The following is a 201,256-nucleotide window of genomic DNA, read 5'->3' as shown; positions in this document are numbered from 1 at the left end:
CACTCCTCATGGCCTTGATCGGCCTTCTCGTAAGTGTCCGTGAAAACGGGGGTGAACCCCTGGGATGGGGGTGAGCGCGGAACGCGCTGCTTGAGAAGCGAGTGGAGAGGAGTGAGAAACGAGGGCCGGCCGCTGCACGCTCCTCTCGTTTCTCACGCCTGATCTGTCACTCCTTTCCCGAAGCGCCCCCTCCCCAACCCTCCCCCGCGGTCCGCGGGGGAGGGGGCTGGTGGTGCCTGGCCTGCACGCTCGGCTTCATGGAAAGGGAAGCGCCACGCCCGCGCGAGCGGCTCCTTCCCCCGCCTGCGGGGGAAGGCTGGGATGGGGGTGAGCGCGGAACGCGCTGCTTGAGAAGCGAGTGGAGAGAAGTGAGAAACGAGGACGAGCCACCGCACGCTCCTTTTCTCACTCCTGATCCGTCGCTCCTGACCTGTCACTCCTGATCCGCGACGCCTGAGTTCAAGCCACGCGCTCGATCCGCATCGCGTCGCGTTCGAGGCCGAAGCGCACGCGGCGGACCAGGCGCGCGAGCGCCGCGGGGTCGTCGTAGTAGCGCGTGCGCACCGCGTCGCCCGGCAGCTCGATGAAGGTGGCCTCGACGCGCTCGCCGTCGATGGCGAGCAGGCCGGCGCCATGGCGGTCGGTCTGCACGTAGCGCAGCGGCGCGAAGCCTTCGGCGAACAGGGTGTCCAGCATCGCGACCATGCGCCGTCCCGCCTCGGCCTGCGCGTCGTCGCCGACGGTGCCGCGGGTGAGGATGCCCTTGAGCGTCTCCGACGACACCGCGGGCGTGGTGAACTCGACCGTCGCGTCGCTGTGCTGGGTGGCGAAGCCGGCATGGATGTCGCCGGAGAGCAGGATCACGCCGCCGGCGGGATCGAACAGCTCGCCGATGAGCTGCGTGCGCTCGTGCGGAAAGCCGTCCCAGTGGTCCACATTGAGATAGAAGCGCCGCTGCATGGGCGCAGGCGCGGCGAGTTCCGGGCGCGCCAGGTCGAGCACCAGCGAGGTGAACGACACCGAGCTGGCCACCACCTTGAAGCGCGCATCGCTGCCGCGCAGGCGCTCGGCGAGCCAGGCCTGCTGCGCGTCGCCGTAGGCGCCCTCGGCACCGTCCAGGGCGCGCAGCGCGGCGAACAGGTCGTAGCTGTCCTTGACCACGATGTAGCGCGCGCCCATCGCGCTGAAGAGCTGGGTCTTGCCCAGCGCCAGCCACGGCAGTCCGCGGTCGAGGCCGGCGGCCGTGGGCGGCGCCACGCGCGCGTCGGCCGGGGCCTTGGCGTTGTAGGCGGCGAGGAACTGCTCGACCACCGGCAGGGCGACCTTCCCGGTCGTCGCTGCGTCGGCGCGCACCTGCGCGTCGGCGTCGGACTGGCCGGCATCGCGGTAGGCCTGCGCCACCGCCATGCGCACGGCGTTGCGCAGCGGGCGCAGTGCGGCGTCGGCGAGGTCGACGTAGGGAATGAGCGAGGGCGCGAGCGCGGCGTAGTCCATGCCCAGCCGCGGCAGGCGGGCCTCCAGGGCGGCGCGATCGTAGACCACTTCGCCGGGGAAGGCGTCCTCGGGGATCGGATGGTCCGGGCGCGCGCTGCGGTAGTCGGTCAGCACCAGGTCGAGCGCCTTGCCGAAGCGCAGCGCGCGGTACAGCGCCACGTTGGGGAACAGGCGCCCGCGTTCCACCGGCAGCGGCGCGTCGTCGGCGAGGTCGATGTCGACCGGCATGTACTCGAAGTAGGCCTGCTCGGCGTTGCGGCGACGCTCGCGGTCGCGCTCGTCGACCTGCCCGTCGCGATAGGTGCCCACGTCCTGCCAGCAGTCGTCGGAGAACTCGTGGTCGTCCCAGATCGCCACCAGCGGCGCGCGTTCGAGCAGGGCCTGCAGGACCGCGTCGCCGCGGAACGCGCGGTGCAGCTGCCGGTAGTTCGACAGGCTGCGCGCGGCGAGGAAGCCGGCCTTGGCGCCGTCGCCCAGGGCCAGCGCGCCCTCGACATCGTCGAAGGCGATGCCGCGCTCGGCGCTCACGCTCTGGAACTGCGGATCGCCGACGGTCTCGTAGATGAAGTCGCCCAGGTGCAGGACGAAGTCGAGCTCCTCGTCCAGCAGCGGGACCAGGCTGTTGTACCAGCGGCCGCCGTAGTCCTGGCAGCTCAGGAAGGCGAAGCGCAGCGGCACGTCGGCATCCGGCGCGGGCGCGGTGCGGGTGCGGCCCGCCGGCGAGGACACGAAGCCGCCGGCGTCGTCCAGCAGGAAGCGGTAGTGGTAGGTGCGGCCCGACTCGAGGCCCTCGGCGCGGACCTTGAGGCAGCCGTCGCTGTCCGCCGGCAGCGCGACCTCGCGGTCGATCCGCAGCGCGGTGAAGGCCGGATCGTCGGCCACCTGCACGCGCACCTGCGCGGGCAGGCGCTCGGCCTCCACGCGCGTCCACAGCAGCACGCGGTCGGGGCGCGGGTCGCCCGAGGCGACCGACTGCGGGAAGTGCGCGCGCGACTCGCGGATGGCGTCCGCGGCCATGGCCGCCAGCAGCCGTCCGTGCGGAGCCACGGCGACCGCCGCGGCGCTGATGCCGATGATCCTGAGGAAGTGCCTGCGCTGCATGCCGGTGTCGCCGCTCGATGTGGAAAGCCGGCACTAGTACGCAGCCCAGATGACGCTGGATTGACAGCGCCCGCGTCATCCGGCTGTCGCGACGGTGTCACCGGCGTGCAACCGCGCTTGCCGAGGCTGGCGCGCTTTAACGCCGGCCTAACGGCGCCAACGAAGGACTGCGCATGACCACCCGCCGCCACCCGCTCGCTTCCGCCCTCCGTGTCGCTCTTCTCGCCGCCGTGCCCGCCGCGGCACTGGCCCAGCCCGCCACGCCGGCCGGCGAACGCGAAGCAGTGCGCCTGGACACCCTGGTGGTCACCGCGCAGAAGCGCGAGCAGCAGATGCAGGACGTGCCGATCGCGATCAGCGCCTACTCCGGCGAGTTCCTCGAGGCCTACGGCGTGCGCGACGTCACCGCCATCGGCAACCTCGTGCCGGGCCTGCAGGTGCAGGAGCAGAGCCCGAACAATCCGGGGTTCGTGATCCGCGGCATCACCTCCGACTCGGGCGAGGCCAACGTGCAGCCGCGCGTGTCGGTGTTCCAGGACGGCGTGTCGATCTCCAAGTCCCGCGGTTCGGTGGTGCAGCCCTTCGACCTCGAGCGCGTCGAGGTGCTGCGCGGCCCGCAGGGCACGCTGTTCGGGCGCGGCGCGCAGATCGGCGCGGTGCACCTGATCCAGAACAAGGCCTTCAACGGCAGCGAGGCCGGCTTCACCCTCGGCCTGGGCAACTACGACTCGACCCTCGCCACCGCCTACGCCAACGCGCCCATCGTCGACGACCTGCTCTACGGCCGCATCGCCGTCTTCCACGAGAAGCGCGACGGCTTCGTCGAGAACCTCTCCGGCGGCGACCTCAACGGCAAGGACACCAACGCCCTGCGCGCGAGCTTCCGCCTCGACATCGGCGACGCGAGCAGCCTCGACTTCATCGTCAACTACCAGAAGGACACGCCGCCGGGCACCGCCTTCCGCAGCGGCTCGATCCCGACCCGCACCGGCAGCCTCGACGTGCTCGACCGCACCGCCGACCTCAACCGCGCCGACGAGCTGGGGCTCGACCGCACCGTGCGCGGCGTGACCCTGCTCGGCAACTTCATGCTCAACGGCGCGTGGTCGCTGTCCACCATCACCGGCTGGCGCGACTTCGACTCGGTCGAGGAGTTCGACGCGGACGGCTCGCACATCTACGCGCTGGAGTTCGCCGAGGACGCGCAGGGCCGCCAGCTCAGCCACGAGTTCCGCTTCAACTACGACGACGGCGGCCGCTTCACCGGCTTCGGCGGCGTGTCCTGGTTCCACGAGAAGGGCACGCAGAGGGTGCCGATGCGCTTCGACGAGCGCAGCTTCATCACCATGCCGGCCTTCGGCCAGCAGCTCGGCATGCACATCCCGCCGCTGCTGCCGGACGGCTCGCCGAACACGCTGATCACCGCGCTGCCGATCGGCCCCGGCGTGGTGCTGCCGCTCAAGCCCTTCCACCAGGAGCAGTACACCAATTCGGGCGAGACCGACGCCTACGAGCTGTTCGTCGACGGCACCTTCGCCGCGACCGACCGCCTCAACCTGACCCTCGGCCTGCGCGGCACCCACGAGGACGTGACCGCCGGCTACAGTGCGGACTACTTCGGCGTGCCGAGCTACCTCGGCCTGGCCGGCCTGGGCGGCAGCCCGAACCCGGCGGCGCCGACCAACATCCTGTTCGCGCCGACCGACGGCTGGCTGACGCGCAGCGAGAGCTTCACCAGCGTGGTCGGTCGTGCGGTGGCCGACTACCGCTTCACCGACGACATGAACGGCTACCTGTCGTTCTCGCGCGGCCGCCGCCCGGACGTGGTCAACGTGGACGCCGCGGGCTCCGAGATCGTCGACGCCGAGATCGTCTGGAGCACCGAGCTCGGCCTGAAGGGCGCGGTGGGCAACGGCCGCCTGGTCTACGACGTGGCCGTCTTCCACTACGACTACTCCAACTTCCAGACCTCGGTGCAGGACCGCGAGACGCTGCGCTACGTGCCGGCCAACGGCGGCAACGCCTCCGCCAAGGGCGCCGAGCTCTCGCTCAGCTTCCGCGCCAACGACGCGCTCTCGGCGTTCTTCAACTACGGCTACGTCGACGCCAGCTTCGACGACACCGACGACGACGGGAATCCGCAGGAGCTCGCAGGCAACCGCTTCCGCCTGACGCCCAAGCACAGCGCGTCGGCGGGCGTGGACCTCGGCTTCGACCTCGCCGGCGGCAGTCGCGTCTACCTGCGCCCGAGCTGGAACTGGCGCTCGCACGTCTACTTCGAGGACGCCAACACGCCCGGCATCGAGCAGAGCGGCTACGCGCTGTTCAACCTCCGCGCCGGCGTGCGCTTCGGCGATCACTGGGACCTGGGCGTCTACGGCAGCAACCTCGCCGACAAGGACTACCTGATCGACGCCGGCAACACCGGCCGCCTGTTCGGCACGCCCACCTACATCCAGGGTGCCCCGCGCCTGTACGGCGTGACCCTCAGCGGTCGTTTCTGAGTCCGCCGATCCGCAGCAGCTCGCGGACGCTGGCCGCGAGCGCCGGCACCGCGAAGGGCTTGCCCATGGTGCGGATGTCCGGCGCCGCGGCGGCGTCGGCCTCCGCGCCGCCGGCGTCGGCATGGCCGGTGAGGAAGAGCACCGGAAGGCCCGGCCGGCACAGCCGGGCCAGCTCGGCGAGCTGGCGTCCGCTGGTGCCGGGGAGGCCGACGTCGGCGATCAGCAGGTCGATGTGGCGGTCGGAGTCGAGCAGGCTCATGGCCCGGGCCGCGTCCTCGGCCTGGTAGACCACGTAGCCCAGCTCGCCCAGCACCTCGGCCATCAGGCTGCGCACCTCGGCCTGGTCCTCGACCACCAGCAGGGTCTCGCCGTTGCCGCGCATGGCCTCGCGCGCCGCGGGCGCGGCGGTCTGCGCCGCCTCGTTCGGCGCCCGCGGCAGCAGCAGGGTGACCGTGGTGCCGTGGCCGCGGGTGCTGTCGAGGCGCACGCCGCCGCCGGACTGGTGCGCGTAGCCGTGCACCATGGACAGCCCCAGCCCCGTGCCCTGGCCCATGGGCTTGGTGGTGAAGAAGGGATCGAAGGCGCGCTCGGCCACCTCCGGGGTCATGCCGACGCCGGTGTCGGCCACGACGAGTTCGACGTAGTCGCCCGTCGCCAGCATGCCCATGCCGGGCAGGCTGCCGCTCTCCGTGTTGCGGTTGGCGGTGGAGATGGTGAGGACGCCGCCGGTCTCCATCGCGTCGCGCGCGTTGATCACCAGGTTCAGCAGCGCGTTCTCGAGCTGGTTGCGGTCGGTCTCGACCTCCCACAGCCCGGGCTCCGCCTCCACGCGCAGGCGGATCTGCTCGCCGAGGGTGCGCCGGAACAGCTCCGACATCTCCTCGACCAGAGCGTTGAGGTCGATGCGCTGGAGGTGCAGGGTCTGCCGGCGCGAGAAGGCCATCAGCCGCTGCACGAGGCTCGCCGCCCGCTGCGCGCAGGCGTCGGCCATGCCGACGTAGCGCTCGATGCCCTCGACCTGCCCGCGCTCGAGCCGGCGCTGCATCAGGTCGAGGGCACCGCCGATGCCGGTCAGCAGGTTGTTGAAGTCGTGGGCGATCCCGCCGGTGAGCTGGCCGACGGCCTCCATCTTCTGCGCCTGCCGCAGTTCGTCCTCGAGCTCGCGCTGGTCGGTGACGTCGCGCCCGACCGCGTACACGCGGCCGGATTCGGGCACCGCCGCCCAGGCGATGCGCCGGTAGTCGCCGCCCGCGGTCCGCAGCCGGTTCTCGAAGCGCAGCGTGCGCGCGCCGTGGCGCAGGGTCGCCATCTCCTGGCGCGCGGTCTCGACGTCCTCGGGGTGGACCAGGTCGAGCAGGGCGCTGCCGAGCAGGTCCTCCTCGCGCAGGCCCAGGGTGTCCATCCAGGCCGCGTTGACCGCGATCAGCCGGCCCTGCGTGTCGCACACGCCCATCAGGTCGTTGCTGAGGTGCCACACCCGGTCGCGCTCCAGGGTGCGCGCCTCGACGCTGCGTTCCAGCGCCGCGTCGAGGATGCGCAGCGCGCGGTCGGTGAGGATGCGCTCGGTGACGTCCGCGAGCAGGCACAGCATGCCGCGCACCTCGCCTGCGGCATCGCGCACCGGCGAGCAGACGACGTTCCACCAGCTTTCCTCGGTCTGGCCGTCCTGGACGCGGCTCAGTGGCAGCGCGTCGAACCGGCACGAGCGTCCGGCGAGCACCGCGTCGATGCAGTCGGTCGCCGGCCACAGTTCCGCCCACAGCGCGCGCAGCGACCGGCCCAGCGCGCCCCCGGGCCAGTCGTCGAACAGCACGCGCGCGGCCTCGTTGTGCAGCACGGTCAGGTCGTCGCCCCAGCCGAGCAGGGCGGGCTGCGGCGTCGCCAGCAGCAGGCCGAGGTCGTTGCGCAGGGCATCCGGCCACGCCGCGAGCGGGCCCAGCGGCGTGCCGCCCCAGGCATGCGCCTGGATGCGCGCGGCCGCGCGCCCGCCACCGGCCAGGAAGCCGGGCGTGCTCGGACCCGGGTCGGAGTGCTGGAGGGACATGGGAACAGGCGGAGGGAGACGCGCCCGAGTCTGGCGACAGCGGTGTGTGCGTCCCCTCAACGCGCGCGTGCCGGACGGTTGCGATTCAGCCTGCGTGCGCTTCTGGCGAGGGTTGAGGAGTAAAGGGAAGAGGAGTGGGCATGGGGCGTGGAACATGGGAGGGCGTGCGACCCGTCCCGCTTCGCATTTCTTGCCGGTCATTCCTCCCGCTACGCGCTCACCCCCATCCCGGCCTTCCCCCGCAGGCGGGGGAAGGGGTTTTGTGGCAAGTAACGCGACATGAGAAGTGAGAAACGAGAGGCACCGTGGTCATCCACCCCTCGTTCCTCACTCCTCCCCACTCACTCCTCGAACAGCCTCACCCCAGCGCGTAGCCGATCCTGAAACCGCCCCAGTGCCGTCCGCCGACGAGGATGGGCACGGAGAGGTCGAACATCACCTCGCCGGTGTCGCGGCGGTAGACCTGCAGCCGGTAGGGGTCGGTATGCGTGCCCACGCTCGCGCCGACGCGGTCGGCGAAGATGCGCTTGGTGCGGTTGCCGACGAGGTCCTGCTTCGCGTCGCCGGTGAGCGGCTTCGAGAAGCGCAGGTTGTGGGTCGGCACGTAGCCGTCGGGATTCGCGCAGATGGCGAAGACGATCCACGGCTCCATGGCGAGCACCCGCTCCTGGATCGGCGGCAGCAGTTCGTCGCAGAGGCCGTCGAAGGACGTGGCGAACTTGGCGGGCATCACGCCGGGGATCGGCGTGTAGTCGCGCGCGAACAGCGCCTCCGGCGCGATCCTGCGGCTGCGGAGGGCCTCCAGGAAGACGGCGCCCACCGCCTCGGCGGCGCCCCGCGCCAGCCCGGCCACGCGCGCGTGCCGGGGCTCGACAAGCGGGTCGGCAGGGAGCCGGAACAGGCCCACGCAGTCCTGCAGCGCGGCGGTGGCGCGCCCGAGCCGCTCGGCCCCGCCGGCGGCGGCGTCCGCCTGCGCCACGTTGTCGCGCGCCAGCGTGGCCACCTCGGCGAGAGCGCCGTCGATGGCGGCGACGTCGTCCGCCTGCGCGGCGACCCGCGCGGCGACCGACTCCATCGCGCCGCCGGCGCGGGTCATGAGTCCCCCGATGCCGTCCAGCACGTCCTCGGTCTCGCGTGCCGAGGCCGCGCTGCGGTCGAGTGCCGCGCGGGTCTCGCCGAGGATGGTGTGCACGTCGCGCGCCGCGTTCGCCGCGCGCTCGGCAAGGCGGCGGATCTCGCCGGCGACGACCGCGAAGCCGCGCCCGGCGGCACCGGCATGCGCCGCCTCGATGGTCGCGTTGATGGACAGGATGTTGGTCTGGAAGGCGACCGCGTCGATGACCTCGACGACCTCGTTGGCCCGTGCGGCGCTGCGCTCGACCTCCTGCATCGCGTCCGCCAGCCTGCGCGCGGCGACGGCGCCGCGGCCCGCGCCGGCATCGGCCTCCCGGGCGAGGCCGATCACCGCCTCGAGGTCGCCGCGCGCCCCGTCCAGGCTCTGCACGAGGCGTCCGGTCGTGCGGACCACGGTCTCGAGGCCGCGCAACTGTTCCAGGGAGTGGCGGGCGAGGGCCTCGTTGCCCGCGGACAGCGCCGGTACGCCCCAGATGCGGGTGCAGTCGGCGCCCACCAGCGTCTCCGCCTCCGCCGCGAGAAGATCGCAGGCGCAACGGTTTGCGGCCTGCACCGTCCCGTCCGCATCGAGCGCCAACAGGCCGACCGGCGCATCGGGAAGCGCGGCGGAACCGAGGACAACCGTGGACGCGGAATCGGGCTGGGCCATGATGCGACCGGTCGGTGGGATACCGCCCTATCGGCCGAGCCGCGCGGCGACTTGAGTCAGCGCGCCGGTCCGGGAACGCTGTGCCGAGCACCGGGCCGTTCATGGGCGCGAGCAGGCGATGGCCTGTCGATGCTCCGCCTTGACGCCGGGCGGCACACGCTGCGTTCTTCTTCACGCAGCTGGAGTCGCCGGTGCTGGAAACCTTCGTCATCCCGATCCTGGGCAGCCTGCTCGCCGGTGGGCTGATCGGCTTCGAGCGGGAGTACAAGTCGCGGCCGGCGGGGCTGCGCACGCACACCCTGGTCGCGCTCGCGTCCACCCTGCTGATGCTGGCGGCCGCGCGGCAGGGCGACTGGGACATCACCTTCTTCGACACCCAGGACATCGTCACCGATCCCACGCGCATGGCCCACGGCATCCTGACCGGGATCGGCTTCCTCTGCGCCGGGGTCATCTTCCGCCACGGCTTCTCGATCCAGGGGCTGACCACCGCCACCACGCTGTGGATGACCTCGGCGCTGGGCATGCTGTTCGGCGTGGGGCTGTGGGGCCTGGCCTCGGTGGGCACGGCCGTGACCCTGGTGGTGCTGGTGCTGTTCCGCCTGTTCTACCGCTACCTGCCCCGGCGCAACGACATCGACGTGATCGTGCGCCTGCGCGGCGACGGCGCCACCTCGGGGCAGGAGATCGAGGCCCTGCTGCGCGGGCTCGGCCTGCGCGCGGAGGCCGTCCGCCAGCGCCTGCTCGGCGATGCCGACGTCCTCGAAGTGGCGTTCAAGGTCGTCTCGCCGAGGGGGTTGCACCTGGAGACGATGGTCGACGCCCTGCGCGGCGTGGACGACGTGCGCGGCTTCGAGCTGGCGCCGCGCGAGGAGTGAGCGCTCAGCCGGCGTCGGCGATCAGCGCGGCGAGGCCGGCGCAGTCGCCGGGCGCGTGGTCGGCGCGTCCCGGCCAGGCGGACGCGCAGGCGTTGACCAGGATCGCCGGCGCGCCGGCGGCGCGTGCGCAGTCGAGGTCGTAGACGTGGTCGCCCACCATCGCCATCGCCGCCGGCGCGACGCCCCAGCGCCGCGCGAGGCGCAGCAGTCCGTCGGGATCGGGCTTCGGTGCCGCCTCGTCGCGGCCGAGGATGGCGCCCGGGTCGAAGCAGTCGGCGATGCCGAGCGTGGCGAGGATGCGCAGCGCCACCGGGCGCACGTTGCGCGTGAGGATGCCCAGCGTGGCGCCGCGCCCGCACAGGGTCCGCACCAGATCGACCGCGCCCGGCGCCGGGCGCGCGCCGTCGGCGAGGCGGTGCTCGTGCTCCAGCAGCCACGCGTGCGCGGCGGCGGCCTCCCCGGCGGGGAGCGACGCGAGATGGTCGAGGATGTCGGCCTCCGGCGGCACGCCGAGTTCGCGCCGGATCAGCGCGAAGTCGTGCACCGCGACGGTGAGGGTGCCGTCCATGTCGAACACCCAGTGCCGGCAGCGCCGCAGCGCGGCCGGATTGGCCGCGGTCGCGGTCGGCGCACTCATGCGCAGGCCGCCGCGGTGGCGGGGGCGGCGGCCAGCCGCGGCGGCCGGCCGACGAGGTCGAGGAAGCGGTCGAACACCTGGCGCGCCTGCGCCTGCATGGTGGCGATCCGCAGCCGGGTGAGCGCGCGGATCGCCGCCTCGTCCTGGCCGAGGCCGGAGGCGGCGAGTTCCTCGCGGTAGGCCGGCACGCGCAGCCAGCGCTCGACCAGCGCCTCGTCCATCTCCAGGTGGAACTGGAAGCCGTAGGCGCGGTCGCCCCAGCGGAAGGCCTGCTGCTCGCAGGTGTCGGTGCGCGCGAGCTGCACCGCGCCTGCCGGCAGGTCGTAGGTCCGCGCATGCCACTGGAACACCGGCGCGCCCGCGCCCAGGGGCGCCAGCACCGGGTCGCGACGGCCGGCGTCGGTGCACTGGAGGTCGTACCAGCCGATCTCGGGCTGCGCGTGGCGCCGCACCGGCGCGCCCAGCACGTGCGCGAGGAGCTGGGCGCCCAGGCAGATGCCGAGCACCGGCTTGTCCTGGCGCAGGGCACGCTCGATCGCGCGCAGCTCGGTGGCCAGGTGCGGGCGCCGCGCCTGGTCCTCGACGTTCATCGGGCCGCCCAGGACCACCAGGCCGCGGTAGCGGTCGATGTTGGGCTGGGCCTCCGGATGGCGCTCGAAGTTGTGGAAGCGGATCCGGTGCCCGCGGCGGCGGATGAGCGCATCCAGCGTGCCCAGCGGCTCGGCGGCGACGTGCTGGAAGACCACGAGGCGGGACATGCGGACGACGGCGGCTGCGGGCGGGCCAGTCTTGCCGCGCGCCGTGCCGCGCGCAAGCGCACGCTGCGCTGCGCGCGCGGCCCTACACTCGCGCGATGCGGAGCGAGGGCGGGGCGCACAGGGCGGACGAAGCCGCGGCGGCGGAGGGCGGCGGCACGCCGGCGGTCCGCGACGACCGCCGGCTCCTGCGCGGCCTGCTCGTCCACGACATGCGTCGCGACCTGCGGCGCCACCTGCGCCCGCTGCTCGCCTGGCACCTGCTGTTCACCGCCTTCGCCACGGCGGCGACGGTGCCGCTCACCACCTGGTCGCTGGCGGCCCTGCTGCACTGGATCGAGCGCCCGCTCGCGGGCGAGCTGGACGATCTCGCCACCAACCTGCTGGCGCTGGCCTGGCTCGCCCTCGCGGCGGCGCTGGCCTGGTTCGCGGTGATGCTGCAGCAGGCCGGCATGCTGCTGGTCTCGGCCAGCCGCGGCTGCCGCTACCGGGTCGCGGCTGCCGCGCTGCTGGGCATGCTGCGCCGCGCCGGGCCGCTGGCGGCGCTCGCGGCCTGGCAGATCGTCACCCACGCGCTGCTCGCCCTGCCGTGGCTGGCGGCCGGCGCGCTGCTGTACGGGCTGTTCCTCGGCGGCCACGACCTCTACTACCTCGCGACCGTGCGGCCCCCGGCCCTGTGGCGGTTCGCGGCCGCGTTCGCGCCCTTCCTGCTGGCCGGCCTGCTGCTGCACGCGACGCTGTACTTCCGCTGGTTCCTCGCCACCCCGGCGCTCGTGCTGGAGGGCCTGTCGCCGGCCGCGGCGCTGGCGCGCAGCCGCACGCTCACCCGCGGGCGGCACTTGCGCATCGCCGTGCTGGTGGTGACCGTGGCGCTTGCGGTGGCGGCGCTGCCGCTGGCGGTGACGGAACTCTACGACCGCGCGGCGACGCCGCTGCTGGACTGGATCCCCGACCATCGCCTGCTGGTGAGCGCCGGCATGGTCGTCTACCTCACGCTCTACGCGGCCAGCGTGCTCGGCGTGCTGTTCCTCGGCACCACGCTCAACACCCTGCTGGTGCGTGCGCTGTTCCGGCGCCTTGGCGGCGGCCGCGCGGCGCACGGTCCGGAACCGCCGCCCGCGCACCCGGGGCGTTTCGTGTGGGGCGCCGAGGCCGCCTTCCTCGGCGTCGCCGTGGTGCAGGCGGTGCTCGCGGTGGCGAGCATGAACCTGCGGAGCGAGGTCGCCGTCACCGCCCATCGCGGCGCCTCGGGCGTGGCGCCGGAGAACACGCTGGCGGCCTTCGATGCGGCCTTCGATGCGGCCATCGCGGCCGGTGCCGATGCCATCGAGTTCGACGTGCGGCTCAGCGCGGACGGCGCCGTCGTGGTCGTCCACGACAGCGACTTCCGGCGCGTGGCCGGCGACCCGCGCCGGGTGGTCGAGACCAGCCTGGACGCGATGCGCGCCCTGGACGTGGGGGCCTGGTTCGGCCCCGCCTTCGCCGGGGAACGCATCCCCACGCTCGGCGAGGCCCTGGCCCACATCGACCGGCGCGCGCTCGCCCTGGTCGAGCTCAAGCCCGACGCGCACAACGCCCGGGACCTGCTGGAGGCGACCGTGCGCGAGATCGAGGCCGGCGGCTTCGGGGACGCCGCGATGCTTGCCTCGCTGTCGCCCGACCTCGTGCGGGCCGCAGGCGCCGAGGCTCCGCACCTGCGGCTGGCCCTGTTCGCCAACGCGGCCCTGCCGGGCACGGCGCAGCGCACCGGCTTCGACATGCTCGGGCTCAACCACCTGCAGGTCGATGCCCGGGCCGTGGCGGATGCGCGCCGGCACGGCTACCGGCTGCAGGTGTGGACGGTGAACGATCCGGTGCTGATGGCCCGCTACATCGACCTGGGCGTCGACGACGTCAGCACCGACCTGCCCGCGGAGGCGGTGCGGGTGCGCGCGGAGCGCGCCGCGCTGACCGACGTGGAGCTGCTGCTCGCACGCCTGCACAGCTGGTTCCGGCGCTGACGCCGGACACGACGGAGGGCGACCGCGGGCGGCCGCCCTCCGCGACGAGGCCGTGAGGCTCAGCGGCCCTTGCGCATGTCGTCGTTCGCCTTGCCGATGTCCTTCTGGACCTTGCCGGCGTTCTTCTGCAGCTTGCCTTCGAGCTCGCCGGAGGTATTGCCGGTCGCCTTGCCGGCGGCCTCCTTGAGGCTGCCCTTGACCTGGTTCTTGGTGCCTTCGGTGCGGTTCCTGTCGACCATCTCGTTCGTCTCCGTTGCGTCCACGGATCTCCTGTGTAGGACGCCGGGAGCGATACCGACGTGAACCGACGCGATGGCGATGGCCGCCGTTCAGCGGTGCGACGACCGGGTGTTCGATGCGCCCGGCCCGGGGCGCCTCTAGAATCGCCGATGGCCGCGCGTCGCGCGGCGCGCCCTCCCACCGGACACACCATGCCCAAGCGCGAATGGGTGGCGGATGCCATCCAGAAGATCGAGGCCGACTTCAACCGCTCGGCCGACACCCACCTGATCCCCCTGCCGCCCATGCCCGGCTACCCGGGCATCGACGTCTACCTCAAGGACGAGTCGAGCCACCCCACCGGCAGCCTCAAGCACCGTCTCGCGCGCTCGCTGTTCCTGTATGCGCTGGCCAACGGCTGGCTGTCGGAAGGCAGCACGGTGATCGAGGCGTCCAGCGGGTCGACCGCGGTGTCCGAGGCCTACTTCGCGCGCCTGCTCGGCCTGCCCTTCGTCGCGGTGATGCCGGCGGCGACCTCGCCCGAGAAGATCGCCGCCATCGAGTTCCAGGGCGGGCGCTGCCATCTCATCGAGGACGCCTGCGCGATCAACGCCGAGTCCGAGCGCCTGGCGCGGGAGACCGGCGGCCATTTCATGGACCAGTTCACCTACGCCGAGCGGGCGACCGACTGGCGCGCGAACAACAACATCGCCGAGTCGATCTTCAAGCAGATGGCGGAGGAGCGGCACCCGGTGCCGGCCTGGATCGTCTGCGGCCCCGGCACCGGCGGCACCAGCGCCACCCTCGGCCGCTACGTGCGCTACCGCCGGCACCCCACCCGCATCCTCTGCGCGGACCCGGAAGTCTCGGTGTTCTTCGACTTCTACCGCAGCGCGCGTGCCGGCGCGCCCCGCGCGGACCTGCGCATCGCGGGCGGTTCGCGCATCGAGGGCATCGGCCGCCCCCGCGTCGAGCCGAGCTTCATCCCGAGCTGCGTGGACGCCATGGTCAAGGTCCCGGACGCGCTCGCGCTGGCGGCGATGCGCCACGTCAGCGCCCAGCTCGGGCGCCGCGTGGGCGGCTCGACCGGCACCAACTTCGTCGGCGTGCTCGACGCCGCGCGCCGCATGCGCGAGGCCGGTCGGACGGGCGCCATCGTGAGCATCCTGTGCGACAGCGGCGAGCGTTATGCGCACAGCTACTACGATCCGGCCTGGTACGCCCGCTGCGGCATCGACATCGACGGCGCCGATGCCGCCCTCGCACGTGCCCTCGAAGGGGCACCACTGGAGGGCGTGGCGACCGCCTAGGGCCGCTGGGGCTTTCCTGCGCCGGGATGCCTGCGGCCCGGGTTGGGGCGGACACGAAGACGGGATCGCGCTGGAAGCGCGGCTGCCCGCTTCGTCCCCCAACCCTCCCCGGCGGGCAGCGGGGGAGGGTTGGGGAGGGGCGCTTCTGGTACGGGGCGTGAGACGCGAGGAGCGAGAAGAAGAGCAAGCGCGCCGATCCGCCCTCGCTTCCCACTCCTCCTCCGTCACTCCTCAAAGCAGCGCGCAAGGGGCCGCGCGCGCATAGCGGGGAGGCTGCGCTCCCGCATGCCGGCTTCGTTCGCCAGCAGCGGGTGGGGCGGCTCCCGGGAGGAGCGGGTGGACCGATCAGCCGCGGTTCTGGGTGATGTCGGTCTGCACCGCCTCGATGGTGTTCTCGACCTGGTTGCGATAGGTGTGGCCGTCGACGTCGCGCAGGCCGTCCAGCATGGTGTCGACCACGAAGCCGTTGACCTGGTCGCGCAGCACCTCCAGATCGACCTGGCCCTCGCTGAGCGCGCCGGCGATGTCCTGCTTGAGCTGGTCCACGGCGGCGCTGCCGAGCGTGTCGCCGCCCTGCAGCGCCTGGTCGATCACGCGGTCGATGGCGGGATTGTTGCCGAACACCGCCTTCAGGTCGCTGCCGACCAGGCGGCTGACCGCGCCACCGCCGGGGACGGCGGAGACGGCGAGGTCCACGGCGAAGCCGACGAGCTGCTGGGTGGCTGCCTCGCGGTTGTCGAGATCGATCTTGCTCTGGGTGATGGCGTCGAAGGCCGCACCGCCGAGGATGCCGAGCCGGTTCACCGCCTCGCTCTGGGGCGCGTCCGCATCGTTCAGGTGCGGCGGATAGCTGCGATCGACGCCGTTGAGGAAGTCCTTGTAGGTCTGCGCGTAGTCCTTCACCGCCTGCATGGCATCGCCGGCCGCGGGGTTGTCCGGGTTGAAGGCGGTGATCCGCAGCAGATTGCCCAGGTCGATGGCGTTCTGCCCGTACTCCTGGGCGTGGCCGTCGCCGCCGCGGGTGCTGGCGCTGTCGCGGGTGGTCAGCGCGTCCAGCACCGCCTCGCCCTGCTCGCCGGAGAGCAGTCCGCTCAGCGCCTCGGCGGTGGAGGCGATGGGCTTGTCGGTGTAGGGATCGAAGAAGATGTCGTCGTTCGAGGCCTCGGCGTAGCGCGCGATCTCGACCGCGACCTCGTTCCACTGCTGCGTGTCCGGCTGCGCCGCGACCGAGTCGATCAGGGTGGCCAGCGGGTTGCGCAGACCCTCGAAGGCGCCGTCGCTGTTCTCGAAGCCGATGCTGGATTCGCCGATGGCTTCGAGCAGGGTGGCGCGCGCCTCCGCGCGCGCGGAGGCGGCCTGCGCGGGGTCGCCGATGCCGGCGCCCGCCGCCTCCGTCACCTGGGAGAAGACGCGTGCGGCCATGTGGGGGTCGCCGGCGTCGGCGATCAGCTGCATCGCCACGCCCGAGGTGTGGAACTGGCCGCCGCCGTCCGCGACGCGCTCCAGGAGCGAGGTCGCGTAGGCCTCGCGGAAGGCGTCGGCCCGGGCGGGCTCCATGGCGCCGATGAAGTCGCGCGCCTGCGTCCAGGCGTCGATCCTGTGGCCGGGGGCCATGCCGTCCAGCGTGTACTGCTGGAGGAAGGTCTCCGCCTGCTGCTGGTCGATGTCGCCGCGCGCATAGCCGCTCGCGAAGGCGTCGGCGACGGCCTGGTAGCCGGCCTGGTCGACGCGGCCCTCGCCGTGCAGGCGGTCGAGCGTATCGAGCTTCAGCCACGAGTTCAGGGCGCCGGGATCCTGGGTGGTCAGCTCGGCGACGAGGCGGGCTCCGTCTTCCGGGGACAGCCCGGCGAGCTCCTCGGCGAAGGCTTCCATGCGGGCGTCGTAGTCGTCCCTGAGGAAGCGGCGCTCGCCGGTCCCGAGGATCTCGGACGCGGTGTCGCGGAGCTGCCGCTCGCTGGCGGCGGCGCCGACGCCCGGCTCCATGGGAGGCTGGCGGAGCGGGACGACGTTCGTGCTGTTGAGGCTGTCGAGGATGGGCGACATGGGATCTCGGCGGAGTACGGACGTGTTCCGCATCCTCCCCGCGCGCACGGCGTTCATCCAGCTGGGGACGACCCGAGGTGCGCGGTGCCGGTCCGCTCGCCGGCCGGTGCGGTCCGCCACTGACCATCGGCACGCGAGGACGGCGCCCGGCCCGCTACCATGCCGGATCCCCTGTCCAGCGGCCGCCGGCGGCCGCGCCTTCCGCGGAGTGCCCTGCATGCGCAAGACCTGCCTGTCCCTGTTCCTCGCCGCCGCGCTGGCCGGCTGCCAGACCGCGCCGCCGCCGGACGCGCCGCGCGAGGGTGCCGCTGCGGCGGCGTCGCGGGAGGCCGGATTCCCGGCGGTCGCCGAGTCGCTGCTGATGCGCGCGCTGGAGCGCAGCCCGGAGTGGTCCATCTACGCCGGCCGCTACGACGACGCGGCGACGCTGACCGTGCCCGATGCCCAGCGCCGGGCCGAGGACCTCTCCTTCGCGGAGGCCGCGCTCGCCGAGCTGGCCGCCTTCGATCCCGCGCAGCTGCCGCCGGACCAGCGCATCGACCACATGCTGCTGACCAATCGCTTCGAGTCCACGCTCTGGTACCTCTCCATCTTCCGCGACTGGGCGTGGAACCCGGCCAGCTACAACGTCGCCGGCCCGATCGGCCTGCTGCTCAATACGCCCTACGCCGACGAGGACAGCCGCCTGCGGACGGTGATGGCGCGGCTGGAGCGCGTGCCCGACTACTACCGCGCCGCGCGCGCGAGCATCGAGGATCCGACGCCGGAGCACGTCGAACTCGCCATCGTGCAGAGCCGCGGCGCGCTCAGCGTGTTCGGCGACGGGCTGCGCGAGCGCATCGCGGGCTTGGGCCTGGACGCCGCCGAGCGCGCGACCTTCGAGACGCGCATCGACGCCGCGCGCGAGGCCATCCAGGGGTGGATCGACTGGCTCGAGGGCGAGCAGGCGCGCCTGGCCGAACGCGGCAACGCACGTTCCTTCCGCATCGGGCCGGACCTCTACGAGGCCAAGTTCCGCTACGACGTGCAGTCCGACTTCACCGCGCGCGAGCTGTACGAGCGGGCGGTCGCCGAGAAGGAGCGCCTGCACGCGCAGATGGACGGCATCACCCGCCAGCTCTGGCCGAAGTACTTCGCCGGCACGGCGATGCCGCAGGACCGGCTCGAGCGCATCGGGATGATGGTGGGCCACCTCTCGCAGCGGCACGTCGCGCGCGAGGACTTCGTGGACGAGATCCGCCGCCAGATCCCGCTGCTCGCCGAGTTCGTGCGCGAGCACGACCTGCTGGACCAGGACGAGAGCCGTCCGCTGGTGGTGCGCGAGACGCCGGAGTACATGCGCGGCGGCGGCGCGGGCGCGTCGATCAGCGCGCCGGGCCCGTTCAACCCGACCGCCAACACCTACTACAACGTCAGTCCGCTCGACGGCTACACCGACGAGCAGGCCGCGAGCTTCCTGCGCGAATACAACCACTGGGTGCTGCAGATCCTCAACATCCACGAGGCCATTCCCGGGCACTACACCCAGCTGCTGCACGCCAACAAGACGCCCAGCCTGATCAAGAGCCTGATCCGCAACGGCGCGATGATCGAGGGCTGGGCGGTCTACGCCGAGCGCATGATGCTGGAGCAGGGCTGGGGCGGGCAGGAGCCCGAGATGTGGCTCATGTACGGCAAGTGGAACCTGCGCGTGGTCACCAACGCCATCCTCGACTACGCCGTGCACGTCGAGGGCATGACCGAGGCCCAGGCCATGGACCTGCTGCGCCGCGAGGCCTTCCAGGAGGAGACCGAGGCCGTCAACAAGTGGCGGCGCGTGCGCCTGTCGCAGGTGCAGCTGACCTCCTACTTCACCGGCTACGCCGAGATCTACGACTTCCGCGAGCGCCTCAAGCGCGAGCAGGGCGAGGCCTTCGACCTCAAGACCTTCCACAACCGGTTCCTGAGCTACGGCAATGCGCCGGTACCGGCGATCGTGGGGTTGATGGGGGAGGGGAGGTGAGGCGGGAATGGGGAAGTGGGAATCGGGACCTGGGGTCTGTCGCAGTGCGTGCCGTGGCATAGCCGGGGCTGGGTAGGCGGCGGGCTTCATGCCTTGGGGAGGTGAAGCGGGAATCGGAAGTGGGAATCGGAAGCTCGGGGGTGCCGCGCTGCGTGCTGCGGTAGGTCGAGGGCGGCTTTGGGCGGAAGGGCCGCAGGGCTCCGTACCCTCGCCATTCCCGATTCCCGATTCCCACCCCCGCCCGGTCCATAATCCGCCCCGACCTCTCCCGGCCCCGCCCCATGCCCACCACCCAGCTCTCGGTCTACTTCTTCCTGCAGGTCGCGGTGATCATCGCGACCTGCCGGCTGGTGGGGCGGCTGGCGCAGCGGGTGGGGCAGCCGCAGGTGGTGGGGGAGATGATCGCGGGGGTGATGCTGGGGCCGTCGCTGCTGGGGCTGCTGTTCCCGCAGGTGCAGGCGGCGCTGTTCCCGCCCGAGACGCTGTCCATGCTCTACGTGGGCGGGCAGCTCGGCGTGGGCATGTACATGTTCCTGGTCGGCACCGAGTTCCGGGCCGATCACTTCCGCAGCGGCGCGCGCAGCGCGGTCAGCGTGTCCGCGGCGGGCATCCTCGCGCCGTTCGCGCTCGCCTTCGTGCTCACGCCCTGGCTGATCGAGGTGCCGGGCCTGTTCGCGGAGCGGGCGCGGCCGTTCGAGGCCTCGCTGTTCCTCGGCGCGGCCATCGCCATCACCGCCTTCCCGATGCTCGCGCGCATCATCCACGAGCGGGGCCTCGCGGGCACCCGGCTCGGGACGCTGGCGCTCACCGCCGGCGCGGTCGACGACGCCGCGGCCTGGTGCATCCTCGCGGTGGTGCTGGCGAGCTTCGGCGGCGCCTGGGGCGGCGCCTACGCCGCCATCGGCGGCGGCATCGCCTATGCGCTCTTCATGATCTTCATCGGCAGGCGCCTGCTGCGCCGGCTGGGCGGACTGGTCCGGCCCGAGGCGCCCCTGCCGTCCTCCGTGCTCGCCCTGGTGCTGGCCCTGTTCTGCCTGAGCGCCTTCGCGATGGACGCCATCGGCATCCACGCGGTGTTCGGCGGCTTCCTGCTCGGGGCGGTGATGCCGCGCGGCGCGCTCACCGAGAAGCTGCGCGAGCAGCTCCAGTCCTTCGTGGTGGTCTTCCTGCTGCCGCTGTTCTTCACCTATTCCGGCCTGAACACGCAGCTTTCGGTGCTGTTCGATCCCGGCATCCTGCTGGCGGCGGTGGCCATCCTGCTGGCCTCGTTCTGCGGCAAGGGCATCGCCTGCTGGGCGGCCGCGCGCCTGGGCGGCGAGGACAACCGCAGCGCCATGGCCATCGGCTCGCTGATGAACGCGCGCGGCCTGATGGAGCTCATCATCATCAACATCGGCCTGCAGGCCGGCGTGATCCTGCCGGGGCTGTTCTCGATCCTGGTGCTGATGGCGATCCTGACCACGCTGATGGCGACGCCGCTGTTCAACCGCGTCACCCGCGGCGCCCCGGGCGCGACGCCCCTGCCGCTGCAGCCCTGAGCGGCGGCCGTTCCTTCACGCCGCCGGCGCCCCGGCGGGCGGCAAGAATCGGCGCCTCGTCCAGCGGAATCCGCGCGATGGCCGGCGGCAGCCTCCTGATGCTCCTCGACGACATCGCCACGCTGCTGGACGACGTCGCCCTCCTGACCAAGGTCGCCGCGCGCAAGACCGCCGGCGTGCTCGGCGACGACCTGGCGCTCAACGCGCAGCAGGTCGCCGGCGTCGCCGCCGAACGCGAGCTGCCGGTGGTGTGGGCGGTGGCCAGGGGCTCGCTGCTCAACAAGGCGATCCTGGTGCCGTCGGCGCTGGCGATCAGCGCATGGGTGCCGTGGCTGGTGACGCCGCTGATGGTCGTGGGTGGCACCTTCCTCTGCTACGAGGGTGTCGAGAAGCTGGCGCATCGCTTCCTTCACCGCGAGGACGCGGCCCGCCGCCGCGCGCTGCGCCTGCGCGCGCTCGCCGACGCCTCGGTCGACATGGTGGCCTTCGAGAAGGACAAGGTCAGGGGCGCGATCCGCACCGACTTCATCCTTTCCGCCGAGATCGTGGTGATCTCCCTCGGGGTGGTGGCGGGCGAGGACTTCAGTCGCCAGGTCGCGGTCCTGTCGGCCATCGCGCTGGCCATGACCGCGGGCGTCTACGGCGCCGTCGCCGGCATCGTGAAGCTCGACGACGCCGGGCTGCACCTCAGCCGCAGCCCCCGCGCGGCGGTGCGGGCCGTCGGCACCGGCATGCTGCGCGCGGCGCCGTGGTTGATGAAGGCGCTGAGCGTGGCCGGCACCGCCGCCATGTTCCTCGTCGGCGGCGGGATCCTCGTGCACAGCATTCCGCAACTGCACCACGCGGTGGAGGCGCTGGCGCCGGCGGGGCCGCTGCACGGCGCCGCGGCGATGCTCGGCAACGCGGTGGCCGGCGTGCTCGCCGGGGCCGTCGCCCTGCTGGCGGTGCGCGGCATCGGCCGCCTGTTCCGCCGCGCGCCCGCGCACTAGGCGATCACGCCCGGCCGACCCTCGGGTTCGCCCGGGGTACTGGCGCGCGCGGCCGCGACCTAGCATGCCGGGTCCGGCCGCAGGGCGCGGCCATCGACCATGAGGCGAGGCGCATGAAACGGATCGCGACGGTGCTGGCCCTGCTGCTGCTCGCTGCCTGCAGCACGTCGAGCGAGGTCCGCAGCAGCTATGCCGCGGCGAGCGGCGACCGCTTCGCCTACGAGATCGAGAACGCCGGGGCCATGGACGCCGAGGCCCTGGGCATCTTCCGCGCCCGCCTCGACAGCCAGCTCGCCGCGCGCGGCTTGCTCGCCGCCGACGGCACCCCGCCCACCCGGCGCGTCGCCATCCGCATCGACACCTACCGGATGCGCCACGGCGCCGCGCGCGGCCTCCTCGGGGCGATGGCCGGTACCGACAGCATCCAGAGCACGGTGGTGGTGCGCGATCCCGGCGGTGCGGTGCTGGGGGAGGTGCGCGTGGACTCCGGCAACGCCACCGCGCTGGGCACCGCCACCGGCATGATCGAGCGCCACGCCGACCAGGTGGTCGCCTTCGTCGCCGGCGGCGCCTGAGCGCACGGCCGCACGCGCCGGACTAGGCCGCCTCGACCCGGTTCCTGCCCTTGCGTTTGGCGGCGTACATGGCCGCGTCCGCGCGACGCAGCAGGGCGTCCTGGCTTTCCCCGGGCCGGCGCAGCGCGACGCCGGCGCTGAAGGTGATGAACACGCGCTCGTTGTCGTGCAGGAAGAAGGCCTGGGTGAGCGCGCGCTGCACGCGCACCATCGCCGCCACCGCCGAGGCGAGGTCGGTGTCGGGCAACAGGATCAGGAACTCCTCGCCGCCGAAACGCGCGATGGCGTCCACCTCGCGCAGCGTGGTCCTGACCGTGGCCACGAGATGGCGCAGCGCGGCGTCGCCGCCGAGATGGCCGAGCCGGGCGTTGAGCTGGCGGAAGTCGTCGAGGTCGAGCAGGGCCAGGCACAGCGGGCTGCCGCGGCGCTCGCAGCGTGCCACCTCGCGCGCGTAGACCTCGTCGAGGCCGCGCCGGTTGAGGCCGCCGGTCAGCGGGTCCTCGCGGACCTGCGCGCTGACGCTGCGCAGCTCGTCCTCCAGCGCGCGCACGCGCGCCTCGGCGGCCGCGGCGTCGCGGCGCGCCTGCTGCATCTCGTCGCGCGCGCGCAGCATCTGCGCCTGCATCGCGCCGGTGTCGCGCAGCACCTCGTCCAGCACGCGGTTCAGGTCGCCGATACTGCGGACCTGCCGCAGGGCGCCGGCGTGGTCGTCGATCCGCGCATGGAACTCTCCGGTGCTGGCCGCGACCGTCTCCAGCCGGTCGACGAAGGCGACCGTCATCGCGGTCATGGCCTCGCGGGCCTCGCTCATCGCGCTCCGGACGACGCCCTGCCTGACGATGGCCTCGCGCAGCGCCGCGCGCGCGTCCTCCAGGGCGAGGCGGTCGATGGGCGCGGAGATCAGCTGGCGCACCATCTCCACCTGGCCGTGCAGCCAGCCGTCGCTGTCGAGCAGCTCGCCGACGTTCTCCAGCAGCAGGCCGAACAGGCCCATGAGCAGGGCGTGCCGCTCGGCGGCGTCGTCGGCGTGCAGGGCGATGCGGTGGGTCAGGGCCTGCAGGCCCTCGGCGAGCGTGGCGGCGCTGTCGCCGGGCCGCCAGGCGCGGACGCGGGCGGCGAGGGCGTCGCAGTCCGCGGCCAGCGCCGGTGCGTCGCGCAGCGCCTCGGCCAGCGCGCCGGCGAGGGTGGCGGCCAGCAGTTCGCGCAGCGGCACGGCCGGGGCGGGATCCCGCGGTGCCGTGTCGATGGTGGCGATGTACTTCTCGACCAGCTGGCGGAGGGTGCGGGCGGCGCTTTCGCGGTCGTCCTCGTCGCAGGCGCGGCGCAGGCGGCGGCCCATGTCGGCCAGCTCGCCTTCCAGCGCGATCAGTCCCTCGGCGAAGGCGCGCAGCAGCGCATCGGCGCTGTCGGCGCCGGAGAAGAGCGTGCGCAGGGTCTCGGGGAGCGGGCGCGGCGGTGTGGCCGCGGCGCCGTCGCCCGCCAGCGCCGGCACGCCGGCCGCGGGCGGCGCCTGGCGTCGCGCGAACAGGCGTCGCAGCGGCCCGGCCTCCGCGCCGGCCGGCGGATCGTTCTTGCCTCGCTGCACGCCCGCCCTGTCCTCGCTGGTGTCGTCCCCGGGTCCGCCCCGTCCGCACGCGGTATCGGCCGCGGACGGCGGCGCTTGAGGCGCCGCCGCGGCGCGGTTCAGCGGCCGTCGGCCAGCCCGGCCTCGGCGAGGGCGCGGCCCAGGCGTGCGAAGGCCCGTTCGGCCTGCTCCAGGTCGTCGAAGCGCTCCGCGCAGGCGACGACCACGGTGGGTGCCCCGCTCCCGGGTCCGAGCACGCCGACGTTGCAGGCGCGGGCGATCTGGGTGCCGGTCTTCTGCGCGAAGTCGGCGCCCGACGGCAGCCCCGCCTGGATGCGCCGGTCGCCGGTGGTGATGGCCTGCATGTGGTCCAGCACCAGCGCGGTGCTCTCCTCCGAGAGCAGCTCGCCCGTCGCCAGCGTCTCGAGCATGTCCGCGAAGGCGTCGAGGGTGGCGGCGTTCCTGCCGGTCTCGTAGTAGCGCTCGAAGACCGTCTCCAGGTCCGGCGCGTCGAGCTCCCCGCGCGGGACGCCCAGCGCCCGCGCGAGCGCCGCGAGCCGCGCCTCGCCGGCCTCGGCGTTGCGCAGCGCGACGATCTGCGTGTTCGACAGCGCCGCGACGCCCGGATGCAGCGGCCCGTAGGCGTCGTAGCGCACCTGCAGGAGGGTGGTGACCGGCCCGAAGCCGCGCCCGGCCCAGGCGCGGATGCGCCGGTTGAGGTGGTCCTCGCCGACCAGCCGGATCAGCATGTCGGTGGCGGTGCTGTCGCTGTCGCGCAGGGACTTCTCGATCAGCGTGCCGATGCTGAAGCGGGTGCCCGGCTCCTGGTAGAGCATGTCCCCGGCACCGTCGACGAAGTCGCTCTCGGCGAGCACCAGTTCCTGGTCGAGGTCGAGTTCGCCGGCATCGACCCGTTCGAGCACGGCGATCGCGACCGGGATCTTGATCGTCGATGAGAGGTACCAGGCGCGGCCGTCGCCGTGGTCGATCTCGCCGCCGTCCTCGCCGAGGCGGCGGACGAGGACGCCGAAGTCGCCGGGCATGTCGGCGTCGATGCGTTCGATCTCCGCGGTCAGCGGTTCCACCCAGCCGGGCGTGCCGGCGGCGGCGGGTTCGGCGGCATCGCGCGCGGGCGTTGGGGTGTCGGCGGTGCGGTCGGTGCCCTGGCAGGCGGCGACGAGGCAGGCCGCCCCCAGGGCGGCGAGGCAGCGGCGGGTTCGACGCATGGATGCTCCGGGAGTCAGCGCAGCGGGCTGAGTACCCCGGAGGCGGTGACCGCCGCGCCAACGTCGCGCAGCGCGCGCTCGCCCTGCGCGGTGGTGCCGCCGCGCGCGCAGGCGGCGATCACCACGCGCTCGCCGCGCAGCGTGACGATGCCCAGGTCGCAGACGCGGCGGTGCTGGGTTCCCGTCTTGTGCGCGAAGCGCGCGCCCGGGGGCAGCGCGGCGCGGATGCGGCGGTCGCCGGTGCGCACGCGTTCCATGACGCCGAGCAGGTAGGCGGTCTGTTCCGGCCCGAGCGCCCGCCCGTCCGCGAGCGCGCCGAGCATCCGCCCGTAGGCGCTCAGCGGGGCGCTGTTGAGGTTGATCGCGTAGTAGGCCTCGAAGGCGCTGTCGAGGTCGGGCAGCAGGAATTCCCCGGGCGTGGTCCCGAGCATCTGCGCGAGCAGGTCCAGCCGCGGCGCGCCGGCGGCGGCGCGGCGCAGGGCGAGCAGGTCGGCCGAGGTGAGCCCGGCGGCGCCCGGATGCAGGGTGCCGTAGGCGCGCCGGCGCACGTCGGCCAGCGTGGTGATCTCCAGCCCCTGGGCGGCGACCAGCTCGCGCGCGACCGCGTTGACCTCGTCGAGGCCGACGACGCGGATGAGCACGTCGGTCGCCGTGTTGTCGCTGTAGATGATCATCTGCTCGAGCAGGTAGGACACGCGCAGGCGCGTGCCCGGCGGGTGCGCGTTGGTGCCGCCCGCGCCGTCCACGAAGTCGTCGGGCTCCAGCGCGATGCGGCTGTCGAGCGCGAGCGCGCCGTCCTCGATCCGCCGCAGCACCGCGATCGCGACCGGCACCTTCACGCCCGAGGCCAGGTACCAGTTCTCGTCCGCGCGGAAGGAGAACGTCTCGTCGCGGCCGAGATGGTGCACGTAGACGCCGATCTCGCCGGGGAAGCGCGCCTCGGCCGCGTCGAGGCGCGTGCGCAGGGTCTCGACCCAGGCCGGCGTCGGCGTCTCGGTGTCGGGAAGCGGGGCGGAGGCGGCGGGACTGGCGGCGGCCAGCAGCAGCGCGAGAAGGGCGGCGCTCAGGAGTCTGGTCATCGCCGCCGGATGCTAATCAGCGTTGCGACCACCTGCGCTGAACCCACTGGATCAGCCAGATCCACGCCGCGGTGGCCGCGATCAGGCCGAGGGTCAGGCCCAGCGCGTACTCGTAGGACACCGTGTGCATGTAGCCGAGCTGGTCGCGGAACAGGACGAAGATCACCAGGATGTGGAAGATGAACGCCTGCAGCGCGTCGCTGCCGATCAGCGTCACCGGCCGCAGCGCCCGCGCCAGCAGTTCGCCGCCGGCGATGGCGAGCCCGAGCAGCACCAGGGCGCCGCCGACGCTGAAGAGCATGAAGGTGAGCTCCGGCGGATGCTTGCCCGCGTTGCGCGCCGCCGCGAGCAGGGCGCCGCCGAGGTCGCCGTCCGCACGAGCGGCGAACCACGCCAGCAGCACGACGCCGAGCAGGGCGATGGCGCCGGCGAGGCCGAGCCGGGTGCGGGTGTCGCGGTACCAGCGCAGCATCAGTGCGCCGACGAGCAGCCCGGCGAGCACCAGCGGAAGCCGCGAGAGCTGGCCCCAGGTGTAGTAGTCGGCGTGCTCGACGATCAGCGCCTGGAGCTGCGGCACGCCCCAGAAGTCGAAGTTGGCCAGCAGCCACCACGAGGCCAGCCCCGCCACCACCGGGCTCGCCCACTGCAGCGGCACCGGCATCCGCGCCCACAGCGGCAGGAAGAAGGGAATCCACAGCAGAGCGATGGCGTAGAAGCCGAGGATCTCCACGTAGGAGGGGAAGTTCTGGTAGGTGAGCGCCTCGACGATGTCCTCGGGCTCGTAGAGCGCGTACATCTCCACGACGGTCAGCGCCTTGTACACCGCCAGCACCACCAGGCCGCGGATCAGCAGGCGGTTGCGCCGGCGCGGCCAGTCGTCGGCCCCGACCTTGGGCACGAACGCCACCGCCAGCGCGATGCCGAAGACCATGATGAACAGCGACGCCGAGAACTTGGTGATCGCGTGGATCGGCACCATGCCCCAGTCGGTGAACTGCTCGAACTGCAGCAGGCCGTTGACGCCGTGGCTCAGGATCATCAGGCACACGGCGAGCCCGCGCGCGAAGTCGATGGCCTCGATCCTGTTGCCGCGCGCCGTGCGCGACCCCGGCGACGCGAGCGCGCCGCTGCGTGCGTCGTGCGCGTCGGATCCGCTCGTGGCCGTGCTCACCGCGGGCTCCGCGCGACTGGAGGAAACGTCATGCCATCGTCCCTGTGATGCGATGCACGAAGCCTCGCCGCTGCGCGGCGGAGGTCGCGTGAAGCGGGATGGGTCCAGGACGGAGTGAGGAGAAGCGGGAAGCAAGAAGCGAGAAGCGAGAGAAGGACCGACGCCCCGCCCTACGTTTCCCACTCCTTCCCACTCACTCCTCGAGCGGCCTCAAAGCACCGCCAGCTCGGCGTTGGCGAGGGTGCCCCGGTACTGGTGGCGCAGCCTGACCTTGCGTTCGAGGTCGGCGATGATGTGGCGGGAGAAGTCCACGCCGGTGAGTTCCTCGATCATGTTGAGGCCGCCGGGCGTGTCCACGTTGATCTCCATCATCCTGTCGCCGACGATGTCGAGCCCGACCAGGTACATGCCGTCGCGCACGAGCTTGGGCGCCACCAGCTCCGCGAGCCGCAGCGCGTCCGCATCCGGCTGGGCCTTCTGGATCTTGCCGCCGGCCTTGATGTTGCTGCGTGCGTCGCCGGAGTCGTTGTAGCGGCGCAGGCAGGCGTAGACGCCATCGACCTGCAACGGGCGGCCGTTGAGCATGATCAGGCGCAGGTCGCCCTCGGCCGCCCTGGGCAGGTATTCCTGCGCGATCGCGTAGCCGTCGCGGATGACCGCCTCGATCATCTGGTTGAGGTTGGCCTCGCCGCCCGGCGCGACCACGAACACGCCCTGTCCGCCCGAGCCCTGCAGCGGCTTGATCACCGCGCGGCCGCCCTGCGCGGCGATGAACTGCTTGATCACCTCCGGGTCGCGCGCGATGCAGGTGGCCGGGCGCACCTCCTCCGGGAAGTGCTGGAAATAGGTCTTGTTGCAGGCGTCGGTCAGGTGCGCGGGGTCGTTGACCACGATGACCTGCCTGGCCGCCGCGAGCTGGGCGAACAGCAGTGCGCTGTTGGGCGCCCAGGGCCGCTCGACCAGTTCGTCGGCGGGATCGCTGCGCAGCATGAGCACGTCGAGTTCGTCGACGCGTATCCGCTCGACCCGTGCGTCCGGCCCCTGCAGCTCCGCGAGCAGGGCGGCGTCGTCGGCGTAGTCGTCGCGGCGGGGGCAGTGCGCCCGCGCGCACACGCTGCCGTCGGTCTCGTAGATGAAGTCCGCCAGCCCGATCAGGGCCACCGCGTGTCCGGCATTGGCGGCGACGCGCGCCAGGCGGATGGTGGTGTAGTCCTCGCGCTCGGTCTCGATGCGGTTGACGACGAAGGCCAGTTTCATTGCGGCGTGTCCTGGTGGAGATCGACGACGGAGAGAGTGCGGCAGCGTTCCAGCCGCGCGGCCGCGACGGGCGTGTCGAGCCAGCGCGGCAGGACCGCGGGCGGCCGTGCCCAGCCTTCCTCGACGAGGCGCTCCAGCACCACGAGGTGCGACAGCGCGAACTTGCCCATGAACAGCGGCGCGATGTCGCCGCCCTCGTGCAGGTGGTCGAGCAGGTCGGCGAGCCCGCGCAGGTACACCGCGTCCTTGGTGAGGCCGCCGCCGCGGCGCGCGCGGACGGCCACGTCGAAGGCGTCGCCGGCGGGCAGGTCGTGCCCGTGGTGCAGGCGCTCGAAGATGGCCGGCACGTCCTCGCCGCGCACGGCCATGTCGGTGGCGATCACCCGCGCGGCGAGGATGCGCAGGCGGCCCGGCGGCAGCCAGCCCGAGACGTACTCGGCGAGGACCGCGAGGCCCTCCTGCAGCGGGTCGTAGTCGGCGAGGCCGGATTCGAGCTGGCGCAGCGGCTGCTGGCGCCCGTTGTGCCGCGTCACCACGTGCGTGCCGATCTCGTGCTGGACCAGCGGCTGCACGCGCGCCTGCGGGAGGCGGATGCCGGCGGCCACGTGCAGGTTGCCCTGCGAGACCATCAGCATCGAGTTGAGGTCGTCCTCGACCACGATCTCCGCGCGGAAGCCGGGTGCCCGCGCCCGGTACCAGGCCAGCTCCGCCTCCGCGGCGGCGAGCATCTCGTCGAGCCCGGCGTCCGCGTCCGGCGGCGGGCCCGCGGGCACGCGCTCGAGGATCTCCCGCGCCATGCGCAGCAGCCGCGGCTCGGCGCCGCCGAACAGGTCCAGGCTCGCCGCGACGAAGCCGTCGGTGTCGCGCAGCCGCACCAGTTCGATCTGGCGGTCGAGCTCGCGCTGCTTCTCCGACAGCAGGCCGTGCAGCAGCGGGGATTCGATGTCGTCGACCGGCAGCGCCAGCAGGCGCGCGCGCAGGGCGGAGAGGTCGTCGTAGTCGGCGGCGTAGGAGAACGGCGGCACGCGGCTGCGACCGCTCTCCTCGAAGGCTTCCCAGAGCGCGTCGTTGTGGATCGGCGAGAGCGCGGTCAGCCAGTCCACCTCGGCGTCCATGCGCGCCAGCGCCGCATCGACGCGGGCGGCCACCGGCGGCAGCGGGCGCACGGCCCCGACGGCTAGCGGCACCGCGCGAACTCCCCCCGTACCGCGTCCACCGCGCGCTTCAGGCCGTAGCGGAAGTCGTCCAGCACCGCCACGTCGGCCATCGCCGACCATTCGTCCATGTAGATCTTCTTGTACTCCAGCGAGATCACGCACAGCCGGTCGCCGTACTCGGCATGCAGCCACTCGGGGAAGTGCCCGCCGGTGGGATAGCGCACGTTCTCGCGTACGTCCGGGTGGCGGCCATCGACGAGGGTGGCGCGCAGTGCGTCGGCGAAGCGGCAGGCGACGCCGCCGTGGCGCGCGCGGTCGAGCGTGGTCACGCCGAGGTCGATCTCGGGGTTCCCGTCGGCCGCCGCCGGCGGCGCGTCGGCGCCGTCGCGGCGGTGGTTGTAGCTGTGGATGTCGAGCACCAACAGGCTGTCCCAGGTCTCCAGCAGGCCGTCCATGAGCGCGCGCATGTCGGCGTAGAAGCGGTCGTAGTCGGCGAGGCAGCGGGCGCGTTCGGTCTCGGGCAACGGCGTGCGCCACACGTCCAGGCCCCAGGTGTCCTCCGGGCGACGCGGGACGGCCAGCGCACGCGGGCGGTTCATGTCGGTCTGGAAGCGCGAGGTGCGCACGCGCACCTGGCTGTCGGCGACCGTCGTGAGCACCCCGGTGAGCGGGTCCTCCTCGCGACGCCGCTCGTCCGCGCTCAGGCGCATGCAGCGCAGCACGCTCTCGCGGACCTGGTGGCCGTCGTGGATGGCGGTGGCCACCACCGGGCCGTTGCCGACGTGGACCTCCCAGTCGTCGCAGCGCCGCTCGGCCAGACGCGCATGCGCGCCGGGCAGGACGGACGGGGCGTGGCGGACGGGGTGGGATGCCGGCATCGATGCTCCTTGGCGGAATCGCGGTGACGGTGCCGCGGTGCGGGCGAGGATGGCCGCCCGCGAATCAGCCGGGCGTGAGCCCGGTGCCGACGGCGCGTTAACGCGGGGCCGGGCGTTCAGGGCCCGGCCAGCGCCTCGGCCAGGCGTGCGAGGTCCTCGCGCAGGTCGTCGCGCAGCGCCGCGCGGCGCTCTCCCGGTGCGCGCAGCACCGCGGAGGGATGCCAGGTCGCCATGCCCTGCGCGCCGGCCAGCGGCTGCCACTGCCCGCGCTGCGCGGTCAGCCGGAACGCGTTGCCGAACACGTTCTGCGCGGCCAGTGCGCCGAGGCACACGACGTGACGCGGGCGGATCCTGTCCAGCTCCGCCGCGAGCCAGCGCCGGCACGCCGTCTGCTCGGCCGCGTTGGCGCGCTTGTGCAGGCGCGCCTTGCCGCGCTGCTCGAACTTGAAGTGCTTGACCGCGTTGGTGATGTAGACCTCGGCCGGGTCGACGCCGGCCTCCTCCAGGAGTTCGTGCAGCAGGCGCCCGGCCGGCCCGACGAATGGCCGCCCCTCGATGTCCTCGCGATCGCCCGCCTGCTCGCCGACCATCACCACGCGCGCGTCGGCCGGCCCTTCGCCGAACACAGTCTGCGTCGCCGGCGCCCAGAGCGGACACGCGCGGCAGCCGCGGGCCTTGCGCCGCAGCGTGGCGAGATCGCCCGCGGGGATCTCCGGCGGCGGCTTGGCGAGGGGTTGCCAGATGTCGGTGCGGGATGCGGCCACGGGTGCTCCTCCCTGCGCATTCAAGGCAGCGGGCAGGTGAGTCGGGAATGAAGTTCGCGGAGCGGGGGACTCCGCGCGCGGGAGGCCGACGGCGCGGCCAGCGCTGCGTCGTCGGCGCGGGCCGGCCGCGTCCCGGCGCTCCGGCCGTGGAAGCTGGGGGGCGGCACGGAAGGAGGAGCGAGAGATGGAGCGCCGGAAACGACTGGGCGACCGCGCTGCCTCTCGCTTCTCGCTCGCCCTGCCGGGGCGACGACCGCTCCGGCGTATCCTGTGTCGCCATTCCTTCTCCCGACCGCGATGCACCGCGACCCCTCCCGCCGTCCCCGTCCCGTCCGCGCGAACGCGCCCGCGGGGGCGCGTGCGCGACGCGAGGAGGAGGTGCGCCTGTACGGCCTCAACGCGGTCCGCGCTGCGTTCGCGCAGCGACCCGAGGCCCTGCGCAAGCTCTACCTGACCGAGGCGCGCCTTCCCGCGCTGCAGCCGCTGCTGGCCTGGTGCGTGGCGCGCCGCGTCGGCTATCGCGTGGTCGGGACCGAGGATCTCGACCGGCTCGCCGCGAGCACCCACCACGAGGGCGTGGTGGCCGAGATGCAGCGCGCGCCGGTGCTGCCGGCGGCGCAGTGGCTGGCCCGGCTCGCGCCGGGTCCGCAGTCGGCGCTGTGGCTCGACGGCGTGGGCAACCCGCACAACCTCGGCGCGATCCTGCGCTCGGCGGCGCACTTCGGCGTCGGCGCGGTGCTGCTGCCGCAGGCCTCGACGCTGGCGGTGTCGGGCGCGGCGGCGCGCGTGGCCGAAGGCGGCGCGGAGGCGGTGCCGCTGGTGCGGCTCGCGCCGGGCGAGGCGGCCCTGCGCCAGCTCCGCGAGGCCGGCTTCGCGCTCGCGGCGACGGTGGTGGACGGCGGCGACGATCTCTTCGCCGCCGCGCTGCCCGAGCGCCTGGTCTACGTGCTCGGCAACGAGGGCGAAGGCATGGACCGGGCGCTGGCCGCGGCCTGCGACCTGCGCCTGTCGATACCGGGCACGGGCCGGGTCGAGAGCCTCAACGTGGCGGCCGCCACCGCGGTGCTGCTCGCGACCTGGCGCATGCGGCACCCGGGATGAGGCCGGACGGGAGTCCACGCGATCTGAACGCGGCCTCCGGCCGAATGCCGGGGCCGTCGCGCCGTCGCGGCGCGGCCGGCCGATACCAAGAACGACAAAGGATGCGCATGCGGGTCTTCGACATCGGGCCGTGCACCCGCGGGTGCCTGGTCCTGCTGTTCCTGCTCGGGCTGGTCGCCGCGGCGTCGGCGCAGCCGCTGCCGGTGTCGGGCCGTGCGACCGGCCTCGCCGACGGTCCCGGGCTGCGCGCGACGGTGTTCGGGCCGGACCGCGAGCGGCTGGCCGAGCTGCCGGGCGACGTGCCGGTGCGCGAGATCCGGCTCGCGGTCGAGGGTGCGCGGCCGGTGCCCGACCTGTTCTGGTTCAACCGAAAGCTGCGGGTGTGGTTCTCCCGGCAGAAGGGCCCGGCGCCGCTGGTCGTGGTGATCGCCGGCACCGGCGGCGACGGCAACACGCAGAAGCTCGGCATGCTGCGCGCGGCGCTGTACGGCGAGGGCTACCACGTGCTCACCCTGCCGTCGCCGACCTTCCCGGGCTTCGTGGTCGCCGCGTCCAGCACCGGCGTGGCGGGCGACCTCACGCAGGATGCGATCGACCTGCGGCGGGTCATCCGGCAGGTCGTGTCGGAACTGCCGCGCGGCGTCGAGATCACCGGCCTGCACGCCGTCGGCTACAGCCTGGGCGGCGCGCACGCCGCGGTCATCAAGGCGCTCGACACCGGTCCCGACGCGCTGGGCGTGCAGCGGGTGGTGATGATCAATCCGCCGGTGAGCCTGTTCGCCTCCGTCGGCCGGCTCGACCGCCTCTTCGCCGACACCATCGGCGACGACAACGCCGACATCGAACGCTTCTACCAGCGGCTCTACGCCGAGCTGGCGCATCTCTACCGCGGCGCCGAGGCGCTGGAGCTGGACGGGACCTTCCTGCTCCAGGCCGCGCCCAGCCTGCTGCGCAGCGACGACGAGTTCGCCGCCGCCATCGCGCTGTCGTTCCGGCTGGCGCTGGTCAACATGTTCTTCGCCGCCGACTACTACGCCGGCACCGGCGTGGTGGTGGACCCGGCCGCGCCGCCGCGGGTGGGCGATTCGCTCGGCGCGGCCTTCCGCGAGCTGCGTGCGCGGCCGTTCGCCGACTACTTCGAGCGGGTGTTCGCGCCCTACTACCTGGCGCTGCGCCCGGACTGGACGCGCGAGCAGTTGATCGCGGGGAGCAGCCTGGAGCTGATCGGGCCGCAGCTCGCGGCCGACCGCGACGTGTACGCCCAGACCAGCCGCAACGACCTGATCCTCGACGCGCGCGAGCTGGCCTGGCTGCGCGACACCCTCGGCCCGCGCATCGTGGTCTACGACCACGGCGGCCACCTCGGCAATCTCGGCGAGCGGCAGCAGATCGAGGACATGCTGCGCATGCTGGCCGGCACCTGGGACGCGGGGGAGGCGCCATGAGGCGGGCGCTCGTCCTCGTCCTCGCGTTCGCGGCCGGCGGCGGCTGCGCGACCGCGCCGCAGCGCGCCGCGCCGCCCGGCGAAACCACCGGCTCGCAGGAGGAGGTCGCGCAGTCCACCGCGGTGCACGACCCGTGGGAGCGCTTCAACCGCGGCGTCTACCGCTTCAACGCGCGCTTCGACGAGGCGATCTTCCTGCCGGTGGCGAACGGCTACCGCAAGGTCGTGCCGCGGCCGGTGCGGCGCGGCCTGGGCAACGCCTTCGCCAACCTCGGCGAGGTGCCCAACACCGCGAACCACCTGCTGCAGGGCCGCCCGGGCTACGGCGTGCGCAGCGCCGGCCGCTTCCTGGTCAACAGCACGCTCGGCCTGGCGGGCTTCTTCGACGTCGCCAGCCACCTCGGGCTGACGCCGGTGCCCACCAGCTTCGGCAACACGCTGGGGCGCTGGGGCGTGGGCCCGGGGCCCTACCTGGTCGTCCCGCTGCTCGGGCCCTCGACCCTGCGCGACGGCGCGGGGCAGCTGTTCGACTTCGGGGTGCAGCGCGGGGTCGATGCCGGCGGGCTGTACACCAGCGACAACGCGACCGCGATCGGCGCGGTCTACATGATCGACGGCCGCGCCCGCAATCCCTTCCGCTACTACGAGACCGGCTCGCCGTTCGAATACGAGCTGATCCGCTTCCTCTACACGCGCAAGCGCGCGCTGGAGATCGAAGGCACGCGCGCACTGCCCGACGCACCGCCGGTCGCGCCGCCGCCGCCGGCCGCGGAGGACGAGGACGACGCGGCGATGCCGCTCGCCGACCCGCTGGGCTAGCCTGCCCGGAGGCAGGCTGGCGCGGCCCTGGGCGCTGCCGAGGCATGGCGGCCTTCGGCGGCTTTCAACGCATGCTCACCGCGCGGCCCCTAGGGTGGGACACCTTTGTCGAAGAGCGACGGAGGTGATTCCGCGATGACCGTGCACTGCAGGCCCTGGTGGCGCGAGCTCGGACTGGACCGCAACGACCCGAACGAGGACGACGCCGGGCAGGCGCGCGACCACCGCTGGTGGGTCAACGCGGTCATCTACCAGCTCACGCCGTGGAGCTTCCAGGACTCGGACGGCGACGGCATCGGCGACCTGCCCGGCGTGATCCGCCGGCTCGACTACATCACGTCGCTCGGCGTCGATGCGGTCTGGCTGACGCCGATCTTCGGCTCGCCGATGGACGACCTCGGCTACGACGTCACCGACTTCGAGAAGGTCGCGCCGCTGTTCGGCGGCGACGCGGCCTTCGAGCGCCTCTTGCTGCTGGCGCACCAGCGCGGGCTGCGGGTGATCCTCGACATGGTCTGGAACCACACCTCCGACCGCCACGCCTGGTTCGTCGAGAGCCGCGCCAGCCGCGACAACCCGAAGGCGGACTGGTACGTCTGGGCCGATCCCGGCGCCGACGGCGGCCCGCCCAACAACTGGCTGTCCTCGTTCTCCGGCGAGTCGGCGTGGATCTGGGAGGCGGCGCGCGGGCAGTACTACCTCGCCAACTTCCTGCCCAGCCAGCCCGACCTCAACTGGTACAACCCGGACGTGCGCGACGCGGTGCTGGCGCAGGCGCGCTTCTGGCTGGAGCGCGGCATCGACGGCATGCGCCTGGACGCGGTCAACTTCTTCTGCCACGACCGTTCGCTGGCCGACAACCCGATGCGCGAGGGCGACTGCCTGCCCGACGGCATCTCCCCGGACAACCCGCTGACCCGCCAGCGCTTCGTCAACAGCTTCTGCCGGCCGGAGACGCTGGACTACCTCGCGCCGCTGCGCAGGCTGGCCGACGAATACCCGGGCGTGGCGCTGCTGGGCGAGGTGATCGAGGCCGAGGACTCGGTGCGGCTCGCCGCCGACTACACGGCCGGCCGCGAACGCCTGCACCTGGCCTACCACGGCGCCCTGCTGTTCGACGCGCGCATGGAGGCCGTCCACATGCGCCGCATCCTCGACCGGGTGCTGGACGCCTTCGGCGACCGCGGCGCCTGCTGGATCGCCGGCAACCACGATTTCGGGCGCCTGCATTCGCAGTGGAACGCGCGCGACCAGGATTACCCGGGCGACTTCCACCGCATGATGGCCCTGCTGCTGGTGTGCCTGCCCGGCGCCTTCTGCCTGTGGCAGGGCGACGAGCTCGGACTGACCGAGGCGCGGATTCCCGAGGACATCCCGCCCGAGGCGCTGAAGGATCCCTTCGGGCGCCGGATGTACCCGCGGCTCAAGGGGCGCGACGGCGCGCGCACGCCCATGCCCTGGGACGACGGCGCGGCCCACTGCGGCTTCACCACCGGCGACGCGCCCTGGCTGCCGATCCCGCGGGCGCACGCGGCGCGCTCCGTCGCGCGGCAGGCCTCCGACCCGCAGTCCACCCTCAACCACTGGCGCCAGGTGCTGCACTGGCGCAGGAAGCAGCCCGCCCTGCGCGAGGGCACCACGCGCGTCCTCGACCTCGCGCCGCCGCTGTTCGGCTTCCTGCGCGAGGGCGCGGGGCAGCGCCTGCTGTGCGTGTTCAACATGGACGGGCGCGCGGTGCGGATCGATCCGGCACGGCTGGGCCCGCTGCGCTGCCTCAACGCGATCGACGGCACGCCGCGCGAGGATCCCTTCCTGCTGCCGCCCTGGGGCTGGCTGTGCGCCGAGCCCGAGGCGGATGCCGCGGTGGCGGCATGAGCGCGGCCGATGCGCGGGCCTGGTGGCGCGACGCGGTGATCTACCAGGTCTACCCGCGCAGCTTCCAGGACAGCGGCGGCGACGGCGTGGGCGACCTGGCGGGCATCCGCCGGCGCCTGCCCTACATCGCCGACCTCGGCGCCGACGCGGTGTGGATCAGTCCCTTCGTGCGCTCGCCGATGAAGGACTTCGGCTACGACGTCTCGGACTTCCGCGCCATCGAGCCCATGTTCGGCGACATGGCCGCCTTCGACGCGCTGGTCGCCGACGCGCACGCGCTCGGCCTGAAGGTGCTGATGGACCAGGTGTGGAACCACACCTCGGACCGGCACCCCTGGTTCGTCGAGAGTCGCGCCAGCCGCGACAACCCGAGGGCCGACTGGTACGTCTGGGCCGATCCCGCGGCCGACGGCGGCCCGCCCAACAACTGGCGCTCGGCCTTCGGCGGCAGCGCCTGGACCTTCGATCCGGGGCGCCGCCAGTACTACCTGCACAATTTCCTCGCCGAGCAGCCGGACCTCGACTGGCACAACCCGGAGGTGCGGGCGGCGATGATCGCGATCGGCCGCTTCTGGCTGGAGCGCGGGGTCGACGGCTTCCGCCTCGACGTCGTCAACTTCTACGCCCACGACCGCAGTCTCGCCGACAACCCGCCGCGGCCGCCGGACGTGCCGCGCCCCGCGGGCGCGGGACGCGGCGATCCCTACTTCGACCACATCAACCGCGGCACCGTGTGCCGCCCGGAGACCCTGGCGATGCTGGGCGAGCTGCGCGCCCTGGCCGACGCGTATCCGGGGACGGTGCTGCTCGGGGAGGTGTCCTCGGCCGAGGACAGCCTGGCGGCGGCGGCCGACTACGTCGCGGGCGACGGGCGCCTGCATCTTGCCTACAACTCGGCCCTGGTGACCGACGAGCCCTTCACCGCCGAGGGCCTGCACGCCCTGATCGCCCGCGCGCAGGCGCTGTTCCCCGACCATCGGCTGTGCTGGACCTTCGGCACCCACGACTTCCCGCGGCTCAAGGGCCGCTGGGCCGAGCACGCGCGACATGCCGAGGCGCTCGAACGCCGTCGCGACGCGCTGCTGGCGGCCCTGCTGGCGACGTTGCCCGGTGCCTGCTGCATCTACCAGGGCGACGAGCTCGGCCTGCCGCAGGCGCAGCTCGCCTTCGAGCAGCTCCGCGACCCGTTCGGCATCGCCAACTGGCCCCACGTGCTCGGCCGCGACGGCTGCCGGACGCCGATGCCGTGGACGGACGCGGCGCCGCACGGCGGCTTCAGCTCGGCGCCGCAGACCTGGCTGCCGATGCCGGCCGAGCACCTCGCGCTCGCGGTGTCGCGGCAGCAGGGCGATCCCGGCTCGCTGCTGGAGACCTATCGCGGCCTGCTGCGCTGGCGCCGCCGCACGCCGGCGCTGCGCGGCGGTGCCCTGCGCCTGTTCCCCGTGCAGGGCCCGGTGCTGGCCTTCGCCCGCGGCAGCGGCCGCGGGCGCGTGGTGTGCGCCTTCAACCTCTCGCCCGAGGCCGCGACGCGAGGGCTGGAGGCGATGGCGGCCGGCGGGACGCACTGCCGCGCGCTCGCCGGCGACTGCCGCATCGAGGGCGACGTGCTGGTGCTGCCAGGCTTCGGTGCCGCGGTGCTGGAAGGGTCGGGGTGCGAGGAGTGAGGGGTGGGGAACGGAGGTGTTACGTNTGGGGGGGCTTGGGGCTTGGGGCTCGGGGCTTGGGGCTTGGGGCTTGGGGCGCGGGGCGCGGGGCGCGGGAAGCGGGGGAGCTGCGAGTGGAACGGGGGTGCTCGGGCTTCCTCCGGTTCCTCGCTTCCGCTGGCTCGTTCCTTCGGCGCCCTGCGGTGTAGACACGCGCGTCGCGCGGCCTTGATCGTGCCGTCGCGCCACTGCGCCTAGCGTGGGCCGCACCCTCAACCGGATCGCCGCCATGCGCCTGAACGCACTCAACGTCGTCTGCCTGATCCTCGTGATCGTCGGCGCCCTCAACTGGGGCCTCGTCGGCGCCTTCAACTTCGATCTGGTCGCCGCGCTCTTCGGAGGCGTGCCGGCGATCCAGCGCCTGGTCTACATCCTCGTCGGCGTGGCCGGCATCGTGCTCGCCATCGGCGCGTTCGCCTCGCGCCCGGGCACGCACGGCACCACCCACGCCGGCGTGCGCCACTGATCGCACCGGAGCCCCCGCGGCGGCGCCGTCCGGTGCCGCCGTTGTCTTGCAACTGTCATCTGCGTATCAGCGTGCTTTCGCGCGCGTCCGGCAGGCTGTGCGTCCCCCGGACGCCAGGACAGCCCCGATGCGCACGCACGCCACTCCGCCCGCGCCGCCGATCGACTTCGACAACGAGGACAGCAATCCCAGCGGCAACAGGCACTTCGCCGACGTGCTGCGGGTGAACCGGCAGCGCCGCGCCCTCCTGCGCGGCGGCGTCGGCATGGCGGTCGGCGCAGGGCTCCTCGGCCACGCCGGGCTCGCGGCGGCCGCGGCACCGCCCAAGGGTTCGCTCAAGCCCGCGCCGACGGCGCTGAGCTTCGAGGCCGTGCCGGTGAACCGCCTCGACGCCATCACCGTGCCGCCCGGCTACACCGCGCGCGCGGCCTTCGCCTGGGGCGAGCCGCTGCTGGCGCCGTATCCGGCCTACCGCGACGGCGGCCTCAACTCGGCCGCGGAGCAGGCGCTCCAGATCGGCCAGCACCACGACGGGATGCACTACTTCCCGCTGGAGAGCGGTCCGCGCGGCAGCGCGCACGGCCTGCTGGTGATGAACCACGAGTACATCGACCAGGCCACCCTGCATCCGGCGGGGGCCACCGTGGACGCCGAGGGCCGCAGGCCGCAGGAGGAGGTGGACAAGGAGATCGCCGCGCACGGCGTCAGCGTGATCGAGATCGAGCGCCGCGGCCAGGAGTGGACGATCGTGCGCGGCGCGTATAACCGCCGCATCACCGGCGCCACGCCGATGGAACTGGCCGGCCCGGTGCGCGGCAGTCGGCTCGCGCGCACCCAGTACAGCCCCGACGGCACCCGCACGCGCGGCACGCTCAACAACTGCGCCCACGGCTTCACGCCCTGGGGCACCTACCTTACCTGCGAGGAGAACTGGGCCGGCTACTTCGTCAACACCGACGCCGAGCGTCCGCGCGAGCACGCGCGCTACGGCATCGGCGCCGCCAGCCGCTACGGCTGGGAGGCGCGTCACCCGCGCTTCGACGCCAGCCGTCGCGCGGACGACGCCGGCGGCGACTTCCGCAACGAGCCCAACACCTTCGGCTGGATCGTCGAGATCGACCCGACCCGGCCGGACAGCACGCCGGTGAAGCGCACCGCCATGGGCCGCTTCGGCCACGAGGGCATTGTGTTCGGCACGCCGCGGCCGGGCCGGCCGCTGGCCTTCTACATGGGCGACGACGCCAACAACGAGTACATCTACAAGTTCGTCAGCCGCGACCGCTACGTGCCCGGCCGCGCCGACGGCAGCCTGCTGGACCACGGCACGCTCTACGTGGCGCGCTTCGACGACGACGGCACCGGCGAGTGGCTGCCGCTGGACATCGAGGACGCCGGCTTCCGCGCCGCCGCGGCCGCCGCGGGCGTGCGCTTCGCCGACCAGGCCGACGTGCTGGTCAACACGCGGCTGGCGGCCGACGTGGTCGGGGCCACGCGCATGGACCGTCCCGAGTGGGGCGCGGTGGACCCGCGCAGCGGCGAGGTCTACTTCACCCTGACCAACAACGCCGCGCGCACGCCGGGCGACACCGATGCGGCGAACCCGCGCGGTCCGAATCCCTACGGCCACATCATCCGGTTCAGCGAGGACCGCGGCCGCCACGAGGCCACGCGCTTCGAGTGGGACCTGTTCCTGCTGGCCGGCCCCGAGGGCAACAGCCTCGGCCCCGACGGCGAGGCGCTCGACGCGGACAACATCCTCGCCAGCCCCGACGGCCTGTGGTTCGACCACAACGGCCTGCTGTGGATCCAGACCGACATGAGCGGCAGCCAGCTCGCGTCCGGGCCGTTCGGCAACAACCAGATGCTGGTGGCCGACCCGGTGACCCGGCGCATGAAGCGCTTCCTCGTCGGCCCCGTCGGCTGCGAGATCACCGGCGTCGTCACCACGCCGGACGCGCGCACCATGTTCGTCAACGTGCAGCACCCGGGCGAGTCGGGCAGCAGCCACTGGCCGGACGGCGCCGGGCGCCGTCCGCGCTCGGCGACCGTGATCGTCACCCGCGACGACGGCGGCGTGATCGGCGCCTGAGCCGCGCCGTTCGCCGCGCACGGCGGAACCCGCCTCCACGCTCACCGCCGGCTCACCCTGGGCCGGCGAGCCTGCCGGCCCGGACGCGCCGCGCAGGAGACGACGATGGACAGTTCCGGCTGGCATCCCGCCGGCCGCGCGGGCCGGGTCCTGCGCGGCCTGCTGGCGCTGTGCGTCCTGTCGCTCGCGGCCTGCGCGACCCCGCGCAGCCTCGACGGGCGGGTGGTGGTCGTCACCGGCGCCTCCAGCGGCTTCGGCAAGGGCGTGGCCCTGCGCGCGGCCGAGGAGGGCGCCAGCGTGGTGCTGGCGGCACGACGGGAGGCCCTGCTCGACGCGCTCGAACGGGACATCGTCGCCCGCGGCGGCAGCGCGCTGGCGGTCCCGACCGACGTGGCCGACCCGGCCCAGGTGGAACGGCTCGCCGCCGCGGCGCTGGCGCGCTACGGGCGCATCGACGTGTGGATCAACAACGCCGGCGTCGGCGCGCTCGGCGCCTTCGACGCGGTGCCGCTGGCCGACCACCTGCGCGTGCTCGAGGTGAACCTCGACGGGGTCGTCGCCGGCAGCCACGTGGCCCTGCGCCAGTTCCGCCGGCAGGGCGCGGGCACGCTCATCAACGTGGCCTCGGTGGCGGGCCGGATCCCCTTCCCCTACTACGCGAGCTACGCCGCCTCCAAGCACGGCGTGCTCGGGCTCGGCCTCACCCTGCACCAGGAGCTGCGCCTGCAGGGCCTGCGCGACATCCGGGTCTCCACCATCCTGCCGTTCGCCGCGGACACGCCCTGGTTCGACCATGCCGCCAACTACAGCGGGCGGCGCCCGCGCATGGTGCTGATGGACCCGCCGGAGAAGGTGGTGGACGCGATCGTCGGTGCCATCCACCGCCCACGCAAGCAGATCTCCGTGGGCTACAAGGCCAGGCTCGGCGTGTTCGCGCACGCGGTCGCGCCGGGGCCGACGCAGCGTCTCGCCGCCAGCGTCGTCCATCGGGTGCAGATCGAGAACGCGCCGCCCGCCGAGGACGGCAGCGGCTCGCTGCACGTGCCCATGCAGGAGGGCACCGGCGTCGACGGTGGCGTGCGCGCGCGCATGCGCGAGGAGCGGCGCCGCGACGAGGCGCCGGCGCACCCTGATCGCGACGGGCGCTGAGCACGAAGAAGACACCGCGCCGACGTCCCGATCACCGTCGTCTCACCGCCGCCGCGGATAGTGGGCGTCCCCACGGTTCGCGCGCCACCCGCGGTTCTCCCCCCCGTCGCGGGCAAGGGCCTCCGGGCCCGGCGCGCCCTTCTTCCTCCGAGGCCCACGCATGAAGGCGCTCTGCTACCACGGCAAGCAGGACATCCGCTACGACACGGTGCCCGACCCGACCATCGAGGATCCGCGCGACGTCATCATCAAGGTGACCAGCTGCGCGATCTGCGGCTCGGACCTGCACCTGTACGACGGGTTCATGCCGGGCATGCAGAGCGGCGACATCATGGGCCACGAGTTCATGGGCGAGGTCGTGGAGGTCGGCCGCGAGAGCCGGCGGCTCAAGGTCGGCGACCGGGTGGTGGTGCCGTTCACCATCATCTGCGGCGAGTGCGACCAGTGCCGGCGCGGCAACTTCTCGGTGTGCGAGCGGACCAACCGCAACAAGGACGTCGCCGACAAGGTGTTCGGCCACACCACGGCCGGGCTGTACGGCTACACCCATCTCACCGGAGGCTACGCCGGCGGCCAGGCCGAGTACGTGCGGGTGGCGCACGCCGACGCCAGCGCGGTGAAGGTGCCGGACGGCATGAGCGACGAGCAGGCGCTCTTCCTCGGCGACATCTTCCCCACCGGCTGGCAGGCCGCCGCGCAGTGCGAGATCGAGCCGACCGATACCGTCGCGGTCTGGGGCGCCGGCCCCGTCGGGCAGTTCGCCGTCCGCTCCGCGGTGATGATGGGCGCCAGGCAGGTCGTCTGCATCGACAACGTGCCGGAGCGGCTGGCCATGGCCCGTGCCGGCGGCGCGATCACCATCGACTTCGACCAGGAGAGCGTGGTCGAGCGGCTCAACGCGCTCACCAACGGCAAGGGCCCGGAGAAGTGCATCGACGCCGTCGGCCTGGAGGCGCACGCCTCGCGCTCGATCGACAGCCTCTACGACCGGGTCAAGCAGGCGATGATGATGGAGACCGACCGGCCGCACGTGCTGCGCGAGATGATCTACGTCTGCCGCCCGGCCGGCATCCTCTCCATCCCCGGCGTCTACGGCGGCCTGCTCGACAAGATCCCCTTCGGCGCCGCGATGAACAAGGGGCTGACCTTCCGCATGGGCCAGACCCACGTAAACCGCTGGACCGACGACCTGCTGCGCCGCATCCAGGAGGGCGAGATCGATCCCTCGTTCGTGATCACGCACACCGTCGGCCTGGATGCCGGCCCCGAGATGTACAGGACCTTCCGCGACAAGCACGACAGCTGCATCAAGGTCGTGCTGAAGCCATGAGGACGCGACCGATGCCAGCCCTCTCCACCTTCAAGCCGAAGGCCCCCAACACCAAGGCGCTCGCGCATGGCCTCGGCTGGTTCAGCATCGGCCTGGGCGTGGCGGAGCTCGCCGCCGCCGGCTGGTTCGCGCGCACGCTCGGCATGCGCGGGCAGGAAGCGCTGATCCGCGCCTACGGCATCCGCGAGATCGCGACCGGCGTGGGCATCCTCGCCGCGCGCAATCCGCGCCGCTGGGTGCAGGCACGGGTGGCCGGCGATGCGCTCGACCTCGCCACCCTCGGCGTCCAGCTCGGCCGCGACAACGACAGGCGCGTCAACGTCGGCGTCGCGATGGCGGCGGTCGCGGGCGTCGCCGTGCTCGACCTCGCCTGCGCCGAGGCCCTGCAGACCGAGCAGCCGGATTCCTCCACGCCGCGACGCGACTACAGCGACCGCAGCGGCTTCGGCCGGCCCGTCGACGCGATGCGCGGCGTCGCCGCCTCGCCCGCCACCGGGGACGGTCCGCGGCCGCGCGAGGGACAGGGCGCGTCGCGGGAATGAGCGGCGCTGCGCGCAGGCGTGCGCGGCCTGATGTCGCCCGCAGTGCGTCGCGCGGCTAGAATCGTCGGTCGCCGCGCCGGGCCCGGATCGCGCGGAAGGAAGGGGACGATCCATGGGCACGCGCAGCCCCGACGAACTGGTGATCAGCGAGCGCTACCGCGGCCACATCATCGAGGCCCACATCGGGCGGCGTCCCGAGGCCGGCGGATGGGAGCTGCTGCGCACCGTGGTCCTCGACGGCGACATGCGCGTGCTCGCCGGCGAGCACGCCCCGCAGGTCCATCCCAGCCTCGGTTCGGCCGTGGACGCCGCCTTCTCGCTCGGCCGCGGCCGCATCGACCGCTGCGTCGGCGCGGCCGTGGGCTGACGCCCGCCGTGCCGGTCCGCGGCGCACCCTGCCGCGTGCCGGCACACCCGCCCGTCGCGCACCGGACCCCGCCATGACCGCCCAGTACGACATCCTGCACGCCGAGGGCGCCACCACGCCGATCAAGGGCTGGGTGCGTGGCGTCCCGCTGGAGCCGCAGGCCCACCAGCAGCTGCGCAACATCGCCGAGCTGCCCTTCGTGGGCCCGTGGGTGGCGGTGATGCCCGACGTGCACCTGGGCAAGGGTGCGACCGTGGGTTCGGTGATCCCCACCCGCGGCGCGATCGTCCCCGCGGCCGTCGGCGTGGACATCGGCTGCGGGATGGCCGCGGTCCGCACCACGCTGCGCGCCGACGACCTGCCCGACGACCTCGCGCCGCTGCGCAGCGCCATCGAGCGCGCCGTCCCGGTGGGCAACGGCAGGGGCGGCGAGCATCGCAAGGTGCCGGACGCGCACGGGACACGGCTGGCGCAGTCCGGGCTGGTCGAGCGACTGGCGCGCCTCCGCGCGCGGCACCCGAAGCTCGACGCCGGCAGGCTCGACCGCCAGCTCGGCACGCTCGGCGGCGGCAACCACTTCATCGAGGTCTGCCTCGACGAGAGCGACGCGGTGTGGGTGATGCTGCACTCCGGTTCGCGCGGCACCGGCAACCGCATCGGCACCTACTTCATCGAGCGCGCACGCTGGGAACTGGAGCGGCGCGTGCTCGGCTTCCACCTGCCGGACAAGGACCTCGCCTTCTTCCTGGAGGGCGAGCCGCTGTTCGACGACTACGTCGACGCGGTGGGCTGGGCGCAGGACTACGCGCGGCAGAACCGCGAGGCGATGATGGCGCGGACGATGCAGGCGCTGCGCCAGCGCCTGCCGCCCTTCCAGCTGACCTCGATGGCGGTGAACTGCCACCACAACTACGTCGAGCGCGAGACCCACCACGGCGAGTCGCTGCTGGTGACGCGCAAGGGCGCGGTGAGCGCGCGCAGCGGCGAGCTCGGCATCATCCCGGGCAGCATGGGCACGCGCAGCTACATCGTGCGCGGGCTCGGCAACCCGGAGAGCTTCCACAGTTGCAGCCACGGTGCGGGGCGGGTCATGAGCCGGACCGCGGCGCGCGCCAGCATCAGCCTGGAGGAGCACCGCCGTGCGGTCGCCCACGTCGAATGCCGCACCGACGCGGCGGTCATCGACGAATCGCCGGCGGCCTACAAGCCGATCGAGGCGGTGATGGCGGCGCAGTCCGACCTGGTCGAGATCGTCCACACCCTGCGGCAGGTGGTCTGCGTCAAGGGGTGAGGGCTCCCGGGCGGGGCTCGGGGCGCGGGGGCCAGCACAGGATGTGAAGCGGGACACGACGGCCGCGCTCGTCGCTCGTGTCCCGCTCCCCGCCATGCACGCCTTCCCGGCGCGCCGCTACAGCGCGGTCGGGCCGGCGCTGGGGGTGTTCGGGCCGAGGGGGCCCGGACCGCGTGGCGTGGGCATCCCGGTGGATGCACCGGCGGTGCCGCGCTGGGCCGCCCGGTCGTGGTCGTCGTCGTGGTCGCGGCCGTCGCCGTCGTGGGACGCCAGACCGTCGGTCGCTTCCCGCGCCTTGTCCATGGCGTTCGAGGCCGCGGCCTGCGCGCCGGCCTTCATGCGGTCGGCGGCGCGGTCGCTGTAGGGCCCGAGCAGTTCGTCCTCCGCCTCGGTCGGCGGCAGCAGGGCGCCGAGGAGGGCGCCGGCAGCGATCGCCATGGCGCCGACCGCCATCGGGTTGTCCTCGAGCATGCCGCGGACCCCGTCGCTGGCGCGGCGGACGCCGCTGCGGACGCCCTCGGCGACGTCGTGCGCGGTGTCCTCGACGCGGTGGCGGGCGTCGTGCAGGCGATGAGCGATGTCGTCGCGGGCGTCGTGCGCCCGTTCGCGCAGGTGTGCGGCGGTGGATGCCGCATCCCCGGTCCCATGGCCACTGCGGCTGCCCGCGCCGGCGGCATGGGCCCAGTCGGTGGCCGGCGCGGCCCGGCGGTCGTTGCCCGCGTAGAGCCAGAGCAGGCCCGCGGCCGTGAGCAGGGTCGGGACCGGGTTGGCACGCACGGTCGCGCCGAGGTTGCCGGCGAACTCCTTGCCGCCGCCCTTGCCGTAGGCGAGCACGCGCTCGAAGAGCTGGCCGGGGGAAAGCCTGTTCTCCAGCGCGCCGACCAGCTCGGCGATGTGGTCGCGCTGCCGGTCGATCTCGCGTTCGAGTTCGGCCGGGTCCTTGGAGGATCGGTCCTGGGCGTGCGCGTTCATGGCGTCCTCCTGGCGATGGCGTCCCTGTCCTTGTGCAGCGCGTCGAGCGTGCGCTCCGGCCGGAAGGACTCCGGCTCGAACTTCTTCTTCCCCGCCTGGACCATGAGCAGGCCCACCACCAGCGCGGCGGCGCCGACGATCAGCGCGGCCAGCCAGGGGGCGACGACGGTGCTCAGGCCGTAGACCGCCGCGAGCAGCAGGATGAGGAAGCCGCCGAGGGCGATCACGCCGCCGGTCGCCACCGCGGCGACGCCGGCGCGCGTCGCGCGCAGGCTCTCGCGCATCTCGGCCTTGGCGAGCGCAAGTTCGTTGGTCATCAGCGCCGGCACCTCGTGGGCGAGCTGGCGCAGCAGGCTGCCGATGGAGCGGTCCTCCATGCGGGCCTCGGCGGATCCCGCAGGCATGCCCTCGTAGGGGCCGCTGCGATGGACGTTCGGCTGTGCGCTCATCGGATCATCCTCCGTTGACGGTGGTGCCGGCGCCCCCGGACAGGCCGTCCTGCGGATTGCCGGGGCGCATCGGCTGGGCGCCGGTGAAGCCGGCATCGCGGGTCGCGGCGGACGGGGCGCGCGGCGTGGGGATCGGCCCGCCGGTCTCGTGGCGGCGGGTCGGCGGGTGGGGTTCCGAGGTCCCGGCGACCGGCCCCGGCCGGTCCATGCCGGTGCGGACGGGCCGTCCCGCGTCGCTGCGGGCGGCGCGGTGGCCGTGGCCGGACGCCGAGGCGCGGGCGAAGCGCGACAGGCCGAAGCCCACGGCGAGCCCGCCGGCGACGAACAGGGCGGGGTTCTCGCGCGCGAGCCGCGAAACCTGCCTCAGCAGGTCGTCGCCGCTGCGCTCGCGCAGCGTGTTCGACAGGTCGGTCATCTTCTCGGCGAGCCCGGTCACGTAGTGCGAGAGGCCGCCGACGTCGTCGTCCTCCAGCTCGGCGGCGGCCGCGCGGACGCTCTCGGCCACCTTGTCGATGTTGTCGGCGGCGGCCTGCTGCACGTTCTCCACCTGGGCGCGGCCCTCCGCCTTCATGCTGTCGGCGAGGTCCTCGGTCTTGCGGCCGAGATCGCCGGTGCCGTCATGGCCCTGCGGGCCGGCGCCGCCCGATCCCGCGGCGCCGGACGGTCGATCGTTGGGGGGTGTCATCAGCGGTACTCCGGTTCGATGCGGGCGAAACGAGGGGATGCCCGCAGCCGGCGGGCGTTCTCCGATGGTCCGCCCGCCGCAGTGACCGGGCCGTAAAAGGAAGGTGCCTAAAATCCTTTTCGAATCATTCGTTTATCGCACGATCTCCACATCCCTGAGCAGGGCGTTCGGCGCGGGTGAAGGCCCGGCGGCGACGGTGCGCGCGCGCGCATGCGGCGCCGCGCGGGGAGCAGCAGAAGGCCGCCATGACGCGCCGCGCCGCGACGGGCATACTCGGGAACAGGGGTCCATGCGAAGGTCCATGGAGGGCCGCATGTCCTGTCGAATCGAGGACGTCTACCACGCCACGCTGCTCGCGGTCGATGCGGGCCAGTCGATTCCGCCACTGCTGCGCGAGGTCCTGCTGCGACCGCCCGCCCTCGCCCGCGATGCGCTCGGTCCGCGCCTGGTGCTCACCGAACGCGGGCGGCGCGCGCTGGACCACATGGCCAGCTACATGGCGCGCCGCGACGCGCCGCCGCCGGACGGATGAGCCGCCGGCCGCGTCGCCCTCTCACTCGAGAACCACCAGCAGCGCGCCATAGCCCGCGGCGCCGGCCACGAAGGCGCCGAAGCTGCTCCTGCGTTCCTCGGGCAGCTCCTCCTTCATGACGTTGAGCACCAGCCCGCCCGCGAGGAAGGCGAACAGGCCGTCGACCACCGCGCGCGGCACCTCGAGGAGCCAGCCGACCAGCCAGCCCGCGAGCACCGCCGAAGCGAGGATCCAGCGCGCGATGCGGTCGTAGGCCTCGGCATGTTCGAGGCGCATGCCGTAGTCCATCGAGAGGAAGTGCAGCCCCATGGCGCCGCCGTACAGGAGCAGGGAGGCGAGGCCGGGCGCGTCGCGGTCCAGCAGCAGGCAGCCGATCACCAGGCTGTAGAAGGCGAAGCTGCCGACGTGCACCCAGAACACGCGGTCGATGCCGCGCCGGGTGCCGCCCGCGCGTTCCGCGGCCAGGCGTACGTGGCGCTCGATGCCGTAGTAGCCCACCAGGCCGGCCAGGGCGATCAGGAAGTAGAGCTTCTCCGAGTCCATGCCCTCGCGCGCGTGGGCGGCGGCCATGTAGGGCAGCACGTGCACGAAGATGTAGGCCGCCGACGCCCCGCCGGCGGCGGAGAGCCAGCGGCTGCGCCGCCGGTCCTCCACGGTGCGCATCGTGCCGGCGCCCACGTGCACGGCGGCCAGCGCCACGGCGATCAGGAAGGTCGGCAGGACCGGCGACACGGACCTCTCCGGGGGCAGGGGGCGGCACAGCATCGGGGGAGGGCGGTGAGCCGGGCGTGGCCGCGCGCTGCCCCTAAAGTTCGCCGCGCCGCTGCCGATAGCGACCGCAGCACGACCCGCCCGCGGCGGGTCGCTCCCTTTCCGACGCTCCGCGAACGAGGACCCGGCACGATGACTTCCCCTCCCACCGTCCTGCTGTGCGACGACTCCCGCGCCCTGCGCATGCTCGCCTCGCGCCAGCTCGTCGAGGCCGGCTTCCAGGTGGTGGCGGAGGCCGGGAACGGCATCCAGGCGGTCGAGCAGTACCGCGCGCGGCGGCCCGACCTGGTGCTGATGGATCTGGTCATGCCCGAGTGCGACGGCAAGCTGGCCCTCGGCCGCATCCTCGCGCTCGACCCGTCCGCGCGCGTGGTCGTGCTCTCCTCGCTGGGTGCGGAGGCCGACATCCAGGAGTGCCTGCGCCTGGGCGCGAAGTCCTACCTGCAGAAGCCGATCGACCCCGAGGTCATGGCGCGCGTGCTGCACGATGCGCTCGCCTGAGCGCGATCCCCCCACCGCAACCGGCGCAAGGCAACCCCAATGGCAGTCAAGTTCTTCGGCCAGTTCCTGCTGGAAAAGGGCGTCATCACGCCGTCCCAGCTCCTGGTCGCACTCCAGGCCCAGCAGACCTCGAATCCCGTGCTCGGCGAGCTCGCGCAGCAGCGCGGCCTGCTGACCGCCGCGCAGGCCGAGCGCATCAATGCGCGCCAGCGCGCCGAGGACCGCCGCTTCGGCGACCTCGCGCAGGAAATGGGCCTGCTCGACGCCGCCCAGGTGGACGAGCTGGTCGCCGCGCAGAAGGCGCAGCGCCGGCTGTTCGGCGAGATCCTGCTGGAGCAGGGCTTCCTCGACCGCGCGCAGCTGGATGCGGAACTCGCCGCGCACGCGCGCGAGCGCGAGGACGCGGCGCGCGCGCTGGAAGTCGGCGTGGCGGGCCACGCGGCGGGCGACCTCGCCGACAGCGCGATGCGCACCTGCGCGCGCCTGTTCCCGCGCATCCTCGGCGGCCAGTGCCAGGCCGCCGGCCTGGTCGGGGCCGGTGCGCTGCCGCCCTGCGACGTCACCGCGCACGTGCGCATCGAGGCCGCGGCGCGCCCGCTGACGATCGGCCTGGCCTGCGAACGCGCGACCATGGGGCGGATCGGCTGCGCCTTCCTCTCCATCCCGCCGGAGGAGTGCGACGCCGAGCTCGCGCTCGATGCCCTGGGCGAGCTGGTCAACGTGATCATGGGCTACGTGGTCCGCGACGTGCTGCCCGACGACGCGGCCTATCGCGCCTCGCCGCCGGACACCGGCGTGCCCGCGGCCGAGCTGGTGGCGGACCCGGAGCGGGCGCTGGCGATCGCCATGACCTCGCAGCTCGGCGACTTCGTGCTGGTGGTCGCGGGCTGAGCCCCGGCAGCACGTCCCGGCGCGCGGACGCGCGGGCGTCCGCTCAGCCGCCTGCGCCCGCGCGCAGCGGCGACGCCGGGGCGAGGTTCTCGGGCCCGAAGGCGTCGGGCAGCAGGGTCTGCATGTCGTGGCGGCGCAGGACGCGGCCGCCGTCGTCCACCGTCATGATCGGCGTGTCCGGCGATGCGAACTCGCGGATGCGCTGCCGGCAGTCGCCGCAGGGCGTGCAGGGCACGCCGCCGGGCCCGAGCACGTAGACCGCGCGGATCCCGCGGACGCCCGCCGCCATCATCGCGGCGATGGCCCCGGCCTCCGCGCAGATGCCCTTGTAGTGGGCCACCTCCACGTTGCAGCCGGCATGTCGGCTGCCGTCGTCGCCGATCACCACCGCCCCGACCGGATGCCCCGAGTAGGGCGCGTAGGCGCGCCCGCGCGCCGCCAGCAATGCGCGCCGCACGTCCGCGGGCGCCGTCGTCTCGCTCATGTCGCCGTTCCAGCCCGCCCGGCTCGCCGGGCATGGCGGCCATCATGACCCAGTCGGGGCTCCGGTACGAATTGCGCGCCGGCCCCTTTCGCCGCCGCGCATCGACGCGGATACTCGGCGCACCGCGGACAGGGGAGTGGGCGGATGGGGAAGGGCAAGGATGGCGGCCAGTCGTCAAGCGGGCTCGTGACCGCATTGCCGGCGGGGGCCGTGGGGCGGTTGCCGGTGCGCCCGGTGTACATGGCCAGCCTCTGGGCCGTCGCCGTGCTCTGCCTGCTGATGCCGGTGGCCTACTTCGCGTCGATCGGCGCCATCGGCTGGCTCGAGTTCGCCTACTACAGCCGCTGGGCGCCGGCGCCCGGCACGATCCGCGGCATCGGGCTGCTGATGGCCTGGATCATTCCCGGCTTCGTTGGCCTCGTCCTCGTCCTGTTCCTGCTGAAGCCGCTGTTCGCACCGCGACCGCGACCGCCCCGGGCGGTGGAGCTCGATCCGGTGGCGGAGCCGGAGCTGTTCGAGGCGGTGCGCGCCCTGTGCGCGGCCATCGGCGTACAGGCGCCGGTCGCCATCGAGATCAGCCACGAGCCCAACGCCTGGGTCCGCTTCGACGACGGCCTCGGTGCCTTCCTCGCGGGACGCAAGCGCCTCGCCATTGGGCTTCCGCTGGTTGCCGGCATGGATGTGCGGCAGTTCGTGGGTGTGCTCGCGCACGAGTTCGGGCACTTCGCCCAGGGCGGCGGGATGCGCAGCGCCAGCCTGGTCCACCGCGTGAACCGCTGGCTGGAATCCCGCGCCTACGAGCCCGACGCCTGGGACGAGCGCCTCGCGCGATGGGGGGAGAACAGCCCGCTGTTGCCGGTCAGCGTCGCCATCCTGGTGGCGCAGGCCTGCCTGTGGCTGACCCGCGGCCTGCTGCGACTGCTGTTCCACGCCAGCCTGTGGATCAGCGGGCGCCTCTCGCAGGAGATGGAGTTCGACGCGGACCGCTACGAGGCCAGTGTGTCCGGCAGCGCCGTGTTCCGCGAGAGCGCGCTGCGCCTGCGTGGGCTGGCGCGGGCCTGCGACGAGGTCGCCGACGCCAACCACCGCGCGTGGCGGGAAGGGCGGCTCGTCGCGGACCTGCCGGCTGCCGCCATCGCGCGCATGAGCCAATGGGGGCCGGAGGTGTGGGACGAGCTTGCGCTCGGCCTGCGCAACGACGAGGTGACGCGCTACTGGGCGTCCCATCCCGCCGACCAGGCGCGCATCGCGAACGCCGAGGCACTGGCCGCGCCCGGGTTGGTCCACGACGTGCGCCCCGCGCACGTGCTGTTCCGCGACCTGCCCGCGCTGTCGCGGCGGGTCACCGAGCACTTCTACTCTGAGCTCGGACTCGAAGTGGACCGGCGCAACCTGATCGAGGTGGATGCGCTGCTGGGGCTGAACCGCATCGATCCGGGTCTGGAGCTGAGCTGGCGACGCTGGAGCAACGGCATGCTTGGCGACGTGCCGCTCATGTCGCCGCGCGTGGCCGCGCTCGCGCCCTATGCGGGACTCGGATGGCAGGACTGCGTGGACGAGCTGCGGCGCATGGCGCCGGAGGCTGGCGGCCTCTGGCAGCGCCTCGCTCGGCGCCGCGCGGAGCGGCGGGACGCGACCCTGTGGATCGCGCTGATCGATCTCGACGTCGATTTCGTGCTGCCCGACGGCCGTGCGCCCGATCCGGTGGAGCTGCGCACGGTGCACGCCGCCGGCGCCGCCACCGATACGCCGGACGCGCGGCTCGCCACGCGCATCCTCGCCCTCTTCGCGCGCCGCCTGCAGCACGCGACCGCCGCCGCGGGCCCGGCGCAGGCGATGCGGCTCAGGGCCGGTCTCGACCTGCTGCAGGCGCTGCGCGACGCGTCGCCCGCGGTTCTGGACGGGCAGGACGAGCGCGAGGCCCTGCTGCGCTTGCAGTGCGGCATCCCGGCGGAGAACCACGCGCTGCGCGCCGCGGCGCAGGAGCGCGCGGACGCACGCCTGGCACGGGACCTGGCCCTTCTGGAGCGCCTGGACGCGATCGTCCTGGACGGCGGCCAGCACCTCGGCAAGCGGCTGCGAAGCCGTTTCGGACATCTGTCCGCGGCGGCCGGCAACGTCTGGGGCCAACTCGAGGCGATGCTGCCGCTGGAGGACGTCTTCCTCCAGGTCTACCGCACGGAGCTGGCGGCACTCGGTGCGCTCGCGCTTGACGTCGAGACCGCTCAAGGCATCCGCCCGATCCGCCTCGTCGAGTTCGACCGCGCCCCGGCGGCCGTGCCGGCGTGAGGCGTCGCGGCCGGGCCCGCGAGGCACGGTCTGAGCGACCGCCGGTTCACCCGGCGCAGAGGCCGCCGCGGGCATCCTCGTCGCGCTGCGTCGCCGCAGCGTCCGCCGCCGACAGGAGTCCGCCATGACGACACGCCGCCGCTTCCTCGCCGCCGCCGCCGCGGGCGGTGCCGCCCTTGCCGCCGCGCCGCTGCTCGCGTCCGCTCAGACCCAGGTGGGTGACGTGATGCGCACGCAGGGCCGCACGGGCGCGCGCCCGCTGCCGACCAATGCGGGGCGCGACTTCCGGCGCTTCGTGCCGGTCACCCGCATCGGCCAGGGCGGCGCGCCCGCCGGCAACAACTGGCGCGCCAACACCGACGCCGAGATCCGCGACATGCTGCAGGCGGCCTGGGACGGCGGCATGCGTACCTTCGACACCTCGCCCTGGTACGGCCTGGGGCTGAGCGAGCGCCGCTTCGGGCAGTTCCTGCACGACAAGCCGCGCGACGAGTACGTGCTCGCGACCAAGGTCGGGCGGCTGCTCACCGCGACGACCGAACCGCCGGAGACGAACTGGAAGGACGCCTCGCCCTTCGACTACCGCTACGACTACTCGGCCGCCGGCGTGCGCCGCAGCGTCGAGGACAGCCTGCAGCGGCTGGGCATCTCGCGCATCGACATCGTGCTGGTGCACGACCTCTCGCCCGACAACCGCGACATGGGCGAGCGCTGGACCGAGCACTTCGCGGAAGCCGAGCGCGGCGCGTTCCCGGAACTCACCCGCATGCGCGAGGAGGGCCTGATCAGGGCCTGGGGCATGGGCGTCAACACGCCGGAGCCCGCGCTGCGCTGCACCGAGGTGGCCGATCCGGACATCCACCTGCTGGCCTGCCAGTACGCCCTGCTCGACCACGAGCGCGCCCTGCGCGAGACCTTCCCCGCGCTGCAGGAGCGCGGCGTCTCGGTCCTGCTCGGCTCGCCGCTGCTGGCGGGCTTCCTCGCCGGGCGCGACCGCTACCTCTATGGCGCCCAGCCGGTGCCGCCGGACGCGGAGGAGAAGCGCGCCCGCGCCGAAGCCGTGGTCGCCCGCCACGGCGTGGACCTGCGCACGGTGTCGCTGCAGTTCGCCGCGGCGCCGGACGTGGTCTCGGCCATCGTGCCCGGCGCGCGCAACGCGGCGCAGGCCGCGGCCAACGCCGAGAGCATGCGCGTGGCCATTCCGGACGCGGTCTGGGAGGAGCTGCGTGCCGAGGGCATGATCAGCGCGGACGCGCCGGTGCCGCGCGCGGCCTGAGCCTGCCGGCGGCGCGGGCCGGCGGCGCGTCCGCCAGCAGCGCCTGCAGGCGGTCCGCCGCGGCGCGCAGGGCGTCCAGGTGCTGGTGGCCCTCGACCAGCTCGGCCTCGCGCCCGATGAAGGCGATCTGGGCGAGCAGGGCATCCGGCGTCTCCGCGCCCACCCGCAGCAGGCAGTGGGCCTCGTCCTCGGGCTCCAGCACCCCGCACCAGGCGGGGATCTCCGCGGCCAGGCGCTCGGCGCGCCCGCGCAGGCGCAGGGTGGCGCGGCAGGGAAAGGGGGCGTAGGCGATGCCTTCCTCGATGCGCGCGGCGACCTCCGCGGTGGGCTCGCTGCAGGGCGGGCAGCATTCGCCGGTCTCGGCCAGGCCGTCGATGCGGTCCACCCGGAAGGTGCGCCAGTCGTCGCGGTTTCGGTCTCTGGCGACGAGGTACCAGCGCCGTCCGTAGTTCGCCAGCCGCAGCGGTTCCGCGATGCGGGCGCTTCCGGTCCCGTCGTGGCTGCGGTAGCCGAAACGCACCACGCGCCGGTCGCGGCAGGCCGTGGCCAGCGCCGTCAGCACGCCGCTGTCGACGAGCGCCTCGCCCATCCGCACCGAGAGCGTCACGCCGTGCAGCGCGCTCGCGCGGCGGCGCAGCCGGGTCGGCAGCATCTGGTCGAGCTTGGCGAGCAGCCGCAGCGCGGTGTCCTCCATGCCGCCGATGGTTGCGGTGGCCGCGCGCAGGGCCATGGCGAGCGCCACCGCCTCCTCGTCGTCGAGGGCCAGCGGCGGCAGGTCGGCGCCGCGACCGAGCGCGTAGCCGCCACCGACGCCGGCCGAGGCCTGCACCGGATAGCCGAGTTCGCGCAGTCGCTCGATGTCGCGCCGGAGCGTGCGCGGGTCGATGCCGAGCCGGTCCGCGAGCGCGCGCCCCGGCCAGTGGCGCCGGGACTGCAGCAGGCTGACGAGGCGGAGCAGGCGGGCCGAGGTGGAGAGCATCGGTGCACGCTATCGAGGACGGGAACCGTCCGCAATGCGGCGTAGCCTGCGCGCAGTCCCCACCCAGCCGGAGCCGCCCAATGGCCGCGAACGACATCGTCCTCTACCACCACCCCTGGTCCCGCTCCGCGGGCGTGCGCATCCTGCTCGAGGCGCTGGGCGTCGCCTACCGCATCGAACACGTCGACATCCAGGCCGGGCAGCAGCGCGATCCCGCCTTCCTCGCCGTCAATCCGATGGGCAAGCTGCCGGCCCTGGTGCACGACGGCGCCGTCGTCACCGAGCAGGTCGCGATCTTCATCCACCTCGCCGACGCCTTCCCCGCGGCCGCGCTCGCGCCGGCCATCGGCGACCCGCTGCGCGGGCCCTACCTGCGCTGGATGGCGTTCTACGGCGCCGCCTTCGAGCCGGCGGTGGTGGACCGCGCCAAGCAGCGCCCGCCGCTGGACCGTTCGACCTCGCCCTACGGCGACTACGAGAGCATGATCGCCACCCTGGCCGCGCAGCTCGGCCGCGGCGACTACATCCTCGGCGACCGCCTCACCGCCGCCGACATCCTCTGGGGGACCGGCCTGCGCTGGACCACCGGCTTCGGCCTGGTCGAGGCGACGCCGGTCCTGCGCGCCTACATCGACCGCGTCACCGCGCATCCCGCCTTCGCGCGCGCGGCGGAGCTGGACGCCCCGCTGGTGCCCGCGACCGCGGAGGAGTGAGTGGAGAGACGTACCGCGTCGCGGCGCGTCACGAACCGTGCTCGCCGGCCGACGTGGCGGCCGGCGCGGTGGCGGACACGGCGCGCTCGCGGCGGAGCAGGTACAGCCCGCTGGCGACGATGATCGCCGCCCCGACCCAGGTCATCGCGTCGGGCAGCACCTGCCAGACGGTCAGGTCGAGCAGGACGACCCAGAGCAGGCCGCTGTACTCCAGCGGCGCGATCTGCGAGGCCTCGCCCAGGCGGAAGGCGTGGGTCAGGGCGACCTGCCCGAGCGCGCCGGCGACGCCGACCACGGCCACCACGGCGAGATCGGCCCGCTGCAGCGGCTGCCAGCCCGGCAGCGCCAGCGCGCCCGCGCCCACCGCCAGCAGCGCGAGGAACCAGAACACCATGGCCTCCGTGCTGTCGCGCTGGGCGAGCAGGCGCACGGTGATCGCGGCCAGCGAGTAGCAGAAGGCGGCGCCGACCAGGACCAGGCCGGCGAGGGTCGCCACGCCTTCGCCCGTGGGCCGCAGCACCACCAGTACGCCCACCAGTCCGACGACGATGGCGGTCCAGCGCCGCGGCCCGACCCGCTCGCGCAGCAGCGGCACGGCGAGCGCGGTGACCATCAGCGGTGCGACGAACACGATCGCGTAGGCCGTCGTCATCGGCATCCGCGCCAGGCCGTAGACGAAGCCGGCCATCATGGCGATCCCCAGCGCGCCGCGGGCCAGGTGCAGGCGCCAGTGCACCCGCAGCAGGCTGCGCGCGCGGCCGCGCAGCAGCACCCAGGCGAACACCAGCGGCAAGGCGGTGGCGCCCCGCAGCGCCGCGATCTGCAACGGCGGGTAGTCCGCCGCCAGCCACTTCATGCCGCCGTCCATCAGCGCGAACAGGAAGACCGCCAGCAGCATCCACAGGCCGGCCTGGGTTGCGGCGGTGGACGGGGCGCGGTCGGACATGGCGAGGGCGGGCCTGGGGCGACGGGCGCGCAGCCTAGCAGCCGCGCACGGCGGAGACGACGACGCCCGCCCGCGCGGGCATGCCCTGGCGCATGAGCGGCCAGGCGCAGGCATTGCCGGACGCCGCATGCCGCTGGCGGTTGGATCACGCGGGTGCGGCGACCGTGGGCAGCTCGATCAGGAAGGTGCTGCCCCCGGGCGAGGTGCGCTCGAGCAGGAGGTCGCCGCCGTGCTCGCGGATCAGATCGGCGGCGACGGACAGGCCCAGCCCCACGCCCAGACCCTTCGGGCGCGTGGTGAAGAAGGGCTCGAAGATGCGGGGGCGCACGTCCTCGGGCACGCCGTGGCCGGTGTCGGTGAAGCGCAGCCTGAGGCGCTCGCCGCCGTCCACGCAGGCGGAGAGCACGAAGCGCCCGCCGTCGGCCATCGCCTGGTTCGCGTTGGCCGCGAGGTTCAGGACGATCAGCTCGAACTGCGAACGGTCGAAGCGCACGGGGGCGGGCCCGGGATCGAGTTCCAGCGCGAGCTTCACGGACGGGGCGAAGAGCTGTCGCAGCATGGGCTGCATCTCGCGCAGCGCCTGGATCGCGTCGAAGACCTCGACCTGCGCCTGCTCCTGGCGGCTGAAGCTCAACAGCTTCCGGCTGGTCGCGCTCGCGCGCCGCGTGGCGGAGACGACGCCGTCCAGGGCGCGAGTGGCGTCGTCCAGGTGCGCCGCGCGCTGGCCCCGCTGCGCATAGCCGAGGATCAGGGACAGCAGGTGGTTGAAATCGTGGGCGATGCCGCTGGCCAGGCGCCCCACCGCCTCCATCTTCTGCGCGTGCACGAGCCGGGCCTGCGAGCGCTCCTTCTCCGCGATCTCCCGTTCGAGGCGGTCGCGGCTTCGCGCCAGTTCGTTGCTGCGCCGGACCGCGATGTGCAGGCTGCTCCGGAGCACCGTCACCGCGCGGTCGAGCACGATGCCGATGACGAGGAAGGCGAACACGCAGCCCAGCACGCTCTCGATCGCCATGCGGACGGCGTCGCGGTCGAAGTAGTGGCGGCTGACGTCCTGCCAGGCGCCGGCCAGGACGATCGCGACCAGCCAGGCGATCGCGGCCCACAGCGCATGGCGCCGGAGCAGCAGTCCGCACACCAGCACCGGGATCAGCTGGCTGGCCTGGTAGCGGAGCTGCATCTGCAGGCCCCAGCGCAGATAGGCGACGCTGAGCAGGACCAGGGTGCCGGCGACGAACAGGTGGCTCGCGAGCCGCGTCCTGCCGCCCACCAGCACCGCCAGGCAGATCCAGACGAATGCCGTGTTGACCAGCGCGAGCGCGATCCCGAACGGCTCCATCGACGGTCCCGTCGGCGCGAGCAGCCCGTAGGCCAGCGTCAGCGGCTGGGCGAGGCCGCTCAGGATCAGGACGACCTTCAGCATCGGCGCGTGACGCGCCTCCAGCACGTCGGCCGGCGCCTCCGCGCGGAATGGCCGCGGCGCCTTCGTCGACGCGCGCCGCGGTCCGGAGGCGGAGGCCGCCTGGCCGGTCTCCGGGGCCGTGGGGTGCGGGTTCATGGGGTGGATGCGAAGACAGCATGAAGGCGTGCGGCCGCAAGGGTATCCTGCGCGCCGAGCGGTCGCCCCGGGGGATTCGATGAAGCGTCTGTGTTCCGTCTTCGCCGCGATGGCGATGGCAATGGCATCGGTGGCGCATGCGCAGACGATTCCGGCGCTCACGCCCGAGGAGGCCGAGCTGGGGCGCTGCTTCAACGGCCTGCGTGCCGACCCGGCCGGCAGCGAGGGCATCGCGCGCCGCCTGCTCGCGCGAGAGGGGCTGTCGCCGCGCGTGGAGATCCGCGCCACGATCTGCCTCGCCCTCGCGCAGCAGGTGCAGGGCAAGCGCGACGGCGTGGCGGAGGCGGTCGACGCCGCCGAGGCGATACTGGCCTCGGACCGTCTGCCGGAGGACGAGCGGACCCCGGCCTTGCTGAGCGTCGGCCCCCTCCTGCAGTACATCGGGCGGAGCGAGGCATCGCTGGCGAGGATGAACGAGGCGCACGACCTGGCCGTGCGCCGCGACGACGTGCGTGGGCAGATCGGCGCGCTGCTGGCGATCGGCCACCTTCACGCCATGGAGCTCGGGGACCTGGAGCGGGCGCTTTCGTACTTCCGCAGGGTGCTCGACCGCACCCATCCGCAGACCCGCGAGCACGTCGACGCCCGCTACGCCCACGCCTACACGCTGCTGCGGGTGGAGCGCCACGACGAGGCGCGCCCGGAACTCGAGCGGCTGCTGTCCCAGGCATCCCTGCATCCGGATCGGGGCCTGGTGCCGCGGGTGCGCAGCCACCTGGCCGAGATCCAGCGCGTGCAGGGCGACGTGGACGGCGCGCGCGCGGTGTTCGAGGAGGTGGCGGCCGAGCAGCAGCGTCTCGCCGACGCGGCGGGCGAGGGCGTGACCCGCCTGCGCCTGGCGCGCCTGCACCTCGACGCAGGCGCGCTCGCGCCCGCGCGGGAACAGGCCGAGCGCGCCCTGGCGTTGGTGGACGGCGGCGGTTTCGAGACCGAGCTGATGGACGCGCTGGTGCTGCTGTCCACCATCCACGAGGCCGCGGGCGATCCAGCCGCGGCCCTTCCGCTCCTGCGCCGGGAGCGCGAACTCGCCGCCGCGCGGATGGCGCGCCGGAACCAGGGCCCGCTGGCGACGCTGGACGCACGCGCGGAGGCCGCGGCCGCACGGCCCGGCGAGGCCGGGCGCGCGACGCCGGCGGGCGCCGCGCCCCCTCGCGGCATGGTGTGGGCAGCGCTGATCGCCGCGATCCTGCTCGGTGCGGGGCTCGCTGCCTACCAGCGCAGGGTGAACCGCCGCCTGCTGCGCCTCAGCACGATCGATCCGCTCACCGGGCTGCCGAACCGCCGCGAGATGCTTCGTCGCATCGCCGCGCTGCCGGCGCAGGAGGGCGCAGCGCGGGCCACGCTGTTCCTCGTGGACGTGGACCACTTCAAGGCGATCAACACCCGGTACGGGCATGCGGAGGGCGACGCGGTGCTGGCCGCGGTCGCCGGCTGGCTTGCCGACGCCTGCGACGCCGACGACATGGTCGCGCGCTGGGGCGGCGAGGAGTTCCTGATCGTGCGGCCGGCGGCCACGCCCGAGGGCGCGGCTCGCTTCGCCGAACACCTGCGTGCCGGCGTGCGCGACGGCAGCGTGCCCTTGCCCGACGGGCGTCGCGTGTCGGCGACCGTGTCCGTCGGGGCCGCGCCGGTGCCGTTCTTCCCTGAGGCCGAGGCGTCCACCTGGCAGACGAGCGTCCGCATTGCGGACGCCGCCCTGCGCGCCGTGAAGCGCAGCGGCCGTGACGGCTGGGCACTCGTGTGGGGGCAGGCCGGCGCACGCGGAGCGACGGCCATGCTCGTCGAGCAGGACCCGGCGCATGCCGTGGAGCAGGACTGGGTCCGCGTCCTGTCCAGCAGGACCCTGCAGTGGCCGGTGCGCGGCGCGCGCGAGGAGGCCGCGGCGCCGGCGCTGGAATAGGCGCCGCGGGTGCCGGGCGGGCCGTGCATCCGCGCGCTGGCCTGCGGCACACTCGCGGGCCCGTCCGCCGGTCCACGCCATGCCACGCCTGACGCCCTTCCATCTCGCCATTCCCGTCCACGACGTGGCCGCGGCACGCGCCTTCTACGGCGGCGTCCTGGGCTGCCCGGAAGGGCGCAGCGCCGAGCGCTGGGTCGACTTCGACCTGTTCGGCCACCAGCTGGTCTGCCACCAGGTCGACGGCGCGGCGGTGCGGCCGCCGGTCGCCGGCGACAACCCGGTCGATGGCCACGACGTGCCGGTGCCGCACTTCGGCGTGGTGCTGGAGATGCGCGACTGGCAGGCGCTGGCGGAGCGCCTGCGCGCGGCCGGTACCCGCTTCGTGATCGAGCCGCACATCCGCTTCCAGGGCCAGCCTGGCGAGCAGGCCACGCTGTTCTTCCTCGACCCCTCCGGCAACGCGCTCGAGTTCAAGGCCTTCGCCGACATCGAGGGGCAGCTCTTCGCGAAGTAGGAGCGCCTCGCACACCCCGAGGGGCGGCCCCGCACTCCGCCCAGGACGAGGCGGGACGCTCTAGACTGCGCGGTCTTCCGCAGTGGACCGTCCGCGCATGATGAAGATCGACCTCGCCCTCGAGTGGTTCCTCAATCCCGACCACCTGCCGCTGATCGCCGGCATCGAACTCGGCTGGTTCCGCGATGCGGGCCTCGATCTCGAGCTCGTGGCGCCGGACGACCACTACGACGGGCTGGCCGCGACCGTCGAGGGCGCGGTGGCCTTCTCCTGCAACGAGCCGCTGCACATGGTGGACGCGGACCGGCCCGGGCTGCGCGCGCTGGGCTGCTTCTTCGAGACCGAGGGCGGCATCCTGCTGGACCGCGGCGCGGGCAGGCGCCTGCTCGACGGCGGCGAGGTCCGCCTGGCCTCGCCCGTGGCCGGCGGGGTGACCGACGCCATCGCCGTCGAGATCCTCGACCGCTGGTGCCGCCAGCAGGGCGCCGACTTCCGCCCCGGGCAGGTGCGGATCGAGAGCGCCGGCTTCGCCCACCTCGACAACATGCGCGCGGGTTACGACGGCGCCTGGCTGTGCTTCGCCAACTTCGAGGGCGTCGAGGCGCGGCTGGCGGGGCTCGACGCGCACTTCGTGGCCACCGGCGAGGTCGGGCTGGCCAACTTCTCGGCGCTGGAGCTGTTCACCGGCGCGCGCTTCCTCGCCGAGCACCCGGACGTGGTCGCACGGGTGTGCGAGCTGGTGGGCCGCGGCGCCGCCCTCTGCCGCGACGATCCCGCGCAGGCCGCGCGCCTGTGGTATGCCCACACCGGCGAGGCACCGAGCCCGCTGATGGACGCCATCGTCGCCGACACCTGCCCGCGGCTGGTCGCGCCGATGGTGCGCGACGCCGCGCGCTGGCGCCCGATGTGGGCGCAGTTCGACCGCATGGGGCTGGCGCGGGTGGACGCGGCGGGCTACGAGGCGCTGTACGCCTGAGCGCTCAGACGGGCGTGCGCTCGCGCCAGGCGCGCGCGCCGAGCAGGATCACCCGCAGCTGGCGCACGAAGTTGTCCACCAGCTCGGCCTCCGCCTTGGGCTGGCCCGGCGGCAGGTCGAGGATGTCGATGGCCGCGTTGAGCATGGTGGTCACCACCAGGCCGCAGACCATCTGCAGCGCCGGCATCGACAGGTGCGCGAACAGGCCCAGCCGGCGCATGTCCTGCGCCATCTCGTTGGCGAAGTGGCCTTCCTCGGTGCGGATGGCGTTGCGGATCGCGCGCGATCCGCCGCTGCGCTCGCCCGCGATGAAGGCGAACTGCTGCCGGTTGGCGTGCAGGAAGCGGTGGTAGATCAGCACCGAGCCGCGCAGCATGTCGAGCGGCGGGATGCCGTCGCGGCGCGCCTCGCGCAGCAGGCGGCGCAGGGTCACGCCGCCCTGCTCGACGAGAGCGAGGCCCAGGTCCTCCATGTCGCGGAAGTGCCGGTAGAAGGCCGCGGGCACCACGCCGGCCTCGCGCGCCACCTCGCGCAGACTGAGGCTCGAGAACGCGCGCCCGTCCTCCATCAGCCGCAGCGCCGCGCCCAGCAGGTGGGCACGGGTGAGCTGCTTGCGCTCGTCGCGCGTGGGCGGAGCGTCCGCGGCATCGCGCGCGGCGGCGCGGGTGCGCGTGGTGGAAGAAGGAGCCATCGGAAGTGCCGCGTCGGGTGCGCGCCAGTATAGGGGCGGCGTCGGGACGAGGAGGGGGGCGGTGGAGTCTGAGTAGTGAGTGGGAGGAGTGAGGAACGAGGGCGGGGCAGCCGCACCCTTCGCGTCCCTCGCTCCTCATGTCGCGCCCCTCTCGCCGACGAGCGGCTCCTTCCCCCGCCTGCGGAAGGCCGGGATTGGCGGTGAGCGCGCGCGGCGCGCTGCTTGAGGGGCGGGGAAGGAAGCGGGAAACGAGCAGTCGCACCACGCGTTTCTCGCTCCTCATCTGTCGTTTCTGGCAGCAGAAGCGCCCCCTCCCCAACCCTCCCCCGCTGTCCGCGGGGGAGGGGGCTGGTCGGCCGAGAAGTGAGTGCGGAGGAGTGAGAAACGAGGGCGGGGCAGCCGCACCCTTCGCGTCCCTCGTTCCTCATGTCGCGCTCCTCGCCGACGAGCGGCTCCTTCCCCCGCCTGCGGAAGGCCGGGATTGGCGGTGAGCGCGCGCAGCGCGCTGCTTGAGGGGCGGGGGAAGGAGGCGGGAAACGTGCAGTCGCACGACGCGTTCCTCGCTCCCCATCGCTCACTTCTCGCAGCAGAAGCGCCCCCTCCCCAACCCTCCCCCGCTGTCCGCGGGGGAGGGGGCTGGTCGGCCGAGAAGTGAGTGCGGAGGAGTGAGGAACGAGGGCGTGGCGGCCGCGTCTTCTCGCTCCTCATGTCGCGCTCCTCGCCGACGAGCGGCTCCTTCCCCCGCCTGCGGGGGAAGGCCGGGATGGGGGTGAGCGCGCGCAGCGCGCTGCTTGAGGGGCAGGGGAAGGAAGCGGGAAACGAGCGGTCGCACCACGCGTTTCTCGCTCCTCATCTGTCGTTTCTGGCAGCAGAAGCGCCCCCTCCCAGCCCTCCCCCGCTCTTCGCGGGGGAGGGGGCTGGTCGGCCGAGAAGTGAGTGGGGAGGAGTGAGGAACGAGGGCGGGGCAGCCGCACCCTTCGCGTCCCTCGCTCCTCATGTCGCGCTCCTCGCCGACGAGCGGCTCCTTCCCCCGCCTGCGGGGGAAGGCCGGGATGGGGGTGAAGCGCGCGCGGCGGGCTGCTTGAGAAGCAGGAAGGACGCGGAAACGAGCAGTCGCACCACGCGTTTCTCGCTCCTCATCTGTCGTTTCTGGCAGCAGAAGCGCCCCCTCCCCAACCCTCCCCCGCTGTCCGCGGTGAAGCTGAGAAGTGAGTGTGGAGGAGTGAGAAACGAGGGCGTGGCGGCCGCGTCTTCTCGCTCCTCATGTCGCGCTCCTCGCCGATGAGCGGCTCCTTCCCCCGCCTGCGGGGGAAGGCCGGGATGGGGGTGAGCGCGCGCGGCGCGCTGCTTGAGGGGCAGGGGAAGGAAGCAGGAAACGAGCAGTCACACCACTCGTTCCTCACTCCTCACTCCTCACTCCTCACGTCTCGCTTCTCGCCCCTCCGGCCGGGTTTGACACCCCGCCTCCGGATCAGTGAACATGTGTTCACTCAATATCGGGGCCAGCCGTGAGCGCCGTCCTTCAAACCCGGAGCCCCGGTCGCCTGCGGCGGCTCGCCCGCAGCCCGCTGCTGCGGCCCTTCAACGATCCGGTCGCCATCGAGGGCGCGCTGCAGTGGCTCAATCCGCTGTGGTCCCTGGGCCAGGTCCGTGCGCGGGTGCTGGAGGTGGTCGAGGAGACGCCGGACGTGCGGACCTTCGTGCTGGCGCCGAACCGCCACTGGCGCGGCGCCGAGGCGGGGCAGCACGTGCTGGTCGGGATGGAGGTCGATGGTCGGCGCTGCCAGCGTGCCTTCAGCCTCTCTGCGCCGGCGGCGCGCGGCGGCCCGCTGCGCCTGACGGTGAAGCGCCAGCCCGACGCCGGGGTCACCGCGTGGATGCAGGCGCACCTGCGCCCCGGCGCCGTGGTCGCGCTGAGCCAGGCCCAGGGCGGCTTCGTGCTTCCGGCGGCGGCGCCCCCGCGCCTGCTGATGATCGGCGCGGGCAGCGGCATCACGCCGCTGCGCGCCATGCTGCTGGCCCTGCGCGCGCGCGGCTACGACGGCGACGTGGTGCTGTTGCAGGCCTGCCGCGACGAGGCCGACGCCATCTTCGGCGCCGAGCTCGACGCGCTCGCGGCGCAGTGGCCGGCGCTGACCCTGCTGCGCCACCGGAGCGCGGACGCCGGCCGCCTGGACGCCGCGGCGCTGGCCGCCCGGGTGCCGGATTTCGCCGCGCGTACAACCTTCCTCTGCGGACCGGCGGCCATGATGGCCTGGGTGGAGGCGTCGTACGCGGAGGCCGGCGCGCAGGCGCTGCTGCACCGCGAGCGCTTCGGCCTGCCGCCGCGTCCGCGCGCCGCCGACGACGCCGAGATGCAGGTGCGCTGCACCGCCTCGGAACGGCTGTTCACCAGTGCGGGCGACACACCCCTGCTCCTGGCCGCGGAGGCGGGCGGACTGCAGCCGCGCCATGGCTGCCGGATCGGCATCTGCATGAGCTGCCAGTGCCGCAAGCGCAGCGGCACGGTCGAGAACCTGCTGACCGGCCGGGTCTCCTCGGCGCCCGACGAACTCATCCAGTTGTGCATCAGCGCCGCGCGCTCGGACCTCGAACTCGAGCTCTGACCCGCATCCCGTCCCACTCCGATCCGAGCCTTCGCATGTCCGTTCCCGCAGAGTCCTTCCGCACCGCCGACGCCACCGCCGCGCCCGTCGCGCGGCCACGCCGCGCCCGGGCCGCGCCGGCGCGCGCGCACCTGGATCCGGAGCAGCTCGCGGCCTTTGCGGCGGAACTGGATGCCATCCGCACCGAGGTCGTCGCCGACCTCGGCGAGCGCGACGCGCGCTACATCCGGCGCATGGTGCGCATCGCGCGCGGCACCGCGGCGACCGGCCGCGGCCTGCTGTGGTTCGGCTGGGGGCCGGTGAGCTGGGTCGCCGGCGTGCTCGCGCTGGCCTCGGCCAAGATCCTCGAGAACATGGACATCGGCCACAACGTGATGCACGGCCAGTACGACTGGATGAACGATCCGTCGCTGAACTCCCAGACCTACGACTGGGACATCGTCTGCGCCGGCGAGCACTGGCGGCACTCGCACAACGTGGAGCACCACAACCACACCAACATCCTCGGCAAGGACCACGACTACGGCTACGGCATGTTCCGGCTGACGCCGCAGCAGCGCTGGAAGCCCTCGACCCTGCTGCAGCCGTTCTCCTACCTGCTGCTGGCGACCAACTTCCAGTGGGGAGTGGCGGTGCACGACATCAAGATCGGCCGCTTCCTGCGCGGGCGCATGCCGTGGCCGGAGTTCAAGCGGCGCATGGGGCCCTTCGTGAAGAAGGCCGGCCGCCAGCTGTTCAAGGACTACGTGCTGTTTCCCGCACTGGCGTTCTGGCAGTGGCCGCGCGTGCTGCTCGGCAACCTCGCGGCCAACCTGATCCGCAACGTCTGGACCAACGCGATCATCTTCTGCGGGCACTTCACCGAGCACGCCCACGTGTTCACCCGCGCCGAGACCGAGAACGAGAGCCGCGGCGCCTGGTACCTGCGGCAGATCCAGGGGTCGAGCAACCTGGAGGGCGGGCGCCTGTTCCACATCGCGACCGGCAATCTCAGCCACCAGATCGAGCACCATCTGTTCCCCGACATCCCCTCGGACCGCTATCCGGAGATCGCCCCGCGCGTGCGCGAGATCTGCGCGCGCTACGGCATCCACTACAACACCGGCGGCTTCTGGAAGCAGTACCGGAGCGTGCTGTGGCGCATCGTGCGCTACGCCTTCCCGGGCGGCCGGCGCCCCGCCGCGGCCTGACCGCCGGCACCGCGCCGCGCCCCGGGCGCCGCGACGGGCGGGGCGGCATCCGCGCCGCCGAGGCCGGACAGTTCATCCCGTCGGGCGCGGCTCGTTCTAGACTCGGCCGCCCCCGAGGCGGTGTTTTCCCATGCGCAACCCCCTGCAGGACCAGCTTCTCAAGGCAGGTCTGGTCAAGAAGAGCAAGGTCGCCCAGGTCGTCCGCGAGCAGGCCAAGCAGCGGAGCGGCAAGGCCCTCCCGGCCGCGGACGCGCCGGAACGCGTCGACGCCCAGCGCCTGCAGGCCGAGCACGCCGAGCGCGACCGCGCCCTCGCCGCGGAGCGCAACGCCCAGGCGCGCGCCGCCGAGCTGCGCGCCCAGGTGCGGCAGATCGTCGAGACCCAGCGAATCGCGCCGGCCGGCGACGCGCCGTATTCCTTCGAGGACGGCGGCGCGATCCGCCGCATCCACGTCGACCTCGCGCAGCGCGCGGCCCTGGCCAAGGGCGCGCTGGCGATCGTGCGGCACGACGACGGCTACGCCCTGCTCCCGCGCGCCGCGGCGGACAAGGTCGCCGCGCGCGATCCCGCCGCCATCGCCCTCGACCACGCCGCCACGCCCGGGAAGGATGCCGCGGAGGAGGACCCCTGGTACGCCCGCTTCCCGGTCCCGGACGACCTGGTCTGGTAGGGCAGGGCCGCGGGGGCCCTGCGTCGGCCCCGGTCGGCGCCTAGACCCGGACCGCGTCCGCCCGCAGCAGGCCGACGCCGCGCTCGCCGAGCTCGGCGGCGGTGGCGGCGAAAGCCTCGGCCGACAGCGCGCGCGTCGCGTCCTCGACGATGGCGGTGCGGAAGCCCTGCTCGGCCGCATCGCGGGCGGTGTACGCGACGCAGACCTCGGCGGCGAGGCCGACGACGTGCACCGTGTCCGCGCCCATCGCGCGCAGCCATTCGGCGAGCCCGGTGCGATGCCGGCGGCCGTTGTCGAAGAAGCCGGAGTAGCTGTCCACCCGCGGGTCCATCCCCTTGCGGAAGATGGCGCGCACCGGGCGCAGGTCGAGGCCGGGCGCGAACTCGGCGCCGGGGGTGCCCTGCACGCAGTGGTCGGGCCAGAGCGTCTGCGGCAGGCCGTCCAGTTCGACGGTCTCGAAGGGCGTCCGCCCCGCGTGGCTGGAGGCGAAGCTCATGTGCCCGGCGGGATGCCAGTCCTGGGTGGCGACCACGAGCGGGTAGCGGGGGATCAGGTCCGCGACCACCGGGAGGATGGCGTCGCCGCCCGCCACCGGCAGCCGCCCGCCGGGAAGGAAGTCGTTCTGGATGTCGACGAGGATCAGCGCGTGCATGCGCATAGCGTGCACACGAAGGCCGGCCGCGCGCCAGCCCGCGGACGGTGCCTCAGCCGCGGGCGCAGGTTAGCGGCGCGGCGGCGTCCTGCCGGGGGCGCCGCTTCCGCGGGTCGTGGGCCTGCACGTGCGCCGCCAGGTCCGCGAGGCGCACGGCGCCGAAGCGGGCGAGCAGGGCGGCCTCCGCCTGCGCCAGCGCGTCGCCGAGCGCGGCGTTGACGGCCTGTTCCACGAGGCAGCGCGGGTTGTCGTCGGCGAGGCCGATGGCGAACACCGAGCCCTCGCCGAGCGCGCGGTGCACGTCGAGCAGGGTCACCTCGTCGAGCCGGCAGGCAAGCGTCCAGCCGCCGCCGTGGCCGCGCTCGGAGCGGACCAGGCCGCGCTCCCGCAGCCCGGCGAGCGTCCGCCGCACCACGACCGGATTGGTCTGCAGCATCGCCGCGAGCTCGTCCGAGGTCGCGCTGCGGCCGTGGTTGCCGAGGTGGATGAGCACGTGGAGGACGCGGGAGAGCCGGCTGTCGCTGCGCATGGGGGAACTCGCGGACGGATCGCGATTTGTAACATGAAAAGTTTCCAATCGACGCGGTCGCGGCGATCATGTAACTCCATTTGATTCGAGAGAGCGACGCCATGCGGGAAGACGCGATCGTGATCGGCGGCAGCTTCGCGGGCCTGTCCGCGGCCCTGCAGCTCGTGCGCGCGCGGCGGCGCGTGCTCCTGGTGGACGCGGGCCTGCCGCGCAACCGCTTCGCCGCCGCCTCGCACGGCGTGCTCGGCCACGACGGCCGCGCGCCGGCGGACATCCTCGGCGACGCGCTCGACCAGCTCGTGCGCTACCCGACCTTCCGGCTGCGGCGCGGCGAGGCGGTGTCGGCGGCCGCGGACGGCGACGGGTTTGCCGTCGCACTGGCCGACGGGTCCCGCCACCGCGCCGCGCGCCTGGTGCTGGCGACCGGCGTGCGCGACGTGCTGCCCGAGATCGAGGGCATGGCGGAGCGCTGGGGGCGCAGCGTCCTGCACTGCCCCTACTGCCACGGCTACGAGGTGGGCGGCCGGCCGCTGGGCGTGCTCGCCGGGCATCCGCTGTCCCCGCACAAGGCGCTGCTGATCCCCGACTGGGGCCCGACCACCTACTTCACGCAGGGGCTGGCGGAGCCGGACGCCGAGCAGGCCACGGCCCTGGCCCGCAGGGGCGTCGTGGTCGAACGCAGCCCGGTCGTGGCGCTCCTCGGCGAGGGCGCCGCACTGGATGGCGTGCGCCTGGCCGACGGACGCGTGCTGCCGATGGGCGCGGTGTTCGCCACGCCGCGCACCGAACTCGTCGGCACGCTCGCCGCGCAGCTCGGCTGCGCACTGGACGACGGCCCGACCGGGCCCTCCCTGCGCGTGGACGAACGCCAGCAGACCACGGTGCCGGGGGTGTTCGCCGCCGGCGACGCGGCGAGCTCCATGCCGAGTGCGCCGCTGGCGATGGCGGCGGGCAGCCTCGCGGGCGTCGGCGCGCACCAGTCGCTGGTGTTCGCGGCGCCCGCCTGAGGCCACGTCGCGGCCTTCACCCGTGGGCCGCGGATACTGCCGGCTGCCGAAGAAGATGAGGACATGGCATGCCCCGCAAGGCCGAGATCCGCGTCGCTCCCACGGCGACCGACGCGCTGCTGGACGACCTCGCGCGCCTCGACGGCCTGTTCGAGCTGCGCCTGCAGCGCGGCGTGGTGGTCGTGCCGCGCGCCGACCTGGTGACCGTGGTGCTCCAGAACCGGGCGCTGCAGGACCTGATGCGCATCCTCGACCGGCACCGCCTGGGCGAGGAGGGCGGCGTCTCGGTGGTCACCAGCGAACCGGACAGCGTGGTCGAGACCGGCGACCCCGCCCGCGTCGACCGGGACAGCAACGAGGGCAGCTGGGAGGAGATGGAGGCCATCATCAGCAAGGACAGCAACGCCGGCCCCAACACCCTGCTGCTGATCGTCGCCGCCGGCGTGCTCACCGCCGTGGGCATCGCCATGAACGAGATCCACATCGCCATCGGCGGCATGCTGGTCGCGCCGGCTTTCATGCCGATCATGCGCATCTCGCTGGGGCTGGTGGCCGGCAGCGCGGTCTGGCGGCGCGGCGTGGTCGACACCCTGAAGCTCTACCTGGTGCTGGCGGCGTCGGCGGCGGCCTGCGCGCTGGCGATGCGCGGGGCCGGGCTCGACCCGCTGGATGCCGGCGCCGGCTACTACGCCGTCGCCAAGCCCTTCTTCCAGTACTGGACCACGACCAACTGGTCCGGCGTGAGCACCTCGGCCGCCGCGGCGCTGGCGGGCGCGCTGCTGATCGTCACCAAGCGCTCGACCTTCACCTCGGGCGTCATGATCGGGCTGGCGCTGGTGCCCTCGGCCTCGCTGGTGGGCATGGAGCTGGTCGCCGGCAATCCCGAGGCCTCGGCGCGCGCGGCGCTGCGCTGGCTGACCGACGTGGCGCTGGTGCTCGCGGTCAGCGCGGCGGTGTTCGCCTGGGAGCGGCGTCGCCTGCACAGGCGCGACATGCGCATGTAGCGCGGTCCGGCGCCGCGGGCCTGTGGCACCATGCGCGGCCATGATCGACGTCGTCGTGTTCTTCTTCGTGCTGGGCGTGGTCGCGCGGCTCGTCAAAAGCGACCTGCGGCTGCCGGAAGCGCTCTACGAGACCCTGTCGATCTATCTGCTGCTGGCGATCGGCCTCAAGGGCGGCATCGAGCTGAGCAGCCAGCCGCTGGCGGCGCTCGCGCCCCAGGTCGCGGCGACCGTGGCGCTCGGTTTCGCCATCCCCTTCGCGCTGTTCCCGCTGCTGCGCGCGCTGCGCCTGTCCGGCGTGGACAGCGCCTCGCTCGCGGCCCATTACGGTTCCGTCAGCGTCGTCACCTTCGCCGTGGCCACGGCGACGCTCGCACGCAACGGCATCCCCTACGAGCCGCACGCGGCGCTGTGGGTCGCGGTGATGGAGGCGCCGGCCCTGGTTGCCGGCATCCTGCTCGCCCGCTGGGCGCAACGCGCCGCGGACGGCGGCAGCGCCAGCGGCGGCCGCTGGGGAGCGCTGGCCCACGACGTCCTGTTCGGCAAGAGCGTGCTGCTGCTCCTGGGCGGGCTGGCGATCGGCGCCATCGCCGGGGCCGAGGGCACGGCGCCGATCCGGGCGGTGTTCATCGACCCGTTCAAGGGCGTGCTGGCGCTGTTCCTCCTGGAACTCGGCCTGGTGGCCGGGGCGCGGCTCGGTGAGGTGCGGCGCTTCGGGTTGGCCGTCCTCGCGGTCGGCATCGGCGTGCCGCCGCTGCTCGCCGTGGCGGGCGCCCTGGTCGGGGTGGCGCTCGGCCTGTCCACCGGCGGCGTGGCCATCCTCGCCACCCTGGCCGCGAGCGCGAGCTACATCGCCGCGCCGACCGCCATGCGCATCGCGGTGCCGGAGGCCAACGCCGGCCTCTCGATCACCGCCGCGCTCGGCATCACCTTCCCGTTCAACCTGGTGGTGGGCATTCCGCTCTACATCGCCCTGGCACAGGCGCTGACCCGATGAACAAGCATCCCAAGACCCTGCTCGTGATCATCGCGGAGGCCGCGCTCGAGCGCGAACTGGTGCGCGCCGTGCGCCGGTTCGGGGCGCACGGCTACACCGTCCACGACGTCCGCGGCGCCGGCACCACCGGCGCGCGCGAGGGCGCCTGGGAGGCAGACCGCACCATCGAGATGAAGGTGGTCTGCGACCCCGAGGTCGGCGACCGCATCGCCGAGCACGTGCTGGCGGCGCACGGCGACCACTTCGGCCTCACCCTGTTCTTCGCCGACGTCGCCGTCGTGCGCGCCGACAAGTACTGAGCCGCGGGACCTCAGTTCCGGTCCAGGCTGCGCTGGGCGCAGTGCCGCCCGCGTGCGTGCGGCCAGTCCTGCCCGCCGCCGCCGCGTTCGGCGGTATCGGTGAGGAACTCCGCGCACAGCCGGAAGCGCCGTGCGTCGATGCGCTCGTACTCGTAGGGCCGCCCGGTCACCGGATCGGCCAGGTCCAGCCGCCGCCCCGGCTGCGTCGCCAGCGCGGACAGTTCGCCCGGCAGCGCCCCGGTCTCCTCCGCGTACTGGCGGACGGCGCGTTCGATGCGGCGCAGGTCGTCCACCCGGCGCGCATCGAGCCGCATCTCGCGCTGGGCGCCGGGCGTGTCCAGCACCCAGAGCGCCGCACCGACGACCGCCGCCACGACCACGGCCGCGCCCGCCAGCAGCGCGCGGCCGCCGGATGCGCCCGTGCTCATGCCATCGCCTCGCCGCGGCGCAGGTCCCGCAGATACCAGCCGAAGACCGTTCCCGCGATGGCCGCGACGATGGCCGCCTTCAGCACGAAGCGCACGGTGAGGCCGCCGCCGAGCAGGCCATGGACCAGGGCGATCATGTCCCCGATCAGCACCAGCGCGGCGACGAACAGGGTGAGCCAGGTCAGCCACTGGCGCACCGCCGAGCGTCGCCGATCGGGATCGGCGGCGAGCTCGCGCGCGAGGAGGCGGGCCATGAACACGAACACGGGGAAGGCGATGGTCAGCGACGCGATCGACCAGCGCATCGAGTTCGCGCGCTGCTGTGCCGCATGGGCCAGCTCGGCCGAGTCGGGGAAGGCGAGGTTCACGAGGTCGAACAGCAGGCTGCCCAGGTGCCAGGCGGAGATGTAGAGCGTGGCGAACAGCAGCAGGTGGAGGAAGCTGTCGCGCGCCGACAGCGACTGGCGCGGGTGCGGGACGGGAATCGGGAAGTCGAGGTCGACCCAGGCGTCCAGCGCCGTGCGGACCCGCTCCGCAGGCCAGCCGGCGCGGACGAGCACCGCCTCGACCTCGGCGCGGGGAATGCCCCGTTGCAGCGCGTCGCGCACGAACGCATCGAGTTCCCGGGAGCCTGCGGCCATGACGTCCTTCCGTCGAGAGGAGGAGCGGACTATAGAGCGTGTCGCCTCCTGCCATCCGCCGCAGGCCCCTGCCGGCGCGCGCGCCCACTGGCGCCGCGCGCGCAAACATGGGACAACGGCGCCCCCGGCGGCCCGCGGCCGCCGGGAGGGGACTCTCGGTTGACGATATGACGACACCTGCACTCGTGCTGGCGGGACTGGCATGCCTGTCCGCGTTCGGCTTCCTGTTGTGGCGCGTGCTGCGCCGTCCCGCGCGCCCGGTCGGGGAGGCCGCGCCGCTCCCCACGTCCGTCCGCGCGCCGCCGCCGCGGTCGGCCGCCGTGGAGGCGCCCTCGTCCGCGGTCGCCGGCACGGCGAGCCCGGACGAGGACCCCGGAGCTGCCGACGCGGAGGCCCGGATCGAGGCGGCGCTGCACGCGCTGCGCGGCCTGGCCTTCGACGATGCGCCGCTGCCCGCGCCGGGCGAGCCGCTGCCGCCGGCGCACGCCGAGATCGCGCGCGCCGCGGGCGCCCTGCTGGCCAGGATGGACGCGCAGTCCGGCTACATCCCGCGGCGTCCCCAGCTGCTGCCGCGCCTGATGCAGACGGTGAACAACCCGGACGCCTCGCTGCGCAGCATCGCCGCGATCATCGCCCAGGACCCGGCGCTGGCCGGCAACCTGCTGCGCATCGCCAACAGCTCCATGTACCGGGTGCAGTCGCGGCCGGTCGAGAGCATGGAGCGGGCGGTGGTGACCGTGGGCACCGAGGGCATCCGCCAGATCATCGCCGCGGCCCTGGTGCAGCCGGTGATGGAGAGCGCCGGCAGCGTGTTCGGCCGGTTCCCTGGCGTGGTCTGGGAGCACGCCCTCCTGGCCGCCGCGGTCGCCGCCGAGCACGCGCGCCGGGCGGGGCAGGAGGACCCCTTCGCCGCGCAGTTGCTCGGCCTGCTGCACGGCCTCGCCGCCATCGTGGTCGTGCGGGTGGTGCGCGACCAGTACGCGAAGCGGCCGGAACTGGTCCCCGAGCCCGCCGTCGCCGCCGCCGTGCTGGACGCCTGGACGGTGCCGACCGCGCGCCGCATCGCCGAGCACTGGAGCCTGTCGCCGCGCATCGCCGCTGCGCTCGACGAGGCGCTCGCGGGCCCCGGCGCCTACGGCCCGCTGGCGCGCGCGCACCACGTCGGGCGCGCCACCGCGGCGCTGGCGATCCTGCACCGGGCCGGGCGCCTGGACGAGGCGGAGGCGCTGCGGGTCCTCGACGGATGCGGCGAGTCCGGCGTGCGCGCGCTGTGGGCGCGGGCGACGGCGCCGGAGGAGGAGTCCGTGCTCCCCGGGGCGCCCGCCTGACGTAGGCTCGCACCTCCGACGCCCGAGGATCGCAGCGATGCCCATGACCCGACGCCGCCTGGTCCAGGCCGGCCTGCTCGCGACGGCGGCGCCGCTGGTCGCGGGCGCCGCGCCCGCCGGCTTCGGCGCGCACTCCACCGCGGAGGAGGTGACCGCCGGGCTCGACCTGGGCGGCCTCACCGCGGTGGTCACCGGCTGCAACTCCGGCATCGGGCAGGAGACCATGCGCGTGCTGGCCCTGCGCGGCGCGCACGTGATCGGCACCGCGCGCGACATGCAGAAGGGCCGCACCGCCTGCGCGGCCGTCCGCGGGAAGGCCACGCCGGTGGTGCTGGAGCTCGACGACTTCGACTCCGTCGTCGCCTGCGCCGATGCCATCGCCGCAATGGACGTGCCGATCGACATCCTGGTCTGCAACGCCGGCATCGTGCTGGGCGACCTCGAACAGGTGCGCGGCCTGGAGAAGACCTTCGTCGTCAACCATCTCGGCCACTACCTGCTGGCCCGGCGCCTGCTCGATCGCATCGTCGCGGCGCCGCAGGGTCGGGTGGTGGTGCTCGGCAGCGGCAGCCACCGCACCGCGCCGCCCGGCGGCATCCAGTTCGACCGCCTTTCCGGCGAGGGCTGGGGCGACCGCGCCTACAGCCACAGCAAGCTCGCCAACGGGCTGTTCTCCTTCGAGCTGGCGCGTCGCCTCGACGGCACGCGGGCGACCTCGAACTGCGTCACGCCCGGCCACGTGCGGACCAACATCCTGCGCAACGTCGGCGACGGCTACCGGGCCGACGCGCGCAGCGTGGAGCAGGGCGCCGCCACGCCCTGCTACGTCGCCACCGCGCCGGCGCTGGCCGGCGTCAGCGGCGCCTACTTCGCCGACTGCGCCCCGGCCACGCCCGACCCCATGCAGACCGACCCGCACGCCGCCCAGCGCCTGTGGGCCGTGTCGGAGGAGCTGATGCGGGACTGGCTGTGAGGTGGCGGGGAGCGAGGAACGGGACATGAGGAGTGAGAAAACGAGAGGGACGTGCGCCTGCTCCAACCTCGCTTCTCACTCCCCTCCACTCGTTCCTCGAGCAGCGCGTTCGCGCTCACCCCCATCCCAGCCTTCCCCCGCAGGCGGGGGAAGGAGCCGGTCGCGCAGGACGGGGGCGTCGTGCTCCACACCCACCCCCGGCATCTGTCCTGCGGAGCATCCGTGGCGCGAGGAACGGGACGTGAGAAGCGAGAAACGAGACGGACGTGCGACCGCGGCCCTCGTTTCTCACTCCTCTCCACGCGCTTCTCAGTCCCCACCTCCCTCCCCCGCCGACAGCGGGGGAGGGCCGGGGAGGGGGCGCTTTTGGGTGAGGAGCGGGACGTCAGGATCGGGAAGCGCGCGTGCTTGCGGTTCCTCTGCCCGCTTCTCGGTCCTCCTCCACTCGTTCCTCGAGCAGCGCGTTCGCGCTCACCCCCATCCCAGCCTTCCCCCGCAGGCGGGGGAAGGAGCCGGTCGCGGAGGACGGGGAGCGTCGCGCTCGACACCCGCCCCGGCACCTGTCCTGCGGAGCATCGATGAGGCGAGAAGCGGGACATGAGGAGTGAGAAACGCGAGGGACGTGCGCCTGCCGGCCCTCGTTTCTCACTCCTCTCCACGCGCTTCTCGGTCCCACCTCCCTCCCCCGCGGACAGCGGGGGAGGGCCGGGGAGGGGGCGCCTTTGGGTGAGGAGCGAGACGTCAGGATCGGGACGCGCGCGTGCTGGCGGCTCCTCTGCCCGCTTCTCGGTCCTCTCCACGCACTTCTCCGCCCGCCGGGACTTCTGGCCTAGGGCCGGCGGCAGCGCAGGTGCGACCATCGGGCGCTCTGGCCACCCTGGGAACCGTTTCGTGAAACGACTGCTCGCCGCCTGCGCTCTCGCGCTCGCCTTCGCCCTGCCTGCCGCGCCGCTGCATGCGGCGGATGCCGACGCCGCCTTCAAGGCGCTCTACGAAGAGGAGTGGGCCTGGCGCCAGGTCGAGTTCGCACGCGAGCCGGCACCGGGCTCCGACCCGGGCGAACGCCGTCTCGCCGATGTGGACGCCGCCGCGCAGGCGCGCCGGCTCGCGAAGTGGGAGGCGGTGCTGCGCGAGCTGGAGCGCATCGACCCCGAGGCGCTCTCCGAGGAGAACCGCCTCAACCTGGCGGTCTACCGTCCGCAGATCGAGGCGCTGGCCGACAACATCCGCGTGCGCGCCTACGAGATGCCGTTCAACTCGGACAGCTCGTTCTGGGCCGGCCTGTCGTTCATGACCCGCGGCAGCTTCCGCACCGCGGACGACTACCGTGCCTACGCCGCGCGCCTGCGCGACGTGCCGCGGGTGTTCGGCCAGCACATCGACAACATGCGCGCCGGGCTGGCGCGCGGCTTCAGCGTGCCGCGCGCGGTGCTCGACGGCCGCGACGTGTCCATCGCCGCGGTGGCCGACCTGGACGATCCCGAGGCCGCGAGCTTCTGGTCGCCGTACGCGCGCATGCCGGGCTCGATCCCCGCGGAGGAGCAGGCGCGCCTGCGCGAGGAAGGGCGTGCGGCCATCCGCGACGCGGTGATCCCCGCCTTCCGCACCCTCCTGACGTTCTTCCGCGAGGAGTACGTGCCGCAGGCGCGCACGACGCTCGCGGCCGAGGCCATGCCCGACGGCGAACGCTTCTATCGCCAGCAGATCCGCGAATACACCACGCTCGACCTGTCGCCGCAGGAGATCCACGAGATCGGCCTGCGCGAGGTCGCGCGCATCCGCGCGGAGATGCAGACGATCATCGACGAGCTGAAGTTCGAAGGCGACTTCCAGGACTTCATCACCTTCCTGCGCACCGACCCGCAGTTCTATCCCAAGAGCCGCTCGGAGCTGCTGCACCGGGCCGCGTGGATCTCCAAGCGCGTCGACGGCGTGATCGCCCAGTACTTCGATCCGCTTCCGCGCGCGCGCTTCACCATCGTCCCGGTGCCGGACGACATCGCGCCGTTCTGGACCGCCGGCCGCGGCGGCTTCGGGACCTACTGGGTCAACACCTACGACCTCGCCTCGCGGCCGTTCTACAACCTGCCGGCGCTGACCCTGCACGAATCCGATCCCGGCCATGCGTTCCAGGCCGCGCTCGCGCGCGAGCAGGGCGAGCAGCCCGCGTTCCGCCGCAACAGCTACATCTCCGCCTACGGCGAAGGCTGGGGCCTGTACGTGGAGAAGCTCGGCAAGGAGATGGGCATCTACGAGACGCCCTACGAGGACTTCGGTCGCCTGACCTACGAGATGTGGCGCGCGGCGCGCCTGGTCATCGACACCGGCGTCCACCACAAGGGCTGGAGCCGCGAGCAGGCGCTGGCCTTCCTGCGCGACAACACCGCGCTGTCCGAGCACGAGGTCACCACCGAGGTGGACCGCTACATCTCGTGGCCGGCGCAGGCGCTGTCCTACAAGCTCGGCGAGCTGGTGATGCTGAAGCTGCGCGCCGAGGCGGAGGCCGAACTGGGCGACGCCTTCGACATCAAGGCCTTCCACCACGCCGTGCTGAGCCTGGGCTCGGTGCCGCTGCCCGTGCTGGAGGAGCAGATCCGCGCCTTCATCCAGGCGCAGAAGGCCCGCGCCGCCTCCTGACGCGGGGAGCGCCCGCCGTCGCCCGCCCCGCCGGGGCGGGCCGCCGCGCGCGGGCACCGGAAGCGGTGGCGCCCGCCTCCACCCGGGGATGATGCGGCCTTCGCTAGCGTGCTCCGTCATCTGCGGCCCGGCCGCCGCCGCGCGCACCGCCGGCGGGCCCGCCGCGGGGCGGCGAAGGAGGCCCGCATGCGTCGAATCCGCAACTTCGCGTCCCGACTGGCCGCACGCCGGGGCCTGCTGGTTGCCGTGCTCGTCGGCGCGGTGGTGCTGTGGATCGGCAGCGGGCTGCTGCGCCGCGATACGGGCACCGGCGCGCCGCCGCCCGGGCCGCGCGTTCCCACCGTCGCCGCGAGCTGGAGCGTGGCGGAGCCGGTCGTGCGCGAGATCGTGCTCTACGGCGACGTGCAGCCGACCCAGATCGCGGCGGTGCGTGCGCGCACCGACGGCATCGTCGAGCAGGTGCTGGAGGTCGGCACGCGGGTGTCCAGCGGCGACATCCTCGCGCGGCTGTCGGTGGACGACCGCCAGGCGCGGCTGGCGCAGACGCGCGCCCAGGTCGAGTCCGCGCGCGGCTACTACGAGGGGTTCCGCCAGCTGGCCGAGCGACAGCTGGTCGCGCAGTCGGAGGCGCAGACCCGGCTGGCGGACCTCGAGGCGGCGCGCGCGGCGATGCAGAGCGCCGAGCTGGAGGTCGCCAACACCGCCCTGCGCGCGCCCATCGACGGCGTGATCAACAGCGTCATCGCCGATCTCGGCGACTACGTCTCCGTCGGCGGCGAGGTGCTGGAGATCGTCGACAACGATCCGCTGGTGGCGGTGGTCAACGTGCAGCAGGGCGCGGTCGGGCGGGTGCGGCCGGGCATGCGCGCGCGGGTGCGCTTCTTCGGCGCCGAGGAGCGCGAGGGCACGGTGCGCTTCGTCGCGCCCCTGGCCGACGCCACCACGCGCACCTTCCGGGTCGAGGTCGAGGTGCCCAACGCCGACCGCGCCATGCCGTCGGGGCTGAGCGCCGAAGTCGCCATTCCGACCGAGGAGGTCGCGGCCCACCGCACCTCGGCGGCGGTGATGCAGCTGGACGAGCAGGGGCGGATCGGCCTGCACGTGGTGGACGAGGACGCGCGCATCCGCTTCGTGCCGGTGGACGTGGTGCGCGCGCGCGCCGACGGGCTCTGGGTCACCGGGCTGCCCGAGCGCGCGCGGATCGTCACCATCAGCCAGGGCATGCTCGCGGACGGCCAGCAGGTGGAGGTGCACGACACGCCCGAGGGCTTCCTCGCGTCGCCGGAGGAGGGCTGATGCACGCGATGATCGCCGCGGCCTTCAGCCGGGTCCGGACCGTGCTGCTGCTGCTCTGCCTGATCCTCCTCGCCGGCGCCTACGCCTACGTCACCATCCCCAAGGAGGCCTCGCCGGAGATCGACATCCCGATCTTCATCGTCAGCGTCGCCTACCCGGGCATCTCGGCCGAGGACAGCGCGCGCCTGCTGGTCGAGCCCATCGAGCGGCGCCTGCAGTCGCTGCAGGGCCTGCGCCGGATGACCGCCCAGGCCGGCGAGGGCTTCGCCACCCTGACCCTCGAGTTCGACCCGGGGTTCGATCAGCAGGCCGCGTTCCAGAACGTGCGCGACGAGACCGACAACGCCGTCCCGGACCTCCCCGCGGGCGCGGAGCGGCCCTTCGTGCGCGAGGTGGACGTGTCGCTGTTCCCCATCCTCACCGTGGCGCTCTCGGGGCAGGTGCCCGAGCGCGAGCTGATCCGCGTCGCGCGCGAACTCGGCGACCGCCTGGAGACCCTGCCGGGCGTGCTGGAGGCCAGCCTGAGCGGCGACCGCGAGGACCTGCTGGAGGTCGTGATCGACCCGCTGGCGATGCAGTCCTACGGCATCGCCGCGCAGGACATCGTGCAGGCCGTGCGCAACAACAACCAACTGGTCGCGGCCGGTGCGTTCGACACCGGCTCGGGGCGCATTCCGGTCTCCATCCCGGGCACGATCCAGTCGCTCGCAGACGTCATGGAGATCCCGGTGCTGGTCAGCGAGACCGGCGTGGTGCGGGTGCGCGACGTGGCCGAGGTGCGACAGACCTTCCACGACCGCGAGAGCTTCGCGCGCATCGACGGCCAGGCCACCATCGGCATCGACATCAGCAAGACCGCCGGCGCCAACGTCATCGACACCGTCGCGGGCGTGCAGGCGCTGGTCGAGGCGGCGCGGCGGGACTGGCCGGACGCGGTCCGCATCGACTACCTGCAGAACCAGGCCGAGGACATCCAGAGCCTGCTGGGCGACCTCGAGAACAACGTCATCGCCGCGGTGCTGCTGGTGACCGCGACGATGGTGCTGGCGCTGGGCCTGCGCGCCGCGCTGCTGGTGGCGGTGGCGATCCCGGGGGCCTTCCTCGGCGGCATCCTCGCCATCCACCTCCTCGGGTTCACGCTGAACATCGTGGTGCTGTTCGGCCTGATCCTGGTGATCGGCATGCTCGTCGACGGGGCCATCGTGGTGGTGGAGCTGGCCGAGCGCCTGCGCAGCGAGGGTCGCGAGCGGCGCGAGGCCTTCCTGCAGGCGGCGCGGCGGATGGCCTGGCCGATCACCGCCTCGACCGCGACCACGCTCGCGGTGTTCGTCCCGCTGCTGTTCTGGCCCGGCGTCGCCGGCCAGTTCATGCGCTTCCTGCCGGCGACGGTGATCGTCACGCTGAGCGCGTCGCTGCTCATGGCGCTGGTGTTCGTGCCGGTGATCGGCGTGCTGTTCCCCGGGCGCGGGCGCGGGCGTGCGGACGCGGCGCGGCCCCAGCCGGCGCCGCAGGGGGACGAGGCCCGGGCGGGAGCGGTCCCGCCGCGGGTCGCCGGCGCCTACGCGCGGGCGCTCGACCGCGCGATCGCGCGCCCCGGCGCCACCTTCGCGCTCAGCGTGGGGCTGCTGTTCGGTTCCTTCGTGCTCTACGGGCTGATCGGGCGCGGCTTCGACTTCTTCCCCTTCGTCGAGCCGGAGCGCGCGCAGGTGCAGGTGCAGGCCAACGGCAACCTGTCGATCCACGAGGCCGACCGCATCGTGCGGCTGGTGGAGCAGCGCATCCTCGGCACCGAGGGGGTGGAGCGGGTCTATGCCCGCACCATGGGCTCGGTCGAGGGCCGGCTGGGCGCCAACGTGGCGCCGGACGTCATCGGCACCATCCAGGTCGACTTCACCGACTGGCGGAGCCGGGAGCCGGCGGCGGCCATCCTCGACCGCATCCGCGCCGCGACCGCCACCCTGCCGGGCATCGGCGTGCAGATCGAGGCGCAGGAGTCGGGGCCGGGTGCGGCGCGGCCGGTGCAGATCGAGGTCTCGTCCCCGGACCGCGCGCGGCTCGCCGTGGCCGCGCAGCGCCTGCAGGCGATGATGGCCGGGCAGGACGGGCTGGTCGACGTCGCCAGCGACGCGCCGGTGCCGCGCGTGGAGATCCGCATCGACGTCGATCGCGAGCAGGCCGCCCGCCACGGCGTGGACATGACCACCCTGGGCACCACCGTGCAGCTGCTCACCAACGGCGTCCTGCTCGGCACCTACCTGCCCGACTTCGCCTCGGACGAGGTGGAGATCCGCCTGCGCTATCCGGCCAGCGAGCGGACCTTCGCCCAGCTCGCCGACCTGCGCGTGGCGACGCCCAACGGCAGCGTGCCGATCGGCAACTTCGTGCGGCTCGCGCCGGGCCCGGCACCGGCCGTGGTGAACCGGGTGGACGCCCGCAACGTGCAGACGGTCTCGGCGGGGCTCGCGCAGGGGCGCAACGTCAACGTCGAGATCGAACGGCTGCGCGCGCGCCTGGCCGAGGCGCCGCTGGGCGACGACGTCGAGATCGCCTTCGCCGGCGAGATCGAGGACCAGCAGGAGGCGGGCACCTTCCTCGTGCTCGCCTTCGTGCTCGCGCTGTTCCTGATGTTCCTGGTCCTGCTCACTCAGCTCGACAGCTTCTTCCAGAGCCTGCTGGTGCTGTCGGCCATCGGCTTCTCGATCGCCGGCGTGCTGTTCGGCCTGATCCTGCGCCAGGAATCGTTCTCCATCGTGATGAGCGGCATCGGCATCATGGCCCTGGCCGGCATCGTGGTGAACAACAACATCGTGCTGATCGACGCCTACAACGAGCACCGGGGCAACGGACTCGCGCCGGCCGACGCCGCGCGCCGTGCCGGCAGCGAGCGCCTGCGCCCGGTGATGCTGACCGCCATCACCACCATCGTCGGCCTGCTGCCGATGGTGCTCGGCATGACCATCGACTTCTTCGGCCGCGACCTCTACTTCGGCGCGCCGTCGGGCCAGTTCTGGGTGCAGCTCTCCACCGCCATCGCCGGCGGGCTGGCCTTCGCGACCCTCGTCACCGCCCTGCTGACGCCGGCGCTGCTGGCCTGGGACGGGGAGCGCAGGCTGCGCCGTGCCGCGCGCCGCGCGCGCGCCGCCTGATCGTCCCCGTGTCCCGCGGGGCCGGCGTCAGCGCCAGGGCCGGCGCTCGCCGGTGACGGAGTACGGCCGCACCGGCGGATCGAGCCACGGGTCGTCGAACGCGTGCGGGCCGAAGCCGCCGATGCCGTGGTGGTGGCGGCCATGCCAGCCCGGCCCCTCGTAGCGCGCCGCGCGCAGGCCGAGGTTGACCGTGCGCGCGCCGCCGTCGTTGGTGGCGTATTCCCGGCAGAGGTTGAGATCGACCGCCTGCCAGTTGCTGCTGCCGCCGCGGGAGGCATGGCCGATGCCCGTGGTCACCGCGCCGGTGACGGCGCTCTCGCTGCCGTCGGCCGCCGGCGGACAGGCGCGCCCGACCCGCGCCGGCTCCCGCGGTGCGCGGGTCAGGCCGTCGTAGTCGGTGCCGACGCGCGTGGCCGGGGCCGCGTCCACGTCCGCCGGCGCCCGCCACTGCGTTGCGCCCGCCTGCCTGGCCGGCAGGCGCAGGTCGAGCGGCGCGGTATCGGCGAACGCCGGCGCTGCGAGCAGCGCGATCAGGGGCAGGGCCAGGCGGGACATGCGCGGCATGTTCGTGTTCCGGGTGATGGCAAGCACCCACCGTAGGCGTTCGCGATTGAACGTGCGCTGGCTTGGGGCGTGGTGGCGTCCGCGCCTGTCCCGGCCTGCGCTCCCCGGGTGGGGAGCCGGTAAGGCATGGGCCGGGCAGGCGCACGTCCTGCTCAGACTTGACCCCTCACGCCCGCGAAAGCGCCCCCACCCCAACCCTCCCCCGCTGTCCGCGGGGGAGGGGGCTGCCGGTGCTGCGTAGGGTGTTGGCGAGGTGCGGTAGGGAAGAGCGACAAGGCAGGTAGAGAGCACAACCTCCCGCCGCGCGCGACCTGCTCCTTCCCCCGCTTGCGGGGGAAGGTTGGGATGGGGGTGAGCGCGCGGAGCGCGCTGCTCGTTCGCTTCCGGCCGCTTGGCGCGTTGCCGAAAGGCGCCCCCCACCCCAACCCTCCCCCGCTGTCCGCGGGGGAGGGGGCTGCCGGTGCTGCGTAGGGTGTTGACGAGGTGCGGTGGGGAAGAGCGACAAGGCGGGTAGAGAGCACAACCTTCCGCCGCGCGCGACCTGCTCCTTCCCCCGCCTGCGAGGGAAGGCCGGGATGGGGGTGAAGCGCGCGCAGCGCGCTGCTCGTTCGCTTCCGGTCGCTTGGCGCGCTGTCGAAAGGAGCCCCCACCCCAACCCTCCCCCGCTGTCCGCGGGGGAGGGGGCTGCCGGTGCTGCGTAGGGTGTTGACGACGCGCGGTGGGAAAGAACGACGAGGCAGGTAGAGAGCACAACCTTCCGCCGCGCGCGACCCGCTCCTTCCCCCGCCTGCGGGGGAAGGCTGGGATGGGGGTGAAGCGCGCGTAGCGCGCTGCTCGTCGACTTCCGGTCGCTTGGCGTGTTGCCGAAAGGCGCCCCCTCCCCAACCCTCCCCCGCTGTCCGCGGGGGAGGGGGCTGCCGGTGCTGCGTAAGGTGTTGACGAGGCGCGGTGGGAAAGAACGACGAGGCAGGTAGAGAGCACAACCTCCCGCCGCGCGCGACCTGCTCCTTCCCCCGCTTGCGGGGGAAGGTTGGGATGGGGGTGAAGCGCGAAGCGCCCCGGAGCGGCTGGCCCGAAACGAGGAAGCGAGTGGGGGCAACTGCGCCCGCCCTCGTTTCTCACGCCTTGTCCCCATGGCTCGCGAGATGGGCCGGCCCGCAGGGAGGCGAGGCGGCACGCGGCCGTGCAGCGCGGCACCGCGACCGCGATCAGCCGGCCGCCGCCAGCCCCACGGCCAGCCGCCCGACGTCGGCGAGCACCGCGTCGCGGCCCGCGCCGTCGATGCTGGCCCCCGTCAGATAGGCGGCCACCAGCACGGGTGGCCGGCCGGGCGGCCAGAGGATGCCGACGTCGTTCGCCGTGCCGGCGAAGGAGCCGGTCTTGTCGCCCGCCTGCCAGCCCGGCGGCATTCCGGCGCGCAGGCGCGCGTTGCCGGTGTGGTTGGTGCGAAGCCAGTACGTGAGCTGCGCGCGCGAGGCGGGCGTCAGCACGTCCCCCAGCAGCAGGCGGCCGAGGGTGGCGACCATCGCCGCGGGCGTGGTGGTGTCCCGCGGGTCGCCCGGCTCGGCGCTGTTGAGTTCCGGCTCCATGCGGTCCAGCCGGGTGACCGGGTCGCCGAGTCCGCGCAGGAAACGGGTCAGCCCCGCGGGGCCGTCCACGAGACCGAGCAGCAGGTTGGCGGCCGCGTTGTCGCTCCAGGTCACGGTGGCCTCGCACAGGTCGGCGACGCTGGCCTGGCCTTCGTCCATGCGCGCCTCGACCACCGGCGACCAGCTCACCCTGTCCTCCGGGCCGAAGCGCAGCGGCTGGTCGAGCCGGACCTCGCCGCGGTCGACCCGGGCCAGCACCGCCGCAGCCAACAGGAATTTGAATGTGCTCGCCATGGGGAAGCGCTCTTCGGCGCGCCACGCCAGGCGCCGGCCGCTGCCGCTGTCGAGGATGGCCACGCCGAGCCGGCCGCCGCTGCGGCGTTCGAGGCCGGCGGGGTCCATGGCGTCGGCGGCGGCGCCCGCGGCCCGCGCCGCGAAGGGCGTCGCGCCCAGCAGGCCGGCGGCGAGGGCGGTGCCGGCGGTGGCGAGGAAGTGGCGTCGGTCGATCATCTCGGGCTCCTTGTGGGTGCCGCGATTCTTGGCGCGTTGACCGCCGCTCACAAACGAAGTTATCTGGGTGCAGCCATAAGAAGAACTCATCGCGGATGGAGCGTCCCCAGCTTCCCCTCAACGGTCTGCGCGCGTTCGAGGCGGCAGCGCGCCACCTCAACTTCACCCGCGCGGCGCTGGAACTCTGCGTCAGCCAGGCCGCGCTCAGTCACCAGATCAAGGGTTTGGAGGCCCGCCTGGGCTTCGCGCTGTTCCGGCGCCTGCCGCGCGGGGTGGCGCTGACCGACGAGGGTGCGGCCCTGTTCCCGGTGCTCAACGAGGCCTTCGACCGCATCGGCGCCACCCTCGACCGCTTCGTCGGCGGGCGCTTCCACGAGGTCCTGACCGTGGGCGTGGTGGCGACCTTCGCGACCGGCTGGCTGCTGCCGAGGCTGGACGCCTTCGCGGCCGGCCATCCGGCCGTGGACCTGCGCCTGATGACCAACAACAACCGGCCCGACCTGGCCGGCGACGGGCTCGACCTCGCGATCCGCTTCGGCGACGGCGACTGGCAGGGCGTCGAGGCGGTCCGCGTGCTGCGCGCGCCGTTCGCGCCGGTGTGCGCGCCGGCGCTCGCGCGCCGGCTGCGCACGCCGGGCGACCTCGCCGGCCTGCCCCTGCTGCGGTCCTACCGCGCGGACGAGTGGACGCGCTGGTTCGCCGCGGCCGGCCTCGCCGCGCCGCCGGCACGCGGGCCGGTCTTCGATTCCTCACTGGCCATCGCCGCGGCTGCCGCCGGCGGAAGCGGCGTCGCCCTGCTGCCGCTGCGGATGTTCGAGCAGGACCTCGCCGCCGGACGACTGGTACGGCCCTTCGGTCCGGAGGTGGACCTGGGCAGCTACTGGCTCACCCGACTGCGCTCGCGTCCCGAGAGCGCGGGCATGCGCGCCTTCCGCACCTGGCTCGCCGCTACCGGGGACGCGGGCTGAGAGAAGGGCGGCGAGGCGCGGGAGCGGATGCGGGACAGGTGTGCGTCGCTCCCTGCATCTCGCTCCGCGAGCGCGTCAGCGCCGGGTGGCGAACACGCCGTCGAGCGCCGGCCGCGCCTGGAAGCCGGCCTTCTCCAGGCGGCGGGCGACCTCGCGGGGAACGTCGCGGCCACTGGTGAGCCGATTGGGGCTGCCGGTGTAGTGGAACAGCCGGCCGCCGCGCCGCAGCACGCGCGCGAGCTGATCGTAGAAGGCCTGGGAGTACAGCTCGCCGGCGATGCCGAAGCGGGGCGGGTCGTGCAGCACGGCGTCCACGGCTGCGTCCGGCAGGTCCGCGATCGCCTCCGCCACGTCGGCGTGGGTCAGCACGAGACGCCCGCCCGCCTCGGCCGCCCCGGGGTCGGGCGACCACGGGTTGAGCGTGCGCAGCCACAGCACGTCGGCGTTCTTCTCGAACGACAGGATGCGCGCGGCGCCGGCCTCGAGGCAGCAACCGGCGAAGTAGCCGAGGCCGCCGCAGGTGTCGAGCACGATGCGGCCGCGCGGCTCCACCAGGGCGACCTTGCGTCGGGCGTCCTCGACCGGGGAGGTGCGTGCGGTCGGCAGCATCTTGATGCCGTCGATCTCGAAGGTCGGCGCGCCCCATTCGGTGGGCACCAGCTTGATCAGCGCACCGGAGAAGCGGGACACGGCGGCGAAGTCCTCGCCGTCCCACCAGTACAGCGTGCGGTCCTTGAGTCGCCCGGGATAGGGATAGCGCCGCTCCGCGTACGTCCATGCGTCCGCGTCCAGCAGGACCTGCGTCTCGCTGCGGCCGAGGTCGAAGGAGCCGGTCCAGGTCGCTGCGCCGGCCGCGCGCGCGCCGTGCAGCGCCTCGGCGAGGGCGCGTGTGAGGAGAGGGCCGGTATGACGGGGCACGGTGGGCTCCGGAGCGGGGCCGCGCATGTTAGAGTTCCGTGCGTGGGCACGGGATCCGGACCGTCGGGCCGGTGCCGGGCCGCGCTGGCGCTGCGGGCGCGGCGTCGGAATGACGGCCCGGTCGGTCCTGCCCCGCCTCATGTCGCGGCCGAAGGCGCTCCTGCCATCGGTCGCGCCGGCTGCAGGTCGTGCGCCTCGCGCAGCAGGCCTTCCAGCCAGTCGGCGAAGGCCCGGACGCGCGGCGAGAGGTGGCGCCGGTGGGGGTAGAGCAGGGCGATCCGCAGCGGTGGCGGGACGTACTCCGGCAGCACCTCGACGAGGGTGCCCGCGGCCAGCTGTGGCGCCACGCTCATGCGCGGGGTCTGGATGAGGCCGAGGCCGGCGATGCAGGCGGCGTCGTAGGCGGCCGCGCCGTCCACGCTCACCCGGCTGCGCATCGGCACGCGCCGCACGCGGCCGTCCTCGACGTAGTCGAAGCCGTCGTCGCTGCCCAGCGGGTTGGCGTAGCGCACCAGCACGTGGCCGGCGAGGTCGGCCGGCGTGCGCGGGATGCCGTGCCGCGCGAGGTAGGCCGGGCTCGCGAAGTTGCCGAGCGCATAGGTGCCGAGCGGACGCGCGACCAGGCGCGAGTCGGTCGGCGTACCGCCGCGCACGACGCAGTCGAAGCCCTCCGCGACGAGGTCGACGAAGCGATCGGTGGTGCTGAGTTCCAGTTCGAGGTCGGGGTGCGCGGCAAGGAAGTCGTGCAGCCGCGGCAGCACGGTGCGCTCGGCGAAGCGGGTGGACATGCCGACGCGCAGCCGGCCGCGCAGGCCGCGGGCGTCGGCCCGGAACAGGTCGCGCAGTTCGTCCAGGTCGCCGAGCAGGTCGTGCGCGCGCCGGGCCAGCATCTCGCCGTCCCGGGTCAGGCCGACCCGGCGGGTGGTGCGGTGGAGCAGGCGCGTGCCGAGCTCGGCCTCGAGCCGCTGCACGGCGAGCGAGACGCTCGCCTTCGGGCGCCCGAGCGTCTCGGCTGCGCGGGTGAAGCTGCCGAGCTCGGCGACGCGCAGGAAGACCTGCATGGCGTCCAGGAGGTGCATGCGCCGATTGTTATCCCGGATTGGACAAGGTGATCGCGTCCGCCCGGTTTATGCCGAGCGGGGCGACCAATAGCGTAGCGCCACACCCACCACAGGAGCAGTGCCATGCAGACCCCGTCCATCGTGCTCGTCACCGGCGGCAGCCGCGGCCTCGGCCGCGCCGCCGCCGTCCACCTCGCCCGCGCCGGGCACGATCTCCTCCTGACCTGGCACAGCAACGAGGCGGAGGCGCAGGCGGCCGTCGCCGAGGTCGAGGCCGAAGGCCGCCGTGCCGTTGCGCTGCGCCTCGACGTCGGCGACAGCGCCGGTTTCCCCGCCTTCGCCGAGCGCGTGCGGGACGTGCTGCGCGGCTGGGGGCGCACGCAGTTCGACGCCCTGGTCAACAACGCGGGCATGGGCGTGCACGCGCCCTTCGCCGAGACCACCGAGGCGCAGTTCGACGCGCTGATGCGCGTGCACCTCAAGGGGCCGTTCTTCCTCACCCAGGCGCTGCTGCCGCTGATCGCCGACGGCGGACGCATCCTCAACGTGTCCAGCGGGCTCGCGCGGTTCTCGCTGCCGGGCTATGCGGCCTACGCAACGATGAAGGGCGGCGTCGAGGTGCTGACCCGCTACCTGGCGCGGGAACTCGGGGCGCGCGGCATCGTGGTCAACACGCTCGCGCCGGGCGCCATCGAGACCGACTTCGGCGGCGGCGCCGTGCGCGACAACCTCGAGCTCAACCGCTTCGTCGCGGCCCAGACCGCCCTCGGCCGCGCGGGCCTGCCGGAGGACATCGGCGGTGCCGTGGTCGCGCTGCTCTCCGACGGCATGCGCTGGACCAACGGGCAGCGCGTCGAGGCCTCCGGGGGGATGTTCCTGTAATCCCGCGCCCGCGTCGTGCGGTGGCGGCGGCGCCTGCCGCCACCGTCACCGAGCTGCACGCCGGCGCAACGGCGCTGGCGCTCCCCGGCGCCGGCTGCCAACCCTTTCACGCCGGGGCGGATTAGCCTCGGGGGCGTCTTCGATTCGCAGGAGGACGCCATGATCGACGCATTCACGCAGGGCGCGCCGGTGCAGCTTTGGCAGGCGCTGGTGCGGGATTCCGCGGACCGTGCGGGCCACAGGCTCGACGAGTCGCGCGAGAGCTACCTGGTGTTCGTGCTGCTGCGCCACCAGCGCGACGGACACCTGCTCTCGCGCATCCAGGCGCTGGAGTGGCTGCACGCGCAGGCGAACACAGGGACCCTGCGCACCGACGCGCTGCGCGACGTGGGCGACCGCTGCCTGCTCATCGCCGGCCTGTTCCCGGGCCTCGCGGCGCGCCGCCGCGTCAGCGTGGACTACTTCGTCGAACTCGGGCGCGGCGCCTACCTGGACGTCGCCTCCGCCAGCCGCGCGGCCTACGCCGCGCTCTACGCGCAGCTCGCCGACGGCTATCGCGAGCTGGTCGAGGTCCTGCGCGGGGTGCGGGAGCTCGCGGCGCCGCACGGGCGTCGCCTCACCTGATCCCGGTCGCGCGGGGGGAGCCGTGCCCGCCGCCGGGCGGGCCGGGCGTCGTCATCCGCATCCACGGGCGCCTCCCGCGCTCCGGCCGCGGTGCGCGAGGGCATGCGCGCAGGAGCGCTTGTCCACCGGTGGGCAAACGGAAACAAAACGTCAACGTTGGGTGAATAAGCTGCGCCGCGGCCGAGTCCAGGCCCCGCGTCGTGCCGTTCCGGCGCGACCGCCCACCCATCCGCATTGCCCATCGATTCCGCAGGGGAACCCGCATGAAGTACCAGTCTCCCGGACGTCCCACGTCCGGGCCGCGCCTCCGTAGCCTCAGCCGGAGCATCCATCTTCTCCTGCTGGGCGGGATCGTCGCCGTGCCGCTGCAGGCGCGCGCGCAGGACGCGACGACGGCGCAGGACGGCGCCCCCACGCCCCAGCAGCTCGACAGCATCGTCGTCACCGGCAGCTACAGCCGCAGCCTCGAGCAGGCGGTGGACATCAAGCGCTACAACATCGGGTTCTCCGACTCCATCGTCGCCACCGACGTCGCCGACTTCCCCGAGCAGAACCTGGCCGAGGCCCTGCAGCGCATGCCGGGCGTCACCATCGAGCGCAACAAGGGCCTGGGCACGCGCGTCAACGTGCGCGGCCTGCCGTCCGACTACACCCACGTCTCGATCAACGACCTCGCCACGGCCTCGGGCAGCGGCGGCCGCGACGTCGAGTTCGACATCTTCGCCTCCGAGATCATCCAGCAGGTGACGGTGCAGAAGTCGCCGACCGCGGCGGACGAGGAGGGCGGCATCGCCGGCTCGGTGCAGATCAGCACCGCGCGTCCCTTCGACTACAACGGGCGCAAGCTCGTGGCCTCCGCCGAGGCCGCGCACAATTCGATCTCCGAGGAGGTCGATCCGAAGTTCTCGTTCCTCGCCAGCGACACCTGGGGCAACTGGGGCGGCCTGGTGTCCTTCTCGCAGGCCAAGCGCACCAACCGCACCGACGCCACCTCCGGCATCAACTTCCGGCCGATGAGCCGCTTCCTGGCGCCGTCCACCGGCGCGCGCGGCGAGCAGGCGCTCGACGTGCTGGAGCGCGACGCCGGCATCGTCGTGGGCAGCCGCGCCAACAACGACGAGACCGACCGCATCATCTTCCAGGACAAGGTCGGCGACCGCATCTACCTCAACGAGCAGGACAAGTGGGGCGCCACCGCCTCGCTGCAGTTCAAGCCGAGCAACAGCTTCAGCCTGACCTTCGACGCCATGCTCGGCGGCTACGAGGCCGTCGAGGACGAGTACGACGCCGCGGCCTACTCGGCGTCCAGCCGCAGCACGCTGGAGACCATCCACGACTACGACGCGACCACGCTGTCGAGGTACGGCATGGTCGTGCTGCGCGACGTGTCCTACACCGCGACCCAGCACGAGTTCCTGAGCAAGGAACGCATCCACGACACCGACTACCGCCAGTACAGCCTGGCGCTGGACTGGACCGTCGGCGGCTGGGACGTCACCGGCCTGATGGGCTACTCGGGCGCGGAGAAGACCTCCGACTACGCCAACCTCAAGCACGTCGCCTACGCGCCGTCGCGCACGCGCTGGACCGGCCGCAGCGGCGAGACCATCCCCAGCGACAACCCGGCCACCATCGACATGTACAACTCCCCCGGGAGCTACCTGTTCGAGGCCTACGAGACTTCGCTGGAGCGGGTGAACGACGACAAGTACGCGGCGCAGCTCGATTTCCGCAGGCCGCTCGACCTGGCCTTCCTGCCGGCGCTGTCGAGCGTGCAGTTCGGCGGCCGCTACACCGACAGGTCGAAGGAGCGCGACTACGGCGAGCTCAACATCCAGGGTCCGCGCGCCGGCGACGCCTCGTGGGTCAACGTGCGCACGCTGGCCGACAGCGAGCTGCGCCCGGTGACCGACATCGTCCCGGGTGGCCGGTTCCGCGCGAAGGACCTCGAGTGGAGCCAGGTGTCGAACGACTACGCCCGGCGGACCTTCCGCTACCCGGGCTTCCAGACGCCGTTCGACCCCGGCCAGCACTACCGCGTGGACGAGGAAGTGACCGCGCTGTACGCCATGACCGACTTCCACTTCAACGTGGGCGCGGTGCCGGTGTCGCTCAACGCGGGCGCGCGCTACGTGGACACCTCGGTGCTGTCCTTCGGCTACCACCCGGTGCAGAACGACGACGGCTCCACCGGCTACACCGAGGACCCGGTCTCCATGAAGGGCGGCTACTCCGACGTGCTGCCCAGCTTCAACATGACCGCCGAGCTGACCCACAGCCTCATGCTGCGCGCGGCCGCCTCCGAGACCCTGATGCGCCCCGCGCTGACGGACATCGCCTACCGCCGCACCGCGAGCTGGAGCTCGTTCCGCTTCACCGACGGCAACCCGAACCTGGAACCGACCTACGCCAGGCAGTGGGAGCTGGGCCTGGAGCAGTACCTCGACAACGGCGGCCTGCTCGCCGCGTCCTACTTCCGCAAGAAGATCGAGGGCGCCGTCATCAACTCGCTGACGGGCGTGGTCGAGAACGTCGCGGTGTACAACGCCAACGGCACGCTCAACGGCATCTACGACTTCGACGTCTACCAGCCGGTCAACGCGGACGGTTCCTACGACGTCAGCGGCTACGAGCTGATCGCGCAGATGCCGCTCGGCACCCTGCACAGTGCGCTGGAGGGCTTCGGCGTCAACGCCAACTACACCAAGCTCAAGAGCTCGCTGCAGGGCGAGTCCAGCCTCGGCATCGCCACCCCGCTGCCGGGCCTGGCGGACAAGGCCTGGAACTTCACCCTGTACTACGAGAACGACCGCTTCGACGCCCGCGTGTCCTACAACTACAAGGACGCCTACGTCGAGTCGATCGGCTACAACATGTACCCGATCTGGCGCGACGCCTACGGCCAGACCGACCTGTCGATCGGCTACAGGATCACCGACAACGTCAAGGTGAGCCTGGAAGGCATCAACATCTTCGACCGCGAGACCACCGGCTACACGCTGGACCCGTCGTTCCCGACGATGTACGAGCTGTCGGGCCGTCGCATCAGCCTCGGGCTGCGCGCGGACTTCTGACGACCCCGCGCCCGGCCGGCATCCGCCGGCCGGCGCTTCGAACGCAGCGGCCGCCGCCCCGCGCACCGGGACGGCGGCCGTTCCCTTTTCGTCGGCCGCTTCGGCGACGGGTTCGTCCCGCGGCCTCCCGGACCCGAGGACATCCCATGCCCCACAGCCTCGCTCTCGCCGCCTGCTGCCTCGGCCTGGCCTCCGCCGTGCATGCCGGCGCGCCGCTGCGCATGAACGACATCGTCGCGGTCGGCACCCACAACAGCTACAAGCAGGCCATGCCGGCGGAGACGATGGCGCGCCTGCGCATGGCCGATCCCGCGGCGGCCGATGCGCTGGACTACGCCCACCGCCCCCTGGTCGAGCAGCTGGACCGCGGCGCGCGCCAGCTCGAACTCGACGTCAACTTCGACCCGCATGGCGGGCACTACGCGGCCGGCTCGGACGACCCTGCGTTCGGGCTCCCGGGATTCAAGGTCCTGCACATCCCGGGCATCGACGACGCCACGCACTGCGTGCGCCTGGTTGCGTGCCTGGAGACCATCCGGGACTGGTCCGACGCCAACCCGGGACACGTGCCGATCCTGCTGATGTTCAACGCCAAGGACGAGCGCAACGCGGCGCGCGGCGGCATCGACGCGCTGCCCTTCACGGAGGCGGCCTTCGACGCCCTCGACGCGGAGATCCGCAGCGTCCTGCCGCCGGAGAAGCTGATCGTTCCCGACGACGTGCAGGGGGATTTCCCGACGCTGCGCGAGGCGGTGCTGGCGGGCAACTGGCCGAGCCTGGAGGCCGCGCGCGGCCGCGTCCTGTTCGCCCTCGACGAGGGTCCCGCCAAGGTCGCCCTCTACCGCGGCGCGCGTCGCTCGCTCGAAGGCCGCGTGTTCTTCGTCAACACCGACGAGGACTCGCCGGCCGCCGCCTACCTCACCCTCAACGATCCCGTCGCCGACGGCGAGCGCATCGCGCGGGCCGTCCGTGCCGGCTTCCTCGTGCGTACCCGCGCCGATGCCGAGACGCGGGAGGCGAGGCAGGACGATACCCGCCGCCGCGACGCCGCGCTCGCCAGCGGCGCCCAGTACGTCTCCACCGACTACCTCTGGCCCGAGCCCCGGCTGTCGCCGCGCTACGAGGTCCGCCTTCCCGGCGGCGCGCCCGCGGCCTGCAATCCCGTGCGGCGGCCGGCCGGCTGCGATGCGGCCGGACTGGAGCCGCAGGCGCGGTGAGCCGCGCCCCTCCGGCGGACGGCGTCAGTCCGCCGGAGGCACCGCCGGCGCGTCGAGGCCCGGCACGTCCATGTCCCGCTGCATCAGCGCCTCCAGGGCCCAGGTGTCGAGGAAGGCGGTGACGTGGGTGATGCGCCCATCGGCGACGGTGAGGAACCACGCGTAGCTGTTGGTGTAGGTCCGTCCGTCGCGCGCGGTCGCGTGGCCGTCCCAGTGCACGACGACCCGCGTTCCGTCGGCGACGATGGCCACGACCTCCGGCACGATCGGCGTCGCCAGCCGCGCGTTGATGGGCGCGACCACGTCGCGCAGGAAGGGCTCGCGCCCGTGCCAGGTGCCCGACACCGGGCTGCTTCCGGCCACCGTCCACACCGCGTCCTCGGCCAGCAGCTCGAAGATGCCGCCGCGCCCGGCCTTCCATGCGGCGAAGGCCTCCGTCACGAGCGCCGCCGAGGTTTCGCTCTGCGATGCCTGCACCGGTGCGGCGAGCGCGGCCGCCACCGGCAGCAGCAGTGCGCGCTGCGCGCCTGCGATGCGCAGGAGGCGACGGCGCAGTGCGTCCGTGCGGGTGGAGGCGGCGATGTCGATGTCGTGCGTCGGTGGCATGTCGTGCGCCTCGGGTCGTGCCGGCGTGCGCGGCGGGACGACCACCATCGGCCGCCGCGACCTCGGTGCGATAGCGGAGTCCTGCCGTGGTCTTGCCCGATCGTGCCGGCGGCGTCCGCGCCTGCGCCGCGCGGTTTCCGTGCGTGGCGATGCCTCGCCGCGGCACGTCATCGCCGGGAGCTATCGAAGCGACAGGAACAAACGATTTCCGCGCGATGCGCGCGCTCCCTAGGCTCCCCGGGCCATCAGGCAACCCGAACCACAAGAAAAAGGGGCACCCATGTCGAAGACCACTCCAGGCGCCGCGCTGCGCGGCCGCCGCCGTCTGCTGCCGTCCGCGCTCGCAGCCATCCTGCTGTGCACCGGCGCGACCGCCGCCGAACTCACGCGCGACAACGGCGCGCTCGTCGGCGACAACCAGAACTCGCAGACCGCCGGCGAGACCGGTCCCGTCCTGCTGCAGGACATCCACCTCATCCAGAAGCTGCAGCGCTTCGACCGCGAGCGCATCCCCGAGCGCGTCGTGCATGCGCGCGGCACCGGCGCCTACGGCGTGTTCACCGCGTCCGAGGACCTGTCGGACCTGACCCAGGCGACCCTGTTCACCCCGGACAAGCAGACCCCGGTGTTCGTGCGCTTCTCCTCGGTGGTGCACGGCAACCACTCGCCCGAGACCCTGCGCGACCCGCGCGGCTTCGCGACCAAGTTCTACACCGAGCAGGGCAACTGGGACCTGGTCGGCAACAACTTCCCGACCTTCTTCATCCGCGACGCCATCAAGTTCCCCGACATGGTCCACGCCTTCAAGCCGGACCCGGACAAGAACTACGGCACCAACCGCACGCTGTTCGACTTCTTCCAGCACGTGCCCGAGGCCACCCGCACGCTGACCCTGCTGTTCTCCAACGAGGGCACGCCCGCCACCTACCGCGAGATGGACGGCAGCTCGGTGCACGCCTACAAGCTGGTGAACGCCGACGGCGAGTACCGCTACGTCAAGTTCACCTGGAAGAGCCTGCAGGGCCTGCGCAACCACGACCCGAGGGAGGCCGAGCGCGTCCAGGGCCGCGACTTCAACCACATGACCCGCGACCTCATCGAGGCGATCGAGGCCGGCAACTACCCGCGCTGGGACCTATACCTGCAGGTGCTCGAGCCCGAGCAGCTGGTCGCGTTCGACTTCGACCCGCTCGACGCCACCAAGATCTGGCCCGAGGACCTGGTGCCCATGCGCAAGATCGGCACCATGGAGCTCAACCGCAACCCGGCGAACGTCTTCCAGGAGACCGAGCAGGTCGCGCTGGCGCCGGCCAACCTCATCCCCGGCATCGAGCCGTCGGAGGACCGCCTGCTGCAGGGCCGGCTCTTCAGCTACGCCGACACCCAGATGTACCGCCTGGGCGCCAACCACCAGCAGCTGCCGGTGAACCGCCCGCGCGTGGCCGTCAACAACAACAACCAGGACGGCTTCATGAACTTCGGCAGCCGCACCGGCGAGGTGAACTACGAGCCGAGCACGCTGCAGCCGCGTCCGGAAGCCGTCGCCGCGCGCTACAGCAACCTGCCGCTCGGCGGCATGACCCAGCAGCGCCGCATCGCCCGCGAGCAGAACTTCAGGCAGGCGGGCGAGCTGTTCCGCAGCTGGGACCGCAAGACCCAGCAGGATCTCATCCAGACCCTGGGCTCGGCGCTCGCCGAGGCGGAGGACGGTGCCAAGCACACCATGCTGTCGTACTTCTACAAGGCGGACGCCCGCTACGGCGAAGGCCTGACGCGCGTGGCGCAGGGCGACATCGCCCGGGTGCGCGCGCTGGCCGCGGAACTGGTCGACTGACCGCAGGCCTCCCGGGCGGCACGCGCCGCCCGGGAGGATTCCGTCCCACATCCGACAAGGAGTCGCGCATGACATTCCGTGCGATCGGCCTCGGCCTGCTGCTCGGCCTCGGCATGGCCGTGGCGCAGGCGGACGAGGCAGCCCCCGCCGCGCCTGCCGAGATCAGGGAGCAGCTCGACGGCTACCTGTTCGCCGCCGCCCGTGCGGGCGACATCGAGGTGCTCGAGACCTTCGTCGAGGCCGGCTACGACCTCGACCGCGCCGACGCCAAGGGCTACACCGCCCTCATCCTCGCTGCCTACCACGGGCACCGGGACGCCGTGCGGCTGCTGCTCGACGCCGGCGCCGACCCCTGCCACGCGGACCAGCGCGGCAACACGGCGCTGCTCGGCGCCATCTTCAAGGGCGAGGTCCGCATCGCGCGTGCGCTGATGGCCGCCGACTGCGCGCCCGACCACCGCAACAAGGCCGGCCAGACGCCGGCGATGTACGCCGCGCTGTTCCAGCGCACCGAGATCCTCCACGACCTGCGCGCCCGGGGCGCGGACCTCGACGCGGTCGACGACGCCGGCAACAGCGTCGAGAGCATCGCGCGCTGGGCTGCGGGCGAACCGTAGGAGCCCGGGCGGCGGCCCGCATCGGCCGCAACGCCGTCGGCACGGCCCGTCGCCTCGGCGACGCTCATTCGCAGGCGTCGGTGGGCAGGCCGTCGATGAAGGCGGCGAGCGCCGGCAGATGGGCGCGGAAGTCGCGTTCGGTGCGCCGGGGCGCGTAGGTCGTGCGGAAGTGCGTCACCACCGGCCGGTACAGGGCGCCGCCCATGGCCTCGTTCTGGGCAAGGTGCTCCTCCGCGAGCGCGTCCCCGAAGTGCACGCCCTTCAGGTGGATCGCCACCGCGTCCGAGAGCACCTCATGGACGAAGAAGTAGGTGTCCAGCCGCGGTTCGTCGAACACCACGAACTGCCGCGAGAGCGCGTCGGCGTACTCGATGTCCATGAGCAGCTCGCGCTGGCCGTCGGCGAACTGCTCCAGCGCGATGTGCGTGGCCTCGTGCCAGACCGCGTTGCTCAGGGCCACGTCGGTGTAGTCGAAGCGCGCCGCGGTCGTGGGACCCTCGGACAGGAAGCGCGGGTCGAAGGGCACCAGGATGGGGCCGTAGCCCGCGTGCCGTGGCGCGACCTCGTCGATGACGATGTTCGCCTTCAGGACCACCCCGAGCGGCGAGATCGAGAAGTACAGGGTCTTGTCGAGGCCGGTGCCGTAGAAGTCGGCCAGCGGCGTCAGCGGATCGACCGCGCGCAGCCGCGCCTCGAACTCGGCCACCCAGCGCGCGTAGTCGGCCTCGTGCGCCGCGAAGAAGCCGGCGAAGTCCGCGTCCTGCGCGAAGGCCACCGCCAGGCGGAGGTACTCGCGCAGGGTGTCGTCGTCCTTGATGCGTCCAAGATGGCTGAAGCCCTCCGGTTCCACCAGGCGCGGCCCGGGCCATTCCAGCGCCCAGCCCAGGTCGGCGAAGTCGTTGTAGGGCAGCGCACGCGCATGCACGACCGCCGGGTGCTCGCGCATGTGTCCGAACCAGGCGTCCACAGCGCGCCGGTAGTCGTAGTCGCGCACCGGCGGTGCGTAGACGCGCGCGAGGTAGTTGATCACGTGCAGCAGCTCGGTGCCGGGGTGCACCGCGACCACGTGGCCGATCCGGGGTTCCGGCACGTCCGCGGGCTCGTCCGGTGGCGCCGTGGGCGCGCACCCGGCGACGAGCAGAAGGGCGACCACGGATGCGCGGCGCAACGACATGACATTCCCCCTCGCGACGGTAGGTGCGCCGCAGCCTAGCAGCCGCGGGTCCGTGCGGAGGATCGCGCCCCGCCCGGTGCCGTCCACGAGGCGGACAACAGTGACGAGAGCATCGGCGCGCTGGGCGGCAGCCTCAGGGCCGTGGATTCCGGCCCATCCGCGCGAGCCAGGCCTGGCCCTCGGCGACCGTGCGCGCATCCACCTGCGTCGGTCCCCGCAGGCGCGGTGGCGGTCGCGGCGGCGACGGCGGCGGATCGGGCTCGACCTCGGACCGACGGCGCTTCCGCGGTGCCCTCGCCAGCGGGTCCGGCGGCGGCTGCACCGTGTAGACGGTCTTGTTGTCCCTCTGCCCGACGCTCACCCACGCGTCCGCATGGATGCGGTTCGCGTCCGTCACCGCGAGCCTGCCCGCCCGCCACCACGCTTCGATCCATTGCGCGTAGGAGCCGGTCGTCCCCTGGCGCGCGAGGTCGAAGGAGAAGCCGGGCTCGTGCGCCCGGCGTTCCGCCTGCATCGCGGTGACGAAGGTCGCGGCCTCCGCGTACGCGACGGCGTGGTGCCGGATGAGGAACACCAGCAGGGCGCAGGCGGTCCTGCTCTTGCCGTTGACGCAGTGCAGGGTGACGGTGTTCGACGTCGCCAGGAGCGAGTGCAGGCGGTCGGCCGCGGCGATGAACCGCGGCACGGTGTTCCGCTCCGTGTCCAGGGCCGTGCCGTGCTCCATCCGCGACAGGTCGATCCGCGCCCAGTCCCCGGTGGAGCGGATCGCATGGTCCCTTTTCCCGAAGACGATCCTCTTCCCGGTTCCGTCCTGCGTCAGGACACCGCCGCCGTGGCAGCCCTCCGACGTCCACCCGCCGCAACTCGCCATGTCGCCGCTCCCGTGCCGAGCCCGTGCGGCCTCCCGCACGACGCGTCGCCGGATGCTGCGCGCGGCCCCGGCACGCGACCCGGCGATCCGTCTCAGCGCCTTGCCTGGACGCGGGAGGCGCCTGCCGACGCTCCCGCAGGCGAAGAACACCGTCCTCCCCGCCCTGCGCAACCGGCGCCTTCCCCGCCTGCGGTGAAGCGGGCATGCGGCGCGCGGGGAGAGGCGCCTCGCCGGGCGGCGCATCCGCCGCTATGCTCCGCGCTCTTTTTGCGCCGGGACCGCCGATGCGACCGCCGTACACTCAAGGGGAAGGGGCCCGTCCCGCGACCGCCGCAGATCTGCACGCCGAAGCCCGGACCCGGGCGTCGGCCGCGGACGGCGCCGCGGCACCGGCTCGCGCGCGGCTGCGGCGTCTGGGCGCGTGCGTGCTCCTGCTGTGCGCCGCCGCGGGCGCGGCCGTGGCGCAGGTGCAGCCGCTCGCCCACTACAGGGGCCTCGCCGGAGACGAGCGCGTCGAACTGATCCTCGTGCACGACTCGGCCTGGGACTTCGTGTCCGGCGCCCTGTTCGGCCCCGACCGCGTACTCGTGCCGCTGGAGCCGACGCCCCATGCGACGGACGCACCGCTGGTCATCACCACGCAGGCCGCGGGTGCGGACCTGCCGGAGGTGGCGCTGGTGCTGCGCCCCTTCGCGGTCTTCGATGCCCATCTCGGTGGGAGCCGCGTGGACCTGCGGACGCGCGACGCGCTGCCGCTGCGCCTCGAGCGGGTGGCCCGGTTCGAGGCCGGCACCAGCGCGCCGGCGTTCGACGCGGAACTCCTGCAGCAGGGCGGCGGCCGCGACCGCTACTTCGTCGTGCATGCGAGCAAGGGCGCGCGCCAGCAGACCGGTCGCGTGGACCGCGTCGACGTGTACGACCGCGCGACCGGCGAGGTGCTGCAGGCGCTCGACGGCCTCGGCCTGTGGTTCCGCGGCATGGAGACGCTCGACGTGTTCGACATGAACGGGGACGGCATCGTGGACTTCCGCGCGACCGGCCTCGAGGACGGCAACGCGCAGGCCGTGCAGTACTTCCTCTCGCAGGACGGCGGCTATCGCCGCAACGGCATGCTGGAGAAGCTCGCCGCGCGCGGCCCGCTGCAGTTCCGCGACGGCAACGTCCAGCTCCGGCTCACGGACACGATCGACTGGGACGACCGGACCTGCGAGTGGGAGCACTATCGGTTCCCGGCGCCCGACCGGATCGAGTACACGACGGTACGGCGGGAGCCCTGCTCGTGAGCGGCCGCATGGGATGGCTGCGCGCCGCGCTGGTGCTCGCGCTCGGCGTGGGCGCGGCGGCGCCCGCGACGGCGACGACGGCGCAGTTCCGGGGCACGCTGGGCCGCGCACCGGTGACGGTGCAGCTGCAGTACGAGAACCGCGTCGTGCGCGGGCTCTATTTCTACGACCGCTACCGCACGCCCATCGCCCTCAAGGCGACCGTGAGCCGCGGCCACACGCTGGAGATCGACGAGACCGACGTCGCCGGCCTGCCGAGCGCCCGGCTGCGCTTCCAGGACTGGGGACTCCACCCGTCGAGGCCGCCCCTCACCGGGACGTGGACCGACTACCGCACGCGCCGGCAACTGCCCCTGCACCTGGAGCTGGTCCGGCATGCGGACTACAGTGGCGTCAGCCCGCCCGGCGCGTTCGCGACGCTCCAGCTGGCCTCGACCGACGCGTTCTACTTCCAGGTCCCCGGCGGCGAGGGTGCGGTGGTGACCGCCATCGAGGTCATGGACAAGGCCACGGGCACCCTCAGCCAGAGGCTCGACCTGCCCACCCCGCACTGCAACCGCGGCATGCACACCGTCGAGGTCGCGCTGGAGCAGGGCGAGACCGTGCTGCGCCTGCCGCCCGGCCCCCGCTGCCCCGGCACGGTCTTCCGCTGGAACCCGCGCGCGGGCGGCTTCGAGCGCGTGTCGCCCTGAGCGGGCTGCGGCCGATAGGCGCGCCGGCGGCTTCGCTCGCTGCCGGACGGGCGCCCGCCCTTGCGCGCCGCGCAACGGACTTTTTCCAGGTGCGGCCTTTATCGGCGGAGGCCGGCCGCGGATAGTGCGCGACCCTTTGCATTCGGTGCCGCCGCGCGGTGCCAGGAGTCGTGCTTGAACATCCTCTTGATCGATGGCGGCAAGTCCTACGCCCACTCCGGCGGCCGCTACAACGCCACGCTGCACGGGATGGCGGTGGAGACGCTGCGGGACCTCGGCCATGCGACGCGCCAGACGCGGGTGGACGACGGCTACGCTCCCGAGGAGGAGGTGGCGAAGTACCTGTGGGCGGACGCGATCGTCTACCAGATGCCCGGGTGGTGGATGGGCGCGCCGTGGACGGTCAAGAAGTACATCGACGAGGTGTTCACCACCGGGCACGGCGCGCTCTACGCCAACGACGGCCGCTCGCGCCACGACCCCAGCCGCCACTACGGCAGCGGCGGCCTGCTGCAGGGGCGCCGCTACATGCTGTCGCTGACCTGGAACGCCCCGCGGGAGGCCTTCGACGCGCCCGGCAACTTCTTCGAGGGGCGCGGCGTGGACGCCGTCTACTTCCCCTTCCACAAGTCGCAGGAGTTCGTCGGGCTCGCGGCCCTGCCCACCTTCCTCGCCAACGACGTGATCAAGGCGCCCTCCATCGAGCGGCATCTCGAGGAGTACCGGCAGCACCTGCAGACGGTGTTCGGCCGCGCCTGAGGCGCGGCCGGCAGCCACCAGGCTAGGACTGCGGGATCCGTGCCACGACCTTGATCTCGAAGTCGAAGCCGGCCAGCCAGTTGACGCCCACCGCCGTCCAGTTGGGATAGGGCGGCTCCCCGAAGGCCTTCATGCGCACCGCGGAGACCGTGTCGAACTGGCGCTCGGGGTCGGTGTGGAAGGTGGTCACGTCCACCACGTCGTCGAAGGTGCAGCCGGCCGCCGCCAGGACCGCCGCGAGGTTGTCGAAGGCCAGCTGCACCTGCCTGTCGAACTCCGGCTCCGGCGAGCCGTCCTCGCGGCTGCCGACCTGGCCGGAGACGAACAGCAGGTCGCCGGAGCGGATCGCGGCGGAGTACCTGTTGATCTCGTAGAGCGCCTGCCGCTGGGCAGGGAAGATGGCGTCGCGTCGGGTCATGCTGTGGCTCCTGTGGGAACGAAGAGGCGCAACGCCGCGCCTCCGCATGGGAGGCCTGCGCGGCGTCGCCTGTGGCACGTAGGATGAGGGCCTGACGCCAGGCCTTTAATCCCACCGCGAGGCAAATCACCCGTGCACCGGATGCAGGAACGGAGCGGCGCGCGCTTCGAGCAGATCGAGGCCTTCGCGGCGGTCGTGCAGCACGGCGGCTTCGCCGCGGCCGGGCGCGCGCTGGGGCGCGATCCCTCGGTCGTGTCGCGCCGCATCGACGCGCTCGAAGCGCGCCTCGGCGTCCGCCTGCTGTCGCGCACGACGCGGCGCATCGCGCTCACCGAGGCGGGCGCGGCCTACCTCCGGCGCGTGCAGGCCATCCTCGGCGAGCTGGCCGCGGCCGAGGTCGAGGCCGCCGAAGGCGCGGCCGAACCCCGCGGCCTGCTGCGGCTCGCCCTGCCGGCCGCCTTCTCGCAGCGCTGGATCGCGCCATGGCTGCCGGCCTTCGTCGCCGCGCATCCGGCGCTGCGGCTCGAACTGGTGCACGCCGACCACTTCGTCGACCTGGTCGCCGAGGGCTTCGATGCGGCGGTGCGCATCGGCGAGCTGGCGGACAGCAGCCTGGTCGCGCGGCGGCTCGCGCCCTTCGACACCGTGCTCTGTGCGGCCCCCGACTATCTCGCGCGCCGCGACGCGCCGGCACGGCCGGAGGACCTCGCCCGGCACGCCTGCCTCACCTTTCCGAAGGCGCGCTTCTGGCCCGACTGGCGACTGACCGACGGCGCCGAACGCGCGATCCAGCGCATCGGCGGTCCCATCGTCTCGGACGAAGGCGAGGGCCTGCTGGTCGCCTGCCGCGCCGGCGCGGGCATCATGCCGGCACCGGAGTGGCTGATCGGCCCGGACCTCGCCGCCGGCCGCCTCGTGCGCGTACTGCCGGAGTGGCGTTTCGACCACGACGGCGCCGTCCACGTCGTGCTGCCGCCGGGCCGGCTGGTACCGGCCAAGACACGGGCCTTCGTGGACCGGCTGGTGCGCGCGTTCGATCCGGTGGCGCCGTGGCTGCGGGCGCCGGGCGGGTAGGCCGGTATCGCTCCCGGCAGCGGGGGACATGTGCGCGATCAGTGGTCGCGCGAGGAAGGGGGGCGAGTGTCGGGTGTCGGGATGCGGCCACGGGCGCGTCGTGCAGCGACGCCAACCATGGGAGAGACCTCGCCCGCGAGGCGTTGCCCGCTCAGTTCCGGTCGGGCAGCGCCGGCTGCTCTGCGACCAGTTCGTGGCGCCAGGTCAGCAGGGTCTGCATCGAGCCGGCGTTCCACGGCTTCGACATGTCGGCATGGAGAAGGAATCGGTCGATCGCGTCCACCGTGTCGGGATGCCGTGTCGGGTAGAGCGCCCAGGCCCGGAGACGCCATGCCTCGCCGCTTTCGGGGTAGGTCCGGACGAGTTCGGCGGTGCACTGTTCCATTTCGAGCGAGACATGGCGGGTTTCGATGAAGGTCTGGCAGTAGAGCTCGTGCGAAGTCTGCTTGTGCTGCCCGTGCTCCATGGCGAAACGGAAGTGCGGCCGGGCCGCCGCATAGCCGTCCGTCCTCTGCAGGATGCGGCCCAGGGTGTAGTGATGGTTGGCCCCGTCGGGCTCCAGTTGGAGCGCGCGCAGCAGGTCGGCCCTGGCCCACGCAGCGTCGTCCAGGTCCTCGAAAAGAAGCCTTCCCCTTGCGCTGAAGTAGTCGGCATCGGTCGGCCAGAAGCGCGTGCTCTGGGACAGATAGACCAGGGCGCGCCACGGGTCGTCCTTCTCGCGATAGCCGAGGCCCGCGGACCGGAGCAGGCCACCGCTCGGCGCCATCGCAGCTGCCGAGGCAAGCGCGTCGGCGGCAGCCGCGCGGTCACTCGCCATCGAGGGCTCGTCGCCCGCGGCCTCCCCGAGCAGCGCGCCGAGGATCGGGTTGCGCTCCACGCGCGCCGCGGCGTACGCGACCGCGTGGCGCAGGGCGGCATCCGAGCCACCCCAACGGGGTTGCGCGCCTCGAATCAACTGGTACGCGACGTGGTACGAGTCCGGATCCACCGACAGGCAGTGCTCGGTCGCGGCTGCCTCGAGCTCGTCCGACACCTGTGCACCGATCTCCATGAGCTTCACGCACGCCACGCTGAGGCGTGGCTCGATCGTGAGGACTCGGCCGTACAGCGGGACTGCATGTTCGAACTGCCGGTGCATGCGCTCGAAGCGTTCGTGCGAGACCCTGCTCGCAAGGGCGCCGCCCCGTGCACGCCAGCCAATGGCGGCGTGGTGGGTCGCGAGCGCCATCGTCGCGAATGCGCTGCCGGGTGAGGCGTCGTGCCAGCTGCGCGCGACTTCGCCTGCCTTCGGCGTGTGGTCGAACACGCGGAAGGCCACGAAGATCTGTTCGCGCTGCTCCTGGTCGGTGTAGTGCGCCTGCAGCAGCGCAGCGAAATCGCGCTCGAGCTGCGCAGCGCCATCGGCCTGTCCGAGGACTTCGCCGATCCGCTCCAGCGTGTACATCGGCTCTCGGAGCAGGGTACAGCGGGCGAGCGCAGCCCCCGGACGCCAGCGATTGTGTGGCAGGTCGGGATAGGCCCGGCAGCGCGCCTCCTGATTCGTGATGCCGTCGGCAGCGCGGACCGCCTCCAGGTGGTCGCGCCACACGTCTGGTGGCTCGGCGGTCGGTCGGGCCGAGACGAAGGGCATGGCCATCGCCAGGCCAAGACCGCCGAGCAGCGTCGCGCGCAGCATCCTTTGCATCGATATCCCCTGAGAGCCCCTTCGGCCCATCCCCCGCGCGAAGCCTAGCCCGGGCGCCGTCCTTCATCCAGAGCGCGCGGGCCATCCATGGCGGCGACGGGCTAGCCGGGCATCGCCGCGGACGGGTCCTTGCGGAAGACGAGCTGGAGCAGGCGCGGCACATTCTCCCCGTCGGCGCCCGCGGCGGGTACGTCGCGGGGTTCGGCCATCGACACGAGGCGGAACCCCGCGGCCAGGGCCGCCGTGACGTAGTCCGCGGTGGTGTGCAGCCAGGCCTTCACCCGCACCTCGCCCTCGGCCGCGGCGAAGCGCGCGACCGCGCCGCGCAGCTGCCGGTAGGGATGCAGCTCGCACACGTAGAGGATCCCGTCCGGACGCAGCGCCCGCGCCGCGTGGCGGAACACCGGGCCGACGTCCGCGACGTGCTCCAGGACGAGGTTGCCGACCACGAGGTCCGCCGCCGCGTCGGGCACCGGCCAGGGCCGCACGATGTCGTGCTCGACGAAGGCGACGTGCGCGCCGCGCACCTTCGCCCGGGCGCGCGCCAGCATCGCCGGGGACAGGTCGAGCGCCGTGAGCCGCCGCGCCAGGGAAGCGAGGTAGGCGCTGTTCTTGCCGGTGCCCGCACCGAACTCGACCACCGCCGCGCCCTCGACGGGCAGCCCTGCCGCCCGCAGCACCGCCGCGTCGAGGTCGCGCGTCCGGTTGCTGTCGAAGTCGTAGTCCGGCGCCCAGCGCTCGTAGGCGTCCAGGACGGGGAGGGGGCTGCCCATGCTCCGGCTCTCCGGATCAGTGCGTCGTCACCACGATGGGCGCGCCGCGGGTGACGATCAGGGTGTGCTCGAACTGCGCAGACCGGTTGCCCCTGGCGCCGACCAGGCTCCAGCCGTCGCCGGCCTCCTCCACCGTCCTGCTGCGCGTGGACAGGAAGGGCTCGATGGTGATGACCATGCCCTCGTGCAGCGTCCGCGTGTCCGAGCGGTCGTGGTAGCCGGGAATGTGATCCGGCGCTTCGTGCAGCGCGGCCGACGCCGTGGCTGCCCAGGTTCTCGATCACGCGGAATCCGAACTGCCGGGCGGTGGTCTCGATGGCGGCGCCGATGCGGTTGAGCGGCTGCCCCGCACGCGTCGCCTTCAGTGCGTTCGCCAGCGCCGTGCGGGCCGCGTGGCACAGGCGCAGTTCGCGCGGCGCGGCCGGCGGCAGTACGCGGGTCCCGCCGGTATCGGCGAAGTAGCCGTCCAGCTCCGCGGAGACATCGACGTTCAGCACGTCGCCCCCGCGCAGCACGCGCGGGCCGGGGATTCCGTGCGCCGCCTCCTCGTTGACGCTGATGCAGGTCGCGCCGGGGAAACCATAGGCCAGCCGCGGCGCCGGGCGCGCGCCCGCCTCCGCCAGCAGGCGCTCGCCGACGGCGTCCAGTTCGGCCGTGGTCATGCCGGGCTCGGCGGCGTCCAGCATCGCGTCGCGGACGCGCGCCACGATCCGGCCGATGCGATGGAGGGCGTCGATGTCGTGCTGCGATTCGATGGTCATGCGTTCGTCCTCGCCGGGGTCGGCGTCGAAGGGGAGGCGGCGCGGGTGGCGGATGGTACGGGCGCCACGGTCACTCCGCGCCTGCGGTGCCGGCCTGCCCGCCTCCGGTCCGCTTCGACGGCGTGCGTGCCCGGGCCGGCGCGGCCGAGGCCCGGTCCGCGGCGGGAGCGTCCGCCGCCCTCGGCGCACCGAGCGCCTTGCTGTAGATCCCGGAGCGGTCGAAGCAGCAGACCCGCCGCTTGCCCGAGGCGAGCATGTCGCAGGCATTGCCCACGCGCCGCTCGCGCGTCTCGGCCTTCTTCGCCGAGACGATCCACTGGATCCAGTCCCGTCGCGCCACCGGCGTGAGGCTCGACCACTGCGCGCGTGCGGCCGGCGCCGCCGACAGCGCCCGGCGGAGATCGGTGGGCACGCGCGGCTCGGGCTCCTCGGCCGTCGGCGCGATCGCGAGCGCGACGGCGTCGCCCGGCGCGGCGCCGGCCGCCTCGCGCAGGGCGCGCGGTACCTTCAGCCAGTGGCTTCCCTGCCCGTCGGGTTCGAGCGTGGCGCGGAACGGCTGGCCGCCGAACGTTCCCTCGACCGTGGCCATGCCGCGCGTCGGCAGCCACGCGCTCGCGTCCGCCGGGAGGACGAGGAAGGACCAGGACGCACCCTTCGGCGTCGCCGGGCGCTGCAGGGTGGCGCTGAAGCGGATCGGTCCGGGAGTCGTGCGCATGGGAGTGACGAGCGGCTCGGGGTCTCAATCATCCGGCAAACCGGGTCGCCGCGTCCTCTGCGGGAACGGCTTACCGGTCGGGCGGGCCGGGGCGCTTCGACCCGGCGCTCGAATCCCGCTCGCCACCGTCCTGGAGCGTCGCCAGCAGGGACCGGTGAAGCTCCGAGAGCTTGAAGGGCTTGGCGAGAACAGCGTGGCTCCGCAGGTCGGCCGGCAGGCCGGAGACGCCGTAGCCGGTGCTGAAGAGGAAGGGGATGCCGCGCGCGACGAGCAGCCTGGCGAAGTCGAACGACACCTCGCCCGCGACGTTGACGTCCAGCACGACGGCGTCGGGCGGCTGCGCCTGGACGGCCTCGTACGCGCGGGCGAGGCGCGCGACCGAGGCCACCATCTCGCAGCCGAGCTCCTCCAGCATGCCCTCGATCAGGAGGGCGACGCCGCCCTCGTCCTCGACCAGGAGGACACGGAGCCCCGCGAGGTCATCCATGGGCGGTCAGGGCCTCGACCGGCATCGCCATCCGGCAGCGCACGCCGGTTGCCTCGAAGCGAAGATCGAGGGATCCGCCGAGATCGCGTTCGACGCAGCGCTGGATGAGACGGGTTCCGAAGCCGCGATGCGTCGGGGCGCTGACGGCGGGGCCGCCCTGTTCCAGCCATTCGACCGCGAGCATGTCGTCGCTGCCGACCTCCCAGCGCACCGACAGGGTTCCCGCGGCGACGCTGAGCGAGCCGTACTTCGCGGCGTTGGTCACCAGTTCGTTCAGCACCATGGTCAGCGAGAGTGCGGAGCGCGCATCCAGGTCGAGCGTCGCGCCCGCGATCCGCACCCGGTCCCCGCTGCCGGCGTAGGGCGCCACGATGTCCTGGACCAGGCCCTCGAGCGGCGCGCTCATCCAGCTGCGCTTGGTGAGCAGGTCGTGGGCGCGCGCGAGCGAGATGATGCGGGCCTCGAACCGGGTCGAGAAGTCCGGCAGGTCCTTCGCGTGTCTCGCCGTCTGGGCGGCGAGGGACTGCACCGTCGCGAGGCTGTTCTTCACCCGGTGGTTGAGTTCGTCGATGAGGACCTTCTGGCGCGCCTCGGCCTCCTTGCGGTCGCTGATGTCCACGAGCATGTTGATGGCGCCCACCAGCCGTCCTTCGGCGTCGTGGAGCGGCATCGGATAGGGCGCGAAGGGCACGCGGCTTCCGTTCGGCCGTTCGGCGATCGCCTCGGCGCCGAGAACGGGCCGGCCCTCCCGCAGGGTCGTCGCCATCGGGCAGGCGTCGTGCGGCATCGGCGTGCCGTCGGGCCAGTAGAGCTTCCAGGTGACGCACCAGCGGTCGCTGCCGAGCACGGGCTCCCGGCCGGACAGGTGCACGGCGGCCCGGTTGTAGAAGGTGATGCGGCCTTCGGCGTCCGTGGTGTAGATCGCGGCGGGCAGCGCGTCGAGCAGCTCGCGCAGCCGCCGCTCGTTCGCCTGGATCGCGTCCGCCATCCGCCTGCGCTCGGTCACGTCCTGGATGACGCGCACGCCGTAGCGGAAGCGGCCGTGCTCGTCCCGGACCGACGAGCTCGACACATGGAGGTGGACGATCGAGCCGTCGGGCCGGATCGCGCGCTTCTCGACCCTGTAGCTCGCGAGTTCCCCGCGCACCTGGCGTGCGTACTGCTCGGCCTCGATGTGGCGGTCGTCGGGGTGGGTGATCTCGATCAGGTCCGTCCCGAGGACCTGCTCGCGCGGTCGTCCGAGGATCGCGCACAGCGCGTCGTTGACCCGCACGTAGCGGCCGCGCTCGTCGACCTCCGCGAGTCCGACGATCGCCGCCTCGTAGGTGGCGGCCAGCCGCTCCTCGCTGTCGCGCCGCGCCTCCTTCGCCGCCTGCAGGTCGCTGACGTCCGTCGTGAAGCAGCGCGTGCCCACGAACTTCCCGTCCTCGAAGCGGCTGTTGGACGTGATCAGCACGTGCCGGATCGAGCCGTCCCTGGCGCGCAGCCGGGCCGGGTAGCGATCCAGCCTGTCGCCGCGGGAGAGGCGCTGGAGAATGTCGTCGATCACGGGCGCATCGACGTGGAACTCGGAAATGGCGCGGCCGACGTACTCCTCCGCGGCGTAGCCGAGAAGTTCGAGCTCAGCCCGGTTCGCGCGCCGGATGACGCCGTCCCCCTCCACGATGTGCAGGCCGATCGCGCTGTTCTCGAAGAAGTCCTCGAGATCCTCGGTCCTGCGGCGGAGCGCCTCCTCCATGGCCTTCTGGGCGCTGATGTCCTGGAAGACGTTGATCGCGCCCTGGATCGTGCCGTCGCGGTCCCGGAGGGGCCGGATGTTGACGAGGGCGGTCAGGGTCGTGCCGTCGGGCCGCTCGATCACGACTTCGGCGTTGCGGGTCGTCCGGCCGCTGCGCACCGCCTCCGCCATGGGGCAGTCCTCGTGCGGGAGCGGGGCGCCGTCGACCTGGTGGAGCCGATGCGAGCCGCAGTAGCGCTCCCTTGCCTGGTCCAGCCGCGGCTCGCGCCCCCAGAGCGCGGCGGCCTCGGCATTGTATCTGACGAGCCAGCCTTCGCTGTCGCAGAGATAGACGGCGCCGGGAATGGCATCGAGCACGCCGGGCGCCGCCGCCACGAGCGCGTTGTACTCGCTCATGGGGCGTTCTGCGGCGGCGACAACGGGTTCCACCATGGACATCGGTCAGCCTTCATCTGCGCGGAGGCCATCGTACGGACGGCCGCCTGAAGCATTGCAGGATGCGCGTGACAAGCGCCTTCGCGCGGAGCCCTTCGCGCGCGGCCGGGGCCGCGGCGGTCGCCCGAACGCGCGCGCGGTCCGGTCCCGTCGGGTCGCCGCCGCCCGCCGGCCTGCGGTGGCGCGCGCGCCACCGTCCGGATGAATGCGCCGGCGGCATGCGACGGCGCGCCGGCGATGGCCCAGAATGGCCCGAAACACCCTGGGAGGGACGCGATGAGAAGAATGATGATGCCACTGGCCGCAGCGGCGCTGGCGCTCGTGCATGCGGCGGCGCCGGCCCTGGCGGCGACCGCGGAGCCGGACGTGCATGTGGTGGTCGACCGGCAGTACACCGACGTGCTGGGGACGCTGCCGCAGACCGTCAGCCTGCTCGGCCTGCCGGGCGCCGACGAGGCGGCCTCGCGGCTCGACGACGTCTCGCCGTCGCGGCGCGAGGTCCTGCGCCGCGTGCTGCACGACAACCACCGCGAGCTGCTCGCGCTCGACCGCGACCGCATCGTCGGCCAGCAGCGCTGGACCTACGACAGCGCGGTGTGGATGTACGCGCGCCAGGCCGAGCTGATGCAGCCCGACTGGGCGGTCGCGTGGCTGCCGCTGGCGGGCGTCTACGCGGTGGACCACCTGTTCGGCATCCCGAGCACGCTGCCGCAGTTCCTCGCCGAGCAGCACGCCATCCGCGACGTCGGCACGGCCGACGCCTACGTGCGGCGCCTGCGCGCGGTGCCCGTGCAGCTCGATCAGGTCGGCGAGAACGTCGACCTGCAGAAGCGTCACGGCGTCGTCCCGCCGCGGGTGGCGCTGGAGGGGCTGGCGGCGCAGATCCGCTCGCTCATCGCGGCGGAACCCGCCGACAGCCTGTTCGTGACCTCGATGGCGCGCCGGCTGGATGCCGTCGCGGACATCGACGCCGGGACGCGCGCGCGGTTGCTGGCGGACGCGGAGCAGGCCGTGCGCGACGCGGTGCATCCCGGCTATGCGCGCCTCCTGGACAGGGTCGAGTCCCTGATCGAGGACGCCGCCAACCAGGGCGTATGGGCGCTGCCGGGCGGCGACGCCTGGTACGACGCCGCCCTGCGCTGGAACACCAGCACGGACCTGGACGCGGAGGCGATCCACGCCCTCGGCCTGCAGGAGGTCGCCCGGATCGAGGCGGCGATGGACGGGATCCTGCGTGGCATCGGGCTGGAGGCGGGGACGGTCGCGGAGCGCGTCCAGCGCCTGCAGCGCGATCCGGCGCACGGCTACCCGGACACGCCGGAGGGACGCGAGGCGGTCATCCGCGACATCCGCGCCGCACTGGCCCGTCTCGACCCGCATCTCGACGCCTACTTCGGCATCCGCCCGACGCAGCCGCTGGACGTCCAGCCGGTCCCGGCCTATGCCGAGGCCACGGCCCCCGGCGGCTACTACTATCCGCCTGCGCTGGACGGCTCGCGGCCGGGCGTGTTCTACATCAACCTCGGCAGCATCGAGGACCACGCGCGCTGGGCGCTGCCGACGCTGGCCTACCACGAGGGCGCGCCGGGGCACCACTTCCAGATCGCGATCGGGCAGTCGCTCGAGGCGCTGCCGCTGATCCGGCGCACGCTCAATCCCAGCGCCTTCACCGAGGGCTGGGCGCTCTACGCGGAGCAGCTCGTGGCGGAGATGGGCCTCTATGCGGACGACCCGCTGGGCGACCTCGGTCGGCTGCAGGCGGAGATGTTCCGCTCGGTGCGCCTGGTCGTGGACACCGGCCTGCACCGCAAGCGCTGGAGCCGCGAACAGGCCATGGACTACATGCGCGGCAAGACCGGCATGAACGAGAACGACGTGCGCATCGAGATCGACCGCTACCTCGTCCAGCCCGGCCAGGCGTGTTCCTACAAGGTGGGGCACCTGAAGATGGTCGAGCTGCGCGAGCGCGCCCGCACCGCGCTCGGCGACCGCTTCGACATCCGCGCCTTCCACGACCTCGTGCTCGGCAACGGCGCCCTGCCGCTGGCGGTGGTCGAGAACGCCGTGGACGAGTGGATCGCCGCGCAGACGGCAGCACCGGCGGCCGAAGGCGGCTGATCCGCCCGGGGAGGCCGCGCGCCGGCGGCCGTCGCCCGCGCACCGTTCGCGGGGCGGGCGGCCGGTCGCCGCCGCCCCGCCCGAGCAGGGGCGGCCGCAGGCGCACCACGCCGTTCTCCTGTCCGCGACTGCCTGCTCCTGCCGCGCGGACTAGACTCGGCGTCCCCGTCACGGATGTCCCTGCCGATGAAAGCCGTACGCCTCGCCGCTCCGGGCGGCCTCGCCAACCTCGCCCTGGTCGACATCGACGACCCCGGCGCCCCCGGGCCCGGCCGGATCCGCGTGCGCCTGCACGCCAGCTCGCTGAACTACCACGACCTCGCGGTGGCGCTCGGTGCGATGCCGACCGCCGACGGCCGCATCCCGATGTCGGACGGCGCCGGCGTGGTCGAGGCGGTCGGCGAGGGCGTCGACGACTTCGCCCCGGGCGACCGCGTCGTCTCCACCTTCTTCCCGCAATGGCTGGACGGGCCGCCGACCGTCGCCGACTTCGCCACCACGCCGGGCGACGGCATCGACGGCTACGCCCGCGAGGCCGTGGTCGCGCCCGCGCAGGCCTTCACCCGCGCGCCGGCCGGCTACGACCATGCGCAGGCGGCGACGCTGACCACGGCGGGCCTCACGGCATGGCGCGCCCTGGTGGTCGAGGGCGGACTCAAGGCGGGCGACCGGGTGCTCGTCCTGGGCACCGGCGGCGTGTCGATCTTCGCGCTGCAGTTCGCCCGCGCCATGGGCGCGCGGGTGATCGTCACCTCGTCGTCGGACGAGAAGCTCGCCCGGGCCGCGGAGCTCGGCGCCGAGCACACCATCAACTACCGCAGCGAGCCGGAGTGGGCGCGCGCGGTGCTGGAGCGCACCGACGGCCGTGGCGTCGACCACGTGGTCGAGGTCGGTGGGCCGGCGACGCTGCCGCAGTCCATCGCCGCCTGCCGCATCGGCGGGCACATCGCGCTGATCGGCGTGCTCACCGGCGCGGCCGGCCCGGTGCCCACGGCCGCGCTGATGGCGCGCCAGCAGCGCCTGACCGGCCTGATCGTCGGCAGCCGGCGCCACCAGCTCGACATGATCGCCGCCATCGAGGCCACCGGCCTGGTGCCGGTCGTCGACCGCAGCCTGCCGCTGGAGGACATCGCCGAGGCCTTCGCCCTGCAGCAGGCGGGCGGGCACTTCGGGAAGATCGCGCTGACGTTCTAGCGGCAAGGTCCGGGGCCGCCACCGACACGTGCTGTCATGGCTCGTGTGCCACCATGCCCGGCAGGGATCGCTGCCGGGCGTCGCGCCGTCTGCCTGCGGATGAACGCGGCCCGGTGCCTGCCTCAAGTGCGCGCGGCCGTCGCCGATAGGGTCGCAACGGCCGGGAAGGCTGTGTCGGGGCGGGAAGGCCCTCGGGACGGGAGAAGTCGATGACGCCGGCGAGCATGATGGAAGGGAGCACCGATCTCCTGTTGCCCGCGCTCGAGCAGGCCGCGGTGGCGGTGGTCGTCATCGACGACGCCGACCGCGTCCTGTTCTTCAACCAGGCCGCGGAACGGCTCTGGGGATTCAACAGGGAGGAGGTGCTCGGCAGGCACATGCGGCCGTTGCTGCCGCGCGAGCTGCGCGGGGTGCACGACGGCTTCACCCGCAAGAACCGCGAGGGCGGGAGCCCGCGGGTCGCATGGACGAGCCGCGAGCTTCTCATGGAGCGCAAGGACGGCCAGCGGCTCTGGGCCGCCTTCTCGCTGTCCAAGATCGACGTGGGCGGGCGCATCCACTACATGGCGTTCGCGAGGGACGTGTCCGCCGAGGTCGAGCGCCGCGAGGAGAACCGGCTTCTCCTGCTGGCCGTCAACCACACCGACCGCCCCATCTTCGTGCTCGACGGCGCATGCCGCATCGTCCAGGCCAACCGCGCCTTCACCGAGCTGTTCGGCTATACGGCCACCGAGATCATCGGCATGCGGCCGGACGACGTTCTCGCTGGCCCCGGGGCGCCGCCTGCGGCGCTGGCGCGTGTGTGGGAGCGGGCGCGGCCCGGCTTCAGCGAAGAGATCCGGGCGATGTGCCGCGATGGCCGCGAGCTCTGGGTGCGGGCCTCGGTCGATCCCGTGTTCGACGGCGAGGCCGACACGCTGCGGAACCAGGTGGTGGTGCTGTCGGACGTCACCGAGGAGCGGCAGATCCGCGACCTGGAGCGCGACGTGCTGGAGGCGCTGACCAGCGACCTGCCGTTCCCGGCGCTGGGCGACTTCCTGTGCAGGCGCATCGAGGCGATCGTGCCGGGCGTGCTGGTGTCGGTGTGCAGGGTCGTCGAACGCCGGCTGCGGCCGTGGGCGGCGCCCAGCTTCCATGCCTCCTACGGCGCGGAGTGGGAGGGCGTGGAGATCGGCGAGGGCGTCGCCGGCTGCGGCACCTGCGCGCACCGCGGCGAGCCGGTGATGGTGCACGACATCGGGACCGATCCGCTCTGGGCGCCCTACCGGGACAGGATGCTGGCGCACGGCTACCGGGCCTGCTGGACGTATCCCGTCAAGCGCCGCGACGGCAGCGTCGCGGGCACCTTCGCGTTCTACTTCCGGCGCGGCGGCGGCCCCGACGCCTACCTGGAGCGCGTCGCGGCCGCCTGCGTCCGCCTGTGCACGCTGGCGATCGAGCACGAGGAGAGCCGGCAGCAGCTCAACCGGCTGTCGCGCTACGACGCGCTCACCGGGCTGCCGAACCGCGCCCAGCTGCTCGATCACGTCGGCGCCCTGCTGGCGTCGCGCGGGGACGGCGAGGTCGCGTTCTTCCACATCGGCCTCGACCGCTTCAAGGACGTCAACGAGACCCTGGGCCATGCCGCCGGCGACCAGACCCTGGCGGAGATGGCGAACCGCCTGAAGTGGCACCTCAGCGAAGACCAGTTCCTCGCGCGGGTGGAGGGCGATGCGTTCGTGCTGGTCGTGCCCGGCTGCGACGCGCACCGCGCCGTGCGCGTCGCAGCGGACGTCCAGCAGGCGATCAGCGCGCCGATCGACGTGGCGGGCTTCTCGCTGGACCTGTCGGCCAGCATCGGCATCGTCCATTACCCCGGCGCCAGCCGCGACCGCGACGAGCTGCTCCAGAACGCCAGGAGCGCCATGGAACGGGTCAAGGCCGCCGGCGGCGGCGACGCGCTGTTCTTCAGCCACGGCATGAACCGGCTCGCCCGTGACCGCCTGCTGCTGGGCGCCGCGCTGCGGCGAGCGGTGGCGGCGGGCGACCTGCGCCTGGAATACCAGCCGCAGGTCCGCCCGGGCTGCGGTGGGCTGTACGGCGTGGAGGCGCTGGCGCGCTGGTGCGATCCCGAGTTCGGCGAGGTGCCGCCGGACCGCTTCATCGGCCTGGCGGAGGAGATCGGCGAGATCGAGGCCATCGGCCGCTGGGCGCTGCGCGAAGCCTGCCGCGCGATGGCGCGGTGGCGCGCGGCGGGGCTCGGCGTTCCGGTGGTGGCGATCAACCTGTCGCCCTTCAACTTCCGGAGCCGCGACCTGCCCGACTGCATCGCCGCGCTGCTGGACGAACACGACCTGCCCGGCCGCTGCCTGACGGTCGAGATCACCGAGGGCCTGATGATGGAGGCGACGCCGCAGACGCTGGACATCATGCGCCGTATCCGCGCCTTGGGCGTGGGGCTGTCGGTGGACGATTTCGGCACGGGCTTCTCGAGTCTCTCCAGTCTCGCGAGCCTGCCGGTGACGGAGGTCAAGATGGACCGCAGCTTCATCGCGCGCTGCGAGCGCGAGAAGCGCGCGCAGACCCTGGTGACCGCGATGATCGGCGTCGGCCGCAGCCTGGACCTGACCGTGGTGGCCGAGGGAGTGGAAAGCGAGGACCAGCGCCGGCTGCTGCACGAGCTGGAATGCCCCGTCGTCCAGGGCTACCTGTTCTCGCGGCCGTTGCCGCTCGACGCCTTCGAGCGATGGCTGGCCGCGCGCGGAGGTGCCGCCGCGCCGGCGGTCGCGGGAGGCGCGGCCGTCGGCTGAGTGCGGGGCCGTTCAACGGGAGCAAGCGTGCATCGGCAGGGTCGCCGCCGCGGCCGGCCGCCGCGCCCGCCGCGCGCATGGCGGACGCAGCGCGGATGCCGCCGGTATCGCGTCGGCAGCCGGCGCCACCGGCACGACATGGTCGCCGCCATCGAGGCCACCGGTCGGGTGCCGGTCGGCGACCGCAGCCTGCCGCTGGAGGACGTCGCCGAGGCCTTCGCCCTGCAGCAGGCGAGCGGACACGTCGGGAAGATCGCGCCGACGTTCCGACCTCCTGCGAGGATGCGGGAGGAGCGCGCCGCGAGTGCGGCGCGCCCTCGCTTCAGCCGCGCTTCTCGTTCGCGATCCACTGGTCGATGCGCCGCTCCAGCAGGGTCAGCGGCATGGCGCCGCCGCCGAGCACCGCGTCGTGGAAGCGGCGGATGTCGAAGCGGTCGCCCAGCTCCCGTTCCGCCCTGGCGCGCAGCTCCTGGATCCTGATCATGCCGATCTTGTAGGCCGTCGCCTGCCCGGGCCAGGTGATGTAGCGCTGCACCTCGGCCTGGATCGCCTCCAGCGGCACCGAGCTGTTCTCGGAGAAGTAGTCCACCGCCTGCTGCTGGGTCCAGCCCTTCGCGTGCAGGCCGGTATCGACCACCAGGCGGATCGCGCGCCACATCTCCGAAGTCAGGCGGCCGAACTCGGAGTAGGGGTCGGTGTAGGTGCCGGGCATCTCGCGCGCCAGCCACTCCGAGTAGAGCGCCCAGCCCTCGGCATAGGCGGTGAAGCCGGCCTGCTTGCGGAACTCCGGGACGCCCTCCAGCTCCTGGGCGATGGCGATCTGCATGTGGTGGCCGGGCAGGCCCTCGTGGTAGGCGATGACCTCCAGCTCCGTCTTCGGCATCGCGTCCATGTCGGACAGGTGGGCGTAGTAGATGCCGGGGCGGCTGCCGTCCGGGGTGCTCGGGTAGTAGTGCTGGGCGGCGCCGGCGACCTCGCGGAACGGCTCCACGCGCCGGACCACCAGGTCCGCCTTCGGCAGCAGGCCGAAGTAGTCGGGCAGCTGCTCCCTGATCGTGTCGATCGCCCTGGTCGCGTCGTCGATGTAGGCCTGCCGGCCCTCGTCGGTGTTGGGGTACTTGAACTGCGGATCCGTGCGGACGAAGTGGAAGAAGGCCTGCAGGTCGCCCTCGAAGCCGACGCGCTCCTTCAGCGCCTCCATCTCGCCGCGGATGCGCGCGACCTCGTCCAGGCCGATCCGGTGCACCTGGTCCGGCGTCAGGTCGGTGGTGGTCGAGGCGCGCAGCCGCTCGGCGTAGAAGGCCTCGCCGTCCGGATGCGTCGTGCCGACCCCGGACGGGTTCTCCGCCGCGTTCGGCAGGTCGGCGCGGAACCAGGCGATGACCTCGTCGTAGGCGGGCTTCACCGCCTCCACCAGCGCGGCGCGCGCCTGGTCCTTCAGTGCCTGCGCACGGGCGGCGTCGATCCTGCCGGCCTCGACCAGCGCGTCGGCCTTGGCCTGGGCGTCGGCCCACAGCGCACTGTCCTCGCCGTCGGTGAAGGGGGCGCCGGTGATCACCTTGCCCGCCTGCTCGAGCACGCCCTCGTGCGCGAAGCGCGGCGGACGGATGCCGGCCTCGGCCGAACGGCGCACCTGGTCCATCAGCTGCCCGAAGGCCCGCGGCACCTCGCGCAGGCGCGCGACGTAGGCGGTGTAGTCGGATTCCTCCTCGACCTTGTGGAAGCCGATCAGGAAGGTCGGCAGCTGCGACTGCATGCCGCCCATCTGCTCGAACGGGTACTGGTGATCGAGGAAGCGGTGCCCCGCCTCGGCCGTCCGCACCTGGTACTCGAACAGGTCCCACGACAGCTTGGCGTCGTCGCCGAGCGCGTCGTAGTCGAAGCTGGCCTGCATCTCCGCCAGCGCCGCACGCGACCAGGCCAGCTGCCGCTCGGCCGCCTCGCGCGAGAGATCGTCGAGCTCGGCGTTGCGGTCCTTGCGGCCGAGGAAGGTCATGCGGATCGGACTGAACTGCAGCTGCTCCTCGTACTTGCGCTCGAACCAGGCATTGATGCGCGCGTCCTCGGTGGTGGACTCGGCGGTGGCGGCCTGCGCGGCCGGCGCCTGCGCGGACACGGCCAGCGGCCAGGCGGCGGCCAGGGCAAGGGACAGGGCGGAGACGGCAAGGACGCGACGCATGGGCACTCCGGGTGGTTGCTGGGAGCGCGGCTCCCGGGAGCGCCGATGGTAGTCCGGAAGTCGCCGGGCGGCGGCGCGGCGCACGCGCGGCCGTCGCCCGGGCATGGGGCGGGGGTTTCTCGCCGGGACCACGCGGGCATCGGCAGAGTCGCCGGCGCGTCCGCCGTCGGGGCCGCCGTGCGCATGGTGGACGCAGCGCGGATGCGCGGTGCATCCGTCCGTCCACAGCCGAGGAAGGAGGCCGGCTTGCTCCAGACCCTGCTCGACCACGCGCCGCTGATCTCCGCCGCGATGGCCGGGGTGACGGCGCTGATCTGGATCGTCTACCTCAACGTCTTCCTGGCCAGCTACCGCCGCCAGCGCCGCCCGTCGATCCTGATCACCTCGGGCGCGGGGCGCGGGATGAACGCCCACTGCTTCGTCACCAACCTGGGCCTGGAGCCGGTCTACCTGCTCGACATCATCCTCGACATCACCTGTCCGGACGGCACCCGCGTCCGCGCGATCATCCCCGAGCGCAACGAGCGCTGGCGGGACGCCCAGCAGGTGGACGTGGACGACGCCCGCGGCGCCACCAACGTGGGGCCGCTGCGCAGCGGCGAGGAGAAGGACATCGGCCGCTTCCGCACCCTCATCGACCGCGCCTGCGCCGAGAACCCCGACATCCGCCCCGACATGGCGCTGGAATCCCTGGAGATCACCGTGGTGACCGTCACCACCAGCCGCGCCGAGCTGTGCGCCGCGGCCCGGTGCTACCGCGTCGAGCAGGGCGACGACGGCGCCCTCCGCCTCCGGCCCACGACGATCAAGGCCCGCCAGATGCAGGGCTTCTTCGCCCGCCGCCGCCTCGCGCGCGAGCTGGCGGAGCAGCTGGGGGCGGACGGTTGAGGGCGGGAGACGGGAACGCTCCGGCCTCCCCGGAGCCGTGGAGCCGGACGCGGGGAGGGCGTCGCGCCGTCAGCCCCGGCGCGCCGCCTCGATCGTGGCGATGTCGATCCTGCGCATGGTCATCATGGCCTCGAAGGCCCGCCGGGCCGCGGCGCGGTCCGGATCGGCCAGGGCCTCGGTGAGCGCGCGCGGGGTGATCTGCCAGGACAGGCCCCACTTGTCCTTGCACCAGCCGCAGGCGCTCTCCTGCCCGCCGTTGCCGACGATGGCATCCCACAGCCGGTCGGTCTCGGCCTGGTCGTCGGTCGCGACCTGGAACGAGAACGCCTCGGTATGCGGGAAGGCGGGGCCGGCGTTGAGGCCGAGGCAGGGGATGCCGAGCACGGTGAACTCCACCGTCAGCACGTCGCCCTCCTTGCCGGCCGGGTAGTCGCCGGGCGCGTGGTGCACCGCCGTCACCGCGCTGTCGGGAAAGGTCTCGGCGTAGAAGCGGGCCGCATCCAGCGCCGTGCCGTCGAACCACAGGCAGATGGTGTTCTTGGGGATCATCGTCGTCGTCCTTCGGGAGGAGAGGGGGAAGCGTGCGGCATCCGCGCGGATCGTGCAGCCGCATCGTCCGTGGACGACCGGCGACGTCGGGATTCGACGTTGTCCGGGGAGTGAGTGGGGAGGAGTGAGAAACGAGTACGAGTGGTCAAGCCCCACGCCCACGCGGCCGGCCCCTTCCCCCGCCTGCGGGGGAAGGCTGGGATGGGGGTGAGCGCGCAGCGTCGAGGAGTGAGTAGGGAGGAGTGAGAAACGAGGACGAGCAGCCGCGCGGTCTCCCTTCTCGCTCCTGATCTGCCCCTTCTCCCCAAAGCGCCCCCTCCCCAACCCTCCCCCGCTGTCCGCGGGGGAGGGGGCTGTGGCCGGGGAGTGAGTGGAGATGAGTGAGAAGCGAGTACGAGCGGTCGCGCCGGCTCCCCAGTCTTCACTGTCTCCCACCTCGCCGAACACAAGCCCCACGCCCACGCACCCCGCTCCTTCCCCCGCCTGCGGGGGAAGGCTGGGATGGGGGTGAGCGCGCAGCGTCGAGGAGGAGTAGGGATGAGTGAGAAACGAGGGCGAGCCGCCGCACGCTCCTCTCGTTTCTCACTCCTGATCTGTCACTCCTCGCCAAAGCGCCCCTCCCCAACCCTCCCCCGCTGTCCGCGGGGGAGGGGGCTGTGGCCGGGGAGTGAGTGGAGATGAGTGAGAAGCGAGTACGAGCGGTCGCGCCGGCTCCCCAGTCCTCACTGTCTCCCGCCTCGCCGAACACAAGCCCCACGCGCCCCGCTCCTTCCCCCGCATGCGGGGGAAGGTTGGGATGGGGGTGAGCGCGGAACGCGCTGCTCGAGGAGTGATGTGGAGAGGAGTGAGAAACGAGGACGAGCTGGTCGCAGGCCCTCGTTTCTCACTCCCGATCTGTCACTCCTCGCCCAATCCCGCGCCCATCGCAGCCCCCATGCGGGACAATCGCCCCGCGGCAGGCCGGTGCCGCGGCGGACAGGGGATCCACGACGACATGCGAACCTTCGTACTGAGAGCACGCGCGGCGCCGACCGACAGCCAGAAGCTGCTGGCGTCGGTGGGCAAGGAGGCGCACACGGAGATCCTGGCGCACACGCTGATGAACGCCATCTTCGTGGCCCAGTCGCACCGGCCCGACGTGACGGTCTACCTGGTGCTGGAAAGCACCCAGGACTTCTCCCGCGCCCTCCGCTTCGAGGCCGGCGCCATGCGCGACATCGGCGGCTTTGACGAGGCGGCCCTGCTGGGCAAGGTCGCCAGGGCGCTGGACGTGTCGCGTGGCATGGGCAAGGAAGAGACGCGGCCGGTCGAGTCCGGCGTCACCGTGCAGACCCGGAGCTTCGAGCGCCTGGTGCAGGCGCTGGCCGAGGACCACCAGCTCTACGTCATGGACCGCAAGGGCGCGCCGATCCGCGAGCAGGCATTCGGGGGCAACCCCTGCTTCCTGCTCACCGACCACATCCCCATGCCGAAGAAGACCTTCCACGGTCTCGAACGCCTCGGCGCGAAGAAGATCTCGCTCGGCCCGACCATGCTGTTCGCGTCGCAGTGCGTGGTGGTGATCCACCACGAGCTGGATGGGCGGTGAGTTTCCCCACGGCGCAGCAGGGGCGCAGTCGTATGCGCGGAGGCGGCAAGCGGTATGCATGCAGGCGCGCGCCGCGGGGGGCGCGCGATGCGGATCTGTTCAGTTTGCGGGGGGGCTGGCGGATGAGGCTGAAAGGGTGCTTTGGTTGGAGATGCTGTCGGATTAACGGCAGGGCCTGGGGCGGCGCCTCTGACCATCCGGATGAGCAATGGTGGCAACTAGCCTTGTGGGATTTGTTTCGTTGGGTCAGGGGCACGCGGTTGATGGGTTGCGAAGGGTAGTCCCGCGCCCGCTGCGATTTGATCACACTGATCGGCGTGGCAAGCGACCGTGTCTATCGCTTCTGCGTTAAGGCAGGGGCACGTCTTCGTCTCGGGGCAGCCCGTTGCGCGATGCGGATGGTTGTGGCGGTTGCGGAAGGTCCTGTTGAAGCGTTCGATGCAGCCGTTCTGCATCGGCCCACCGCTTCGATCAACAGATGTAGGCCTGTGCAGAGTTGGAATTCGGACAAGGAGATAAGGAGTGAAGAGGGTGTTTGGTGTTCGCTGCGCGGCTGCCTGGTGTCTGGCAGTGCTTGTTGTTCTGCCACTGCCTGCCGTCGGCGATGAAAATGCCCTTGACCCGGGGTTGATGGATGCAATCGCCGACCGTGATTGTGCTGCGGTGGAGGCCCGCCTTGTCGATGGTGCGTCGGCAACGGGAACCTTCGAGGACTACATGCGCCTGCAGCACTTGCCGGTGTTGTTCATGGCCGTTTCGAGTGGCGATGCTTGCATCATCAGATCGCTGATCCGTCATGGCGCAGAGGTGGATGTGGCATTTCCGGACGATTACCTGCCTGTCATGCCGCTGATCTCGCCGCTGACACTGGCGATCCGTGCAGGAAACCCCGAGATCGTCGAGGTGTTGCTTGAGGCTGGGGCGCATCCGGGACTGGTCGATCGGGAGGGGAACGACCTGATCCCCCATTACATCGAGGATCTGAGGCGTTGGCACGAACCCGATACGGTTGCGCGTATCGGCGGCTTGCTGGAAAAGGCCTCGCGATAAATGCGGCTCGTTTGATTCGCTGCTGACGTGGTGTGCACGCGGATCAACCGCTACGAGCGGGGGCAACGAGTGCGACCTGCGTGCCGCGAAGAAGCTGGCAGATGCGCCTGGGATGCCGTTGGCGGCGCTCTATGCTGACTCCGAAGAGATCGGCGGCCATCATTACTTCGCCAAGCTCCCGCTCACGGAGCAGCGAAGGGTGTTGAAGGAGCTGAAGGCGCGGATCAAAAAGCAGGGCTGAGCCCTGCGGGTCGGAGCAGCGCCGCATTGACACGCTGCGACATGCGATCGCAGCTCCGCTCGAGGAGCAACGCGTCATGAGAGTGAAATCTCTCCCGTACAAGGAAGGCTCGCTGTTCCTGCTGCCTCTCCGCGATGGCCGACAGGCTTTGGGCGTTGTCGCGCGGATGGATGGGAAGGGGACGATCCTCGCCTACTTCTTTGTGTGTGACGGTGAAGACGTGCAAGAAGGCCGCGCCACATTGTCCGCCGAGCGCGCAGACCTCATCGCGCAGGTTGGCGACCTGGGGCTATTGAACGGGTCGTGGTACGTGGTCGGCATCATCGATGGCTGGTCCAGGGCCGCTTGGCCGCTCCCCGAGTTCCATCGCATTGTCGATGGCAACGTCATCGTTTCCCGGTACGACGATCAACTGCGTTTTGTCGCGGAACGACCGGGGCTGCAGTACGAGACGAAGGAGCTGCCCAGAGATGTGCTCATGGGTTATGGCGCGGCGGAAATCTGGCTCACCGCGCTCCGTAACAACGAGTGCTAGCCACACCGCCTCGGCGGGATGAGATGACGCTACAACCACGTCGCGCGAGCGCCCATAGCGATGTGCAGTCGTCCGTCTCGGCTCAGGCGCGGTTAGGTGTGAGGTTTCAGGAGGTTGTTCCCCTCTGACTGGGGAGGAAGTTGATGTCGCCAGACGTCATTTCCATTCCAGCGAGGGGAACAACATGCACAAGAATGCGCGCCTGACGCCGAAGGGTCGAGAGGTTTTAGTCCAGCGTGTGGCTGCAGGCCAGCGGGGGCGCGGCGGAACGAGGCGTCGATGCGGACTTTGGAGAAGAGGACGCCGGAGTTGCGGCGGTAGGAAGGCGCGGCAGGTGGGCCAGCGTCAGGAGGTCGAGCGCGACGCAACGGCCGCGGCCATCAGTTCGTCCCGGTGCTCCCGGAAGAACGAGATCAAGCGAGCCGCTGCGGCAAAGCCTGCGGTCACTGCACCACGGCCTGCGTCCCACCCCGCGGCGATGGAGTAAGCAGGCACTTCGATTCTCAGCGACGTGCTTCGGCCTGTCTGGTGCAGCGTCATGTCAGCCGGAAGTTTCGAGCGGAGCGCCGTGTGCATCCGGTGCGCGCTGGTGCTGCCGAAGGCGAGGTCGACGAAGCCTCGGTCGCCCTTGTAGTGAATCTCGACCTTCTGCGGCATCGTCGGGAAGTCCCGGGGCCTGAACGTGATCCACGTCTGGTTCTTCGTGTACGTCTTCTTTCCCATCTCGAGGATCGGATACTCGCGCGAGGCAAGCGCGTATGCGGCATCCCAGAAGGCGTTTGTCGCATCATCGATCTGTCGTTCCCAGTGGGTCTTATGCTTGCAGGCTGCCTCGCGGAGGAAACGGGCCCGGTACTGCGCTCTCAGCGACGTGCCCGCTGCGGCGAAATGCTCTGCAAGATCCTCATAGCTCAGGCGGGTCGTAAACTCGTCGATCGCCCCGGCGGGGCAGCTTTTGATGTACGCAGCCGGCGCGCAGAGGACATAGTCCACGGCCTCTAGGTCGCCGCCCGCCAGCAGCGCCTCGGCGCGACTGACGTATCGCTTCGCCTGCTCGGGTTGCAGCGGTGCGTTGATCTTGTCCTCAATGAAGAGCGCAACGCGCTCCCCGCTGCCGCGTTCGTAGTAGACGATGAGGTCCGACTCACCTTCGCTCGTGGCTTTGGACACATCCACGTCGACCACCCGCGCGCCGACCTCGTGCGACAGCCGGGACCTCGAGAGGAACCAGGCGGCGAACTGCTCGTTGACCATGAACTCCTCGGCGAGGAGCAGGTCGATGTCGCGCTCGAACTTCCTACCGATCGGCATGTGCTTCCGAGTCCTCTACATGTGGTGATGTGCCGGCGGCCGTAGCTGCCTCAGTGAGCAGGTAGACCATCAGGTCGAGCCTGACGCGCAGCGCAACCGCCAGGTAGCCCAAGGCGAACATCATCAGGACAAACATCGCCAGGATTCCACCCACGAGTGTGATATCGCCCAACGCCTGCCAGTCGCCGAAGCGCCAGTCCTTGAACTGCAGGTATAGCGCGATGAGGATTGGCAGTACGCCGAGTCGCTCAACGCCGCCGGTCAGCAGCCCGGTCCGCTGGTGGAGGCTGTCCTGGCGCACGCGCAAGTAGCGCAGGCTGCGGGCGATTTCATCGGCGGGGAACGCCCGAAGCCATGCGACGAGCCTCTCGAACTCAGCCCGGTCTGCGTCGAGGCCGCGTGCGAAATCTTCCCGAGGGCGCCTCAGCTTAGGAATTTCCTGGCGCAGAACCACCGTTCCAAAGCCGAGCACGCCAGCGAACTCAACAGCTATCCCTAACAAAGCCACGGTGAGGCCGAGAGTTCCTGAGAGCAGCTGAGCGCCTATAAGCGCGATGGCTACTCCAACCGCAGCGGTGAGCAAGAAGTGCGCCTCCCAACGCTTACTTGCCGCACGCGGGCTTGCTGCGCCGCCTTGGCGTGCAGCCAGCGCAGCCAGCTTGGCGTCCAGGTCCACGAACCTGAGTCTCTTCATGCTCGGCTCCGCAAGGTGAGCACGAATCCTAGGAGTGACGCCGCGCTAAAGCAGCGGTACGCCAGTTCTCGCGAGCAGGCGGTAAGCAGGGTCGTAGAACCCTGCAGCCCGCGTCGGATCCTCTGCATCCCCCTCCGGCACCACAACCACCATCCCTTGCCGGGCCCGCGTCAGCAGGACGCGGTAGGCGTTGAGCAGGTAGCGGCGGCGCTCCTCCTTGAGGACGCGCTGCCACTTGTCGCCGACAAAGCCGTAGTACTCCCAGCCGTCGCGGCCGACGCGCAGGTCGCCGTCCCAGACGACGCAGGTCCAGTCGAGCTCCAGGCCTTGCACCTGAAACTCGGTGGCGACGTCTTCGAGGTAGTAGGACGAGCGGACGTCCTCCTTGCCGTGCAGGAACCAGTGGATCGGGTCGATGGTGGCGCGCACGTCGATGGCGTGGGGCTTGAGGCGCTGGGCCTGCGACGAGACGACAATCCCATAGCGCTCGCTGCCGCGCGCCTGCTCGCGGAGCCAGCGCTTGGCAGCATTCAAGTCGCGGGTGAGGCGGATCGGGAAGTTGGGCAGGACATCGCGCAGCGCCTCGGCGGCTTCCGCGTGCTCCAGCGCCAGCAGGCGGTTGACGAACTCGGACACGCGCTCCGATCGAAACGAACGGACGGATGTCGCCAGGTGCAGGCTGACTTCCTGCGTGACCTGTGCACGCTGAGTCAGCGCGTCGAGCTGCGCGACAGCGCGGTGCTCGATGCTCGCGAGTTGGGGCGACAGGTACACATGCCAGTGCGGGAATCTGGTATGCACTGCATCCAGCCACGCGCTGATGCCGGCCTCGCCGGTGTTGATCTCCTGCCCGCTGCCGACCAGGCAGACGATGACGGCCCAATCGTCATGCCGGTCCATGCAGGAGATGAGGAACTCGGGTTCCGACGCGGCGAACTCGGGCTGCCCGCGCTTCTTGCGCATGAAGTCCGCGGTCTTGGCGTGGTCCCAAGCGCGCTGGGCTTCGTCGAACAACGCCACGTGCTCAACCGGCGGCTTGTCGTCGACCAACCCGTCGTCGCGGAAGTGGTGGATGGCCTGGATGAACTGCTTGACGGCACTGCGCGCCTCGCCGATCCGCTCGCGCTCCCCGCGTTCGGCAGCGCGCCTCACCTTGTCGCGCGCCAGCGCCTCGACCAGTACGCGCACGAGCGGCCCATTGCCGGACAGGAAGACGCTGTAGAGCGCATCGTCCTTGCTGGTGTGGCGGTTGGCGATGTCGAGCCCGACCAGCGTCTTGCCGGCTCCCGGGACACCAGTGACGAAGCAGATGACCTTGCGGCCCTGCTGGCGGGCGTCCTCGATGATGGCGCTGACCCGGTTCGCGGTCAGCGCAAGGTTCTGCGCGCCGGCGTCGCTGCGCGAGATGTCTTCGACAGCGTGGCCGGCATAAAGCGCGGCAGCCGCCTCGACGATGGTCGGCGTCGGCAGGTACCGGCCGGCTTGCCACGCCCGCCAGTCAATCAGCGGCCCATCGAAGAACGCCGCGCCTTGGCGCAGGGCATCCGCCAGCGTTGCCGCACTTGCCTTGATGGGGTGCAGGAGCCTGTCGTGATGCGAGATGAGCGGCTGTGCGTCCATGACGGCGGAAGCGGCCGTCGCGATGAGCACAGGCACGACCGGCAGGATGTGCGACTGTTCGTGGAAGTTCTTGAGGTCGAGCGCATAGTCCCAGACCTGATCGAGCGCGCCGGCGGTGTAGGTGCGCTCGCCCACCTTGAACTCCAGCACGTACAGCACGTGCCCGAGGATCAGGATGACATCGATGCGCTTGCCGAGGCGCGGGATCGCGTACTCAAAGTAGATCGCTCCGGGCCCAGACGTCTCGGCGAGAACGCCCTTGAGCAGGTCGATCTGCTCGCGCCACGCGCGAGTCTGTGTCTCGTCGACGGCGAAGTCGGAGGCGCTGGTGAGGTGCCCGAGGACGGAGTGACGGTCGGCCGCGAGGAAGTCGTCAAGCGACGCGCCGTAGGCCCAGCGCTGCCAGCGGTGTGATCCCACGGTTGATGCGTCCCCTGTTGCCTCTCAAGCTCCCCAGGGTAAGCGAGCCAGACGCGCCTTCACGACCGCTTTCAGAGGCTGCCGAGCTGAGCGCCGCGCGCAACTGTCCTGGCTCCGTTGATGCTGCGAAAGAAGTGTCTCTGACCCCGTTTTTCCCAGCTGCGGTGAGCGACGGTGACTGCCGAAGAACCGCCAGCAAGTAATAAACCTGGCCCGCCGCTTCCGGTTTCCGCCCCGGGAGAGGTGTCTCTGACCCTGTTCTTCCCGTGGAATCAGCCGGAGTTAGGAGGTGAACCTGCCACCACTAGCTGCGCTGCTCTTAGACTGCCGTCTCGACATAGCGTGGCAAATAACGGATCAGCTCTGCGTACGCCGCAAACTCCTTGTCCTTGAAACCCATCTTCTTCAGTAGGTTCTTCTCCCGCGACCTCGACCTGCTACTAGTTGCTACTAAATCGAACAGAGCCCTCTCTTTCTCTGTTAGATAAAAAGAGCGGATCGTATAGAGGGTCGACCACTCGGCCGGCAGAAACGGAAGCGCCTGAGCCATCTTCTGGCGATACGAGTGCCACGTCCCGTCGGCTAACAGCGCACCACCTACAGTGACCATTGGCATCGAGTCAGAATACTCGACCTGAAGCAGTGGTCGAAAGCGACCATCTGTCCGCATAGCGAACGCGTTCTTGAATGAGGCGCTCAGGATTTTGTGTACTGCGTCGGGGAAGTTCGATCGTTCAACATCTTCGAGCGTAACGTTGCCAGATACGTCACCCATCGTGTCTTGGAGCGTTGCTAAACGGTCCGCGTCTGACAGTTGATCCATCACGCGAGGCGGACCTCCAGATACAGTCATGAAGCAGTAGTCCCCAACTTTGAGCCTGCTCCCGATCGCATTTATATCAGCGACGATATCCGGACCTATCCCGCCGTCGTAATCGAGCCAAAGAATCTCAGGCTCACGAGACGAATCTGACGCCAGAAAGTCAGCGACTGTCATATTTCTTACGTCTATGAAGCTATAAGGCGCGTTGTAGCGAGCGCGCTCATACATGTCTTCGTCATACTCAAGACTCACCATGTTTCTCAGGCCGAGATACTTGTGAATCAGCAGGAAATCGTAGAACCGATTTGCGCCCATGCCTACGTACCGGTAGTTGCGCAGCGAAAGGCCGACGTCGCCGCCAATCCGAAGCATATCGACTAGCAGTCCACGCTCGGACTGTTTCGCTGGGCGCAGATCGTAGGCAATGAATTTTGCGGTTGAGCGACCCGGGCGAGGCATTAGCCACTCTCCACTTCGTTCCGCAGGAAGTAGTGGAAGGTGTGTCGCCCCACGTCGGATCCGGACATGCCTGGCCGCTTGAGATGCTTCGCGATCTTCCGAATGTCCTCTACTAGCGCGTCGTACTGAATGCGCACCGAGGGCTGCGACACCTTTTCTGGCGCCTTGAAACTCTTCTTTTGCTTTCCCGCCGCTACCGAAAGCGGAGTGACCTTTGAAGGGCCCATTGCCTCCTGTAGATCTCTGCTTGGTATTTCCGTCCCTTCATCAGTGTAGCGGCCATCCAAGAACGAGATGACTACTCGCCCCAATACAGCCATCTGCCTTTTTGTTGCCTGCCAGACGGAACTGTCTTCGTTGATCGCTGACTTCGTGGTGGTCCAAGGGAGTCGCTCGGGGTCGTCGGATACGAAGAACACAGTCCCGAGGAACGGTCGGTGTTTGGGTTGAAATATTGGTAGACCGTTGCCGCCCCAGCCTGTTAGGGGTGACTTGTCTGCCGACACTACTGCGCGTCCATTGCAGAAAACAAACCATCCGGCTGACTTGTCTCGAAACGCGCCTGCCTGTGGTACGCCTATCCCTGCCGTAATTGCGCAAGAGACGCCGTCGAAATCGAAGCTTTCAGAGGCATGGTTGCCGCTAAGCTCAAGATTAATGCCCTCTATGCTTGTCTTCCCAACGTTGATGCGGACAAATTTTGCGAGATAGTATGCATATGTCTTCGCAATGCTCTCCCGCAACTGGGACTCGAAAACTCCGTCCTCGAGCCTCCTCGTAACCTCGTCGTACAACTCCGTCACAACAATGCTGGTACCGGTTTTCTCAGGCGGGACTGGCTTTCTCGGCGTGATGTTGAAGGTCCACCGCTCCTCGGAGGTCTTTGCCCATTTCGCAACATCCAACTTCAGCTCGAAGCCGCCTTCAACGTGATCAGATCGCATCACGATCTTATTGCCAAGCTTGAACAGGGCTCGTTTGAGGCCGATTCCGTACACGGAAAGGCGATCGGTGCCGCTCGACGGCTCATTTCCTCGGCCGAACTTAAACACGTGCTCTTTTGCAGTCTTCGCGCAAATTCCGCCCGCGGTATCGGTAATCTCAACTTTGTCTGGGGACAAAGAAATATTGATATCGACTTGAGGGGTTATCGTTGAGTCGCCAAAAAGTTCAAGATATTGGTCCGCGGACCGCAGGCGTGAGGAATGCGGCTCGACGGTTGCATTGATCGAATTGTCGATTAGATCGAGAAATGCCGCGATCAGCGGAATGTCCCGCGTCAGTAGCGATATGAAAAGCCTTTTCTCGGGACTGGCATCTGCTTGAATCGTCGGCACGACTATGCTCCTTGCTTCGCAATCTCGACTGATTGATTCTGCCAAAAATGCTCTGGTCTTCTAGCCACGGCGCTGTTCTGTCGGGGCGGCTCGACCTCGACATCTGGACGAAATCGCGCTCGTCCCGCAACGGTGTCCGACAATCGCGCACGAGCGATGGCTGCATAGTCGGGCAAAAGCTCAGCGCCGAGAAATCTACGCCCCTCCAGAAGCGCGGCGACTCCTGCCGAGCCAGAGCCGGAGAACGGATCTAGGACGACGTCATCAGCGCAACTGAGGGCTGCGACGAGCCTTCGGGCGAGCGCCACTGGAAACTGGCACGGATGATCCGTCTTTTCAACGTGATTTGATTTGACGTTCGGAATGTCCCAGACATCAGAAGGGTTCTTTCCAAGCGGATTACCGCTGTATTCGCCTTGGCGTGGACCTCGAGAAGCACGCTTCCCCGGGTACTTCTGCGGCACGCGTACTGCGTCTAAGTTAAATGTGTACTCGGAGCCCTTCGAGAACCAAAGTATGGTTTCGTGTCGACCGCTGAATCGGCGGTCACAGTGTTGCCCGTGACCGAAGTGCCACATGATACGGTTTCGCAGCACCAGTTCCGGCGCAAATTTTTGAGCGACGTCGTACACGAGGAAGTCTAGTGGGGTAACTCGATTCCGCTGGACGTGATATCCCACTTGCCAGCATGCGCTCCCGCCTGGCTTCAGCACCCGAGCAACTTCTGCAAGCAGTAACTCGTGCGCTTCCGCGAAATCCTCGATCCGATTAGAGGGCTCGTACTCTTTCCCCATGCAGTATGGCGGCGAGGTGATGACGAGCGAAATTGAGCTATCGGGAATGGCGGACAGAAGCTTTGAACAATCGCCAACAAACAGGGCTGCATGACCTCCCGGCTGGCTGACTCGATTCCATGCTGCGTGAGGCGTCTTGTAGAGCATTTGATGTGCTTGCACTGGGCTTCTTGAAGTATAGATCCGCAGCGGCAGCCACCAAGCGGAGGCTGGAAAGAAAGCCCCCGGCCCCGGGGGCTCTTCCTATACCCCAACCGGATTCACCTTCTCCGGATCGATCCGGTACTCCTTGATCGCCCGCGCCACGTCCTTGCCGTTCATCTTGCCCTCGGCCGCGAGTGCGGCGATGGCGGCATGGGCGATGTAGTAGCGGTCGACCTCGAAGAACCGGCGCAGGTTGGCGCGGGTGTCCGAGCGGCCGAAGCCGTCGGTGCCGAGCACGGTGTACTTCATCGGCACGAAGGCGCGGATCTGGTCGGCGTAGGCGCGCACGTAGTCGGTGGCGGCAATGGCCGGGCCCTGGCGGCCTTCCAGCAGTTGGGTGACGTAGGCCTTCTTCGGCTCGGCCTCGGGATGGAAGCGGTTCCAGCGCTCCACGTCGAAGCCGTCGCGGCGCAGCTCGGTGAAGCTCGGGCAGCTCCAGATGTCGGCGGTCACGCCGAAGTCCTTGTCCAGCAGCTCGGCCGCGGCGATGGCCTCGCGCAGGATGGTGCCGGAGCCGAGCAGCTGCACGCGCAGTTCGTTCTTCTTCGGCTTGCCGGCGTCCTTGAACAGGTACATGCCCTTGATGACGCCCTCGGCCGCGCCCTCGGGCAGGGCCGGGTGGGCGTAGTTCTCGTTCATCAGGGTGAGGTACCAGTACTCGTCCTGCTGTTCCTCCAGCATGCGCTGCATGCCGTGCTGGAGCAGCACGGCCACCTCGCCCGCGAAGGTGGGGTCGTAGGCGCGGCAGTTGGGGATGGCGCCGGCCAGCAGGTGGCTGTGGCCGTCCTCGTGCTGCAGGCCCTCGCCGTTGAGCGTGGTGCGGCCGGCGGTGGCGCCGAGCAGGAAGCCGCGGGCGCGCATGTCGGCCGCCTGCCAGGCGGAGTCGCCGATGCGCTGGAAGCCGAACATCGAGTAGTAGATGTAGAACGGCAGCATCTGCAGGTTGTTGGTGCTGTAGCTGGTGGCCGAGGCCATCCAGCTGGCGAACGCACCTGCCTCGGTGATGCCTTCCTCCAGCACCTGGCCGGCCGCGTCCTCGCGGTAGAACATCAGCTGGTCGCGGTCCACCGGCTTGTACTTCTGGCCGGCGGTGGCGTAGATGCCGAGCTGGCGGAACATGCCCTCCATGCCGAAGGTGCGCGCCTCGTCGGCCACGATGGGCACCACGCGCGGGCCCACCTGCTTGTCGCGCAGGATGATGTTGAGCGCCTGCACGAAGGCCATGGTGGTGGAGATCTCGCGCTCGCCGGAATCCTTCAGCAGGCGGTCGAACACCTCCAGCTTCGGCGCCTTGAGGCTCTCGTCCGACTTGCGGCGGCGCTGCGGCAGGTAGCCGCCGAGCTGGGCGCGGCGCTCCTTGAGGTACTGCACCTCGTCGGACTTCTCGCCCGGGTGGTAGAAGGGCACCTCGGAAAGCTTGTCCACGTCCACCGGGATGTTGAAGCGGTCGCGGAAGGCGCGCACGGCCTCCTCGTCGAGCTTCTTGGTCTGGTGGGTCGGGTTGAGCGCCTCGCCGGCCTTGCCCATGCCGTAGCCCTTCACCGTCTTGGCGAGGATGACCGTCGGCTGGCCCTTGTGGTGGCTGGCGGCGTGGTAGGCGGCGTAGACCTTGTGCGGGTCGTGGCCGCCGCGGTTGAGGCGCCAGATGTCGTCGTCGGACAGGTTGGCGACGAGCTGCGCGGTCTCCGGGTACTTCCCGAAGAAGTGCTCGCGCGTGTAGGCGCCGCCGAAGGCCTTGCAGTTCTGGTACTCGCCGTCGACGGTCTCCATCATCAGCTTGCGCAGCTGGCCGCTGGTGTCGCGCGCCAGGAGCGGATCCCAGTAGCTGCCCCAGATCACCTTCAGCACGTTCCAGCCGGCGCCGCGGAACTGGCCTTCCAGCTCCTGGATGATCTTGCCGTTGCCGCGCACCGGGCCGTCCAGGCGCTGCAGGTTGCAGTTGATGACGAAGACCAGGTTGTCCAGGCCCTCGCGGCCGGCGGCCGAGATGGCGCCCAGGCTCTCGGGCTCGTCGGTCTCGCCGTCGCCCAGGAAGCACCACACCTTGCGGTCGGTCCGGGGCATGAGGCCGCGCGCCTCGAGGTACTTCCAGTTGCGCGCCTGGTAGATGGCCGAGATCGGACCCAGGCCCATGGAGACGGTGGGCGTCTGCCAGTAGTCCGGCATCAGCCAGGGGTGTGGGTAGGAGCTGATGCCCTTGCCGTCGACTTCCATGCGGAAGTGGTCGAGCTGCTCCTCGGTGATGCGGCCTTCCAGGAAGGAGCGCGCGTAGATGCCGGGGCTGGAATGGCCCTGGATGTAGAGCAGGTCGCCGGGGTGCTCGTCGGACGGCGCGCGCCAGAAGTGGTTGAAGCCCACGTCATAGAGCGTGGCCGCCGAGGCGAAGGAGGCGATGTGGCCGCCCAGGTCGCCCGGCTTGCGGTTGGCGCGCACGACCATGGCGAGCGCGTTCCAGCGGATGATCGAGCGGATGCGCCACTCCAGCGCCGCGTCGCCGGGGCTCTTGGCCTCCTGTGTGACGGGGATGGTGTTGACGTACTCGGTGGTCGGCTGGAACGGGAGGAAGGCGCCGGCCCGGCGCGTCACCTCGACCATGCCCTCCAGCAACTGGTGCGCGCGCTCCGCGCCCTCGCGCTGGATGACGGCCGACAGCGATTCGATCCATTCCTGGGTCTCGGTCGGATCGGGATCGTTGGCGAGGATGTCGTTGAGCCAGTTCATTCGTGTCCTCCGGTCCCGCGACCCCTGTCGCGGACCTGTTCTAGAAGCGGGGGAGTCGGCCGGACGGCCGGACACCCGAGTTTATCCCAGCGCCCCCTGCGGACGCTGCCGTACGGCGGCGTCCGGATGGGGATCTGTGTTGCGGTGGTGGCTTCTCCGCTCGGTCGGCGGCGTCTCGCGCTCCCCTGCCCAGCGGCCGGCCTCCCGCGCAGCGCTCGACTCCCTCCCCTGCGAAGCGGGGGAGGGGGCGCTGGTTGCGAGGAGTGAGGCATCAGGAGTGAAAAGGGTGCACTGCTGCGCCTCGCTTCCGACTTCACTTCTCCCAATCGTTCCGCCGCCACATGCCCCCTCCCCCGCGGAGCGGGGGAGGGCTGGGGAGGGGGCGCTTTTGCTCTGCTGCGGTCTACAGCGCTGCGGGTCCGCGCTGCGCGCTCACCCCCATCCCAGCCTTCCCCCGCAGGCGGGGGAAGGGGCTGGCTTGCATGGGCGTGTGGTGCGGCATCTGCCGTGGAGCCCTTCCTGTCCACCGCGCCGTCGCCTCCATAGTGCGACGCACCTCCCGCGCGGCGTTCGGACTCCCTCTCTTGCGAAGCGGGGGAGGGGCGCTGGTTGCGAGGAGTGAGGCATCAGGAGTGAAAAGGGTGTACTGCTGCGCCTCGCTTCCGACTTCACTTCTCCCAATCGTTCCGCCGCCACATGCCCCTCCCCCGCGGAGAGGGGGAGGGCTGGGGAGGGGGCGCTTTTGCTCTGCTGCGGTCTCCAGCGCCGTGGAGGCCCGCGCTGCGCGCGCTCACCCCCATCCCAACCTTCCCCCGCAGGCGGGGGAAGGGGCGGGCTTGCGTGGGCGAGCGGGTCGCACTCCGCCCGACCACCGAGGACGGGCGGTACGAGGTCTACTGGAGTACCTGCCGGGTCGCCAGGATCGACCTGACGACCGGCCAGGTGGACGCGGGGCGAGCCCTCGCATGACCTGTCCACCATCTCGCCGAACAGGTGTCCACCTTGTGTCCGGGCTGTACAAGCGGGGGAGGGCTGGGGAGGGCGCGCTTTTGCCTTGTGCTTCTACGGCCCCGGCACGCCGGGTCGTTCCGCCTGCAGCGCTCGGAGGATCTCCTCCGCCACGGCCTCGGTCCTGAGCAGGACGTCGTGGTTCCAGAAGCGCAGGACGCGGAAGCCCGCCTGGCGCAGGTATCGGTCGCGAACCGCGTCTGCCGCCGACGCGGCGTGCTGTCCGCCGTCCACCTCGACGACGAGCCGTCGTTCGATGCAGGCGAAGTCCACGATGTAGTCGCCGATCGGGTGCTGGCGCCGGAAGTGGTGGCCGTCGAGCTGGCGGCGGCGCAGGCGGCACCAGAGGTGGCGTTCGGCGTCGGTCATGCCGCTGCGGAGGGCGCGGGCGAACGGGAGCAGGTGGGGCCTTCGCATGGACGCCTCCTTGCGTCGCGGGTGCTGGTCCCTTCGGAATCTATCGTGGGTGCGCGCTGAGCGCGCTCACCCCCATCCGAGCCTTCCCTCACAGGCGGGGGAAGGAGCCGGCTCCGCAGGCGCGCGGCGCCGGCATCCGCTGCGGCGTGCTCCACGCGCAGTGCAACCCGCTCCCTCCCCTGCGCAGCGGGGGAGGGCTGGGGTGGGGGCGCTTCTGCTCTGCTGCTGCCTCCAGCGCCGTCCGAGCCCGTGCCGCGCGCGAAGCCCGGCGATCGCGGTGCGGCGGCTTACGCCCGCAGCATCACCGCCACCCGCCCTTCGGCGAGCAGGTGGTCGCGGTGGCGGACTTCGAAGGCGTAGGTCCAGCCGGTGTCGCCGCCCATCAGGCGCTCGGCGTCGATGGTGAGGGTGCCGGGGGCGTCCACGAAGGGAACGTGCAGCCGGACGCTGCGCAGGGCGACGAGGAAGCCGGGGCGCGGTGCGCCGCCGTGGGCGCGGGCCAGGAGGCCGCCGTGGACGGCCGTCGCCTGGGCGCCGAACTCGCACAGGTTGACGCTGCGCAGGCGGCCGTCGCGGTCGCGCAGCGGCATGTCGGGACGGCGGTGGGCGTCGCTGCGGCAGACGATGCGGGTGTCGTCCCAGTGCTTCACGCTGTCGAGCAGGCACATCGCGCCCTGGTGCGGGACGAGGGTCTCGAGTTCGGAGCGGACGATCATGGCGCCTCCCTGCGCGATGGTGGGGCGATGCGCACCGTCAGCACCGCGAGGGCGAAGTTTGCCAGCACTGCGAGGCCGACGGTGGTGCCGATGGCCCGCAGCACGGGAATGCTGGACAGCCCGAGCAGGGCGAACACCAGCAGGGTGGAGGCGCCGCACACCAGCACGGCGTGGAAGGTGCGCAGCTGTTCCCGGCGGTCGCCGCGGGCGTGCTCGAAGAACAGCGCGTAGTCCAGGCCCAGCCCGGCGCCGAGGATCAGCGCGATGAGGTGGAACAGGTTGAAGGTCACCCCCAGGCCGTGCAGCACGGCCACCACGACCAGCATGGCGACGGCGACCGGCACCAGCACGGCCGCGACCCGGCGCGCGTCGCGCAGGCCGATCCATACCGCGGCGGCGAGCAGCAGGGCCGCGACGCCCAGTGCCGCCAGCACGCGCTCGCGGTAGGCGGCGACGAGGGATTCGGTCGCGTCCTTGAGGTCGAGCAGCTCCACGTCGTCGCCCGCCGCGGCGGCGAAGGCCATGAGCGGCGCGGGGTCGTCCACGCCGCTCAGCGTGACCAGCCCGACCGTGTCCTGCTCGCGTTCGAGCAGCAGGCCCTCGATGCTGAGCGCGAGCGGCGTGTCGGCCACGGCCTCCGGCGTCAGCGGCGCGGCCGCGCGCGCGGTGGCGACGTCGGCGAGGAAGGGTGCGAACACGCCCGCGCGGAACGGCAGGTCGGCGGTGGCCTCGGCGAGGGCGGCCTCCAGCGTGGGTGCGTCCGGCAGCGCCGCCTGGCGGGCACGCTGCACGGCCACCGGCGGCAGGTAGCGGGCGGCGGTGTCGTAGCCGGCGATGTCGCCCGCGGCCACCAGGGCGTCCAGCCCCCCGGCCAGCTCGGTCTCGCGCGCCAGCACGGCTTCGGCGTCGGCGCCGTGCACCACCATCATCCAGCGCACGTCGGGCGCGCCCAGGTCCTGGCGCAGCGCGGCGTCGCGCAGCAGCAGGTCCTCGGGCACGGGGGTGAGCGCGGCCAGGTCGTTCTCCCACCACGGCCGCGGCGACAGCAGGATGACCGCCAGCGCGAGCGCGCCCACCAGCGGCGCCAGCCACCGCGGGCGGGGCAGGGCGAGCAGGGCGCTCCACGCCCGGTCCAGCCGCCGCGACTCGGCCGGGTCGTGGCGCGGCGTGTCCAGCAGGGCGGGCAGCAGGAAGCGGGTGGTCGCCGCCGCCGTCAGCAGGCCGCAGATGGTGAACAGGCCGAGCTGCTTCAGCCCTTCCACGCCGGAGATGAAGAACGCCAGGTAGGCCAGGCAGGTGGAGACCACGCCGGTCAGCAGGGTCGGCCACAGGGCGCGCACGCTCGTCCACGGCGACACGTCCGTGCGGCGGTGGCTGAGCAGGTGCACCGGGTAGTCCTGGGCGACGCCGATCAGGGTGAAGCCGAAGGCCAGGGTGATGCCGTGCACGCTGCCGAAGGCGAGGCTCACCGCGGCCAGGCCCACCAGGGCCGCGCTCGCCAGCGGCAGCACCGCCACCAGGGGCACGCGCCAACTGCGGTAGGCGAACAGCAGCAACAGCACCATGCCCACGGTGGCCGCGGCGCCGAGGGTGCTCGCCTCGCCCGAGGTCTTGTCGCGCATCAGCACGGAGAACGCGCCCGGCCCGCTGATCGTGAGGTGCATGCCGGGCTCGCTGCGGACCGCCTCGAAGGTCGCCTGCAACTGCGCCAGCACCGCCTGCTGGGCGTCCGGATCGAAGCCCGCGGCGGCCGTCTCGACCAGCAGGAGGGCTGCGCGGCCGTCGCGGTCGAACCAGACGCCGTGGCGCAGCTCGGGCTGCACCGGCGGCTGCCAGCTCTCGGCGAGCGTGAGCATCTCCAGCGTCGGGTCGCGCGGGACCAGCGGCTCGACCATCGGCGCCGCCGGCGAGGCCAGGTCCTCCAGCCGCTCGCCGAGCGCCTCGCGCAGGCGCGCGGCGTCCAGCGGGGCGTCGTCGAAGCTCGGCGTGAGCAGGTAGCGGTAGGGCAGCAGCTCGGGCGGGATGGCCTCGGCGTCGAATTCGCCGTTGGCGACCAGCTCGAAGGCCGGGTCGCCTTCGAGCGCCGCGCGCAGCGCCTGGGCGTCCTCGGCCAGCACCTCCGGCTCCGCGCCCTCGATCGCCAGCAGCAGCAGGCGCGAGCCCGGCCCCTCGCCGAGCTCCTCGATCACCAGCGCCTGCGCCGGCGTCTGCGGACTCGGCATGAACAGGCGCAGGTCGCCGCTGAGCTCCAGGCGCGACGCCACCAGGCCACCGAGCAGGGCCAGCGCGAACAGCCACGCGGCCGCGATGGCGAGGCGGCGGGATGGTGTGGTCATGGGCGGGTGCGCTCCGGCCGGTGGGCGGCGAAGGGCATGCGCTCACGTCGCGCGCTGCCCGGGGAGCGAGGGGAGGGGAGCGCGAAGCGGGTGTGGGCCAGCGCGCAGAACGCTCGCTTCTCACTTCCGGTTTCCCGCACCTCGCCCCAGAGCGCCCCCACCCCAACTCTCCCCCGCTGCGCAGGGGAGGGGGCGGTCGAGAAGTGAGTGGGGAGACGTGAGGAACGAGGGCTGGAGCGGTGGCGTACCTCGTTTCTCGCTCCTGATGCCTCACGCCTCGTCGTCGAGAAGTGCTCCTCCCCCCGCTGCGCGGGGGAGGGGGTGGTCGAGGAGCGGGTGGGGAGAAGTGAGGCGCGAGGGCTGGAGCGGTGGCTTGCCTCGTTTCTCGCTCCTGATGCCTCACGCCTCGTCGAGAACTGCCCCTTCCCCCGCTTGCGGGGGAAGGTTGGGATGGGGGTGAGCGCGCGCAGCGCGCTGCGTGAGGGGGGGGAGGGGGGCGCGAAGCGGGTGTGGGCCAGCGCGCCGAGCTCTCGTTTCTCACTTCCGGCTTCCCGCACCTCGCCCCAGAGCGCCCCCACCCCAGCCCTCCCCCGCTGCGCAGGGGAGGGGGCTGCCGGTGCTGCGTAGGGCGGGTGACGGGGCGCGGTGGGCGAGAAAGCGCCGAGGGGTCGAGCGGAGAGCACGGTCTCCTCGCCATGCGCGTCCCGTCCCTTCTCTCGCTGCGCAAGGGAGGGGGCGGTCGAGGAGCGCGTGGGGAGACGTGAGGAGCGGGGACTGGAGCGGTGGCGTGCCTCGATTCTCACTCCTGATGCCTCACGCCTCGTCGAGAACCGCCCCTTCCCCCGCTTGCGGGGGAAGGTTGGGATGGGGGTGAGCGCGCGCACCGTGCTGTATGAGCGAGGGGAGGGCAGTGCGAAGCGGGCGTGGGCCAGCGCACCGAACGCTCGTTCCTCGCTTCTGGTTGCTCGCACCTCGCCCCAGAGCGCCCCCACCCCAGCCCTCCCCCGCTGCGCAGGGGAGGGGGCGGTCGAGAAGTGAGTGGGGAGAGGTGAGGCGCGAGGACTGGAGCGGTGGCTTGCCTCGTTCCTCACTCCTGATACCTCACGCCTCGTCGAGAACTGCCCCTTCCCCCGCTTGCGGGGGAAGGTTGGGATGGGGGTGAGCGCGCGCAGCGCGCTGCGTGAGCGATGGGAGGGCAGCGCGAAGCGGGCGTGGGCCAGCGCGCCGAGCTCTCGTTTCTCACTTCCGGTTTCTCGCACCTCGACCCAAAGCGCCCCCACCCCAACCCTCCCCCGCTGCGCAGGGGAGGGGGCGGTCGAGGAGCGCGTGGGACGAAGCGGGAAGGGAGGGCGGGGCGGTTGTCCTTGCCTGCGTCCCTCGCGCCTCATTTCCCGCTCCTCGGCGCCCGCGCTCATTCCCCGCCGCACAGGGCGCGGAGGGCGTCCATGTCGTCGATGTCGGCGGCGCGCTCGGCGGCGCGGCCGAGCAGGGTGAGGCTGCCGCCGCTCTCGGTCTGCTCGATGTGCATGCAGGCGACGTCGCCCTTCGGGCCCTGCAGGACGATCTGGCGCACGTGCTGGGCGAGGCGCGGGTCGCGGGGGGCGAGGGAGAGGCTCCAGCGGCCGTCGTCGGCGGTTTCCAGCGCGGTGCGGTAGTGCTCGGTCAGCAGCGTGCTGTCGCCGCCCAGCATGCCGCGGAAGCTCGCCAGCAGGCCGCGCAGCTCGGGGGCGCGGTCGAGCGAGAAACGGCGCACGCGCCGGCCCTCGCGCTCCATCTCGACGCGGCCGTCGCGGATGACGGTGCGCTCGCGCTGCGGGGTCCGCACGTCGCGGACGAGGGTGTCGGCATCGGGCTGTTCCAGGCGCCCGGTGCTGCGCACGGGGGCGTCGAGCAGGGCGGATTCGCGGACCTCGACGAAGTCCACCGCGCTCGGTGGCGGGCGGGCGAGGTCGGCCAGCAGCGCGTCGAGCGCCGCGGCGTCGGCGTCAGGCGCGGCGCGCGTCCAGGGCGCGGGCGCGAGCAGCGCGAGCAGCAGGATCGGGAGCAGCGGACGCATCCGTAACATCGCCATCGTTCTGCCAGAAGTCGAAGAAATTGAACCAGTTGTACGGCGCCAGGCGCACATGGTGCTCCAGTCGCCGTGCGTACCGGGTCAGGATGCCCTCGAGCGCGCTGGCGCGCTCGCGGCGCGGGATCTCCAGCGAGTCCGCGAAGTGCTCGAAGTGCAGGTCGTAGCGGTTGCCGCCGCGGTACAGGCCGAAGCACAGCACCACCGGGATCTTCAGCGCCGCGGCGATCAGCGCCGGCGCGGTCGGGAACGCGGCCGGGCTGCCGAGGAAGGGCACCGGCAGCGAGGATTCGCCGCGCCGCGCACGGTCGGCGAGCAGGCCGATCAGGGCGCCCGAGGCGGCCGCCTCGCCGATGGCGAGCACGATGGCGGTGCCGGGCATGCGCGCGTCGATGACGGTCTCGGCGATGCCCGGGTTCAGCGCATCCAGCAGGCAGGTCATGGCCGGGCTCTGGCCCTTGTCGAACACCACGCGCACGCGCACGTCGGGGTTGGTCTGCGAGAGCACCCGCAGGGCCTCGAAGCTGCCGTGGTGCGCGCCGAACAGCAGCACGCCGCGGCCGGGCGCCATCGCCGCCTCCAGCTGGTCCAGGCCGTGGGTGCGGATGTCGAGCGCGCGGTCGCGCCCGGCCAGCAGGAACACCCGGTCGAGGATGGTCGAGGCGAAGCAGTGGATGTGCCGCGCCACGTCCATCAGGGTGGCGCGGCGGCCGAACACGCGCGAGAGGTAGGCGCGCGAGGCGCGGCGCTCGGGGCCGCGCACGACCAGGAAGTACAGGGTGATGGGATAGAGCAGCAGCCGCGCCACCGGCCGTCCGCCGTACAGGCCGATGGAGCGGATCAGCCACAGCGCGAAGCGGCCGCCGCCCTCGGGTCGTTCGGTCCAGTGCGTGGTCATGTCGCGTCCTTCGTCGTCAGGTCGCCGTGCGCGATCACGGTCTCGCCGTGGACGATGCGGAAGCGGATGCGGTCGTGGCGTCGTTCGAGCTCGATGCAGGCGTCCTCCTCCGGCGGCAGGGTGGCCAGGAACTTCACCTGCGGGAAGTCCAGCGCCGCCGGCACGATGCCGAAGGCCTGCTCGGCGGCGGCGATCACCCGCGCGAGCAGCAGCACGCCGGGCACCACCGGCTCCCCGGGAAAATGGCCGGGCAGGGCGGGGTGCGTCGCCGGGATGCGGAGCGCGGCGCGATGGGTGTCGGGAGTGGCGTCCACGATGCGGGCGTGCAGCCGGGACCCCGGCCGCGGCGGATCAGGCGGTGCGGTGCTGCTCGACGTGCGCGGAGAGCGCACGCAGGCTGGCGAAGATGCGGCGGTTCTCCTCGCTGTCGGACCGCAGCTGGAAGCCGTAGCGCTTGGAGATCGCCAGCGCCAGTTCGAGCGCATCGATGGAGTCCAGGCCCAGGCCGTCGCCGAACAGCGGCGCATCGGGGTCGATGTCGGTCGCGGCCACGTCCTCGAGATTGAGCGCTTCGATGAGGAGTTCGGCGAGTTCGGTTTCGGCGGGCGTCTGCTGGCTCATGGGTGTCCGTCGCGGGGTCCCGGCCGACGCAGCACGCCGGCCAGAGGGCGGCGGAGTGTATCATGCGCGATGCCCTCGCCCGGGCCATGGAACGACCTCTGACGCCCGTGCACGACGCCCCGTCCGCCCTCCCCTCCGCCTCCGACGCGACCGCCGCCGCCGCACCCCGGCCCGGTGCCGCGGCCGTGGAGACGACGGACGTGCTGGTCGTCGGCGGCGGGCCCGGCGGCAGCACGGTGGCGACGCTCCTGGCGCGCCGCGGCTGGCGCGTGGTCCTGCTGGAGAAGGCGCGGCATCCGCGCTTCCACATCGGCGAGTCGCTGCTGCCGATGAACATGCCGATCCTGAAGCGGCTCGGCGTGTACGAGCAGGTCGCCGCCATCGGCGTGCGCAAGCTCGGCGCCGACTTCCCGCTGGACGCCACCCGCTACAACACCTTCCGCTTCTCCCGCGCGCTCGACCCCAAGGCCGACCACGCCTTCCAGGTGCGGCGCGCCGACTTCGACCAGTTGCTGTTCGCGCACGCGCGCGGGGCCGGCGTCGACGCGCGCGAGGGCGTGCGCGTCCTGCGCGTGGCGCTGCCCGCCGCCGAGGACGGCACCGCGACGGTGGACGCGGTGGGCGAGGACGGCACGGCGCTGCGCTTCGAGGCCCGCCACGTGGTGGACGCCAGCGGCCGCGACGCCTTCCTGGGCGGCAAGCTGGGGCTCAAGCGCAAGAACCCCGTGCACCAGTCGGCGGCGGTGTTCAGCCACTACCGCGGCGTCGCGCGCCGGCCGGGCGAGGACGCCGGCAACATCACCGTGCAGCGCTTCGAGCACGGCTGGATGTGGCTGATCCCGCTGCCCGACGACGTCATGAGCGTGGGCGCGGTGTGCTATCCCGAATACCTCAAGACCCGCCGCGGCGATACCGAGGGCTTCCTGCAGCGCACGCTGGAGTCGGTCCCCGCGGTCGCCGCGCGCATGGCCGGGGCCGAGCGGGTCGCGCCGGTGCACGTCACCGGCAACTACTCCTATACCTGTACGCGCATGACCGGCCCCGGCTGGACCCTGGTCGGCGACGCCTATGCCTTCCTCGACCCGATCTTCTCGTCCGGCGTGTTCCTCGCCATGCACGGGGCGGAGCGCGCCGCCGACCTGGTCGACGCCAGCCTGCGCGCGCCGGCGACGGCACCGCGCCTGCGGCGGCGCTTCGAGCGCGACCTGAAGCGCGGGCTCGACGAGTTCAGCTGGTTCATCACGCGCTTCAACGCGCCGGCCGTGCGCGAGCTGTTCCGCAAGCCGCGCAACGCCTGGCAGATCGAGCAGGCGGTCATCGCCATGCTCGCCGGCGACGTGTTCGACGCACCGCGCGTGCGCCGCCGCCTGCGTGCCTTCCGCGTGCTCTACGGGATCACCGCGCTCGGCCGGCTGCGCGAGTCGTTCGGCAACTGGCGCCGCCGCCGGCGCCAGCGCACGGTCGAGATCGTCGACGAGACGCTGCAGCGGGACGGCTCGTGAGCCGGCCGCTGGGCAGGACCGCGCCGGCGCCGTCCGCGCTGCGCGTCGGCTACGAGGACGCTGCGGCCGAACACCTGCTGGCGGACCCCCGGGTGCTGGCGGTGATCGGCTTCGCCGGGACGCCCGCGCGCCACGCCGACCCGCGCCGCCTCGACGTCGGCCTGCGCCCGCTGGCCGGGCCGGCGCCGGTCGAGGTCTGGCGCAGCGCCGGCACCGTGGAGGTGGCGCGGCACGACGGCCACGCCTACGCCCACGACGGCCGGCTCGCCTTCGTCGCCTTCGAGGTCGTCGAGGGCGAGGCCGGGATCGGTGCCGCGGCGCGCGAGGCCTACGCCCGGCTGGGGGCCTTCCTGCAGGGCACGCCCTACCGCCACCCGCTGCGCATCTGGAACTACTTCGACGACATCACCCTCGGCGAGGGCGACGACGAGCGCTACCGGCACTTCTGCGTCGGTCGTGCGCAGGGGCTGGGCGAGGTGCCGCGGCAGTTCGCCGCCGCCACCGGGATCGGCTGCCAGCGCCCGGCGGGGCCGGACAGCGTGCTGCAGGTCTACGCGCTGTGCGCGCGCGAGGCCGGCACCGCGATCGAGAACCCGCGCCAAGTCAGCGCCTACCGCTATCCGCGGCAGTACGGCCCGCAGCCCCCCAGCTTCGCCCGCGCCATGCACGCCGCGGGCCTGCCGCTGATGCTCTCCGGCACGGCCAGCATCGTGGGCCACGAGACCGTGCACGCCGGCGACGTCGCCGCCCAGCTGGGCGAGACCCTGCTCAACCTCGACAGCCTGGTGCAGGCGGCGGCCGCCGCCGATCCCGCCCATCCGCCGCGGCTCGGCGCCGAGGCCGTGCTCAAGGCCTACGTCCGGCACCCGGAAACCGCGCCGCAGATCGCCGGCATCCTCGCCGAGCGCCTCCCCCAGACCCCCGTGCTCCTGCTCGCCGCCGACATCTGCCGCCGCGACCTGCTGCTGGAGATCGACGGGTTCGCGGCCTGAGGAGTGAGTTGGGAGGAGTGAGAAACGAGGGGCGGGCGGTCGCGGCGCTCTCTCGTCCACTTCCGTCGCAGCCAGCTCCTTCCCCCGCGCCTGAGGGGGAAGGTGGGGATGGGGGTGAAGCGCGCGGAGCGTGCTGCTTTGGCAGTGAAGAGGAGCGAGGCGCGGTACCGCGCAGCCGGGCTGTGTCGCTTCCGCTTCGGATGTCCCACTCCCGCTGAAAAGCGCCCCCACCCCAACCCTCCCCCGCTGTGCGGGGGAGGGGGCTGGCGGTGCTGCGTAGGGTGTGTCACGAGGCACGGTGGGGAAAGAGCGACAACGCGGGTAGAGCGCGCGACCTCCCGCCGTACGCGTCCCGCTCCTTCCCCCGCCTGCGGGGGAAGGCTGGGATGGGGGTGAGCGCGCGGAGCGTGCTGCTTTGGAAGTGAAGAGGAGCGAGGCGCGGTACCGCGCAGCCGGGCTGTGTCGCTTCCGCTTCGGATGTCCCACTCCCGCTGAAAAGCGCCCCCACCCCAACCCTCCCCCGCTGTGCGGGGGAGGGGGCTGCCGGTGCTGCGTAGGGTGTTGACGAGGCGCGGTGGGGAAGAGCGACAACGCGGGTAGAGCGCGCGACCTCCCGCCGTACGCGACCCGCTCCTTCCCCCGCCTGCGGGGGAAGGCTGGGATGGGGGTGAGCGCGCGCCGCGCGCTGCTTTGGAAGTGAAGAGGAGCGAGGCGCGGTACCGCGTAGCCGGGTTGTGTCGCTTCCGCTTCGGACGTCCCACTCCCGCTGAAAAGCGCCCCCACCCCAACCCTCCCCCGCTGTCCGCGGGGGAGGGGGCTGCCGGTGCTGCGTAGGGTGTGTCACGAGGCGCGGTGGGGAAGAGCGACAAGGCGGGTAGAGAGCACAACCTCCCGCCGCGCGCGACCTGCTCCTTCCCCCGCCTGCGGGGGAAGGCGGGGATGGGGGTGAAGCGCGCGCAGCGCGCTGCTCGTCGACTTCCGGTCGCTTGCGCCTCGCCGACAAGCGCCCCCACCCCAGCCCTCCCCCGCTGTGCGGGGGGGAGGGAGCTGGCCGAGACGTGGTTGGGAGGTGGGAAACGAGGGACGGCAGTCGGGCCGTCCTCGCTCGTTTCTCACTCCTGATCCTTCACTCCTCGCTCCCCGGCCATCGCCTCGCGCATGAGGTACTTCTGGACCTTGCCGGTGACGGTCATGGGGAAGGCGTCGACGAAGCGGACGTAGCGGGGGATCTTGTAGTGGGCGATGCGGCCGCGGCAGTAGGCGCGGACGCCCTCGGCGTCGAGGGCCGCGCCCTCGCGCAGGCGGATCCAGGCGCAGACTTCCTCGCCGAACTTCGCGTCCGGCACGCCGAACACCTGCACGTCGGCGATGTCGGGGTGGGTGTAGAGGAACTCCTCGATCTCGCGCGGGTACACGTTCTCGCCGCCGCGGATGAGCATGTCCTTGAGGCGGCCGACGATGCGGCAGTAGCCGTCGGCGTCCAGGGTGGCGAGGTCGCCGGTGTGCATCCAGCCCTCGGCGTCGAGGGCCTCGGCGGTGCGCTCGGGGTCGTTCCAGTAGCCGCGCATCACCGAGTAGCCGCGGGTCTGCAGCTCGCCGGTCTCGCCGCGCGGCACCACCTTGCCCTCGCCGTCGACGATGCGCACCTCGACGTGGGGGTGTACGCGGCCGACCGAGTCCACGCGCCGGTCGAGCGGGTCGTCGGGGGTGGTCTGGAAGCTGACGGGGCTGGTCTCGGTCATGCCGTAGGCGATGGTGACCTCGGCCATGTGCATGCGGTCGACGACCTGCTTCATCACCTCCACCGGGCAGGGCGAGCCGGCCATGATCCCGGTGCGCAGCGAGGACAGGTCGAACTCGCCGAAGCGCGGGTGCTCGAGCTCGGCGATGAACATGGTCGGTACGCCGTGCAGGCCGGTGCAGCGTTCCTCGGCGACGGTCTCCAGGGTCGCCAGCGGGTCGAAGCCCTCGCCGGGGATCACCATGCAGGCGCCGTGGGTCACGCAGGCGAGGTTGCCCAGGACCATGCCGAAGCAGTGGTAGAAGGGCACCGGGATGCACAGCCGGTCGTCCGGCGTCAGGCGCATGGCCTCGCCCACGAACCAGCCGTTGTTGAGGATGTTGCGGTGGGTCAGGGTGGCGCCCTTGGGGGAGCCGGTGGTGCCCGAGGTGAACTGGATGTTGACCGGGTCGTCCGGCGCCAGGCCCGCGGCGGTGCGCGCCAGCAGGGCGTGCGCGGCGGGGTCTTCGCAGGCGGCGATGGCGTCGAAGTCGAAGGTGCCCGGGACCGGCGCGCCGGGCCCCAGCACGACGACCTCGCGCAGCGCCGGCAGGCGTTCCGCGGCCAGCGCGCCGGGCGCGGCGCTATCGAGCTCGGGCGCCAGCTCGCGCAGCAGGCCGAGGTAGTCCGAGGTCTTGAAGCGCCGCGCGAGCACCAGCGCACGGCAGCCGACCTTGGTCAGCGCGTAGGCCAGCTCGTGGGTGCGGTAGGCGGGGTTGATGTTGACCAGGATCAGGCCGGTGCGGGCGGTGGCGAACTGCATCAGCACCCATTCCGCGCGGTTCGGCGCCCAGATGCCGATGCGGTCGCCGGGTTCCAGCCCCAGGGCGAGCAGGCCGGCCGCGAGGCGGTTCACGGCGGCGTCGAAGGCCGCGTAGTCCAGGCGCACGCCCTGTTCGCGCACCACCAGGGCGGGCCGTTGCGGATGGGCGGCGGCGATGCGGGCGAGCATCGCGCCGATCGTCTCGTCGAGCAGGGCGACGCTGCGGTCGCCGGTCACGTGGCTGGGCGTCATCGGTCGCGGGAGAGCGGGGGACCCCGAGGATAAACGCGTCGCGCGCGACGGCGCGAACCCCGGCCCCGGCCGCGGCCGCGGGCCTATCGCCACGCGGCGGTGTGACACCGGCTGTGCCGTTTCCGTGACAGCGACTGTCACGCCGGCGTGACAGTCGCGGGCGGCGCGCCGATGCCGCGGCGCAGCAGCCTGCGGGCACCTGCGCCGGTGCCGCCGGCGGTGCGCCGCAGCATCGTCCTCGTTGGCACGACCCGTGCTGAAGGAACCGCATGCACCGGCGATGCGGCGGGCGCCGCGCCACCGGACCACGGGGCCCACACGGAGACGGCGATGCAGCGAGGCGCGGGGCAGGGCGAAGGCAGGGCGGAGGGCGGAGCATGAAGTCGCGCGCCGCGGTGGCCTGGGAGGCGGGCAGGCCGCTGTCCGTCGAGGAGGTGGACGTCGAGGGCCCGCGCGAGGGCGAGGTGCTGGTGCAGATCGTCGCCACCGGCGTCTGCCACACCGATGCCTTCACCCTCTCGGGCGCGGACCCGGAGGGCCTGTTCCCGGTGATCCTGGGGCACGAGGGCGGCGGCATCGTCCGCGAGGTCGGCAAGGGCGTGATGTGCGTCAAGCCCGGCGACCACGTCATCCCGCTGTACACGCCCGAATGCGGCACCTGCAAGTTCTGCCTGTCGGGCAAGACCAACCTCTGCCAGGCGATCCGCGCCACCCAGGGCCAGGGCCTGATGCCCGACGGCACCTCGCGCTTCTCCAGCGGCGGCCGCCGGATCCTGCACTACATGGGCTGCAGCACCTTCTCGGAGTACACGGTGCTGCCGGAGATCGCGGTGGCCCGGATCAATCCCGCCGCGCCGCTGGACAAGGTCTGCCTGCTGGGCTGCGGCATCACCACCGGCATCGGCGCGGTGCTCAACACCGCCAAGGTCGAGCCGGGCGCCTCGGTGGCGGTGTTCGGCCTCGGCGGCATCGGCCTGTCGGTGGTGCAGGGCGCGGTGATGGCGCAGGCCGGCCGCATCGTCGTGATCGACACCAACCCGGCCAAGTTCGAGATGGCGCGGATGCTCGGCGCCACCGACTTCGTGAACCCGAAGGACCATCCCGACACGCCGATCCAGCAGGTCGTCGTCGAGCTCACCGACGGCGGCGTGGACTACTCCTTCGAGTGCATCGGCAACGTCGGGGTGATGCGCGCGGCGCTGGAGTGCTGCCACAAGGGCTGGGGCGAGTCCGTGATCATCGGCGTCGCCGGCGCGGGCCAGGAGATCAGCACGCGCCCGTTCCAGCTGGTGACCGGCCGGGTCTGGCGCGGCTCCGCGTTCGGCGGGGTCAAGGGCCGTTCGCAGCTGCCCGGCTACGTCGACCGCTACCTCGCCGGCGAGATCAACATCGACGACATGGTCACCGAGGTGCTTCCCCTCGAGCGGATCAACCACGCCTTCGACCTCATGCACGAGGGGAAGGTCATCCGTTCCGTCATCAGGTTTTAGCGGCCGGACATGCCCGTCCCCGCATCCACCCCACGCTCACGGAGACGCAGAGATGGCTGACCCAGTACGGCTCCACCCCGCGATCGACCACGGCATCCGCCCCGGCGACGAGGCCTTCGCCGGCGGCACCCTCCGCTGCCATTGCGACAGCGAGAAGGTGGAGGTGCGCATCGACGGCCAGGTCGCGCACAACCACGCCTGCGGCTGCACCAGGTGCTGGAAGCCCGAGGGCGCCCTGTTCTCGGTGGTCGCGGTGGTTCCGCGCGACAGGGTCCACGTCGTCGCGCACGAGGAGAAGCTCGCGGTCGTCGACGAGGCCGCGACCATCCGGCGCCACGCCTGCACCGCGTGCGGTGTGCACATGTTCGGCCGCATCGAGGACACCGGGCATCCCTTCCACGGCCTCGACTTCGTGCACGTGGAGCTGTCCGACGAGCCGGGCTGGCAGGCGCCGCAGTTCGCGGCGTTCGTGTCCTCGATCATCGAGTCCGGCGCCGACCCGGCGCGGATGGACGCGGTCCGCGCGCGCCTGCGCGAGCTCGGCATCGAGCCCTACGACTGCCTGTCGCCGCCGCTGATGGACGCCATCGCCACGCACGTGGCGAGGACCTCCGGCGTCCTCAGGACCGCCGCCTGATTCCCACCCACCACCGCACACGACAACGAGCCGCCGCAGGCGGCCAGAGGGAGGAGAACCCATGAACCGCATCACGCGACGCGACATCTTCCGCGTCTCCGCACTCACCGCGGCGCTCGCGCTGGCCGTCACAGGCTGCAACGTCGACGCGACCGCGACGCCGAACGTCCAGCAGCAGGCCGGGACGCCCGCCGCGCAGACGGCCCAGAACCAGCCGGCCAGCAGCACCGCGCGCACGGTCGACAGCGACCAGGAGTTCCAGCGCATCGCCGCCGACGCGGACAACTGGGGCGGCATCGGCCGCGACTTCGCACTGACCCGGCACAGCCCGCTGAGCGGCATCAACCGCGACAACGTGCGCGACCTCAGGATGTCGTGGGAGATGAAGACCAACGCCACCCGCGGCCACGAGGGCCAGCCGCTGGTGATCGACGACCGCATGTACTTCGTCAGCGCCTACCCGAACCACGTGTACGCGGTCGACCTGTCCGAGCCCGACAACGGCAAGGTGCTGTGGCACTACACCCCGGAGCAGGACGAGCGCTCGGTGGCGGTGGCCTGCTGCGACACCGTCAACCGCGGTGCCTCCTACGGCGACGGCAAGATCGTCTTCGGCAGCCTGAGCGGCGACATCATCGCGCTCGACGCGGAGACCGGCCGCGAGGTCTGGAAGAAGAAGCTCGCCCATCCCGACCAGGGCGAGACGGTGACCATGGCGCCGATCATCGCCAACGGCAAGGTGGTCGCCGGCATCAGCGGCAACGAGTTCGGCGTGCTCGGACGCGTGGTGGCCTACAACCTCGCCGACGGCAGCGAGGTATGGAACTGCGCGGCCGCGGGCAGCGACCAGGACCTCTGCCTGGGCGCGGACTTCAACAAGGCCAACCCCCACTTCGGCCAACTGGGCGACCTCGGCATCAAGTCCTTCCCGGGCGAGGAGTGGAAGCGCGGCGGCGGTGCGGCCTGGGGCTGGTACAGCTACGACCCCGACCTGAAGCTGGTCTACTACGGGACCGGAAACCCCGGCCTGTGGAGCCCGTCCTACCGCTGCGGTGCCGACACCCACGAGGAGTGCAACAACGGCGAGTGGGACAACAAGTGGTCCATGACCACCTTCGCCCGCAACATCGATACCGGCGAGGCGGTCTGGGGCTACCAGAAGACCCCGTTCGACCAGTGGGACTACGACGGCGTCAACGAGCCGATCCTGGTCGACCTGACGATCGACGGGCGGCAGGTGCCGGCCCTGGTGCAGTTCGACCGCAATGGCTTCGTCTACGTGCACGACCGCCGGGACGGCACCCTGCTGCGCACCCACAAGTACGTCAACGTGAACTGGGCCGAGCGGGTCGACATGGAGACCGGGCGCCCGGTCAAGGTCGCGGCGCACTCGCCGTTCGAGCGCGGCAAGAACGTGTCGGTCTCGCCGTCGGCGATGGGCGGCAAGGATCAGCAGCCGTGCTCGGTCGATCCGGCCGAGCCGCAGGTGTTCTTCTGCGGCACCAACAACTGGTACATGGAGCTCGAGCCGCAGGAGCGGGGCAACACCATGCTCGGCCTGCCTTACGTCTTCGCCAACGTCATGATGAAGCCCGAGAAGCCCGGCGCACTCGGCATCGTCAAGGCCTTCGACGTGCTGACCGGGCAGTCGAAGTGGGAGATCGAGGAGGCCTACCCGGTGTGGAGCGGCACCCTCGTGACCGACGGCGGCCTCGTGTTCTACGGCACGCTCGACGGTTGGTTCCGCGCCGTCGACAAGGAGACCGGCGAGAAGCTGTGGGAGACCAAGCTGCCGTCCGGCGTCATCGGCAACGCCATCGCCTACCGCGCCAACGGCAACGAGTACATCTCGGTGTTCTCGGGCATCGGCGGCTGGATCGGCCTGCCGGTGACGGCCGGGCTCGATCCCTCGGATCCCTATGGCGCGCTCGGTGCCGCCGGCCTGGCGTTCAGCAACAACTTCCAGGACATCCCGCTGGGCGGCATGGTGCACACCTTCCGCATCGGCGGTGCCGGGCGCACGATCGAGCCGCCTGCGGTCGCCAGCAACCCGACGGCGCACGGGGCCGGTCACTGATGCGGCGCGCAGCGATGGACAGTGTGCGTGGGCCGATGCGCGGCGCGGGGAATCCTGGCTCCCCCGCCGTTCCCCACCGCCACGGCGCGCTTGCGCCGTGGCGGTGCGTTTCTGTGGCGGCCGTGGCTGCGGTGGCCCTCGCCGCGGGCTGCGCGCCGGCGGCCGGCGAGGAGGAAGCCGCCGGCGCGGACGACGGTGCGGTCCTGCGCGTGTGTGCCGACCCCGGCAACATGCCGCTGTCCAACCGCGCCGGCGAGGGCTTCCAGAACCGCATCGCCGAGGTGCTCGCCGAGAGCATGGGCCGGCGCCTGGAGTACCACTGGCACACCTATTACCAGCGCGGCCTGGCGCGCAGCACCATCAACGCCGGTCGCTGCGACGTGCTCATGGACATGAGCACCGACTTCGAGATGGGCCTCGTCACCAGGCCGGTCTACCGCTCGACCTATGTGCTGGTCAGCGGCGACATGGCGCTGAAGCCCGAATCGCTCGACGACCCGGCACTCAAGGGCATTCGCCTCGGCGTGTTCCAGAGCTCGCAGGCGCGGCAGGCGCTGCGGGACCACGGTGTGCGCGGCACCGAGGTGCAGTACCTCTTCTACGATTCCTCGCTGCAGCCCGAGGAGCATCCCGCCAAGCTGGTCGAAGGCGTCATCGAGGGCCGCCTCGACGCCGCCGAGGCCTGGGGTCCGACCGCGGGCTACTACGCCAGCCGGCACGGCCTGACCATCCATCCGCTCAACACCATCGACGACGAGGTGCTCGAGTATCCGGTGGCGCTGGCGGTCGCGCGCCGCAACCGCGCGCTCCGCGACGAGCTCGACGCTGCGCTGGAGGCCAGCAGCGAGCGCATCCGCGCCATCCTCGACGAGTACGCGGTACCGCTGGTGGAGTGCGAGGACTGCATCGTCTCCGGGCCACTGCCGTCGCACGGGCCCTATCCCGAGCCGGCGCAGACCCATTTCGACCCGGTGGCGCCCGCGGAGAGCCTGGCCGACCTCCAGCGGCGCCTGGCCGCGGGCAGCGACCGCAACGAGGAGCTGCAGCACGCGCTGGTCGGCGACGACATCGGCCGCATCGAGTTCCTGCTCGGGCAGGGCGCCGACGTCGACGCCGTGGGTCCGCAGGGCGAGACCGCACTGCATCTGGCCGTGCGCGGGCGCCAGCCCGCGATCCTGGCGCGGGTGCTGGCGGAGGAGCCCGACCTGGAGGCGCGCAACCGGTCGGGGTGGACGCCGCTGATGCTGGCGGTCTGGAGCGACCAGACCGACGCGGTCGCCACCCTTCTGGCCGCCGGTGCCGGCGTGGATGTCGCGGCCGGGGACGGCTGGAGCCCACTCGCGCTCGCCATCACCTATGGCGATGAGGACATGGTGCGCCAGCTGATCGAGGCCGGCGCCGATCCGAACGGCACCAACCCCTCCGGTTTCACGCCGGTGATGTTCGCGGTGAGCAGGAAGCAGCCGGAGCTGCTCGAGGCCCTGGTCGCGCGCGGCGCGGACGTGAACCGCACGAACGCGGCCGGGATCACGCCCCTGATGCTCGCCGCGGCGGTGGGCGAGGAGGCCCTGGTCCGCACCCTGCTCGAGGCAGGGGCGGACCGCGACGCGCGCGAGGGCGAGGGCCGCACCGCGGCCGCCATCGCGCGCGGGGCCGGCCACGAGGCGCTCGCCGCCGAAATCGAGGGCCCTGCCCGCCCCTGAACCGCGTTTCGATCCCCCGCTGCCGCCAGCGGGCTCCTTACCCCAGCAAGGATTTCCCGACCCCATGATGTATCGCCAGCACAAGATCCTCGGTCAGATCCCGAAGCGCCTGCTCGCCTCCCTTCTGTTCTGCGGGCTGGTCGGCTGCGGGCAGATGGAATCCCAGGCGGCCCCTGCGGCCGCCGCCGAGCCGGCCCCCGTCGCATCGGCACCGGCACCGACGAGCGCACCGGCGCCCGCAGCCGAGGCTGCGGTTCCCGAAGCCGCCGAGACCCCGAGCCTGCCCGAGGGCGGTCCGGTCGAGGTGACGCCAGAGCTGGTCGAGGCCGGCAGGAAGATCTACTTCTCCGCCGGTTGCAACGCCTGCCACGGCGGCACCGGCGGCGGCGGCATGTGCCCGCCGCTGACCAACGACATCTGGATCTACGGCGACAGCGACGACGTGCTGCGCGTGATCATCAGCGAAGGCACCGCCGGGATGGTCAAGTACGGCCTGCCGCGCATCGGCCAGGAGCGCGTGGTCGGGCAGATGCCGCCGTTCGACGCGGTGCTGCAGGAAGGCGACGTCGACAAGCTGGTGGCCTTCATCCGCTCGGTGCACGCAGACAAGGGAGAGAGCGCGAAATGATGGGGATGCCGTCGATGTCCATCCGTCCGCACTGGCGCACGGTCGCGGTCGCGGTCGCGGCGGTGGTCCTGCTCGCCGCCTGCGGTCGCGAGCAGTCTGCAGTGTCCACCGCCGTCGCCGCCGACGTCGCGCCGGCATCGGCGGCCGTGCACGCCTACGTGCCCAACCAGCGCAGCGGAACGATCTCGATCATCGACACCGGCAGCGACAGCGTGGTGCGCACGCTGTCCGGCGGCGGGCTGGGCAACCGGATCCAGCAGATCATGGTCGCGCCGGGCGGAGACAGCCTGCTCGTGGTCGATGCCGCGGCGCATCGCCTGGTCGAGCTCGACATCGCCAGCGACCGGATCCGGCGCAGCGTGGACATCGGCGAGAACGCCGAGGGTGTCACCGCCTCGCCATCGGGCGAACAGTTGGCCGTCTGCGTCGAGGGCGAGAACGAGGTGATGCTGATCGACGAGGCCAGCTTCGAGATCGGCGCCCACATCCCCACCCAGGGGCGTGCGCCCGAGCACTGCGTGTACACGCCGGACGGCCGCTTCCTGCTGACCAGCAACGAGGCATCCAGCGATCTGGACGTGATCGACGTGGCCAGCGCGACCTCGGTGGGCCTGATCGAGGTCAGTGGGCACCCGCGCGGCATGGCCTTCGCACCCGACGGCAACATCGTCTACGTCGCGCAGGAGTCGGCCGATGTGGTCGACGTGGTGGACCTCGCGCAGCGATCGCGGGTGGCCAGCATTCCCGCCGGCCTGCGCACCGCGGGTCTCGCCCTGTCGCCCGACGGCAGCCGGCTCTATGCCTCCAACGGCGGTGCGCATTCGGTGACGGTCATCGACACCGCGAGCCGCCAGCCGATCGGCGAGATCCCGGTCGGGCAGCGCCCCTGGAACCCGGCGTTGACCCCGGACGGCGCCAAGCTCTATGTCGCCAACGGGCGCTCCAACAGCGTCAGCGTGATCGACACCGAGACGATGCAGGAGATCGCGCAGATCCCGGTCGGCGAGATGCCGTGGGGCGTGATCATCCCGCACTGAAGGCACTGCACCCATGCGCACCTGGAGCACCACGCCGGAAGCGAGTCCCGCCACGCGGGGAACCGTCGTGGGGCTGCTGCGCATCGCCCTGGCGGACGACCACGCCGTGGTCCGCAACGGCTACCGGCGGCTGCTCGAGCTCGAGGACGACATGCAGGTGGTGGCCGAGTTCGGCGACGGCGAAAGTGCCTACCACTGGTTCGCACGGCACGATGCCGACGTCCTGGTGCTGGACCTGTCGATGCCCGGCCGCAGCGGGCTCGACATCCTGCAGCGCATGAACCAGCGTGGCCCGGGCCCGCGCGTGCTGGTGTTCACCATGCACGAGAGCGCCGCCCTGGCGGCGCGCGCGCTGGCGCTGGGTGCGCACGGCTACGTGACCAAGAGCAGCGCCCCGGAGGTGCTGGTCGATGCGGTGCGCCGCGTCGGCCGCGGCGAGGCGCTGGTGCCGCCGGAGCTGGCCGCGGGCGTGCGCGACGGCCCGCCGCACCGCGCGTTGTCGCCGCGCGAGTTCGAGGTCTTCCTGCTGCTGGCGGAGGGCGAGAGCGTCGAGCGAATCGCCGAGGCGCACCGGCTGAGCGTCAAGACCGTCTCCAACTACCAGACCACCATCCGGCAGAAGACCGGCCTGTCGAGCGCGCTGGAGATGTACCGCTACGCCCTCGAGCACGCCCTCCTCGCGCCGCCGCCGATCTGCGCCTGACGTCGGCGTCGAGGAGTGAGTGAGGAGAAGTGAGAGGAAGGGCGAGGCGGAGCCCGTTGTTTCCCAGTCCTCTCCACGCGCTCCAGCGCGTTCCGCGCTCACCCCCATCCCGGCCTTCCCCCGCAGGCGGGGGAAGGAGCCGGTCGCGCGAGGGTGGAAGACTCGCCCCTCGCCCGTCGTTCTCTGCCACGCCCTATGGAGCCCCGCCGGCGGCCGCGTCAGCTGGGGAGGGTTGAGGAGGGACTTCTGGCGAGGCGCGAGGGATGGGGAGTGGGAAGAGGGGGCGCGGCTGCCCGCCCTCGTTCCTCGTTTCTCCTCGCTCACTCCTCTGCAACCGCCTCCGCAAGCGGGAAGCAGGCGCGGATGCGCAGGCCGCGGCCGGTGTCGGGATCGGCGGGGAGGAAGGCCAGCTCGCCGCCGTGTGCCCAGACCCGTTCGCGCATGCCGACCAGACCGTTGCCGTGGATCGCCTCCTGGCCGTCGGCGCGCAGGCCGACCCCGTCGTCGAGCGCCTCCCAGCGCAGGCGGCCGTCGCCCTCGCGCGCGAGCACGATCCGGACACTGACGGCCTGTGCGTGACGTGCCGCGTTGGTCAGCGCCTCCTGACTGAGCCGGTACAGGGCGAGCGCGAGCGGGGCCGGGAGCGCGTCGACCGCGGCATCGAGGTCGAGCTCCACCGCCATCGGCCGCCCGGCACGGCCGCGCCAGCTGTCGGCGAGCTCCTCGAGCATGCGCCGCAGGGGGACCTGCGCGTCGGTCTCGTGCAGCGCCGGACGCAGGCGCCGCAGGAGGTCGCGCACTTCCAGGCTGGCGCGTTCGCACTGCCGCACCAGTTCGCCGGCGACCGCCTCGAGCGTGGCGTCGCCGCGCACGCGCCGCGCCAGCCAGGTGGCGTCGGCGCGCATCGCGGTGAGCACCTGGCCGAACTCGTCGTGCAGCTCGCGCGCCAGGTGCGCGCGCTCGGCCTCCTGCAGGGTCAGCAGGCGCGCGCTGAGTCCGCGGCGGGCCTCCTGCGCCGCCGCCAGCGCCTGCGCCAGGTGGTTGAGCCCGTCGGCGATGGCGTTCATTTCCTCGCTGCGCCCGCGCGGCGCGCGGCGCGCGTAGTCCTGGCTGCGGTAGCCCTCGATGGCGTGCAGGATGCCGTGCAGCGGCGAGAGCACCTGGCGCACGGTGAGGACGCTGGCGAGCACCACCAGGGTGCCGAAGGCGAGCAGGATGGCAAGCAGGTCGAACAGCGCATCCAGTGCCTCCTGCTGCTCGCTGGCGCGATCGACCGCCATCTCCACCTCGATCCTCCGGCCGTCGCCGCCGCGCAGGGTCCAGTGCACGGACGGCTCGTCGTCCGCGCTGCCGCCGAGCACGGCGAACAGCCACGCCTGCAGGCGCGGCCCGGCCGCGTCCGGCGAGTGCGCCAGCACCGCGCCGGCCTCGTCGCGCAGGATCACGCGCAGGTGGCGCATCTCGCCGGAATCCAGGATCGACTGCACGGCGCGCAGCCGTCGGGGGATCTCGTCGGCGGGGGCGCCATGCAGGCCGCCGAGCGCGTCGAGCAGGCGCGCAGTCTGGCGCGCGCCCTGCGCCTCGTGCTCGACATCGCGGCGCGCCTGCCAGACCGCCAGCGCCAGCGCGACCAGCAGCATCGCCGCGGACAGCACGACGATGCGCGACAGCAGCAGGCGCGACATGCGCATGGCGGCCCCAGGCGATCGGGAATTGTTCCCATGTTAGCAACCGGCCACGGCACCTAGAGTTCGGTCGATCCACGACGAGGCAGCCCATGCGCACCAGTACGCACGCCACGCGGAAACGCCGCTCCCTGCTCGCCATCGCGATGACCAAGGGGCTCCTGCTGTTCGATCTCGCGCCCGCGGCTGCGCAGGGCCAGACGGACAGCATGTCGATCCTGCCGACCGTGACCGTCAGCGGCCTGCTGCCCGAGGAGCTGGATGCGGTGGCCGGCTCCAGCGCCACCGTGGACCGCGGGCAGCTCGAGGCGGAGCGGCCGTACTCGATCCGCGAGGCGCTGCAGGGCGTCCCCGGCGTGCACGTGGTGGCCGAGGACGCCTTCGGGCTCAACCTCAACATCGGCATCCGCGGGCTCGACCCGCGCCGCACCAGTCGCACCCTGATGCTGGAGGACGGGATGCCGGTGCACCTGGCGCCGTACAGCGACCCGACCTCGCACTACCACACGCCGCTGGAGCGGATCGAGCGCATCGAGGTGGTCAAGGGCGCGGGGCAGATCATGCACGGGCCGCAGACCGTGGGCGGCGTGATCAATGTCGTGACCACGCCCGTGCCGCGGACGCCGCTGGCCGAGATCGACCTCGCTGCCGGCACCCGCGACTTCACCCGCGCCAGCGTCGGTGTCGGCAACGGCGGCGAACGGGGCGGCTGGCTGCTTCAGGCCGCCCAGCGCCAGGGCGACGGCAGCCGCGAACACAGCCACCACCGCATCCGCGACCTCGCGCTCAAGGGCGAGGTGGACCTGGGCGAGCGCCAGTCGCTGCGGCTCAAGCTGAACCGCTACGAGGAGGGCTCGAACTTCGGCGAGGCGGGCCTCGACCAGGCCCGCTTCGATGCCGATCCGTTCCAGAACCCCTTTCGCGACGACGTCTTCGAACTCGAGCGCAGCGCGGTGCAGCTGGTGCACGACGTCGCCTTCTCGGACACCGCGCGCCTGGCGACGCAGATCTATTACCAGCGGACCGACCGTGCCTCCTACCGCCAGCTCGATGCCATCGTCGAGGCCGACGTCGACGACGGGGAGGCCGAGAAGGAACGCGAGGAACTGCGCTACGACGGCGTGGGTGCGGACGGCGAGGGCATCGTCGCCGGCTGTCCCGAGGGCATCGACTACGGCGTCCCCGGCGGCTTCGAGGCCTTCGCCCACCTGTGCGGCAACCAGATGCGGCCGCGCGAGTACCGCTTCCACGGCATCGAGCCGCGCCTGGAGGTGGAGCACGTCCTGTTCGGGCTGCGCAGCGAACTGGTCGCCGGCGTGCGCCTGCACCGCGAGCGCATCGAGCGCAGGCGCTACAACGGCGCCTTCCCGACCGCGCGCGAGGACTCCGAGGGTACCGGCCTGCGCGATGCCTTCGACATCGAGACCGACGCCGTCGCCGCCTACCTGCAGAACACCTTCTACGCCGGGAACTGGTCGTTCACCCCGGGCCTGCGCTACGAGCACTACGAGCAGAGCAACCGCGTCACCCACGACGGCTTCGCGCCGGTGCAGCCGGCGGTGGAGACCCGCCAGAGCAACAGCCGGCTGCTGCCCGGCCTCGGCGTGACCTATGCCGGCCTGCGCGACACCACCCTGTTCGCCGGCGTCCACCAGGGCATCGCGCCGCCGCGGCCGGACGCCAACCTCCCGCCGGGCGACGAGGACCTGCAGCAGGTCGACGCCGAGCGCAGCACCAACATCGAGCTCGGCGTGCGCAGCCGGCCCGCGCGCGGCGTGGTGGTGGAGGCGACCCTGTTCGGGATCGACTTCAGGAACCAGATCCTGCCGGGCTACGCGGTCGGCCTGGGCCAGACCTTCGCCAACGCCGGCCGCAGCACCAACCGTGGCGTCGAACTCGCCGGCCGGCTCGACTTCGGCCACATGCGCGGGAGCGCCGGCAACCTCTACCTCGCAGGCAGCTACACCAACCTGTTCACCGCGCGCTTCGACAGCGACCTGATGACCCCGGACTTCGCACCGGGCGAGGACGAGACCGAGGTGTTCACCAACGCCCGGGGCAACCGGTTGCCCTACGCGCCGCGGCAGCTCGTCTCGGCAAGCCTGGGCTACGAGCACGCGCGCTGGAACGCGCGCATCGGCGCGACCCACGTCGGCGCGCAGTACACCGACGCGCTGAACACGGTGGCACCGGCGCCGGACGGGCAGTCCGGGCGCATCCCCGCGTACACGACCCTCAATGCGGCCTTCAGCCTGCACGTCACCGACGGCCTGAGCGTGTACCTGAGCGCGACCAACCTCACCGACCGGACCTATCTCGTCAGCCGCGTCAACGGCGCCTTCGCGGGGCCGCCGCGGCAGGTGTTCGTGGGGGCGCGGATGCGGTTCTAGGGGCCCGGGGCGGCGGAGCGGAGGCTTTCGCTCCCCGGTCTCCGGCGGCGAACAGCGCTGACCGCATTCCAGCCGTCCCCACAGGCGGGGGAACGGCGCCGGTCGCGTAGGCGTGGGCGCGCTCCCCATTGCCCGGCCTGCGAAGCATCGGCAGCGCGGCCCGTGGACGGCGCGGAAGCAGGGGAGGGGCGCTCTTCGGGCGAGAGCGAGGCATGAGGAACGAGACAACGAGGACGCGCCCCGCCGGCACGCGTGCCTCACGCCTCCTCACTCTCTCCTGCGCGGTGCACGATGCGCGCTGCCCGCTGCCCGCTGCCCGCTGCCCGCTGCCCGCGCGCTGGCGCAGTCGGGATGTTTTCCCATGGTCGGACGGCGCGGGCGGGGCTACCGTCGGTACGGGTCCGTGCCTGCGCCCGGCCCCTCTCCTCCTGTGCATCCTCCGGATGCCTCGCCCGCGTCGCCCCGACGCGGGTTTTTTTGCCCGTGCCGGCCGGCCCCGCGATCCGGGAATCGTTCCCATGTCGCAGCGGCTGCTGCTGCTCCTACGCTGAGGCCACCTTCAACGGACTCCAGCGGTATGTCCCGGAACGCCTGCCTGCCGTCGCCTGCCCCCCGTCCCGTCGCCATTGCCGTGCGCACCTGCCTGGTCATGCTCGCCACGGCCCCGCCCGCGGCCGCACAGTCGGTGACCGGCGCCCTCGACCGCGAGGTCACCCGGCTCGACCGCGTCGAGGTGACCGCCACGCCGCTGCGCGGCGCTCCTGTCGATGCCGACCATCTTCCCTACAACGTGCAGTCGGCGACCGCCGAAGAGATCGACGCCGCGCACGCGGAGAACCTCCCCGGCTTCATGACCCGGCGCCTGCCGGGGGTGAACGCCAACGAGGTCCAGGGCAGTCCCTTCCAGACCGACATCACCTTCCGCGGCTTCCGCGCCTCCGCACTGCCGGGCGCGGCCCAGGGCCTCTCGGTCTACCTCGACGGCGTGCGCATCAACGAACCCTTCGCCGACATCATCAGCTGGGACATGGTGCCGGAAGCCGCCATCCGCACGCTGACCCTGATGCCCGGCTCCAACCCGCTGTTCGGCGCCAACACCCTCGGCGGCGCGCTGGCCTTCACCACCAAGTCCGGCCTCACCGATCCCGGGCTGGCGGGCGACGTGCAGCTGGGCAGCGACGCCCGGCGCCGGCTCGACGCGGCCTGGGGCTGGGCCGGCGGCGACGGCATGCACGCCTTCGTCGCCACCACGCAGTTCGACGAGGACGGCTGGCGCGACGCCTCCGAGGGCCGGCTCGGCAACGTGTTCGCCAGACTCGGCCGCGAGGGCGAGGCGACCGACTGGGACGTGTCGCTGCTGCACGGGCGCAGCCGGCTGATCGGCAACGGCCTGCTGCCGAGCTGGCGCTACACCGACGACGGCGTGGAACCGGGGCTCTACGAGATGGACCGCCGCGCGGTCTACACCTCGCCGGACCTGACCCGCAACCGCAATACGCTGGCCACCGCGCAGCTCGAACACCGCTTCGGCGGCGGCAGCGTATTCAATGTTCTGGCCTACGTGCGGCGCGGCACGCGCGACACGGTCAATGGCGACGCCAGCGAGGACTACGAGGAGTACGTCGAGGCCTGCGAGGACGGCTTCGATGCCGACGGCCTGCCGCTCGAGGACGAGTGCGGCCATACCGCCGGGGAGGCGGCACTGATTCCGCCGGCGGTGTTCAACACCACGCGGATGGAGCAGCGCGGCCACGGGCTCGCCGCCAACCTCGGCCAGGCGTTCGCCACGCACCGGCTGACCTGGGGCGCGAGCTGGGACCGCAGCCGGGTCGACTACGCCCAGTTCGAGCAGGACGGCGACTTCACGCCCGAGCGTTCCGTGGTCGCGCTGCCGGGCAGCGAGCGCGCATTCTTCTCCGGCGTCGACGGCGCCACCGAGGCCTTCGGCCTGTTCGTCACCGACCTGTGGGAACTGGCGCCGGATACATGGCTCAATGCATCGCTGCGCTGGAACCGGGTGGAGGTCGAGAACACGCTGTCCACCGCCGACGACGGCGAGAAGCCGCGCGAGGCCTTCACCTACACCAAGCTCAACCCGGCCTTCGGCCTCACCCGCCGCATCGGTGCGGACGTGACCGTGTTCGCGAGCGCTTCGCAGAACACGCGCGCGCCCACCGCCATCGAGCTGGGCTGCGCCGACCCGGAGGAACCGTGCCGGCTGCCGACCGGCCTGCAGGCCGATCCCTTCCTCGAGCAGATCGTCTCGCGCACCTATGAACTCGGCGCGCGCTGGACGTCGGGCCGGGCACGGGCCGTGTCGCTTTCGCTCTATCGCGCCGACAACCGCAACGACATCCTGTTCCTGCGCGCACCGAACTCGCAGCTGGGCTACTTCGACAACGCCGACCGGACCCGCCACCAGGGCGCCGACCTGCAGTTCGTGCAGGACTTCGGCACGGCCGCGGTGTGGGCCGGCTACAGCTACCTGGACGCGACCTACCAGGCCACGGGCGAGCTGCTCTCCGGCGAGCGGGTGATCGAGCTGGAGCCGGGCATGCGCATCGCCGGCCTGCCGCGGCACACCCTCAAGCTCGGCATCGACTGGCGCCCGACGCCGTCGCTGCTGCTCGGTGCGGACTGGCAGGCGCTATCCGGCCGGGTCGCCAGCGGCAACGAGGACGGCCTGGTCGACAACGTCGACGACGATGACGCCGACGAGGTCCGCCACGACCTCGCCACCGCCGGCTACGGCCTGCTCAACCTGCGTGCGGAATGGGCGCTCGGCCCGCGCCTCGCGCTGTACGCGCGGGTCAACAACATCCTGGACAAGCGCCACGAGACCTGGGCGGCGGTGGCCGAGGACCTGTTTCCCGGCGGCGAACTGATCCGGCCGCACGTCGAGCCGGTCGAGGAAGGCCCCTCGCGCTTCGTCGCGCCCGGCGCGCCGCGCACCTGGCAGGTCGGGATGCGGTTCCGCTTCTAGCTCGAAGCGCGGGAGAAGCCAGGGACGCGAGGCGGGGACGGGAACGAGGACGGGCGCCGGCGCCTTGCCCGTTCCCCGCTTCGCGTCAGCCGATCCCGGAATCCCCGCCCGCTCCCCGCACCCGGCTCCGCCGCGGAAGGATGCGCGACATCACCCCGTCGCGGCGCAGCGCATGCGCGAGCGCCGCGACGATGTGCAGGCCGATGAGCGCGGCGAACAGGTTCGCGCTGTAGACGTGGATGCGGTTGAACACGGCATACAGCGTCGGATTCTCGGGCAGCCACGAGGGCAGGTGCAGGCCGAAGAAACGGATGCCCCACTTGGCGAAGTTCGACTCGATGTAGCCGCTGAGCGGCACCAGCACCAGCAGCACGTAGAAGATCCTGTGCGACCACTCCGCCGCACGCACCTCCCAGGCCGGTACCGTGCCCGGAAGCGGGCCGGGACGATCGCGCAGGCGCGCACTGATCAGCAGGGCGACCAGCACCAGCACGATCAGCCCGATCGACTTGTGGAAGTTGTAGAAACGGGCCACCGGGGGCGTGCCCTTCTCCAGGTCCACCATGTACCAGCCGGTGCCGATGAGCACGCCGATCGCGATCGCGATCAGCCAGTGCAGGATCACCACCGTGGTGCCGTAGCCGCCGCGTGCGTCCACGGTGCGGACCTCAGCGTGCCCGCCAGCGCAGGTCGGCGCCGACCAGGAAGGTCCGGCCGGGTCCGGGCTCGAAGTAGCGGCCGTTGCCGTCGTTGACGATCACCGAGCCGGCATGGTGGCGGTCGAAGAGGTTGTCGACCCGCGCGAACGTGCCGATCCGCCAGCGCGGCAGGTCCAGCGTGTAGCCCGCCGAGAGGGCGAACACGGCGTAGGCGTCGGCGCGGTCGCGGCCGAGGTCGTCGGTCGGCACCTCGCCGATGTAGCGGCCCTCCAGCCCCGCCTGCCAGCCGGTCTCGGCCGGCTGCCAGCGCAGGCCCATGAACAGCGCCTCGCGCGCCACGCCCGGGATGCGCTGCCCCGCCGCCACCGGCGTGTCGGGCGTGGTGCAGGGCGAGCCGGTGCAGGTCAGGAAGGGCGACTCGAAGGTCGCGTCCACCCAGGTGAAGGCGGTGCGGAACTGCCAGGCCGGGGCGACGTCCACCCGCAGCGCGGCCTCGGCGCCCTGGCGGCGGGAGCGGTCGATGTTCTGGTAGGTGGTGCGGCCGCCGCTGTTGGTGGCGACGGCGAGTTCGTCGCGGCTGTCGGCGCGGAACACCGCGAACTCCATGCCCAGCGCCGCGTCCGGCCGCAGCTTGACGCCCAGCTCGGCATTGCGCGTGCGCGCCGGCGCCAGACCCAGGTTGAGCCCGCTGCCGCCGTCGTTGCGGTAGCCGAGCTCGGCGAAGGTCGGGGTCTCGAAGCCGCGCCCGTAGGCGGCGTAGGCGTGCACGGTGGGCGAGGCCCGCCACAGCACGCCGGCGACCGGCGTGGTCTGCCCGTAGTCGGCGGTTCCGCTGTCGTCGGGATTGGTGGCGGTGATGTAGCGGTCGCGCGAGTCGAAGTCGATCCGGCTGCGGCGCGCGCCGGCCGAGAGCGTCCAGTCCGGATGCGGTGTCCAGCTCGCCTGGGCGTAGAGGTCGCGGCTCTCGACGCGGTCGATCTGGTCGCGGCGCAGGCGGCCGACGACGCCGAGCGCGTCGCCGACGAAGTTCTCGTAGCCGGTGCGGTGCTGGCGCTGGCGGTCCACGGCGACGCCCGCCGCGACCTCGAGCGGCGCGCCGGCCAGCTGGCCGTTCCACAGCCAGCGCACGTCGCCGCCGCCGTACTCGTTGGCGAGGTCGATCACCCCGCCCTGGCTCAGCGGGCTGGCCTGCGCCCCCGGCGGGATCGCCAGCACCTGGAAGACGTCGCGCTGGCCGTAGTAGCCCATGGCGCGCAGGCTGTGCGCGGCGGCGAGCGGCTGTTCCCAGATCAGCCCGCCCTGCTGCTGCGAGACCGACTTGCGCGTGTTGTAGGTGGTGGCCACCTCGGCCACGCTGCGCGGGTCCTGCTCGAACTGGGCGCGGCCGAGCCCCAGCGGGTCGAGCGCGTTGGGGATGTTGACCGTGTTCAGCACCAGGCTCAGGTTGCCGCCCCCCGGCAGCTGCCAGCGCAGCCTGCCGTTGCCGGAGGTCCGCTGCGCGGCGCTGTGCGCCCGGTGGCCGTCGGTCTCGAAGTGGGTGACGCCGAGGTTGTAGTCGAGGTCGCCGGCCACGCCGCGTGCGTTGAGGTTGGCGCGCAGGGTGCCGTCGCTGCCGCCGGCGATGCCGGCGCGCAGTTCGGGCGTCGCGGTGCCGTCCGCGGTGAAGATCTGCACCACGCCGCCGGACGAATTGCCGTAGAGGGCCGAGAAGGGGCCGCGCAGCACCTCGATGCGGTCCGCGGTCTCCAGGTTGAAGTGCGAGACCTGGCCGGCGCCGTCGGGCATCGAGGCCGGGATGCCGTCGGTGTAGAGGCGCACGCCGCGGATGCCGAAGGTGGAGCGCGCGCCGAAGCCGCGGATCGAGATCTGCTCGTCCTGGGCGTAGTTCTGGCGGTTGCGCGCCAGCACGCCCGGCACCGCGTTCAGGGTCTCGGAGACGTTGACGTTGAGGCGGTCGAGCCGGCGTGCCGGCTCGGCGTCGATGGAGGCCGGCACCTCGAAGGTGTCGCGCTCGGTGTAGGTCGCGCTGACCACCACGCTCGGCAGGCGCAGCGGCGGCGCGGACTGCGCCTGCGCCGCGGCGGGCAGGGCGGCCGCACAGGCGAGGGCGAGCAGGGCGCGCGCGGGGCGCAGGGAGGGGGAAGGCGGGAAGGGCCGGTTGGGCAGCATCGGGGATCCTTGGTTCTGCGGGGGCCGGGGCGTCCCGGGTGGCGTCGGCACGCCCGCCCGCGGCGTCGGCCGTGCGGGGCCGGGCCGGACGACGCGCCTCACTCCGGCAGCGCGATCTCGTGCTTGCGGAGCTTGCGGTAGAGGGTATTGCGACTGACGCCCAGGGCCTCGGCAGTATGGCTGATGTTCCAGCGCATCCGCTCCAGCGCATCCAGCAGCGCCTCGCGCTCCGCGGTGCGCAGCGCGCTGCTGGCGGGCAGCGCCTCGGCCTCGCCGCGGGCGCCGGCGCCGCCGGCCGCCTCGACGATCTCCTGCGGCAGGTTGGAGGGCGTGATCAGCCCGTCGCTGCACAGCGCGGCGGCCATCCGCAGCGCGTTGCGCAGCTGGCGCACGTTGCCCGGCCAGGGGTAGGCCAGCAGCAGGCGCAGCGCGTCCGGGCTGAGCACGGCCGGCTCGTCGTCGGGGCACTCCTCGCGCAGCAGGGCCTGGATCATCTCGCGCTTGTCGGCGCGGTCGCGCAGGGCCGGCAGGCGCAGGGTGATGCCGTTGAGGCGGTAGTACAGGTCCTCGCGGAAGGTGCCGGCCTCGACCATCTGCAGCAGGTCCTGGTGGGTGGCGCTGACGAGGTGCAGGTCCACCGGGATGGCCCGGTCGCCGCCGAGCGGGACGACCTCGTGTTCCTCCAGCACGCGCAGCAGGCGCGACTGCAGCGCGAGCGGCATGTCGCCGATCTCGTCGAGGAACAGGGTGCCGCCGCTGGACTGCTGGATGCGGCCCGGCCGGCCCTCGCGCGCGGCGTCGGTGAAGGCGCCGCGGGTGTAGCCGAACAGCTCGCTCTCGATCAGCGACTCGGGAATGGCCGCGCAGTTGACCGCGATGAAGGGCTGGTCGGCCCAGGGGCTGCCCCGGTGCAGGGCCTTGGCGAAGGCCTCCTTGCCGGTTCCGGTGGCGCCCTGCAGCAGGATCGGGATGCGCCGCGCGAAGACCTGCCGGCCGCGCGCCATGGCGCTGCGCATCGCCGGGTCGGCGTTGACGTGCACGGGTTCGCGCGCGCCCGGGGCGACCGCCGGCGCCGCGCTCGGCGGGTGCGCGGCGTGGCTGCGGCGCACCGCGTCCTGGCGCAGCGGGGGCCGCACCTTGACGAAGAAGCGGCGCCCGTGTGCCAGGTCGCGCACCGGCCAGAGCGTGCTGGGCGCGACGATGGCCCGCCGCGCCACCGCGTCGAGGTGGAACGGGAAGACCGTCTCGATCGGCCTCCCGATCAGGCAGGCGCGCGAGTTCATGCCGAGCTGGACCAGGGCGCTGTCGTTGACCGCGCGCACGACGCCCTGGCCGTCCACCGCCAGCAGCGCCTCGTGCAGCAGGCCGACGAACTCGGGCCGGCTGTGGAAGCGCAGGATCCAGCTGTCCGGCTGCGCGCGCATGAAGTTGCAGCGCGCGATGAGGTTGGCCGACATCTTGACCAGGGCCATCGTGTGGCGCTGGTGCACCACGCAGCCGGTGGAGTTGGCGGAGGAGGCGTCGAGCACGGCCATCACGCCGCCGTCGACGTCGAGGATGGGCGCGCCCGCGCAGGTCAGGCGCACGTTGTGCTCGAGGAAGTGCTCGCCGCGGTGGATCACCACCGGGCCGCCTTCGGCGACGCAGGTGCCGAGGCCGTTGGTGCCCTCGTGGCGCTCGTCCCACAGCGCGCCGTCCCACAGCCCGGCGCGGTGGAAGTCGCGCTTGAGCGCGGGATCGGTCAGGGTGGAGAGGATGGTGGCCTCGGCGTCGCTCAGGATGACGGCGTAGCCGGAACCGGAGATCTGCTCGTAGAGGTTCTCCATCTCCGCCCGGGCGAGGTCGAGCAGCTCGCCGAAGCGCTCCTGGCGCAGGCGCACTTCGGGCGCCTCGAGGACGGCGGTCTCGTGCTTCACGTCCGGCTCGATGCCGTACTCGTCGAAGCAGCGCGTCCACGACTTGGCGATGTGCGCCGGCAGCCGGCTGGTGCCGGTGCGGTTGCGGATCAGTCCCAGCATCCGCTTGGACGCTGCGGAGGACACGTGCAGTGGACTCATGGCGGTTCGCCCTCGCCTGTGCGCCGCTGGCCATCCGGGCCATGGGCCGTCGTGAGGACACTGCGCCCACCTACCGCCGGGCGCAAACTGCAGCGCAGCAAACCGCGACGTGGGTCAATCCCGCGCGGGTGCGTCGACGGCCTCCAGCAGCGCCGGACGGAAGCGCCCGAAGTCCTCGATCTGCGGCAGGTGGCCGAGGTCGTCGAACAGCACCAGGCGCGCGTCGGGAATGGCCTCGGCGGCGGCGCGCGCCAGCGCGGGATAGTCGCCCAGGGTGCGGGCCACGGCGCGCGGCGCGGCGTCGCGGCCGATCGCGGTGCGGTCGCGCCCGCCGACGATGAGCGTGGTGGGCACCCGGAGCTGCGGGAACTCGTGCACGACCGGCTGGGTGAACACCATGTCGCTGGTCAGGGCCATGCTCCAGGCGAAGTCGCGCCCGCGCGGGCCCTGGTACTGGCGCGCCAGCGTCTCCGCCCAGCGCGCATAGGCGGGCGTCCACTGCCCGTCGTAGTAGGACGTGCGCTGGTAGCGCTCGATGGTGGCCGCGTCCATCGCCAGCTCGCGCGCGAACTGGGCGTCGATGTCGGCGTAGGGCACGCCCTTGGCCTTCCAGTCCTCGAGCCCGATGGGGTTGACCAGCACCAGCCGCTCGACGGCGTCCGGGTACATCAGCGCGTAGCGCGCGCCCAGCATGCCGCCCATCGAGTGGCCGACCAGCACCGCGCGCTCGACGCCCAGGCTCTCCAGCAGGTCGTGGGTGTTCTCGGCGAGCTGGTGGAAGCTGTACTGGTAGCGCTGCGGCAGGTCGGAGCCGCAGAAGCCCACCTGCTCGGGCACCACCACCCGGAAGCCCGCCTCCCGCAGCGCCGCGACGGTGTCCTCCCAGTAGTCCGAGCAGAAGTTCTTGCCGTGCAGCAGGACCGCGGTCCGCCCGTTGGCCCGCGCCGGGCGCACGTCCTGGTAGCGCATGGTCAGGGTCTGCTGCTGGGACTCGAAGCGGAAGCTGCGCGTGGCGGGCAGGCCGGCGGCGTCCTCCGCGGCCGCGGGCGCGACGGGCAGGGCGGCGAAGGAGAAGGCGAGGGCGGCGGCGGAAGAGAGAAGGAAATGCATGGCGCGCGTGCGGCTGGCGGCGGCGGAGGGCCGGACACTCTAGCCGGCTGCGCGTCGAGACAGAGTGCCCGCCAGCGGCCGGATGCTGCGGTGCGCTATCCTCGCGCTCCTTCGCGCGGGCATCACGCCCGCCTCCGCCGCAGGACCCGCAGCGCATGCTGCTGATGATCGACAACTACGACAGCTTCACCTGGAACCTCGTCCAGTACCTGCAGATGCTGGGGGCCGAGGTCAGGGTGGAGCGCAACGATGCGCTGGACGTGGCCGCGATCGAGGCGCTGGCCCCGGAGCGCATCGTGATCTCCCCGGGGCCCTGCACGCCCAACGAGGCCGGGGTGTCGCTGGCCGTCATCGAGGCGCTGGGCCCGCGCATCCCGATCCTGGGCGTCTGCCTGGGCCACCAGGCCATCGGCCAGGCCTGCGGCGGCCGGGTGGTGCGCGCCGGCACCATCATGCACGGCAAGACCTCGCCGATCCGCCACCGCGGCGCGGGGGTGTTCGCGGGCCTGCCGGACGGCTTCGACGCGACCCGCTACCACTCGCTGGTGGTCGAGCGCGAGAGCCTGCCCGCCTGCCTGGAGGTCACCGCCTGGACCGAGGACGCGGAGGGCGGCGTCGAGGCCATCATGGGACTGCGCCACCGCGCGTGGCCGCTGGAGGGCGTCCAGTTCCACCCCGAGTCCATCCTCACCCAGCACGGGCACGCCATGCTCCGCAACTTCCTGTCCCGCTGACCATGCCGATCACCCCGCAGGCCGCGCTCCAGCGCACCATCGAACACCGCGAGATCTTCCACGACGAGATGGTGGACCTGTTCCGCCAGATCATGCGCGGCGAGGTCTCGCCGACCATGCAGGCGGCCATCCTGGCCGGGCTGCGGGTCAAGAAGGAGACGGTCGGCGAGATCGCCGGCGCCGCGCAGGTCATGCGCGAGCTGGCGGCGAAGGTGGACGTGGCCGACCGCACGCACCTGGTCGACATCGTCGGCACCGGCGGCGACGGCGCGAACACCTTCAACATCTCGACCGCCAGCCTGTTCGTGGCCGCCGCCTGCGGCGCGCGCGTGGCCAAGCACGGCAACCGCTCGGTCTCGTCGAGCTCGGGCAGCGCCGACGTGCTGGAGGCGCTGGGCGCGGTCATCGAGCTGGCGCCGGAGCAGGTGGCGCAGTCGCTGGCCGAGTGCGGCATCGGCTTCATGTACGCGCCCCTGCACCATCCCGCGATGAAGAACGTGGCCGCGGTGCGCCGCGAGATGGGCGTGCGCACCCTGTTCAACATCCTCGGCCCCCTCACCAACCCCGCAGGCGCGCCGAACGTGCTGATGGGCGTGTTCCACCCCGACCTCGTGGGCATCCAGGTGCGCGTGCTGCAGCGTCTCGGCACCGAGCGCGCCCTGGTGGTCTGGGGCCAGGACGGCATGGACGAGATCTCGCTCGGCGCGGCCACCCTGGTCGGCGAGCTGCGCGACGGCGTGGTCCGTGAGTACGAGATCCACCCCGAGGACTTCGGCATCGCCATGGCGGCGAGCCGCAACCTGCGGGTGGACGACGCCGCCAGTTCGCGCGCGATGCTGACGGAGGCGCTCGACGGCCGCGACGGCCTGCCGCGCGAGATCGTCGCGCTGAACGCCGGCGCCGCGCTCTACGTCTCCGGCGTCGCCGCGAGCATCGCCGAGGGCATCGAGCTGGCGCGCGCGGCGATGGCCGACGGCCGCGCCCGCGCCAAGCTGGACGAGTTCGTCGGCGTCACCCGCAGCCTCGCCGGCCAGCCCGTCGGCGGCGGCTGACGTCGCCTTCGCCCCGATCCCGCCATCGTCGCCTCCCGCATGACCGACATCCTCCAGACCATCCTCGTGCGCAAGCAGGCCGAGGTCGAGAAGCGCAGCCAGATCCTGCCGCAGCGCGAACTGGCCGAGCGGGTCGCGCGCCTGCCGCCCACCCGCGGCTTCGCGGCGGCGATCGAGGCGCGGGTGCGCGCCGGGCAGGCGGCGGTGATCGCCGAGGTCAAGAAGGCCAGTCCCTCCAAGGGCGTCATCCGGCCGGACTTCCGGCCCGCCGAGATCGCGCGCAGCTATGCCGCCGGCGGCGCGGCCTGCCTGTCGGTCCTGACCGACGTGGACTTCTTCCAGGGCTCCAACGCCTACCTGCGCGAGGCGCGGGACGCCTGCGACCTGCCCGTGCTGCGCAAGGACTTCATCGTCGACGCCTGGCAGGTCTACGAGGCGCGCATGCTCGGCGCCGACTGCGTCCTGCTGATCGCCGCGGCGCTGTCCGAGGACCAGCTCGCGTCCTTCGCGCACCTGGCGATGGAGCTGGGCATGGACGTGCTGGTCGAGGTGCACGACATCGACGAGCTCGAGGTGGCCATCCAGACCGCGGTGCCGCTGATCGGCATCAACAACCGCAGCCTGCGCAGCTTCGAGGTCTCGCTCGACACCACCCTGCGCCTGCGCGAGGCGGTGCCGCCCGACCGCGTGCTGGTGACCGAGAGCGGCATCCACACGCCGGCCGACGTCGCGCGCATGCGCGGGGCGGGCGTGCACGCCTTCCTGGTGGGCGAGGCCTTCATGCGCGCTCCGGACCCCGGCGCCGAGCTCGCGCGCCTGTTCGCGACATGAGCGTCGACCTGCGCACGCCGGCCTATCCGCTTCCCCCGGCCGACGCGCCGCTGGTCGTCTTCGACTTCGACCACACCCTCTACGACGGCGATTCCGGCACCCACCTGGTGCGCTGGCTGCTGAAGCGCCACGCCTGGCGCCATGCCGCGGCGCTGCTGATCTCGCCGTTCGTGGCGCCGCTGTTCGCGTTCGTGCACCTGCGCCGGATCCCGATCTCGGCCTACCTCTGGCTGGCGACCATCGGCCTGCACCGGCGCCGCGACCTCGACGAGCTCATCGACCGCTACGTGCTCGCCCATCGCGAGCACCTGGCCCGGCGGCTGCTTCCCGTGGCCGTCGAGACCCTGAAGGCCCACCGCGAGGCCGGCGACCGGGTGGTGGTCGCCACCGGCGCGCCGCCGGAGCTGGCGCGCGCCATCCTCGATTTCGTCGCGCACGCCGACGTCCCCGTGCTGGGCACCGAGACCGGCCCGCGGCTGGGCGCGGTCATGGCGCGGCGGCACTGCCACGCCGGCAACAAGCTGACCATGCTCGACGAGGCCGGCTTCGGCGGCCCCATCGCCCGGGCCTATTCGGACAGCACGGCCGACCTGCCGCTGTTGCGCGCGGCGGCGCACCCGGTGGTGGTCAACCCGAAGCCGGGCGCGGTGGCGACCTTCCGGCGCGCGCTCGGGGACGGGGTGGACATCCGCGACTGGGGCGCCTGCGGGCGCTGGTCGCCGCGCTGACCGCTCAGAGGACGCTGCGCGCGATCTGGTAGACGCTGATCGCGAGGACCAGCACGCCCACCGCGACCAGCACCGCCCGTTCCGGCAGCCGCTTGACCAGGACGGCCGCGAGCGGCGCGGCGATCACGCCGCCGAGCAGAAGGCCCAGCACGATCTCCAGGTGCTGCAGGCCGATGGTGAGCAGGAAGGTGATCGAGATCGCCAGGGTCACCACGAACTCGGCGGCGTTGACCGAGCCGACCGTGGTGCGCGCGGTGCCGCCCTGGGCGAGCAGGGTCGAGGTCGCGACCGGGCCCCAGCCGCCGCCCCCGCTGGCGTCCAGCAGGCCGGCGAAGAAGCCGAGCACGGGCACGCGCCGGACCCGCTCGCGGGGCACGCGGCGCCCTGCCGCGCGAATGAGGATCAGCACCGCCAGCACCAGCAGGTAGGCATAGATGAAGGGGCGGATCGCCTCGGCCGGCAGCTGCGTGAGGGCATAGGCGCCGATCACGCCGCCGACCACGCCGGGCACCGCCAGCCGCACGAGCAGGCGGCGGTCGACGTTGCCGAGCAGGGCGTGGGCGCCTCCGGAGACGCCCGTGGTGCCCACCTCGGCGGTGTGCACGGCCGCGCTCACGGTCGCCGGCGGGTAGCCCATGGCCAGCAGGATCGAGGAGGAGAGCAGGCCGTAGGCCATGCCCAGCGCCCCGTCGACCAGTTGCGCGGCCAGTCCGATCGCCACGAAGAGGAGGAAGTCGGGGCCGAGGTCCATGGCATTCCCGGAGAGAGGCGGCCGTCCGGCCGACGCTCAGCGCGTGCCGTACACCACCACGGTCTTGCCGTGCGCGTGCAGGAAGCCGTTGAGCTCGAGCTGCTTGAGCACCCGCCCGGCCATCTCGCGCGAGCAGCCGACGATGCGCGCCAGCTCCTGGCGCGAGACCCGGATCTGGGTTCCCTGCGGGTGGCTCATGGCGTCCGGCTCCTGGCAGAGGTCGAGCAGGGTGCGCATGATGCGGCCGCTGACGTCCAGGAAGGCGAGCCGGCTGGCCTTGCGGCTGGTGTCCAGCAGGCGCTTGGAGATCTGCGAGCCGATCGCGTAGAGCAACCGCGGCGCGTCGGCGACGAGCGGGCCCGCCATCAGCCGCAGCAGCCGGTCGCAGTCGATCTCGGCCAGCTCGCAGGGCGAGCGCGTGCGCAGCAGCACCTCGCGCTGCTCGGCGTCCACGAACAGCCCCATCTCGCCGATGAAGTCGCCGGTGTTGAGATAGGTCAGCACCAGTTCGCGCCCGTCCGGTTCCTCCGAGATGATGCTGAGGCTGCCGGAGATCACGTAGTACAGGGTGCCGGCGGGATCGCCCGGCCGGAACACCTCCGTCCGGTTCGGGTAGCGCCGCCGATGGCACTGGGCGAGGAAACGCTCGATCGTCGCGGCGTCCGCGGTGAGCGCGGCCTGCGGTCCGAAGCGCGCCTGGGCGGGGAGCGCGAGTTGCATCGTGTCGGGAGGCGTTGTGAAGGGCGCGCCAGAGTATGCCGGGTGGGCGGCGTGGGCAATCCGCGCTGAACGTGCGGTACCGCATGCTTCACGCCATGGTCGCGCGCCGCCGGGTTTTTCCCCGATAATGCGCGATCCGTCCTCTCCGTCCACTCCAAAGGGGTGAACCCGCCGTGGTCAAGCCGCTCCCACGCCTGCGCCTGCAGGGCTTCAACAACCTCACCAAGGCGCTGAGCTTCAACATCTACGACGTCTGCTATGCGGTGTCGGAGGAGCAGCGCGACCGCTACATCGACTACATCGACGAGGCCTACGACGCCGACCGGCTGACCCAGATCCTCACCGACGTGGCCGACATCATCGGCGCCAACATCCTCAACATCGCGCGCCAGGACTACGACCCCCAGGGCGCGTCGGTGACCATCCTCATCTCCGAGGAGCCGGTGATCGACAAGAAGGCCGCCGGCAAGGAGCTGATCTCCGACGCCGTGGTGGCGCACATGGACAAGTCGCACATCACCGTCCACACCTACCCGGAGACGCACCCGCACAACGGCATCGCGACCTTCCGGGCGGACATCGACGTGGCGACCTGCGGCGTGATCTCGCCGCTGAAGGCGCTGAACTACCTGATCGAGAGCTTCGAGTCCGACATCGTCACGATGGACTACCGCGTGCGCGGCTTCACCCGCGACGTGAAGGGCAAGAAGCACTACATCGACCACAAGATCAACTCGATCCAGGACTACCTCTCGAAGTCGATCCGCGCGCGCTACGAGTGCATCGACGTCAACGTCTACGGCGAGAACATCTTCCACACCAAGATGCACGTGAAGGACTTCGACCTCGACAACTACCTGTTCGAGGAGAAGGCGCGGAACCTCTCGTTCAAGGAGCGCTCGCGCATCGAGATGCAGCTGCGCCGCGAGATCGAGGAGCTGTTCCACCAGCGCAACCTCGTCGACTGACGAATCCACGGCGGGACGGCCCGCCCGCGGCCCGAGGCCGCGCACGTATGCCGACGGCGGCCCGGTGCAGCGATGCACCGGGCCGTCGTCGTTTTCACCAAGCCGAAGAAGGAGGCGGATGCGATGGCGTGGGTCTACCTGGTGATCGCCGGGCTGTTCGAGATGGTGTGGGCCGTGGGCCTGAAGTACACCCAGGGCTTCACCCGGCTGTGGCCGAGCGTGACGACGCTGGGCGCGATGGCGGTGAGCTTCTGGTGCCTGTCGCAGGCGCTGCGCAGCATCCCGATCGGGACCGGCTACGCCATCTGGACCGGGATCGGCGCGGTGGGCGTGGCCGCGTTCGGCATCGTGCTCCTCGGCGAGAGCGCCTCGCCGGCGCGGCTGGCCTGCATCGGGCTGATCGTGGCCGGCATCGTCGGCCTCAAGCTGGTCTCGTCCTAGCTAGCGCGCCCCGGCCGGCGCCCGAGGGCGCCGGTCAGATGCGGTAGGCGACGGCCTTCATCAGGCCGCTGGTCAGGCGCATCGCCGCCGGGATCGGGAACGGCAGGCGCCGCGCCCCGGCGGCCTCGGCGTCGTCGGCGTGGCGCGCCTCGTCGTCCTTCATCACCCGAAGCACCGCACGCGAGCGCGCATCCCCCGGCGGCAGGGTCTCCAGGTGCTCGTCGAGATGGGCCTCGACCTGGCGCTCGGTCTCGACCACGAAGCCGAGGTTGTAGCCGTCGCCGCGGATCCCCGCCAGCGCGCCGATCGCGAAGCTCCCGGCGTACCACAGCGGGTTGAGCAGGCTGGGACGGTCGTCGAGCTCCTCCAGGCGCTGCGTGCACCAGGCGAGATGGTCGGTCTCCTCCTGCGCGGCATGGCGCAGGTGCGCGACGGTCGCGGGATCGCGGGCCACCGCGGCCTGCCCGAGGTAGAGGGCCTGCGCGCACACCTCGCCGGTGTGGTTGATCCGCATGAGTCCCGCGGCGTGCCGCCGCTGCGCCTCGTCCAGCGTCGCCTCGGGATGCCCCGTCCCGGGGTACTCGCGTTCGGCGTGCGGGCGCCCGAAGACCGCGCCGAGCGCGTCCTCGCAGGCGATCAGCAGGCGGTCGGGAAGGGTGTAGCGGCGAAGGGCGGGCATGGCGTTCTCCGGCGATGGCGCGGGCCGGCGCATCTTCCGGGCACATGTCCGCGCTCGGCGGCGCGTGGTCCGGTGCGATCGGCGCGTGCGCGATGGTGATGCGGGGCAGGCTCCCGGGCAAGCCGGATGTTCGCCCTTCCGGCGCAGCGGCACCAGCGCGGGAGAGGGCGGCGGGCCTCCGCCTGCCGCGCATGTGCGGAGCGAGGGCGTGCCTCGTCGTCGGCCGGTCTTGCCGGGCGGCGCGCGACTGCGACAATCCGGGCATGTCGCTTCCGACACCTTCCCCGGCCGACCTGTCGCGGCAGGCGCCCCTGCCCGCGCCGGTCCTGCGTGCGGTCGCCGCCGCTGCGATCATGGCGCTCGGGCTGGGCATCGGCATGCTCGCGACGCACGGGCTGGCCGGTGCCGCGGACGGGTTCGCCACGCGCCTGGTCCCGGCGGCCCTGGTCACGCTGGTCGTCGTGCCCGCCATCCTGCTCCTGCGGCGGCGCTGGGACCGGCGGCGGTTCGAGGCGCTTGGCCTGGGCGCGCCCATGGATGGTGCGAAGTCGCTCGCCCTGGGCATCGGCATCGTCGGCGGGTGCGGGGCCGCGGGCCTGGCGGTGGCGTCGTTCGCCGGCGGCATCGCCTGGGGCCGGGTGGACGTGCCGGCCCTGCTCGCGTTCCTGGCCGTCAACGCGGTCATCGCCCTGTTGCTGGAGGCGCTTCCCGAGGAGCTGTCGATCCGCGGCTACGCGCTGGCCGCGTTGCGGAGCCGGTACGGCCGCGCCGCATCGGCCTGGATCGCCACGGCGCTGTTCATGGCGGTGCCGGCCGTCCTTCTGCTCGCGCAGGGGCTGCTGACGCGCTGGCTGGGTGGTGGCGCCGCCATCCCGCTGGCGCCCGGCGACGACGGCGCGCTGCTCTACTACGGCACCCTGGCCGCGTTCAGCGCGATGCTGATCTTCGCCCGGGAGGCAACGCTCGGGGCGAGCATCTGGACCTGCGTCGGCGCGCACCTGGCTTTCCTGACCGTCAATCGGATCCTGCTCGGCGTCCCGGGGACAGGAGTCGAGCTCGAGACCTCGGCGGGGGTGCGGGGCTTCGTGTTCGCCGCCTATGTCACCGCCGCCATCGTCGCGTTCGCACTGCTGCGCGACCGTGCCGATGCGCGGCGGAGGGTGGCCGGCGCGGTCGCCGGAAGCGGGCGGAGCTGAAGCCTGCCCCGGCACCGCCCGGACAGGCCCCGCCGGAGCGGCCACGAGAGCCGGAGGCCGCTTGCGGCGCTCCGGGAAGGCTTGTATGATTCCGCTTCTTTGTTTCGCACCTCCAACGCGTGGCAAAATTCCGTCCAGCCCCGGCTGCGGAATCAGCCCGACCAGGCACCGAGAGCCCGAGTTCCGTCATGACCACCTTCACCGCAAAGTCCGAGACCGTCCAGCGCGACTGGTATCTCGTCGATGCCTCCGGCAAGACCCTCGGCCGTCTGGCCTCGGAGATCGCGCGCCGTCTGCGCGGCAAGCACAAGCCGGTCTACACCCCGCACGTGGACACGGGCGACTACATCGTCGTGATCAACGCGAGCAAGATCCACGTGACCGGCAACAAGCTCCAGGACAAGAAGTACCACCGCTTCACCGGCTACATCGGCAACCTGAAGACCGAGACGCTGGGCCAGGCCCTGGAGAAGCATCCCGAGCGCGTCATCGAGATCGCGGTCAAGGGCATGCTGCCGAAGAACCCGCTGGGTCGTGCGATGTACCGCAAGCTCAAGGTCTACGGCGGTTCCGAGCATCCGCACGCCGCACAGCAGCCGCAGGCGCTGGAAATCTAAGGTCCTACGACAATGGCAACCCAACAGTTCTACGGCACCGGCCGCCGCAAGTCCTCCACCGCCCGCGTGTTCATCCGCACCGGCGGCGAGGGCAAGATCACCGTCAACCAGCGTCCGCTCGACCAGTTCTTCGGTCGCGAGACGGCACGCATGATCGTCCGTCAGCCGCTCGAGCTCATCGAGATGGCCGACAAGTTCGACATCAACGTGACCGTCGCCGGCGGCGGCAGCACCGGCCAGGCCGGCGCCATCCGCCTGGGTATCTCCCGCGCGCTGGTGGAGTACAATGAGTCGCTGAAGTCGGACCTGCGACGCGCCGGTTTCATGACCCGCGATGCCCGCGAGGTCGAGCGCAAGAAGGTCGGCCTGCACAAGGCCCGTCGCGCGACGCAGTTCTCGAAGCGCTAACGCGCTGCAGTGCCACGGAGGTCAGAGGCCGTGGCATCAAGGTGGTTCTTCAGTAGGGGAATCGTCTAATGGTAGGACAGCGGACTCTGACTCCGTCAATCTAGGTTCGAATCCTAGTTCCCCTGCCAATCCGGAAAGCCCCCGAGCGATCGGGGGCTTTTTCTTTTCCGGGTGCCGGCGACCCGCGGACGGGTTAGAGTCGGCGCCTCGCGGCCTTTGGGGAAAGGCGATGGACAGGGGAACCGGACAGGCGGCGCGTGGTGCGGCCGGAGGTGGGCCGTGAACGAAACCCGGCCCACCGGCGGCGCCGTGCGCGCGCTCTTCGAAGCCGTGTGCGATCTGCCGCCTGCGACGTGGCGGGCGCGCCTGGAGGCGCTCACCGGCGATGCGCACACGATCGAGGAGGTCATGGCGCTGCTGGCGGCGCAGACCGTCGACCTGCAGCGCGCGGCGGGGCCGCTCGCCGAACTGATGGCGCGCCTGCCGGGCGGCGAGCTCGAGGTCGGCGACGTGCTCGGCGCATGGCGCTTGGTCGAATGCATCGGCGAGGGCGGCATGGGCAGCGTGTTCGTCGCCGAGCGCGCGGACGGGCTGTTCCGCCAGCGGGTGGCGATCAAGCTGCTGCGCGGGCTGGCCGGGCCCGCGGCGGTGGAGCGGCTCGCGGTCGAGCGCCAGATCCTCGCGGAGCTCCAGCATCCCAGCATCGCGCGCCTGCACGACGGCGGCACGACCCCCGCGGGCAATCCCTACCTGGTGATGGAATACGTGCCGGGGCTGCCGGTCGATGCCTGGTGCCGCACGCGCGGGTGCAGCCTGCCCCAGCGCCTCGCGCTGTTCGTGCGGATCTGCCGCGCCGTGCAGGCGGCCCACCAGCAACTGGTCGTCCATTGCGACATCAAGCCGAGCAACGTGCTGGTGCGCGAGGACGGCGAGCCGGTGCTGCTGGACTTCGGCATCGCGCGCCTGCAGGGCGGCGGCGACGGCGGGGGCTACGGCACGCCCGGTTATGCGAGTCCCGAGCAGCTCGACGGGCGCGCGCCCGGCGTCGCCAGCGACGTCTTCGGGCTCGGCGTGCTGCTGGTCGAACTGCTCGCCGGCACGCGCGCGCGGAGCGAGGGACGGCGCGTGTCGCCTCCCAGCGAGCTGGTGCCGCCCGGACGCCTGCGTCGCGCCCTGCGGGGCGATCTCGACGCGATCTGCGCCCGCGCCTGCGCCACCGAGCCCGCTGCCCGCTACCCGAGCGTGGACGCCCTCGCCGACGATGTGGTCCGCGCGGGGGCGCACTACCCGGTGCGTGCGCGTCCGCGCGGATCGGGATATCGCCTGCGCTGCTTCCTGCGGCGGCGCTGGCGCGGGGCCGCCGTGGCCGCGGCCATGATGCTCATGGCCGTCGGCTTCGTGTGGCAGCTGGCGGCTGAGCGCGAACGCGCGGCGCTGGAAGCGCACACGGCGCGCGAGGTCGCCGACTTCCTGGTCGGCGCCTTCGAGGCCGCGGACGTCCGCCGGCGCGGCGCCCGCGCGACGGACGATGTCAGCGCACGAGAGGTGCTGGATGCCGCAGCCCTGCGCATCGAGCGGGAGCTGGTCGAGCAGCCCGAGCTGCGGGCCCGCCTGATGCAGACCCTCGGCCATGCCTACAGCAACATCGGCGAGCGCGACCCCGCCATCCGCCTGCTGCGCGAAGCCGGCGCGCTCTATCTCGGGGGCGATGTCGGCCGGCCCCTGGCCGCCGCGGAGGCCTACAGCGAACTCGCCGTCGCCCTCGCCAATGCGGGGCAGGGCACCGCCGCAGTGGATGCGGGCGAGCGCGCGCTCGCGCTGCGGGAACGCAGCGCGGACCCGCTGCTGCGGGCGGATGCGAAGAACTCCCTGGGCCTGGCCTATGCCGCCGCCGGCCGGCTCGCGGACGCCGTCGCGGCGAGCGAGGAGGCCTACGCGCTCCGCCGCACGCACCTGGGGCCGCGTCACGACAGCACCGCCACGTCCCTGCACAACCTCGCCCAGGTCGCCAGGCGCCGCGGCGATCTCGCCCGCGCGGAGAGTGCCTACCGCGAAGCGCTGGGCATCCGCCGCGACAACCACGGCAACCGCACCACCGAGTACGCCAATACGCTCAACGGCCTCGCTGGGACCCTGGTGTCACAGGGGAGGCATGCGGACGCGGTCGGGATGATGCGCGAGGCCCTGGCGCTCGCGCGCTCGATCTACGGCGAGGACAGCCCGCGGGTCGGGCATCTTCGAGGTGAGCTCGCCGGCGCCCTGCAGGGTGCCGGCGACTTCGATGCGGCGGAAGCCGAATACCGCAGCGCACAGCGCATCGAGGCGGCGGCGGGCGGCGAGACCAGCCTCGACCAGGCGCGCTTCACCAACAACCTCGCCAGCCTGCTCGAGGTCCGGGGGCGCCTTCTCGAAGCCGAGGACGGCTACCGGCGCTCGCTCGAGATCCGCCGCATGCACCTCGGCGAACGGGAGCCGCCGGTCGTGCGCGCGCGCAGCAACCTCGCGCGGCTGCTCATGCGCACCGGCCGCATCGACGAGGCGCGGCCCATGCTGGCGTCGGCGCTGGCCGACTGGATCGCGGTGCAGGGCGAGGACTCGGTCGATACCGTCATCACCCGTATCGGGTTCGCGGAGCTGGAGCTGCTCTCGGGCCGCCTCGACGCGGCGCGCGCGGAGCTGGCGCGGGTGGGCGGGAGCGCGCTGCTGGCGCAGAGCGCGCCGCTGCGCCTTCGCCGGGACGCCATCGCCGCGCGCATCGCCGATGCCGGGCCGGATCCGGAGGCGGCGGGCAGGGCATGGGCCGAGGTGGTGGCTGCGGCGGAGGAGCAGGGCGGCGTGGACCACGTGCAGACGGCCACCTTCCGGCTCGCCCGTGCGCATGCGCTGCAGCGCCTCGGATCGCACGCGGCGGCGCGCGAGGAGCTCGATGCCGCCGAGCCGGTCCTGCGCCGGGTGCTCGCGCCGGATGCGGACGCGCTCCGGCGGCTGGACGGGCTGCGGGCGGGCCTTCCGCCCGCCGTCGCCGCCGCACGCGGCTGAGCGCGCGGCCGCTTCCGGCCATCCTCGCGCCGCGTCCCCACCTGCACCGGGCGCTCTGGCTACAATGGCCGGCCCGGTGCGGTCCATGGCCGGTTCCGAATCTGGAGCACGAATGAAACTGGGATCCCTCAAGGAGGGTGGCCGCGACGGCACCCTGGTGGTCGTGAGCCGCGACCTGGGTCGCGCGGTCCGCGCGACCGGCATCGCCGACACGCTGCAGCGCGCGCTGGAGAACTGGTCGAACGTCGCCCCGCGCCTCAACGCGCTGTACGAGAACCTCAACAACGGTGGGCTCGAGGACGCCTTCGCCCTGGAGCCGGAGGCGCTGGCGGCGCCGTTGCCGCGCGCCTACGAGTTCCTCGACGGCAGCGCCTACCTGCCCCACGTCGAGCGCGTGCGCCGGGCGCGCGGCGCCGAGGTGCCGGAGAGCTTCTACACCGATCCGCTGATGTACCAGGCCACCAGCGCCGGCTTCCTGGCTCCGCGCGATCCCGTCCTGGTGACCGACGAGGCCTACGGCATCGACCTCGAGGCCGAGGTGGTGGTCATCACCGACGACGTGCCGATGGCGGTCGCGCCGGAGCGTGCCGCGGGGCACATCCAGCTGGTCGGCCTGGTCAACGACGTGTCCCTGCGCAACCTGATCCCCGCGGAGCTGGCCAAGGGCTTCGGCTTCCTGCAGTCCAAGCCGCGCTCCGCGCTCTCGCCGGTGTTCGTGACGCCGGACGAGCTCGGCGACGCCTGGCGCGGCAGCAAGCTGCACCTGCCGCTGGTCACCCACGTCAACGGCGAGTGGTTCGGCGCCCCGGAGACCGGCGTCGACATGCAGTTCGACTTCGCCCAGCTCGTGGCCCATGCGGCCCGGACGCGCCCGCTGTCGGCCGGCACCCTGGTCGGCTCGGGCACCGTCGCGAACCAGGACACGTCGCTCGGCGCGTCCTGCTTCGCCGAGAAGCGGACCGTCGAGACGCTCGAGCACGGCGCGCCGCGCACGCCCTTCCTGCGCTTCGGCGACCGCGTGCGCATCGAGATGCTGGACGCCGAGGGCAACTCGATCTTCGGCGCGATCGAGCAGGTGGTGGCGCGCGCCTGAGCGGCCGCGCCATCGCGATCCAGACCGCCGCGGGCCCCAGGCCCTCCGGCGACCGCAGACGCCGGGACGGCAGGCCGTGAACGACAGCGAGACGCTCAAACTCCATTCCTACTGGCGCTCCAGCGCGGCCTACCGCGTGCGCATCGCCCTCAACCTCAAGGGGCTGGCGTACGAGACCGTGCCCGTGCACCTGGTGCAGGACGGCGGGCGGCAGCACACGCCGGAATACCGCGCGCTCAACCCGCAGGGGCTGGTGCCGACGCTCGTGCACGGGGCCCGGGTGTACCGGCAGTCGCTGGCGATCATCGAGTACCTCGACGAGACCTGGCCGACGCCGCCGCTCCTGCCGGCCCGTGCCCGCGATCGCGCGCGCGTGCGGGCGCTCGCCCAGACGGTCGCCTGCGACATCCATCCGCTCAACAACCTGCGCGTGCTGCAGTTCCTGGAGCGCGAGTGGTCGGTGCCGCAGGCCGAGCGCGAGCTGTGGATCCGTCACTGGGTGAGCGAGGGCCTCGCTGCGATCGAGACCCTGCTGCAGGACCATCCCTCGACCGGGAGCTTCTGCGACGGCGAGGCCCCCGGGCTTGCCGACTGCTGCCTGGTGCCCCAGGTGTTCAACGCCCAGCGCTTCGGCGTCGACCTCGCGCCGTATCCGACCGTCGCCCGCGTCAACGCGGCCTGCCTCGCGCTGCCCGAGTTCGACGCGGCACGGCCCGAGAACCAGCCGGACGCACCCGCGTCGCAGTGACCCGCGCGCCGCCGCCCGGCGGGCGACGGCGTCGCCGCGGCGCTCAGTACTGCAGCTGGTTCTCGCCGTTGAAGACGTCGGCGTAGGGGTCCTCCTCGCCCGAGGCACCCTCGGTGAGGCGGATCTTGAGCGACAGGCCGTCGCGCGAGTCGGCCTTGCGCAGCGCCTCCTCCAGTTCGATCTTGCCTTCCTTGTAGAGCCGGAACAGCGACTGGTCGAAGGTATGCATGCCTTCCTCCAGCGACTTGTCCATGGCGTCCTTGATCTCGTGGATTTGGCCGCGGCGGATCAGGTCGCGGATCAGCGGCGTGTTCACCAGGATCTCGGTGGCCGGCAGCCGCTTGCCGTTCTTGCCCTCGACCAGGCGCAGGCTGATCACCGCCTTGAGGTTCAGCGCCAGGTTCATCAGGACGTTCTTGTGCGCCGACTCCGGGAAGAAGTTGAGGATGCGCTCGAGCGTCTGGTCGGCGTTGTTCGAGTGCAGTGTCGCCAGGCACAGGTGGCCGGTCTCGGCGAAGGCGATCGCCGACTCCATCGTCGTCGAGTCCAGGATCTCGCCGATCAGGATGACGTCCGGCGCCTCGCGCATCGCGTTCTTCAGCGCGTTGTGGAAGGCGTGGGTGTCGAGGCCGACCTCGCGCTGGTTGACCAGCGACTTCTTGTGCTTGTGCAGGTACTCGATCGGGTCCTCGATGGTGAGGATGTGCCCGGTCTACGTGCTGTTGCGGTGGTCGACCATCGACGCCAGCGTCGTGGACTTGCCCGAGCCGGTGGAACCGACGACCAGCACCAGGCCGCGCGGCTCGTTGACGATGTCCTTCAGGATCGGCGGCAGCTTGAGCTGCTCGATGGTCGGGATCTCGTACTTGATCGCGCGGATCACCATGCCCACTTCGCCGCGCTGCTTGAACACGTTGACGCGGAAGCGCCCGGCGTCCTTCACCGCGATGGCCATGTTGAACTCGAGCTCGCGCTCGAACACCGGCACCTGCCCCTCGTCCATCAGCGAGTAGGCGATCTTCTTGACCATCCCGGGCGGGAGCCCGGTGCTCCCGAGGGGGTAGAGCTTGCCCTCGACCTTGATGTACACCGGCGCGCCCGTGGACAGGAACATGTCCGACGCGTTCTTTTCCGTCATCAGCTTCAGGAAGTAGCCGATGTCCATGCGCACGATCCCCTTGAGGCGGCCGTGCCGCTCGTCATTGCAAGGGCAGGGCTGCGTTCCCACAATAGCCGCGGAATGTCCACGCGGACGCTGAGTGGTTTTTATGACAGTTCCCAAGTTAAAAATCCATCGCGCCGCCGGGCTTTGTGCGCTGCTGCTCGCTTCCTGCGCGACGGTGCCGCCACCCGCGGCGGAGCTCTCCGCGGCGCAGGCCGCGCTGGCCTCGGCGACGCGCGCCGACGCCGACCAGTACGCCCCGCAGGCGCTGGCCGAAGCGCGCGAACGGCTGGCGCTCGCCCAGGAGGCCGAAGCCGCCCGTCGCTATGCCGATGCGCGTCAGCGCGCACTCGAAGCGGAGGCCTCCGCCGATCTCGCCCGGGCCCAGGCCCGTCTCGCCACCGCGCGGGCCGACGTCGCCGCGCGCACGCGCGAGAACGAAGGCCTGCGCCAGCGCCTCCTCGATGCGGAGCGTGACCGATGACCCATCTGAAGCCGCTTTTCCTCGCCGTCGCCCTCGTCTTCGTCGCGGACGTGGCCAGCGCGCAGGCCTCGCGCCGTCCGGCGGCGCAGCAGCCCGCCGTCGAGAACGAGGTCGCCGCGCTGAAGCGGAGCCTGCGCGAACTGGACGACGATCCGTCGCTGGCCGACCTGGGGGCGGTGGAGCGCTACCGCGCGCACCAGGCGGTGGACGCGGCGGCGGCCGCGTCCGCACGCGATCGCGAGCACGCGCTGTACCTCGCCGAGACCCGCGTGCGCATCGCGCGGACGGAGGCCGAAGCGGAGCTCGCGCGGCGCCAGGTGGCCCAGCTGGAGCGCGAGCGCGACCGGATCGTGCTGCAGGCCACGCGTGCGGAGGCCGAGCGGGCGCGGCGCGAGGCCGAGTACCTGCGCCTGCGCAGCCTCGCCCAGCAGGAAGAGGCCGAGCGGCTGCGCCAGCTCGCCGAGGAGGACCAGACCGCCCTCGGCGAGGCCACCCGCCGTGCCGAGGCGGCGCGGCGCGAGGCGGCGCAGGCGCGTCGCCTGGCGGAGGCCAGGCAGCGCGAGGCCGAACTCGCGCGGCGCGAGGCGGAGCTCGCCGCGGGTCTCGACGCGGACGAGGACTGAGCCGGGCGGCGCGGGCGACGGTCCGCGCCAGGTCCGTGTTTCATGTTCTCAACCGACTGATAAACAAGGAATTTTCATTCTTTCGTGCCGGCGTCGTTTCACGGCGCCTTGCGGTTGCGGACCCCGGAAGGGCGGAGTAGGGTCGAGTTCCAGGCCCCCTGCCTGGCCGCGGGTTCGCGGCGGACGCGACTGCCGTCTCCGGCCGTCCCGGGCGGCAGGGCGGGCGCCGCCCCCGTGGATCCCCCGATGTCATGTCCATGACCGAAGGAGGTCTTCCATGTTCGACGCCCAGTCCCCGGCAGAGTTGGATGCGATCCTGAAGAGCGACGGAGAGATCCGCGCGCTGTACCAGCGGCACCAGGAACTCGACAGGCAGGTCATCGACGCCGAGCTCGGCGTCAAGCCGGTGGACGACACCACCCTCGCACGGTTGAAGAGGGAGAAACTGCGCGCCAAGGACAGGCTGACCCGCCTCTGCGGCTCAGCCGCCGGCTCCTGACGCCGCCGCTCCGGCACGCGCCGCGCAGCGTCCACTCGGGCCGCTGCGCGGACGTGGCAGTGCAGCCCGGCGGCGCCCGGACCGCAGGCCGGTCGCCCCGGTTTTGCTAGACTTTCCGGCTCCGCCGCCGGGGTCCAGGACCGCCGCGGCGCCCCGCATCCCGGCAAGGTCGACATGGCAGTCCATCAGAGCGTTCTCGAACTCATCGGCGAGACGCCCATCGTCAAGGCGCAGCGCCTGGACACGGGCGTGTGCGAGCTCTACCTCAAGCTCGAGAGCGCGAACCCCGGCGGGTCGATCAAGGACCGCATCGGGCTGTCGATGATCGAGGCGGCCGAAGCCGCCGGGAAGATCAGGCCCGGCGACACCCTGGTCGAGGGGACGGCGGGCAACACCGGCCTCGGACTCGCCCTGGTCGCGCAGCAGAAGGGGTACCGGTTGGTGCTGGTGGTCCCGGACAAGATGAGCCGGGAGAAGATCTTCAACCTCAAGGCCATGGGCGCCGAGGTGGTGCTGACCCGCTCCGACGTGGGCAAGGGGCATCCGGAGTACTACCAGGACCTCGCCGAGAAGATCGCGCGCGAGCTTCCGAACGCCTACTTCATCAACCAGTTCGGCAACCCCGACAACCCGCGTGCGCACGAGGAGGGCACGGGCCCCGAGATCCTGCGCCAGATGGCCGACGGCGTGGATGCCGTGGTCTTCGGCTGCGGCTCGTCCGGCACCATGACCGGCCTGTCGCGGCACTTCGCGAAGGCCGCGCCGCACGTCGAGCTGGTGCTGGCGGACCCGGTCGGCTCCATCCTCACCCAGTACATCAACGAGGGCACGCTCTCGGACAAGTCCGGCAGCTGGATGGTGGAGGGCATCGGCGAGGACTTCCTGCCGACGATCTCCGACTTCAGCCGGGTGAAGAAGGCCTACGCCATCGGCGACCGCGAGAGCTTCTTCACCGCCCGGGAACTGCTGCGCAGCGAAGGCATCCTCGGCGGGTCGTCCTCGGGCACCATCGTCGCGGCCGCGCTGCGCTACTGCCGCGAGCAGACGACACCCAAGAAGGTGCTGGCCTTCGTCTGCGACACCGGCAACAAGTACCTGTCGAAGATGTACAACGACTACTGGATGCTGGACAACGGCTTCCTGGAGCGCGAGACCCACGGCGACCTGCGCGACCTCATCCTCCGGCCCTACAGCCAGAAGGACACGGTGGTGGTGGCACCGACCGACGCGCTCACCGTCGCCTACCAGCGCATGAAGCTCTACGACGTCAGCCAGCTCCCGGTGATGGAGGGCGAACGCATCGTCGGCATCGTCGACGAGTCCGACATCCTGCTGCACGTGTACGGCGACGAGTCCCGCTTCCGCGAGCCGGTCTCCACCGCCATGGTCTCCAAGCTCGACAAGCTCGACGTCAAGTCCCCGGTCGAATCCCTGCTCCCGGTCTTCGACCGCGGCCAGGTGGCCATCGTCATGGACGGCGACCGCTTCCTCGGCCTCATCACCCGCATCGACCTGCTGAACTACCTGCGGCGACGGGTACAGTAGCGCCTCCGCATCGCGGTCCCCCTCCTCCCCCTTCACATCGCCATGCCGACATCTTCCCGTTCCCTCGGACTGGGCACCCGTGCCATCCATGCCGGGCAGTCGCCCGATCCGAGCACCGGCGCCGTGATGACGCCGATCTACGCCACCAGCACCTACGTCCAACGCAGTCCTGGCGAGCACCAGGGCTTCGAATACTCGCGTTCGCACAATCCGACGCGCTTCGCCTACGAGCGTTGCGTCGCCGACCTCGAGGGTGGAAGCCGCGGCTACGCCTTCGCGTCCGGCCTCGCCGCGAGTTCGACGATCCTCGAACTGCTCGATACGGGCAGCCACGTGATCGCCATGGACGACCTGTATGGCGGCAGCTACCGTCTGTTCGAGCGGGTGCGCCGGCGCAGCGCCGGACTCGACTTCAGCTTTGTGGACCTTGCCGACCCCGAGGGGTTCGAAGCCGCAGTTACGCCGAAGACGCGCATGGTCTGGATCGAGACGCCGACCAACCCGATGCTCAAGCTCGTGGACATCGCGGCGGTCGCCGAGCGGGCGCGCAGGCGCGGGTTGATCGTGGTGGTGGACAACACGTTCGCGTCGCCGATGCTGCAGCGTCCGCTGGAGCTGGGCGCCCACATCGTCGTGCACTCGGCGACGAAATACCTCAACGGGCACTCCGACATCGTCGGAGGCATGGCCGTCGTCGGCGACGACGCCGAGCTTGCGGAGCAGATGGCATTCCTGCAGAACTCCGTCGGCGGTGTGCAGGGGCCTTTCGACAGCTTCCTCGCTCTGCGCGGGCTCAAGACCCTGCACCTGCGGATGCGGGCGCATTGCGAGAACGCACTCGAGCTTGCGCGGTGGCTGGAGACGCATCCGGCGATCGAGCGGGTGATCTATCCGGGTCTTGCGTCCCACCCGCAGCACGAGCTGGCGAAGCGGCAGATGGTCGGAGGCTTCGGCGGCATCGTCAGCATCGTGCTCAAGGAAGGCTTCGAGGCCGCCAAGCGGATGCTCGAGCGCTGTGAGCTGTTCGCGCTCGCCGAGTCGCTCGGTGGCGTCGAGAGCCTCGTGAACCATCCGGCGGTCATGACCCATGCCTCGGTACCAGCGGAGCGGCGCGAGGCGCTGGGCATCGTTGGCGGCCTGGTGAGGTTGAGCGTAGGCGTGGAGGAGCTGAGCGATCAGCGCGCGGATCTTCTACGCGCCTTGGAAGCATGACCATGCACTCGAGTTCGCTGTCTCCACCGGTGCTCACCCTGAGCGGCCCGTTCAATGCCTGGCTCAAACACCGCTCTCTGACGATCGAACTCGCTCGGCGCGACGTACTCGGCCGATACCGTGGTGCCAGTTTCGGGCTGCTGTGGTCGCTGATCAGCCCGTTCTTCATGTTGATCGTCTACACGGTCGCGTTCGGATACATCCTGCGCGCACGCTGGCCTGGAACCACTGGCGATACCGCCGATTTCGCGATGCTGCTCTTCATGGGACTGATCGTGCACGGCTTCTTCGCCGAGTGCCTGACCCGCGCGCCTGCATTGATCGTGGGAAACGCGAATCTGGTCAAGAAGATCGTGTTCCCACTCGACGTGCTGCCATGGACGGTCGTGCTGTCGGCGTTGTTCCACGCGTTCGCCAACGTGCTGGTGTTTGTCCTGCTCAACATGATGCTGCGCGGCGAGATCCACGCGACGGTGCTGCTATGGCCGCTGGTGCTCGTGCCGCTGGCGTTCGTGGCGCTCGGCGTGATCTGGCTCCTGTCTTCGTTGAGCGTCTTCCTGCGCGATATCGGGCAGGTAACGGGCGTTCTTGCGACTGCGCTGCTGTTCCTTTCCTCGGCGATCATCCCCGTCGAAACGTTGCCGGAGGGCTATCAGGTGGTCTTCCGGTTGAATCCGTTGACCTTCATCATCGACCAGGCGCGCGAGGTCGCGTTCTGGGGCCGCCTGCCCGACTGGCAGGGGCTCGGGTTGTATCTGCTTGGCGCGGTCGGATTCGCCTACTTCGGGTTCGCCGTTTTCCAGAAGACGCGCAGGGGATTCGCGGATGTCCTCTGAGACGGCAGAAGCGCACGACGACTGGATCATCGACGCCTCGGGTCTGGGGAAGTGCTACCACGTTTACGACCGGCCGTCGCACCGGTTGCTCCAGGGGCTGTTCGGAGATCGCAGGCGTTACTATCGCGAGTTCTGGGCGCTGCGCGGCGTCGATCTCCAGGTGCGGCGTGGCGAAACGCTGGGCATTATCGGGCGCAACGGGTCGGGCAAGTCCACATTGCTTCAGCTGATCGCCGGCACGCTCGCGCCGACCGAAGGGGTCATCCGCGTGCGTGGCCGCATCGCGGCACTGCTCGAACTGGGCAGCGGCTTCAACCCGGATTTCACCGGGCGCGAGAACATATATCTCAACGCCGCCATCCTTGGGCTGTCCTCGGAGGAGGTCCAGTCGCGGCTGGAGGCGATCCTGGCGTTCGCCGACATCGGCGAGTTCATCGACCAGCCCATCCGGAACTACTCCAGCGGCATGGTGATGCGGTTGGCGTTCGCCGTGATGGCGCACGTCGACGCCGACGTGCTCATCATCGACGAGGCGCTGGCGGTGGGCGATGCCTTCTTTACCCAGAAGTGCATGCGCTTCCTGCGCGAGTTCAAGGCGCGGGGGACCCTGCTGTTCGTCAGCCACGACGATGCCTCGGTGAGCGGTCTGTGCGACCGCGCGCTCTGGCTGGACGGCGGCGCGCCACAGGCGTATGGCCCCTCGCGCGACGTGGTTCAGATGTATCTGGAATCCGTCATCGCTGCACGTCAGGGCGAAGCGGGCATGCGCATCGCGGATGGCGGTGGTCAGGCGGCCAAGCGCGAGCGCCACGACATGCGCCGGGACTGGGTCAATCGAAGCAGCCTGCGCAACGACATCGAGGTGGTGCCGTTCGATCCGGGGACCACGGGCTTCGGCGAGATGCGTGCGCGCATCGGCGACGTTTCGCTGCGCGATGTGTCCGGCCGCGAACTCGCATGGTGCGTGGGCGGGGAATCGGTGAGGCTTGAGGTCGAGGTCATCGCCGATGGCCCGGTGCTTCGGCCCATCGTCGGCTTTTACCTCAAGGACCGGCTGGGTCAGTTGTTGTTCGGCGACAACACCTATGTCAGCACGCTGGGCGACCATGTCGATGCCGCCCCCGGCGAGCGGCTGCGGGCGACGTTCGAATTCGAGATGCCGCGCCTCAAGGCCGGCGATTACTTCATCACCATCGGTGTGGCCGATGGCGGCAGAGACGACCACGCGATCCAGCACTGGGTGCACGAGGCTATCGCGCTGAAGTCTACTTGCCAGTCTTGGTCGATCGGCATTCTTGGCCTGCCGATGGCGCGCATTGCCCTGGAGAAGGTTCCATGAGTAGGGAGTTCCGGCTCGAAGCGCACCCCGTGGTGCTGCAGAAGCCTCGTGTCGTAGAGCCCCATTCCTGGGTCGGCCATATTCCCTTCGCGTACCTGGTGGTGGACCTTGTTCGACCGAGTACGCTGGTCGAGCTGGGCACGCACTCAGGCAATTCCTATCTGGCGTTCTGCCAGGCAGTGGAGCGGCTCGGTCTCGCCACGCGCTGCGTGGCGGTGGACTCGTGGCGAGGGGACGACCACGCGCAGCGCTACGGAGAGGGCGTGTACGCGACGCTCAGCGCTTATCACGATCCGCGCTACGGTCGCTTCTCCACCCTGAGCAGGAAGTTCTTCGACGAAGCGGTGGACGACTTCGCCGTGGGCTCGATCGATCTCTTGCACATCGACGGGCTGCATACGTATGAAGCGGTGAAGCACGATTTCGAGACCTGGTTGCCCAAGCTCAGCGATCGTGCGGTGGTGCTGCTTCACGACAGCGCGGTGACGGAGCGCGGCTTCGGTGTCGGGCGGTTCCTGGAAGAGCTGTCCGCGCGCTACCGGACCTTCGAGTTCAAGCACAGCAACGGCCTTGGCGTGGTTTTCGTCGGCGAGCATCGGCCGGAGCGCCTGGTGGCGTTCGCGGATGCGCTGGAGACCGACCCGCAGCTCGGCGCCTTTCTGGCCGCTCTCGCGCCGCGCCCGGAGGAGACGGCCGACGCCGGCGTGGCTGGAGAGGCATTCGAAGACGTGCGCGTCTACTTCGGAAAGACGGGCTCCGACTATGTCGAGACCAGGCAGAGCTGCGCGAGTCGAGACCTGGCCGCTGGCCCGGCGGTCGTGCGCCTGCCTCTGGACCCGTCAGGCGCGTTCTCCCGGATTCGAATCGATCCCGCCGAACGCCCCGGCATCTTCGGCATCGCGCGATGTTCCCTGCTTGCCGACGACGGCGCAGTGCTACGCGAGATCGACGCTCTGGAGCGTCGCGTGCTGTCGGTGGGCGGTGTCTCGCTGCCGCCGGCCGCACCGAATTGGGTCCGGTGGGGTTCGTTGGGTGCAGATCCGTTCGTCGAGCTGGATCTGACCGATGCTCTGGCCGACCTTCCGCGGCTGCCCGCGGCGCTGGAGGTGGCGCTCGACTACGAGGCCATCGTCACCGGGGCGGACGGCGCCCGTGTACTGGAGGCGATCGGCGATTCGCTGTCGGAAGGCCTGCAGCGCAGGCAACACCTGCAGCACATCGAGAACCTGCTCACGGCAGTGCTGGCCGAGCTGCGCGAGGCAGCGGCCGGGGCGGGCCTGGGAGCAGCCACGCTACAGCAGCATGTCGCCACCGCGCTGTCCGAGCTGCGGGAGCTGGTGGCCATGGTCCGTGCCGATTCGGCCAGTCTGGCCGCATTGCGCAGCGGGCAGGACGAGTCGCTGATGGCGATGGACGCCCTCCACGAACGCTTGTCCGCTACCTCGCGCGAGGTCGAGCAGGTCGCCGGTGCCATGCCCGGTCTGCGGGACGCCATCGCCACACTGCAGCACGCAGCCAACGGCGCCGCGCAGCACGCCCTCGACCGCGCGGGACGCGACGAGGCGCTGGCATCCGATGTCGTCGCGCGCCTGCAGACGCTGCAGCAAGTCATGCAGGACGTCTCGGTGCGCGTCCAGGCGCTGCAGGAGCGGCGCTGGTGGAAATCGCAGTGACTCTGTCCGACCCCGGTCCGTCGGCAATGCCACCGCCGTTCGCTCCCCAAGGCACCGTCCAGCTCGATCGCTGCGGCGCGAACGAGTGGACCTGTCTGGGCGAGGATCCGCAGTTCCTCTACCGGTTGGAACCGCCACTCCCGGCCGGCTGGTATCGGTTGCGCGCGACGTTGCGCGCGACCCAGGGCCGCGTGCTCGACCCTTGCGTGTACGTCGACCAGGGGCAAGGCTTTGCCGAGGATCTCCGTATGCCCCTGCGCTACGATCCGAAGGCCGGTCTCCTTGACGCGATCGTGCGTTTCGATCGCGAGGTCCGCGGACTGCGGTTCGACCCCTCGACGACGGTCTGCTGCTTCGTGTTCGACGGCCTGTGCTGCGACCGCCTCGGTGAGGCAGAGGCGGCATGGCTGATGGCGCGCGCGTTGATGCGCAACGGCGCTCGCGACGTGACGCGCCTGGGCGAGGGCTTGCGGACGTCGCGGCGCGACGGCGACTCTGCGGCCGCGCTGGAACTCGTCTGGAGCGAGTATCGAGGGGACACTGCGGCGCAGGATGACGCGGCCTATCTGGACTGGATCCGGACGCAGGAGTGTCCGGCGGTGGTACGTAGCCCTGCCTCAGCGGCGGCGGCGGCAGCAGGTGAACCGATGTTCAGCGTCGTGCTGCTGCCGGAAGGCGACAGCTCGACGCGCGACGCTTGCCTCGAAGCACTGCTCGCGCAGTCCTACCCGTACTTCGAGATCCTCGTTCCCAAGGGCATGGCCCGGCTTGGCGGGCCTGGCGGGCCGAGCGTGCGCGAGTTCGACGACGGCGATGCCGGCTTCTGTCCGGGAGCGAAGGCCGCGCGCGGCCGTTACCTGACCTGGATCGCCGGCGGAGAGCGGATGCCAGCCCATGCGCTCGCCTGGGTGGCGCAGGCGCTCGAGGCTCGGCCCGGTGCGGTGCTTCTCTACACCGACGAGGACTTCTTGGCGGCAGGCGACATCCGTCGCTGGCCGTACTTCAAGCCCGCATGGGATCCTGACCTGCAGGCGCAGCATGATTACGTTGGACCATCGTCGTTCCTGTCGCGCGAGTGGCTGGCTCGCTGGATCCACGCGGCACCGCCCTCCCGGGCCTGGCGTTACGCCGCGATCATGGCCGCTGGCGCCGAGGCGGGCCCGGACGGCGTGCTGCACCTGCCCGTCGTCGCCCGCCACCACCTCGATCCTCCGGGCGAGCCTGCGGCCCCGTTGGATGCGTTCGCTGCCCTCGACGACATGGGGGACGCACTGACCGCGTACCTCGCTCGGACGGCACCGGAGGTCGAGGCGCTCGCGCCTGGCGTGGGGCGCCCGGCACGTGTGCGCCATCCGCTGCCGAGCGGCGTGCGCTGCGACATCGTCATTCCGACCCGCGACCGCGTGGACCTGCTGTCGGTCTGCGTCGACAGCATCCTGACGCTCACCGAGGGCGTGGATTACCGGATCACGATCGTCGATAACGGCTCGGCGGAGCCGGCGACGCACGCCTATTTCGCGCGCCTGCAGGACGACGCGCGGGTGCGGGTCCTGGCCTACGACGCGCCGTTCAACTATTCGGCGATCAACAACTTCGCGGTACGGGAGTGCGACGGCGACATCGTCGTGCTGCTCAACAACGACATCGAGGTCGTCGACGCCGACTGGCTGCGTGAGCTGGCATCGCAGGCCTGCAGGCCGGGGATCGGGGCGGTGGGCGCGCGGCTGCTGTATCCGGATCGGACCCTGCAGCACGCCGGCGTGATCCTCGGAGTGAAAGGCGTCGCCGCACACCCCTACACGCGACGTGGTCGCATGCATCCTGGCCAGTTCGGGCGGGCTCTGGCCGTGCAGTCGATGTCCGCTGTCACGGCCGCCTGCCTGGCTGTACGCCGCAGAACCTTCGACGAGGTTGGCGGGCTCGACGAATCCCTGGCTGTGGCGTTCAACGATGTCGATTTCTGCCTGCGCCTCGTGCGCGCGGGTCACCGCAACCTCTGGACGCCTTACGCGGAACTGATCCACCACGAATCCGCGAGCCGGGGGTATGAGGACGATCCCGTGAAGCAGGCGCGGTTCGCATCCGAGGTCGAGACGATGCAGCGTCGTTGGGGCCTTGCTCTGGAGCGGGATCCCGCATACAGCCCGAACCTCTCCCTGAGCGGCCGGGCATTCACCATCGATCCGCTGCGCGAAGCTGATTTCACCCCCAGAACCGCGGCGCTCCCGTTGCTGAGTCTCAAGGAGGAGTCATGAACGATCCTATGTCCTTCACGCTGCAGCCGCTCAATCAGGTCGAACCCGTCGGGGCCGCTGGAGAGCGATCGCAACGTTGGCGCGCGACGGGCAACGACCCTTCGTTCGACGTCGAGCTGACGACCGGTCCGCTTGTCGGTGGCTGGTACGAGATCGAGCTGCGGATCAAGGTGTTCCGTGGGCGCATCCACGCTCCGGCGCTGTACCCGGACTACGCGCGCGGCTTCGTGATCGAGGCAGAGCGGCAGGTGCTGCCGCTTTCGGATGCGCGGCAGGGCTCGCATGCCGTCTCGCGACTGGTGCGGTTCACCGCGGATGTCACCCGCCTGCGCTTCGACCCCAGCCTGATTCCCTGCGAGTTCGAGATCGAGGCGTTCACGTTGCGGCGGCTGAGCCGCGCCGAGGCCGCCCGCTGCATGTTCGGCCAAGTGATGGCTTCCCGCGAGGGGATGGGCAAGCTGCGCTTCGCCGCGTCGACCTTGGTCGACCTCCTGCGCGGTGGGCCGAGGCGGATGGCCGACCGGCTCTACCACAAGTACGCCGCTTATGCCGGCGGCAACGACGTGTCCGACTACGAGGTCTGGGTGGACTTCTACGACGACTGCTCGCCAGAGGGAATCGCGCAGGCCCTGACAGCCATGCCGCCGCTGGAGCAGACACCCAGTTTCTCCATCGTGGTGCCCACCTACAACACCGACGAGCGCTGGTTGCGCGCCTGCTTCGACAGCGTGATCGCGCAGACCTATCCCTACTGGGAACTCTGCATCGCCGACGACGCCTCCACGGACCCGGCAGTCTGGCGGACGATCGAGCAGTATGTGGCGGCCGACAGCCGCATCCGCGCGATCAGGCGCGAGACCAATGGCCATATCGCGGCGGCCTCCAACAGTGCGCTGGCGCTGGCCACCGGCGACTACGTCGCCCTGCTTGACCATGACGACACGCTCCACCCGCTGGCGCTGCAGTACTGTGCGCTGGCACTGCAGCAGAACCCCTCCTGGCGGATGCTGTTCACCGACGAGGACAAGATCGACGCCGCGGGGCGCCGTTCCGACCCGTACTTCAAGTCGGACTGGAATCCCGATCTGTTCCTGTCGCAGAACTGCGTCTGCCACCTCGGCGTCTACGCGCGCGACCTGGTGACCGAGATCGGTGGTTTCCGGCAGGGCTACGATGGCGCGCAGGACTGGGACCTGACGCTGCGGGCAGTCGAGCGGCTGCGCGCCGATGAGATCGGCCACGTACCGCGAGTGCTCTACCACTGGCGCATGATCGAAGGCTCGACGGCGCTGGCCCCGGGCGAGAAGAACTACGCCCACCTCGCGGCGCTGCGGGCGATCCAGGACCATTTCGACCGCACCGGGACGCGGGCGAAGGTCAAGGAGATGGCGGGCTACAGCGGCTACTACCACATAGTGCACGAGATCCCCGATCCCGCGCCGCTGGTCAGCATTCTTATTCCGACGCGCGACCGCGCGGACCTGCTGAAACAGTGCATCGACTCGATTCAGAAGCTGACCGACTACCCGGCTTTCGAGATATTGGTGATCGACAACGGCTCGCGTGAACGCGAGACCTTCGACTACTTCGCCTCGTTGGAGAGCGTGAGCAATGTTCGCGTCTTGCGCGACGACAGCCCGTTCAACTACTCGGCGATCAACAACCGTGGTGCGCGTGAAGCCAAGGGCGAAGTCATCGCGCTGCTCAACAACGATATCGAGGCGATCCACCCGGAGTGGCTGTCGGAAATGGTCTCGCATGCGCTCAGGCCGGAGATCGGAGTCGTGGGCTGCATGCTCTATTACCCCAACGACACCATCCAGCACGCGGGCACCATCCTGGGTGTCGGCGGAGTCGCCGGGCACGCCTACGTCGGCATGCCCCGTGGTTATCCTGGCGACAAACATCGCGCCGGCCTGGCCCAGAACCTGAGCGCCGTGACCGCGGCATGCGCGGTGGTGCGCCGAGAAGTCTTCGAGCAGGTCGGTGGGCTGGACGAGGGCTTGGTCGTGGCCTTCAACGACGTCGACTTCTGCCTGCGGGTGCGCGAGGCCGGCTACCGCAACCTTTGGACGCCGTTCGCCGAGCTTTACCACCACGAGTCCGCCTCGCGCGGCTACGAGAATACTCCCGAGAAGATCGAGCGGTTCAAGCGCGAGGAGCGGTTCATGCAGAGCCGTTGGGGCAGGAAGCTGGAGATGGACCCGTACTACAACGTCAACTTCAGCCTCAACACCGCGCCGTTCACGCTCGCGTATCCGCCCCGTGAAACGTCGTGGGTTGCGCGCACAGCGGAAGGATGCTGAACCCATGGACCTTGCGCGGGTCTTCAGGCGCCACTTTCCGCTCCTGCTGGCGCTGCTGTGCGGAGCCCTGGGAGTCGCTTCGCTCTCCCAGGCCTGGATGCGGGGCACGGTGGAAGTGCAGCTCGATTTCCCGGGCGGTGTGCCCGAGGGAACCCGGGTGTTCTTCGCCGGCAGCGAGGATTTCGTGGAGAAGAACTCGCTGTCGCTCCCGGCCGACGCAGAGGGCGACGTGTCCATCCTCGTGCCGATCGGGTTGCACGAGCGCATCCGGATAGTGCCGCTGGCCGGAAGCACGGCCTCGTTGTGCTCGCTGGAGGTGGTCGCCACTGGTCGTGCGCCGCTAAGCCTCGAGGACTACCGGGTAATCGACCGTCGAGGCGTCACCAGCGTCTCCCTGCATCCCGGCTGCGTATCGGCCGTTCCCGTGGCAGGCGAAAGCGCTCCTCACGTGACCATCGGCCTCCAGTCGACCGAAGCATGGGACGCGGGCGCGCGCGCCTGGTTCGGGTTGGCGATCGCGGCGTTCTGCATTGCCCTCGTCCTGGGGAGCGCATGGCTGTGGGGTTGGCGCGGATGGGGTGTCGCCGATCGCGAGTCACGGGCATCCACAGGAGGTGCAGGCACCTCGAAGCTGGTGCCGGTGTACGTGGTGATATCTCTCTTCTTCGGCACGCTCTACGCGGTGGTGACGCCGCCCGGAGCGGTAACCGACGAGTACGCCCACGTCACCAAGGCGGCGAAGATGGCGAACGGCGCCTTCCTGGGCGCAACCGGAGACCAGCTTTTCCCGAACATCTTCGAGATGTACGGACGGTTCAACGGCTACCTCGATCCCGGCGTGCACTTCAGCGGGTTGCAGCTGGTCAACCAACTGCGGGCACCGGTGCCGTGCCAGCGGACAACCGCGGATCTACCGAAGGGAGCGGACAGCTATTCGCCGACGCTGTATCCCGTTCCCGCCGCCGCCTACGTCGTCAGCTGCGCCACGGACCAGGATCTGGGCACCTTCCTGCTGCTCGCGCGCGTGGGCAACCTGCTGCTGGCCACGGCACTGATCGCATTCGGAATCTGGGCGACGATTCGCGCGCGCTGGGTGCTGTTCGTCTGCGCGCTACTGCCCATGTCCGTCTACCAGATGGCTTCGGTTTCGGCGGACGCGCTCTACATCGCGGCGTCGCTGGCCTGGCTGGGCGCGGTGTGTGGCGTCATCGAGGAGCGGATCCCGGTACGTCGCGCAACGTGGATCCTGGGGCTTCTCGCGCTGTTCCTGGCCCTGTCCAAGCCCGGGGCGGCCTGGGTGCTGGTGGCGATTCTCTTCGCGAGGCAGGCCTACCTGCGGCAAGCCGGCACCTTCACTCCCGCGGTCCTGAAGTACATGCTGCTTCCTTTCGTGATCCACATCGGCTGGGTCCTGTATGCGTCGTCCTCGGCTGCGCCGCTGCCCGGAGTGGATCCGGCGGCCAACCTTGCTCGGATCGCCGACCGACCCCTGGAAGTCGTGGGGCTGTTCTTCGACACCTATGTCAGCACGCACGGTGTATGGATTCTCAAGTCTACGCTCGGCGCGCTGGGCTGGCTGGACGTATCGCTGGCCAAGGTCAGCTACCTCGGGCTGCTGTTCTGCCTCGGCGCAACAGCGGTAATGGGCTGGCCGGTGCCCAGGCCGCCGGCGGCCACGGTCGCGGCGGGGTGGATATTCGCGGCAGGCGCGGTGGCCATGCTCAGCCTGCCGCTGTACCTGTTCTGGACCGTCCGCGACTCTACGATCATCATGGGACTGCAGGGGCGTTATTTCATACCCTGCCTCGCGTTCGCCTTCTGCTTCACCGCGGGATCGCTGCCGGTGGGGCGGTACGCGGCCTGGGTCCACCGCGGACTCGTGGTTCTGGTGCCGGCTGTCGTCATGGCCGCGCTCACCGACGGACTCCTCGCGCTGCTCGCGCGGTACTACCCTTGAGGCGATAATGATCCGCGAGATCCTCATGATCGTGTTCGTCACCTGCTCCACGTTGGGCAGCCAGTTGCTGGTCAAGCGGGCGGTGACGCAGATCGCACAGCGCGACCCGGTCCCCCAAGGACTGAACTGGTTGATCGCCGCCTGCCTTTCGCCGGAGGTCATCGCGGCCGTCGCGATCCAGGGGATCGGCTTCATCACGTGGGTCGTGGTGGTCAGCCGGATCAAGCTGGGCGTCGCTTTCGCGATCTCGGGATCCTTCTTCTACATTCTCATCGCGCTCGCCAGCTGGCTCCTGTACGGCGAACGCTTGGCACCCGTGCAGTGGCTCGGGCTTGTGCTGGTGTCGTCCGGGGTGCTGATGATGACATTGACCGGCAAGGCAGCCTGAACCATGGGACGTTCCCCCGATCACAGCTTCGTCGTTCCCGCGTACCGGAGTTCGCCGCACCTCGCCGATTGCCTGGCGTCGCTGGCGTCGCAGACGCTTGCGGGCTCGGAGATCGTCGTATCGACGTCGACGCCGTCTGGAGAGCTGGAAGCGCTGGCAGCGCGGTTCGGCGCGCGTTACGCCGTGCATGCGCCCAATGCCGGCATCGGCCGCGACTGGAACATGGCCGTGGCGCAGGCACGCCGGCGCTGGGTGACCATCGCGCATCAGGACGACCTCTACCTGCCGGATTTCGTGGCCAAGACGATGCGGGTGGCCGAGGCTGCTCCGGACGCGTCGTTGGTGCTGACCGATTACGTGGAACTGCTCGGCGAGACCGAGCGGCCGCGCACGCGGATGCTGAGAATCAAGCGCCTGCTGCTCGAGCTGGGCTTCTTGGGGCGTCGGAGCATCCGGCGAGAGGCCGACAAGCTGAGACTGCTGCGCTTCGGCTGCCCGATTGCCTGTCCTTCGGTCACTCTCGGGCCCGGAGCGACCGGCGTGACTTTTCGTGAGGATCTCAAGGTGGACCTCGACTGGGAGGCATGGATCCGGCTCGCGCGCCGGCCTGGCGCGTTCTGCTTTGTTCGTGAACGGCTGATGGCCCATCGCATTCACGCCGAGAGCGAGACCAGCGTCGGGGTCCGCGGTGGCGTACGTGCACGCGAAGACGCCGCGATGTTCGCATCGCTCTGGCCTACGCCGATCGCGACGCTGCTCGCCCGGGCGTACGCGCATTCCTACGAGGCGGGGGGGCATTGACATGACGTTCCCTGTCCCGCAGCGGAGCCCCGAAGGGGTGCCCGCAACCTGCTCCGTGGCCGTGGTCATACCCTCCTACCGCGTGACCCGCCACATCCTCGGGGTCATCGCGGGGATCCCTGACTGGGTTGATCGCATCTACGTCGTCGACGACTGTTGCCCCGATGGCAGCGGTCGACTCGTGAAGGAGCGCTGCGCGGATGCGCGCGTGACCGTGCTCTTCAACGAGACCAACACCGGTGTTGGAGGAGCGGTGATGGCTGGCTACGTCCGCGCCGAGCGGGAGGGCTGTGACATCATCGTCAAGATGGACGGCGACGGGCAGATGGAGCCCTCGCTGATCCCGGCCTTGATCGCACCGATCGCGATGGGCGAGGCGGACTACACGAAGGGAAATCGCTTCTACGATCTGGCGCAGATCGGGCGTATGCCGCCATTGCGCATATTCGGCAACGCGGTACTGTCGTTCATGACGAAGATCTCGTCGGGCTACTGGGACCTGTTCGACCCGACGAACGGCTATACCGCAATACATGCGCGGCTGGTGTCGAAGTTGCCGATGCACAAGATCAGCAGGCGTTACTTCTTCGAGACCGACATCTTGTTCCGCCTCAATACACTGCGGGCCGTGGTGGTGGACGTGCCTATGGATGCGCGATATGGCGACGAGGTGAGCGGCCTCAGCGTGCGACGCATCCTGGTCGACTTCATGTACAAGCATGTCCGCAATACCCTCAAGCGGGTCTTCTACAATTACTTCCTCCGGGACATGTCTCTGGCGAGCGTCGAACTCGTAGGCGGCGTGCTGATGGTCGGGCTGGGCCTGCTCGCGGGCATCCATTTCTGGGCGGACGCGGCCGCCGAGGGTGTGACTGCTTCGGCTGGCCGCGTAATGCTCGCGGCACTACCCCTTATTCTAGGGCTCCAACTATTGTTGGGGTTCATCGCCTTCGACATCGCCTCCGTGCCGCGACGTGCCATCCACCGACTGCTGCGTTGAGAGGCGTGGATGCCGGGTTCCCTCTCCCGCTGCCGTGACGGTTGTGGGGGCGCCCAACTCTTCGGCATGCCAGCTTGTCGGCGCTCTCAGCATCTACCGCCGTTTCGTCCTTGTGACGTCGTCAACCCTAGCGCGTCCGTTTCTCCTTGATTCCAACGCAAGAACTTCCGAGATGCGTATACGCCGCCCGATCAAATTGCTCCCGCTCTTGGCTGCGGCGCTCCTCGTCTCCTTAGGAGGGTGCCAAAAGGAACTGCCGGCCCCGGACGATGTCCAGTCGCGCCCGGCGCTCGTGCCTCCTGGTGCATCCGGGATGCTTCCGGCGGCCTTCGGTGCATTTCTGACGGTCACCGCCGAGCATCGGGCTGCGCTGCGGGCTGCTTCCGAAGCTCCATGCTCTCTGGATGTGCTCAATGGCGCCGCACGGGGTGACACCGACATGTTGCCGATCAAGCGCGGCGGCGAGCTGGAAGTGGTCGGCTGGGTGCTGAATCCTCGCAGGGAGGTGCCGAGGGAGTTCGCCGTGGTGCTTGTTGGAGTGGCCTCCTCCTACGCCGCCAGAGGAGCCGCTGGTGGTGCTCGAGCCGACGTGGCGAGAGTCTTCTCGACGGCCTTAGCTATCGCGTCCGGGTATAGCGTCCGAGCGACATTGGCCAATGTCGAGCCTGGCGAGTACGAGGTGATCCTAGTCCAGGACACCTACAACGTGCCGACGCGCTGTGAGACAGGTTGGCGGATTCAGGTCGTCGATTGAGGCATTCGACGGATTCCTGGTGCGGGACAAATACCCGAATTCAGGACGTTGCCCTGACCGCCTTGAGCAGCAACGGCAGGAGGGCAATCGCAAGGGCGGCGGTGGCCAGCACAACCATGCCGTGGGACAGCATCGAGGCTGCAAGTGCCGGCTCAGGAGCAATGCCGAATGGCAGCGACATCCAGACCCAGGCGGCCTGGAATGGCCCTACGTTGGCGACTCCGGATATGGGAAAGGCGAACGCCAATGAGGCTGCGGCTCCGATCGTGGCTGTGGTCATTGAGCTCACTTCCACGATGATCGCCCGCGAGAAGCAGTAGAACGCGGTAAACAGCGCGATCCAGATGGCGAGCGAATAGGCGTATGATCGTAGCAACTGGCCGCGATTGACGGCCGTCATCGCGTATGCCGCGCGCGACAGTACCGGTACGGTGATGTGCCGCCCGTCGTGCCGAGCCAGATCCTGTAGGCGGTGCCAACCCAGGAAGAGGAGCAGGGTGACCGTCAATGCGCCAGCCAGGGCGATTGCCGCGATGGTCGCAGCGCTCGCTTCGCCGATAGCTCCAAAGGCCAGCAGCGCTGCCGCAGCACCCAGCAGCCCAAGTGCCAGCATGTCCAACATGCGCAGCAGAATCAGGATGCCGAGGCCAGACGAAACATCCATCCCGCGCGCCCTGGACAGTAGCAGCGGAAGCATGAACTCGCCCAGCTTCATCGGTAGCAGCGCCGTGGTCGCATTATGCGCTACGGAAATCGCGATCAGCGAAGAGGCCAGACGTCCGTCCAGAACCAAGCTCAGGCGTATCGCGCGCAGCAGGGTGGTTGCTAGCGTTGCTGCGGTACCCAGCGCTATCCAGCGCACATCGGCGCTGCGAATGGTGTACAGGAGCATGTCCGTGTCGACCGCGGTTGCCACCAACCACGCAAAGGTGGCTGTAATGGCTAGCGCGAGGATGACCTTGGCGGCGACCTTTGAGCTCACGCTGGGATGGTGCGCACGCTCTGCGCGGTGGTTCGGCCTGTACGTTCAGCGACAATATTGCGGCTCCTGGCATGCGGTTGCTTGCTCACGATCAGCTCCGCCATCATGCCGAACAAGATGAACTGGACGCCCACGATCACTAGCAGGACCCCCAGCAGTAGTAGCGGCCGGTGGCCGATCGCCT

165 protein-coding genes, 1 tRNA gene and 3 pseudogenes (1 of these 169 only partly in view) are annotated in these 201,256 nt (G+C 71.7%); 98 read left to right on the top strand and 71 right to left on the bottom strand.

The genetic code is table 11. The features are described from left to right. Positions 1 to 459: 459 nt before the first annotated feature. Positions 460 to 2,595, bottom strand: coding sequence for an alkaline phosphatase D family protein (locus ACFO3Q_RS02295; protein WP_377002983.1), 2,136 nt, complete (start codon positions 2,593 to 2,595; stop codon positions 460 to 462). Between the two features lie 173 nt (positions 2,596 to 2,768). Between ACFO3Q_RS02295 and ACFO3Q_RS02290 the strand changes: the two genes are divergently transcribed. Next, positions 2,769 to 5,099 carry a TonB-dependent receptor gene (locus tag ACFO3Q_RS02290; protein WP_377002982.1) on the top strand — a complete coding sequence of 777 codons (2,331 nt, stop codon included), beginning with the start codon at positions 2,769 to 2,771 and terminating at the stop codon, positions 5,097 to 5,099. On the opposite strand, the gene ACFO3Q_RS02285 is transcribed toward ACFO3Q_RS02290, so the two are convergent. Together ACFO3Q_RS02285 and ACFO3Q_RS02280 are read right to left on the bottom strand one after the other, a co-directional pair. Further along, positions 5,083 to 7,143 (bottom strand): hybrid sensor histidine kinase/response regulator, encoded by a 2,061-nt coding sequence (locus tag ACFO3Q_RS02285; protein ID WP_377002981.1) that lies wholly within the window; start codon positions 7,141 to 7,143, stop codon positions 5,083 to 5,085. The genes ACFO3Q_RS02290 and ACFO3Q_RS02285 overlap by 17 nt on opposite strands. A 358-nt stretch (positions 7,144 to 7,501) precedes the next feature. Then, complete coding sequence (locus ACFO3Q_RS02280) at positions 7,502 to 8,926, bottom strand: methyl-accepting chemotaxis protein (protein WP_377002980.1); 1,425 nt, start codon at positions 8,924 to 8,926, stop codon at positions 7,502 to 7,504. A gap of 191 nt (positions 8,927 to 9,117) precedes the next feature. On the opposite strand from ACFO3Q_RS02280, the gene ACFO3Q_RS02275 reads away from it, so the two are divergent. Next, on the top strand, positions 9,118 to 9,804 hold the full coding sequence (locus ACFO3Q_RS02275; RefSeq protein WP_377002979.1) for an MgtC/SapB family protein: 687 nt from the start codon (positions 9,118 to 9,120) through the stop codon (positions 9,802 to 9,804). Positions 9,805 to 9,808: 4 nt separating this feature from the next. Here ACFO3Q_RS02275 and ACFO3Q_RS02270 read toward each other — a convergent pair whose 3' ends face one another. Next, the gene (locus tag ACFO3Q_RS02270; RefSeq protein ID WP_377002978.1) at positions 9,809 to 10,441 is read right to left on the bottom strand and encodes an HAD family hydrolase; all 633 of its coding nucleotides are present in this window, start codon (positions 10,439 to 10,441) and stop codon (positions 9,809 to 9,811) included. Further along, positions 10,438 to 11,199 (bottom strand): type 1 glutamine amidotransferase, encoded by a 762-nt coding sequence (locus ACFO3Q_RS02265; protein ID WP_377002976.1) that lies wholly within the window; start codon positions 11,197 to 11,199, stop codon positions 10,438 to 10,440. Before ACFO3Q_RS02265 ends, ACFO3Q_RS02270 begins: the two co-directional genes overlap by 4 nt. Positions 11,200 to 11,294: 95 nt before the next feature. Here ACFO3Q_RS02265 and ACFO3Q_RS02260 point away from each other — a divergent pair, with 95 nt between their 5' ends. Continuing rightward, positions 11,295 to 13,196, top strand: a complete 1,902-nt coding sequence (locus ACFO3Q_RS02260) for a glycerophosphodiester phosphodiesterase (RefSeq protein ID WP_377002975.1) — start codon at positions 11,295 to 11,297, stop codon at positions 13,194 to 13,196. Between the two features lie 59 nt (positions 13,197 to 13,255). On the opposite strand, the gene ACFO3Q_RS02255 is transcribed toward ACFO3Q_RS02260, so the two are convergent. After that, on the bottom strand, positions 13,256 to 13,459 hold the full coding sequence (locus ACFO3Q_RS02255) for a CsbD family protein (RefSeq protein ID WP_377002974.1): 204 nt from the start codon (positions 13,457 to 13,459) through the stop codon (positions 13,256 to 13,258). 168 nt (positions 13,460 to 13,627) lie between these two features. On the opposite strand from ACFO3Q_RS02255, the gene ACFO3Q_RS02250 reads away from it, so the two are divergent. Continuing rightward, the gene (locus ACFO3Q_RS02250; RefSeq protein ID WP_377002973.1) at positions 13,628 to 14,725 is read left to right on the top strand and encodes a PLP-dependent cysteine synthase family protein; all 1,098 of its coding nucleotides are present in this window, start codon (positions 13,628 to 13,630) and stop codon (positions 14,723 to 14,725) included. 345 nt (positions 14,726 to 15,070) lie between these two features. On the opposite strand, the gene ACFO3Q_RS02245 is transcribed toward ACFO3Q_RS02250, so the two are convergent. Beyond that, a complete protein-coding gene (locus ACFO3Q_RS02245; protein WP_377002972.1) occupies positions 15,071 to 16,768 on the bottom strand; it encodes a hypothetical protein in 1,698 nt (565 codons plus the stop codon). Between the two features lie 217 nt (positions 16,769 to 16,985). On the opposite strand from ACFO3Q_RS02245, the gene ACFO3Q_RS02240 reads away from it, so the two are divergent. From ACFO3Q_RS02240 to ACFO3Q_RS02225, 4 genes are all read left to right on the top strand, one after another. Then, positions 16,986 to 18,770 carry a DUF885 domain-containing protein gene (locus tag ACFO3Q_RS02240; protein WP_377002971.1) on the top strand — a complete coding sequence of 595 codons (1,785 nt, stop codon included), beginning with the start codon at positions 16,986 to 16,988 and terminating at the stop codon, positions 18,768 to 18,770. A gap of 281 nt (positions 18,771 to 19,051) precedes the next feature. Next, positions 19,052 to 20,308: a cation:proton antiporter gene (locus ACFO3Q_RS02235; protein ID WP_377002969.1), complete on the top strand. Its 1,257-nt coding sequence runs from the start codon at positions 19,052 to 19,054 to the stop codon at positions 20,306 to 20,308. A 77-nt stretch (positions 20,309 to 20,385) separates the two neighbouring features. Next, positions 20,386 to 21,297: a DUF808 domain-containing protein gene (locus ACFO3Q_RS02230; RefSeq protein WP_377002968.1), complete on the top strand. Its 912-nt coding sequence runs from the start codon at positions 20,386 to 20,388 to the stop codon at positions 21,295 to 21,297. 113 nt (positions 21,298 to 21,410) lie between these two features. Further along, entirely contained in the window at positions 21,411 to 21,872 is a 462-nt protein-coding gene (locus ACFO3Q_RS02225) for a DUF4410 domain-containing protein (protein WP_377002967.1), read from the top strand. A gap of 22 nt (positions 21,873 to 21,894) precedes the next feature. Here the strand turns inward: ACFO3Q_RS02225 and ACFO3Q_RS02220 are convergent, their stop codons facing one another. The 8 genes from ACFO3Q_RS02220 to ACFO3Q_RS02185 form a co-directional block, all read right to left on the bottom strand. Next, positions 21,895 to 23,457 carry a GGDEF domain-containing protein gene (locus ACFO3Q_RS02220; protein WP_377002965.1) on the bottom strand — a complete coding sequence of 521 codons (1,563 nt, stop codon included), beginning with the start codon at positions 23,455 to 23,457 and terminating at the stop codon, positions 21,895 to 21,897. Positions 23,458 to 23,555: 98 nt separating this feature from the next. After that, complete coding sequence (locus ACFO3Q_RS02215; protein ID WP_377002964.1) at positions 23,556 to 24,662, bottom strand: serine hydrolase; 1,107 nt, start codon at positions 24,660 to 24,662, stop codon at positions 23,556 to 23,558. 14 nt (positions 24,663 to 24,676) lie between these two features. Next, positions 24,677 to 25,741 (bottom strand): serine hydrolase, encoded by a 1,065-nt coding sequence (locus ACFO3Q_RS02210; protein WP_377002963.1) that lies wholly within the window; start codon positions 25,739 to 25,741, stop codon positions 24,677 to 24,679. A 16-nt stretch (positions 25,742 to 25,757) separates the two neighbouring features. Then, a complete protein-coding gene (locus tag ACFO3Q_RS02205; protein WP_377002962.1) occupies positions 25,758 to 26,912 on the bottom strand; it encodes a heparan-alpha-glucosaminide N-acetyltransferase domain-containing protein in 1,155 nt (384 codons plus the stop codon). A gap of 210 nt (positions 26,913 to 27,122) precedes the next feature. Further along, entirely contained in the window at positions 27,123 to 28,169 is a 1,047-nt protein-coding gene (locus ACFO3Q_RS02200; protein WP_377002961.1) for an ATP-grasp domain-containing protein, read from the bottom strand. Next, a complete protein-coding gene (locus tag ACFO3Q_RS02195; protein WP_377002960.1) occupies positions 28,166 to 29,356 on the bottom strand; it encodes a flavohemoglobin expression-modulating QEGLA motif protein in 1,191 nt (396 codons plus the stop codon). Before ACFO3Q_RS02195 ends, ACFO3Q_RS02200 begins: the two co-directional genes overlap by 4 nt. After that, on the bottom strand, positions 29,347 to 30,204 hold the full coding sequence (locus ACFO3Q_RS02190) for an N-formylglutamate amidohydrolase (RefSeq protein ID WP_377002959.1): 858 nt from the start codon (positions 30,202 to 30,204) through the stop codon (positions 29,347 to 29,349). Before ACFO3Q_RS02190 ends, ACFO3Q_RS02195 begins: the two co-directional genes overlap by 10 nt. Positions 30,205 to 30,320: 116 nt before the next feature. Beyond that, positions 30,321 to 30,968: a UdgX family uracil-DNA binding protein gene (locus ACFO3Q_RS02185; protein WP_377002958.1), complete on the bottom strand. Its 648-nt coding sequence runs from the start codon at positions 30,966 to 30,968 to the stop codon at positions 30,321 to 30,323. Between the two features lie 297 nt (positions 30,969 to 31,265). Here ACFO3Q_RS02185 and ACFO3Q_RS02180 point away from each other — a divergent pair, with 297 nt between their 5' ends. The 12 genes from ACFO3Q_RS02180 to ACFO3Q_RS02125 all read left to right on the top strand — a co-directional run bounded on the left by ACFO3Q_RS02180 (position 31,266) and on the right by ACFO3Q_RS02125 (position 45,144). Then, entirely contained in the window at positions 31,266 to 32,069 is an 804-nt protein-coding gene (locus tag ACFO3Q_RS02180; RefSeq protein ID WP_377002957.1) for a TrmH family RNA methyltransferase, read from the top strand. Positions 32,070 to 32,176: 107 nt separating this feature from the next. Then, a complete protein-coding gene (locus tag ACFO3Q_RS02175; protein ID WP_377002956.1) occupies positions 32,177 to 33,514 on the top strand; it encodes an alpha/beta fold hydrolase family protein in 1,338 nt (445 codons plus the stop codon). Beyond that, positions 33,511 to 34,332: an MlaA family lipoprotein gene (locus ACFO3Q_RS02170; protein ID WP_377002955.1), complete on the top strand. Its 822-nt coding sequence runs from the start codon at positions 33,511 to 33,513 to the stop codon at positions 34,330 to 34,332. The genes ACFO3Q_RS02175 and ACFO3Q_RS02170 overlap by 4 nt, the downstream gene beginning before the upstream one ends. A 135-nt stretch (positions 34,333 to 34,467) precedes the next feature. After that, positions 34,468 to 36,207, top strand: coding sequence for an alpha-amylase family glycosyl hydrolase (locus ACFO3Q_RS02165; protein ID WP_377002954.1), 1,740 nt, complete (start codon positions 34,468 to 34,470; stop codon positions 36,205 to 36,207). Beyond that, positions 36,204 to 37,871 (top strand): alpha-amylase family glycosyl hydrolase, encoded by a 1,668-nt coding sequence (locus ACFO3Q_RS02160; protein WP_377002953.1) that lies wholly within the window; start codon positions 36,204 to 36,206, stop codon positions 37,869 to 37,871. Before ACFO3Q_RS02165 ends, ACFO3Q_RS02160 begins: the two co-directional genes overlap by 4 nt. Before the next feature lie 274 nt (positions 37,872 to 38,145). Further along, the gene (locus ACFO3Q_RS02155; protein ID WP_377002997.1) at positions 38,146 to 38,376 is read left to right on the top strand and encodes a DUF378 domain-containing protein; all 231 of its coding nucleotides are present in this window, start codon (positions 38,146 to 38,148) and stop codon (positions 38,374 to 38,376) included. A gap of 127 nt (positions 38,377 to 38,503) precedes the next feature. After that, positions 38,504 to 40,465, top strand: a complete 1,962-nt coding sequence (locus tag ACFO3Q_RS02150) for a PhoX family protein (RefSeq protein ID WP_377002952.1) — start codon at positions 38,504 to 38,506, stop codon at positions 40,463 to 40,465. Between the two features lie 105 nt (positions 40,466 to 40,570). Continuing rightward, positions 40,571 to 41,614: an SDR family NAD(P)-dependent oxidoreductase gene (locus ACFO3Q_RS02145; RefSeq protein WP_377002951.1), complete on the top strand. Its 1,044-nt coding sequence runs from the start codon at positions 40,571 to 40,573 to the stop codon at positions 41,612 to 41,614. Positions 41,615 to 41,774: 160 nt separating this feature from the next. Beyond that, complete coding sequence (locus tag ACFO3Q_RS02140; protein WP_377002950.1) at positions 41,775 to 42,944, top strand: zinc-dependent alcohol dehydrogenase; 1,170 nt, start codon at positions 41,775 to 41,777, stop codon at positions 42,942 to 42,944. An 11-nt stretch (positions 42,945 to 42,955) separates the two neighbouring features. Beyond that, entirely contained in the window at positions 42,956 to 43,486 is a 531-nt protein-coding gene (locus ACFO3Q_RS02135; protein ID WP_377002949.1) for a hypothetical protein, read from the top strand. Positions 43,487 to 43,598: 112 nt separating this feature from the next. After that, entirely contained in the window at positions 43,599 to 43,853 is a 255-nt protein-coding gene (locus ACFO3Q_RS02130) for a hypothetical protein (RefSeq protein ID WP_377002948.1), read from the top strand. 73 nt (positions 43,854 to 43,926) lie between these two features. Then, the gene (locus tag ACFO3Q_RS02125; protein ID WP_377002947.1) at positions 43,927 to 45,144 is read left to right on the top strand and encodes an RtcB family protein; all 1,218 of its coding nucleotides are present in this window, start codon (positions 43,927 to 43,929) and stop codon (positions 45,142 to 45,144) included. A gap of 117 nt (positions 45,145 to 45,261) precedes the next feature. Here the strand turns inward: ACFO3Q_RS02125 and ACFO3Q_RS02120 are convergent, their stop codons facing one another. Genes ACFO3Q_RS02120 through ACFO3Q_RS02110 form a run of 3 tightly spaced genes read right to left on the bottom strand, consistent with a single transcriptional unit; the run spans position 45,262 to position 47,250 of the window. Beyond that, positions 45,262 to 46,116 (bottom strand): DUF3618 domain-containing protein, encoded by an 855-nt coding sequence (locus ACFO3Q_RS02120; RefSeq protein ID WP_377002946.1) that lies wholly within the window; start codon positions 46,114 to 46,116, stop codon positions 45,262 to 45,264. After that, complete coding sequence (locus ACFO3Q_RS02115) at positions 46,113 to 46,565, bottom strand: phage holin family protein (protein ID WP_377002945.1); 453 nt, start codon at positions 46,563 to 46,565, stop codon at positions 46,113 to 46,115. Before ACFO3Q_RS02115 ends, ACFO3Q_RS02120 begins: the two co-directional genes overlap by 4 nt. A 4-nt stretch (positions 46,566 to 46,569) precedes the next feature. Continuing rightward, positions 46,570 to 47,250 carry a hypothetical protein gene (locus ACFO3Q_RS02110; protein ID WP_377002944.1) on the bottom strand — a complete coding sequence of 227 codons (681 nt, stop codon included), beginning with the start codon at positions 47,248 to 47,250 and terminating at the stop codon, positions 46,570 to 46,572. A 313-nt stretch (positions 47,251 to 47,563) separates the two neighbouring features. On the opposite strand from ACFO3Q_RS02110, the gene ACFO3Q_RS02105 reads away from it, so the two are divergent. Next, the gene (locus ACFO3Q_RS02105) at positions 47,564 to 47,782 is read left to right on the top strand and encodes a hypothetical protein (RefSeq protein WP_377002943.1); all 219 of its coding nucleotides are present in this window, start codon (positions 47,564 to 47,566) and stop codon (positions 47,780 to 47,782) included. 21 nt (positions 47,783 to 47,803) lie between these two features. Here the strand turns inward: ACFO3Q_RS02105 and ACFO3Q_RS02100 are convergent, their stop codons facing one another. Beyond that, complete coding sequence (locus ACFO3Q_RS02100) at positions 47,804 to 48,514, bottom strand: hypothetical protein (RefSeq protein ID WP_377002942.1); 711 nt, start codon at positions 48,512 to 48,514, stop codon at positions 47,804 to 47,806. Between the two features lie 171 nt (positions 48,515 to 48,685). On the opposite strand from ACFO3Q_RS02100, the gene ACFO3Q_RS02095 reads away from it, so the two are divergent. Both ACFO3Q_RS02095 and ACFO3Q_RS02090 read left to right on the top strand, forming a co-directional pair. After that, positions 48,686 to 49,054 carry a response regulator gene (locus tag ACFO3Q_RS02095; RefSeq protein WP_377002941.1) on the top strand — a complete coding sequence of 123 codons (369 nt, stop codon included), beginning with the start codon at positions 48,686 to 48,688 and terminating at the stop codon, positions 49,052 to 49,054. A 39-nt stretch (positions 49,055 to 49,093) separates the two neighbouring features. Next, the gene (locus tag ACFO3Q_RS02090) at positions 49,094 to 49,945 is read left to right on the top strand and encodes a chemotaxis protein CheX (protein ID WP_377002940.1); all 852 of its coding nucleotides are present in this window, start codon (positions 49,094 to 49,096) and stop codon (positions 49,943 to 49,945) included. A gap of 43 nt (positions 49,946 to 49,988) precedes the next feature. Here ACFO3Q_RS02090 and ACFO3Q_RS02085 read toward each other — a convergent pair whose 3' ends face one another. Further along, complete coding sequence (locus ACFO3Q_RS02085; protein ID WP_377002939.1) at positions 49,989 to 50,429, bottom strand: cytidine deaminase; 441 nt, start codon at positions 50,427 to 50,429, stop codon at positions 49,989 to 49,991. A 240-nt stretch (positions 50,430 to 50,669) separates the two neighbouring features. Between ACFO3Q_RS02085 and ACFO3Q_RS02080 the strand changes: the two genes are divergently transcribed. Both ACFO3Q_RS02080 and ACFO3Q_RS02075 read left to right on the top strand, forming a co-directional pair. Beyond that, positions 50,670 to 52,718, top strand: a complete 2,049-nt coding sequence (locus ACFO3Q_RS02080; protein WP_377002938.1) for a M48 family metalloprotease — start codon at positions 50,670 to 50,672, stop codon at positions 52,716 to 52,718. Positions 52,719 to 52,842: 124 nt separating this feature from the next. Beyond that, positions 52,843 to 53,994: an aldo/keto reductase gene (locus tag ACFO3Q_RS02075; RefSeq protein ID WP_377002937.1), complete on the top strand. Its 1,152-nt coding sequence runs from the start codon at positions 52,843 to 52,845 to the stop codon at positions 53,992 to 53,994. Here ACFO3Q_RS02075 and ACFO3Q_RS02070 read toward each other — a convergent pair. Continuing rightward, positions 53,960 to 54,973 carry a helix-turn-helix transcriptional regulator gene (locus ACFO3Q_RS02070; RefSeq protein ID WP_377002936.1) on the bottom strand — a complete coding sequence of 338 codons (1,014 nt, stop codon included), beginning with the start codon at positions 54,971 to 54,973 and terminating at the stop codon, positions 53,960 to 53,962. The genes ACFO3Q_RS02075 and ACFO3Q_RS02070 overlap by 35 nt on opposite strands. A gap of 80 nt (positions 54,974 to 55,053) precedes the next feature. Here ACFO3Q_RS02070 and ACFO3Q_RS02065 point away from each other — a divergent pair, with 80 nt between their 5' ends. Then, positions 55,054 to 55,686 (top strand): glutathione S-transferase family protein, encoded by a 633-nt coding sequence (locus ACFO3Q_RS02065; RefSeq protein ID WP_377002935.1) that lies wholly within the window; start codon positions 55,054 to 55,056, stop codon positions 55,684 to 55,686. 28 nt (positions 55,687 to 55,714) lie between these two features. On the opposite strand, the gene ACFO3Q_RS02060 is transcribed toward ACFO3Q_RS02065, so the two are convergent. Next, positions 55,715 to 56,632, bottom strand: coding sequence for a DMT family transporter (locus ACFO3Q_RS02060; RefSeq protein WP_377002934.1), 918 nt, complete (start codon positions 56,630 to 56,632; stop codon positions 55,715 to 55,717). 145 nt (positions 56,633 to 56,777) lie between these two features. Then, a complete protein-coding gene (locus ACFO3Q_RS02055) occupies positions 56,778 to 58,187 on the bottom strand; it encodes a sensor histidine kinase (RefSeq protein WP_377002933.1) in 1,410 nt (469 codons plus the stop codon). Between the two features lie 79 nt (positions 58,188 to 58,266). Between ACFO3Q_RS02055 and ACFO3Q_RS02050 the strand changes: the two genes are divergently transcribed. From ACFO3Q_RS02050 to ACFO3Q_RS02040, 3 genes are all read left to right on the top strand, one after another. Then, complete coding sequence (locus ACFO3Q_RS02050; protein WP_377002932.1) at positions 58,267 to 60,147, top strand: diguanylate cyclase; 1,881 nt, start codon at positions 58,267 to 58,269, stop codon at positions 60,145 to 60,147. A gap of 79 nt (positions 60,148 to 60,226) precedes the next feature. Then, complete coding sequence (locus ACFO3Q_RS02045) at positions 60,227 to 60,661, top strand: VOC family protein (protein ID WP_377002931.1); 435 nt, start codon at positions 60,227 to 60,229, stop codon at positions 60,659 to 60,661. Between the two features lie 97 nt (positions 60,662 to 60,758). Then, on the top strand, positions 60,759 to 61,637 hold the full coding sequence (locus tag ACFO3Q_RS02040) for an ABC transporter substrate-binding protein (protein WP_377002930.1): 879 nt from the start codon (positions 60,759 to 60,761) through the stop codon (positions 61,635 to 61,637). A gap of 4 nt (positions 61,638 to 61,641) precedes the next feature. On the opposite strand, the gene ACFO3Q_RS02035 is transcribed toward ACFO3Q_RS02040, so the two are convergent. Then, the gene (locus ACFO3Q_RS02035) at positions 61,642 to 62,328 is read right to left on the bottom strand and encodes a TetR family transcriptional regulator (protein WP_377002929.1); all 687 of its coding nucleotides are present in this window, start codon (positions 62,326 to 62,328) and stop codon (positions 61,642 to 61,644) included. 1,508 nt (positions 62,329 to 63,836) lie between these two features. Here ACFO3Q_RS02035 and ACFO3Q_RS02030 point away from each other — a divergent pair. The 3 genes from ACFO3Q_RS02030 (at position 63,837) to ACFO3Q_RS02020 (ending at position 66,794) form a co-directional block, all read left to right on the top strand. Next, on the top strand, positions 63,837 to 64,934 hold the full coding sequence (locus tag ACFO3Q_RS02030) for a ferredoxin reductase (protein ID WP_377002927.1): 1,098 nt from the start codon (positions 63,837 to 63,839) through the stop codon (positions 64,932 to 64,934). Between the two features lie 35 nt (positions 64,935 to 64,969). Next, positions 64,970 to 66,124, top strand: a complete 1,155-nt coding sequence (locus tag ACFO3Q_RS02025) for a fatty acid desaturase family protein (RefSeq protein ID WP_377002925.1) — start codon at positions 64,970 to 64,972, stop codon at positions 66,122 to 66,124. A 130-nt stretch (positions 66,125 to 66,254) separates the two neighbouring features. Then, on the top strand, positions 66,255 to 66,794 hold the full coding sequence (locus ACFO3Q_RS02020; protein ID WP_377002924.1) for a DUF2058 domain-containing protein: 540 nt from the start codon (positions 66,255 to 66,257) through the stop codon (positions 66,792 to 66,794). Positions 66,795 to 66,834: 40 nt separating this feature from the next. Here the strand turns inward: ACFO3Q_RS02020 and pncA are convergent, their stop codons facing one another. Next, entirely contained in the window at positions 66,835 to 67,446 is a 612-nt protein-coding gene (pncA, locus tag ACFO3Q_RS02015) for a bifunctional nicotinamidase/pyrazinamidase (RefSeq protein WP_377002922.1), read from the bottom strand. Between the two features lie 52 nt (positions 67,447 to 67,498). Next, complete coding sequence (locus ACFO3Q_RS02010; RefSeq protein ID WP_377002921.1) at positions 67,499 to 67,975, bottom strand: Rrf2 family transcriptional regulator; 477 nt, start codon at positions 67,973 to 67,975, stop codon at positions 67,499 to 67,501. Between the two features lie 101 nt (positions 67,976 to 68,076). Between ACFO3Q_RS02010 and ACFO3Q_RS02005 the strand changes: the two genes are divergently transcribed. The 4 genes from ACFO3Q_RS02005 (at position 68,077) to ACFO3Q_RS01990 (ending at position 71,279) form a co-directional block, all read left to right on the top strand. Then, positions 68,077 to 68,982, top strand: a complete 906-nt coding sequence (locus ACFO3Q_RS02005) for an NAD(P)/FAD-dependent oxidoreductase (protein WP_377002920.1) — start codon at positions 68,077 to 68,079, stop codon at positions 68,980 to 68,982. Between the two features lie 68 nt (positions 68,983 to 69,050). Continuing rightward, positions 69,051 to 69,986, top strand: coding sequence for a DUF389 domain-containing protein (locus tag ACFO3Q_RS02000; RefSeq protein ID WP_377002918.1), 936 nt, complete (start codon positions 69,051 to 69,053; stop codon positions 69,984 to 69,986). A gap of 40 nt (positions 69,987 to 70,026) precedes the next feature. Beyond that, positions 70,027 to 70,980 carry a sodium-dependent bicarbonate transport family permease gene (locus tag ACFO3Q_RS01995; RefSeq protein WP_377002917.1) on the top strand — a complete coding sequence of 318 codons (954 nt, stop codon included), beginning with the start codon at positions 70,027 to 70,029 and terminating at the stop codon, positions 70,978 to 70,980. Beyond that, the gene (locus tag ACFO3Q_RS01990) at positions 70,977 to 71,279 is read left to right on the top strand and encodes a P-II family nitrogen regulator (protein WP_377002915.1); all 303 of its coding nucleotides are present in this window, start codon (positions 70,977 to 70,979) and stop codon (positions 71,277 to 71,279) included. Before ACFO3Q_RS01995 ends, ACFO3Q_RS01990 begins: the two co-directional genes overlap by 4 nt. A gap of 11 nt (positions 71,280 to 71,290) precedes the next feature. Here the strand turns inward: ACFO3Q_RS01990 and ACFO3Q_RS01985 are convergent, their stop codons facing one another. Both ACFO3Q_RS01985 and ACFO3Q_RS01980 read right to left on the bottom strand, forming a co-directional pair. Continuing rightward, complete coding sequence (locus tag ACFO3Q_RS01985; RefSeq protein ID WP_377002914.1) at positions 71,291 to 71,707, bottom strand: hypothetical protein; 417 nt, start codon at positions 71,705 to 71,707, stop codon at positions 71,291 to 71,293. Then, complete coding sequence (locus ACFO3Q_RS01980) at positions 71,704 to 72,348, bottom strand: DUF5671 domain-containing protein (RefSeq protein ID WP_377002913.1); 645 nt, start codon at positions 72,346 to 72,348, stop codon at positions 71,704 to 71,706. The genes ACFO3Q_RS01985 and ACFO3Q_RS01980 overlap by 4 nt, the downstream gene beginning before the upstream one ends. Positions 72,349 to 72,515: 167 nt before the next feature. Between ACFO3Q_RS01980 and ACFO3Q_RS01975 the strand changes: the two genes are divergently transcribed. The 5 genes from ACFO3Q_RS01975 (at position 72,516) to ACFO3Q_RS01955 (ending at position 81,728) form a co-directional block, all read left to right on the top strand. Further along, positions 72,516 to 73,676: an HDOD domain-containing protein gene (locus tag ACFO3Q_RS01975; RefSeq protein ID WP_377002912.1), complete on the top strand. Its 1,161-nt coding sequence runs from the start codon at positions 72,516 to 72,518 to the stop codon at positions 73,674 to 73,676. Between the two features lie 43 nt (positions 73,677 to 73,719). After that, complete coding sequence (locus ACFO3Q_RS01970; RefSeq protein WP_377002911.1) at positions 73,720 to 74,649, top strand: SDR family NAD(P)-dependent oxidoreductase; 930 nt, start codon at positions 73,720 to 73,722, stop codon at positions 74,647 to 74,649. 891 nt (positions 74,650 to 75,540) lie between these two features. Then, on the top strand, positions 75,541 to 77,286 hold the full coding sequence (locus tag ACFO3Q_RS01965; RefSeq protein ID WP_377002910.1) for a DUF885 domain-containing protein: 1,746 nt from the start codon (positions 75,541 to 75,543) through the stop codon (positions 77,284 to 77,286). A 186-nt stretch (positions 77,287 to 77,472) separates the two neighbouring features. Beyond that, on the top strand, positions 77,473 to 78,582 hold the full coding sequence (locus ACFO3Q_RS01960; protein ID WP_377002909.1) for an efflux RND transporter periplasmic adaptor subunit: 1,110 nt from the start codon (positions 77,473 to 77,475) through the stop codon (positions 78,580 to 78,582). After that, complete coding sequence (locus tag ACFO3Q_RS01955; protein WP_377002908.1) at positions 78,582 to 81,728, top strand: efflux RND transporter permease subunit; 3,147 nt, start codon at positions 78,582 to 78,584, stop codon at positions 81,726 to 81,728. Before ACFO3Q_RS01960 ends, ACFO3Q_RS01955 begins: the two co-directional genes overlap by 1 nt. Positions 81,729 to 81,755: 27 nt before the next feature. Here ACFO3Q_RS01955 and ACFO3Q_RS01950 read toward each other — a convergent pair whose 3' ends face one another. Both ACFO3Q_RS01950 and bla read right to left on the bottom strand, forming a co-directional pair. Next, positions 81,756 to 82,292 carry a hypothetical protein gene (locus tag ACFO3Q_RS01950; RefSeq protein WP_377002907.1) on the bottom strand — a complete coding sequence of 179 codons (537 nt, stop codon included), beginning with the start codon at positions 82,290 to 82,292 and terminating at the stop codon, positions 81,756 to 81,758. A 1,208-nt stretch (positions 82,293 to 83,500) separates the two neighbouring features. Next, entirely contained in the window at positions 83,501 to 84,391 is an 891-nt protein-coding gene (bla, locus tag ACFO3Q_RS01945) for a class A beta-lactamase (RefSeq protein ID WP_377002906.1), read from the bottom strand. A gap of 95 nt (positions 84,392 to 84,486) precedes the next feature. Here bla and ACFO3Q_RS01940 point away from each other — a divergent pair, with 95 nt between their 5' ends. Then, complete coding sequence (locus ACFO3Q_RS01940) at positions 84,487 to 85,359, top strand: LysR family transcriptional regulator (RefSeq protein WP_377002905.1); 873 nt, start codon at positions 84,487 to 84,489, stop codon at positions 85,357 to 85,359. 75 nt (positions 85,360 to 85,434) lie between these two features. On the opposite strand, the gene ACFO3Q_RS01935 is transcribed toward ACFO3Q_RS01940, so the two are convergent. Both ACFO3Q_RS01935 and ACFO3Q_RS01930 read right to left on the bottom strand, forming a co-directional pair. After that, complete coding sequence (locus tag ACFO3Q_RS01935; protein WP_377002904.1) at positions 85,435 to 86,304, bottom strand: class I SAM-dependent methyltransferase; 870 nt, start codon at positions 86,302 to 86,304, stop codon at positions 85,435 to 85,437. A gap of 110 nt (positions 86,305 to 86,414) precedes the next feature. Beyond that, complete coding sequence (locus ACFO3Q_RS01930) at positions 86,415 to 87,356, bottom strand: LysR family transcriptional regulator (protein ID WP_377002902.1); 942 nt, start codon at positions 87,354 to 87,356, stop codon at positions 86,415 to 86,417. Between the two features lie 105 nt (positions 87,357 to 87,461). On the opposite strand from ACFO3Q_RS01930, the gene ACFO3Q_RS01925 reads away from it, so the two are divergent. From ACFO3Q_RS01925 to ACFO3Q_RS01910, 4 genes are all read left to right on the top strand, one after another. Beyond that, the gene (locus ACFO3Q_RS01925) at positions 87,462 to 88,220 is read left to right on the top strand and encodes an SDR family NAD(P)-dependent oxidoreductase (protein WP_377002901.1); all 759 of its coding nucleotides are present in this window, start codon (positions 87,462 to 87,464) and stop codon (positions 88,218 to 88,220) included. Between the two features lie 159 nt (positions 88,221 to 88,379). After that, on the top strand, positions 88,380 to 88,844 hold the full coding sequence (locus ACFO3Q_RS01920) for a hypothetical protein (RefSeq protein ID WP_377002900.1): 465 nt from the start codon (positions 88,380 to 88,382) through the stop codon (positions 88,842 to 88,844). Positions 88,845 to 89,107: 263 nt separating this feature from the next. Beyond that, positions 89,108 to 91,918 (top strand): TonB-dependent receptor, encoded by a 2,811-nt coding sequence (locus tag ACFO3Q_RS01915; protein WP_377002899.1) that lies wholly within the window; start codon positions 89,108 to 89,110, stop codon positions 91,916 to 91,918. Between the two features lie 146 nt (positions 91,919 to 92,064). Continuing rightward, positions 92,065 to 93,135, top strand: coding sequence for a phosphatidylinositol-specific phospholipase C1-like protein (locus ACFO3Q_RS01910; protein ID WP_377002898.1), 1,071 nt, complete (start codon positions 92,065 to 92,067; stop codon positions 93,133 to 93,135). 24 nt (positions 93,136 to 93,159) lie between these two features. Here the strand turns inward: ACFO3Q_RS01910 and ACFO3Q_RS01905 are convergent, their stop codons facing one another. Then, positions 93,160 to 93,741: a nuclear transport factor 2 family protein gene (locus ACFO3Q_RS01905; protein ID WP_377002897.1), complete on the bottom strand. Its 582-nt coding sequence runs from the start codon at positions 93,739 to 93,741 to the stop codon at positions 93,160 to 93,162. Positions 93,742 to 94,066: 325 nt separating this feature from the next. Here ACFO3Q_RS01905 and ACFO3Q_RS01900 point away from each other — a divergent pair, with 325 nt between their 5' ends. Further along, positions 94,067 to 95,575: a catalase gene (locus ACFO3Q_RS01900; protein WP_377002996.1), complete on the top strand. Its 1,509-nt coding sequence runs from the start codon at positions 94,067 to 94,069 to the stop codon at positions 95,573 to 95,575. 68 nt (positions 95,576 to 95,643) lie between these two features. Next, entirely contained in the window at positions 95,644 to 96,192 is a 549-nt protein-coding gene (locus ACFO3Q_RS01895; RefSeq protein ID WP_377002896.1) for an ankyrin repeat domain-containing protein, read from the top strand. A 64-nt stretch (positions 96,193 to 96,256) separates the two neighbouring features. Here ACFO3Q_RS01895 and ACFO3Q_RS01890 read toward each other — a convergent pair whose 3' ends face one another. Further along, the gene (locus ACFO3Q_RS01890) at positions 96,257 to 97,366 is read right to left on the bottom strand and encodes a DUF4932 domain-containing protein (protein ID WP_377002894.1); all 1,110 of its coding nucleotides are present in this window, start codon (positions 97,364 to 97,366) and stop codon (positions 96,257 to 96,259) included. Positions 97,367 to 97,499: 133 nt separating this feature from the next. Further along, on the bottom strand, positions 97,500 to 98,051 hold the full coding sequence (locus ACFO3Q_RS01885; protein WP_377002893.1) for a protein-tyrosine phosphatase family protein: 552 nt from the start codon (positions 98,049 to 98,051) through the stop codon (positions 97,500 to 97,502). Between the two features lie 611 nt (positions 98,052 to 98,662). Here ACFO3Q_RS01885 and ACFO3Q_RS01880 point away from each other — a divergent pair. The 3 genes from ACFO3Q_RS01880 (at position 98,663) to ACFO3Q_RS01870 (ending at position 100,971) form a co-directional block, all read left to right on the top strand. Continuing rightward, positions 98,663 to 99,520 (top strand): hypothetical protein, encoded by an 858-nt coding sequence (locus tag ACFO3Q_RS01880; RefSeq protein ID WP_377002892.1) that lies wholly within the window; start codon positions 98,663 to 98,665, stop codon positions 99,518 to 99,520. After that, positions 99,517 to 100,212, top strand: a complete 696-nt coding sequence (locus tag ACFO3Q_RS01875) for a hypothetical protein (RefSeq protein WP_377002891.1) — start codon at positions 99,517 to 99,519, stop codon at positions 100,210 to 100,212. Before ACFO3Q_RS01880 ends, ACFO3Q_RS01875 begins: the two co-directional genes overlap by 4 nt. A 174-nt stretch (positions 100,213 to 100,386) precedes the next feature. Continuing rightward, the gene (locus ACFO3Q_RS01870; RefSeq protein ID WP_377002890.1) at positions 100,387 to 100,971 is read left to right on the top strand and encodes an NAD(P)H-dependent oxidoreductase; all 585 of its coding nucleotides are present in this window, start codon (positions 100,387 to 100,389) and stop codon (positions 100,969 to 100,971) included. A 22-nt stretch (positions 100,972 to 100,993) separates the two neighbouring features. On the opposite strand, the gene ACFO3Q_RS01865 is transcribed toward ACFO3Q_RS01870, so the two are convergent. Then, positions 100,994 to 101,389 carry a RidA family protein gene (locus ACFO3Q_RS01865; protein ID WP_377002889.1) on the bottom strand — a complete coding sequence of 132 codons (396 nt, stop codon included), beginning with the start codon at positions 101,387 to 101,389 and terminating at the stop codon, positions 100,994 to 100,996. A gap of 141 nt (positions 101,390 to 101,530) precedes the next feature. Between ACFO3Q_RS01865 and ACFO3Q_RS01860 the strand changes: the two genes are divergently transcribed. After that, positions 101,531 to 102,463: a LysR family transcriptional regulator gene (locus tag ACFO3Q_RS01860; protein ID WP_377002888.1), complete on the top strand. Its 933-nt coding sequence runs from the start codon at positions 101,531 to 101,533 to the stop codon at positions 102,461 to 102,463. Between the two features lie 151 nt (positions 102,464 to 102,614). Here the strand turns inward: ACFO3Q_RS01860 and ACFO3Q_RS01855 are convergent, their stop codons facing one another. The 6 genes and pseudogenes from ACFO3Q_RS01855 to ACFO3Q_RS01830 form a co-directional block, all read right to left on the bottom strand. After that, a complete protein-coding gene (locus tag ACFO3Q_RS01855; protein ID WP_377002887.1) occupies positions 102,615 to 104,147 on the bottom strand; it encodes a tetratricopeptide repeat protein in 1,533 nt (510 codons plus the stop codon). Positions 104,148 to 104,248: 101 nt separating this feature from the next. Beyond that, entirely contained in the window at positions 104,249 to 104,920 is a 672-nt protein-coding gene (locus tag ACFO3Q_RS01850) for a class I SAM-dependent methyltransferase (RefSeq protein WP_377002886.1), read from the bottom strand. A gap of 16 nt (positions 104,921 to 104,936) precedes the next feature. After that, positions 104,937 to 105,606 (bottom strand): annotated as a pseudogene (map, locus tag ACFO3Q_RS01845) (type I methionyl aminopeptidase). Positions 105,607 to 105,862: 256 nt separating this feature from the next. Further along, positions 105,863 to 106,396: pseudogene (locus tag ACFO3Q_RS01840) on the bottom strand (YdeI/OmpD-associated family protein); the annotation flags it as partial. A 70-nt stretch (positions 106,397 to 106,466) separates the two neighbouring features. Next, positions 106,467 to 106,883 carry a response regulator gene (locus tag ACFO3Q_RS01835; protein ID WP_377002885.1) on the bottom strand — a complete coding sequence of 139 codons (417 nt, stop codon included), beginning with the start codon at positions 106,881 to 106,883 and terminating at the stop codon, positions 106,467 to 106,469. Continuing rightward, the gene (locus ACFO3Q_RS01830) at positions 106,876 to 109,017 is read right to left on the bottom strand and encodes a PAS domain-containing sensor histidine kinase (RefSeq protein WP_377002884.1); all 2,142 of its coding nucleotides are present in this window, start codon (positions 109,015 to 109,017) and stop codon (positions 106,876 to 106,878) included. The genes ACFO3Q_RS01835 and ACFO3Q_RS01830 overlap by 8 nt, the downstream gene beginning before the upstream one ends. Positions 109,018 to 109,341: 324 nt before the next feature. On the opposite strand from ACFO3Q_RS01830, the gene ACFO3Q_RS01825 reads away from it, so the two are divergent. The 3 genes from ACFO3Q_RS01825 to dosP all read left to right on the top strand — a co-directional run bounded on the left by ACFO3Q_RS01825 (position 109,342) and on the right by dosP (position 115,157). Next, positions 109,342 to 111,174 (top strand): DUF885 domain-containing protein, encoded by a 1,833-nt coding sequence (locus ACFO3Q_RS01825; protein WP_377002882.1) that lies wholly within the window; start codon positions 109,342 to 109,344, stop codon positions 111,172 to 111,174. 186 nt (positions 111,175 to 111,360) lie between these two features. Further along, positions 111,361 to 112,368, top strand: coding sequence for a zinc-dependent alcohol dehydrogenase family protein (locus ACFO3Q_RS01820; protein WP_377002880.1), 1,008 nt, complete (start codon positions 111,361 to 111,363; stop codon positions 112,366 to 112,368). Between the two features lie 209 nt (positions 112,369 to 112,577). Continuing rightward, entirely contained in the window at positions 112,578 to 115,157 is a 2,580-nt protein-coding gene (dosP, locus tag ACFO3Q_RS01815) for an oxygen-sensing cyclic-di-GMP phosphodiesterase DosP (protein WP_377002879.1), read from the top strand. Between the two features lie 12 nt (positions 115,158 to 115,169). On the opposite strand, the gene ACFO3Q_RS01810 is transcribed toward dosP, so the two are convergent. Both ACFO3Q_RS01810 and ACFO3Q_RS01805 read right to left on the bottom strand, forming a co-directional pair. Continuing rightward, positions 115,170 to 115,400, bottom strand: coding sequence for a hypothetical protein (locus ACFO3Q_RS01810; protein ID WP_377002878.1), 231 nt, complete (start codon positions 115,398 to 115,400; stop codon positions 115,170 to 115,172). A gap of 79 nt (positions 115,401 to 115,479) precedes the next feature. Then, entirely contained in the window at positions 115,480 to 117,336 is a 1,857-nt protein-coding gene (locus ACFO3Q_RS01805) for a DUF885 domain-containing protein (RefSeq protein WP_377002877.1), read from the bottom strand. A gap of 246 nt (positions 117,337 to 117,582) precedes the next feature. Here ACFO3Q_RS01805 and ACFO3Q_RS01800 point away from each other — a divergent pair, with 246 nt between their 5' ends. Further along, complete coding sequence (locus ACFO3Q_RS01800) at positions 117,583 to 118,224, top strand: hypothetical protein (RefSeq protein ID WP_377002876.1); 642 nt, start codon at positions 117,583 to 117,585, stop codon at positions 118,222 to 118,224. Between the two features lie 69 nt (positions 118,225 to 118,293). On the opposite strand, the gene ACFO3Q_RS01795 is transcribed toward ACFO3Q_RS01800, so the two are convergent. Beyond that, positions 118,294 to 118,773, bottom strand: a complete 480-nt coding sequence (locus ACFO3Q_RS01795) for a VOC family protein (protein WP_377002875.1) — start codon at positions 118,771 to 118,773, stop codon at positions 118,294 to 118,296. A gap of 994 nt (positions 118,774 to 119,767) precedes the next feature. Here ACFO3Q_RS01795 and trmY point away from each other — a divergent pair. The 3 genes from trmY (at position 119,768) to ACFO3Q_RS01780 (ending at position 122,187) form a co-directional block, all read left to right on the top strand. Then, positions 119,768 to 120,361, top strand: a complete 594-nt coding sequence (trmY, locus tag ACFO3Q_RS01790) for a tRNA (pseudouridine(54)-N(1))-methyltransferase TrmY (RefSeq protein ID WP_377002874.1) — start codon at positions 119,768 to 119,770, stop codon at positions 120,359 to 120,361. A gap of 522 nt (positions 120,362 to 120,883) precedes the next feature. Then, the gene (locus ACFO3Q_RS01785) at positions 120,884 to 121,411 is read left to right on the top strand and encodes an ankyrin repeat domain-containing protein (protein ID WP_377002873.1); all 528 of its coding nucleotides are present in this window, start codon (positions 120,884 to 120,886) and stop codon (positions 121,409 to 121,411) included. A 317-nt stretch (positions 121,412 to 121,728) separates the two neighbouring features. Continuing rightward, a complete protein-coding gene (locus ACFO3Q_RS01780; RefSeq protein WP_377002872.1) occupies positions 121,729 to 122,187 on the top strand; it encodes an Imm26 family immunity protein in 459 nt (152 codons plus the stop codon). Between the two features lie 345 nt (positions 122,188 to 122,532). Here ACFO3Q_RS01780 and ACFO3Q_RS01775 read toward each other — a convergent pair whose 3' ends face one another. The 14 genes from ACFO3Q_RS01775 to ACFO3Q_RS01710 form a co-directional block, all read right to left on the bottom strand. Then, positions 122,533 to 123,498 (bottom strand): hypothetical protein, encoded by a 966-nt coding sequence (locus ACFO3Q_RS01775; protein ID WP_377002870.1) that lies wholly within the window; start codon positions 123,496 to 123,498, stop codon positions 122,533 to 122,535. Next, the gene (locus ACFO3Q_RS01770; protein ID WP_377002868.1) at positions 123,485 to 124,192 is read right to left on the bottom strand and encodes a hypothetical protein; all 708 of its coding nucleotides are present in this window, start codon (positions 124,190 to 124,192) and stop codon (positions 123,485 to 123,487) included. Before ACFO3Q_RS01770 ends, ACFO3Q_RS01775 begins: the two co-directional genes overlap by 14 nt. A gap of 45 nt (positions 124,193 to 124,237) precedes the next feature. Continuing rightward, on the bottom strand, positions 124,238 to 126,232 hold the full coding sequence (locus tag ACFO3Q_RS01765; RefSeq protein WP_377002867.1) for a DUF2075 domain-containing protein: 1,995 nt from the start codon (positions 126,230 to 126,232) through the stop codon (positions 124,238 to 124,240). Between the two features lie 319 nt (positions 126,233 to 126,551). Then, entirely contained in the window at positions 126,552 to 127,514 is a 963-nt protein-coding gene (locus tag ACFO3Q_RS01760; RefSeq protein WP_377002866.1) for an O-methyltransferase, read from the bottom strand. Next, complete coding sequence (locus tag ACFO3Q_RS01755) at positions 127,514 to 128,851, bottom strand: ATP-binding protein (protein WP_377002864.1); 1,338 nt, start codon at positions 128,849 to 128,851, stop codon at positions 127,514 to 127,516. The genes ACFO3Q_RS01760 and ACFO3Q_RS01755 overlap by 1 nt, the downstream gene beginning before the upstream one ends. A gap of 2 nt (positions 128,852 to 128,853) precedes the next feature. Further along, complete coding sequence (locus ACFO3Q_RS01750) at positions 128,854 to 129,792, bottom strand: DNA-methyltransferase (RefSeq protein WP_377002863.1); 939 nt, start codon at positions 129,790 to 129,792, stop codon at positions 128,854 to 128,856. Positions 129,793 to 129,888: 96 nt separating this feature from the next. Further along, positions 129,889 to 132,570, bottom strand: a complete 2,682-nt coding sequence (gene aceE, locus ACFO3Q_RS01745) for a pyruvate dehydrogenase (acetyl-transferring), homodimeric type (protein ID WP_377002862.1) — start codon at positions 132,568 to 132,570, stop codon at positions 129,889 to 129,891. A 1,062-nt stretch (positions 132,571 to 133,632) separates the two neighbouring features. Then, the gene (locus ACFO3Q_RS01740; protein ID WP_377002861.1) at positions 133,633 to 133,995 is read right to left on the bottom strand and encodes an endonuclease domain-containing protein; all 363 of its coding nucleotides are present in this window, start codon (positions 133,993 to 133,995) and stop codon (positions 133,633 to 133,635) included. 287 nt (positions 133,996 to 134,282) lie between these two features. Then, positions 134,283 to 134,711, bottom strand: coding sequence for a hotdog family protein (locus ACFO3Q_RS01735; protein WP_377002860.1), 429 nt, complete (start codon positions 134,709 to 134,711; stop codon positions 134,283 to 134,285). Further along, on the bottom strand, positions 134,708 to 137,047 hold the full coding sequence (locus tag ACFO3Q_RS01730) for an MMPL family transporter (RefSeq protein WP_377002859.1): 2,340 nt from the start codon (positions 137,045 to 137,047) through the stop codon (positions 134,708 to 134,710). The genes ACFO3Q_RS01735 and ACFO3Q_RS01730 overlap by 4 nt, the downstream gene beginning before the upstream one ends. Positions 137,048 to 138,458: 1,411 nt before the next feature. Beyond that, complete coding sequence (locus ACFO3Q_RS01725) at positions 138,459 to 139,103, bottom strand: LolA-related protein (protein WP_377002858.1); 645 nt, start codon at positions 139,101 to 139,103, stop codon at positions 138,459 to 138,461. After that, positions 139,033 to 140,013, bottom strand: coding sequence for an LpxL/LpxP family acyltransferase (locus ACFO3Q_RS01720; RefSeq protein ID WP_377002857.1), 981 nt, complete (start codon positions 140,011 to 140,013; stop codon positions 139,033 to 139,035). Before ACFO3Q_RS01720 ends, ACFO3Q_RS01725 begins: the two co-directional genes overlap by 71 nt. Next, on the bottom strand, positions 140,010 to 140,327 hold the full coding sequence (locus ACFO3Q_RS01715) for an ApeI family dehydratase (protein WP_377002856.1): 318 nt from the start codon (positions 140,325 to 140,327) through the stop codon (positions 140,010 to 140,012). The genes ACFO3Q_RS01720 and ACFO3Q_RS01715 overlap by 4 nt, the downstream gene beginning before the upstream one ends. 37 nt (positions 140,328 to 140,364) lie before the next feature. Next, a complete protein-coding gene (locus tag ACFO3Q_RS01710; protein WP_377002855.1) occupies positions 140,365 to 140,634 on the bottom strand; it encodes a phosphopantetheine-binding protein in 270 nt (89 codons plus the stop codon). Between the two features lie 62 nt (positions 140,635 to 140,696). Between ACFO3Q_RS01710 and ACFO3Q_RS01705 the strand changes: the two genes are divergently transcribed. Together ACFO3Q_RS01705 and ACFO3Q_RS01700 are read left to right on the top strand one after the other, a co-directional pair. Beyond that, positions 140,697 to 142,136 carry an NAD(P)/FAD-dependent oxidoreductase gene (locus ACFO3Q_RS01705; protein WP_377002853.1) on the top strand — a complete coding sequence of 480 codons (1,440 nt, stop codon included), beginning with the start codon at positions 140,697 to 140,699 and terminating at the stop codon, positions 142,134 to 142,136. After that, the gene (locus ACFO3Q_RS01700; RefSeq protein ID WP_377002852.1) at positions 142,133 to 143,128 is read left to right on the top strand and encodes a chorismate transformation FkbO/Hyg5 family protein; all 996 of its coding nucleotides are present in this window, start codon (positions 142,133 to 142,135) and stop codon (positions 143,126 to 143,128) included. The genes ACFO3Q_RS01705 and ACFO3Q_RS01700 overlap by 4 nt, the downstream gene beginning before the upstream one ends. A gap of 1,112 nt (positions 143,129 to 144,240) precedes the next feature. Here ACFO3Q_RS01700 and ACFO3Q_RS01695 read toward each other — a convergent pair. After that, complete coding sequence (locus tag ACFO3Q_RS01695) at positions 144,241 to 145,923, bottom strand: AMP-binding protein (protein WP_377002850.1); 1,683 nt, start codon at positions 145,921 to 145,923, stop codon at positions 144,241 to 144,243. Positions 145,924 to 146,300: 377 nt separating this feature from the next. Between ACFO3Q_RS01695 and ACFO3Q_RS01690 the strand changes: the two genes are divergently transcribed. From ACFO3Q_RS01690 to ACFO3Q_RS01660, 7 genes are all read left to right on the top strand, one after another. Beyond that, on the top strand, positions 146,301 to 147,413 hold the full coding sequence (locus tag ACFO3Q_RS01690) for an S-(hydroxymethyl)glutathione dehydrogenase/class III alcohol dehydrogenase (RefSeq protein WP_377002849.1): 1,113 nt from the start codon (positions 146,301 to 146,303) through the stop codon (positions 147,411 to 147,413). A 52-nt stretch (positions 147,414 to 147,465) separates the two neighbouring features. Next, the gene (gene gfa / locus ACFO3Q_RS01685) at positions 147,466 to 148,050 is read left to right on the top strand and encodes an S-(hydroxymethyl)glutathione synthase (protein WP_377002848.1); all 585 of its coding nucleotides are present in this window, start codon (positions 147,466 to 147,468) and stop codon (positions 148,048 to 148,050) included. A gap of 61 nt (positions 148,051 to 148,111) precedes the next feature. Then, a complete protein-coding gene (locus ACFO3Q_RS01680; protein WP_377002847.1) occupies positions 148,112 to 150,127 on the top strand; it encodes a methanol/ethanol family PQQ-dependent dehydrogenase in 2,016 nt (671 codons plus the stop codon). 113 nt (positions 150,128 to 150,240) lie between these two features. Next, on the top strand, positions 150,241 to 151,830 hold the full coding sequence (locus ACFO3Q_RS01675) for a quinoprotein dehydrogenase-associated putative ABC transporter substrate-binding protein (protein ID WP_377002845.1): 1,590 nt from the start codon (positions 150,241 to 150,243) through the stop codon (positions 151,828 to 151,830). 64 nt (positions 151,831 to 151,894) lie between these two features. Next, a complete protein-coding gene (locus tag ACFO3Q_RS01670) occupies positions 151,895 to 152,458 on the top strand; it encodes a c-type cytochrome (protein ID WP_377002844.1) in 564 nt (187 codons plus the stop codon). 5 nt (positions 152,459 to 152,463) lie between these two features. Further along, the gene (locus ACFO3Q_RS01665) at positions 152,464 to 153,495 is read left to right on the top strand and encodes a beta-propeller fold lactonase family protein (protein WP_377002843.1); all 1,032 of its coding nucleotides are present in this window, start codon (positions 152,464 to 152,466) and stop codon (positions 153,493 to 153,495) included. 13 nt (positions 153,496 to 153,508) lie between these two features. Then, complete coding sequence (locus ACFO3Q_RS01660) at positions 153,509 to 154,198, top strand: response regulator (RefSeq protein WP_377002842.1); 690 nt, start codon at positions 153,509 to 153,511, stop codon at positions 154,196 to 154,198. Between the two features lie 320 nt (positions 154,199 to 154,518). Here the strand turns inward: ACFO3Q_RS01660 and ACFO3Q_RS01655 are convergent, their stop codons facing one another. Further along, on the bottom strand, positions 154,519 to 155,889 hold the full coding sequence (locus tag ACFO3Q_RS01655) for a sensor histidine kinase (RefSeq protein ID WP_377002841.1): 1,371 nt from the start codon (positions 155,887 to 155,889) through the stop codon (positions 154,519 to 154,521). 86 nt (positions 155,890 to 155,975) lie between these two features. Here ACFO3Q_RS01655 and ACFO3Q_RS01650 point away from each other — a divergent pair, with 86 nt between their 5' ends. Together ACFO3Q_RS01650 and ACFO3Q_RS01645 are read left to right on the top strand one after the other, a co-directional pair. Next, on the top strand, positions 155,976 to 158,273 hold the full coding sequence (locus ACFO3Q_RS01650; RefSeq protein ID WP_377002840.1) for a TonB-dependent receptor family protein: 2,298 nt from the start codon (positions 155,976 to 155,978) through the stop codon (positions 158,271 to 158,273). A gap of 649 nt (positions 158,274 to 158,922) precedes the next feature. Continuing rightward, positions 158,923 to 161,256, top strand: a complete 2,334-nt coding sequence (locus ACFO3Q_RS01645) for a TonB-dependent receptor (RefSeq protein WP_377002995.1) — start codon at positions 158,923 to 158,925, stop codon at positions 161,254 to 161,256. An 85-nt stretch (positions 161,257 to 161,341) separates the two neighbouring features. Here the strand turns inward: ACFO3Q_RS01645 and ACFO3Q_RS01640 are convergent, their stop codons facing one another. From ACFO3Q_RS01640 to ACFO3Q_RS01625, 4 genes are all read right to left on the bottom strand, one after another. After that, a complete protein-coding gene (locus tag ACFO3Q_RS01640) occupies positions 161,342 to 161,914 on the bottom strand; it encodes a cytochrome b (protein WP_377002839.1) in 573 nt (190 codons plus the stop codon). A 10-nt stretch (positions 161,915 to 161,924) separates the two neighbouring features. Then, positions 161,925 to 164,084 carry a TonB-dependent receptor family protein gene (locus tag ACFO3Q_RS01635; protein WP_377002838.1) on the bottom strand — a complete coding sequence of 720 codons (2,160 nt, stop codon included), beginning with the start codon at positions 164,082 to 164,084 and terminating at the stop codon, positions 161,925 to 161,927. A 98-nt stretch (positions 164,085 to 164,182) separates the two neighbouring features. Next, positions 164,183 to 166,141 (bottom strand): sigma-54-dependent Fis family transcriptional regulator, encoded by a 1,959-nt coding sequence (locus tag ACFO3Q_RS01630; protein WP_377002837.1) that lies wholly within the window; start codon positions 166,139 to 166,141, stop codon positions 164,183 to 164,185. 114 nt (positions 166,142 to 166,255) lie between these two features. Beyond that, positions 166,256 to 167,251: an alpha/beta fold hydrolase gene (locus tag ACFO3Q_RS01625; RefSeq protein ID WP_377002836.1), complete on the bottom strand. Its 996-nt coding sequence runs from the start codon at positions 167,249 to 167,251 to the stop codon at positions 166,256 to 166,258. 155 nt (positions 167,252 to 167,406) lie between these two features. Between ACFO3Q_RS01625 and ACFO3Q_RS01620 the strand changes: the two genes are divergently transcribed. Genes ACFO3Q_RS01620 through ACFO3Q_RS01605 form a run of 4 tightly spaced genes read left to right on the top strand, consistent with a single transcriptional unit; the run spans position 167,407 to position 170,596 of the window. Then, positions 167,407 to 167,985, top strand: coding sequence for an anthranilate synthase component II (locus tag ACFO3Q_RS01620; RefSeq protein ID WP_377002835.1), 579 nt, complete (start codon positions 167,407 to 167,409; stop codon positions 167,983 to 167,985). 2 nt (positions 167,986 to 167,987) lie between these two features. Further along, positions 167,988 to 169,037 (top strand): anthranilate phosphoribosyltransferase, encoded by a 1,050-nt coding sequence (gene trpD, locus ACFO3Q_RS01615; protein WP_377002834.1) that lies wholly within the window; start codon positions 167,988 to 167,990, stop codon positions 169,035 to 169,037. A gap of 39 nt (positions 169,038 to 169,076) precedes the next feature. Beyond that, positions 169,077 to 169,868 carry an indole-3-glycerol phosphate synthase TrpC gene (gene trpC / locus ACFO3Q_RS01610; protein ID WP_377002833.1) on the top strand — a complete coding sequence of 264 codons (792 nt, stop codon included), beginning with the start codon at positions 169,077 to 169,079 and terminating at the stop codon, positions 169,866 to 169,868. Then, positions 169,865 to 170,596 carry a haloacid dehalogenase-like hydrolase gene (locus ACFO3Q_RS01605; protein WP_377002832.1) on the top strand — a complete coding sequence of 244 codons (732 nt, stop codon included), beginning with the start codon at positions 169,865 to 169,867 and terminating at the stop codon, positions 170,594 to 170,596. The genes trpC and ACFO3Q_RS01605 overlap by 4 nt, the downstream gene beginning before the upstream one ends. A gap of 4 nt (positions 170,597 to 170,600) precedes the next feature. Here the strand turns inward: ACFO3Q_RS01605 and ACFO3Q_RS01600 are convergent, their stop codons facing one another. Beyond that, a complete protein-coding gene (locus ACFO3Q_RS01600; protein ID WP_377002831.1) occupies positions 170,601 to 171,347 on the bottom strand; it encodes a sulfite exporter TauE/SafE family protein in 747 nt (248 codons plus the stop codon). 36 nt (positions 171,348 to 171,383) lie between these two features. Then, the gene (gene crp, locus ACFO3Q_RS01595) at positions 171,384 to 172,067 is read right to left on the bottom strand and encodes a cAMP-activated global transcriptional regulator CRP (protein ID WP_377002830.1); all 684 of its coding nucleotides are present in this window, start codon (positions 172,065 to 172,067) and stop codon (positions 171,384 to 171,386) included. A 173-nt stretch (positions 172,068 to 172,240) separates the two neighbouring features. On the opposite strand from crp, the gene speD reads away from it, so the two are divergent. Then, the gene (speD, locus tag ACFO3Q_RS01590) at positions 172,241 to 173,035 is read left to right on the top strand and encodes an adenosylmethionine decarboxylase (protein ID WP_377002829.1); all 795 of its coding nucleotides are present in this window, start codon (positions 172,241 to 172,243) and stop codon (positions 173,033 to 173,035) included. Between the two features lie 123 nt (positions 173,036 to 173,158). Then, a complete protein-coding gene (gene sugE, locus ACFO3Q_RS01585; RefSeq protein WP_377002994.1) occupies positions 173,159 to 173,476 on the top strand; it encodes a quaternary ammonium compound efflux SMR transporter SugE in 318 nt (105 codons plus the stop codon). Positions 173,477 to 173,510: 34 nt separating this feature from the next. Here sugE and coq7 read toward each other — a convergent pair whose 3' ends face one another. Then, positions 173,511 to 174,155, bottom strand: coding sequence for a 2-polyprenyl-3-methyl-6-methoxy-1,4-benzoquinone monooxygenase (gene coq7, locus ACFO3Q_RS01580; protein WP_377002828.1), 645 nt, complete (start codon positions 174,153 to 174,155; stop codon positions 173,511 to 173,513). A gap of 263 nt (positions 174,156 to 174,418) precedes the next feature. Between coq7 and ACFO3Q_RS01575 the strand changes: the two genes are divergently transcribed. The 7 genes from ACFO3Q_RS01575 to maiA all read left to right on the top strand — a co-directional run bounded on the left by ACFO3Q_RS01575 (position 174,419) and on the right by maiA (position 181,256). Further along, entirely contained in the window at positions 174,419 to 175,351 is a 933-nt protein-coding gene (locus ACFO3Q_RS01575; protein ID WP_377002827.1) for a CPBP family glutamic-type intramembrane protease, read from the top strand. Between the two features lie 188 nt (positions 175,352 to 175,539). After that, positions 175,540 to 175,968, top strand: a complete 429-nt coding sequence (gene rplM, locus ACFO3Q_RS01570) for a 50S ribosomal protein L13 (protein WP_377002826.1) — start codon at positions 175,540 to 175,542, stop codon at positions 175,966 to 175,968. 12 nt (positions 175,969 to 175,980) lie between these two features. Beyond that, positions 175,981 to 176,376, top strand: a complete 396-nt coding sequence (gene rpsI, locus ACFO3Q_RS01565; RefSeq protein WP_377002825.1) for a 30S ribosomal protein S9 — start codon at positions 175,981 to 175,983, stop codon at positions 176,374 to 176,376. A gap of 54 nt (positions 176,377 to 176,430) precedes the next feature. After that, positions 176,431 to 176,504, top strand: a tRNA-Gln gene (locus ACFO3Q_RS01560). Between the two features lie 151 nt (positions 176,505 to 176,655). Then, a complete protein-coding gene (locus tag ACFO3Q_RS01555; RefSeq protein ID WP_377002824.1) occupies positions 176,656 to 179,415 on the top strand; it encodes a serine/threonine-protein kinase in 2,760 nt (919 codons plus the stop codon). A gap of 112 nt (positions 179,416 to 179,527) precedes the next feature. Beyond that, entirely contained in the window at positions 179,528 to 180,508 is a 981-nt protein-coding gene (locus ACFO3Q_RS01550; protein ID WP_377002823.1) for a fumarylacetoacetate hydrolase family protein, read from the top strand. Positions 180,509 to 180,584: 76 nt separating this feature from the next. Further along, positions 180,585 to 181,256 carry a maleylacetoacetate isomerase gene (maiA, locus tag ACFO3Q_RS01545; RefSeq protein WP_377002821.1) on the top strand — a complete coding sequence of 224 codons (672 nt, stop codon included), beginning with the start codon at positions 180,585 to 180,587 and terminating at the stop codon, positions 181,254 to 181,256. A 43-nt stretch (positions 181,257 to 181,299) separates the two neighbouring features. On the opposite strand, the pseudogene ACFO3Q_RS01540 reads toward maiA, so the two are convergent. Then, a pseudogene (locus ACFO3Q_RS01540) lies at positions 181,300 to 182,421 on the bottom strand (PilT/PilU family type 4a pilus ATPase). A gap of 103 nt (positions 182,422 to 182,524) precedes the next feature. Between ACFO3Q_RS01540 and ACFO3Q_RS01535 the strand changes: the two are divergent. The 15 genes from ACFO3Q_RS01535 (at position 182,525) to ACFO3Q_RS01465 (ending at position 200,090) form a co-directional block, all read left to right on the top strand. After that, the gene (locus tag ACFO3Q_RS01535; protein ID WP_377002820.1) at positions 182,525 to 182,902 is read left to right on the top strand and encodes a DUF4398 domain-containing protein; all 378 of its coding nucleotides are present in this window, start codon (positions 182,525 to 182,527) and stop codon (positions 182,900 to 182,902) included. Further along, entirely contained in the window at positions 182,899 to 183,525 is a 627-nt protein-coding gene (locus ACFO3Q_RS01530; protein ID WP_377002819.1) for a hypothetical protein, read from the top strand. The genes ACFO3Q_RS01535 and ACFO3Q_RS01530 overlap by 4 nt, the downstream gene beginning before the upstream one ends. A gap of 277 nt (positions 183,526 to 183,802) precedes the next feature. Further along, a complete protein-coding gene (locus ACFO3Q_RS01525) occupies positions 183,803 to 184,024 on the top strand; it encodes a YdcH family protein (RefSeq protein WP_377002818.1) in 222 nt (73 codons plus the stop codon). 174 nt (positions 184,025 to 184,198) lie between these two features. After that, positions 184,199 to 185,569: a pyridoxal-phosphate dependent enzyme gene (locus ACFO3Q_RS01520; RefSeq protein ID WP_377002817.1), complete on the top strand. Its 1,371-nt coding sequence runs from the start codon at positions 184,199 to 184,201 to the stop codon at positions 185,567 to 185,569. Positions 185,570 to 185,611: 42 nt separating this feature from the next. Then, positions 185,612 to 186,781, top strand: coding sequence for a trans-sulfuration enzyme family protein (locus tag ACFO3Q_RS01515; protein WP_377002815.1), 1,170 nt, complete (start codon positions 185,612 to 185,614; stop codon positions 186,779 to 186,781). A 2-nt stretch (positions 186,782 to 186,783) separates the two neighbouring features. After that, a complete protein-coding gene (locus tag ACFO3Q_RS01510) occupies positions 186,784 to 187,617 on the top strand; it encodes an ABC transporter permease (protein WP_377002993.1) in 834 nt (277 codons plus the stop codon). Beyond that, the gene (locus ACFO3Q_RS01505; RefSeq protein ID WP_377002814.1) at positions 187,607 to 188,956 is read left to right on the top strand and encodes an ABC transporter ATP-binding protein; all 1,350 of its coding nucleotides are present in this window, start codon (positions 187,607 to 187,609) and stop codon (positions 188,954 to 188,956) included. Before ACFO3Q_RS01510 ends, ACFO3Q_RS01505 begins: the two co-directional genes overlap by 11 nt. After that, positions 188,953 to 190,629 carry a class I SAM-dependent methyltransferase gene (locus ACFO3Q_RS01500; protein ID WP_377002813.1) on the top strand — a complete coding sequence of 559 codons (1,677 nt, stop codon included), beginning with the start codon at positions 188,953 to 188,955 and terminating at the stop codon, positions 190,627 to 190,629. The genes ACFO3Q_RS01505 and ACFO3Q_RS01500 overlap by 4 nt, the downstream gene beginning before the upstream one ends. Further along, positions 190,614 to 192,884 (top strand): glycosyltransferase family 2 protein, encoded by a 2,271-nt coding sequence (locus tag ACFO3Q_RS01495; RefSeq protein ID WP_377002811.1) that lies wholly within the window; start codon positions 190,614 to 190,616, stop codon positions 192,882 to 192,884. The genes ACFO3Q_RS01500 and ACFO3Q_RS01495 overlap by 16 nt, the downstream gene beginning before the upstream one ends. Beyond that, a complete protein-coding gene (locus tag ACFO3Q_RS01490) occupies positions 192,881 to 195,190 on the top strand; it encodes a glycosyltransferase family 2 protein (RefSeq protein ID WP_377002810.1) in 2,310 nt (769 codons plus the stop codon). The genes ACFO3Q_RS01495 and ACFO3Q_RS01490 overlap by 4 nt, the downstream gene beginning before the upstream one ends. Before the next feature lie 4 nt (positions 195,191 to 195,194). Next, positions 195,195 to 197,147 (top strand): DUF2142 domain-containing protein, encoded by a 1,953-nt coding sequence (locus ACFO3Q_RS01485; protein WP_377002808.1) that lies wholly within the window; start codon positions 195,195 to 195,197, stop codon positions 197,145 to 197,147. A 7-nt stretch (positions 197,148 to 197,154) separates the two neighbouring features. Further along, positions 197,155 to 197,535 (top strand): EamA family transporter, encoded by a 381-nt coding sequence (locus tag ACFO3Q_RS01480; RefSeq protein WP_377002807.1) that lies wholly within the window; start codon positions 197,155 to 197,157, stop codon positions 197,533 to 197,535. A gap of 3 nt (positions 197,536 to 197,538) precedes the next feature. Next, a complete protein-coding gene (locus tag ACFO3Q_RS01475) occupies positions 197,539 to 198,336 on the top strand; it encodes a glycosyltransferase family 2 protein (protein ID WP_377002805.1) in 798 nt (265 codons plus the stop codon). 82 nt (positions 198,337 to 198,418) lie between these two features. Further along, positions 198,419 to 199,336 carry a glycosyltransferase family 2 protein gene (locus ACFO3Q_RS01470; protein ID WP_377002804.1) on the top strand — a complete coding sequence of 306 codons (918 nt, stop codon included), beginning with the start codon at positions 198,419 to 198,421 and terminating at the stop codon, positions 199,334 to 199,336. A gap of 439 nt (positions 199,337 to 199,775) precedes the next feature. Further along, positions 199,776 to 200,090, top strand: a complete 315-nt coding sequence (locus ACFO3Q_RS01465) for a hypothetical protein (RefSeq protein ID WP_377002802.1) — start codon at positions 199,776 to 199,778, stop codon at positions 200,088 to 200,090. 40 nt (positions 200,091 to 200,130) lie between these two features. On the opposite strand, the gene ACFO3Q_RS01460 is transcribed toward ACFO3Q_RS01465, so the two are convergent. Together ACFO3Q_RS01460 and ACFO3Q_RS01455 are read right to left on the bottom strand one after the other, a co-directional pair. Beyond that, positions 200,131 to 201,072: a lysylphosphatidylglycerol synthase transmembrane domain-containing protein gene (locus ACFO3Q_RS01460; RefSeq protein WP_377002800.1), complete on the bottom strand. Its 942-nt coding sequence runs from the start codon at positions 201,070 to 201,072 to the stop codon at positions 200,131 to 200,133. Then, on the bottom strand, positions 201,069 to 201,256 hold the final stretch of the coding sequence (locus ACFO3Q_RS01455) for a glycosyltransferase family 2 protein (RefSeq protein ID WP_377002799.1). Its footprint extends 784 nt past the window's final position; 188 of the gene's 972 nt are visible here — the last part of the coding sequence; its start codon lies beyond the right edge, outside the window — the gene reads right to left on this strand; it ends in the stop codon at positions 201,069 to 201,071. Before ACFO3Q_RS01455 ends, ACFO3Q_RS01460 begins: the two co-directional genes overlap by 4 nt.

Origin of the sequence: Coralloluteibacterium thermophilum (assembly GCF_042654365.1) — a bacterium.
Taxonomy (GTDB): Bacteria; Pseudomonadota; Gammaproteobacteria; order Xanthomonadales; family Xanthomonadaceae; genus Coralloluteibacterium; species Coralloluteibacterium thermophilum.
Note: the sequence above shows the minus strand (reverse complement) of the source record. Positions and strands in the feature narration are given on the sequence as shown.

What these genes read in the sequence shown, in the direction of transcription:
- ACFO3Q_RS02295 (WP_377002983.1), bottom strand. Translation starts at nt 2,595, where the DNA reads ATGCAGCGCAGGCACTTCCTCAGGATCATCGGCATCAGCGCCGCGGCG.
- ACFO3Q_RS02290 (WP_377002982.1), top strand. Translation starts at nt 2,769, where the DNA reads ATGACCACCCGCCGCCACCCGCTCGCTTCCGCCCTCCGTGTCGCTCTT.
- ACFO3Q_RS02285 (WP_377002981.1), bottom strand. Translation starts at nt 7,143, where the DNA reads ATGTCCCTCCAGCACTCCGACCCGGGTCCGAGCACGCCCGGCTTCCTG.
- ACFO3Q_RS02280 (WP_377002980.1), bottom strand. Translation starts at nt 8,926, where the DNA reads ATGGCCCAGCCCGATTCCGCGTCCACGGTTGTCCTCGGTTCCGCCGCG.
- ACFO3Q_RS02270 (WP_377002978.1), bottom strand. Translation starts at nt 10,441, where the DNA reads ATGAGTGCGCCGACCGCGACCGCGGCCAATCCGGCCGCGCTGCGGCGC.
- ACFO3Q_RS02265 (WP_377002976.1), bottom strand. Translation starts at nt 11,199, where the DNA reads ATGTCCCGCCTCGTGGTCTTCCAGCACGTCGCCGCCGAGCCGCTGGGC.
- ACFO3Q_RS02260 (WP_377002975.1), top strand. Translation starts at nt 11,295, where the DNA reads ATGCGGAGCGAGGGCGGGGCGCACAGGGCGGACGAAGCCGCGGCGGCG.
- ACFO3Q_RS02250 (WP_377002973.1), top strand. Translation starts at nt 13,628, where the DNA reads ATGCCCAAGCGCGAATGGGTGGCGGATGCCATCCAGAAGATCGAGGCC.
- ACFO3Q_RS02245 (WP_377002972.1), bottom strand. Translation starts at nt 16,768, where the DNA reads ATGTCGCCCATCCTCGACAGCCTCAACAGCACGAACGTCGTCCCGCTC.
- ACFO3Q_RS02240 (WP_377002971.1), top strand. Translation starts at nt 16,986, where the DNA reads ATGCGCAAGACCTGCCTGTCCCTGTTCCTCGCCGCCGCGCTGGCCGGC.
- ACFO3Q_RS02235 (WP_377002969.1), top strand. Translation starts at nt 19,052, where the DNA reads ATGCCCACCACCCAGCTCTCGGTCTACTTCTTCCTGCAGGTCGCGGTG.
- ACFO3Q_RS02230 (WP_377002968.1), top strand. Translation starts at nt 20,386, where the DNA reads ATGGCCGGCGGCAGCCTCCTGATGCTCCTCGACGACATCGCCACGCTG.
- ACFO3Q_RS02225 (WP_377002967.1), top strand. Translation starts at nt 21,411, where the DNA reads ATGAAACGGATCGCGACGGTGCTGGCCCTGCTGCTGCTCGCTGCCTGC.
- ACFO3Q_RS02215 (WP_377002964.1), bottom strand. Translation starts at nt 24,662, where the DNA reads ATGCGTCGAACCCGCCGCTGCCTCGCCGCCCTGGGGGCGGCCTGCCTC.
- ACFO3Q_RS02210 (WP_377002963.1), bottom strand. Translation starts at nt 25,741, where the DNA reads ATGACCAGACTCCTGAGCGCCGCCCTTCTCGCGCTGCTGCTGGCCGCC.
- ACFO3Q_RS02200 (WP_377002961.1), bottom strand. Translation starts at nt 28,169, where the DNA reads ATGAAACTGGCCTTCGTCGTCAACCGCATCGAGACCGAGCGCGAGGAC.
- ACFO3Q_RS02190 (WP_377002959.1), bottom strand. Translation starts at nt 30,204, where the DNA reads ATGCCGGCATCCCACCCCGTCCGCCACGCCCCGTCCGTCCTGCCCGGC.
- ACFO3Q_RS02180 (WP_377002957.1), top strand. Translation starts at nt 31,266, where the DNA reads ATGCACCGCGACCCCTCCCGCCGTCCCCGTCCCGTCCGCGCGAACGCG.
- ACFO3Q_RS02175 (WP_377002956.1), top strand. Translation starts at nt 32,177, where the DNA reads ATGCGGGTCTTCGACATCGGGCCGTGCACCCGCGGGTGCCTGGTCCTG.
- ACFO3Q_RS02170 (WP_377002955.1), top strand. Translation starts at nt 33,511, where the DNA reads ATGAGGCGGGCGCTCGTCCTCGTCCTCGCGTTCGCGGCCGGCGGCGGC.
- ACFO3Q_RS02165 (WP_377002954.1), top strand. Translation starts at nt 34,468, where the DNA reads ATGACCGTGCACTGCAGGCCCTGGTGGCGCGAGCTCGGACTGGACCGC.
- ACFO3Q_RS02160 (WP_377002953.1), top strand. Translation starts at nt 36,204, where the DNA reads ATGAGCGCGGCCGATGCGCGGGCCTGGTGGCGCGACGCGGTGATCTAC.
- ACFO3Q_RS02150 (WP_377002952.1), top strand. Translation starts at nt 38,504, where the DNA reads ATGCGCACGCACGCCACTCCGCCCGCGCCGCCGATCGACTTCGACAAC.
- ACFO3Q_RS02145 (WP_377002951.1), top strand. Translation starts at nt 40,571, where the DNA reads ATGGACAGTTCCGGCTGGCATCCCGCCGGCCGCGCGGGCCGGGTCCTG.
- ACFO3Q_RS02140 (WP_377002950.1), top strand. Translation starts at nt 41,775, where the DNA reads ATGAAGGCGCTCTGCTACCACGGCAAGCAGGACATCCGCTACGACACG.
- ACFO3Q_RS02135 (WP_377002949.1), top strand. Translation starts at nt 42,956, where the DNA reads ATGCCAGCCCTCTCCACCTTCAAGCCGAAGGCCCCCAACACCAAGGCG.
- ACFO3Q_RS02130 (WP_377002948.1), top strand. Translation starts at nt 43,599, where the DNA reads ATGGGCACGCGCAGCCCCGACGAACTGGTGATCAGCGAGCGCTACCGC.
- ACFO3Q_RS02125 (WP_377002947.1), top strand. Translation starts at nt 43,927, where the DNA reads ATGACCGCCCAGTACGACATCCTGCACGCCGAGGGCGCCACCACGCCG.
- ACFO3Q_RS02120 (WP_377002946.1), bottom strand. Translation starts at nt 46,116, where the DNA reads ATGAACGCGCACGCCCAGGACCGATCCTCCAAGGACCCGGCCGAACTC.
- ACFO3Q_RS02115 (WP_377002945.1), bottom strand. Translation starts at nt 46,565, where the DNA reads ATGAGCGCACAGCCGAACGTCCATCGCAGCGGCCCCTACGAGGGCATG.
- ACFO3Q_RS02110 (WP_377002944.1), bottom strand. Translation starts at nt 47,250, where the DNA reads ATGACACCCCCCAACGATCGACCGTCCGGCGCCGCGGGATCGGGCGGC.
- ACFO3Q_RS02105 (WP_377002943.1), top strand. Translation starts at nt 47,564, where the DNA reads ATGTCCTGTCGAATCGAGGACGTCTACCACGCCACGCTGCTCGCGGTC.
- ACFO3Q_RS02095 (WP_377002941.1), top strand. Translation starts at nt 48,686, where the DNA reads ATGACTTCCCCTCCCACCGTCCTGCTGTGCGACGACTCCCGCGCCCTG.
- ACFO3Q_RS02090 (WP_377002940.1), top strand. Translation starts at nt 49,094, where the DNA reads ATGGCAGTCAAGTTCTTCGGCCAGTTCCTGCTGGAAAAGGGCGTCATC.
- ACFO3Q_RS02085 (WP_377002939.1), bottom strand. Translation starts at nt 50,429, where the DNA reads ATGAGCGAGACGACGGCGCCCGCGGACGTGCGGCGCGCATTGCTGGCG.
- ACFO3Q_RS02080 (WP_377002938.1), top strand. Translation starts at nt 50,670, where the DNA reads ATGGCCAGCCTCTGGGCCGTCGCCGTGCTCTGCCTGCTGATGCCGGTG.
- ACFO3Q_RS02075 (WP_377002937.1), top strand. Translation starts at nt 52,843, where the DNA reads ATGACGACACGCCGCCGCTTCCTCGCCGCCGCCGCCGCGGGCGGTGCC.
- ACFO3Q_RS02070 (WP_377002936.1), bottom strand. Translation starts at nt 54,973, where the DNA reads ATGCTCTCCACCTCGGCCCGCCTGCTCCGCCTCGTCAGCCTGCTGCAG.
- ACFO3Q_RS02065 (WP_377002935.1), top strand. Translation starts at nt 55,054, where the DNA reads ATGGCCGCGAACGACATCGTCCTCTACCACCACCCCTGGTCCCGCTCC.
- ACFO3Q_RS02060 (WP_377002934.1), bottom strand. Translation starts at nt 56,632, where the DNA reads ATGTCCGACCGCGCCCCGTCCACCGCCGCAACCCAGGCCGGCCTGTGG.
- ACFO3Q_RS02055 (WP_377002933.1), bottom strand. Translation starts at nt 58,187, where the DNA reads ATGAACCCGCACCCCACGGCCCCGGAGACCGGCCAGGCGGCCTCCGCC.
- ACFO3Q_RS02050 (WP_377002932.1), top strand. Translation starts at nt 58,267, where the DNA reads ATGAAGCGTCTGTGTTCCGTCTTCGCCGCGATGGCGATGGCAATGGCA.
- ACFO3Q_RS02045 (WP_377002931.1), top strand. Translation starts at nt 60,227, where the DNA reads ATGCCACGCCTGACGCCCTTCCATCTCGCCATTCCCGTCCACGACGTG.
- ACFO3Q_RS02040 (WP_377002930.1), top strand. Translation starts at nt 60,759, where the DNA reads ATGATGAAGATCGACCTCGCCCTCGAGTGGTTCCTCAATCCCGACCAC.
- ACFO3Q_RS02035 (WP_377002929.1), bottom strand. Translation starts at nt 62,328, where the DNA reads ATGGCTCCTTCTTCCACCACGCGCACCCGCGCCGCCGCGCGCGATGCC.
- ACFO3Q_RS02025 (WP_377002925.1), top strand. Translation starts at nt 64,970, where the DNA reads ATGTCCGTTCCCGCAGAGTCCTTCCGCACCGCCGACGCCACCGCCGCG.
- ACFO3Q_RS02020 (WP_377002924.1), top strand. Translation starts at nt 66,255, where the DNA reads ATGCGCAACCCCCTGCAGGACCAGCTTCTCAAGGCAGGTCTGGTCAAG.
- pncA (WP_377002922.1), bottom strand. Translation starts at nt 67,446, where the DNA reads ATGCACGCGCTGATCCTCGTCGACATCCAGAACGACTTCCTTCCCGGC.
- ACFO3Q_RS02010 (WP_377002921.1), bottom strand. Translation starts at nt 67,975, where the DNA reads ATGCGCAGCGACAGCCGGCTCTCCCGCGTCCTCCACGTGCTCATCCAC.
- ACFO3Q_RS02005 (WP_377002920.1), top strand. Translation starts at nt 68,077, where the DNA reads ATGCGGGAAGACGCGATCGTGATCGGCGGCAGCTTCGCGGGCCTGTCC.
- ACFO3Q_RS02000 (WP_377002918.1), top strand. Translation starts at nt 69,051, where the DNA reads ATGCCCCGCAAGGCCGAGATCCGCGTCGCTCCCACGGCGACCGACGCG.
- ACFO3Q_RS01995 (WP_377002917.1), top strand. Translation starts at nt 70,027, where the DNA reads ATGATCGACGTCGTCGTGTTCTTCTTCGTGCTGGGCGTGGTCGCGCGG.
- ACFO3Q_RS01990 (WP_377002915.1), top strand. Translation starts at nt 70,977, where the DNA reads ATGAACAAGCATCCCAAGACCCTGCTCGTGATCATCGCGGAGGCCGCG.
- ACFO3Q_RS01985 (WP_377002914.1), bottom strand. Translation starts at nt 71,707, where the DNA reads ATGAGCACGGGCGCATCCGGCGGCCGCGCGCTGCTGGCGGGCGCGGCC.
- ACFO3Q_RS01980 (WP_377002913.1), bottom strand. Translation starts at nt 72,348, where the DNA reads ATGGCCGCAGGCTCCCGGGAACTCGATGCGTTCGTGCGCGACGCGCTG.
- ACFO3Q_RS01975 (WP_377002912.1), top strand. Translation starts at nt 72,516, where the DNA reads ATGACGACACCTGCACTCGTGCTGGCGGGACTGGCATGCCTGTCCGCG.
- ACFO3Q_RS01970 (WP_377002911.1), top strand. Translation starts at nt 73,720, where the DNA reads ATGACCCGACGCCGCCTGGTCCAGGCCGGCCTGCTCGCGACGGCGGCG.
- ACFO3Q_RS01960 (WP_377002909.1), top strand. Translation starts at nt 77,473, where the DNA reads ATGCGTCGAATCCGCAACTTCGCGTCCCGACTGGCCGCACGCCGGGGC.
- ACFO3Q_RS01955 (WP_377002908.1), top strand. Translation starts at nt 78,582, where the DNA reads ATGCACGCGATGATCGCCGCGGCCTTCAGCCGGGTCCGGACCGTGCTG.
- ACFO3Q_RS01950 (WP_377002907.1), bottom strand. Translation starts at nt 82,292, where the DNA reads ATGCCGCGCATGTCCCGCCTGGCCCTGCCCCTGATCGCGCTGCTCGCA.
- bla (WP_377002906.1), bottom strand. Translation starts at nt 84,391, where the DNA reads ATGATCGACCGACGCCACTTCCTCGCCACCGCCGGCACCGCCCTCGCC.
- ACFO3Q_RS01940 (WP_377002905.1), top strand. Translation starts at nt 84,487, where the DNA reads ATGGAGCGTCCCCAGCTTCCCCTCAACGGTCTGCGCGCGTTCGAGGCG.
- ACFO3Q_RS01935 (WP_377002904.1), bottom strand. Translation starts at nt 86,304, where the DNA reads ATGCGCGGCCCCGCTCCGGAGCCCACCGTGCCCCGTCATACCGGCCCT.
- ACFO3Q_RS01930 (WP_377002902.1), bottom strand. Translation starts at nt 87,356, where the DNA reads ATGCACCTCCTGGACGCCATGCAGGTCTTCCTGCGCGTCGCCGAGCTC.
- ACFO3Q_RS01925 (WP_377002901.1), top strand. Translation starts at nt 87,462, where the DNA reads ATGCAGACCCCGTCCATCGTGCTCGTCACCGGCGGCAGCCGCGGCCTC.
- ACFO3Q_RS01920 (WP_377002900.1), top strand. Translation starts at nt 88,380, where the DNA reads ATGATCGACGCATTCACGCAGGGCGCGCCGGTGCAGCTTTGGCAGGCG.
- ACFO3Q_RS01915 (WP_377002899.1), top strand. Translation starts at nt 89,108, where the DNA reads ATGAAGTACCAGTCTCCCGGACGTCCCACGTCCGGGCCGCGCCTCCGT.
- ACFO3Q_RS01910 (WP_377002898.1), top strand. Translation starts at nt 92,065, where the DNA reads ATGCCCCACAGCCTCGCTCTCGCCGCCTGCTGCCTCGGCCTGGCCTCC.
- ACFO3Q_RS01905 (WP_377002897.1), bottom strand. Translation starts at nt 93,741, where the DNA reads ATGCCACCGACGCACGACATCGACATCGCCGCCTCCACCCGCACGGAC.
- ACFO3Q_RS01895 (WP_377002896.1), top strand. Translation starts at nt 95,644, where the DNA reads ATGACATTCCGTGCGATCGGCCTCGGCCTGCTGCTCGGCCTCGGCATG.
- ACFO3Q_RS01890 (WP_377002894.1), bottom strand. Translation starts at nt 97,366, where the DNA reads ATGTCGTTGCGCCGCGCATCCGTGGTCGCCCTTCTGCTCGTCGCCGGG.
- ACFO3Q_RS01865 (WP_377002889.1), bottom strand. Translation starts at nt 101,389, where the DNA reads ATGACCCGACGCGACGCCATCTTCCCTGCCCAGCGGCAGGCGCTCTAC.
- ACFO3Q_RS01860 (WP_377002888.1), top strand. Translation starts at nt 101,531, where the DNA reads ATGCAGGAACGGAGCGGCGCGCGCTTCGAGCAGATCGAGGCCTTCGCG.
- ACFO3Q_RS01855 (WP_377002887.1), bottom strand. Translation starts at nt 104,147, where the DNA reads ATGCAAAGGATGCTGCGCGCGACGCTGCTCGGCGGTCTTGGCCTGGCG.
- ACFO3Q_RS01850 (WP_377002886.1), bottom strand. Translation starts at nt 104,920, where the DNA reads ATGGGCAGCCCCCTCCCCGTCCTGGACGCCTACGAGCGCTGGGCGCCG.
- ACFO3Q_RS01835 (WP_377002885.1), bottom strand. Translation starts at nt 106,883, where the DNA reads ATGGATGACCTCGCGGGGCTCCGTGTCCTCCTGGTCGAGGACGAGGGC.
- ACFO3Q_RS01830 (WP_377002884.1), bottom strand. Translation starts at nt 109,017, where the DNA reads ATGAGCGAGTACAACGCGCTCGTGGCGGCGGCGCCCGGCGTGCTCGAT.
- ACFO3Q_RS01825 (WP_377002882.1), top strand. Translation starts at nt 109,342, where the DNA reads ATGATGATGCCACTGGCCGCAGCGGCGCTGGCGCTCGTGCATGCGGCG.
- ACFO3Q_RS01820 (WP_377002880.1), top strand. Translation starts at nt 111,361, where the DNA reads ATGAAAGCCGTACGCCTCGCCGCTCCGGGCGGCCTCGCCAACCTCGCC.
- dosP (WP_377002879.1), top strand. Translation starts at nt 112,578, where the DNA reads ATGACGCCGGCGAGCATGATGGAAGGGAGCACCGATCTCCTGTTGCCC.
- ACFO3Q_RS01805 (WP_377002877.1), bottom strand. Translation starts at nt 117,336, where the DNA reads ATGCGTCGCGTCCTTGCCGTCTCCGCCCTGTCCCTTGCCCTGGCCGCC.
- ACFO3Q_RS01795 (WP_377002875.1), bottom strand. Translation starts at nt 118,773, where the DNA reads ATGATCCCCAAGAACACCATCTGCCTGTGGTTCGACGGCACGGCGCTG.
- trmY (WP_377002874.1), top strand. Translation starts at nt 119,768, where the DNA reads ATGCGAACCTTCGTACTGAGAGCACGCGCGGCGCCGACCGACAGCCAG.
- ACFO3Q_RS01780 (WP_377002872.1), top strand. Translation starts at nt 121,729, where the DNA reads ATGAGAGTGAAATCTCTCCCGTACAAGGAAGGCTCGCTGTTCCTGCTG.
- ACFO3Q_RS01775 (WP_377002870.1), bottom strand. Translation starts at nt 123,498, where the DNA reads ATGCCGATCGGTAGGAAGTTCGAGCGCGACATCGACCTGCTCCTCGCC.
- ACFO3Q_RS01770 (WP_377002868.1), bottom strand. Translation starts at nt 124,192, where the DNA reads ATGAAGAGACTCAGGTTCGTGGACCTGGACGCCAAGCTGGCTGCGCTG.
- ACFO3Q_RS01760 (WP_377002866.1), bottom strand. Translation starts at nt 127,514, where the DNA reads ATGCCTCGCCCGGGTCGCTCAACCGCAAAATTCATTGCCTACGATCTG.
- ACFO3Q_RS01750 (WP_377002863.1), bottom strand. Translation starts at nt 129,792, where the DNA reads ATGCTCTACAAGACGCCTCACGCAGCATGGAATCGAGTCAGCCAGCCG.
- aceE (WP_377002862.1), bottom strand. Translation starts at nt 132,570, where the DNA reads ATGAACTGGCTCAACGACATCCTCGCCAACGATCCCGATCCGACCGAG.
- ACFO3Q_RS01740 (WP_377002861.1), bottom strand. Translation starts at nt 133,995, where the DNA reads ATGCGAAGGCCCCACCTGCTCCCGTTCGCCCGCGCCCTCCGCAGCGGC.
- ACFO3Q_RS01735 (WP_377002860.1), bottom strand. Translation starts at nt 134,711, where the DNA reads ATGATCGTCCGCTCCGAACTCGAGACCCTCGTCCCGCACCAGGGCGCG.
- ACFO3Q_RS01730 (WP_377002859.1), bottom strand. Translation starts at nt 137,047, where the DNA reads ATGACCACACCATCCCGCCGCCTCGCCATCGCGGCCGCGTGGCTGTTC.
- ACFO3Q_RS01725 (WP_377002858.1), bottom strand. Translation starts at nt 139,103, where the DNA reads ATGCGTCCGCTGCTCCCGATCCTGCTGCTCGCGCTGCTCGCGCCCGCG.
- ACFO3Q_RS01720 (WP_377002857.1), bottom strand. Translation starts at nt 140,013, where the DNA reads ATGACCACGCACTGGACCGAACGACCCGAGGGCGGCGGCCGCTTCGCG.
- ACFO3Q_RS01710 (WP_377002855.1), bottom strand. Translation starts at nt 140,634, where the DNA reads ATGAGCCAGCAGACGCCCGCCGAAACCGAACTCGCCGAACTCCTCATC.
- ACFO3Q_RS01705 (WP_377002853.1), top strand. Translation starts at nt 140,697, where the DNA reads ATGCGCGATGCCCTCGCCCGGGCCATGGAACGACCTCTGACGCCCGTG.
- ACFO3Q_RS01695 (WP_377002850.1), bottom strand. Translation starts at nt 145,923, where the DNA reads ATGACGCCCAGCCACGTGACCGGCGACCGCAGCGTCGCCCTGCTCGAC.
- ACFO3Q_RS01690 (WP_377002849.1), top strand. Translation starts at nt 146,301, where the DNA reads ATGAAGTCGCGCGCCGCGGTGGCCTGGGAGGCGGGCAGGCCGCTGTCC.
- gfa (WP_377002848.1), top strand. Translation starts at nt 147,466, where the DNA reads ATGGCTGACCCAGTACGGCTCCACCCCGCGATCGACCACGGCATCCGC.
- ACFO3Q_RS01680 (WP_377002847.1), top strand. Translation starts at nt 148,112, where the DNA reads ATGAACCGCATCACGCGACGCGACATCTTCCGCGTCTCCGCACTCACC.
- ACFO3Q_RS01670 (WP_377002844.1), top strand. Translation starts at nt 151,895, where the DNA reads ATGATGTATCGCCAGCACAAGATCCTCGGTCAGATCCCGAAGCGCCTG.
- ACFO3Q_RS01665 (WP_377002843.1), top strand. Translation starts at nt 152,464, where the DNA reads ATGCCGTCGATGTCCATCCGTCCGCACTGGCGCACGGTCGCGGTCGCG.
- ACFO3Q_RS01660 (WP_377002842.1), top strand. Translation starts at nt 153,509, where the DNA reads ATGCGCACCTGGAGCACCACGCCGGAAGCGAGTCCCGCCACGCGGGGA.
- ACFO3Q_RS01655 (WP_377002841.1), bottom strand. Translation starts at nt 155,889, where the DNA reads ATGCGCATGTCGCGCCTGCTGCTGTCGCGCATCGTCGTGCTGTCCGCG.
- ACFO3Q_RS01650 (WP_377002840.1), top strand. Translation starts at nt 155,976, where the DNA reads ATGCGCACCAGTACGCACGCCACGCGGAAACGCCGCTCCCTGCTCGCC.
- ACFO3Q_RS01645 (WP_377002995.1), top strand. Translation starts at nt 158,923, where the DNA reads ATGCTCGCCACGGCCCCGCCCGCGGCCGCACAGTCGGTGACCGGCGCC.
- ACFO3Q_RS01635 (WP_377002838.1), bottom strand. Translation starts at nt 164,084, where the DNA reads ATGCTGCCCAACCGGCCCTTCCCGCCTTCCCCCTCCCTGCGCCCCGCG.
- ACFO3Q_RS01630 (WP_377002837.1), bottom strand. Translation starts at nt 166,141, where the DNA reads ATGAGTCCACTGCACGTGTCCTCCGCAGCGTCCAAGCGGATGCTGGGA.
- ACFO3Q_RS01625 (WP_377002836.1), bottom strand. Translation starts at nt 167,251, where the DNA reads ATGCATTTCCTTCTCTCTTCCGCCGCCGCCCTCGCCTTCTCCTTCGCC.
- ACFO3Q_RS01620 (WP_377002835.1), top strand. Translation starts at nt 167,407, where the DNA reads ATGCTGCTGATGATCGACAACTACGACAGCTTCACCTGGAACCTCGTC.
- trpD (WP_377002834.1), top strand. Translation starts at nt 167,988, where the DNA reads ATGCCGATCACCCCGCAGGCCGCGCTCCAGCGCACCATCGAACACCGC.
- trpC (WP_377002833.1), top strand. Translation starts at nt 169,077, where the DNA reads ATGACCGACATCCTCCAGACCATCCTCGTGCGCAAGCAGGCCGAGGTC.
- ACFO3Q_RS01605 (WP_377002832.1), top strand. Translation starts at nt 169,865, where the DNA reads ATGAGCGTCGACCTGCGCACGCCGGCCTATCCGCTTCCCCCGGCCGAC.
- ACFO3Q_RS01600 (WP_377002831.1), bottom strand. Translation starts at nt 171,347, where the DNA reads ATGGACCTCGGCCCCGACTTCCTCCTCTTCGTGGCGATCGGACTGGCC.
- crp (WP_377002830.1), bottom strand. Translation starts at nt 172,067, where the DNA reads ATGCAACTCGCGCTCCCCGCCCAGGCGCGCTTCGGACCGCAGGCCGCG.
- sugE (WP_377002994.1), top strand. Translation starts at nt 173,159, where the DNA reads ATGGCGTGGGTCTACCTGGTGATCGCCGGGCTGTTCGAGATGGTGTGG.
- coq7 (WP_377002828.1), bottom strand. Translation starts at nt 174,155, where the DNA reads ATGCCCGCCCTTCGCCGCTACACCCTTCCCGACCGCCTGCTGATCGCC.
- ACFO3Q_RS01575 (WP_377002827.1), top strand. Translation starts at nt 174,419, where the DNA reads ATGTCGCTTCCGACACCTTCCCCGGCCGACCTGTCGCGGCAGGCGCCC.
- rplM (WP_377002826.1), top strand. Translation starts at nt 175,540, where the DNA reads ATGACCACCTTCACCGCAAAGTCCGAGACCGTCCAGCGCGACTGGTAT.
- rpsI (WP_377002825.1), top strand. Translation starts at nt 175,981, where the DNA reads ATGGCAACCCAACAGTTCTACGGCACCGGCCGCCGCAAGTCCTCCACC.
- ACFO3Q_RS01550 (WP_377002823.1), top strand. Translation starts at nt 179,528, where the DNA reads ATGAAACTGGGATCCCTCAAGGAGGGTGGCCGCGACGGCACCCTGGTG.
- ACFO3Q_RS01535 (WP_377002820.1), top strand. Translation starts at nt 182,525, where the DNA reads ATGACAGTTCCCAAGTTAAAAATCCATCGCGCCGCCGGGCTTTGTGCG.
- ACFO3Q_RS01530 (WP_377002819.1), top strand. Translation starts at nt 182,899, where the DNA reads ATGACCCATCTGAAGCCGCTTTTCCTCGCCGTCGCCCTCGTCTTCGTC.
- ACFO3Q_RS01525 (WP_377002818.1), top strand. Translation starts at nt 183,803, where the DNA reads ATGTTCGACGCCCAGTCCCCGGCAGAGTTGGATGCGATCCTGAAGAGC.
- ACFO3Q_RS01520 (WP_377002817.1), top strand. Translation starts at nt 184,199, where the DNA reads ATGGCAGTCCATCAGAGCGTTCTCGAACTCATCGGCGAGACGCCCATC.
- ACFO3Q_RS01515 (WP_377002815.1), top strand. Translation starts at nt 185,612, where the DNA reads ATGCCGACATCTTCCCGTTCCCTCGGACTGGGCACCCGTGCCATCCAT.
- ACFO3Q_RS01510 (WP_377002993.1), top strand. Translation starts at nt 186,784, where the DNA reads ATGCACTCGAGTTCGCTGTCTCCACCGGTGCTCACCCTGAGCGGCCCG.
- ACFO3Q_RS01505 (WP_377002814.1), top strand. Translation starts at nt 187,607, where the DNA reads ATGTCCTCTGAGACGGCAGAAGCGCACGACGACTGGATCATCGACGCC.
- ACFO3Q_RS01500 (WP_377002813.1), top strand. Translation starts at nt 188,953, where the DNA reads ATGAGTAGGGAGTTCCGGCTCGAAGCGCACCCCGTGGTGCTGCAGAAG.
- ACFO3Q_RS01490 (WP_377002810.1), top strand. Translation starts at nt 192,881, where the DNA reads ATGAACGATCCTATGTCCTTCACGCTGCAGCCGCTCAATCAGGTCGAA.
- ACFO3Q_RS01485 (WP_377002808.1), top strand. Translation starts at nt 195,195, where the DNA reads ATGGACCTTGCGCGGGTCTTCAGGCGCCACTTTCCGCTCCTGCTGGCG.
- ACFO3Q_RS01480 (WP_377002807.1), top strand. Translation starts at nt 197,155, where the DNA reads ATGATCCGCGAGATCCTCATGATCGTGTTCGTCACCTGCTCCACGTTG.
- ACFO3Q_RS01475 (WP_377002805.1), top strand. Translation starts at nt 197,539, where the DNA reads ATGGGACGTTCCCCCGATCACAGCTTCGTCGTTCCCGCGTACCGGAGT.
- ACFO3Q_RS01465 (WP_377002802.1), top strand. Translation starts at nt 199,776, where the DNA reads ATGTTGCCGATCAAGCGCGGCGGCGAGCTGGAAGTGGTCGGCTGGGTG.